The 173,620-nt window shown below is 35.9% G+C and carries 166 protein-coding genes, 1 other RNA gene, 6 pseudogenes, 1 riboswitch and 1 other annotated feature; of the genes and pseudogenes, 63 read left to right on the forward strand and 110 right to left on the reverse strand.

The genetic code is table 11. The features are described 5' to 3' along the window. Positions 1-421 precede the first annotated feature (421 nt). The 4 genes from K7I92_RS03295 to K7I92_RS03310 are packed head-to-tail and all read right to left on the reverse strand — an operon-like array spanning position 422 to position 3,760. Positions 422-1,021, reverse strand: a complete 600-nt coding sequence (locus K7I92_RS03295; protein WP_220282178.1) for a restriction endonuclease subunit S — start codon at positions 1,019-1,021, stop codon at positions 422-424. Next, entirely contained in the window at positions 1,006-1,620 is a 615-nt protein-coding gene (locus tag K7I92_RS03300) for a restriction endonuclease subunit S (RefSeq protein ID WP_220282047.1), read from the reverse strand. The genes K7I92_RS03295 and K7I92_RS03300 overlap by 16 nt, the downstream gene beginning before the upstream one ends. 2 nt (positions 1,621-1,622) lie before the next feature. Further along, positions 1,623-3,551 (reverse strand): class I SAM-dependent DNA methyltransferase, encoded by a 1,929-nt coding sequence (locus K7I92_RS03305; RefSeq protein ID WP_220282048.1) that lies wholly within the window; start codon positions 3,549-3,551, stop codon positions 1,623-1,625. Beyond that, positions 3,551-3,760: a helix-turn-helix transcriptional regulator gene (locus K7I92_RS03310; protein ID WP_220282049.1), complete on the reverse strand. Its 210-nt coding sequence runs from the start codon at positions 3,758-3,760 to the stop codon at positions 3,551-3,553. Before K7I92_RS03310 ends, K7I92_RS03305 begins: the two co-directional genes overlap by 1 nt. A 406-nt stretch (positions 3,761-4,166) precedes the next feature. On the opposite strand from K7I92_RS03310, the gene K7I92_RS03315 reads away from it, so the two are divergent. The 3 genes and pseudogenes from K7I92_RS03315 to K7I92_RS07645 all read left to right on the forward strand — a co-directional run bounded on the left by K7I92_RS03315 (position 4,167) and on the right by K7I92_RS07645 (position 6,461). Further along, positions 4,167-5,132: a hypothetical protein gene (locus K7I92_RS03315; protein WP_220282050.1), complete on the forward strand. Its 966-nt coding sequence runs from the start codon at positions 4,167-4,169 to the stop codon at positions 5,130-5,132. Positions 5,133-5,147: 15 nt separating this feature from the next. Then, positions 5,148-5,567 (forward strand): annotated as a pseudogene (locus K7I92_RS07640) (hypothetical protein); the annotation flags it as partial. 246 nt (positions 5,568-5,813) lie between these two features. Beyond that, on the forward strand, positions 5,814-6,461 hold the full coding sequence (locus tag K7I92_RS07645; protein WP_370627439.1) for a DUF4368 domain-containing protein: 648 nt from the start codon (positions 5,814-5,816) through the stop codon (positions 6,459-6,461). 97 nt (positions 6,462-6,558) lie between these two features. Here K7I92_RS07645 and rpoC read toward each other — a convergent pair whose 3' ends face one another. The 12 genes from rpoC to rplK all read right to left on the reverse strand — a co-directional run bounded on the left by rpoC (position 6,559) and on the right by rplK (position 21,417). Continuing rightward, entirely contained in the window at positions 6,559-10,389 is a 3,831-nt protein-coding gene (gene rpoC / locus K7I92_RS03330) for a DNA-directed RNA polymerase subunit beta' (RefSeq protein WP_203245108.1), read from the reverse strand. A 10-nt stretch (positions 10,390-10,399) separates the two neighbouring features. Then, entirely contained in the window at positions 10,400-14,536 is a 4,137-nt protein-coding gene (locus K7I92_RS03335; protein ID WP_220282053.1) for a DNA-directed RNA polymerase subunit beta, read from the reverse strand. A gap of 136 nt (positions 14,537-14,672) precedes the next feature. Next, positions 14,673-15,311 (reverse strand): ATP-binding cassette domain-containing protein, encoded by a 639-nt coding sequence (locus tag K7I92_RS03340; RefSeq protein ID WP_220282054.1) that lies wholly within the window; start codon positions 15,309-15,311, stop codon positions 14,673-14,675. Continuing rightward, on the reverse strand, positions 15,308-15,976 hold the full coding sequence (locus tag K7I92_RS03345; protein WP_220282055.1) for a hypothetical protein: 669 nt from the start codon (positions 15,974-15,976) through the stop codon (positions 15,308-15,310). Before K7I92_RS03345 ends, K7I92_RS03340 begins: the two co-directional genes overlap by 4 nt. Beyond that, positions 15,973-16,560 carry a hypothetical protein gene (locus K7I92_RS03350; protein ID WP_220282057.1) on the reverse strand — a complete coding sequence of 196 codons (588 nt, stop codon included), beginning with the start codon at positions 16,558-16,560 and terminating at the stop codon, positions 15,973-15,975. Before K7I92_RS03350 ends, K7I92_RS03345 begins: the two co-directional genes overlap by 4 nt. Continuing rightward, on the reverse strand, positions 16,560-17,426 hold the full coding sequence (locus K7I92_RS03355) for a hypothetical protein (RefSeq protein ID WP_203245101.1): 867 nt from the start codon (positions 17,424-17,426) through the stop codon (positions 16,560-16,562). The genes K7I92_RS03350 and K7I92_RS03355 overlap by 1 nt, the downstream gene beginning before the upstream one ends. Before the next feature lie 170 nt (positions 17,427-17,596). Then, entirely contained in the window at positions 17,597-18,199 is a 603-nt protein-coding gene (locus K7I92_RS03360; protein ID WP_220282058.1) for a class I SAM-dependent methyltransferase, read from the reverse strand. Between the two features lie 95 nt (positions 18,200-18,294). Further along, complete coding sequence (gene rplL, locus K7I92_RS03365) at positions 18,295-18,669, reverse strand: 50S ribosomal protein L7/L12 (protein ID WP_220282060.1); 375 nt, start codon at positions 18,667-18,669, stop codon at positions 18,295-18,297. Between the two features lie 15 nt (positions 18,670-18,684). Continuing rightward, positions 18,685-19,230, reverse strand: coding sequence for a 50S ribosomal protein L10 (rplJ, locus tag K7I92_RS03370; protein ID WP_203245097.1), 546 nt, complete (start codon positions 19,228-19,230; stop codon positions 18,685-18,687). Between the two features lie 32 nt (positions 19,231-19,262). Beyond that, positions 19,263-19,390, reverse strand: a sequence feature (ribosomal protein L10 leader region). Positions 19,391-19,422: 32 nt separating this feature from the next. Continuing rightward, positions 19,423-20,235, reverse strand: coding sequence for a zinc ribbon domain-containing protein (locus K7I92_RS03375; RefSeq protein ID WP_220282062.1), 813 nt, complete (start codon positions 20,233-20,235; stop codon positions 19,423-19,425). A 79-nt stretch (positions 20,236-20,314) separates the two neighbouring features. Beyond that, positions 20,315-20,992: a 50S ribosomal protein L1 gene (rplA, locus tag K7I92_RS03380; protein ID WP_220282064.1), complete on the reverse strand. Its 678-nt coding sequence runs from the start codon at positions 20,990-20,992 to the stop codon at positions 20,315-20,317. Further along, positions 20,992-21,417, reverse strand: coding sequence for a 50S ribosomal protein L11 (rplK, locus tag K7I92_RS03385; protein ID WP_203245094.1), 426 nt, complete (start codon positions 21,415-21,417; stop codon positions 20,992-20,994). The genes rplA and rplK overlap by 1 nt, the downstream gene beginning before the upstream one ends. Before the next feature lie 245 nt (positions 21,418-21,662). Between rplK and K7I92_RS03390 the strand changes: the two genes are divergently transcribed. Together K7I92_RS03390 and K7I92_RS03395 are read left to right on the forward strand one after the other, a co-directional pair. Further along, the gene (locus K7I92_RS03390; RefSeq protein WP_220282065.1) at positions 21,663-21,986 is read left to right on the forward strand and encodes a PadR family transcriptional regulator; all 324 of its coding nucleotides are present in this window, start codon (positions 21,663-21,665) and stop codon (positions 21,984-21,986) included. Next, positions 21,979-22,527 carry a DUF2812 domain-containing protein gene (locus K7I92_RS03395; protein ID WP_220282066.1) on the forward strand — a complete coding sequence of 183 codons (549 nt, stop codon included), beginning with the start codon at positions 21,979-21,981 and terminating at the stop codon, positions 22,525-22,527. Before K7I92_RS03390 ends, K7I92_RS03395 begins: the two co-directional genes overlap by 8 nt. A 109-nt stretch (positions 22,528-22,636) precedes the next feature. Here K7I92_RS03395 and K7I92_RS03400 read toward each other — a convergent pair whose 3' ends face one another. The 23 genes from K7I92_RS03400 to metG form a co-directional block, all read right to left on the reverse strand. Next, positions 22,637-23,071 carry a DUF5684 domain-containing protein gene (locus tag K7I92_RS03400; protein ID WP_203245089.1) on the reverse strand — a complete coding sequence of 145 codons (435 nt, stop codon included), beginning with the start codon at positions 23,069-23,071 and terminating at the stop codon, positions 22,637-22,639. A 10-nt stretch (positions 23,072-23,081) separates the two neighbouring features. Next, a complete protein-coding gene (gene nusG, locus K7I92_RS03405) occupies positions 23,082-23,678 on the reverse strand; it encodes a transcription termination/antitermination protein NusG (protein ID WP_203245088.1) in 597 nt (198 codons plus the stop codon). Positions 23,679-23,682: 4 nt separating this feature from the next. Next, entirely contained in the window at positions 23,683-23,943 is a 261-nt protein-coding gene (locus K7I92_RS03410; RefSeq protein ID WP_220282067.1) for a preprotein translocase subunit SecE, read from the reverse strand. Between the two features lie 10 nt (positions 23,944-23,953). After that, the gene (rpmG, locus tag K7I92_RS03415; protein ID WP_203245087.1) at positions 23,954-24,106 is read right to left on the reverse strand and encodes a 50S ribosomal protein L33; all 153 of its coding nucleotides are present in this window, start codon (positions 24,104-24,106) and stop codon (positions 23,954-23,956) included. Between the two features lie 62 nt (positions 24,107-24,168). After that, entirely contained in the window at positions 24,169-24,765 is a 597-nt protein-coding gene (locus tag K7I92_RS03420; RefSeq protein WP_203245086.1) for a sigma-70 family RNA polymerase sigma factor, read from the reverse strand. 9 nt (positions 24,766-24,774) lie between these two features. Continuing rightward, positions 24,775-25,491: a 23S rRNA (guanosine(2251)-2'-O)-methyltransferase RlmB gene (gene rlmB / locus K7I92_RS03425; protein ID WP_203245085.1), complete on the reverse strand. Its 717-nt coding sequence runs from the start codon at positions 25,489-25,491 to the stop codon at positions 24,775-24,777. A gap of 10 nt (positions 25,492-25,501) precedes the next feature. Then, complete coding sequence (locus K7I92_RS03430; protein ID WP_203245084.1) at positions 25,502-25,876, reverse strand: Mini-ribonuclease 3; 375 nt, start codon at positions 25,874-25,876, stop codon at positions 25,502-25,504. Then, entirely contained in the window at positions 25,876-27,207 is a 1,332-nt protein-coding gene (gene cysS / locus K7I92_RS03435; RefSeq protein ID WP_203245083.1) for a cysteine--tRNA ligase, read from the reverse strand. Before cysS ends, K7I92_RS03430 begins: the two co-directional genes overlap by 1 nt. A gap of 65 nt (positions 27,208-27,272) precedes the next feature. Beyond that, a complete protein-coding gene (locus tag K7I92_RS03440; RefSeq protein WP_220282068.1) occupies positions 27,273-27,458 on the reverse strand; it encodes a DUF4339 domain-containing protein in 186 nt (61 codons plus the stop codon). After that, positions 27,458-29,506 carry a helix-turn-helix domain-containing protein gene (locus tag K7I92_RS03445; protein WP_220282069.1) on the reverse strand — a complete coding sequence of 683 codons (2,049 nt, stop codon included), beginning with the start codon at positions 29,504-29,506 and terminating at the stop codon, positions 27,458-27,460. Before K7I92_RS03445 ends, K7I92_RS03440 begins: the two co-directional genes overlap by 1 nt. Positions 29,507-29,592: 86 nt before the next feature. Next, positions 29,593-30,612 carry a type I glyceraldehyde-3-phosphate dehydrogenase gene (gene gap / locus K7I92_RS03450; protein WP_203245080.1) on the reverse strand — a complete coding sequence of 340 codons (1,020 nt, stop codon included), beginning with the start codon at positions 30,610-30,612 and terminating at the stop codon, positions 29,593-29,595. Positions 30,613-30,709: 97 nt separating this feature from the next. Then, the gene (locus K7I92_RS03455) at positions 30,710-31,627 is read right to left on the reverse strand and encodes a GNAT family N-acetyltransferase (RefSeq protein WP_220282070.1); all 918 of its coding nucleotides are present in this window, start codon (positions 31,625-31,627) and stop codon (positions 30,710-30,712) included. After that, positions 31,587-32,534 (reverse strand): DUF2156 domain-containing protein, encoded by a 948-nt coding sequence (locus K7I92_RS03460; protein WP_203245078.1) that lies wholly within the window; start codon positions 32,532-32,534, stop codon positions 31,587-31,589. The genes K7I92_RS03455 and K7I92_RS03460 overlap by 41 nt, the downstream gene beginning before the upstream one ends. A 23-nt stretch (positions 32,535-32,557) precedes the next feature. Further along, positions 32,558-33,484, reverse strand: a complete 927-nt coding sequence (gene whiA, locus K7I92_RS03465) for a DNA-binding protein WhiA (RefSeq protein WP_220282071.1) — start codon at positions 33,482-33,484, stop codon at positions 32,558-32,560. Next, the gene (yvcK, locus tag K7I92_RS03470; protein ID WP_220282072.1) at positions 33,485-34,426 is read right to left on the reverse strand and encodes a uridine diphosphate-N-acetylglucosamine-binding protein YvcK; all 942 of its coding nucleotides are present in this window, start codon (positions 34,424-34,426) and stop codon (positions 33,485-33,487) included. It abuts the gene before it with no gap. Next, complete coding sequence (gene rapZ / locus K7I92_RS03475) at positions 34,419-35,282, reverse strand: RNase adapter RapZ (RefSeq protein ID WP_220282074.1); 864 nt, start codon at positions 35,280-35,282, stop codon at positions 34,419-34,421. The genes yvcK and rapZ overlap by 8 nt, the downstream gene beginning before the upstream one ends. A 36-nt stretch (positions 35,283-35,318) precedes the next feature. Then, complete coding sequence (locus K7I92_RS03480) at positions 35,319-36,665, reverse strand: prolipoprotein diacylglyceryl transferase family protein (RefSeq protein ID WP_220282075.1); 1,347 nt, start codon at positions 36,663-36,665, stop codon at positions 35,319-35,321. After that, positions 36,665-37,603 (reverse strand): HPr(Ser) kinase/phosphatase, encoded by a 939-nt coding sequence (gene hprK, locus K7I92_RS03485; protein ID WP_203245073.1) that lies wholly within the window; start codon positions 37,601-37,603, stop codon positions 36,665-36,667. Before hprK ends, K7I92_RS03480 begins: the two co-directional genes overlap by 1 nt. A gap of 97 nt (positions 37,604-37,700) precedes the next feature. Continuing rightward, entirely contained in the window at positions 37,701-40,538 is a 2,838-nt protein-coding gene (gene uvrA / locus K7I92_RS03490; RefSeq protein ID WP_220282076.1) for an excinuclease ABC subunit UvrA, read from the reverse strand. After that, positions 40,531-43,056, reverse strand: a complete 2,526-nt coding sequence (mutS, locus tag K7I92_RS03495) for a DNA mismatch repair protein MutS (protein ID WP_220282077.1) — start codon at positions 43,054-43,056, stop codon at positions 40,531-40,533. The genes uvrA and mutS overlap by 8 nt, the downstream gene beginning before the upstream one ends. Before the next feature lie 236 nt (positions 43,057-43,292). Next, positions 43,293-44,795 (reverse strand): hypothetical protein, encoded by a 1,503-nt coding sequence (locus K7I92_RS03500; protein WP_220282078.1) that lies wholly within the window; start codon positions 44,793-44,795, stop codon positions 43,293-43,295. Between the two features lie 12 nt (positions 44,796-44,807). Then, positions 44,808-45,581 carry a hypothetical protein gene (locus tag K7I92_RS03505; RefSeq protein ID WP_220282079.1) on the reverse strand — a complete coding sequence of 258 codons (774 nt, stop codon included), beginning with the start codon at positions 45,579-45,581 and terminating at the stop codon, positions 44,808-44,810. 60 nt (positions 45,582-45,641) lie between these two features. Further along, positions 45,642-47,585, reverse strand: a complete 1,944-nt coding sequence (gene metG / locus K7I92_RS03510) for a methionine--tRNA ligase (RefSeq protein WP_304502892.1) — start codon at positions 47,583-47,585, stop codon at positions 45,642-45,644. Positions 47,586-47,759: 174 nt separating this feature from the next. On the opposite strand from metG, the gene K7I92_RS03515 reads away from it, so the two are divergent. Then, positions 47,760-47,972, forward strand: coding sequence for a cold-shock protein (locus K7I92_RS03515; protein WP_203245067.1), 213 nt, complete (start codon positions 47,760-47,762; stop codon positions 47,970-47,972). A 74-nt stretch (positions 47,973-48,046) separates the two neighbouring features. Here K7I92_RS03515 and K7I92_RS03520 read toward each other — a convergent pair whose 3' ends face one another. The 43 genes from K7I92_RS03520 to K7I92_RS03730 all read right to left on the reverse strand — a co-directional run bounded on the left by K7I92_RS03520 (position 48,047) and on the right by K7I92_RS03730 (position 88,354). Next, positions 48,047-49,021 carry a ribose-phosphate pyrophosphokinase gene (locus K7I92_RS03520; protein ID WP_203245066.1) on the reverse strand — a complete coding sequence of 325 codons (975 nt, stop codon included), beginning with the start codon at positions 49,019-49,021 and terminating at the stop codon, positions 48,047-48,049. 53 nt (positions 49,022-49,074) lie between these two features. Continuing rightward, positions 49,075-49,998: an NTP transferase domain-containing protein gene (locus K7I92_RS03525; RefSeq protein WP_220282081.1), complete on the reverse strand. Its 924-nt coding sequence runs from the start codon at positions 49,996-49,998 to the stop codon at positions 49,075-49,077. Positions 49,999-50,000: 2 nt separating this feature from the next. Beyond that, positions 50,001-50,843, reverse strand: a complete 843-nt coding sequence (locus K7I92_RS03530; protein WP_220282082.1) for a 4-(cytidine 5'-diphospho)-2-C-methyl-D-erythritol kinase — start codon at positions 50,841-50,843, stop codon at positions 50,001-50,003. Further along, on the reverse strand, positions 50,833-51,675 hold the full coding sequence (gene rsmA / locus K7I92_RS03535; protein ID WP_220282083.1) for a 16S rRNA (adenine(1518)-N(6)/adenine(1519)-N(6))-dimethyltransferase RsmA: 843 nt from the start codon (positions 51,673-51,675) through the stop codon (positions 50,833-50,835). The genes K7I92_RS03530 and rsmA overlap by 11 nt, the downstream gene beginning before the upstream one ends. Beyond that, complete coding sequence (gene rnmV / locus K7I92_RS03540) at positions 51,615-52,211, reverse strand: ribonuclease M5 (protein WP_220282085.1); 597 nt, start codon at positions 52,209-52,211, stop codon at positions 51,615-51,617. The genes rsmA and rnmV overlap by 61 nt, the downstream gene beginning before the upstream one ends. Before the next feature lie 86 nt (positions 52,212-52,297). Beyond that, positions 52,298-53,644 carry an NADP-specific glutamate dehydrogenase gene (gdhA, locus tag K7I92_RS03545; RefSeq protein WP_220282086.1) on the reverse strand — a complete coding sequence of 449 codons (1,347 nt, stop codon included), beginning with the start codon at positions 53,642-53,644 and terminating at the stop codon, positions 52,298-52,300. Positions 53,645-53,770: 126 nt separating this feature from the next. Next, positions 53,771-54,577 (reverse strand): TatD family hydrolase, encoded by an 807-nt coding sequence (locus K7I92_RS03550; protein WP_220282088.1) that lies wholly within the window; start codon positions 54,575-54,577, stop codon positions 53,771-53,773. Further along, positions 54,543-55,868 (reverse strand): tRNA uridine-5-carboxymethylaminomethyl(34) synthesis GTPase MnmE, encoded by a 1,326-nt coding sequence (gene mnmE, locus K7I92_RS03555; RefSeq protein WP_220282089.1) that lies wholly within the window; start codon positions 55,866-55,868, stop codon positions 54,543-54,545. Before mnmE ends, K7I92_RS03550 begins: the two co-directional genes overlap by 35 nt. Then, positions 55,861-56,394, reverse strand: coding sequence for a hypothetical protein (locus K7I92_RS03560; RefSeq protein WP_220282090.1), 534 nt, complete (start codon positions 56,392-56,394; stop codon positions 55,861-55,863). The genes mnmE and K7I92_RS03560 overlap by 8 nt, the downstream gene beginning before the upstream one ends. A 43-nt stretch (positions 56,395-56,437) precedes the next feature. Continuing rightward, complete coding sequence (atpC, locus tag K7I92_RS03565) at positions 56,438-56,836, reverse strand: ATP synthase F1 subunit epsilon (protein WP_220282091.1); 399 nt, start codon at positions 56,834-56,836, stop codon at positions 56,438-56,440. Next, on the reverse strand, positions 56,836-58,224 hold the full coding sequence (atpD, locus tag K7I92_RS03570) for a F0F1 ATP synthase subunit beta (protein WP_220282092.1): 1,389 nt from the start codon (positions 58,222-58,224) through the stop codon (positions 56,836-56,838). The genes atpC and atpD overlap by 1 nt, the downstream gene beginning before the upstream one ends. Before the next feature lie 10 nt (positions 58,225-58,234). Then, on the reverse strand, positions 58,235-59,077 hold the full coding sequence (atpG, locus tag K7I92_RS03575) for an ATP synthase F1 subunit gamma (protein WP_220282093.1): 843 nt from the start codon (positions 59,075-59,077) through the stop codon (positions 58,235-58,237). A 2-nt stretch (positions 59,078-59,079) separates the two neighbouring features. Beyond that, entirely contained in the window at positions 59,080-60,606 is a 1,527-nt protein-coding gene (gene atpA, locus K7I92_RS03580; protein WP_220282094.1) for a F0F1 ATP synthase subunit alpha, read from the reverse strand. After that, positions 60,603-61,148, reverse strand: coding sequence for an ATP synthase F1 subunit delta (gene atpH / locus K7I92_RS03585; protein ID WP_203245054.1), 546 nt, complete (start codon positions 61,146-61,148; stop codon positions 60,603-60,605). Before atpH ends, atpA begins: the two co-directional genes overlap by 4 nt. Continuing rightward, positions 61,141-61,647 (reverse strand): ATP synthase F0 subunit B, encoded by a 507-nt coding sequence (locus K7I92_RS03590; protein WP_203245053.1) that lies wholly within the window; start codon positions 61,645-61,647, stop codon positions 61,141-61,143. The genes atpH and K7I92_RS03590 overlap by 8 nt, the downstream gene beginning before the upstream one ends. Before the next feature lie 11 nt (positions 61,648-61,658). Next, on the reverse strand, positions 61,659-61,883 hold the full coding sequence (locus tag K7I92_RS03595) for a F0F1 ATP synthase subunit C (protein ID WP_203245052.1): 225 nt from the start codon (positions 61,881-61,883) through the stop codon (positions 61,659-61,661). A gap of 10 nt (positions 61,884-61,893) precedes the next feature. Continuing rightward, positions 61,894-62,595, reverse strand: coding sequence for a F0F1 ATP synthase subunit A (locus K7I92_RS03600; protein WP_220282095.1), 702 nt, complete (start codon positions 62,593-62,595; stop codon positions 61,894-61,896). Between the two features lie 12 nt (positions 62,596-62,607). Continuing rightward, positions 62,608-62,925: a hypothetical protein gene (locus K7I92_RS03605; RefSeq protein WP_220282096.1), complete on the reverse strand. Its 318-nt coding sequence runs from the start codon at positions 62,923-62,925 to the stop codon at positions 62,608-62,610. Between the two features lie 78 nt (positions 62,926-63,003). After that, positions 63,004-63,888, reverse strand: a complete 885-nt coding sequence (locus K7I92_RS03610; protein WP_203245049.1) for a ParB/RepB/Spo0J family partition protein — start codon at positions 63,886-63,888, stop codon at positions 63,004-63,006. Next, a complete protein-coding gene (locus K7I92_RS03615; protein ID WP_203245048.1) occupies positions 63,878-64,666 on the reverse strand; it encodes a ParA family protein in 789 nt (262 codons plus the stop codon). The genes K7I92_RS03610 and K7I92_RS03615 overlap by 11 nt, the downstream gene beginning before the upstream one ends. 13 nt (positions 64,667-64,679) lie before the next feature. Beyond that, entirely contained in the window at positions 64,680-65,480 is an 801-nt protein-coding gene (locus K7I92_RS03620; RefSeq protein ID WP_203245047.1) for a ParB/RepB/Spo0J family partition protein, read from the reverse strand. A gap of 8 nt (positions 65,481-65,488) precedes the next feature. Next, positions 65,489-66,178, reverse strand: a complete 690-nt coding sequence (gene rsmG / locus K7I92_RS03625) for a 16S rRNA (guanine(527)-N(7))-methyltransferase RsmG (RefSeq protein ID WP_203245046.1) — start codon at positions 66,176-66,178, stop codon at positions 65,489-65,491. A 56-nt stretch (positions 66,179-66,234) separates the two neighbouring features. Then, a complete protein-coding gene (locus K7I92_RS03630; RefSeq protein WP_220282097.1) occupies positions 66,235-66,879 on the reverse strand; it encodes a hypothetical protein in 645 nt (214 codons plus the stop codon). Positions 66,880-66,886: 7 nt separating this feature from the next. Further along, positions 66,887-68,749 (reverse strand): tRNA uridine-5-carboxymethylaminomethyl(34) synthesis enzyme MnmG, encoded by a 1,863-nt coding sequence (gene mnmG, locus K7I92_RS03635; protein ID WP_203245044.1) that lies wholly within the window; start codon positions 68,747-68,749, stop codon positions 66,887-66,889. Beyond that, entirely contained in the window at positions 68,750-69,619 is an 870-nt protein-coding gene (locus K7I92_RS03640; protein ID WP_203245043.1) for a hypothetical protein, read from the reverse strand. A gap of 10 nt (positions 69,620-69,629) precedes the next feature. Beyond that, entirely contained in the window at positions 69,630-71,294 is a 1,665-nt protein-coding gene (locus K7I92_RS03645; protein WP_220282098.1) for a formate--tetrahydrofolate ligase, read from the reverse strand. Then, complete coding sequence (gene recR, locus K7I92_RS03650) at positions 71,291-71,893, reverse strand: recombination mediator RecR (RefSeq protein WP_220282099.1); 603 nt, start codon at positions 71,891-71,893, stop codon at positions 71,291-71,293. Before recR ends, K7I92_RS03645 begins: the two co-directional genes overlap by 4 nt. A gap of 12 nt (positions 71,894-71,905) precedes the next feature. Further along, entirely contained in the window at positions 71,906-73,549 is a 1,644-nt protein-coding gene (gene dnaX / locus K7I92_RS03655) for a DNA polymerase III subunit gamma/tau (protein WP_220282100.1), read from the reverse strand. A gap of 37 nt (positions 73,550-73,586) precedes the next feature. Beyond that, positions 73,587-74,054, reverse strand: coding sequence for a nucleoside deaminase (locus K7I92_RS03660; RefSeq protein ID WP_220282101.1), 468 nt, complete (start codon positions 74,052-74,054; stop codon positions 73,587-73,589). Beyond that, positions 74,051-74,149, reverse strand: an RNA gene (gene ffs / locus K7I92_RS03665) — signal recognition particle sRNA small type. The genes K7I92_RS03660 and ffs overlap by 4 nt, the downstream gene beginning before the upstream one ends. 47 nt (positions 74,150-74,196) lie before the next feature. Beyond that, entirely contained in the window at positions 74,197-75,483 is a 1,287-nt protein-coding gene (serS, locus tag K7I92_RS03670; RefSeq protein WP_220282102.1) for a serine--tRNA ligase, read from the reverse strand. Positions 75,484-75,769: 286 nt separating this feature from the next. Next, positions 75,770-76,186 carry an Hsp20/alpha crystallin family protein gene (locus tag K7I92_RS03675; RefSeq protein ID WP_203245037.1) on the reverse strand — a complete coding sequence of 139 codons (417 nt, stop codon included), beginning with the start codon at positions 76,184-76,186 and terminating at the stop codon, positions 75,770-75,772. A 163-nt stretch (positions 76,187-76,349) separates the two neighbouring features. Beyond that, the gene (gene gyrA, locus K7I92_RS03680) at positions 76,350-78,839 is read right to left on the reverse strand and encodes a DNA gyrase subunit A (protein ID WP_304502893.1); all 2,490 of its coding nucleotides are present in this window, start codon (positions 78,837-78,839) and stop codon (positions 76,350-76,352) included. A gap of 12 nt (positions 78,840-78,851) precedes the next feature. Beyond that, complete coding sequence (gyrB, locus tag K7I92_RS03685; RefSeq protein WP_220282103.1) at positions 78,852-80,831, reverse strand: DNA topoisomerase (ATP-hydrolyzing) subunit B; 1,980 nt, start codon at positions 80,829-80,831, stop codon at positions 78,852-78,854. 9 nt (positions 80,832-80,840) lie between these two features. Continuing rightward, a complete protein-coding gene (gene recF / locus K7I92_RS03690) occupies positions 80,841-81,920 on the reverse strand; it encodes a DNA replication/repair protein RecF (protein WP_220282104.1) in 1,080 nt (359 codons plus the stop codon). Further along, positions 81,910-82,119, reverse strand: a complete 210-nt coding sequence (locus K7I92_RS03695) for an RNA-binding S4 domain-containing protein (protein WP_220282105.1) — start codon at positions 82,117-82,119, stop codon at positions 81,910-81,912. The genes recF and K7I92_RS03695 overlap by 11 nt, the downstream gene beginning before the upstream one ends. 85 nt (positions 82,120-82,204) lie before the next feature. Continuing rightward, a complete protein-coding gene (gene dnaN / locus K7I92_RS03700; protein ID WP_220282106.1) occupies positions 82,205-83,326 on the reverse strand; it encodes a DNA polymerase III subunit beta in 1,122 nt (373 codons plus the stop codon). Between the two features lie 140 nt (positions 83,327-83,466). After that, positions 83,467-84,828: a chromosomal replication initiator protein DnaA gene (gene dnaA, locus K7I92_RS03705; RefSeq protein WP_220282107.1), complete on the reverse strand. Its 1,362-nt coding sequence runs from the start codon at positions 84,826-84,828 to the stop codon at positions 83,467-83,469. A gap of 649 nt (positions 84,829-85,477) precedes the next feature. Beyond that, positions 85,478-86,098, reverse strand: a complete 621-nt coding sequence (locus K7I92_RS03710; RefSeq protein WP_220282109.1) for a R3H domain-containing nucleic acid-binding protein — start codon at positions 86,096-86,098, stop codon at positions 85,478-85,480. A 1-nt stretch (position 86,099) separates the two neighbouring features. Continuing rightward, complete coding sequence (locus K7I92_RS03715; RefSeq protein ID WP_220282110.1) at positions 86,100-87,011, reverse strand: YidC/Oxa1 family membrane protein insertase; 912 nt, start codon at positions 87,009-87,011, stop codon at positions 86,100-86,102. Positions 87,012-87,031: 20 nt separating this feature from the next. Beyond that, the gene (gene rnpA, locus K7I92_RS03720; protein WP_203245030.1) at positions 87,032-87,361 is read right to left on the reverse strand and encodes a ribonuclease P protein component; all 330 of its coding nucleotides are present in this window, start codon (positions 87,359-87,361) and stop codon (positions 87,032-87,034) included. 30 nt (positions 87,362-87,391) lie between these two features. Further along, positions 87,392-87,526 (reverse strand): 50S ribosomal protein L34, encoded by a 135-nt coding sequence (gene rpmH / locus K7I92_RS03725; protein WP_203245809.1) that lies wholly within the window; start codon positions 87,524-87,526, stop codon positions 87,392-87,394. 78 nt (positions 87,527-87,604) lie between these two features. Continuing rightward, positions 87,605-88,354, reverse strand: a complete 750-nt coding sequence (locus tag K7I92_RS03730) for a M15 family metallopeptidase (protein ID WP_220282112.1) — start codon at positions 88,352-88,354, stop codon at positions 87,605-87,607. Between the two features lie 75 nt (positions 88,355-88,429). Here K7I92_RS03730 and K7I92_RS03735 point away from each other — a divergent pair, with 75 nt between their 5' ends. The 6 genes from K7I92_RS03735 to K7I92_RS03760 are packed head-to-tail and all read left to right on the forward strand — an operon-like array spanning position 88,430 to position 94,583. Then, complete coding sequence (locus K7I92_RS03735; RefSeq protein ID WP_203245028.1) at positions 88,430-89,263, forward strand: hypothetical protein; 834 nt, start codon at positions 88,430-88,432, stop codon at positions 89,261-89,263. Further along, on the forward strand, positions 89,260-89,832 hold the full coding sequence (pth, locus tag K7I92_RS03740; RefSeq protein ID WP_220282114.1) for an aminoacyl-tRNA hydrolase: 573 nt from the start codon (positions 89,260-89,262) through the stop codon (positions 89,830-89,832). The genes K7I92_RS03735 and pth overlap by 4 nt, the downstream gene beginning before the upstream one ends. 53 nt (positions 89,833-89,885) lie before the next feature. Next, the gene (gene mfd, locus K7I92_RS03745) at positions 89,886-93,308 is read left to right on the forward strand and encodes a transcription-repair coupling factor (RefSeq protein WP_220282116.1); all 3,423 of its coding nucleotides are present in this window, start codon (positions 89,886-89,888) and stop codon (positions 93,306-93,308) included. Next, positions 93,298-93,564, forward strand: coding sequence for an RNA-binding S4 domain-containing protein (locus K7I92_RS03750; RefSeq protein WP_203245026.1), 267 nt, complete (start codon positions 93,298-93,300; stop codon positions 93,562-93,564). Before mfd ends, K7I92_RS03750 begins: the two co-directional genes overlap by 11 nt. 33 nt (positions 93,565-93,597) lie before the next feature. Beyond that, on the forward strand, positions 93,598-93,891 hold the full coding sequence (locus K7I92_RS03755) for a septum formation initiator family protein (RefSeq protein ID WP_203245025.1): 294 nt from the start codon (positions 93,598-93,600) through the stop codon (positions 93,889-93,891). Between the two features lie 2 nt (positions 93,892-93,893). Then, entirely contained in the window at positions 93,894-94,583 is a 690-nt protein-coding gene (locus K7I92_RS03760) for a hypothetical protein (protein WP_220282117.1), read from the forward strand. Between the two features lie 125 nt (positions 94,584-94,708). On the opposite strand, the gene K7I92_RS03765 is transcribed toward K7I92_RS03760, so the two are convergent. Further along, complete coding sequence (locus K7I92_RS03765) at positions 94,709-96,226, reverse strand: bifunctional UDP-sugar hydrolase/5'-nucleotidase (protein ID WP_220282118.1); 1,518 nt, start codon at positions 96,224-96,226, stop codon at positions 94,709-94,711. A 56-nt stretch (positions 96,227-96,282) separates the two neighbouring features. On the opposite strand from K7I92_RS03765, the gene K7I92_RS03770 reads away from it, so the two are divergent. Further along, a complete protein-coding gene (locus K7I92_RS03770) occupies positions 96,283-97,044 on the forward strand; it encodes a tyrosine-protein phosphatase (RefSeq protein ID WP_220282119.1) in 762 nt (253 codons plus the stop codon). 137 nt (positions 97,045-97,181) lie between these two features. On the opposite strand, the gene phnE (K7I92_RS03775) is transcribed toward K7I92_RS03770, so the two are convergent. The 4 genes from phnE (K7I92_RS03775) to K7I92_RS03790 form a co-directional block, all read right to left on the reverse strand. Beyond that, positions 97,182-97,997 (reverse strand): phosphonate ABC transporter, permease protein PhnE, encoded by an 816-nt coding sequence (phnE, locus tag K7I92_RS03775; protein WP_203245021.1) that lies wholly within the window; start codon positions 97,995-97,997, stop codon positions 97,182-97,184. A gap of 10 nt (positions 97,998-98,007) precedes the next feature. Next, the gene (phnE, locus tag K7I92_RS03780; protein WP_220282120.1) at positions 98,008-98,835 is read right to left on the reverse strand and encodes a phosphonate ABC transporter, permease protein PhnE; all 828 of its coding nucleotides are present in this window, start codon (positions 98,833-98,835) and stop codon (positions 98,008-98,010) included. Continuing rightward, positions 98,832-99,584, reverse strand: a complete 753-nt coding sequence (gene phnC, locus K7I92_RS03785; RefSeq protein ID WP_220282121.1) for a phosphonate ABC transporter ATP-binding protein — start codon at positions 99,582-99,584, stop codon at positions 98,832-98,834. The genes phnE (K7I92_RS03780) and phnC overlap by 4 nt, the downstream gene beginning before the upstream one ends. 65 nt (positions 99,585-99,649) lie before the next feature. Further along, positions 99,650-100,723 (reverse strand): phosphate/phosphite/phosphonate ABC transporter substrate-binding protein, encoded by a 1,074-nt coding sequence (locus K7I92_RS03790; protein ID WP_220282122.1) that lies wholly within the window; start codon positions 100,721-100,723, stop codon positions 99,650-99,652. A 157-nt stretch (positions 100,724-100,880) separates the two neighbouring features. Between K7I92_RS03790 and K7I92_RS03795 the strand changes: the two genes are divergently transcribed. From K7I92_RS03795 to K7I92_RS03880, 19 genes and pseudogenes are all read left to right on the forward strand, one after another. Beyond that, complete coding sequence (locus tag K7I92_RS03795) at positions 100,881-101,378, forward strand: QueT transporter family protein (RefSeq protein WP_220282123.1); 498 nt, start codon at positions 100,881-100,883, stop codon at positions 101,376-101,378. 9 nt (positions 101,379-101,387) lie between these two features. Next, positions 101,388-102,119 (forward strand): M15 family metallopeptidase, encoded by a 732-nt coding sequence (locus K7I92_RS03800; protein ID WP_220282125.1) that lies wholly within the window; start codon positions 101,388-101,390, stop codon positions 102,117-102,119. A gap of 44 nt (positions 102,120-102,163) precedes the next feature. Continuing rightward, positions 102,164-102,796 (forward strand): dTMP kinase, encoded by a 633-nt coding sequence (gene tmk / locus K7I92_RS03805; RefSeq protein ID WP_220282126.1) that lies wholly within the window; start codon positions 102,164-102,166, stop codon positions 102,794-102,796. Further along, entirely contained in the window at positions 102,786-103,745 is a 960-nt protein-coding gene (locus K7I92_RS03810; protein ID WP_220282127.1) for a DNA polymerase III subunit delta', read from the forward strand. The genes tmk and K7I92_RS03810 overlap by 11 nt, the downstream gene beginning before the upstream one ends. Next, on the forward strand, positions 103,742-104,788 hold the full coding sequence (gene ricT, locus K7I92_RS03815; protein ID WP_220282128.1) for a regulatory iron-sulfur-containing complex subunit RicT: 1,047 nt from the start codon (positions 103,742-103,744) through the stop codon (positions 104,786-104,788). The genes K7I92_RS03810 and ricT overlap by 4 nt, the downstream gene beginning before the upstream one ends. After that, positions 104,785-105,639 carry a 16S rRNA (cytidine(1402)-2'-O)-methyltransferase gene (gene rsmI, locus K7I92_RS03820; protein WP_220282129.1) on the forward strand — a complete coding sequence of 285 codons (855 nt, stop codon included), beginning with the start codon at positions 104,785-104,787 and terminating at the stop codon, positions 105,637-105,639. Before ricT ends, rsmI begins: the two co-directional genes overlap by 4 nt. 34 nt (positions 105,640-105,673) lie before the next feature. Beyond that, a complete protein-coding gene (locus K7I92_RS03825; RefSeq protein WP_220282130.1) occupies positions 105,674-106,222 on the forward strand; it encodes an FHA domain-containing protein in 549 nt (182 codons plus the stop codon). A gap of 53 nt (positions 106,223-106,275) precedes the next feature. Next, positions 106,276-109,134 carry an insulinase family protein gene (locus K7I92_RS03830; protein ID WP_220282131.1) on the forward strand — a complete coding sequence of 953 codons (2,859 nt, stop codon included), beginning with the start codon at positions 106,276-106,278 and terminating at the stop codon, positions 109,132-109,134. An 85-nt stretch (positions 109,135-109,219) separates the two neighbouring features. Continuing rightward, on the forward strand, positions 109,220-109,654 hold the full coding sequence (locus tag K7I92_RS03835; protein ID WP_203245009.1) for a Fur family transcriptional regulator: 435 nt from the start codon (positions 109,220-109,222) through the stop codon (positions 109,652-109,654). Then, positions 109,614-110,153, forward strand: coding sequence for a rubrerythrin (gene rbr / locus K7I92_RS03840; protein WP_203245008.1), 540 nt, complete (start codon positions 109,614-109,616; stop codon positions 110,151-110,153). The genes K7I92_RS03835 and rbr overlap by 41 nt, the downstream gene beginning before the upstream one ends. A gap of 379 nt (positions 110,154-110,532) precedes the next feature. Beyond that, positions 110,533-111,231 (forward strand): response regulator transcription factor, encoded by a 699-nt coding sequence (locus K7I92_RS03845; protein WP_203245007.1) that lies wholly within the window; start codon positions 110,533-110,535, stop codon positions 111,229-111,231. Beyond that, positions 111,221-113,161 carry a sensor histidine kinase KdpD gene (locus K7I92_RS03850; RefSeq protein ID WP_220282132.1) on the forward strand — a complete coding sequence of 647 codons (1,941 nt, stop codon included), beginning with the start codon at positions 111,221-111,223 and terminating at the stop codon, positions 113,159-113,161. The genes K7I92_RS03845 and K7I92_RS03850 overlap by 11 nt, the downstream gene beginning before the upstream one ends. Positions 113,162-113,268: 107 nt before the next feature. After that, a complete protein-coding gene (locus K7I92_RS03855; protein ID WP_255594320.1) occupies positions 113,269-113,433 on the forward strand; it encodes a helix-turn-helix transcriptional regulator in 165 nt (54 codons plus the stop codon). Positions 113,434-113,446: 13 nt separating this feature from the next. Continuing rightward, positions 113,447-114,301: a DNA adenine methylase gene (locus K7I92_RS03860; RefSeq protein ID WP_220282134.1), complete on the forward strand. Its 855-nt coding sequence runs from the start codon at positions 113,447-113,449 to the stop codon at positions 114,299-114,301. Beyond that, positions 114,294-115,598: a hypothetical protein gene (locus K7I92_RS03865; RefSeq protein ID WP_220282135.1), complete on the forward strand. Its 1,305-nt coding sequence runs from the start codon at positions 114,294-114,296 to the stop codon at positions 115,596-115,598. The genes K7I92_RS03860 and K7I92_RS03865 overlap by 8 nt, the downstream gene beginning before the upstream one ends. Before the next feature lie 88 nt (positions 115,599-115,686). Beyond that, positions 115,687-115,926 (forward strand): annotated as a pseudogene (locus K7I92_RS07650) (hypothetical protein); the annotation flags it as partial. 243 nt (positions 115,927-116,169) lie between these two features. Continuing rightward, positions 116,170-117,309, forward strand: a complete 1,140-nt coding sequence (locus K7I92_RS03870) for a hypothetical protein (RefSeq protein WP_220282136.1) — start codon at positions 116,170-116,172, stop codon at positions 117,307-117,309. A 425-nt stretch (positions 117,310-117,734) separates the two neighbouring features. Beyond that, positions 117,735-118,910 carry an amidase domain-containing protein gene (locus K7I92_RS03875; protein WP_220282137.1) on the forward strand — a complete coding sequence of 392 codons (1,176 nt, stop codon included), beginning with the start codon at positions 117,735-117,737 and terminating at the stop codon, positions 118,908-118,910. Continuing rightward, on the forward strand, positions 118,882-119,277 hold the full coding sequence (locus K7I92_RS03880) for a hypothetical protein (RefSeq protein WP_220282138.1): 396 nt from the start codon (positions 118,882-118,884) through the stop codon (positions 119,275-119,277). Before K7I92_RS03875 ends, K7I92_RS03880 begins: the two co-directional genes overlap by 29 nt. Positions 119,278-119,522: 245 nt before the next feature. Here the strand turns inward: K7I92_RS03880 and K7I92_RS03885 are convergent, their stop codons facing one another. The 7 genes from K7I92_RS03885 to K7I92_RS03915 form a co-directional block, all read right to left on the reverse strand. After that, positions 119,523-119,684 carry a hypothetical protein gene (locus tag K7I92_RS03885; protein ID WP_203244948.1) on the reverse strand — a complete coding sequence of 54 codons (162 nt, stop codon included), beginning with the start codon at positions 119,682-119,684 and terminating at the stop codon, positions 119,523-119,525. Positions 119,685-119,879: 195 nt separating this feature from the next. After that, positions 119,880-122,999, reverse strand: coding sequence for an exodeoxyribonuclease V subunit beta (locus tag K7I92_RS03890; RefSeq protein ID WP_220282139.1), 3,120 nt, complete (start codon positions 122,997-122,999; stop codon positions 119,880-119,882). Beyond that, positions 122,996-125,575 (reverse strand): PD-(D/E)XK nuclease family protein, encoded by a 2,580-nt coding sequence (locus K7I92_RS03895; protein WP_220282140.1) that lies wholly within the window; start codon positions 125,573-125,575, stop codon positions 122,996-122,998. The genes K7I92_RS03890 and K7I92_RS03895 overlap by 4 nt, the downstream gene beginning before the upstream one ends. A gap of 313 nt (positions 125,576-125,888) precedes the next feature. Further along, positions 125,889-126,683: an ABC transporter permease gene (locus K7I92_RS03900; RefSeq protein ID WP_220282141.1), complete on the reverse strand. Its 795-nt coding sequence runs from the start codon at positions 126,681-126,683 to the stop codon at positions 125,889-125,891. After that, positions 126,677-127,408 (reverse strand): ABC transporter permease, encoded by a 732-nt coding sequence (locus tag K7I92_RS03905; RefSeq protein ID WP_220282142.1) that lies wholly within the window; start codon positions 127,406-127,408, stop codon positions 126,677-126,679. Before K7I92_RS03905 ends, K7I92_RS03900 begins: the two co-directional genes overlap by 7 nt. After that, a complete protein-coding gene (locus tag K7I92_RS03910) occupies positions 127,396-128,037 on the reverse strand; it encodes an ABC transporter ATP-binding protein (protein ID WP_203244996.1) in 642 nt (213 codons plus the stop codon). Before K7I92_RS03910 ends, K7I92_RS03905 begins: the two co-directional genes overlap by 13 nt. Next, complete coding sequence (locus K7I92_RS03915; RefSeq protein ID WP_370627440.1) at positions 128,025-129,197, reverse strand: radical SAM protein; 1,173 nt, start codon at positions 129,195-129,197, stop codon at positions 128,025-128,027. Before K7I92_RS03915 ends, K7I92_RS03910 begins: the two co-directional genes overlap by 13 nt. Before the next feature lie 1,039 nt (positions 129,198-130,236). Here K7I92_RS03915 and K7I92_RS03920 point away from each other — a divergent pair. From K7I92_RS03920 to K7I92_RS03940, 5 genes and pseudogenes are all read left to right on the forward strand, one after another. Continuing rightward, entirely contained in the window at positions 130,237-130,551 is a 315-nt protein-coding gene (locus K7I92_RS03920) for a glutaredoxin domain-containing protein (RefSeq protein WP_220282146.1), read from the forward strand. 6 nt (positions 130,552-130,557) lie between these two features. Continuing rightward, positions 130,558-130,737: pseudogene (locus tag K7I92_RS03925) on the forward strand (recombinase family protein); the annotation flags it as partial. Positions 130,738-130,812: 75 nt separating this feature from the next. Next, positions 130,813-131,094 (forward strand): helix-turn-helix transcriptional regulator, encoded by a 282-nt coding sequence (locus K7I92_RS03930; protein WP_306790250.1) that lies wholly within the window; start codon positions 130,813-130,815, stop codon positions 131,092-131,094. Next, positions 131,087-131,743 carry an ApaLI family restriction endonuclease gene (locus K7I92_RS03935; RefSeq protein WP_220282147.1) on the forward strand — a complete coding sequence of 219 codons (657 nt, stop codon included), beginning with the start codon at positions 131,087-131,089 and terminating at the stop codon, positions 131,741-131,743. The genes K7I92_RS03930 and K7I92_RS03935 overlap by 8 nt, the downstream gene beginning before the upstream one ends. Continuing rightward, on the forward strand, positions 131,721-132,890 hold the full coding sequence (locus tag K7I92_RS03940) for a site-specific DNA-methyltransferase (RefSeq protein WP_220282148.1): 1,170 nt from the start codon (positions 131,721-131,723) through the stop codon (positions 132,888-132,890). The genes K7I92_RS03935 and K7I92_RS03940 overlap by 23 nt, the downstream gene beginning before the upstream one ends. Positions 132,891-133,241: 351 nt before the next feature. Here K7I92_RS03940 and K7I92_RS07655 read toward each other — a convergent pair. After that, positions 133,242-133,510 (reverse strand): annotated as a pseudogene (locus K7I92_RS07655) (MobA/MobL family protein); the annotation flags it as partial. A gap of 159 nt (positions 133,511-133,669) precedes the next feature. Between K7I92_RS07655 and K7I92_RS03945 the strand changes: the two are divergent. The 5 genes from K7I92_RS03945 to K7I92_RS03965 all read left to right on the forward strand — a co-directional run bounded on the left by K7I92_RS03945 (position 133,670) and on the right by K7I92_RS03965 (position 139,706). Continuing rightward, a complete protein-coding gene (locus K7I92_RS03945; protein WP_220282149.1) occupies positions 133,670-134,572 on the forward strand; it encodes a hypothetical protein in 903 nt (300 codons plus the stop codon). Continuing rightward, positions 134,562-136,511, forward strand: a complete 1,950-nt coding sequence (locus K7I92_RS03950) for an AAA family ATPase (protein WP_220282150.1) — start codon at positions 134,562-134,564, stop codon at positions 136,509-136,511. Before K7I92_RS03945 ends, K7I92_RS03950 begins: the two co-directional genes overlap by 11 nt. Before the next feature lie 183 nt (positions 136,512-136,694). Continuing rightward, complete coding sequence (locus tag K7I92_RS03955; RefSeq protein WP_220282151.1) at positions 136,695-137,795, forward strand: acyltransferase; 1,101 nt, start codon at positions 136,695-136,697, stop codon at positions 137,793-137,795. Further along, positions 137,782-138,492: a hypothetical protein gene (locus K7I92_RS03960; RefSeq protein ID WP_220282152.1), complete on the forward strand. Its 711-nt coding sequence runs from the start codon at positions 137,782-137,784 to the stop codon at positions 138,490-138,492. The genes K7I92_RS03955 and K7I92_RS03960 overlap by 14 nt, the downstream gene beginning before the upstream one ends. 41 nt (positions 138,493-138,533) lie before the next feature. After that, on the forward strand, positions 138,534-139,706 hold the full coding sequence (locus K7I92_RS03965; protein WP_203244986.1) for a toxic anion resistance protein: 1,173 nt from the start codon (positions 138,534-138,536) through the stop codon (positions 139,704-139,706). 46 nt (positions 139,707-139,752) lie between these two features. Here K7I92_RS03965 and K7I92_RS03970 read toward each other — a convergent pair whose 3' ends face one another. Then, positions 139,753-140,391, reverse strand: coding sequence for a zinc ribbon domain-containing protein (locus tag K7I92_RS03970; protein ID WP_220282153.1), 639 nt, complete (start codon positions 140,389-140,391; stop codon positions 139,753-139,755). Positions 140,392-141,306: 915 nt separating this feature from the next. Here K7I92_RS03970 and K7I92_RS03975 point away from each other — a divergent pair. Continuing rightward, the gene (locus tag K7I92_RS03975) at positions 141,307-142,146 is read left to right on the forward strand and encodes a glycoside hydrolase family 25 protein (protein WP_220282154.1); all 840 of its coding nucleotides are present in this window, start codon (positions 141,307-141,309) and stop codon (positions 142,144-142,146) included. A gap of 116 nt (positions 142,147-142,262) precedes the next feature. Continuing rightward, positions 142,263-146,102 carry a polysaccharide lyase 8 family protein gene (locus tag K7I92_RS03980; protein ID WP_220282155.1) on the forward strand — a complete coding sequence of 1,280 codons (3,840 nt, stop codon included), beginning with the start codon at positions 142,263-142,265 and terminating at the stop codon, positions 146,100-146,102. On the opposite strand, the gene K7I92_RS03985 is transcribed toward K7I92_RS03980, so the two are convergent. Continuing rightward, entirely contained in the window at positions 146,099-146,695 is a 597-nt protein-coding gene (locus K7I92_RS03985) for a YigZ family protein (RefSeq protein ID WP_220282156.1), read from the reverse strand. The genes K7I92_RS03980 and K7I92_RS03985 overlap by 4 nt on opposite strands. Positions 146,696-146,724: 29 nt before the next feature. On the opposite strand from K7I92_RS03985, the gene mutL reads away from it, so the two are divergent. The 4 genes from mutL to K7I92_RS04005 all read left to right on the forward strand — a co-directional run bounded on the left by mutL (position 146,725) and on the right by K7I92_RS04005 (position 150,855). Then, positions 146,725-148,461 carry a DNA mismatch repair endonuclease MutL gene (gene mutL, locus K7I92_RS03990; protein WP_220282157.1) on the forward strand — a complete coding sequence of 579 codons (1,737 nt, stop codon included), beginning with the start codon at positions 146,725-146,727 and terminating at the stop codon, positions 148,459-148,461. Beyond that, positions 148,458-149,339 carry a tRNA (adenosine(37)-N6)-dimethylallyltransferase MiaA gene (gene miaA, locus K7I92_RS03995; RefSeq protein WP_220282158.1) on the forward strand — a complete coding sequence of 294 codons (882 nt, stop codon included), beginning with the start codon at positions 148,458-148,460 and terminating at the stop codon, positions 149,337-149,339. The genes mutL and miaA overlap by 4 nt, the downstream gene beginning before the upstream one ends. A 115-nt stretch (positions 149,340-149,454) precedes the next feature. After that, positions 149,455-150,180 (forward strand): Bax inhibitor-1/YccA family protein, encoded by a 726-nt coding sequence (locus K7I92_RS04000; RefSeq protein ID WP_220282159.1) that lies wholly within the window; start codon positions 149,455-149,457, stop codon positions 150,178-150,180. A 36-nt stretch (positions 150,181-150,216) separates the two neighbouring features. Continuing rightward, positions 150,217-150,855 (forward strand): CpXC domain-containing protein, encoded by a 639-nt coding sequence (locus tag K7I92_RS04005; protein WP_220282160.1) that lies wholly within the window; start codon positions 150,217-150,219, stop codon positions 150,853-150,855. Between the two features lie 183 nt (positions 150,856-151,038). On the opposite strand, the gene K7I92_RS04010 is transcribed toward K7I92_RS04005, so the two are convergent. Both K7I92_RS04010 and K7I92_RS04015 read right to left on the reverse strand, forming a co-directional pair. Then, positions 151,039-151,695 carry a TrkA family potassium uptake protein gene (locus K7I92_RS04010; RefSeq protein WP_220282161.1) on the reverse strand — a complete coding sequence of 219 codons (657 nt, stop codon included), beginning with the start codon at positions 151,693-151,695 and terminating at the stop codon, positions 151,039-151,041. 8 nt (positions 151,696-151,703) lie between these two features. Next, positions 151,704-153,029, reverse strand: coding sequence for a TrkH family potassium uptake protein (locus K7I92_RS04015; RefSeq protein ID WP_203244976.1), 1,326 nt, complete (start codon positions 153,027-153,029; stop codon positions 151,704-151,706). A gap of 153 nt (positions 153,030-153,182) precedes the next feature. On the opposite strand from K7I92_RS04015, the pseudogene K7I92_RS04020 reads away from it, so the two are divergent. Continuing rightward, positions 153,183-153,275, forward strand: a pseudogene (locus K7I92_RS04020) (HNH endonuclease); the annotation flags it as partial. Positions 153,276-153,357: 82 nt separating this feature from the next. Here K7I92_RS04020 and K7I92_RS04025 read toward each other — a convergent pair. The 4 genes from K7I92_RS04025 to K7I92_RS04040 all read right to left on the reverse strand — a co-directional run bounded on the left by K7I92_RS04025 (position 153,358) and on the right by K7I92_RS04040 (position 154,587). Next, positions 153,358-153,612 carry a type II toxin-antitoxin system RelE/ParE family toxin gene (locus K7I92_RS04025; protein WP_255594323.1) on the reverse strand — a complete coding sequence of 85 codons (255 nt, stop codon included), beginning with the start codon at positions 153,610-153,612 and terminating at the stop codon, positions 153,358-153,360. Beyond that, on the reverse strand, positions 153,593-153,865 hold the full coding sequence (locus K7I92_RS04030; RefSeq protein ID WP_203244974.1) for a type II toxin-antitoxin system Phd/YefM family antitoxin: 273 nt from the start codon (positions 153,863-153,865) through the stop codon (positions 153,593-153,595). The genes K7I92_RS04025 and K7I92_RS04030 overlap by 20 nt, the downstream gene beginning before the upstream one ends. A gap of 148 nt (positions 153,866-154,013) precedes the next feature. Then, a complete protein-coding gene (locus K7I92_RS04035; protein WP_220282162.1) occupies positions 154,014-154,328 on the reverse strand; it encodes a type II toxin-antitoxin system RelE/ParE family toxin in 315 nt (104 codons plus the stop codon). Further along, complete coding sequence (locus K7I92_RS04040; RefSeq protein WP_220282163.1) at positions 154,315-154,587, reverse strand: type II toxin-antitoxin system Phd/YefM family antitoxin; 273 nt, start codon at positions 154,585-154,587, stop codon at positions 154,315-154,317. The genes K7I92_RS04035 and K7I92_RS04040 overlap by 14 nt, the downstream gene beginning before the upstream one ends. Before the next feature lie 286 nt (positions 154,588-154,873). Between K7I92_RS04040 and K7I92_RS07660 the strand changes: the two genes are divergently transcribed. From K7I92_RS07660 to K7I92_RS04055, 3 genes and pseudogenes are all read left to right on the forward strand, one after another. Continuing rightward, positions 154,874-154,963 carry a TetR family transcriptional regulator gene (locus K7I92_RS07660; RefSeq protein ID WP_370627441.1) on the forward strand — a complete coding sequence of 30 codons (90 nt, stop codon included), beginning with the start codon at positions 154,874-154,876 and terminating at the stop codon, positions 154,961-154,963. Between the two features lie 146 nt (positions 154,964-155,109). Continuing rightward, a pseudogene (locus K7I92_RS04050) lies at positions 155,110-155,247 on the forward strand (KilA-N domain-containing protein); the annotation flags it as partial. Positions 155,248-155,567: 320 nt separating this feature from the next. Then, positions 155,568-155,653, forward strand: a riboswitch (TPP riboswitch). 16 nt (positions 155,654-155,669) lie between these two features. Then, positions 155,670-156,200 (forward strand): energy-coupled thiamine transporter ThiT, encoded by a 531-nt coding sequence (locus K7I92_RS04055; protein ID WP_203244971.1) that lies wholly within the window; start codon positions 155,670-155,672, stop codon positions 156,198-156,200. A 117-nt stretch (positions 156,201-156,317) separates the two neighbouring features. On the opposite strand, the gene K7I92_RS04060 is transcribed toward K7I92_RS04055, so the two are convergent. Continuing rightward, on the reverse strand, positions 156,318-156,923 hold the full coding sequence (locus K7I92_RS04060; protein WP_220282165.1) for a hypothetical protein: 606 nt from the start codon (positions 156,921-156,923) through the stop codon (positions 156,318-156,320). A gap of 159 nt (positions 156,924-157,082) precedes the next feature. On the opposite strand from K7I92_RS04060, the gene K7I92_RS04065 reads away from it, so the two are divergent. The 7 genes from K7I92_RS04065 to pflA all read left to right on the forward strand — a co-directional run bounded on the left by K7I92_RS04065 (position 157,083) and on the right by pflA (position 164,443). Beyond that, on the forward strand, positions 157,083-157,925 hold the full coding sequence (locus K7I92_RS04065; protein WP_220282166.1) for an HAD family hydrolase: 843 nt from the start codon (positions 157,083-157,085) through the stop codon (positions 157,923-157,925). Further along, entirely contained in the window at positions 157,922-158,866 is a 945-nt protein-coding gene (locus tag K7I92_RS04070) for a Gfo/Idh/MocA family protein (protein WP_220282167.1), read from the forward strand. Before K7I92_RS04065 ends, K7I92_RS04070 begins: the two co-directional genes overlap by 4 nt. Before the next feature lie 106 nt (positions 158,867-158,972). After that, positions 158,973-159,647 (forward strand): amino acid ABC transporter permease, encoded by a 675-nt coding sequence (locus K7I92_RS04075; protein WP_203244967.1) that lies wholly within the window; start codon positions 158,973-158,975, stop codon positions 159,645-159,647. A gap of 1 nt (position 159,648) precedes the next feature. Then, a complete protein-coding gene (locus tag K7I92_RS04080) occupies positions 159,649-160,395 on the forward strand; it encodes an amino acid ABC transporter ATP-binding protein (RefSeq protein WP_220282168.1) in 747 nt (248 codons plus the stop codon). Continuing rightward, the gene (locus K7I92_RS04085; protein WP_203244966.1) at positions 160,392-161,186 is read left to right on the forward strand and encodes a transporter substrate-binding domain-containing protein; all 795 of its coding nucleotides are present in this window, start codon (positions 160,392-160,394) and stop codon (positions 161,184-161,186) included. Before K7I92_RS04080 ends, K7I92_RS04085 begins: the two co-directional genes overlap by 4 nt. A 223-nt stretch (positions 161,187-161,409) precedes the next feature. Further along, a complete protein-coding gene (pflB, locus tag K7I92_RS04090) occupies positions 161,410-163,662 on the forward strand; it encodes a formate C-acetyltransferase (protein ID WP_220282169.1) in 2,253 nt (750 codons plus the stop codon). Between the two features lie 49 nt (positions 163,663-163,711). Then, positions 163,712-164,443 (forward strand): pyruvate formate-lyase-activating protein, encoded by a 732-nt coding sequence (pflA, locus tag K7I92_RS04095; protein ID WP_220282170.1) that lies wholly within the window; start codon positions 163,712-163,714, stop codon positions 164,441-164,443. A 109-nt stretch (positions 164,444-164,552) separates the two neighbouring features. On the opposite strand, the gene K7I92_RS04100 is transcribed toward pflA, so the two are convergent. Together K7I92_RS04100 and K7I92_RS04105 are read right to left on the reverse strand one after the other, a co-directional pair. After that, positions 164,553-165,638, reverse strand: a complete 1,086-nt coding sequence (locus tag K7I92_RS04100) for a DUF4097 family beta strand repeat-containing protein (protein ID WP_220282171.1) — start codon at positions 165,636-165,638, stop codon at positions 164,553-164,555. Continuing rightward, positions 165,635-165,937: a PadR family transcriptional regulator gene (locus tag K7I92_RS04105; RefSeq protein WP_203244962.1), complete on the reverse strand. Its 303-nt coding sequence runs from the start codon at positions 165,935-165,937 to the stop codon at positions 165,635-165,637. Before K7I92_RS04105 ends, K7I92_RS04100 begins: the two co-directional genes overlap by 4 nt. A 99-nt stretch (positions 165,938-166,036) precedes the next feature. Between K7I92_RS04105 and K7I92_RS04110 the strand changes: the two genes are divergently transcribed. Beyond that, a complete protein-coding gene (locus K7I92_RS04110) occupies positions 166,037-166,552 on the forward strand; it encodes a nitroreductase family protein (RefSeq protein WP_220282172.1) in 516 nt (171 codons plus the stop codon). A 372-nt stretch (positions 166,553-166,924) separates the two neighbouring features. On the opposite strand, the gene asnA is transcribed toward K7I92_RS04110, so the two are convergent. After that, on the reverse strand, positions 166,925-167,920 hold the full coding sequence (gene asnA / locus K7I92_RS04115; RefSeq protein WP_220282173.1) for an aspartate--ammonia ligase: 996 nt from the start codon (positions 167,918-167,920) through the stop codon (positions 166,925-166,927). Between the two features lie 275 nt (positions 167,921-168,195). Here asnA and K7I92_RS04120 point away from each other — a divergent pair, with 275 nt between their 5' ends. Next, entirely contained in the window at positions 168,196-168,630 is a 435-nt protein-coding gene (locus K7I92_RS04120) for a MarR family winged helix-turn-helix transcriptional regulator (protein ID WP_203244959.1), read from the forward strand. Between the two features lie 75 nt (positions 168,631-168,705). Further along, positions 168,706-169,809: a cation diffusion facilitator family transporter gene (locus K7I92_RS04125; protein ID WP_220282174.1), complete on the forward strand. Its 1,104-nt coding sequence runs from the start codon at positions 168,706-168,708 to the stop codon at positions 169,807-169,809. Here the strand turns inward: K7I92_RS04125 and K7I92_RS04130 are convergent. The 3 genes from K7I92_RS04130 to K7I92_RS04140 are packed head-to-tail and all read right to left on the reverse strand — an operon-like array spanning position 169,806 to position 171,493. Continuing rightward, positions 169,806-170,072 carry a chorismate mutase gene (locus K7I92_RS04130; RefSeq protein WP_220282175.1) on the reverse strand — a complete coding sequence of 89 codons (267 nt, stop codon included), beginning with the start codon at positions 170,070-170,072 and terminating at the stop codon, positions 169,806-169,808. The genes K7I92_RS04125 and K7I92_RS04130 overlap by 4 nt on opposite strands. Then, positions 170,069-170,560, reverse strand: a complete 492-nt coding sequence (locus K7I92_RS04135; RefSeq protein ID WP_222150653.1) for an ECF transporter S component — start codon at positions 170,558-170,560, stop codon at positions 170,069-170,071. Before K7I92_RS04135 ends, K7I92_RS04130 begins: the two co-directional genes overlap by 4 nt. 18 nt (positions 170,561-170,578) lie before the next feature. Beyond that, entirely contained in the window at positions 170,579-171,493 is a 915-nt protein-coding gene (locus K7I92_RS04140) for a hypothetical protein (RefSeq protein WP_220282176.1), read from the reverse strand. Positions 171,494-171,672: 179 nt separating this feature from the next. On the opposite strand from K7I92_RS04140, the gene K7I92_RS04145 reads away from it, so the two are divergent. After that, a complete protein-coding gene (locus tag K7I92_RS04145) occupies positions 171,673-173,355 on the forward strand; it encodes a hypothetical protein (protein WP_220282177.1) in 1,683 nt (560 codons plus the stop codon). Positions 173,356-173,620 lie beyond the last annotated feature (265 nt).

Consider the following 173,620-nt stretch of genomic DNA (forward strand, 5'->3'; position numbering starts at 1 on the left):
TTTTGTACTGCTCTCTAGTGCCCAGTTATAATATCATCTCATCCCTCCTATGGCAAGCCTATTATTCATACTTTTTTTGAAAAATTTGGAGTTTGACATATCTAAATTTAAAAGTCTAACTTTGGGGGTCACATCATTAGTTGCTCATAGCCTTTTAAAATTTATTAACTACTTAAATTATTTTAAATCTTTTTAAGTTCATTCAATTTATAAGTTACTACATCTATAGAATCTCCATCATCGTCCCATATCTCGACTTCACAATAGTCTGAATCAAGATAGAAACTGACTACAATACCAATGGTAGATGAGGAGATCCTTCTTTTTTAATCAGGGTTCTAACTTTATCATATTCTTTAAACTTCATTATTTATTATTCATTTTAACAATATGGCTTGGATTATTAAATCTGCATTAAGTATTATATTTTATCCCCATAAGGAAGAGAATTAATATAGCTTTCCATGAAATTCCAATCAGGTATATAGCCCTTATCTGAATATTTTTTTGTTTCGTCTATTATAGGTTTGTGGCTCTTATCTCTTTGTATAGGTAATTTTATTATTTCATTTAAGTATTTGTCTTCTGTTACCTTTCTGCCATAGGAGTATTTGTATCTTAATTTGTTCATTATTGCTTGAATAAATAAATAATATTCGCTTAATATATTATTTTTTTTAAGAATTAAGATTTTAGCAGAATCTCCAACTACACAACCATTACTCTGAAAAGATACATATCCTGCAGATCCTGTTCTAGCAACTGTTAAACATGGAATCAATGAATAGGTATAATTCATTTCTTTAATATAATTTAAATTAATATATCCTAAAATTCCATTATTTTCTTCTCCACTTTGAACTGCATTTAATGTTCCTTGATTATCATTTATTTCTTCTTGTGTTATTCCTCTGCCATTATATAAATTAAATAAGTTGTCAATTTTAAATTCTTCCCAGTCATTAATATTTAGGGCTGGTACTTTTTCAATCTTATTTTTTGTATTTAACGCATCCCTAATAGGGCCTTGACTCTCTCTCTCTCTCTAGTTTCAAGCCTTTCTATGAACTTTTCCATATAGTCCCAATCTGGAATATATCCTTCATCAGAGAAGGTTTTTTTAGAATCAATTATACATTGTCCATATTTATCATTCAAAACAGGTAAATTAATTGTGGATTTAATCATTCTAACGGGTCTCCATTTTCTCCCGTATTGCCATCTGTATCTATCTTGCATAATAACAGTGGCAATAAATAAACCTGTTTTATGGTTAAATGGAACTCCATCTTTTCTATATAATGGATTTACATCATGACTACATGTAAATTCTTTAGGTTGGTAATATGCGTATCCGACAGAACCATTATTAGTAACACATACTGCATTAGCAGGGAATATTTTATCTGAAATAGGGGAATTGTTATCATCTCCAGTTTTAGACGCATTAGTAATATCATCAATTGTATGGTAACTAGTTACGCCATTATTACTATCAGTTGCACCCAAGAATGGAATGTCACCTCCTTCAGAAGAATCAGGTTTTTTATTATAAAATCCCTTTCTAATTATAAATACCTTATCATATACAAATGTTTCCCATTTTTTAGTGTTTAACATCTTTAAAATCCTCCATTTTTTATAAGATAAGAATAATAATCTCTAATAGTTTTTTCAAAGTCTGCTTCTGTTAGAGTAGAATAATCTGTTTTCATATAGGCTTCAGCTAGCCATTCATCTTCATGAGTCACAGGGGCAGTTGCACTTAAACCATCTACTACTTTTTTATTTCTAAATAAATTCAACCATTCTTTTTCAATGTCTTTCCATACTGAATTGTCTTCTTTACTAAATTGTTCTACTCTTCCTAAATTTTTTCTTTTAATAAATCCATCATCTTTATAATAACCAAAAAAAGTTTCTTTAATAGTTCCATCAGCTGCTTTGTGTGGTCTTCCTAAAGTAAATACCATGCAACAAGCAGATACAGATGCTCCAGGATAAAATACTTCATTAGGTAATGTAAATACAGCTTCAAGTGTATTTTCTTCAAGCATATTTTCTTTAGCTGCTTGAAGCACTGAATTTGAACCAATAGCAGCTGCAACAGGAAGAAGTATTGCAAGTTTTATTTCCTTTTTAGACTGTCCATTATTTATCCTAGTATCATTAATATTCTTCAAGCAATCTGAAATGAATTCAGCAAATACAAATCCCTTTGTAGGGTCCTCTTTTCCATCTTTTTGTTTTGAATTCCATCCTGCTTTGTATTTATCTGGTATGGATCTAGGTTTTGCATTATATGGAGGATTCATGAGAATAATATCAGGGTTAGCATTTACAAAAAAATCTTCCATATCAAAAAGAGAACCTAGTTTTATATTAGAATTTCCATCTCCATGAATAAGCATATTTGTTGTTGATAAGCCAAAAGCAACTTCTTCTATTTCAACACCATAGATATTATTTTTCTTGATCTTTTCTCTTTTAATTCTCTTTTCTAAATCAGTGATTTTATCTTTCTCACAGTCAGCTAGTTCCTTTACCATAGCTTGTACTAAGAAAGAACCAGAACCGCAAGTACCATCGAAAACTCGTTTATTTCTATCAACTTCAGTAACTCTGCACATAAATTCAGTTATATGGTCTGGAGTAAAGGCTTGATTTTTATCTGCTTTTCCCGTGTATTTATTAAATGCGATAAAGAATAAGTTTAATATGTCTTGCCCTTCATCAGAATCTTCATCAATATAAGCATAAATATTCTTTAGAATAAAGGATAAAATCTCGTCCCACTCTCTTATATTTAATGATTTTACTTTCTGATTATTTAATACGTTTTTTTGCAACAATTCTACTTTTTTTATTTTATTATCTGAACCATCTAAAAGTTCATCAAGAGTTGTTTTAATAGCGGTGATAATTGTAGCAGGCTTATTAGCAGACCAAAAGCTTGAGAGTTCACCTGCTGATTTATCATCAATAGTAATATATCCTCTTCTTTTAACCTCGTCTTTAATATAGAGTAAAGATGTTCCTACAAATTGACTTCTAAGTTTTTCAGGAATATCTTTTTTATGGAGTAATTCGTTGAGAGCATAAGTATTTTTCAATACTTTTTCCCTATCATTTTGCTTACTAGCATTAAATAAGGAAGTGTAATATTCCATTGTGTCAATTACATTCTCATTTTGAAGCAATGTTTCATCTGAAATTTTATTTTTCCATATTTTAAATTTATCGTTATTTGTATTTGCTAATATTGCGATGATTTTTTTAGTTTTAAATAAGACTTTTTCTTCATCTACATACTGTCTTAGCTGTTCTTTATCAGTTTCATCATAATTTTGCTTCGTTTCAACAAGTACGACAACATTTCTCTCTTTATTTTCAAACCTAATATCCACTTTAAAATGAACAGAATCGTAACCCAAAAGATTAACTAATTTTTCCTTAGAGCCCGCTGCTTGTACATAAGAAAATTCTCCACCCTCAATATTAGATGTTCTATATTTTTTACCTATCCTAATTCCAATATCATCTCTTTGCATCACTCTTCCTCCATTCTATACTCCAACACTTCCGATATATCACATTTAAAATACTTACAAATTCTACCCAGTATTTCCATACTTACATTCTCATCTCGTCCCATTTTAGCTATGGTATGGGGAGTTGTGTTTATGGCTTTTTGTAAGTCTAATTTATTCATTTTTTCATCTATTAATTTTTTCCATAATTTATCATAGGAAAATCCCATAATCCACCTCAAATTTATCTTCTACTTTATACAGTTTTTCTATAATATTATACCACATTTTGCAACTTAATCTTTACATATTTCTTAAGACGGATTTATTTCCGTCTTTTTTCTAATCAAAACCATTATTTTTGTTTTAGGGCTAGTAGAGGGAGAAATATATTTTTGAATTGCTCGGAAAAACTATCTCAAATCTTACCTATATAGATATAGTCGAAAATTTTCATTAATCAAAAGTATCAAAAATGTCCTGAGTCTATTAGGAGAAGAAGTTTTTTAGAATAAGGTTAAAAAAATAGGTTTTTCTTCGCCTGTTATTTAGAAGAAGTTACTCAAAATTCTTCTAACTGCCCTAAGGAATATGAGGGGATATTTCTTCTTCAAAAAACACGAAAGGAGTAGATATGTGAATTTAGAAAATATACCAGAATATCTAAAAGAAGATGCAAGATGGTGCTTATGGAAATATGAAACAAGAAATAATAAGGAAACAAAAATACCTTTTAATCCAATTACAGACGGCTATGCATCCGTTAATAATCCAAAGACTTTTACATCCTTTGATAAAGCATCTGAAAAACTTAGTTCTTACGATGGACTTGGAATAAGAGTTGATGGAAAACTCTTAGCTATTGATGTGGATGACTGTGTTACTAATGGAGCTTTAAACGAGTTAGCAAAAGAAATAGTTAGCCATTTTCCACAGTCATACATTGAATTTAGTCCAAGTGGTAAGGGACTTAGAATCTTTACTTTTCTACCAAACTCAGTAAGTTACAGCAATGACATTTACAAGATGAAGACTAAAGAAGTTGAAGTCTATGTTGCTGGCTTTACTAATCGATTTGTTACAGTTACAGGACATGTATATCAAGAAGGAGAGATAAAAGAAAATGATGAGGGCTTAGTTTGGCTCTTAGAAAAATATTTAAAAAGAGAAAAAAGAGCGAACTCAATATCTCATAATTTTAAAAGCTACCTTACTGATGAAGAAATTATAGAAAAAGCATCAAAGGCTTCTAATAAAGATAAGTTTCTATCTTTATGGAGTGGAGATACAAGTTCCTATACATCTAAAAGTGAAGCAGACCTTGCTTTAGCATCTATTCTCACTTTCTATGCAGGGGGGAATTACGAACAAATAGATAGGCTTTTTAGAGATTCCAAACTCTTTAGGGCTAAATGGGATGAAAATCGTGGAGGGGAAACCTATGGAGAAATAACAATAAATAAAGCCATTAAATCTTTAAAGGAAGTCTACACCCCTATTTCAAAATTAGATCCTATATATGAATTCAATGCTGAACGATTAAGAGATATGGGTTTTCCACTAGGTAAAAAATATCCATGGACTGATATTGGAGCAGGCTGACTTTTTGCTGATTTTTACAAGGACTCACTACGTTATGTGCCAGAAAGAAAGTATTGGTATTTCTATGAAGAAGGAATCTGGATAGCTGATACTGGTAGTTTGAAAGCTATGAAATTATGCATGAATCTTGCAAACTTACTTCATATCCTTGCCCTTGATATTGAAGACGAACATAAAAGAAAGACTTACGTCAAATTCTCCAACAGATGGCAAGCAAGAGGTTATAGGGTCAGTGTATTAAAAGATGCAGAGGTTCATCATCCATTAAATGTATCTGACTTCGATAAAGATCCCTAACTTCTAAACTGTACAAATGGGACTTTAAATCTTAGAACCATGGAATTTTACGAACACAGAAGATCTGACTATTTAAGCAAAATAGCTGATGTTATCTATAATTCTAACTCATTAAATGAGAGGTGGAACAGCTACATTGATGAAATTCTGAGTGGTGATAAAGAAAAATCTAAGTTCCTACAAAAGATACTAGGTTATGGGCTTACAGGAGATACTAGGCATGAGTGCATGGCAATCCTCTATGGAATGACTACAAGAAATGGCAAAGGAACTCTTTGTGAATCCATATTAAGAGTTCTTGGGACTTATGCCTGTGCATCAAGACCCGAGACATTGGCTCTAAAGAACAAAGTAAATAGTTCTGGACCCAGTGAAGAGATAGCAATGCCGACCTTGTGTGGAGCAAAATTGTATCAAGTAAGAGGTAAAGGCTGGTCTCATGATAAAGAATACTTTGTATGTGCATCCTATAGAAAGCAAAAAGGCAAATGTACTTCACACCAAATTAAGAACATTCAAGTTGAAGAAATTCTTCTTAGGGAAATTAAAAAAGTTACAGCCTTTGCAAAAGACCATGAGGAAGAATTTGTAGATTTAGTTTTGAAGAAGAAAACCAGCAAATTAAATCAAGTATCAAGAAGTCAGAAAAAGGAACTAGATGATTCTAAAGATAGAATTGCAAAACTTGACTCTGTTGTCCAAAACCTATATGAAGATAACTTGGAAGGGAAAATATCTAATCAACGATTTGAAAAAATGGCTAAAGCTTATGATGAAGAAGAAAATCTACTTCAAAAAAGAATAACTGAGCTTGAAGAAGCTATTACAAAATCACAAGAGGAAGAACTTAATGTGGAATCATTCCTAAAACTTGTTAGAAAGTACACGGATATTAAAGAACTTGAACCAGAAATAATAAGAAATTTTGCAGAAAAGATTTATGTAGAACAATCAGTAAAAGTTCCGGGTACAAATTTAAAGAAACAAACCATTTGGATATATTGGAACTTTATAGGCAAAATTGATATATAAAAAATCGACACAAAGGTTAATACATTCATGCCGATTAAATTTTAAGATAATAAATCCCTAATTAAGAGCACCTAATGGGTGTCTTTTCAAGGATGAGTTAATCTTGGAAATAATCCTTCGCCCTAAAATCAAGTCCTGACAAAATATCATCTGGTAAACGTTGCTCGGATTCTTCCGCCAACTTGCGAGCCTTCTCTTCGCGAATGGCTTTCAATTCAGCCGCTCTTTCTTCAATACGACGTGTTGTTTCACGATCAAAGTTTCTACCTGTACCGGCAGGAATTAGCTTACCAATAATCACGTTTTCCTTCAAACCTTGTAATTTATCAACCTTGCCACGAACAGCGGCTTCCGTTAATACTTTCGTTGTTTCTTGGAAAGAAGCGGAGGATAAGAACGAATCTGTTTCAACAGCTGACTTCGAAATACCTAATAAAACAGGACCATACTTTGCCGGTGTCTTACCTTCGTCCAATAATACTTCATTTAGTTCATCCACACGGTGTAGAGATAATGTTTGACCGGCACTTAAGCCAGAATCATTACCTTCAAGGATAATGACCTTCTTAAGCATTTGCTTAATCATAACTTCTAAGTGCTTATCAGAAATATCAATACTTTGTGTCGAATAAACACGCTTCACTTCTTTCAAAATATATTCTTGAACGGCGCGCACACCGGCTACTGCTAACAATTCCTTAGGTGCAATTTGTCCTTCGGTTAATTTTTCACCGGCATGTACTTTCGTTCCCGGTTTCATCCATTGGCGAACAACTTGTGTCAAGTCACACTTATGCTCAATCGATTCAGTTTCATTTGTGACGGTAACGATTTGTCCTGTATGCGTATCATTTTCACGGATTTCTGTAATTTCGCCGTCAATCTTTGAAATAACAGCAACACCCTTTGGTGTACGAGCTTCAAACAATTCTTCAACACGAGGAAGACCTTGTGTAATATCGCCGGATTGCGTTGCAACTCCACCAGTATGGAAGTTACGCATGGTCAACTGTGTACCAGGTTCACCAATTGCTTGGGCAGCCATAATACCAACCGCTTCACCTTCTTCAACAAGGCGACCCGTTGCCATATTTTGACCATAACATTTACGACAAATGCCATTGCCCGACTTGCAAGTAAACACATTACGAATATAAGCTTCCTTAACACCGGCCGCAAGCACCTTTTGTGCTAATTCTTCTGTGATGAAAGTATCTTCATCCACTAAGACTTCACCTGTCTCAGGGTGAACAATCGTTTGTTGGGTATAGCGACCAACAATACGATCATAGAAATTTTCAATAATTGAATTATTACGCTGATCAATAATATCGGAAACCAAGTAACCACTATCGGTTCCACAATCATCTTCATTGATAATCACTTCTTGCGCCACATCGACTAAACGACGTGTTAAGTAACCGGATTCCGCGGTCTTTAAGGCTGTATCGGTTAGACCTTTACGCACCCCATGAGTGGAAATAAAGAATTCAGATACCGACATCCCTTCACGGAATGAAGAATAGATTGGAACTTCAATGATGGATGGTTGGTATTCTTTACGTGATTTCGATTGGGTTGGACGTGCCATCAATCCACGCATACCAGCTAACTGGGTAAAGTGGTTCTTATTACCACGAGCACCAGAGACAGCCATCATGTTGATAGGATTCATACGAGGTAAGGAAGCCATCAAGGAATCTCCAACACTTTCCTTCACGTTTGCCCACAATTCAGAGAAAGCACGTTCCCATTCTTGTGCTGTTAATAAGCCACGGTCTCTTAAAGCGTTTAAGACGTCTGCTTTTTCACGACCCTCAGCTACCAATTCATCTTTCCTAGGAGCTACTTTAATGTCACTTAAAGCAACGGTCATGCCGGCTAGAGTGGAGTATAGATAACCCATATCCTTCAAACCATCTAAGATATCAGAAGTACCATTAGTGTTATAACGATCGAATACTGCCGCAATTAAACTTCCTAATTCCTTCTTCTTGAATTCCGGTGTGACTTTACGTTCCGCAATTTCTTTCTTAATATTGGAACCCTTCGCTAAGAAGAATTCATCCGAAGTTGCCTTCAAGTTTTCTCCATTAACAACATTTAAGTACGGGAATTCGGCCGGGAATACTTGGTTGAAGATAATCTTACCAACCGTTGTCATCAAGTAAGAATCCATTTGTTGCGCACTAAAGCAGGTCTTACCAGCTTTAGCGGCGGGAATTGCGATACGACTATGCAAATGAACGACACCGGTTTGATAAGCCATTAAGACTTCATCAACATCTTTGAAAACATGACCTTCGTTATCCCCATATCTTCGCCAACGATCCGCTTCTACTTTTTCACCAATTGCTTCTAAAGCATCTGCCTTCTTGTAGAATTCATCCGCTGTTTCTTCCATATTCAAATAGAAGTTACCCAACACTAAGTCCTGCCCGGGTGTAACGATAGGTTTACCATCCTTTGGACCTAAGATGTTGTTTGAACCAAGCATTAAGACTTCTGTTTCGGCACGAGCCATATCACTTAATGGTAAGTGAACCGCCATCTGGTCACCATCAAAGTCAGCGTTAAATGCAGGACACACCAATGGATGCACACGAATAGCACGACCTTCCACTAAACGAGGGAAGAAAGCTTGTATGCCCAAGCGGTGTAAAGTAGGCGCACGGTTTAGGAAAACCGGATGCTGAGTAATCACTTGCTCCACAATATCCCAAACACGATGGTCTTGACGAACAATTAATTTTTCAGCCGTCTTAGGATTGGTCGCGATTTGTTGGTTCACCAATTCATTAATAACAAAAGGCTTATATAAATTGATTGCCATTTCTCTAGGTAGACCACATTGCCACATCTTTAAGTAAGGACCAATCGCAATAACTGAACGACCAGAGAAGTCAACACGTTTTCCTAACAAGTTTTGACGAAAACGTCCTTGTTTACCCTTTAGAGAGTTAGATAATGACTTCAGAGCACGGTTAGAAGCACCATTAACCGGTTTCCCACGGCGCCCATTATCAATCAAGGCATCTACCGCTTCTTGTAACATACGCTTTTCATTTTGAACAATGATAGCCGGTGTACCTAATTCCAATAGTTTCTTCAAACGATTGTTACGTGTGATAACACGACGGTACAAATCATTTAAATCAGAGGAAGCGAAACGACCTCCATCTAATTGAAGCATTGGTCTTAAATCAGGTGGGATGACCGGTAATACAGATAACACCATCCATTCCGGCTTGTTATCAGAGTTACGGAAAGCTTCAACCGTTTCCAAACGTTTGATTAATTGCTTACGCTTTTCACCCTTAGCACCTTCTAATTCCGCCTTAATAGCTGTGTAATCCGCTTCCAAGTCCACTTGTTCTAAAAGAGCCTTTACCGCTTCAGCTCCAGTTTGGGCAACGAAACTGCCCACACCATGTCGAGCCACTAAAGTACGGTATTCTCTTTCCGAGATAACTTGTTTGTACTTAACACCATTTTGTTTATCACTTAAATCACCCGGATCGGTAACCACCCAAGAAACGAAATAAATGATTTCTTCCAATTGTTTTGGTGGTAAATTTAAGATGAGAGCTAAACGAGACGGAGTTCCTCTTAAGTACCAAATATGTGTTACAGGAGCCGCTAATTCAATATGACCCATGCGTTCACGACGCACTGAACTCTTGGTTACTTCAACTCCACAGCGATCACAAACAACACCTTGGTAACGTACTTTCTTGTACTTACCACAAGCACATTCCCAGTCTTTTGTAGGACCAAAAATTTGTTCCGCAAACAGCCCTTCTTTTTCTGGTTTTTGCGAACGGTAGTTAATGGTTTCAGGCTTTTTAACTTCGCCATAAGACCATTTAAGAATCTTTTCTGGTGAGGCTAGACCGATTTTAATCGCAGAAAAATTGTTAATATTCATCGTTCCCCTCCTATTCTTCGCCTTCGTCGAATCCTACTTCGGCGGCTTCTACTACTTCTTCATCATCCTCAACGGTCATGAAACCTTCTGTTTCATTGGCATCATTAACCATGATGACATCTGAGTTAATTTCTGTTTCTTCACGTAGGTCTTGTTGTTCCATTTCCTTTAAGTCCATCTCATGACCTTCGCCATCCATCATACGAACATCAATAGCTAACGACTGTAATTCATGCACTAAGACACGGAAGGATTCAGGAATACCGGGTGTAGGCATATCTTTACCTTTAACAATAGCTTCATAAGTCCTTGTACGACCAGTAATATCATCGGATTTAACTGTTAAGATTTCTTGTAAGGTATGGGAAGCACCATAGGCTTCAAGAGCCCAAACTTCCATTTCCCCAAATCTCTGCCCGCCATTTTGTGCTTTACCGCCTAGTGGCTGTTGCGTTACTAAAGAGTATGGACCGGTAGCACGAGCATGTAACTTATCATCGACCATGTGGGCTAACTTAATCATATACATGACACCAACCGAGATACGCTCGTCATAAGCTTCGCCTGTCATGCCATCGTATAAGACGTACTTACCATCCGGTGAAGAACCGGCTTCTTTCATAATATTCGCTAAGTCTTCATTAGAGACACCATCAAAGACCGGTGTCGCAAACTTAACGCCTAAACGCTTCGCGGCTAAACCTAAATGAACTTCTAATACCTGTCCAATATTCATACGAGAAGGCACACCGAATGGATTCAACATCACATCAATTGGTGTTCCATCTGCCATGTATGGCATATCTTCTACCGGATTAATACGGGAAATGACACCCTTATTACCATGACGACCTGCCATCTTATCCCCTTCGGAAATCTTTCTCTTTTGAACGATGAACACTTTTACCATGCTCTTAACACCGTTTTTTAATTCAACGCCTTTATCATTGCGGTGGAATACGCGAACATCTAAGACTGTACCGGCACCACCATGTGGAACTTTCAAGGAATTATCACGAACTTCACGCGACTTCTCACCGAAGATAGCTAATAATAGCTTCTCTTCCGGGGAAACATCCGTTTGCCCCTTAGGAGTTACCTTACCAACTAAGATATCGCCTTCCTTAACATCAGCACCAACCATAATAATTCCACGAGGATCTAAGTTTCTCTTCGCCGCTTCGGCAACGTTTGGAATATCATAAGTGATTTCTTCGTCCCCTAATTTTGTCGTGCGACATTCAAGAGAATATTCTTCAATATGAACGGAAGTGTAATAGTCTTCCGCCTGCATTTTTTCCGACATAATAATCGCATCTTCATAGTTGTAACCCTTCCAAGTCATGAAAGCAATCGTTACATTCTGACCTAGAGCTAATTCGCCATTTTGCATGGAAGGACCATCGGCTAAAATATCACCACGTTCAATACGTTCGCCCTTTAGTACAATCGGTTTTTGATTTATACAAGTAGACGCATTGGAACGAGAATACTTCGTTAATTTATATTCCTTCATTTGCCCATCATCTTGAGCCACAACAACACGACTTGCGTCGACATAAGTAACCATACCCGAAGCTGTCGCCACACAAGCTTCTCCCGAATAACGAGCAATCATATGTTCCATACCCGTTCCAACAAATGGACTATGTGGATTTAATAATGGGACTGCCTGACGTTGCATATTAGCACCCATTAAGGCACGTGTGCAGTCATCATTTTCCAAGAAAGGTACACAAGCTGTCGCCACTGATACAATTTGGCGAGGAGATACATCCGCAAAATCAATCGTTTCTGCATCCGCCATCACAGTTTCACCGGCAACACGAGCAACTACTTTATCAGCAATTAATTTCCCATCCTTGATGGCATTCGATTGAGCAATCGCATGTTCGTTTTCTTCCTCAGCATCCATGTAAACAACTTCATCCGTTACAACACCTTTCTTCACTTTGCGATAAGGCGTTTCAATAAAGCCATATTCATTTACCTTCGCATAAGTTGTTAAATAAGAAATCAAACCAATGTTTGGACCTTCCGGTGTTTCAATTGGACAAATACGTCCATAGTGAGAGTTATGAATATCACGCACTTCAAATCCGGCACGTTCACGCGTTAATCCACCAGGACCCAAAGCGGAAATACGCCTCTTGTTTGACAATTCAGCTAACGGATTTTCTTGATCCATAAACTGCGATAATTGAGAAGCAGAGAAGAATTCCTTGACCGGCGTTGTTAATGGACGAATGTTTACCAACGTCTTAGGTGTTAATGAGGAAGTGTCTGAAATCGACATTCTGTCTTTAATTGTTCTTTCAGCACGACTTAAGCCTAAACGATATTGATTTTGAAGCAATTCACCCATTGTACGAATACGACGATTTGACAACATATCAATATCATCTTGACTACCAATGCCGTCCAACATGGTTAATTGGTAATTGTATAAAGCATAAATATCCGAGATAGTAATGGTTTCTTTTTGGTTCAATGGATCAATACCAATAATCTTCACCGGATTTCCATCCACGTTGATTTCTACGGTTTGAACAGCCGCACCAACTAACCAAACTATTACTGCTTCACCAGCCATAACCCTCTTCACAATCGCTTCTTGATTGCGAGCTGTCATCGCATTACGACGAACATTTGGTGTATAGCCTCCCACATAAGCTTCACCATTTGAATTGACTACGTCTTTTCCACCAACGGTGATACGACCAATTTGGAATAAACGTTCTCCTAAATTCAAAACCGCATTCACATTATCATTAGTGACTTTTACTGCATTCGCATAAATTCCGGTATAAACAAGAATAGCCTCATATTGTTTTGAAATCGCTTTAACATCTTCCTCTGTTAAAACAGTTCCTTTTTCCAATTCATAATCGCCCGTAATATCTTGAGCTAAAATACGACCGATCAAGGACTTCTTCCAAGCAGTCTTAACTGAAGCCACTTCAGGATGCGAGAAAGCATGTATGAAAGGAACGGCACTCATGGCGATACCCTTGTTGATTTCTTCTCTTAGTTCATTCTTTAAGGAGCGCTCAATTTCAATGCCTTTCTTAATTAGAACTTTACCATCAGCACCAACCAGGTTTTCTGTTAAGCTATGACCAATCATACGATCTAAGATATTTAACTTACGACGCACTTTATAACGACCTGCTTTAGTTAAATCATAAGCTTTATGATCAAAGAAGCGAGAATCCATCAGGTTCATAGCACCATCTACCGTCGCAATTTCATCTTGACGCTGGTTTTGGTAAATCGCATACAAAGCATCGTTAGTTGTTGGTAATTTATCCGCGGCTAATGAATTTCTTAATTCTTCATAATTACCGAAAATGGATGTATATAATAAGGAATACTCATTTAATAATTCGGTTGTTTCTTCAGGAACAACAACATCTTTATGAACTGGTAATTTCAAGGCTTTTAAGAATTTTTGCATATCAGAAACAGAGACCGTTTCACCATTCTTTTCACGATTTAAAGATAAACCAATGGCTTTTAAGAAAATAGTACTTAAAATCTTACGACGACGGTCAACTGAAGTCATAACAACGCGGCCTAAGTTAGCTTTTTTTTCGTCGGTCAAAAATTCCAGCCATGTTCCACGCGCCGGAATTAATTCACTTGTATAGGTATCACGGCCCGTTCTATCTTCGGAAACAATGCCAAAGTAAGCCCCCGGGGAACGAACAATTTGCGAAACGATAACACGTTCTGCACCATTAATAATAAATGTGCCGCCCGGTGTCATTAAAGGTAATTCCCCTAAGTAAACATCTTCTCTCTTGGTTAGAACTTCACCCGTTGCCTGATCCACCATTTCAAGTTCCATGTCACCATACATCTTGGCACAATAATTAATTTGTTTGTGCTTACATTCAGCAACACCTAAAAGAGGTTCATCTAAACGATACCCTAAAAACTTTAAGCGGATGCTTTCGCTATGATTGGTAATTGGGAAAATGCCATCAAATACTTCTTGTACCCCTTCTCTTAAAAACCATTCGAAAGATTCTGTTTGAATCTCTACTAAATCAGGAAGATCTAGACCACTACTAACTTTTGAATAGTCACGACGCGATGCTTTATTCCCATATTTAACAACATGGTATGCCTGAGTTTCTTTCATATAGCCGCCTTTCTTGCCATAAAGTAAGTCAAAAATGGGTATAGTATCCCTTACCCAAATTCTATTCTTTTGCAATTTATTATAATAAACGATTAATTTGGTTTCGTCAACCGAGCTTTATGGGCTAATTGTCCCGTCAACCCTTTAGTTTTACAATTCTATTTTCACTAATTTCAAAGATAACATCCGCAAAATCCTCAGAGCCTCTTTCGTGACTAGTATATACCAGCAATGATTCTTCATGCGTCTGTAAATAATCCTTCAAGATTTGTTTCGTTTTTTCCTTAGAGCTTTGGTCCAACGCATCAAATGGTTCATCTAAAATGAGGTATTTTGGTTGGTCCATTAATGCCTGCATAATACGAAGCTTTTGTTTCATACCAAGGGAATAGCTTTTATATTTTTTATTCATATTCTCTGCCATATCAAAGTCCTCAGCCATAGCTAGAATTCCTTCTCGATCAATCCTGTGACGTATTTTGGCAAGCTCCATCAAATTTTCCAATCCCGTCCAATTATGATTAAATTCAGGGTTGTTAATACTAACACCGGCATTATGAATAATGTCAAACTCCTTCCCCAGCTCTTTTCCATCAATCAAAACCTTGCCCTCTGTCGCCAAGGATAAGCCACAAATAATTTTCAAAAGGACACTTTTACCCACACCATTTATCCCTTGGATGTAATTGATTTTGCCATCCTCGATTTTTAGATTCACATCCTCGAAAACCAAGTGGTTCCGATAAGCTTTTTTCACGCCTACTAATTCAATCATACCAAATCCCTCTTTTCTATAATTCGTTTCATCAACATACCAACCGCTATCACTGTAAGAAGTAAGTTAATACCAAGCCATTTCAAAATTTCTAAAACAGCTTCTGTTGCAACAATAAATTTCGTATTAAAAGCAATATCTAAAGCACAAAATACGACGCATAAGTAGAAAAAAATATCCTTTGTTTTCTGATGATCTCTGAAAAGTAAATTTAATTCATACACCAAACTCAAACACGCCATGGTGAAGGTATATTTCCACCATGAAAGTATCGTTGATATTGGGAAAGCCCATTGCAAGCAACACAAACCATTAACAATCCATAATAACAAGGTTGTCATCCCAGCATATATCAGCCACTCTCTTATCTTATTTTTCAATAAATAAGATAGCACACCGCTCCTTCCATTTCTAATCAATAAGAATTGACTATAGCCCTCTCTTTCCGATTGATTTTGTACAAAAGCCATCATTACCAATAAAGATTGGGTTAAAAACACCAACAAAACGCTAAGATTCAAGCGATTGTAATTCAGTTGTTCAAACCATTCAATTCGATACAAAAGATGAGTACTCCAATAAGCTCTATCCCTTAAAATCATGATGGCGGATAACACACTGATGGCTGTGTATAAAATAGAGATGCCAAAAAAATTCCTCTTCACTCTTCAATCCCCCTATACCAATTAGCATATATGCTCAATAAAATGATTATCCCTAGGTAAAATAGCACTCCTTGTAAAGAGGTGAAAATAGAATAAAGATGAATCCATTCCTCTCCTAATTCCAGATTTTTTGAATACAAAAAATCAATCAAGAAAACACCATATACTATTTCTACCCATAGATAACTTCTTGTTTTCTTAAAAACACAAAAGAAGCTCAATGACAGAAAGATACTTAAAATGGTTAAGCGAATATACACTCCCCAAGGAATAAACCACCCTAGGTGATGTTGATAATTATAGTATCCGTTAGCCATCAAAAGGAGTAAAAGAAAAATTCCAAGTTGCCTTAAATATTTCCCAAGCAAAAACCGCCAATAGTGATGATAATCTTGAAAGCGGGTTAACACGAAAACAATCGATACTCGATAATCCGTTAACAACAAGGTTAAAGCAGGTATGGAAAAAGTGATGTAAAAAGCTGTTAACAATTCTTCATAGCCACGCTTAAAAAAAGGCAAAATCCAAATGAGCATCCCGAAAAATAATAAATAAGTTGTATTTCTAAGAAGCATCTTTTTCATTAGTAATCCACCTTTTTATTCCGATACAAAAATGTTATATACATCAAAGTAAGAATAACAATATGTATGATAAATAACCACGTTGTATGAATATTAGGATAATCCCCACTGACTAAAATACTTTTGGGATTCAAATAAATATAAAAATTGGGTAGTTTTGTTTTTAAAGCCAGCGAAATAAATTCCAAACCGGTAAAAACAATCGGAATCGTTAATAGGCTTTGGTATTTCTGTATGGATATTAGCGATAAGAAACCGGCTATCATTCCCCAAATATAGGGAATAACGAAAAATTTAACTGTTCCCTCCAAGAAAAAATAGAAATAAGGATGATTTAAAATCAAAGATTTACCAAACCAATCCAACAATATTTCTCGTGTTACCTCGTTTGCAACTCTACCTTTGGTTAACCATAACACTAAAAAATAATACAGAATAAAAGCCACATATAAAAACAATGAAAAATAGAAACTCTCTTGAGAAATTTTATGAATCAAATAGCGTTTTTTTGTTTTGAAACGAACCATTTCCATCTTTCCGATTTCACGAAACCATTTATAGAAATGATAAGTTAAAACTCCCAGTGCTAATGGCAAGATGATTTGATACATCATGACACCCATAACAACATTATGATTAAACAACAAAAAACTTCTCTCTGCCTCTAACATTGAAAATAAAGAATTAACATGACAGGGTTGTATATCCGAAAAACGACAATAATTCTCTCGATAAGAAGCACTCGTCAGCCATTCGAAAGTCGATTGAAGAAAACCAGTTTCATGAAGTGTTTCTATCACAAAAATCAGTAAAGAAAGTATTGAAATTAAAACATACAATTGTCTTTTTTTAAAAAACTCTTTCATAATTTCATATCTGAGTAAAAAGAATCTTAACATAAGTTTTCTTCATCTTACTCTCCTTTCTTATAATTCTAAGATTATCTAATTTATATATATCAAACTTTCATTCATTTTGTCAATGTTCTTTCTATTTTTTATAATGTGACCATACAAGCTATATAAATATCGATTACTTAACCTTCGTGGATACTCTTCAAAATCCAATACCCTGCCTTTTTTTCTATTATCGAGCAGTTGCCAAATACTTCTTCCAGCTTTTTAACGGAACTAGCTGCACCTTGTTGCTTGCGTATAACAATATACAAACAACCACTACTTTTTAAATGAGCCTTGCTATCGGTGTAAAATTGAAATAGAAAGCCCTTCCCTTGGCGGATTGGTGGATTACTAATAATGAAATCATACTTTTTATTTATGTATTCAAAACCATTAGATAGAAACACATTGGCTTTTAAATTGTTCCTTTCTACATTCGATTGGCACAAACGAATAGCACGATTATTGATGTCCACCATATCCATTTCAACATCATTGTGTCCCACTAACATTGAAAGACCAATTGGACCAATGCCACAGCCCATATCTAATCCTTTTCCAGATAGCTTTTCTTTCAATAAAGTTTGAATAAAAACATGACTGCCAAAATCCAATTCATCTTTAGAAAAAACACCTAAATCGCTTTGAAAAGTTAATGTCTTTCCTTGCACTGTATATTGATATTCTATTGGCTTTGAAGCCATATCATCGTTGTTACTAAAGTAATGTTTATTCTCCATATTCAATTAACTTAATAGTAAAGAATTCCCTTTCTTTTTTCAATAAAGGCAAAATAAAAAGGGCTATTAACCCTTTTTAGTTCATCCAAATTGAATTACTTAATGTCAACAGTAGCGCCGGCTTCCATTAACTTCTTCTTGATTTCTTCCGCCTCATCAGCAGGAATATCCTTCTTCAATTCAGCCGGAGCACTATCAACTAACTTCTTAGCATCAACTAAGCCTAAGCCGGTGATTTCACGTACAACCTTGATAACAGCAACCTTTGTTTCACCAACGCCTGTTAACGTAACAGTTACGCTAGCCGGAGCTGCATCAGCAGCAGCTTCACCGGCACCGGCAGCTACAGCAACAGGAGCGGCGGCACTAACGCCGTACTTTTCTTCAATTGCCTTTACTAATTCATTTAATTCTAAGATAGTTGCTTCATCTAAATAAGATAAAATTTCTTCTTGTGTTAACTTTGCCATTTTATTTTCCTCCTATTAGGCAGCCGCCTCTACTGCAGCTTCTTCTTTTACTTCTTCAACAACCGGAGCACCAGATGCTTTTGCTTCAGATACCGCATTAACCACACGAGCAAATGCAGATACCGGAGCATTCAATACAGATAACAACATCGATAACATGCCTTCTCTATTTGGTAATAATGATAATTCCTTGATTGTTTCCGGAGTCACAACAGCCCCTTCAACAATACCGGCCTTAAGAACTAAAGCCTTGTGATTTTTCGCAAACTTAGCTAAGACTCTAGCAGCTGATGTTTCATCTTCCGCAAAAGCAATCGCGTTAGGACCTGTTAAGTATTCATTCAATTCAGCATATCCGGCCGCTTCAGCAGCACGAGAGGCTAGTGTATTCTTATACACCTTGAATTCAACACCTTCTGCACGTAACTTACGACGTAAATCCGTTACTTCTTCAACAGAAAGTCCGCGGTATTCCGCAATTACAGAGGATGAAGACTTTGTCAACTTTTCTTGAATCTCAGAAACAATATTTTGCTTCGATTCTAATACCGTTTGATTCATTTCTTCCGCCTTCCTATCCAGTTACCAATCCTTCTATAGATATTAAAACCTCGCTTCCAGACAAAGCGAGGCGAAAGAATACATTTACACTTTCATCTACCTCGGTAACCTTTTTAAGCATTTTAGCCGTTACTGTCTATGGCATTGATAACGTAGATATAATAATAAAATCAATTCTTTTTGTCAAATAAGTTAGTTTACTTTACAGCCTATGCCTTGTACCTTAGCTTGCTTAACAAAATCTTCATTTGTTAAATTTCTTAACATCTTAACATTACTGTCATTTAAGTAATTACTTAATTGACCACTTAAGCCGGAACTTAATTTGCCTTTCTTTAATTTTTGAACATCAATCTTAGAATATTGAACAAGGAACTTCATCTTCATCTTAAGATTATTTCCATTCTTCTTTGCACTGAGGTCAACTTCGCTAAAACCGGGAATCTTTCCCAATTCTTTTTTACCTTCAGATAAAGCACTTTGCACACCAATCATTTGTACATCAGTGATATTTTTTCCTGCAGGAAGTGGTGTTTCCATATCCATATCAAATCGTACCTTATCCATCTTATCTTTAGCTTTACCTAAAATATCTATTTTCATTTGCACATTAACACCTCTTTGTGACTGAGACGTTGTGCAAGTTGCATATACGTTTCCTTTCGAACCTCTAAAGAATACAGCCCAAACAATCAAAGCCACAAGAACCACACCCGCTACAACAATCAATGGAACCCATTTCTTATTTGCTTTCACGCCAATGTACTTAGCATCTAAAGGTTGGTTAGGAACGACTTCCGGCTTCACTTCCTTAACCTCTTCTTCTTTCACTTCTTCAACCTTTTCAGCTACTTCTTCTCTCACTTTTTCTGTTGTTTCAACTTTTGTTTCTTCTGTTACTTCCTCATTTTTAGTAACTTCTGTATCTGCTTCAGTTGGAGTTCCGCATTCTGTACAGAACTTAGCATCATCAGCTAATTCAGCTCCACATTTTTTGCAGTTCATATAATTCCCCTCCTACATATACGTCTATGATACATTATTTTTTTTAAAATAAAAAGAAGGCGCTTGCCTCCTTATCTATTTAGTCAAGGTTAACCTTGATGCCAGGTCCCATTGTTGTCGACACTGTCACACTCTTCAAGTAAGTGCCCTTAACCGTACTAGGGCGAGCTTTAACAATCACATCCAATAAAGCCTTATAGTTTTCAGCTAATTGTTCTTCTGTGAAAGAAGTTTTACCAACTAAAACATTGATGTTACCATCACGGTCAACACGGTATTCCACTTTACCCTTCTTGATTTCATCAATGGCCTTTGCAACATCCATAGTGACTGTACCGGTCTTTGGATTCGGCATCAATCCCTTAGGACCCAAAACCTTACCCAACTTACCCAATTGACCCATCATATCTGGAGTAGCTACGATGATATCGAAACCAAACCATCCACGACTAATTTCATCGATCATGTCCTTGCCGCCAACGAAATCAGCACCAGCCGCCTTCGCTTCTTCTTCCTTAGCACCTTGTGTGATTACAAGAACTTTTTGTGTCTTACCCGTACCATTTGGAAGAACCATAGCCCCACGAATATTTTGCTCAGCTTGACGAGGATCAACGTTTAACACGAAGCTGGCTTCAACCGAAGAATCAAACTTTGTTGTGCTTAAAGATTTCGCTAAAGCCAAAGCTTCTTTGTAGTCATATAACTTGGAGTGATCTACCTTTTCAAAAGAACTCTTATATTTTTTACCAGCCATTAGTAAGATCCTCCTTCAATTTCAATACCCATGTTACGAGCTGTACCTGCAACAATCTTCATTGCGGATTCAACATCGTTTGCGTTTAAGTCAGGTAACTTGTATTCCGCAATTTCACGAAGTTGAGCTTCGGTAATCTTACCCGCTTTAACAGTCTTAGGTGTTCCCGATGCCTTTTGAATACCGGCGGCTTTCTTTAATAAGTTAGCTGCAGGTGTTGTCTTAATAACAAAACTAAAAGATTTGTCTTCATACGCAGTAATAATAACCGGAACAATGTCACCATGACGATCCTTTGTTGCATCGTTAAATTGCGTACAGAATTGTGGCATGTTAATACCGGCAGATGCCAACGCCGGTCCCGGTTTTGCCCCACCAGCCGGGAATTGTAGCTTAGCTACTTTTGCAATTTTTTTCTTTGCCATGTGGTTTCCTCCTATATCTTTCCACACGCTGTGGTAAACGAAGTATTGCTCTTCTCCCACGCACGTTGCACATAATCGTGCTCATTTACTCTACACGAACAAAGTCTTTTCGTCAATAAAGAATTATCATAGAACAAGTAGTACCCAAGTAATAGTATGACTCAAAAGCTTGTCATATATATCGAACCGTGATATAGTACAAATATACCGAGTTACGATATATCGAACTTAGATGGAGGATTTATATGGATTTGAAATTAAAAAGAATTTATATTCCAATGTCCGAAACCGCTTTTTACATTTTGTATTGCTTACAAAGCTACCAACATGGGTATGGAATTGGTCAACAAGTCAAAAAAATGACAAATAGCGAAGTAAGTATTAGCCCCGGAACTATGTATGGAACATTATCCAAAATGGAAAAGGATGGACTCATTCAATTTATTCGTGAAGAAAACAAGAGAAAATTGTATCTAATTACCGATTTAGGAAAAGAAATACTAAACATTGAACTAAAGCGCATTAAACGACTATATCAAAACAGTCTTGGAGGAGAATATCATGGCTAAACAAAAAACAAAAATGAGATTTTTTACCATTGCGGATTACTCGGAAGAAGAAAAGTGGCTCGAACAAGAACATAAAAATGGATGGAAGTTCGTTAAAATGACCATTCCTTGTTTCTTTGTGTTTGAAGAATGCCCGCCGGAAAACGCCGTTTATAAACTCGAATATAAAGAGGAAAATGCCGCTGAGGATTACCTTCAAATGTATCAAGATTATGGTTGGGATTACTTAGGTTCTTGTTGGGGATGGAATTATTTCAGAAAAATAGTTGTGGAAGGAGAAGATGAAAATGATAAAGAAATATTTTCTGATACCGAGTCCAAAATAACTATGATTAACCATATTTTAAAAACCCGAATGTGGATTCTATTAGTGATATTTTGTGTCATTATTATTCTTAATATACGACATTCTATGTTTCGTAAATTTGGTTTTGTTTCTATTGTAGGGCTCATTTATTTAATTCTATTTATTCTTTATCTATACCTTTTAATCCACAGTGGATTAAAACTAAGAAAAATAAAAAAAGACTTACTAAAATAAACCATTCGACAAAGACATAGATTCTTCTAGTTTTGGAAAGGAGAATCTATGTCTTTTTTAAGTGAAACACCAAGCCTGACTCACTAAAAAAGGAATGATTTCTCATCCCTTAATTCGCACCTTGATAATCAGCGTCTGATCGACCTAATACAATGTTAACGATAGGAGCCGCAAATATAATACCAATGGCTAGCCCATTTCCTTTATTGAAAGCTTTTGTTTCATGAAAAGAACGAATAGCAGCTAATACCAATGCAACAATGAACGCAAATAAACCAAACCAAGCCATCACTTGAATTTTTGTTGCGCTACCAAGCCACCAAAGAGGTAAGCCAAGAATACAAACTGCCCAAATCAAAGCTACTTTTTTGTTAGCCCAAGTTAATTGGAACATTCTAAATTCTCTGTAAAAAGGAATAAAAGCGGCTACTGTATTTACTTTTGCTTTCTTAAACAATAATAAATGCCCATAACTCTGTAAAATATACCAGATAATACCCCAAATAGCGTAAGTGGTAATGATAGAAGATAATTCTTTTGACATATCTTTTCTCCTATTCTTCTTCTAATTTTTGCAAATCACCATAACTAATCTCATTTGGTGTTTCACGACCAAATAATAAAGTCATCACTGTTGCAATCTGCGTTTGATCATTCATTGCTGAAATATGACCAACCATATTCGCAAATGGGCCGGTCAAAATCTTCACATTGTCCCCAACTTGGAAGTCAACCACAACCTTTTGATCACCATTGCCCATACGACGTAGAATTGATTCCATTTCGTCTTCTGAAACGGGGAAAGGCTTAGCCCCACCACCGGAAGAACCAATAAATCCGGTAACACCGGGTGTATTACGAACCACATACCATGCTTGATCCGTCATTTTCATTTGCACAAAAATATAACCCGGGAACATATTTACCTTTTTCACTTCTGATTTGTTGTTCTTTTTAATGACAATTTCTTCTTCTTCCGCAACGAAAATACGGAATAAAGAATCCTGAATACCCATGGTTTCCAAACGCTTTTCAAGATTATCTTTTACTCGATTCTCATGACCGGCGTATGTGTTTACCACATACCAACGCACTTCATGTTCATCATCGGTAGCTTTCGCCACTTTTTCTATTTCATTCATTTCACTCATTTGCTTAGCCTCCAATTCCAACAGTCTTTAACAAGAAAGCAATTGAGAAATCACACAAAATAAAGAACAACGAGAAGAAAAGCGTAAACACTAATACTTCTGTTGCGTTTTGAAATGTACCGGGTTCACTGCTGATTGTTTTCCACTTAGGCCAACGAACACGGCTCGCTTCCTTGCGAATACCGCTAAATGTAAACCAATGGTCTTTAGCTGGAACGTTATTCTTTACTTGTCTCTTATCTGTCATTTGTTTTTTATCAGTCATACAGGACCTCCTACTTCGTTTCCTTATGGAGTGTGGTTTTCGCACACTTTGGACAATACTTTTTCAATTCCAGTCGCTTGTTTAAATTCTTAGTACGATTGGTTGTATAGTTCCGAGAATTGCATTCACTGCAAATCAATGTAAGTTTATCCTTTTTTACCACGACGAAAAGTACTCCTAATCCAATTTACTTTAGCATAACCCCGGCATTATCGTCAACGCCACTTATTCATACAAAGCTCTTTTAATTTTCTTCTTCACCCTTTGCAGACGACCATCGTATTGTTTCTTAGATAAGCCCAACTTATCCGAAGCATCTTGATAACTATCACTAGCCAGCCAACAAGATAAAATATTCCTTTCTTCCGCATCCAAAAGACCAATTTCTTCTTGCAAACGATTGGCGGCCGTCTGATATTGCACATAGTATTCCGGTTCTGCTAAACGATTACTCTGCTCCAAAATCTCATAATAATTCGTATCTTGGTCATCTAAAGAAATAGCATCAAAGCCCTTATGCTGATGATCTACTAAAATATCGCGCACCACATTCCAAATTCTTCGTTTCACAACCAAACAAACAAATGTCTTAAAAGTCGTATTCTTACTTTCTTGATATTGGTTAATCGCTTGAAATAAAGATATCCTGGCTTCTTGCAATAAATCATCTCGATAACAACGTACCGAGGGGTAGGCCATCAAGGTTTGATTCACCAACGCATTCAACAAACCCTCATATTGAAGAAAAAGAGCCGTTTGGGCATACTCATCACCCATGCGACTCATATAAATCAGTTCATAAGAATTTTCATAAATAGACATGTTCTCCTCCTAGAATAGAGGGAAACGTTTATTGTGAATTTCATACAATAAAATGCCAGCCGAAACCGAAGCGTTCAACGAAGAAATCTTGCCGACCATAGGTAGATGAATCTGATAATCACAGTGCTTCATCACCAAAGGAGAAATCCCTTTGCCTTCGTTGCCAATGACTAAGACCGTTGGAAAATCATACTGAAGCGAACGATAATCTGAACCATTCATCGCTGTACCAACAATCCAATAGCCTTTTTTCTTTAATACTTCAATCGTTTGACTTAAGTTTGTTACCGAAGCACATTTAACCGTTTGAATGGCACCAACACTCACTTTTGCGACCGTTGCGTTTAAGCCGACCGCTCGATCTTTTTTAAAGATGACACCATCAGCACCAACCGCATCGCAAGTTCGCAAAATAGCCCCTAAATTATGTGGATCCACAATTCCATCCAACATGACCAATAAACCCTTTCTTTCCTTAGGAATAGAAGCTACTATTTCATCCACGCTATAACTTGGATAATCTTGAATTTGGGCAATCACCCCTTGATGATGATTATTTTTCACCAAGGAAGCCATGCGATTTCGATCTAAGATTTCAACTGGGATACGCTTTTTTTGAGCAAGATTGAACAGTAAATCGTCCTTTCTTTGTAAGATTAGTTTCAACACCCTTCCCTCTTCTATACTCTGTTTCACAACGTTTTTCCCGTAAATCCATTCTGCCATATTCTATCTCCTAAAAAGTCCTAACTTTGTCCCAAATTTGTCTTATTCGATTCTCATTTCCCAGTAAATAAAGTGCCCCCAAAATTGCTTCAAAGCCAGTAGACATCCGATATGTTTGAACATCCGTATTCTTAGGCACTGAACCGCCATGATTATTACGACCTAAACGATACCAATCTTCCTCTTCTGCACTAAAGAAACCTTCTTCATGAAGTTGTTCATAAAAACGAGCTTGTGCTTTTGCACTCACATACAAAATACTTTTCTTTTGTAAAATCTTTCCTTGTCCCTGACCTGCCCGCAATAAGCTATTGCGGACTGCCAAACTCCAAACCGCATCGCCTAAAAAGGCTAATGTGCGACCTGAATATTGTGATAGATTCACTAGATTAACCCCTTTTCTTGTAGGATTGTTCTATATTGATCAGCCTTGTCAAAATCCTTTTCTTCCTTTGCTTTCATCCAAGATTGATACGTCCATTTATCTTCATCACTAACTTCTACCATTTCTAATTCAATACCTAAAACATCCAGCATCTTTTCCACGCTATTCACGAAAGACATAATCTTGTTATAATCCAATTCTCTTTGGCGAATAGACGCGTTTAATTTTTTTACCGTTTCAAAGATAACCGTATAGGCATTCGGTGTGTTTAAATCATCTTCCATTTGTTCGATAAACTCACTAAATGAACCTTCATCTACAGAAGAATTCCACACCACATCCGCAAACTTCACTTTTAAAGTCGCATGACGAAGCGTATTTAAAATCTTATCCAATTCAGTCTTAGCCGCTTGAATGGTATCATCGGAAAAGTTTAATTCCTTACGATAATGTACTGAGCTAATTAACCAACGAGTTAAGTTTGTTCCTAACTCCTTCGTTACATCCATAGCCCATAAAGTATTTCCCAAAGACTTTGACATCTTTTCACCATCAATATTCACCATCGCATTGTGCATCCAATGGTCTGCTAATTCACGTCCAAACATCGCTCTTTGTTGAGCGGCTTCATTTTCATGATGTGGAAACTTCAAATCCAAACCACCACCATGAATATCAATCGTTTGACCTAAATTCTCATTAATCATGACCACACATTCCGTATGCCAACCAGGACGCCCTTTGCCCCATGGGGAATCCCATTGAATTCCTTTTTCGGTCTTTTTCCATAGGACAAAATCCATCGGGTTTTTCTTTTGCTCATTTTCTGCAATACGATTACCGGCATCTAAATCTTCTAAATTTTGATGTGATAAAGCACCATAATCTGCCACTGAATCCACTGAGAAATACACATCCCCATTCACTTCATAGGCATGACCTTGATCTTGTAAGCCCTTAATAAATGCAATAATACTATCCATTGTATGCGTCACTCTCGGACAAATATTCGGTTGTTCAATATTCAATTTTTTACGCAAATCCTCATAAGCCTGAATATAGCGGTTCGCAATTTCAGTTTCGCTAACCCCTTCTTCCATTGCCTTATTGATGATTTTATCATCCACATCTGTGTAATTGGACACATACTTTACCTTCAGACCTCTTGCCTCAAACACTCTTTTCAAAACATCAAACACCACCATTGGTCTTGCATTACCAATATGAGCGTAGTTATAAACCGTTGGTCCACAAACATAAAGTGTTACTTCTCCCTCTTTCCTTGGTTTAAATTCTTCTAATTTTAATGTTTTTGTATTATACAATTGCATAACATTTCCTCATTTTTCCTGTCTTATTATACCAAAAGCCATTTAAAAAGGCCGGAAATCCAGCCTTATTCTCCAATATATATGGAGTAAATGGAATCTTCTACCTTTAACCAGTTCTCAAAATCTTTCATCCAAATGTAATCATCCACATCCACAATACCTTGATTTAAAAGCTTAATTAATTCCTCATCCGTATAAGGACCGAGCTTTTCTTTCGCCGAGTGATTTAAATAATACCAAATCTTATCCATTATTTAACCTCCACATTTAGTTCACCGGATTTTGAAATACTTACTTCAGAAGACGGATTGCTTAAGTGATAACCACCCGGAATATCCGCATCTTGAATAATCGAACCAAGTAAATAAGAACCTTGAGCTAGACGATACGATTTTCTCCCTACTTCAGCGCCATTTCTTACAAACACAAATGTAATATCAAATTTCTTAACTGTATAAGTGGCTTCTATTATCACCGGTGGACTATCACGATAAACCTCCGGTTGGTTAGAATGTGCTGTAATTTCAATTTTATGCTTTGAATTTTCTGGGATACCTTCGTTATCAATGTGATAGATGGGATCTTTTTGCTTATCCACCAAGATACGACCATCATAAACAATCTTATAGTAATCCGCATGTTCAACCTTATCCCACTTAAATACCCAACCCTCATTCGTTACTTCATTGGTTACATTTTTAGGTGCTTCTAAATTAATCACCTTTTGATTGTAGGTATAGTTAATCGTTGTCACATCACTTTCGGAATACTTATCCGTCTTATCCGATAAAGCAGTGACCGTTACTCTATAAGTTTTACCGGATTCCAGTTTTGTGGCCGGAATACTGGTGCTATTGCTCGCGATATCTTGTTTATCAAACATCGGTTCAGTATCGATTGTAACACGATAACGATCCGCATTTTCCACCGGATCCCAAGTGATATTTACATTAGCCGTCGTTTCTTTGAATTTAATATTTTTCACTTGTCCCAGCTTATTAACCTGTGGTTCAGCTAAAACGGAAGTATTTTCATATTGATTGGAATCATTATTTCCAATACCTGCCATCTTACCATTCTGATCTATACCAACTAAAGTATCCCCATTACCGGCAATAAAACGCATATTTTGCCAACGAGATAAAGTTGCTTTATCAAAAGAAGCTTTTTCTTCATCCAAGACTGACCATTGAATTTTATTATTTTGACCAATCGCAAAGACACCCTCTTTATGAAGAGCCACATACTTTACATCTGATAAATGACTTGTATTTGGGATTTCTTTCTTTGTTTTAGCGATAACTTGAACAGCGCCATCCTTACGAACAAGTGCAATCATTTGGTCATTAGCACAAATGCTTTGAACACCCCTTATGCCCTTTACCTCTGCACCATCACCGGCCACTAGAACCTGACCATCACTGCGAAGACCAAAGCTAACATTCTTACCGGCATAAATACGCTTAACATTCTTCCATTCCGAAACAGAACACGCATTTTCATTGCCCGAACAAACAACGCTTCCATCTTTTTTTAAAGCTAAGATATGGTCATAGCCGGCAGCCACCATTTGAATAGACCGCATCCTTGAAACATCATCATGACTTTCACTGCTTACTACAGTTCCATCTTTCTTTAAACCAACCACATGATCATCATAATTACTAACTTGAACAATATTTTCAAAAACTGACCTATTATTCAAATTTCCCCGAATTTGAACTGAACCATTATCCGCAATATAAATGGAAAAATGCTTACCTAAGGCCAAACGATTGACATCACTGATTGTTAAATTACTCTTACGATTGAACAAAAAGACAAACACAAGAACTAAAACAACTAAAACCACTGCTGATACAGCACTACCAATCCAAATGACCTTACGACTAATCTTTTTGCGCTTTTCAACTTCTTTCTTGATAGCTTCTTTGCGAGGGCTATCTTGAATGGCTGACATCACTTTTGTTTCACCTAGGTTTTCTCCCGTTTCTAACGGCATTGTATCCGTTAGGATTACTTCAGGTGTCGCCTTTACAAAGCTTGGAATCGTAACACTCTTACTTAAGGTATTTAGTAAATCCTCGCTAATCTCCTTTTTATTATCCATCAACAATTCCACCGGTATATTGAAAAGAATTGCCATTTTTTGAATTTGTGCGAAAGCAGGAAGGCTATTTCCATTTTCCCAATTCATATAGTCTTTCACTGATACATCTAAGCGGCTTGCCATCTCTCCTTGAGCATAGCCTAAAGACTTTCGTAAATCTCTTAATTTATTTGGAAATTTATTAATCATGAAATCCTCCGTACTTATTATTCTATAGGTGATTAGTTTTCAATTCAAGACAAGAAAAAGCCCACCGAAGTGGGCTCTTCATTCAATTACTTAACGTTTGCGAAGTATTTGATTGTTCTTACCATTTGAGATGTGTAAGAGTTTTCGTTATCATACCAAGCTACTGTTTGTACTTCGTATGTTTCATCATCAATCTTCGTTACCATTGTTTGTGTAGCATCGAAAATCGAACCATGTGTTTCATCAATAATATCAGAAGAAACAAGTTCTTCTTCATTGTAACCAAACGAATCAGAAGAAGCAGCCTTCATAGCGGCGTTGATAGCTTCCTTTGTTACATCCTTGCCCTTAACAACGGAGAATAATAATGTTGAAGATCCTGTAGGAACAGGAACACGTTGAGCAGCACCGATTAACTTGCCATTCAATTCAGGAATAACTAAACCGATAGCCTTAGCGGCACCTGTTGAGTTAGGAACGATGTTGCAAGCGGCGGCGCGAGAACGACGCTTATCCCCCTTACGTTGAGGACCATCTAATGTCATTTGGTCACCGGTGTAAGCATGGACAGTACACATAATACCTGTTTGAATTGGATATAAATCATTCAATGTCTTAGCCATAGGAGCTAAGCAGTTTGTTGTACAAGAAGCGGCGGAAATAATCTTATCTTCAGCTGTTAATGTATGCTCATTTACAGAATAAACAATAGTAGGCAAGTCATTTCCGGCAGGAGCTGAAATAACCACCTTCTTGGCACCTGCCTTGATATGAGCAGAAGCCTTTTCCTTGCTTGTGTAGAAACCGGTACATTCTAAGACAACATCAATATCCAATTGACCCCAAGGTAAGTTTGAAGCATCCGCTTCTTTGTAAATGGTGATTTCTTTTCCATCAACAGTAACTGTTCCCTTTTCATCATCCGATGTAATGTCATGGTTCCAATTACCATGAGTGGTATCATGCTTCAACAAATAGGCAAGCATAGAAGGAGTTGTTAAGTCGTTGATAGCAACAACTTCATAACCTTCCGCTACGAACATTTGTCTAAAAGCAAGACGACCGATACGGCCAAAACCGTTAATAGCAACTTTTACGTCTGTCATATGTCTCTTAAAGACCTCCTTTTAGCACTTTAATTGTAGTATCCTGACCATAAACAGTCAATTGCGAAGAACAATGATAGCCCTTTATTTTAAGTTTTCAGGCAAACTCATTTAAATTTAATGGTCGATTATCCAAGGCAAAGGCTTCCGCCACTGTTTCTACTTTGTGACCGTATAGCTTTGAAAACAAAACGGGATGATTTAAACGCACCATCGTTGAATCATAAATGACTCTTTCAGCCTTTGGGAAAGCCCCACTCAAATCTTCAGCTTCACTAACTTCTAATACCAAATTCGGATTCTCACGCGCCGCCGCATTCAATAATTTCACCAAACAAGTCGCATCTAAATAAACAACTTCTTCTATTCGTAATTGTTTCTTACCGTCCGGCAATAAAGACGCATAGCCTTGGATTTGGTCTTTACCATCATAATAGGCCACGATTTTACCACCTTGGGCAATAATCTCTTTGCGATACTTCACAAAATAAGCTAAATCACGCGCATAAAAACCATTAAAACGACGAATAAATACCGAATACACCTTCAATAAATCCAGAGCCTTTGGATTATAATTCAAACCGAAAACATTGGTTCGTGGTAAATCCCTTGCTTGCATTTTAAAAGCCGATCGACGATAAATCGTTTCAAAACCATAAGGTTCATATAATCTTGGATTATAAGCTTGAATTAACGTAACCAATTCCGAATGTTCACAAGCATCTAGTGTAATATCCATCAATTGTTTCATATAGCCACGATGCCGATAACTTGGATGTGTACACACACCTAAAATCATCGAGGTTCTTAAAACCTGACCATGTAACACAAGATTATGTGGCGCCCGTATCAAAGAACTAACCACCTTGCCATCCTCAACCACGACGTAACAATGTTCCGCTTGAAACAAATACTTAAAATAATACTCGGTGTATCGAGAATCCTCCTGCTTAAAACAAAGATTCCATAATTGCTTAATTTCTTCCGTTTGTGAAGAAAGAGCTCTTTGAATCATCTTCATCACTCCTTTTTATACGATATTTCTTTATTAAGTATAACGGATGAAGTGACATCTTGGCATAGCGTAAATTGTCTCTTCCTGTATCATCTTCACGATTAAGCAGTTCCACACCTGGATATTCATGCCCCAACCACTCTTTTAATATCATTGGATACAAGCCACGAATCGAGCTATCCGCTTTCTCAATATTCTCCTGTGCCATGCGTTTTGTTAAGAGAGAACCAATCGCAAAAGCCTTCACTTTTCCATCAATTCGAATTAAACCACCCTTATATGGCAAAACATCTACCAAGTGTAAGATTTTCTCTACGCCCATTCTTTCACTTTGCAAAAAATCATCGGGGTCATCCGAACGCCAATTCTCTAAAAATTCCAAACATTCCCCAACATTTTCAGAGTTTATCTTTTCATAAGTCCAACGACCTTCGTACTCCTTCAAAAAGCCATTAATATGATTGCGCTTCTTTTGTAGCTTCTTACCTGAAAAAGTTCTTAATTTATCGGCTTCATACACATAATCCGCCGCCGACCTTTCTTCCACTGCAGATAAATCCGAGAATACCTCTAACACAAAATCCATCACTTCTTTGGTGTAACAACTCAAACAAAAAGGAACACCATAAAAATCAAAGATTTGCCGAGCATCCAATAAAGCCTCTCGCAAATAACCCTCTTCCGCTAAAGGCATATAAACAAATAGTTGCCCTTCATGAATTCCCAATAACAATAGGTAGTGTTCTTCTTCTTTCACAAAGAGAGGATATTCCTTTAACCACAACATCATATTCACAATATTATGATTGGATTCCTCATAGTCACTTTTTTCTAAATAGGTTTGTACCCATTGCCAATCTTTTAAAGAGATTGGCATAAAATCATTTTTAATATTTTCTACTAACATGTTACGTATTTTACCACAATGTTTTAAAAACCGTTTCTCACAAGCTCATGAATTTTCACAAAGCGGTGCTTCATACCCGATTTTGAAATGGGCATACCTGTTTCCCGTTCATACAACAAACATAATTCGACTAAAGAGCTTTCTGGATATTCCTTACGCAAACGAATGACTTCCGCTAGCTTCTTATCGACTGCAACTCCTCTTTGTTCTAAAAGATGAATATCTTCCAGCTGTTTCATCGCCGCATTTTGACTCTTAACCTCATTAGCAACATCCATATTATTCAAACGAGTAATTGAATTACTAAAATCCCTTGATAAACGAATGTTCTCGTAATTCATCACTGCTTCATCCGCTTCTATTAAACGCAAAAAATCAGCTATTTTTTCTGCCGACTTCACATAAACTACCCATTTATTTCTTCTTTGGATGATTTTTGCCTGAATGTAAAACTTATTCATTTGGGCTTGTATAAATTTTGCATGACCTTGACTATTAGCACTAATTTCCAAGTGATAGCTGGATTTCTCCGGATTATTAATAGAACCGCAAGCCAAAAAGCAACCAGCTAAATAGGCTCGACTTTGGGAAGAAGAAACGACCATTTTCGCTAAAGGCTTTGCCAATAAACCACGACTGCTCCAAAGCCCTAAATCCTCTAATAAAGGTTTTGCTTGGGCATAGATGCGAAGACCATAAATAATATTCTTCTTCAAATTCATCTTTTTCTTAATGAACAATTCCAGCTCTGATTGATACAATTCTTTAATTAAACGAACAATCAAACGAGCCACCGCCGCATTTTCAGTGGAAACTATCAGTTGAAAACCGCCGTTAGATAAAACCAAAGAAGAACACAACTGCAAAAGGGACGATAAACAAGCTCGTCCATCCTTCTCATTCATCTTCTTCGCCGCTACTTCCGCTTTCACTTCTGTCGCAAAGGACATCTATCCCTCTCTTTCTATCACTTCGGCTATCTTTTTCGGATTATGACGAATTAAACCATTATCAAACATAAGTAAAGATTCCATAATCAAACGATACGAATGGTTCGACTCTGATACATATACCGGATAACTACCATTTTTTTCATAAGTATCCAATATCTTTTGTGGGATAGTATCACTTGTTCCAATGACCACATCCACTTTAGCTCCATGATCGAATAGGGCTTGCACATGGTCTTCTAAACAATAACCATCGGTTTCTCCCGGTTGACTCATCGCATTACAGATATATATTTTTTTTGCTTTGGTATTCTTCAAAGCTTCTCTTACCTTCGGAATAATCACATTTGGTAAAATGCTGGTATAGACAGAACCAATTCCATAAATCACCACATCCGCTTTCATAATCGCATCAATGGCTTGTGGCGTTGCCTGCACATTTCTCTCATAAAACACTTCAATAATATGGTTATCCAAGGTAGGAATATTCGCTTCCCCTTTCACAACCACACCATCTTCCATTCTTGCGAACAAAGAAATCACTTCAGTTGTAGCAGGAATAATTTTACCTTGCACATTCAAGACTTCCGTGACTTGTTGAATGGCATCTAAAAAGTTACCGCTTTGTTGCGTTAGGGCAGTCAAAATTAAATTTCCAAGGTTATGACCGGCGATATCCACTTCTGTTCCATCCGGATCTTCAAAACGATATTCCATTAAAACTCTCATCAAAGATTCACTCTTTGACATCGCAATCATCACGTTACGAATATCCCCCATGGCCGGAATATGAAACTTCTTGCGCAAACGACCGGTGCTGCCACCATCATCCGCTACGGTCACAATCGCTGTTAATTCCACCTTGTCTAATTCTTTTAACCCACGACAAATCGTTGCTTGACCATGTCCACCACCAATAACCACTATTTTCTTCTTATTCATGGAACCATTCCTTTTCATCACGGTGTTCTTTGTAACAATGGTATTTCTCTTTGTAGACATCAAATAAGTAATTAGTGATAGTGACAGAACGATGCTGACCGCCCGTACAACCAATACCTACGGTCAAATGATTCTTTCCTTCCTCACGGTATTTTCCAAATACATAGTCACAATAGGTCATTAAATATTGTAAAAATTCTTTCGTTTCTTCCTTCTCCATTACATACGTATAAACATTTTCATCATTACCGCTAAACCCACGTAAAGAGACCTCCCAGAAAGGATTTGGTAGGAAACGTACATCAAAGACCAAATCTGCATCCATTGGTAAACCATACTTATAACCAAAGGAAATAAAAGAGATTGAAAAGCCTTGTTTCTTAGAAGTTAAAAAATATTTTTCTAATTTTGCCCTTAATTCCTTTTCAGTTGTAAAGGAAGTATCCATTGTAATGACATCTGGGCTTCGATATTGTTGAAAGGTTTGGCGTTCCATAGAAATTGCTTCTTCTAACGTGTTCGCACTATTCGATAACAACAATGGATGAATACGTCTTGTGCTCTTATATCGCTTTAATAGGATGGAATCTTGAGCATCCAAGAAGAGAATTTGTAAACGAATGTCCGCTCCACGAAAAAGACGTAAAAAGGTTGGGAAATCTTGGGCTGTCGTGCTTAAAGCCACTTTTTCATAACGGGGATCAATACTGGATTCAATCATATCCGCCAAAAAACTCATGAGCTGTACAGGGTAGTTATCAATAATATGGTAGCCCATATCTTCTAAAATGCGTGTCACTGAACTTTTACCCGCTCCACTCATTCCACTAACTAAAATCACTGATTTATTTTTCATGTCCCATCCTTTCCAAAAAAAGCCTAAAAAGGCTTTTTACATTTTGTCATAAGTCCAAGCGTGATTAGCCTTTAAAACGTCTTTCAATTCATCCAATTGATGAATAATCACATTTGGTTTTTCTTTCTTTAACTGTGCTAACTTTCTTTGCTCGGTATTAAAACCAACCGCAAAAACACCGGCTTTCTTAGCGGCTTGAATATCAGACACATTATCACCAATATAAATCGCATTGGAACTACTAACCTTCAATCTCTGACAAGCAAAGAAAATACCTTCCGGCGACGGCTTTGGATGTTTTACTTGATCACGACCAACCACCACTGAAAAACAATGGTCTAAATGAAGTTGCTTCAACCAAGATTCACAACTCTCTGTCAAGCGTGAAGAAACCAAGCCGATGGTATATCCCTGTTGCCAAAGGTATTCCAATGTTTCCTGTGTTTCCGGGAATAAAGAAACTTCCTTTGACCAAGAAAATGATCGCTGATATTGACGATATTCTTGCACCAAGACATTCGCATCTTGATTTGGGAAAAACTTTTCGATTTCTTCCTTCAAAGAAGCCCCAAAGACCTCTTCTTGTCTCTCCATAGTGAAGTTTTTCAAACTACTATATTTCTTAAACAAGTAAGCATAACAGTACAACACCATTCGCCGACTATCCATAATCGTTCCATCTAAGTCAAACAATAAAATTGGTTTATCCACTTTGCGTTGATACACCCAATACATCAAACAAAGACCAAGTGCTTCTGTTATTACTTCTAAAATAAATTGTGACTTCAAATTTGGATCCCATTTAAATACCGTTGTTATAAGGGTACTTAAACCAAGCCAAATGAATGTTAACGCAAAGGCTTGTCCACGTTTAAAGCCATGGCGATAAGGGCGAAATAAATACCAAATCATAAAGGCGCCCACCGTATCTAAGAAAATCGCAAACCAAACACTATTTCTTTCCAAAGCACGAGCCATACGAATTATCGCACTAGCTCCTAGGTACAATGGTGCCACAAAATCTAATATCTGCAACGCTGATAAGTGTCTTTCTTTAGCATGAAGACTAATGAATATCGTTGCCCCAAATAGCCCCCCAACAATAGAGAAACCACCATCATTTAAAGCAAAAATATACGGCAAATACTTTAAATAATTATTTAAATTTTCAAGCACCCAAAAAACACGGGAAATTAAGATGGCACCTAAAATTGTAACAGCAATAATTTCCACATTGAGCTCACGCCGAATTCCTTTTTTCTTCGCCTCCTGATAGGAAAGCCAAGCCACAAAGGAAGTACCAATCAAAAAACTAAGCGCATAAAAAGGTAGTGAAAAACTTCCTAGGCTCAATAGAGTTGTCGAATCAGGGAACAGTTCCATTACACTTCCTCCTTGCCTGCTAATCGCATAAATCTTTCTTCAATAATTTTGGCACCGGCATTACCGGTGCGCACCAGCATAAAATGTTTCACAGCTGTTTCCACAAGCACTGCCAAACTGCGACCGGCACTGATTGGTAATGTTAGCTTTGGAACGGAAACACCTAAAATTTCCATGTGTTCCAAATCTTCACCGCCAATGCGGTCGTATTCCTTTTGATTATCAAAAGGCACTAAATCAATGACCAAATCAATTTTAGATCGATGACGAATGGCAGAAACACCAAACATCTTCTCAACATCGATAATACCAATACCACGAATTTCTAATAAGCCCATCAATAATTCCGGTGTTCTTCCATACAAATCATTATGAACATACGAAATGTCCACCCGATCATCCGCCACTAAAATATGACCATGGTGAATAAGTTCTAAAGCCGTTTCCGACTTACCCATACCACTGGCTCCGGTGATTAAAACACCAACTCCATCCACCGAAACCAAAACGCCATGTCTTGTATCCTCTTCCGCCAATTTCTCATCTAAAAAAGAAACTAATTCAGCGGTAACTTGTTTGGTTTCTAAAGGCGTGCTTAGAACAGGAAAGTTCAACTCTTTCGCTATCGCTATCATAACTTCCGGAATAGGATTATTCTGGGTTACGATAATAGCAGTGCTATAATAGTCCAACAACTGGCGAAAACGTGTTTCTTGCAGCTGGATGGACATACTATTAATATACCGAATTTCTTTATTGCCAATTAAGACCAAGCGTGAAGGAACCGAATCACCAAACTCACCCATCAACTCAAAACCGGGACGGTTAATATCGTTATCCTTAGTGAAATTCTGTAAAGAATGTTCATCCCCTGTTACTTGGACAAAATGGAAGAAATTGACTATTTCTTGTATTGTGACGATTTTTTTATTGGGCATACAAACTCCTAAGCAGTATTATAACATTGTCTTACCAGAATAAAAACCAAGTTGCCATCTGGTGACAAAAGAGCCTTTTTCTTCAAAGACTCTTTGTTTATTCATGATTTTTTGTCCATTCCATGACCTTCTTTAAGTATTTCCCCGTCCAGCTTTCTTTCACTTCACAAATCTTTTCAGGACTACCTTGTGCCACGATGGTTCCCCCTTGGTCGCCACCCTCCGGACCAAGGTCAATAATCCAATCCGCATTCTTAATCACATCTAAATTATGTTCAATAACGATAACCGTATCCCCATTATCCACAATTCTTTGTAAAACAGAGATTAGACGATTAACATCGTCTGTATGTAAGCCTGTTGTTGGTTCATCTAAGATATAAACCGTTTTGCCGGTTGGACGCTTTTGTAGCTCGGAGGCCAGTTTAACACGCTGGGCTTCACCACCGGATAGAGTAGTTGAAGATTGTCCTAATTTCAAATATCCTAAACCGACATCCTGTAAAGTTTGTAGCTTATTCTTAATTCTTGGATGATTTTCAAAAAATTGTAGTGCTTCTTCTACCGACATTTCTAAAACATCATAGATGTTTTTTCCTTTGTATGTACACTGTAAAGTTTCTTCATTGTATCGTTTTCCCCCACATACCTCACAAGGAACTGTTACATCCGGTAAGAAATTCATGGAAATAATCTTAACTCCATCCCCTTGGCAATGTTCACAACGCCCCCCTTTTACATTAAAAGAGAAACGACCACGATCATAGCCACGCATTCTCGCTTCTGGTGTTTTTGAAAAAACATCACGAATTTCATCGAAGACGCCAGTGTATGTAGCAGGATTGGATCTTGGTGTACGACCAATTGGATTTTGATCAATTTGTACCAATTTATCCACATTTTCTAAACCTTTGATGGATGTAAAAGCACCTGGGTGAACTTTTGTACGACCTAAATTTTTTAAGACCGCTTTTACTAAAACTTCATTGACTAAAGTACTCTTACCACTACCGGAAACACCTGTTACTAGAACCAATTCACCTAATGGGAATTTCACATTGATTTTCTTCAAATTGTGCTCACTGGCAGCTTTGATTTCAATAAAGGTTTTATTACCTTTACGTCGTTTCTTTGGCATTGGCACAATCTTTTTCCCACTTAAATACTGACCCGTGATGGAGTTTGGATTGTTCTTTACATCTTCCGGCTTACCATTCGCCATCACTTGTCCCCCATGAACACCAGCCCCCGGGCCAATATCCACAAGCCAATCTGCCTCATTCATCGTTTCCTCATCGTGTTCAACGATAATAAGCGAATTACCTAAATCCCGCATTTTCTTTAAAGTCGCAATCAAACGTTGATTATCTCTTTGGTGCAAGCCAATCGATGGTTCATCCAACACATACAATACACCACTCAATTGTGAACCAATCTGCGTTGCTAGACGAATACGCTGTGCTTCACCACCAGATAAAGTACCGGCCAAACGATCTAAGGTTAAATAATCCAAACCAACATTTTTTAAGAAAGATAAACGAGCCGATATCTCTTTTAACACCAGTTCGGCAATGGTTTTCGCTTCTTTATCTAGTTTTAAGCTTTCTAACCACGTTAACGCCTTAACAACTGATTGAGCTGTGAATTCATAAATGTTTTTATCACCAACTAATACCGATAAAGCTTCTTGATTCAATCGTTTTCCATGACACTTAGGACAAGGACTCTCTACCATAAAACTATGATACCATTCTTTACTCATGGAAGAAGTCGTTTCCACATAACGACGCTCAATCATCGTTTTCACTCCTTCAATATATTCGTTTCTGGTATAACTTCTACCGGAAGAAGAAGTTATTTTATAGGGGATTGGTTTATCTGAACCATATAAAATCGCATTCATCTGCTTCTCAGTGAATTGTTCAATTGGTGTATCTATATCTATCTTATAAGCCTTTAATAACGTCGCAAAAGTCTGCCATTCAATGTTATCCGTACCAACAATATTCTTATAATAACGAATACCACCTTCACGAATGGTTTTATGACGATCTGGAATTAAGTTATCCACATCCACTTCCTCTGTAATTCCCAAACCATGACACATATCACAAGCCCCTAAAGGCGCATTAAAAGAAAATAGGCGTGGTTCTAAATTTGGAACTGTAAAATCACATAAAGGACAAGCAAAATGAGAAGAAAAGGACAACTCTTCACTACCATTCAAAACCAAAGCATGCCCATCGGCTAAACCCAAAGCCGTTTCTAAGGAATCATGAATACGTGAACGAGCCTCTTCTTTTTTAACCACTCTATCCACTACCACATCAATATCATGGCGTTTATTCTTTTCCAATTCTTTTATTTCTTCTAACAAAAAGATGGAACCATCCACACGAGCACGAATATACCCGGCTTTCAACCAATTTTGAAATTCCTCTTTAAACGTTCCTTTTTTATTACGAGCCACCGGTGCTAATACACTCAACCGACTACCATCTTCTAATTTCATCACCTGATGAACCATCTCTGTAATGGTTTGACCGGTAATCGCAATATGGTGTTTTGGACAATAAGGAACTCCCACACGAGCGTATAAAAGACGCAAATAATCGTATATTTCCGTTACAGTACCTACCGTTGAACGAGGGTTATTGGAAGTTGTTTTTTGATCAATGGAAATGGCCGGGCTTAAGCCTTCAATTAATTCCACATTTGGTTTTTCTACCCCACCTAAGAATTGTCTGGCATAAGCAGAAAGTGACTCAACATAACGACGCTGTCCTTCGGCGTAAATCGTATCGAAAGCCAAACTGGTTTTCCCCGATCCCGATAAGCCCGTCATGACAACCATTTTATTTCTAGGAATTTCCAAGCTAATATTCTTTAAATTATTTTCCTTTGCGCCTTTAATTACAATTCTATCGTTATTCATGTTTCTTTACCTCTTCTTGTAAATCAGCTAAGAATTGCCAAGCTTGTTTCGGACTTAAATCATCCATATCCACGTTGTTTAGACAATCCTTCAGCTTAGAAATGGTTGAATCTTCCTTCTTCATTTCCACAAACTGAAAACCAGCTTGTTGAAGATGTTCGGTATTTTCTAAGTCTTTTTGAATATCTTTCGCTCTTTCTAAAACCGATTCCGGTAACCCGGCCAAGCGTGCCACATTGATTCCATAAGAATGCCCGGCCGCTCCTTTTTCCACTTTATATAAGAATGTTACATCTTTATCTTTTTGTTTCACAGACACGTGTTCGTTGATGACACAATCCAAATAATTTTCCATTTCGGTTAATTCGTGATAATGAGTGCTGAACATCGTTTTTGCTTTAACCACATGAGCAATGTATTCCATCATGGCTTGAGCTAAAGCCATACCATCATACGTGGAAGTACCACGCCCTATTTCATCAAATAAAATCAAAGAATGAGAAGTAGCTTCTTGCAAAGCCTGATTCGCTTCTTTCATTTCCACCATAAAGGTTGAATGACCACTTAAAATATCATCACTTGCTCCAATGCGGGTAAAGATTTTATCAAAAATAGGCATCCGACATTTCTTTGCCGGGACATAACAACCAATCTGCGCCAATAAAACAATCAAAGCCACTTGACGCATATAGGTACTTTTACCACCCATATTTGGCCCTGTGATTAAATCTAAGTACTTTTCAGCATCTAGGTGAATAGCATTGGCAACATACCTTGGATGCTTCATTTGAGCATCTAAAATTGGATGCTTTCCATCAACAATATCCAAGACAAGCTCATCAAATATCGGACGTACATACTGATGCTTCTGACTCATCTCAGCCAAATTCGCATAGACATCAATTTGGGCTAAGGCACGGGCTAATACTTGTAATGACCACAGCTTATTCTTAATAGCGTTCATTAACTCTTGAAAGAGTTTCTTTTCTAATTCTACTGCTCTTTCTGCCGCATGTAAGATACGGTCCTCTTCCACCTTTAATTCCCGGGAAATAAAGCGCTCATTATTGGTTAAGGTCTGTTTGCGTGTGTAACCCCATTCTTCTTTTACTGATTGTGCCGCCGCTTTTGAAATTTCAATATAATAACCAAAGACCTTATTATAAGCAATCTTTAGTGTCTTAATTCCCGTTCTTTCTCTTTCCTTGGCTTCTAAATTCATAATGAAATCCTGACCGTTTTTTTGAATAGAACGGGCTTCATCCAATTCCGCATTATACCCGTCTTTAAATAATCCACCATTAGACAACAGCAATGGCGGATTTTCCACTAAAGCCACATCAATTTCTTTATATAAATCCGGTAGGACATCTAGTCTTTGAAATTCCGGGAATAATGCTTCCGGTAAACGGTCTAGAACAGCCGGTACTTCAGCCAAAGTTTTCCCTAAGCGTTGTACATCTACTGCATTAGCTGAACCAATGGCACAACGGGTGATAATTCTTTCTAAATCATAGATACGACTTAAACTATCGCGAATAAAAGAACGATCCATAAAATTTTCTATCATCCAGCCAACTTTATCTAAACGATTTTCAATCTTCTCTTTCTGAATAAGAGGTCTCTCAATCCACTTCTTTAATTCTCTTGAGCCCATAGCACTGGTACAATGGTCTAAAAAAGACCAAAGAGTTACTGCCTTGGCACTTTGACGAAGTGGTTGCACCAATTCCAAATTTAAGCGTGTTGAAAAATCCATGTATAAGGCATCTTCTTCTTTTTCTAAACTCGGTTGACGTAAATGAGTAAGAGTTTGTTTCTGGGTATTTTGAAGATAATTCAACATTCTTCCATAGGCTTTTAATAGTGCTTCTTTTTTAATATCAATGGTTAAGGAATTATAACTGGAATCAATCTTGGTTTCTTCACTAATGGAAATTAAAATCCCCTGTTCTTGAATTTGTTTCTGAAGCTTTTTATCAAAGTTAGAAGAAACCACACACTCACGAACATCTGCTTTTAAAAGACTTTGTATCAAATGAAGATTTTGATGATTGATTTCTTGTAAATAGTTTTCTCCCGTACTCATTTCCACAATGGCTATACTATAGCCATAAACCATATCTTCAATCGCCGCTAAATACACACTTTGTCGATCATCTTGTATTTCATCCACCATCGTTCCTGGAGTGATAATACGAACAACATCTCTTTCCACCAATCCTTGACTTTCCTTTGGATTAGTGAGTTGTTCGCAAATCGCTACTTTATAGCCTTTGTTCACAAGCCTTGGAATATAAGCGTTGACAGCATGAAAAGGAACACCACACATGGGAACTCTTTCCTCCACGCCGGCCGATTTTCCGGTTAATACTAAATCTAATTCTTTAGAGGCTGTTAAAGCATCTTCAAAAAACATTTCGTAAAAGTCACCCACGCGATAAAACAATAATGTATCGGGATAATTCTTCTTAACACTAAGGTACTGTTCCATCATGGGTGTATATTTTTCTGCCATACTGCCTCCTAAACTTCGTTTATTATAGCATTAAAAATAAGGGATATTTCTCCCCTTACTTTTTCACTTAACCGCTGTTCATTACATTTCAATTTCTTAAAGGCACAAACGTTCTCTTGGCTAGCCTTCCTTGTTTATCTTTAATTAAGAGAAGCTTTCAAAGATGACGATACACCTCTCAATAAGCCCGAAGCTATCTCAATTTTCATACTAATTAAAATCAGCTTTTCATTTTCCTAAGCCTCTGGTTGACTCCTTATTTCCTTTAATATATCCATTCTTAAGATCGTTGAACACGCCCCAAATGAAAGCTCTTCCCCATAAGAACTATGGCACACTTTCATACACCCGGTATTTCTTAACAAAGCCACATCCAACAAACCAGAATCATACAAGCGAACCGTTAAACTATAAATGTTTGAATCTAACTGCCGGATATTCGAAACCCCACCCAAAGCCATAAGAACATCATGAACCATTCTCTTTCGCTTACCCGAAAAGAAAATATCCAAAGCCATATGTTTGAAATAAAAGCGAGTTGCTAAAATATACAAAATCGAAAAACCAACACCAATGACTAAAATCCAAATCAAACTTTGATAAAGAAATGGTTTGCTAAAGTAATATAAATATTCGGTTAATGTGCCCGGCATTGAAATAATGGTATTAGCCTCATTCGTAAGATAGCCTAAACGAATTTGCGTTATCTGCAATACCCCATATAATAAACCATTCATACCCACATAGAAGATAAATAATAGTGGACTTAAGAACAATAATACCAACTGAATTGGCAATGAAATACCGGCCAGCCAAGAAGTCATGGTTAATACAAGATAAACTTTAATCATCTTCTTACGCTTCACTCGATTGGTTTCTAAAGAAAAGAATGTCCAAATCAAACTAGGAATGATGATTAGGTTCAGCGCATAAAAAGGAGTAAAGAAATGACCGGCTAAGGCAGTGGTTTGATCCACACTCATTTGTGCTGTCCAAATATACGCATCACCTTTAATCACTCCACCGGCTAAATTCACCCAACTACCACCATTCAAGCCGTACCAAAAAGGCTGACGAATCAAAGCCCCAAGATGAACTGTCTGTAAAACCCTATCCAAAAATCCATACAAACTCATTCGGAAAGGATTATTCGTATCCACTGCTATATACGTATTCACATGTTCCATTTCCTTAACCAAAAAAGGCCAAATAAAACCAACACCAACACCAATCACTGAAAATAATATTGCCATCTTTAATAATGACTTCATATCTACACCAATTATATTTGTTCTTTCGGTTCTTTGTATAAAAGAATAAACAGCCATTACCAATAAGACCCCAATTAAACCCGTTTGTAGAGGATAGCGCAAACTAGAACTCGTTATCGTTAAGCGGTGGATATCAAACAAATTCGCATAAGCATAATTCGGCAATGAAAAAGAAGGGGCTACCAAAGTTCCAACAATATAACTAATATAAGAAACGGTTACCTCGATTCCATCTCCCTTTTTATACGCAAATGCCAATAATACAATAAAAGGGAAATTCACCAGCACAAAACGTGCTATCTGCATCAATAACGTTCCTAAGGCAAAAATATATTCGCTTTGAAATAAAACATTGATGCCATAATAAGAATTCATCAAAACATTTGATAAACCAGATAAAAGAAGAGACAAAAGTAACGCTTCTAATGGTACTTTTAAAACATCATAAACAGAATACCAAGCTTTCATTTTCCCTCCTAACTAAAATAATGATTGTAAATTATCCAAAGGATTTAACCAGTTCGTTCTTAAAACACGAACTTTCTTTTCTTTGGAATAACGTACTTCAATATCATGAATTCCTTTTAAAGAAACCACTTTCGAGTCTGCTCCCAAAACGGCATCTTCAAAATCTTTCGATTGAAAACGAAGCACTGTATTCCACGGAAAAACGATGGGCACATTTAAAGACTGGTATTTCTGATTATGAATACCGGCAATTTCCACCATCTGCATCGCTTCTACACCATTCGCAATAACCGCTCCACCTAAAGAACGATTATAGGCAGTTGAACCAACTTGTGTACTAATACACACACCTGAACTTCTTAAATTCTCAAAGAAATGACCGTTTACCAACACATCTGTAATTTGCGTATGCATGACATTTTCAATACGTATTTCATTAACACCATAAATCACTTCATCATGGATGTTCGTTTCTAATAAAGGAAGAATTTGTTCGTAATAATCACCCTCTAAAGCCTCTAAATATGCATAAAAATCTTCTCGGTTATATTGCGCAAAAAAACCCAAGGTTCCCGTTTGAATGGGATAATACAAAGGTTGCACATCCACATATTCATGAGCCGCATGGATAAAAGCACCATCACCGCCAATCACAAAAACCAATTCCGGTTGGATTAAATCCTCTTGCCAACCTTTTTTAAGCATATGGTTTTGAATATCTTCTTTTAACTGCATCGATACTCCATCCGGACGAACAATGCAGACAAATTTGTTCATTTTCTTCATAAGGATAGTATACCAAGTTTCTCACTGGAATACTAAAAAACCAAGCTTTTAAAACTTGGTTTAAGAAATTATTGTACCCGGTTCCAAACCATTGACTTCCACTAAGCCAATGCGTCCTTCTTCCTTCCCCGCCAATAACATTCCTCTTGATTCCACACCCCGAATCGTTACCGGCTTTAAGTTTGCGATTACAACGACTCGCTTACCAATGACTTGACCGGGCATATAGCTTTCTGCCAAACCACTCACAATTTGGCGCACATCCCCGTTACCTAAATCCGCTGTTAATACAAACAATCTATCCGCATCCGGATGTCTTTGACAAGTCAAAACCTTCGCAACTCGTAAGTCCAATTTATTGAAATCATCCATTTCTACCATTGGTTTCTTAGGCATCGCTTTTTTCTTTTCTTCTTGAACATACTTGGCGTTGATTTCATCAATCTGTTTCGCAACCTCTTTTTCATTCAAACGTTGGAATAAAATTTCTGGTTGTTCAACCACTTGAATATCCGTTTCCAATTGACCGAACACATTGCAAGATTCAAAGGTTATTTGTTGCGTATTCAAACTAGCTAAAATTTTCTCCGAGGTTTCCGGTAAGAAAGGTCTTAATAAAATGCCCCCAATACGAATAGATTCTAATAAGTTGTAAAGAACCGTTGCTAAACGACCAATCTTTTCACCATCTTTAGCCAATACCCATGGCATTGTTTCATCAATGTATTTATTACAACGAGAGAATAATTCCAAGATAACATCCAATGCGTCCTGTACCTTTAATTCTTCCATCTTTTCTTTCACTTCCGCTACTTTGCTTAAAATGGTTTCTTTAAATTCCACATCTAATTCTTCGTCGTTGCGTGGATTAGCAACCATACCATTGAAGTACTTATTCTGCATGGAAATTGTACGATTGACTAAATTACCCATATTGTTCGCTAAATCCGAATTGATTCTTTCCAGTATCAAATCATAGGTAATATGACCATCCTGGGCAAATGGCATTTCATGCAAAAAAATATAACGCATGGCATCAACACCAAAAACATTAACCATATCATCCGCATAGATGACATTACCCAAAGACTTCGACATCTTCGATTCACCTACCATCAACCATGGATGACCAAATACCTGTTTTGGAAGTGGTAAATCCAGCGCCATCAACATAATTGGCCAATAAATTGTATGAAAACGAACAATATCTTTACCAATTAAGTGCAAATCTGCCGGCCAGTATTTTTTAAATAATGAACCATGATTTCCATCCACATCATAACCCAAACCGGTAATATAATTGCTTAAAGCATCTATCCAAACATATATAACATGCTTCGGATCAAACTCAACCGGAATTCCCCACTTAAACGAAGTACGAGAAACACTTAAATCCTGTAAACCGGGTTTTAAGAAGTTATTCACAATTTCATTCTTGCGACTTTCTGGTTGAATGAAATTAGGATGGTCTTCAATATACTTCATCAAACGATTGGCATATTTACTCATACGGAAGAAATAAGTTTCTTCTTTCATTGGTTTGACTTTACCGTGACAAACCGGGCAACAACCATCTTCGGTTAATTGGCTGGCTGTGAAGAAAGCTTCATCCTCTTCACAATACATACCCTCGTACTCACCTTTATAAATATCACCTTGATCATAGAATTTCTTAAAAATCTTTTGGACTTGTTTCTCATGGTCAGGATCAGTTGTACGAATGAAACGATCATATTGTACATTCATAACATCAAACTGTTTCTTAACAACAGTCGCTATTTCATCCACAAATTCTTTTGGTGTCTTACCTTGTTCTTGGGCTCTTTGTTCCACCTTTTGACCATGTTCATCCGTTCCGGTTTGGAAATGAACATCATAGCCTTCCATTTTCTTATAACGTGCAATTGCATCGGCTAAAACAATTTCATAAACATTACCAATATGTGGTTTGCCGGATGTATACGCAATCGCTGTTGTAATATAATATGGGTTTTTTTCGCTCATCAATGGAGTCCTCCTTGCACAAATGAGTGCTTTTTATCCATTATAACAAACTCTTAGCGCTTATTTACCTAAATAATGCTATTTCACTTGCATATTTCTTTACAATTAAAGTACAATTAGCGTGTATTTGAAACCTTAAAAATTTTCGTAATACATAGTAAGGAGATTCATTGAATGTTAACTGGAAAAGTTAAATGGTTCGACGACCAAAAAGGTTACGGCTTTATCACATCTGATGAAGAAGGAAAAGACATTTTCGTTCACTTCTCAGCCATCAAAGAAGGCGATGAAAATGGACACAAAACTTTAAAAGAAGGTCAAGCTGTACAATTTGAAGTCGAAGAAGGCGATAAGGGACCACACGCTTCAAACGTCGAAAAGTTATAATTGACATTATGATTTAAAAAAGGGTGCCAGCACTCTTTTTTAAATGACCGGCACATTTCAAAAACTTTTTAATTCTATTTAAACATATCAAAATTATAATCTTCGTATACCCTAGAAACAGGAGCGTGACCACGAATCGCTATAATCGTCTTAGCCAACATACTTGAAATAGAGATAACCTTTACCTTTGTGCTTCTAACTCTCTTTTCTTGCTCAAATGGAATTGTATCGGAGATGACCATTTCCTTAATTGGTGAATTTTCAATCTTTTCAATCGCATCACGAGAGAAAACACCATGGGTAATACCTGTGTAAATTTCTTTTGCTCCATAATCCTTTAAGATTTGACAACCAGCTACCAAAGAACCGGCCGTATCACAAATATCATCAATGACGATACAAGTCTTATCCTTGACATCACCAATCACATTTTGTGCTTCTACGGCGTTTGGTTGTGGTCTTCTCTTATCAATAATGGCAATTGGGGCACCCAAAATATCCGCCATTCGTCTGGCACGCGTCACCCCACCATGATCGGGTGAAACAACCACTAAATCTTCATTTGGAATTTGCAATGTCTTAAAATATTCTCCCAACATTGGAACAGCTGTTAAATCATCAATTGGAATATCAAAATACCCTTGAATTTGAGCAGCATGTAAATCAAAAGTAACCACACGATTAGCACCAGCCACTTGCAATAAATTAGCCACTAATTTTGAAGTGATTGGCTGACGAGGTTTTGCTTTACGATCCTGTCTGGCATAGCCGAAATAAGGCATGATAACATTGATTTCACCTGCCGAAGCTCGTTTACAAGCATCAATACAAACCAAAACTTCCATCAAATGTTCAGTTACCGGCGTGCAGGTGGATTGGACAATAAATACCGAACGACCCCGAACGGATTCTTGAGGTTCAACTAAAATTTCACCATCTGCGAAATGCTCAACCTTAATTTTTCCTAGCGGAAGATCCAATTCCTTACAAATGGATGACGCAAGACCTGTGCTAGAAGTTAGTGCGAATACAACTGTTTCTTTTAACATTGGAACTATTTCTCTCCTTAACTGTTTAGATTATAGCCCAATTTAAGCGTTTTCTAAATGGATAAAGTGCTATTTTCCATAATTTCTTTGTCTTTTACAAAAACTCCCGGGTAAAGTATCGAACCTGTATGAACAACACTATGTCCATAAATTGAGACATTTGGGTATAGAAAAACATCCGCTTCTAATTTCACATAAGGTCCAATATAGGTGTTCTCCGGATCCACCATTTGTACACCAAACTTCATCCACTTCGTATTGATTCTTCTTTGTAAGTACTTCGTTGAAGAAGCGACTTCTACCAAACTATTCAAACCTTCCACTTCGTGGGCATCTTCCACTATTTTCGCTTGCACTTGATAGCCTTTTTTACGAAATATTTCCACCACATCGGTTAAATAATATTCCTTTTGAGCATTATCGTTCCTCAATAATTCCAAAGCTTCAAATAATTTCTTTGTGCGAAACGCGTAAATCCCTGAATTGATTTCTCTTACTTTCAATTCCTCTTCACTAGCGTCTTTAGCTTCCACAATCTTTTCAACGGTTCCATCTTTTAGACGAATAACCCTTCCATATAAACCGGGATCTTCTAAGACCGCTGTTAAAACAATCATGTCACAATCTTCGGGCATGTCATATAAAGAGGCATATGTTTCTGCTCGTACATTGGGACAATCTCCGCTAGCCACTATGGTGATACCATCTTCTTCCTTTAGCTGTGTAGCCTGTTTCACAGCGTGACCTGTTCCCAGCTGTTCTGCTTGTAGTGCAAATTCGCATTGACCAGCCAATTGTTTCTCAACTTCTTCGTGCTGAAAACCAACGACGGTCACAATCCTTTCACTACCAGCCTCTTTTAAACCATCCACAACCCACTGCACCATTGGTACATCCAACAATGGATGTAAAACCTTCGCCAGCTTTGATTTCATGCGAGTTCCCTTACCACCCGCCATAATAATTGCTGAATTCATAGTTATCCCTTTAATACATGTGTTCTTCGCACAAAGTACCCTTTCCTTCTTAATTTTTTAAACGCACTATTGGTTAAATCTGCTGATTTGGTGATACCAAAAACCGTTGAACCGGAGCCGCTCATTAAACTTGCATCAAAACCTAATTCCAATAATTCTTGTTTAACTTCTTGTATTTCGGGTACAAGACGTGTCGCCACCGGTTCTAAATGGTTTCCTAAGCTGGATAAGAAAGTATCATAGTCACTTTCTTTTAAAGCCCTTGCTAATGGAAGAATATCCAAAGGTATTTTATCTTCATCCCCAATTAATTGAAAGGCTTTTTTCGTTGAAACACCATTTTTTGGTTTGACTAATAAGAGTTCAAAATTTAAATTAACTTCAATTGGTGTTAAGATTTCCCCTTTGCCTTCAACAATACAAGCTTGATTAAATAAGCAGAAAGGCACATCTGATCCCACATCCAAAGCTATTTCAATCATTTCTTTCCGACTCATATTTAATTTCAACATACGATTTAATAAACGAATGACCGCCGCCGCATCGGCTGAACCGCCGGCTAAGCCGGCTCTTACAGGAAGTTGTTTCTGAAGTGAAATAGAAAACTTATCTTCAATGTTGTAGCGATTTCTGATAATCGTTAAAGCTTGGTACATCGTATTCTTTGGATTTAAAGGAATGTATCCTTTATTACAAATTAACTCATCCACATCGGATGGCACGATTTCCACTTGATCATAGAAATCAATCGGAACCATCACCATTCTCAAATCATGATAACCATCCAATCTAGTTGACCCAACTTCTAAAGCTAAGTTGATTTTAGCGTAGGCTCTATCCCGCATATAGTACCTCAAATAAAGCTTGGTATTGACAAGCACTCAAATTCTGTGGTCTTTGACCGGCTTCAATTCCACATTTTGTTAAAGCCCAATCAATTTCTTCATTGCTGAAATTCTTTTGTAGGTTATTACGAATGGTCTTTCTTCTCTGTCCGAAACAATCCCGAACAAAACCAAAATAAGCCTCTCTGTTAAAGGATGGCATTATTGCTTTCCGCTGGAATTGAATAATCACCGAATCCACTTTAGGACTTGGATTAAAAGAACGACTTGGAACGGTAAATAGCTTCTTAATATCATAGTAACTTTGTCCCTCAACGCTTAAAGCCGAGTATTCACTATCGTTCACCTTCGCATTGAAACGATCACCCACCTCTTTTTGAACCATCACTGTAATTGTTTCAATAGCCTCTTCTGCAAACACTTTAAATAAGACAGCTGAAGTAATGTAATATGGTAAATTAGCACAAACAACAACTTTTCCATACTGTTTCTTCCATTCTTTTATTTTTTCACGCAAATCCACTTTTAAAAAATCTTGGAATTGGATTTCAACATTCTTGAATTCCGAAAAATTGTCTGCTAATACTTCTTTTAAACCCAAATCAATTTCATAGGCAATCACCTTTTTAGCAACATAGGCTAATTGTTCAGTTAGGCTACCAATACCCGGTCCAACTTCTAAAACCACCCCATCCACATTGGCTTCATTCGCCACCCGTTTTGTGATAATGGGATCCACTAAAAAATTCTGACCAAAATTCTTCTTGGCTTTTAATTGGTATTGTTCAAGAATTTCTTTGGTTCGGGATGGGGTTGAGATTGCTTTTGCCATGATTTTGTAAGCTCCTGTACTTCTTTTCTTTGTATTCCATAGTGTTGTAGACGTTTTAAAAAAGTTTTTGCGTTGGCTGTACCTATGTGCAATTGATTACCAATATATTCTCTTCTTTCACTTGCCAAAGGATTGGCACTTAAGCCTAATTCCACTAAGTCTTTCATCTCTATATCTGAGTTTTTAGTTGAAAAGGTTGTCATCACATGATGTAAAGATTGAATTAAATCCTCTGCCTTAGCATGCTCCACACCAACCTTCTTTCGTGTTTTCGCTTTATCTTTAGGAATAAAGGCTTCTTTAACGCTTGGAAATTTTTCTTTTATTTTAAAACGGATTTGATTGCCCGGGGTATCCGGATCAGTAAAAACAATCACCCCTGTTTTATGTAATGCCTTTTCAATTTGTTGAAAAACTGTTTCGGATAAAGAAGTTCCACCCGTTTCTATCGTTTCACAATCAAAGATTTCTTTTAAAGCCATCGTGTCGTGTTTTCCCTCAACGATAATGACTTCTTGTATTTTTTCTTTTTTCATTAGCTATAGTATAACCGTTTCCCAATTTCTAATTTCATAGAAACAAAATGCTTACTATCAATCAATTCCAGTTTTTTATTTAATCCCTAAATCAGTCCTTGTGCCATCATCGCTTCCGCCACTTTTTCAAAGCCGGCAATATTCGCTCCTGAAACCAAATCCCGTTTAAGACCATAACGTTCACTTGCTTGATAAGATACATCCACGATATTGTACATGATTTCCCTTAACTTTTGGTCAACTTCTTCACAGCTCCAACTTAAACGCTCACTATTTTGACTCATTTCTAAAGCCGATACCGCAACACCACCTGCATTCGCCGCTTTAGCCGGACCAACTAAAACACCATTCCCTTGCAAATAAGCAATCGCCTCATTCGTAGCCGGCATATTCGCTCCTTCGAAATAATACTGAGTGCCATTTTGAACCATGATTTCCGCAACAGATAAATCAACTTCATTTTGTGTCGCACATGGAATACAAATATCTACCTTCACTTCCCAAGGTTTCTTTCCCTCCATGAAGGCACAACCAAATTTATCGGCATACATCTTCACATTGGCGTTTTGTGAAGCCCTCATTTCTAATAAGAAATTAATCTTTTCTTTGGTATCAATTCCCTCCGGATCGTAAACATAACCATTGTGACCGGAAATTGTAACGACTTTAGCGCCCAATTCAGTTGCTTTCTTACAAACACCCCAAGCCACATTTCCATAGCCTGATACCGCAATGGTTTTCCCTTTTAACACAAGCCCTTCGTGTTCAAAAACACGTTGAATGTAATACAATACCCCAAAGCCCGTTGCTTCCGGACGAATTAAAGAACCACCAAATGTCAAGCCTTTACCCGTTAACACGCCATTATCAAAACTGTCACGAATTCTTCTGTATTGACCAAATAAATAACCAATCTCACGACCGCCTACACCAATATCACCCGCTGGTACATCCGTATTTGGTCCAATATGGCGATATAATTCGGTCATAAAAGCTTGGCAAAAACGCATGATTTCCGCATCACTCTTACCATGAGGGTCAAAATCACTCCCTCCTTTTCCGCCACCAATCGCTAAAGTGGTTAAGCTATTCTTAAAGGTTTGTTCAAAGCCTAAGAATTTTAAGACGGAAAGATTCACAGATGGATGAAATCTTAAACCACCCTTGTATGGACCAAGCACGCCATTGAATTGAATTCGATACCCTGTGTTCACATGGACCTCACCCTTATCATCGTTCCAAACAACACGGAAAAGAATTTGTCTTTCCGGTTCAACTAAGCGTTCTAATAAAGCCGCTTTTTCATATTCCGGGTGCGCTTTTACAACCGGTTCAATCGTCTTTAAAACCTCGGTGACCGATTGTAAAAACTCTGGTTGATCTTTGTGTTTTTCACACGTGTTATGGATAACACGTTGTACATATTCGTTCATGATAGCCCCCTTATTTTTAAGAATGTTTTCATTGTACACCTATCCAATCTGAATATAAATCCTTTCAAATCTTTAAAAATAGAATGAGTATTCTGATTGCTCTGTTTTTCTTCTATGAAAATTCTTTTACTTTTTAGTAAAAAAATTTAACCAATTTTGCTGAATTTGAGCTGTCATTTCTTCCTTAGAAATACCACGAAGCTCTGCCATTTTTTCAACAATGTAAGGAATATAACTAGGTTCGTTACGGTGACCACGATGGGGAACCGGAGTCATATAAGGCGCATCCGTTTCACTTAATAAATAACGAATATCCATCCCCCTAACCACCTCCGGAGCATGTTTTGCGTTTTTAAAGGTTAAAGCACCCCCAATGGCTAGGTAAAAACCAAACTTATTAAACTCCTTCGCCATTTCCGGTGAACCTGGAAAACAATGCACCAAACCACGACCACCATGAGCTTTCATAATGTCAAAAGTATCTTGTATCGCATCACGACTATGCACCAAATAAGGCTTATTCAACGCTTTCGATAACTCAATCTGTTTTGCGAACAAAAGTTTCTGTTTTTCACGAAGCTCGGGGTCACTTACCCAATGGTATTCCAAACCAATTTCACCAATCGCACTTATTTCTGGTTTTGCACATAAATCACAAAACTCTTGCCAATAGATTTCATTATTCTTTTCTAAATCCTCGGGAAAAATACCGGCCGCAATCAAGAATGGATTGCCATGGGCTTGATTGAATTCAATCGCCTTTTTCGTTTCTTCATTATCCAAGGTAATCACCATTAAATCTTTAACCCCTTGATTTAAGGCTCTTTGTAATACAACTTCACGATCTTTATCAAACTCTTCTGCCATCAAATGAAAATGACTATCTAAAAATCTCATCCTATTTACCCAAACAGAAACGAGAAAATATTTCATCCAACAAATTCTCTCGGCTTCTGCCCCCACTCATATCTTTCAAACAATTCCAGCTTTCTTGTAAATCAACCGTAACCAAATCCAATTCCATACCAGCTTCTAAAGCTTCAATCGCTTGATCCATTGCTCTTAATGAAGCCTTTGCTAAACCAATTTGACGATCATTAGCTAAAGTATCTCCATTTGCCGCAAGGACTTCTTGTTGGAATAATTCTTCTATCTTTTCAATCAATTCTTCCACATCTCCATTCGCCGCACTGATTTGAACACCATCGTACTTAGCTCCTAAGTCCTTCTTGTTATAAATAATAATTCTTGTCTTATCCTTAGTTTGTTCCAAAAGCTCTTGGTCTTCTAATGTTAATTCTTGAGAACCATCTAAAACCAATAAAATCAGCTGTGCCTGTTTCATCATTTGTTTGGATTTTTCAATACCTATTTGTTCGATTTGGTTATGGCTTTCACGAATGCCGGCAGTATCAATCAAATGCAAAGAGAAGGAACCAATGCGAATGTTTCCTTCCACAATATCTCTTGTTGTACCGGCAATATCTGTCACGATTGCTTTATCTTCTTCCAATAGTGCATTCAACAAAGAACTCTTACCAACATTTGGACGACCAACAATCGCTGTTTGGATACCATTTTTCACTACCTGTGCTTTTTCCGACCGGGTAACTAATTTCTTTAATTGATTTCGCCACACACGTGCTTTCGGTAAAATATCCGATTGCACTAATACTTCCACATCATCGTATTCCGGATAATTGATGTTCACTTCAATATGAGCAATCATTTGAATTAAGTCCTCTTCCAGCGGTTTAAGAACTCTCAGGATAGAGCCTTTTAATGTATGAATTGCCGATTTCGTATTGATTTCATCCTCCGCCACAATCAAGTCTTGAATCGCTTCCGCTTGCGATAAATCCATTTTTTCATTTAAGAAAGCTCTTTGCGTAAATTCTCCTCTTTTTGCAAGACGCGCTCCTAAGCCTAGGATTAATTGTAGAATCTTATGTGTTAAATACACACCCCCATGGCAATTCAATTCCACTACATCTTCACCGGTATACGAACGAGGATGATGAAAAACAGCAACTAAAATATCATCCACCACTTCTTCTTGCTCAAATACCTCAGCCCGCACCAAACGATAGCCTGCCACCTTAGAAACATCTTTATGACAAAGCTTTTCAACCATAGAGAAAGTGTCCGGTCCGGAAATACGAATGATGGAAACGGCCGCCATCGCATCAGCTGTAGATATTGCAACGATTGTATCATTACTCATGTTTTTTTCCTCCTAGACTTTGAATACGACCATTCCCTTCCGGTTCTAAGCCTTGATAGTGAATAGCAGGATTCGCCTTTAGAAGAAGAGCTAATAATCTTCTACCTTCCGATAAATCTTGACAAGACATTTTTACATGATCATTAAAAATGAACGTGTATTTGCCATGTTTACCTTCTTCCACTTTCATGGATTGAATATCAGAAACATTTATTTCTTGAATAACACCTTGATGATACGATAATATACGATTTTCTAAAATCCAAGACTTATCCACCATACCACCTTCTTTATAGGCATCAAGGTTTTCAATCGTCTTTAATTGTTTAGAAATACGTACTTTTCCCAGGTAATAAAAGAACATAATGACTGCTAATAAAGCAACTAGAATAATTAAAACCGTGGTTAAAGATGAATTATGTTTCTTATCTCTGATATAGGCAATCACAAAAATCAAGAAGGTTAATCCCGGTAAAATAAGAGAATATTTTAGACTATGTAACGATTGGTAATATTTTTTAATCATATAAACCTCCAAGAAAAAGCAGGCCTCTGCCTGCTCTATTTTACTATAGTTTACCAACTCGAATACGATTTAGCGCTTTTTTTAATGCGATTTCCGCTCGTCTTAAGTCAATATCCTCGCTCTTATGTTGAATTCGATTCTCAGCTCGATTTTTCGCTTGTTCGGCACGAGCTAAATCAATCTCTTCTTTAGACTCAATCGCATCGGTTAAAATTTCAGCTTTGTTTTCACGGAAATAGAATAATCCGCCTGTAACAGCGTATTCCTCTCTTTTTCCATCCAATACCGAACTCAATTTACCAATCACCAAATTGGTCACTAAGGGCATGTGGTTTGGTAAGATACCTTGTTGACCTTCTGTTGTTTCAATGGTTAGAATATCCGAATCAAATTCGCGATATAGTTTTTCAGGTGTGATTATACGACAATGAATTTTAGTCATTATAATTGTTCAGCCTTTTCTACCACATCTTCAATAGTGCCGACACTCAAGAAAGCCACCTCCGGTAAATCATCGTATTTACCATCTAGGATTTCACGGAAACTACGAACGGTATCTTTCACTTTGACATACTTACCTGGTAAACCGGAGAACTGTTCCGCTACCGAGAATGGTTGAGATAAAAAGTTACGTACACGACGAGCACGAGCAACCACTCTCTTATCATCTTCCGATAATTCTTCCATTCCTAAAATAGCAATAATATCTTGTAGTTCTTTATAACGCTGTAAAATTTCTTGCACTTCCCGTGCCACTTGGTAGTGTTCCTCACCAATCACGAGCGGATCTAACATACGTGAAGAAGAACCTAATGGATCTACCGCCGGATAAATACCCAAAGCCGCAATCGAACGATCTAAGACCAAACGAGCATCCAAGTGCGAGAACGTCGTCGCCGGCGCCGGATCCGTTAAGTCATCGGCCGGCACATAAATTGCTTGCACCGAAGTAATTGAACCTTTATCCGTTGATGTAATTCTTTCTTGCAGCTGACCCATTTCCGTTGCTAAGGTTGGTTGATAGCCAACCGCTGAAGGCATACGACCTAATAAAGCCGATACTTCTGAACCCGCTTGTGTAAAACGGAAGATATTATCGATGAATAATAACACTTCCTGTCTTTCTTCATCACGAAAATATTCAGCCATCGTTAAAGCTGTTAAAGCAACACGCATACGAGCACCGGGAGACTCATTCATTTGTCCATAAGTTAAAACCGTATTCTTTAAGACACCTGAATTTTTCATTTCATGGTACATATCGTTACCTTCACGAGTTCTTTCCCCAACCCCGGCAACAACAGAACGACCCCCATGCTCAATCGCAATATTGTGGATAAGCTCCTGCATTAAAACGGTTTTACCAACCCCGGCACCACCAAACAAACCAATCTTACCACCCTTTGCGTATGGGCAAAGTAAGTCAATAACCTTAATTCCTGTTTCAAGAATATCCGATGTTGTTCGCTGTTCAGAAAAGCTTGGTGCTTCTCTATGAATTGGTAATCTCTTGTCCGTTTGTACAGGACCTAGACCATCAATTGTTTCCCCCAGCACATTGAACATTCTACCCAGTACTTCATCACCAACCGGCACTTGGATTGGAGATCCTGTATCAAGACATTCTACGCCACGAACCAAACCATCGGTTGAAGACATCGCAATACAACGCACCACATCATCACCAACATGTTGAGCAACTTCCGCCGTCATAAAACCATCTTGGTAAGGAATGTGAATTGCATTACGAATGGCCGGTAAATGTTCCGTCGCAAATTGTATATCAATGACAGGTCCAATCACCTGTACAATCTTTCCTTTTTCCTGCATTCTTGACACCTTAACTTTCTACACTTGCGCCACCAACAATTTCAGTGATTTCCTGCGTAATCGCCGCTTGGCGTATCTTATTGTATTCGAGCTGTAATTGTTGCGATAATTCATCCGCATTATCCGTTGCTGTCTTCATTGCTATTCTTCGACTACCCTGTTCCGAAGTGGTGCTTTCTAACCAATGAGAATACAACACCGATGTTAGCATCATTGGGATCAGGGCATTTAATAGCACTTCCGGATTTGGTTCAAACAAAGTTTCAACCCTTTCTGTTTTTTGTGCAACACCATCAAAATGGAATGGTAAAATTGTCTCTACGATTGGTTCAAAACGCATCGTATTTACAAACTTTGTATGTAAAATTTGAATTTTACCAATCTTTCCTAGTTGGAAATCATACACCGCTGAATCCAATAGCTTCTTTAATTCACTAAAGATTACATGGTCTGATTCAATCTTAGCCCGAATTGGATAACCGGCTTCACGAATTAAACGACGTAAAGAAGATCCAATTAGTACAATCTCACTATCTAAAGAAACCTGTGCCTTTAATTCTTTCATCACATTCGCATTATAGCCGCCCGCTAATCCCATATCCGAACAAAACACAAACACAAGCGCCTTGTCTTGTTTGTTATGAACCATAAATGGACTTTCAATTTGTGGACTTTTCACCATAATTTCATTCACAATTGATTGTAAACGAGTGGAAAATTCACGATTACTTTCCATTCTCGAGCGTTGACGGAATAATTTCGCATTGGAAATCATTTCCATTGCCGAGGTGATTTTACGAGTACTACGAATAGAACGAATACGACCTCTAAGTGCTTGCCTTGATTCCGGCATAACTACTTAGCTCCTTTAACTAATAAGAAATCTTCTAAAACTTGTGCCATTCCTTCTTTTAAAACAGCACGTTGTTCATCGTTTAAATTCCCGGAGCTTTCAATCTCATTTAATAAGTCTGCTTTTTCCGTGTGGAAATAACGAAGAATACGATTTTCTAATTCTGAAATATCCTCTAAGTCTACTTGATCAAACACATTGTTCTTGGCCGCAAAGAGGCTTAGCACCTGATCAATCATGGAATAAGGCTTGTATTGACCTTGTTTCAATAGTTCCGTTAAATGCGCACCATGGTTGATAATCCTCTTAGTGCTATCATCCAAATCAGAACCGAATTGTGAAAATGACAGCATTTCATTGTATTGCGCCAACTCCAATTTCAAAGAAGAAGAAACTGACTTCATGGCTTTGGTTTGGGCGGCTGAACCAACACGGGATACGGATAAACCGGAGTCCACCGCCGGACGAACACCTGACGCGAATAAATCCGCTTGTAAGAAAATCTGACCATCCGTAATGGAAATGACATTCGTTGGAATATAAGCCGAAATATCGCCCGCTTGGGTTTCAATAATTGGTAAAGCCGTTAAAGAACCACCACCCAATTCATCGGATAACTTCGCGGCTCTTTCTAACAAACGAGAGTGTAAATAGAAGACATCACCAGGGTAAGCTTCACGTCCGGGCGGGCGACGTAATAATAAAGACATCGTACGATACGCTACTGCATGTTTGGATAAATCATCATAAATAATTAAGACATCCTTGCCTTGTTCCATCCATTCCTCACCCATCGCACAACCTGCGTATGGAGCTAGGTATTGTAAAGGAGCGGAAGCGCTGGCCCCTTCATTAACAATCGTTGTGTACTCTAAAGCACTATTTTCACGAAGCTTTTGTACGAAACGGGCAACCGTACTTTCTTTTTGCCCAATCGCTACATAAATGCAATACACATTCTTTCCTTTTTGGTTCAAAATGGTATCCAAAGCAATCGCTGTTTTGCCTGTTTCACGATCACCGATGATTAACTCACGTTGTCCTTTACCAATTGGAATCATGGAGTCAATCACTTTTAATCCTGTCATTAAAGGTTGAGAAACGGATTTACGTGTCATTACCCCCGGAGCAATACGTTCCACCGGTCTTGTTTTATCGCTTTGAATTGGTTTTCCACCATCAATGGCTTGCCCCAACGCATCCACAACACGTCCTAATAAAGCATCACCAACCGGTACTTCAACAATCTTGCCAGTACGACGTACCTCGTCGCCTTCTTTGATACTACGGTCATTACCTAATAACACAGCACCAATATGGTCTTCTTCTAGGTTTTGCACCATACCCATAACACCATGACCAAAGTCTAATAATTCCGAAGACATTGCTTGGCTCATACCTTGAACCATCGCAATACCATCCCCAACGCTGATGACATAGCCGACATCACTGGATTCTACTTTATTCCCATATTGTTCAATCTCTTGTTTAATGAGAGAACTAATTTCTTCCAGTCGGATATTACTCATCCTCGTACTCCTTTCAATAATTTCTGTTTTAATTGTTCGATTTGGTATTGTGTAGAAATATCCATAACTTGATTTCCTATCTTTACCTTAATTCCAGCAATTAAACTTTCATCTACTTCGTTATGAAGTAAGATTTGATAACCTGAATCCTGTTCGAGCTTTCCTTTTACTTTTTCCATCTGATTAGCGCTTAACGGTCGCGCTGAATAGACCGTTGCGACTTTCATCTTTAACTCTTCATAAGCTAATGTTTCATAAGCCTCTAGGCTATCCACTAAGTATGGAACCCGCTTACGATCTACCATCAAATGTACAAAATTTAACACATCCATTTGTAGAGCATTCTTAAAAAGACGATTCAAAAAATCGTGTTTTTCTTGTTTACTAATTCGTGTCGCTTTTAAAACACTTAATAATTTAGGCTCTCTTTGAAACACTGATTTAAGCTCTTGTACTTCCATTAAGAAAGCATTCACGCAATTCTTTTCTTTCGCTACTTCAAACAAACCTTGTCCATAGCGTATCGCCAGCTCATTATTCATGGCTATTTCCTTCCACAAATTGAGTAATCGCTTCTTCGTCTATATCCGTTGCATGTTTTTCACCAACCACCTTGGCAGTTGCACTTAAAGCCACATTCACGATTTCCGCTTTAATCGTATTTTCTAAATCACGACGTTCTTTCGCAATCTGTTCACTCGCTCTATCCTCACGAATTTTCGCTTCTTGTTGTGCTTGATCTAAGATGAGTTGACGTTCTTGTTTCGCTTGGACGGTTGCTTTTTCAACCATTTCTTGCGACTTTAAAGAAGCCCGTTCCAACTGTTTCTTTGCCAACTCACGATCGCTTTCAGCCTGTGCTTTTGCGGATTCACCAGCCAATAAATCAGACTGCAATTTATCGGATCTTTTTTGTAAATAAGCTTGAATGGATTTCCAAAGAAATTTACGCATCAATAGAAATAAGACGAAAGTACTCAGCAATTGCGCAATCAATGTAAATACGTTTGGAATTAATTGATTGACAATATTGATTGACATTCAAAATCTCCTTAGTAAGCGAAGATAAGTAACACCGCAATAAACAAGCCGTAAATCGCACAAGTCTCTGATAAAGTAATACCTAAAATCATTGTTGAACGAATTTTGGATTCAGCTTCTGGATTTTTACCAATGGCATCACATGCGTGAGCCGCAACAGTCGCTTCTCCTAAACCTGTTAAAAATCCTGTAAATACAGCAATCGCTGCCCCGATAGCAATTAAACCTTTTTCCATAATATCCTCCTTAATTTTTTTCTGTATCTGGAATTTCGTTACCAATCAAAATGATTGTTAATGTAACAAATACGAGTGTCTGGATAAAACCGGCAAATAAATCGAAATAGATATGCAAGAGTGGCGCCATAATAGGAGCCATAAAGTTAAAGTTTGAACTCGCTCCAAACAAACCAACAATCGCTTTCGAAAGATTTTGGGTTCCCATATAAACCAGTTGCATCATAATCGAGCCACAAGTAATATTACCAAAAAGACGCATGGCCATGGATAACATCGTTGAGAATTTACCCATAATATTCATTGGTAGCATTACCGGGATTGGCTCAAAAAAGCTTTTAAAGTATGCTTTTACACCACTGTATCTAAAGATAGTGATTTGAATCAGAACCCAAGTAATAAACGATAACAGAATGGTTACCGAAAAGTTTGATGTTGGACTTTCAATGCCAAACAATCCGGAAATATTACTTAAGAAGATATACATCCAAAGCACTAAGATATATGGTGTCAGCATCTTAGCTTTCTCTTCCCCCAAGGAAGCCTTCGCAGTATTTAATATCATCGTTGCCAAACTCACAATGACCGTCACAAACATGGACGGCTTTGCCATCGGATCTGCATGATCAACTTTTTTTGAAGTAAAGATAATCAAAAAAGCAACTACGACAGTAATAATCGCAATATTAAACACTGTTGTTTGTAGTTCCATACACCCTCCTTTCTAAATCACTTCCGATAGATAAATACTTATTTTTACACTTAATAAACCGGCGAAACAAGTAAAGATATTACTTACCATCGGAAAGACAACCGAAAAAAGCATGGCGACTGCCATCAATAGATAATTTACTCCAAAATGAGCGTTTGCGCCACTTGAAATGCCATTCTCTAAACTTCTTTTCGCAAAATTTTTCGTTGTTTCCAAGCAAATTCTCGAAATAAAACAACCCAGAAGCCAACCGAGTAAATATTTTGGACCTAAAAAGATAGTCAAACAACCCACCAAACTAATCCACATCCATGTCTTTTCGATTTTCATAAGTATTATTCTACTCTTTTCTAAACAAAAACATAGGGGAAATGTTCATTTTTTAATAATCATTTCCCCTAGTTTCTATTATTCTTGATCCAAACAATGCAATAAAGCTAAAATGCGATTTAAATCCTCATTACCTTCATACGAAATTGAAATCTTTTTATGACTTAATTCCACCTTGGTTCCTAACTTACGACTCATTTGGTTTTGAATATCCATTAACTGTGGATCTTTTTTCACTTTCACAAGAAGCGGCTTCTTATCATCAGCCCCCTTAGCACATAATTTCTCTGCCTCACGAACCGATAGACTTTCATTGACCATTTTATGTGCTAAACGAATCATTTCATTTTCATCTTGTAGCGTTAATAAAGGGCGTACATGACCAACCGTTAATTCTTGGTTCTTCAATAAAGATTGCACTTCTGGTGGCAACTTTAATAAACGAAGTATATTGGCACAATAAGCTCTGGACTTACCCACTCTTTCCGCTAATTTTTCTTGGGTATAATCCAATTTATTCATTAAGGTTTGAAAGCCAAAAGCTTCTTCAAGTGGACTTAAATCTTCTCTTTGAATATTTTCTAATAAGGAAATTTCCATCATCTGTTCATCATTAAAATCCACAATGATAACCGGTACTTTTTCCAAGTGAGCCATCTTAGCGGCTCTTAATCTTCTTTCACCGGCAACGAGTTGATAGTCGCTTCTTCGCTTAATCACCAATAACGGTGTGAAGATACCATGCTCTTGAATGGACTTGGCTAAATCCTCCAATGCCTTTTGGTCAAACTCTTTTCTTGGCTGATAAGGGTTTGGTTGAATTTTATCAACCGGAATCTCATCCTGTTTGGTTGACACAAAATCCTGTGATCCATTTTCAATTTGACTCATCAATTGGGAAACATCCGTTCCAAACAAAGAATCCAACCCACGTCCCAATCCATTTTTCTTTTTATCCGGCATTCTTTCGTCCCCTTTCATTTTGTGCAACAACTTCTTGAGCTAAAGATAAATAGGCCTTCGCTCCGGCACAATTAAAGCTATAACTAAAGATATCTTGCCCTCGGGCCGGGGCTTCAGCCAAACGAACATTTCGTGGAATATAGCTTTGGTAAACCTTTTCTTTAAAACATTTGCGCACTTCTTGTTGCACTTCAACCGAAAGCTTTGTGGTCGCATCGTACATTGTTAATAAGATACCATCAATGGTTAACTTTGGATTCCAAAGTCTTTGTACCAAACGAATTGTCGCTAACAATTGGGTTAAGCCCTCTAAAGCAAAGTATTCGCACTGAACAGGAATAATCACTGAATCCGCGGCTGTTAAAGCATTGGTATTCAATAAACCCAAGGCTGGTGGGCAATCAATAATAATATAATCGTATTGGTTACGAGTCACTTCCAGTTTGTTTTTAAGAAGCTGTTCACGACCAACATCGTAATTCACCATATCAATATCGGCACCACTTAAGTCAACGGTTGATGGTAACACATCCATTGGCGGCATATCCAAACTCACCTTGACATCGTCCACAGCCTCTTCACGCATCAATACATCGTAGACTGTTTTTTGAAATCCACTTTTACTAGCACCAATTCCATGCGTCGCATTCCCTTGGGGATCAAAGTCAACTAGTAAGACTTTTTTCTTTGCGTAGGCTAAACCGGCCGCCAAACTCATAGCCGTTGTGGTTTTTCCTACACCACCTTTTTGATTGGTTATCGCAATAATCTTTCCCATAGAATCCCTTCTTTTACTTCTTCATGGAGATGATGATTTTCACATCGTCCCCTTCTTCTATCACATGAGACTTTAAATCTAAGCCCATATTCTTCAACTGTTCGACTTGATAGTTAATTGTGTTAATCGCTAATTTAATATTCTTCGCATAGCCTCGTTTCAAATGAATTTTCTTTATCTTTTTTGTTTTATTCATATCCGATAAATAAACTTCACTTTGACGAACATTCAAGCCATTATCGACAATATAGTGATAAGCTTCTTTTTGTTTATCTTCCGGAATTGTCAATAAAGCACGCGCATGACGCTCGGTAATCTTATTGTTAATAACACCTTGTTGAATTTCTTCCGGTAAGTTTAATAAACGAATTTTATTGGCAACGGAAGATTGGCTTTTCCCTATCTTGCGTGCCATTTGTTCCTGAGTTAAGGAAGCTTGACGCATTAATTCCACATAACTCTTCGCTTCTTCAACGGCACTAAGATTTTCACGCTGAACATTTTCAACCAAAGCCATCTGGGCGGCTTGTTCTTCCGTTGGTGTCATGACAAAACTAGGAATGGTCGCATAACCTAAATATTCACAAGCACGAAAGCGCCTTTCGCCAGCAATAATTTCATATTGATTGCCCATATGACGAACGGTAATTGGTTGAATTAACCCCGTTTCTTGAATGGATTGAGCCAACTCTTTTAAAGCCCCTTCATCAAAATGTAAACGCGGTTGATAGCGAGATGGAAGCACCTTATCCATGGGAAGCTGGACAATTCGTGATTCATCTTTCTTTTCAAATAAGTCAAAAATAGTTGCCATACTTCCTCCTACAATGGTTTCTTTTTCATTTGGCCATAATTTCTTGGATATTTTTTGTTAGTTATTTGTTTTTTTTGGAATAAAAGATTCACTCTTTTTTCATTCTGACCGATTGTTTCTTCTTGTTTTTCAATCAATTGAACATCCAATACATCTAAAGCATGTTTAGCTACTTCTAATTCTTGCCTGCCTTGTTTCCCTTTTAAAGCCAAAAAGTAACCATGGACTTGAATCAAAGGAACACAAAGCTCGGATAATAACGATAAATTTGATACCGCTCTAGCGGTCACACCGGCAAATTCTTCCCGATGATTTTTAACATAATCTTCCGCTCTTTCGTTCACCACTTTAATTTTTTCTAAATGAAGTTCATCAATCACATATTGCAAAAATTGACATCTTTTACCCGTTGGTTCAATTAACGTCATTTCTAACTCCGGTTTCATAATCTTCCAAACCAAACCCGGAAAGCCGGCCCCTGAGCCCACATCCGCCCAACGACCTTGAATAAGCTTATTTTTTAAAGGCAGAATACAATCCCAAAAATGTTTCTCAATAATCTGTTCTTCCTCAACGATAGCGGTTAAGTTCATCCTTTCATTCCACTCTCTTAGAAAGGAAGAATATTGTTGAAATGCGACAATAGGACAATCCAAACCAATCGTTTGACAATTTTGACTTAGTTCTTGATAATTCATACCTACTCCATTTTAACACTATCTATACAAATGAGCGAACGAAAATTGTGGGAAAATCAGTTATCCACAATTTGCTTACTTTCCCCGGTAATAAATTGTGCATAAGGTAGTGTTTCTACCCACTTACAGAAAACTCTCCACTCCGGTAAACGGTGGTCTTTTCTTTGTTTGTATATTGTTTTTAATTGACGATAGTTTGTTGTCATTCGAGCTGTTAAACGGAAGCCACATGGATTTGAATACAAGATTTCTAGGTATTTCTGCTTCAAATCATTTCTTTCTTCTTCACGAACATCCACTTTATTCTTTTGAAATTCTTGTAAGTCATTATAAGCTTTGACCTTTTCCTTCATGATTTCAATCATGCGTGGATCCACATAAGACATATAACTCTTTCCCAAATCAAACTTAGTAATCCGATGCATGGTCGATTGAGAGCTGATAAAATCCAGAAAATGATAACGCTCTGCTTCTACCCATGCTTTATTACTAAAAGTCAAATCAAATTGAACAATAATTCCATTTAAGAAATTATCATGTCCCGAACCGGCGATTGCTTTCGCCAAGGCAAAGGTACGGGGTACCACTTCCTCAGTTACCTTTGAAAGATCCGTTGCCATTGGGTATTTAGAACCACGCACAGCACTTTTAAAGCCATACACCTCCACACGATTAATCACATCCTGAATTTCCATTGTCATTCTCCTTCTACTTATTTTTCAAATACATCGACAATACTGCAATATCAGCCGGATTCACTCCTGAAATACGAGAAGCTTTCCCCAAGGTTTCCGGCTTAAAGTCTTTTAGCTTTTGCCTGCCTTCAATAGAAAGGTTTAACACATCATCATAGTTAATATCCTCCGGTAAAGGACGATTATCCATTGCTTTTAACTTTTCCGCTTCTCTTCTAGCCTTTGCAATATAGCCTTCATACTTAATATCAATATCCATCTTTTCGGCAATTTCCTTATCAATTTCTTTATTTTGAAGATGAAATAAATCTTGTGTTTGAATCCTTGGTCTTTTAACTAAATCTTCACCATTCATCGAAAAACTCAAATCTTCATAACCTTGAGTGGATAAATATTCCTTCACTCGTGCATCATTCATAGAAAATAAAGCTTTCTTCAATTCTTCTTTCTTTAGGTCTAAAAGAGATTGTTTCTTAAGGAAAGATTCATAACGTTCATTTGGGATTAAACCAATTTGATGACCAATCCCCATCAATCTTTCTTCTGCATTATCGTGTCTTAACAAAAGACGGTATTCCGCTCTGGACGTCAATAAACGATACGGTTCTTTCGTCCCTTTTGTCGTTAAATCATCCACTAAAACACCAATGTATGCTTGATCACGACTAAAGACAATTGGTTCCTTTTCATCTAATTTACGCACAGCATTGATACCGGCTAACAAGCCTTGTCCCGCCGCTTCTTCATAACCGCTGGTGCCATTGATTTGACCGGCCGTGAATAGGTTTTTTATGACTTTGGATTCAAACGAGGATTTCATTTGAATTGGATCTAAAGCATCGTATTCAATCGCATAAGCGTATTTCACAATTTTACAGTTTTCAAGTCCCGGTAAAGTATGCACCATTTGAAATTGAATATCTCTTGGCAAGGAACTGGAAAAACCTTGAATATAGGTGGTTGGTAAAGAAAGAGATTCCGGCTCTAAAAACAGTAAATGTCGCTCTTTGTCTTTAAAACGAACTAATTTATCTTCAATGGAAGGACAATATCTCGGTCCTACTCCTTCTACCACACCAGAATACATACTGGACTTATTTAGGTTATTCAGAATAATCTCATGAGTTTCTGGTACAGTATGCGTCATATAACAAGATATTTGTTCTTGAAAAGGACGAACATCTCTTTCTTTGGTTAAGGTAGAGAAATGGTAGAAACCTTCGGTTCCTGTTTCCAGCTTTGTTTTCGTAAAGTCAATGGTGCCGGTCAATACTCTCGGTGGTGTTCCCGTCTTTAAGCGAAAGGTACGAATCCCCGCTTGGCGAAGTGATTCCGATAGGTTATTAGTGGTTGGTTCTAAATCAGGACCACCCACTTTTACCTCATCCGAAATGATATTTTTACCAGCCATATAAGTACCGGTGGTCATAATGACAATCTGACTGGAAAGAATAGAACCATCTTTTAGTTCCACACCCTTCACTTCTTGGTTTTTAACCATTAAACGCTCAACGAAACCTTCAACGACAGTTAGGTTTTTCTGTTTTAAACAAAGCTCTTTCATCATAGTGGAATACGCTAATTTATCCGATTGCACACGTAAAGCACGAACACCCGGTCCCTTCGCTGAATTCAGCATTTTAAACTGTAAGGCTGTTCGATCTGCTGTGTAGCCCATTTGTCCGCCTAAGGCATCGATTTCTCTCGTTACAATTCCTTTAGCTGGACCACCAATCGACGGATTACAAGGCATTTTTCCAATGTTGTCTTTGTTAATGGTGATGAGTGCTGTCTTTTTTCCTAAACGGGTCACAGCTAAACTTGCTTCAATTCCGGCATGACCTGCCCCAATTACGATAATGTCATAATCGACCATTTAATAAACCTTCTTTACTAATTCTTTTACTTCTTCATCTTTACCGAAAATCTCAAATTGAATTTCTAATTCTGGATATTCTTGACGAAGCTCGGTTAAAATACATACCCAACGACCAATGAAAATTTGGATATTCTTTTGGCGTGATTTACTTATTTTTGGGATTGGTACTTTAATTGCTATTTTGTTTTCACTTTCAATTTGGTAACAAAAATCTTTTCTTAGCTTCCAATGTTCCTTTTTATACAAAAGAAGTTTCTGCTCATGTTGTAGATGTTCTGAAAAAACATTTGGATATAAGTGACTTAAAGATAAGAATCGTTGTTCAATCGCATCTATGGTAAACACTTCCTCGGTTTGTTTATCAATGGAGTTACTCCAAATATTAATCCCTTCTTCTTTTGCTATTTTCAACAAATCAGAAGTAGCGGAAGCCTGTTGGTGATCAATGTACGCAAAACTCTCTAAAGACTTGGATAAATTCAAACCAACTTCTTCCGGTTCAATTGGACGCGCAAAGAAAATCACATTCTTTAATACCAAACAATTCATTTTCGCAGGTATTTTATGACGTGCTACTTTATGGATAGCTTGTTCCAATGATTTAAAGGAATAGTAACCTGTCTTTTCTTCGTATTCTTGCCACATTTGGCGCAACGATAAACGCTTCATTTCACTGAAGTGACCATAACCAATGAGTTTCTTTTCGCTGGAGTAGTGCGTTTTTGCGTAGAAAAATAAGAGATCTCCTATATGAAAATCACTGAATTTTCTCTTGGTTGCAATGCGCCAAAAAAGGATTTCTTTATGTTGACTTAAACGATGGTATTCCACCATATCTTCATCGCAAACATACACAATCGAACTCATACTTCACCTCCTAAAACAAGCCGAAACTCTTACCCCTTTCATCAATACCCATGCGATTGGCAGCCGGTACTTTTGGTAAACCGGGCAGAACCATAATCGAACCGGTTAAAACAACTAAGAAACCGGCCCCTAAGGAAACACGAATATCCTGTACATGCAAATCAAAGTTTTCCGGAGCACCCATTAACTTTGGATTATCACTAAAGGACATCGGTGTTTTTGCCATACAAATCGCCAACTTATCCCAGCTATTTTCTTTCATTTTCTGTAAGGAAGCTTGGGCTTCCGGGGAATAGATAACAGATTTTGCTTTATAAATTTTTTTCGCTATTGTTTCTATTTTTTCTTCGATGCTTTGATTTAATTCATAGAGTGGTTTAAAGTTTGTTACTTGCTCACAAACGGATAACACTTCTTTGACAAGGTCTTGTGTCCCATTAGAGCCTTTTGCCCAGCCCTCTGATAATGCAAACGGGTAATTTTTTTCCTTTGCCCACTTCTTTAAGAAAGCTAATTCTGCATCCGTATCGGTCACAAAACGGTTGTTTGCGATTACAACCGGTACACCAAAGGTTTTTAAGTTTTCAATGTGTCTTTCTAAATTCACAAGTCCTTTTTCTAAAGCGTGTAAATCTTCGTTAGCTAATTGGTTTGCATCAGCACCACCATGAAGCTTTAAAGCCCGAATTGTTGCAACAATCACTGTGGCGGATGGTTTTAAATCAGCCATACGGCATTTAATATCAAAGAATTTTTCTGCGCCTAAATCAGCCCCAAAACCAGCTTCCGTAATTACATAATCACTTAATTTCAAGGCTGACTTCGTTGCTATAATGGAGTTACACCCATGGGCAATATTCGCAAAAGGCCCACCGTGCACAAACGCCGGTGTACCTTCTAAAGTTTGCACAAGATTTGGCATAAGAGCTTCTTTTAACAATAAAGTCGCCGCTCCATCAGCCTGAATTTGTTTGACAGTGACCGGCTTTTTCTCGTACGTATAAGCAAGAACACATTCACCAATTCGTTTTTGCAAGTCTGATAGCGAAGTAGCTAAACATAAGATAGCCATCATTTCACTAGCAACTGTAATGACGAAATGATCTTGTCTTTCAATACCATTTACTTTCTTATTTTGGGCAATCGTTATATCTCTTAAAGTGCGATCATTCATATCCAAACAACGCTTCCAAACAACCGTTTCAGGGTCAATGTTTAATGGATTATCTTGATAAATAGAGTTATCCAGCATCGCAGCAATTAGATTGTTCGCAGCAGTAATAGCGTGCATATCCCCCGTAAAATGCAGATTAATGGATTCCATTGGGACAACTTGTGAATAACCACCCCCTGTTGCACCCCCTTTTAAACCGAAAACAGGTCCCATAGATGGTTCTCTTAAACAAACCATAGCTTGTTTACCTTTAGCATTTAATCCATCAGCTAACCCAATGGTAACAGTCGATTTTCCTTCTCCGGCTTTCGTCGGACTAATCCCTGTCACAAGAATTAAATGACTCTTCTTTCCCTTTAAATTATTTAAATAATTTAAATTCACTTTAGCTTTGTCTTTCCCATATAAATATAATTCTGCTTCCGGGATTTGTAGCTTCTGGGCAATTTTTTGGATGGGTAAAACTTTCGTTTCTTGAGCAATTTCTAAATCCGTTTTCATTCTTTTACCTTTCTACGCTCGGCTAAAGCGTGGCTTAAAGTGATTTCATCCGCATAATCCAACATTGCACCCGATGGCAACCCGTGGGCAATTCTTGTCACTAATAAATGCGGATATTCTTTATCCAATACTTTTGTTAGATAAAGAGAAGTGGTTTCACCGTCTAAAGTGGCACTCATCGCTAGGATAATTTCACTCGCCTCTTTCGCTCTTACTAGTAACTCTTTAATTCTTAAATCTTCCGGTAAAATTCCTTTTGAAGCTGAAATCAATCCATTTAACACATGATAAACACCTTCATATTCACCCATGTTTTCAATCGCAATAATATCTTTTGGAGATTGAACCACCAAGATTTTTGTATGGTCTCTTTGCTTAGAAGAGCAGATAGAACAACGCTCCTGTTCTGCCATATTTCCACAAATAGAACAAGCTTGTACCTTATTTTTCATATCCACAATTGATTTAGCGAACTTTACTGCATCTTCTTTTTCCATTTCATATAACGCAAACGCATAACGTTCTGCTGTTTTTTCGCCCACACCAGGTAATTGGCGTATTCTTTCAATCAAATGATTTAGGCTTTCCGGATATTTCATGTGGCATCCCCCTTACATAATTGTTACATTTTCTTTACCAAATAATTCATTTAATCGATTTTCAATTTGGTTTTCTTCATCATGGCTATTTTGGTATCGATGCACTTCATAAGCCTTTGGCAATTGGTTGTTCTTGCGTAATTCTTTGAAAAGTTCAATCGCTTCATCAAACTCTTGCTTTGTAAAAATATACGGCATTTTATCCAAAGATAACTTTGTCCTCATGAATTGGTACATCGCCTCATGGAAGCTACTTTCCATCATTCTTTCTTGAAGTTGGCTACCTTCACTAACAAATAGAACACAATTTTCTCCAGCCGCCATTAGTTGAACTTGATCCATGGCAGAAATAATTCGATTATCTTCCACCGTTCCTTTTAGTTTTGCTAGTCTAATGATTTCTGTATCATCCGCTTTTGCTTGTTTATTACATTGAATCAATAAACCTACAATCTCTTTTGTTGTTAGATGTAATTCTTTTGTTTCCATAGGAAGTTCCTCTCGAACTTCTTCTTTTAGAGTAACGATTGGTTCTTCGTTTACTTCTACCGGTTTTTCAACAATTTCGATTTCGTTTATGTTTGAAAGTTGACTTAATTGAATGCATAAAACCTCAAAGTATATAGATTGGTTTTTATTCTGTTTGAATTTTTCTTTAAAACCAATGAGAACATCCAAAACATTCATCCAATCTTGTTTTGTAAATAGTTGGCTTGTTTTAGAAACTTCTTCAAAAGTTAAAGCACCCAACACTTCTTTACTTCTTGTGTTCACATATAAAATGATTTCTTTGACTACTTCAATCCATTCATCTAAAAACTTTTCTAAATTTATACCTTGTTCTTGGTATTGCTTGCAGTGGTGCATGATATCTAAATAGTTTTTCGCTTGAATTAAATGCAATAGAGTAATCTTTTCTTCTACGGATGTTAGTCCATATATTTTTTGAATATCGCCGGCTTTAATAGTATTTGATGTATAAGCAGCACATTGATCCAACAGAGATAAAGCATCTCGCACACCACCATCCGCTAAACGGGCTAAATCTTTAGCGGCTGTTTCTTCTAACTGAATACCTTCTAACTTAGCCACATTTAATAAATGATTTTGTATCAATGTACTAGGTACACGACGGAAATCAAATCGTTGGCAACGGCTAATAATGGTTGCTAACATCTTTTGTGGATCAGTCGTCGCTAAAATGAAAATCACATTTTCTGGTGGTTCTTCTAATATTTTTAATAAGGCACTGGAAGCCGCAGAGGATAATTGATGAACCTCATCAATGATATACACCTTATAAAGACTTCTCATTGGTGCTAAATAGGATTTTTCGATTAAATCACGGATATGATCCACACTTGTTTCATTTGCGGCGTTAATTTCAATGATATCCGGATGAACTCCTTTATTCGCTAATTCACAACTTTTGCAGTGATTACAAGGCTTTTTTTTCTGTCCTTCACAATTAACCGCTTTTGCAAACAATCGTGCCATAGTGGTTTTACCCGTTCCTCTTGGTCCGCAAAATAAATAGGCATGTCCTATTTTGTCTTGATTGACCGTGTTTTGAATGGCTTGAACGGTGTATTCCTGACCAATAACTTCTTCAAAGTTCTTTGAACGATATTTTTGATATAGTGCTTGTTTTCCCATAAACTTCTCCAGTGAAATTATAACAAAAAAATCAGACTTATTCAGTCTGACTAAATCTCTTTTTTTGAAAATAAGAACTTAATAATTGAGCACATTCTTTTTCTAAAATACCTGCCCTTATCATTGGATAATGATTTAAGCCCTGAATCTCTTCTAAGTCAATCTTTGTTTTTAAAAAACCGGACTTAAAACTACTGGCTCCATAACAAACTTTTCTTAATCTGGAATTCAATATAGCACCAGTACACATTAAACACGGCTCTAAAGTCACATACAAATCACAATCATTCAAATTCCAACTATCTTTTACTTTAGAAGCCTCTAAAATAGCTTCTACTTCAGCATGATAAATAGCACTATCTTTACTTTCTTTACGATTATGACTTCGAGCAATGATTTTATCTTCACAGACAATGACACAACCAATAGGAACTTCATCTTCTAACTCTGCTTTTTTTGCTTCCTTAATAGCAAAAGCCATGTAGTATTCTTCTTTGTTTTTCATAATTAAAAAGTGGCACACGCAATTAGTAGCACTTATGGCTGCTGCCTTCCGACCCTGACCAAGTTCATGAACTAACTGCTGTACCACTAATAGTGTACTATTTCTAACAAATATTTTCAAGTAACTGTTTCACGTGAAACAGTTACTTCTTTGGATGAATTACTTTTTGACCACCCATATAAGCTTGTAAAGCCTGAGGAATTGTAATATCCCCATTTTCTTGATAATGATTTTCAAAGAAAGCAATTAGAGCACGAGGACTCGCGACTACTGTATTGTTCAAGGTATGAGCTAAATAATTACCCTCTTTTCCTTTAACACGAATGCTTAATCTTCTCGCTTGGGCATCACCTAAGTTTGAACAACTGCCTACTTCAAAATATTTCTTTTGACGAGGTGACCAAGCTTCTACATCACAAGACTTAACTTTTAAGTCGGCTAAATCTCCTGAGCAACACTCCAATGTACGCACAGGAACTTCTAAGCTACGGAAGAAATCAACAGAGTTTTTCCATAATTGATTATACCAATGCTTGCTATCATTTGGATGACAAATAACCACCATTTCTTGTTTTTCAAATTGATGCACACGATAAACACCACGTTCTTCAATACCATGAGCACCTACTTCTTTTCTAAAACATGGACTATAAGAAGTTAATGTTCTAGGCAAATCTTCTTCTTTGACCATTTGACCCATAAACTTACCAATCATAGAATGTTCAGAAGTACCGATGAGGTATAAATCTTCTCCTTCAATCTTATACATCATATTTTCCATTTCATCAAAACTCATGACTCCAGTTACGACATTGGAATGAATCATAAATGGTGGTACTACATAGGTAAAGCCACGACTAATCATAAAATCACGAGCATAAGAGATAATCGCTGAATGCAAGCGAGCTACATCCCCTTGTAAATAATAAAAACCATTACCCGATGTACGACCGGCACTTTCTTGATCAAAACCACCAAAACTTTGGAAAATATCAGCATGATAAGGAATTTCATAGTCCGGTACCGTCGGTTCACCATATTTTTCAATTTCTATATTTTCAGAATCATCTTTTCCAATTGGTACCGTCTCATCAATGATATTCGGGATAAGCATCATTCGCTTACGAATTTCCGTTTCCATTTCTTTTTCTTCAGCTTCTAAGTCAATAATTCTTTGGTCAATGTCTTTTACGGATTGTTTTGCGACTTCAGCTTTTTCTAATTCTTTATTACGCATAAAACCACCGATTTCTTTTGAAATACGGTTTCGGTCACCACGTAATTTATCACCTTCTGTTTTCGCTGCTCTAAATTTTTTATCTAGTTCATATACTTCATCAACCAATGGTAATTTTTGATCTTGAAATTTCTTTTTAATATTTTCTTTCACAATTTCTCGATGGTTACGAATCAATTCAATGTTAATCATATTTTTCCTCCACAAAAAAAGACACCAATATATAGGGGCGATTTCTCGCGGTGCCACCCTAATTCAATTGTTTCACGTGAAACAATTTATCTCTTCTCTACAATAACGGTGTAAACCGAGCTAATATTACTTAAAGCGGATTCAATAGTACTCCGGATTACCTTTCATCAACCGATAACTTTCTAAACAAGAGTATCTACTTACTATTCTTTAAACAGCTATCAAAATTAAACCACTTCAACCACTTTCTGTCAAATTAAAAAGGAGCCTAGGCTCCTAATTCAGTTTAAAGAATTTCAATGAATTTCTTTGTGTCAGTTTCTTTTTGTTTCTCGGTTGGTAGTTCAATATGAAGAACTCCACTATCATAACTTACTTTAATATCGGATTGATCAATTGCTGTACCAACATAGAAAGTACGACTTGTAGTTCCCGAGAAACGTTCTTGGCGAATTACTTTTCCATGATTGTCTATTTCTTCATTGTGACTAGAACGACTAGCTTCAACTGTTAAATTTCCATTAAATAGACTAACTTTAATATCTTCTTTCTTAACACCCGGAATTTCCATATCCAATAGATATTGACCATCTTTTTCATGAACATCTGTTTTCATTAAGTTGTAGCTATTGTTCATCGAAGATGCACCAAACATATCATCGAATAATTCTTCAAAACTGTTTCTTCTTGTAAGTGTGTTCATAATTACCTCCTAAGGATTATTTCCTTACACCATCATTGTATTCTATTTTTTAGCACTGTCAACTATTAAGTGCTAATTTTTTAAAAAATATTTTCTTATTAATTTAAAATTATCAGTAATTATCGAATAAATTTTCTTATCACAAACATATAAAAAGTGCTGATTATTCAGCACTTCCTTCCTCCATAATCTCTTCTTCCACTTCTTTATCCACAATCGCAACCGTTGAAACACGGTCTTGATTAACACGAATTAGGTGAACACCCATACTAGAGCGAGAAGATTCTGCAATCTGATTGAGTGAAATACGAATCACTATTCCACCTTCTGTCATAATCATCACATCTTGGTCATCACTAACAGCCTTCATGGAAATCAAATTACCTGTTTTTTCATTAATCTTCGCCGCCTTAACACCCTTTGATCCACGGTTTGTTAGGCGGAAAGAATCAATAGCAGATACTTTACCAATACCCTTTTCACTAACCGTTAAAACATTGAAGCCTTCTAAAGTAGTAGCAACACCGATAACAAAAGAACCATCTGTATTAAAACCCTTCATACCACGAGCAATACGACCTTGCGGATGAACCTTCTCTTCCAAGATACGGATAGCTTTACCATTAGCACCGGCAATCAAGACTTCCGCTTGACCGTTCGTTGCTTTCACAAAAGCAAGTTCATCGCCCTCATTAAGAATAATTGCTTTCTTACCATTCTTCATGATACTTTCAAATTCAGAAATAGCAGTTCTCTTGATAATACCCTTCTTTGTTACGAAGAATAAGAATTTAATTTGTTCATCATTCTTCTTAACCGGTACCATAGCTTTCACTTTTTCATCCTTATCCATATGCACAAGATTGATAATTGGAATACCTTTTGAAGTTCTCGAGAAGTTAGGAATATTAAATCCTCTTAAACGGAACACACGACCTTTGTCAGTAAATAGAAGTAAGAAATCGTGTGTCGACATATTGATAACTCGTTCAATACTGTCGTCTTTATTCAATTCCATTCCTTTGATTCCTTTACCACCACGATTTTGAACCGAATAAGTATTGGTCGTTAATCTCTTAACATAACCATTGCTTGATAAAGTCACCATAATATCTTCAACAGGAATTAAATCTTCATCTTCCATTTCCGCATCCGCATCAATGATTTCTGAACGTCTTGAAGAACCATATTTCGCTTTAATTTCTGTTAACTCATTCTTAACAATATCAATCACTCTTTCCTTATGAGCTAAGATATCTTCATAATCCGCAATCTTAAGTAATAAATCTTGATATTCTTTTTCAATCTTGTCACGTTCCAAACCGGTTAAGCGTCTAAATTGCATATCCAAGATAGCTTTAGCTTGTACTTCATCCAATGGGAATTTATCCATCAAATTTATTAAAGCTTCTTGTGCATCTTTCGATTGACGAATAGTATGAATTACTTCATCTAAATTATCTACAGCAATACGTAAGCCTTCTAAAATATGAGCACGATCTTTCGCTTTCTTTAATTCAAAAGCCGTACGACGGCGAATCACTTCTAATTGGAAATCAATATAACCACTTAGAAGTTCTTTCATACCAGCCAAACGAGGAGCACCATCAAATAAGACAACATTATTAACACCAAAATTCGATTGTAAGGCTGTCATACGGTAAAGCTGATTTAAAACAACTTCTGCTTGAATATCTTTCCGTAGTTCAATAACAACACGAATCCCCTTCATATTGGATTCATCACGTAAATCAGTAATGCCATCAATCATTTTTTCTCTTGTTAAAATACCAATTCTTTCCACAAGAGAGGCTTTGTTCACCATGTAAGGAATTTCATCCACAACAATACGCGTCTTTCCATTCGCCATTTCTTCAAAGTGAGTCTTAGCACGCATCACAATAGAGCCGCGACCTGTTTCAAAAGCCTTACGAATACCCGAACGACCTAAAATATAAGCACCGGTTGGAAAGTCAGGTCCTTTCATTACTTGCATTAATTCTGTAACCGAAATTTCTGGATTTTCCATGTAAGAAATGATTGCATCAATCGTTTCCACCAAGTTATGAGGTGCCACATTTGTAGCCATACCAACCGCAATACCGCTTGAACCATTGACTAATAGGTTTGGAAAACGAGCCGGTAAAACCGTTGGTTCCTTTTCTTCACCATCGTAGTTATCCACCATATCAACAGTATCTTTTTCTAAGTCACGAAGAATTTCAACGGAAATCTTAGACATACGCGCTTCGGTATAACGCATCGCAGCGGCACCATCACCATCCATAGAACCAAAATTACCATGTCCATCTACAAGTGTTTCACGCATATTCCAATTTTGTGCCATATAAACTAAAGCACCATAAATTGAACTATCGCCATGAGGATGGTATTTACCCATCGTATCCCCAACAATACGAGCACACTTACGATAAGGCTTATCCGGTCCATTGTTCATTTCATTCATCGCAAATAAAATACGACGTTGAACCGGTTTTAAACCATCACGAACATCCGGCAAAGCACGTGCCACAATAACAGACATTGAATATTCCAAGAAATCACGACGAATTTCCTTACTCAATTCTGTTTCAGTAATATGACCAGAGTCAAAATTACTTTCATCAAATTCCATAAAATCATCTAAAGCCATCTTGACCTCCTACTAAATATCTAATTTCTCAACAAAGTGAGCATTCTCTAAAATAAAATTCTTGCGAGGTTCAACCTCTTCTCCCATCAACATTGAGAAATTCTGATCCGCATATTCTGCATCATCGATTGTTACACGAATTAAAGTACGTGTTTTAGGATCCATCGTTGTTTCCCATAATTGACTAGCATCCATTTCACCAAGACCCTTATAACGTTGAATACTTAAACGATCACCCATTTCCGCTTTTAATTCGTCCAATTGGCGATCCGTGTACGCATAACGAACACTCTGACCTTTTTGTACCTTAAATAAAGGTGGTTGAGCAATGTACACATAACCTTGTTCCAACACCGGTCTTAAAAAACGATAAAAGAAAGTTAATAATAAAGTACGAATATGTGCACCATCCACATCGGCATCGGTCATAATAACAATCTTATGATAACGAAGTTTTGAAGTATCTACTTCATCATGCACACCTGCCCCAAAGGCTGTAATCATCGAACGAATTTCTTGGTTTTCAAAAGCCTTTTCAGGACGTGTTTTTTCCACATTTAAAATTTTACCGCGCAAAGGAAGAATGGCTTGAAAATGAGAATCACGACCATTTTTAGCAGAACCGCCTGCTGAATCCCCCTCGACCAAGTAAATTTCCGAGATGCTTGGATCCTTGGAGGAACAATCCGATAGCTTACCAGGTAGAGAGCCGACTTTAATTGAACTCTTACGGGTGATTTCTTTCGCCCTTTTTGCGGCCAAACGAGCTTGGGACGCAATCACAATCTTTTCCATGATTGCTTTCGCTTGATTTGGATTTTCCATTAAGAAACGCTCAAACTGTGTACCGAAGATATCCGATACAATCTTGCGCACTTCACTATTTGTTAATTTGGATTTAGTTTGTGAAATATATTGTGGATTAGGATGTTTCACAGAGATAATCGCTGTTAAACCTTCCTTACAGTCATCTTGTGTCACATTCTCATCTTTTTCCTTTAAGAAATTATTTTCTCGAGCGTATTTATTCACAATACGTGTTAAAGCCATACGGAAACCTTCTTCATGCGTTCCCCCATCCACTGTTGTGATGTTATTACAGAAAGTATAGATGGATGGATTATAGCTTGTGTTGTATTGACAAGCCACTTCTACTTGAATATTATCTTCATAACCCTCGGAATAAATAACATCTTCATGAACTTTATCCTTATTTTCGTTAATAAACTTCACATATTCCTTTAAACCACCTTCAAATAAATAATCATAATTTTGTTTCTCAGGATTGCTTTCTCGTAAATCATGGAACTTAATACGAATTCCTTTATTTAAGAAAGCCAACTGACGAATACGATTTCTTAGGGTATTGAAATCATACACCCTTGTTTCCGTAAAGATGGTTGGATCGGCTTTAAAACGAACTAAAGAACCGTGTTTATTGACATTGCAAGTACCAATTTTCTTTAATGGTTCAACCGGATGACCACCATTCTCAAAACGAACAAAATAAATATTACCTTCGTGATAGACTGTTACTTCCAAGAATTCACTTAAAGCATTCACTGCTGAAGCACCAACTCCATGTAAACCACCGGAAACTTTATAAGCACCACCACCAAATTTACCACCGGCATGTAAGACTGTAAAAATTGTTTCAATGGTTGAAATACCTGTTTTCTCATTCATCCCTGTCGGCATACCACGACCATCATCTTCAACAGATACAATATTATTTTCATCAATGGTAATTTCCACTTGACTAGCATAACCGGCCATCGCTTCATCAATACCATTATCAACAATTTCCCAAACAAGATGATGCAAACCAACAGAAGAAGTAGAGCCAATATACATACCCGGACGCTTACGAACGGCTTCTAAACCCTCTAAAACCTGAATATCTTCATCTTCATAAGCATGATCCACTTTCATGTCCAATGTTTCATTAAAGACAGCTTGGCTTTCTTCTCTATTTTCAAATTTATCTGCCATATAAACCTCCTATATTTTTACTTTTCCATCTTGAATGGAAATGCAGTTCAATTTTTCCAATTTCAAACTATCCGGTAAATAAGTTGTCGTAATAAAACACTGGTACCCATTTTTAACTGCATCCAGCAAGCGTTTTTGACGTTCTAAGTCTAATTCACTTAATACATCATCCAGTAAGACAACCGCTTTACGCTTTGAAATAAATTCAATGTAATGAAGAATAGCTAATTTAAAGGCTATCATCACTAATCTTTTTTGACCTTGTGAAGCAGATAATAAAATATCATTATCAGCCAATCGAAATTGAATATCACCACGATGAATCCCCACATTTGTAATATGGTATTCTATATCTTTTTGTCGTGAGAAAAGATGAGCTTTTAACAAAATTTCTTCATCAATTTTATCTACTTCAATACCATTGTTCATCACAACTTGTAACCGCAATTTCATTCCTGACAAAGATTGAAATAAACGTTCAATTTCTTGATTGATAAACTTCAAAAAAGAAGATCTTCGCTTTAAAATTTCAACTTCTGATGTAACCATTTGTTTATCAAGAATATCCAACATTGTTTCATCAATGCTTGCTTTTTTTAGTAAAACATTTCTTTCTTTCAACAAGGTATTATAACGAGTTAAATGAAATAGATATTTCTTAGATAACTTCATTAACTCTTGATCCATGAATTTTCGCCTTGCCCTTGGCGCTTGTGAAAATATATAAATATCCTCCGGACTAAACAATACAACATTCAATCGACCAATAAATTCACTTGTCTTTGATACATTTGTTTTACCAATAAAAAGGCTTTTCCCTTTTTCATGAAGAATACAACGCAAATAACTTTCTTGTTTTTCTTCTTTTAGCCAACAAACAAGGTCAGCGTATTCTTCTCCATTTTGAATTAAAGCCTGGTCTTGACTAGTTCGAAAAGAACGACACAAAGATAAATAATAAAGTGCTTCTATTAAGTTTGTTTTGCCTTGTGCATTCTTTCCAACAATCACATTGATATTTGGTTGAAAGGAAACTTGTAACTCTTGGTAGTTTCGATAATGGGACAGGCGTAAAGATTTAATATACATCTTTAATCATCAAAGTTTCTCCTTGATAGCTAACCTTATCACCGGAGTATAACTTTCTTCCACGACGCATTTCGACCTCACCATTTACTTTCACAAAACCATCTTGAATGACTAGTTTCGCTTCACCTCCGGTTTGTACAAAACCATTGAATTTTAAGAAGTTTTGCAAAGTTATGTAGTCTTGTTTTTGTTTCGTCATTTTACCTACTTTCCAAGTCCTGAAAACCTTGTTAATTATAACATAAAAAGGCTTAGAAACCTAGTTTCTGAGCCACTGTAAGAGCTTAATGATTAGACTTTAATGGTAGCACTAATTGGATAGTTGAAGAATCATCTTTTGAAGTTAAAATAAATGGTTTCATAACACCCTTAAATTGAACTAAAACACGTTCACCATGCAAACCGCGAAGTGCTTCTACTACATAAGCACCATCAAAAGAAATATCTAAATCTTCACCGCTATGTTGTGCTGACAATTCTTCACGTGATTCACCAATTTCTTGTGAACGACTAGTTAAAATAGCTTGATTATCAATCAATTGAAGACGATTTTCCTTGACATCTTCACTTCTTAAGAAAGAAGTACGGTCAATCGCATTTTTTAAATCATAACGACTAATTTCCAATTCCGCAATAAATTGTGTTGGAATCAATTGAGCTGTTGCTGGATAATCACCATCTAAAATACGACTTTGAAAAATCATATTTTGAGTGCGAATTTGAACTTTTGAGCGATCTACCGCAAAGGAAACAATTTCTTTTGCATTTTGTAAAATAGTGTTCTTCATAGCACTTAAAGATTTTTCCGGAATGGTAACGTTAAATTGATTTGAACTTTCTAAATCAACCACTTTACGAGCCAAACGATAGGAATCCGTAGCTGTGCATACCAATTGATTGTTCTTTAATTCAAAATTTACACCCATTAAAACCGGTTTCATTTCTTGTTTTGAACAAGCAAAAATGGTTTGATCAATCAAGTCTAAGAAAGTATCTTTATCTAATTCAATTTCTAAATTAGGTTGACTAAAATCAATTTCTGGATATTGACGAACAGCCATACCATTAATCTTAAATAAGGCTTTATTACCTTTAAATTGAGTGTAAGTTCCATCAATGGATTCTATATAAATTTTATCACTATCTATTTTCCTAACAATTTCTAACAAATATTTCGCTTCAATTAAAAGCTTTCCTTCTTCTTGAATATTCAATTGATTATCATTGCTTTTTTCAATTTTCTTTTGAATGGAAATATCCGCATTACTAGAAGTTAGTACTAATTCATTGGAATGAATATCAATTTTAATTCCTCTTAGAGATGGTTGTGGTGAGTTAGAAGATACCGCATTACTTAATTCAGTTAAAGCAATCGTAAATGGATTTTTTTTGATTGAGAATTTCATATAAGCTCCTTTTTATTATTTAAATATTAAGATTTATTCTTATTAAGATTGTGGAAATGTGGAAAAGTTATTAACATCTATATTTTAACGCATTTTTCACTAAAAATAACAGTGGAAATATTGTGGATAAAAATTGTGGATTAGTCAGCTATTTGAGTCTCTAAATCATGAATGGCATTCGCAAAGGCATGATCTGATTTAATTTGTTTCTCAACTTTTGTAATAGCAGAAATAACAGTAGAATGATCACGACCACCAAACTCTTCACCAATGCGAATATAAGGTAAATCCAAGTGCTTGCGACAAAGAAAGATAGAAATATGACGAGCATTCGCAATATTCTTAGTTCGATTGCGAGATTTAATTTGTTGGCTTGTTAGACCATAATAATCAGCAACAATGCGAATGATTTTTTTAGCATTCAAACCGGATTTCATAGTTTTAGAGGCTTGTGCCTTTAATGCATGCATAACGGTTTCAAAGTGAATGACATCATCATCCGGTTGAAATTGAATAGCATAGAATAAAACACGATTTAAAGCACCTTCTAATTCACGTACATTACCAGAAAAGTTAGAAGCAATATAATTCATTCCTTCTTCATCAATGGAATTATCATTCACTTTAATTTTTTGATTTAAAATAGCGCGCGCGGTCTCGAATTCAGGGGAATCAATTCCAACGGTTAAACCATTAGAAAAACGAGAAGCCAATCGATCTTCTAAATCCTTAATATCTTTTGGTTCGCGGTCGGACGTAATACAAACTTGTTTCTTATTGTTGACCATTTCTTCGTAAATGGTGAAAAAGATTTCATGAGATTTTTCTTTTCCGGCAATGAATTGGATATCATCAATCAACAAAACATCTAAGTTATACATATAACGTTTGAAAGCATCAATGGTTCCAGTTTGTAAAGCATGTACTACTGTTTCAACAAACTTAGTGGATTCGGTATAATACACCTTTTTTTCAGGTTGATGTTTCTTGATATAATTAGCGATAGCCATCAATAAATGGGTTTTTCCTAAGCCGCTATTTCCATAAATAAACAAAGGATTCCATAATTGCCCGGGATTAAGAGCTACCGCATAAGCTGCCGCTTGAGATTCTCGGTTACAATCTCCAATCACAAAGTTTTCAAAAGTACGATCTTTTTGAATAGTGGAAGAACTGAAGTTTGTTTCGTAGTTTTCTAATAGAGGCGAAGTAACGGTTTTAATATCTTTTGGTTGTACCAATTGAACCATAAAATTTGGTTCTAAATCATGGTAACGAGATTTAAAAAGAGTTGTAATGTCTTTTAAAGCAGAGGTTTCAATGCACTTAAAAGAAATAATGTTATCGGCTACTAAAATAGCTTTCTCACTGTCAAAAGAATATAAGTAGGAAGGATTGAGATAGGTCTTAAAAAAGATATCTTCCAAGTTTGTTTGTTCATGGAGATCATCGATTATTTCCTGCCAAATCCTTTTTAAAGATTGGTCTTGTTGTACTGTCATGTTGGTCACCTAAATATGTATCTTAGCTTCATCATTTTAGTCCTAAATAAGAAATAAAAAAAGACTAAATTGTGGAAAAATAAGTTATCCACAATTTATAAAAATAAAGAGATCAGAATTCAAGGCATTTTTATAACTTTCCCACATTATCCACAAAATTAAAATGAGTATAAGTTGTGGATACTCTTATCCACTGTTAAAAAATTAATTTTTTGTGGAAAATAAAAATAATTAAAGTAACTTGTCCATCCTTTCCACATTTAAAAAGATGAGTAAATACCAGTAAAAATAGACTTTTAAACAACTTTCCACAATTGTGGAAAACTAAGATTGTGGATGTGTTTATAGATTAAACAGTTATCCACAAATAAGAAATCTGAAGTTCTTCTTTTAAGGATAACTAGAAGTATAAATTAGTCTTTTTTCAACAATCTAATTTCATCAATTGAAATGATCAAATAGACTGGAATAATTAGCATAAGAAAAGAAGTTTATAGGGTAATCATATTAGTAGTTTAATGAATTTACTTAACATATCTATATTGGTTTTTATTAAGGAGAATATCTATATTTGTGAATCCTTTTTTAGATAATCAATCAATTTAAAAAGCAGAAAACTTAACTCTTCTGCTTAATTTGAAAATACATTTTATAAAGACATATTTGGAATTTCTTCTACTTCTTCTTCATGGTAACGAATACAGATATGACGATTAGCACCAACACCCTCTGATTCCGTAGAAATACCTGCCCAATCGGCTAAGGTTTTATGAATGACCTTACGTTCATCATTTGGCATTGGATCCAGTGCTGCATCCACATGACTTTGTTGAACCTGACGAGCTACCCGCTTGGCAATCGATTTTACCTTAGCATAACGGTCTTCTTTGTAGTGATTGATATCAATCATGACATCAATATGACGCTTAAATACCGCATTTATCGCAGCTTTTACAACAAAGTTTAAAGCCTGTAAGGTTTTCCCTTGCTTACCAATTAAGATAGCGTTATTTTCAGCGTTTAAGTTCACATGATAGGAACCACCTAAGTCTTCAATGGAAACTTCCATATCCAACTCAATTTCCGTGAAGAAAGCACCTAAATAATCAAATAAGAATTCTTTAATGTCTTCACTATCATAAATGTAAGCTTCAACACCTTCCACATCTTGATTTAAAATCGAATATTGCAATGTGCTTGGAAGAACACCACGTTCATTTGCAACGGCTTCTAACATTTCATCTAATGTTTTGCCTTTATAGATTTCCATATTAGCGACCTCCAATAGACTTCTGCTCATCAATTTTCTTTTGCACAATGACTGTCTTCACAATATCGACCAAGTTACGAACTAACCAGTAGTAAGACATACCGGAAGCCCAAGTTAAACCAAACAAAGCAATCATACCTACCATCAGGTATTGGGTCATGACTTGTTGGCTACTGCCACCAACTTCTTCTGGACGACGATGATGTTTCTTCGCTTCCGCTTCCGCTTTCTTCTTTTGTAAAATAAGCGGTAATTTAATTAGTGCAAATTGAGAAAGAATCATTAATAAGAATAAGATAACATAACCAGCAGAAGCTAGATTGCCACGCATCAATTGTTGCAAACCTTGCATTGGTGTTACTTGGAAGGTCATACCTAAGAAAGAACCATTCGCAACGGCTTCAGCACGTTGAATGGCGAAGAACATCGCCATGATGATTGGAAATTGAAGGAATTGAACCAACATCATAGAACCGGGATGAATATCATATTTATTCATCAAGGCTTGTTGCTCTTGAGCCATTTTCATACGAGCGTTGTCACTAGAAACACCTTCGTATTTTCTTTGAATCTTATTTAATTCAGGTTGAATCATCTGCATTCTTTGCATGGTTACTTGGGATTTAAAAGTAAACATTGCTAATAAAGTAGTAAGGGTAACCGTTACTAAGGCAATAGCACCACCAACACCAACTACATTTGACAAGTTGTTGATTAACCAAGCTAATGGCCAAACAAAGATAGCTGAGAACCAACTTTCTTTTTCAAAAACATATTTGAAAGTGGTTTGGCTGGTAATTAAGATTACCTTACCTTGAGCGTCATGAGGAACTGAACAACCACTGATGGTCACAATCATTCCGACAATGAAAGCTAAAGTAAGCAGCTTTTTCGTTCTTGTTGATAATTTCATAAGGACTCCTTGTGTAATGTTTAAATTATATCTTTAATTAAAGTTCTTTCCAATAGTTTTTCGTTTTCTTCAAAACACTTGTTTGGATATGCAAAACGAACAATCAAAACAACATCATAGGGATAGCGTTCAAAAGGAATCATTCCTTCCAGCATCATTCGAATTTGACGCTTGTATCGATTTCTTTGTACCGCATGACCAATTTTCTTTGGAATAGAGATACCAATTCGGGCTTGATCTTCCACTTTTTTTCGATAATAGAGCACAAAAGATGCATTCACTTTTTTCTTACCTTGGTGAATGAGTTCTTGAAACTCTTCTTTTTTCTTAATACGATTCACTTTTTTCATAAGACAAATAAAAAGTCACCTTTAGGCGACTTAAGCAGATAAAACCTTTCTTCCCTTTGCTCTACGTCTAGCAAGGACCTTACGTCCACCTACAGTAGCCATACGAGCTCTAAAGCCATGGGTAGCTTTTGTTTTTCTTTTGCTTGGTTGGTATGTTCTCTTCATCATGCCACCTCCAATACTTTTTTACATAACTGAAAACATTGCGAGATAATTATAGACAAAACCTAAGATAGTGTCAAACTACTTTTGGGTGTGAAAATACTCCTCAAAAGTAAGGTCAACACCACCTTCTTTCACCATTTTTTTCGCAACATCACTACCAACATAACGCCAATGCCAAGGCATATAAGTGTAGCCTGTAATCTTTTCTTTATGATTTGGATAGCGGAGAATAAAGCCATATTTATGCGCATTTTCAACCAACCATTTATAGGTACTTGTTTCAGCAAATTTAACTGTATTATGCCCATCAGCTTTATCGGTAATATCCAAAGCTAAACCTGTCTGATTCTCAGAAAAACCGGCACTGGCGGTTGTTTTATTCGCTTCTTCTTCCCCTAATAAATTCACCCGATTTTCGTAATAATCTTTTTGTTGGTCATAATTACGATAACCAGCGGTAATAAACATAGGAACCTTATCTTTTTTTGAAGCCTCAAACATTGCCTTGGCTTGATTAGCCGCTTCTTTTCTTAATTGAATAACATCGGCCGTACTATTTAAATAAGGACTAGATAAATCCGAAGGCACATAATCCTTTGGTAAACCATGTGTTTTATCCACTAAAACCGTAATGCTATTCGCTTCCGTTAAAGCTTGTGGTAAAGTTTTCTTTTGTGTATTCGTTGTGGTATTTTTTTGTTCAGGTTTAACAAAAGGTTTCGTTAATTGTGGATGGTTCAACAGAAAAATCGATACAGATAATATCACTATACCTACTACAATTACAGACTTCGCTATCACATTTAAGTTCATTCTTTTCTTAGACATAAAACTCCTTCATGTTCACTCCTTGCCATTGTACTGTATAATAATAAGCAATACAAATGGAGGATGTACACTATTATGCCAAAATTTTTAAATATTGCGATATGGGTTTTAATTGGTTATTTCATTGTTCGTATCTTTCAGACAAGCCGGAAAAACACCAAAACAAAAGGTTTAATCGAAGTCATTCGTTATGTGGATGATGAAGCTACATTCAATGATAAAATCGCTATTTTGGAAGATCAATTTCGTGATAAGAATGTTGAATATTTTCAAAAAACAGAGGTTTTAAAGCTTTGGGGTACGCTCAATCATGGAAGAACCGGTTCCTATACTTCTATATTAGAAAACATACAAGTAAAACAATTAGTGAATTATGATAAAGGGGCTTCGGTAGGTTCTAATGAAGATAGTTTCTTTTATCTATATTTATCCATTCCCAATCTTCTTTATGGTTTAAATGAATTGGACTTAATGAATGAATTATTCCGGAAATTAGAACCAATTACGGAACAATTACCTTCCGAAATGGTTGTTCAACTTGGTTTACAAGTGAAGAAATACTACCAAAGACAAGAGGACTTAGGAAAAGCCTTCTATCAATCTATCTTAGAAGGAGATTATGAAACTTTGAAATATTCTAAAAATATGATTAGTGTTTATAAATCTATTTGTTCTAGTTTGTTAGCGAAGATTGCTCAAGATGAAAATGATATCGTTACCCAAGACACTCATGCAGAAGAAATCCAACACTTCGCCTCTTTTAGTGTTGGACAGCGTTTCTTAAAGAACCTCGGCTTCCGGCTTCCAAAAGAAAAAGAGGAAGAAAAGGAAGAACCTACGGAACAGGACATGAATGAAACTATGGTGATGGAGAAACTAACCGATCCGGAAGATGAGAATCAAAAATGAAATTGATTGTTGGTTTAGGAAATCCGGGTCGGAAATATGAAAAAACCAGGCATAACAGTGGTTTTTTAGTCGTGGATGAATTGGCTCGTTTGTGCCATACTGATATTTCTCAAAATAAATGGAATGCCTTGATTACACAAGTTCGCATTGGTTCCGAACAAGTCATCTTAATGAAACCGCAAACTTTTATGAATGAATCGGGGATAGCTGTACGTCAAGCCTTTGATTTTTATAAGATAGCTTTAGAAGATATGCTGGTCATTCATGATGATATGGATTTAAAAGTAGGTTCACTTCGCATCCGTAAAAAAGGAACCAGTGGTGGACAAAAGGGAATGAAGTCTATTCAACAACACCTGAATAGCCAAGATATACCACGCATTCGTGTTGGTGTCGGTCATAGCAATCCGGGGGTTCATGAAGAAGTGCCGGATTGGGTATTGTCGCCGGTCTTTCCAGAAGAAAGAGAAACGTTTCAACAAGTTATTGAACAAGCGGCGAAAGCTTGTTATGAATGGGTGAATGAACCAATGGATTTGGTGATGAATCGTTTTAATAAGAAGGGTTAATACAATGAACTCTTCTTTTGGTTGTATAATCACTAAGCAAAGGAGCATTGATTTTGTTGATACCGAATTGGTTAGTTCAAGTCACAAAAGAAAATAAAGCCTTAGATCAAATTCAGAAAAAGAAATCTCCGATTGCGATTTCATCTGTCATTCAAGAGGCTCTTTTAATCGTGCTTTCTTATAAACAAAAGCCAAGACCAATAATAGTCTTAAAATCCAATTTATACCTAGCTCAACAATTCTATGAAAGACTAACTTCTTTTTTATCTGATGAAGAATGCTCTTTATTTGGAACCGATGAAAGTCTTCGCGTAGAAGCTATTGCGTCCTCGCCTGAATTAAGTGCGCAACAAGTCGATACTTTATCTTCTTTACAGAAACATCCAAATCAGATTGTTGTTACTTGTCCATCGGCTTATCTGCGATTTTTACCGCTACCTAGTCAATTCCAGGAAGTTTCCATTCATTTAAAAGTCAATGAAGAATACTCCATGAATGGCTTAAAAGAAAAATTACTGGCAAGCGGTTATCACCAACAATCCCATATTGACCAACCGTTAAGCTTTGCGATTCGGGGAGGCATCGTGGATGTGTATTCCATTAATTATGACCATCCTATTCGCTTAGAATTTTTTGATACAGAAATAGAATCCATTCGTTTCTTTGATGAAAATTCTCAAAAAACCATTGGAACTATTCAAGAAGTAGAGATTGTGCCAGCTTCAATTGTCTTTTTTTCAAAAGATCAAATCCAAGAAATTAAAGAGAACATTCAACAAGATTTAAACAATAATCCTAATGTGTTTTTACAAGATGAACTAAGAAATACCTTAGAGGCGATGGATGCTTATTTATTTGATAAGAGTATGTATCCATATTATGCGTTTGTTTCAAAAGTAGCTGGTCTATGGGATTATATGAATCAAGCGGAATTGTTTATTTCCGATGAAATCTTAGTACGAGATGCGATTAAGCGTTTAAAGGAAGACACCATTTCTTACATTCAAGAAATGGCACAGGAAAATAAACTGCTTCCTCGCTTTGCTTTGTGGCATGACTTGGAAAGAAGTGTACCAAAAGTACGTTGTTATTATGGCGATAGTTATGGCGATAATATTGCCCATATTGAAGAAGTTTATTTACCAAATGAACCTTTAGAAAAAAGAATTCAAATTGCACAAGGACAAATGACCACTATCTTTGTTTTAAATAAGAAAGAAATGCAAAGAGTGTGTGAAATCCTAAACCAAGAAAAGGCAGATTATCAATTTCTAAAGGGGAAAGACGAACTTGGTCAGGCTTCTTTGTATTTATATGAAGCAGATTGGTCACAAGGCTTCTTTTTAGCGGATAAAAATGTAGCAGTGTATACAGCACGTGAATTATTAGAAGTGCATCATCGTAAAGGTCGTTATGAAAATAAGTTTCGTAATGCGGAAGTGATTCATGCTTACCAAGAATTGGAACCGGGAGATTATGTGGTGCATGCGCATTATGGCGTCGGTCAATACCTGGGAATTGAAACCAAGGAAATTAAGCATATCAAACGAGATTTCCTAAGAATTATCTATAGAGCTAATTCGGAATTATTAGTTCCTTTAGAACAATTTCGTCTAGTTCGCAAGTTTGTATCAAGAGAGGGAGTGGTTCCTAAGTTAAACAAACTTGGTTCAGGAGATTGGGAAAAAACCAAAGCCAAGCTACAAAAAAATGTGGAAGAAATAGCCGGTCGTTTATTAGACTTGTATTCTGCTCGTGAACAACACATCGGCTATGCGTTTTCAAAGGATACTGAAGAAACAAAAAGATTTGAAGATGCTTTTCCATATGATTTAACCATTGATCAAGAAAGAGCAATGGTAGAAATCAAGAAGGATATGGAAAGTAATAAGCCCATGGATCGCTTGATTTGTGGTGATGTTGGTTTTGGTAAAACGGAAGTATCCATTCGAGCTTCCTTTAAAGCCGTTACTGACTATAAACAAGTGGTCGTTTTATGTCCAACAACCATCCTTGCTGAGCAACATTTTTCGACCTTTAAAAATCGTTATAAAGACTTTGCGGTTCGGATTGAAATCTTAGACCGTTTTGTACCTAAGAATAAACAAAAAGAAATAGTAGAAGATTTAGCGAAGGGAAAGGTGGATATTCTCATCGGTACACATCGTGTGTTGTCAAAGGATATTCATTTTAAAGATTTAGGTTTACTCATTATTGATGAAGAACAACGCTTTGGAGTCGAACACAAAGAAAAGATTAAGGAATTAAGAAATGGAGTGGATGTTTTAGCCCTAAGTGCAACACCAATTCCAAGAACACTTCAAATGTCTCTAATTGGCGTTCGTTCTTTATCTCAGCTAGAAACACCACCGTTAAATCGTTATTCCGTACAAACCTATGTGGTTGAAAAAAACCAAGCTTTAATTGTGGATGCGATTCAAAAGGAATTATCGCGTAAGGGGCAGGTTTTCTATTTATATAACAATATTGAATTTATTTACAACAAAGCTCGTACTTTACAGAAAGAGTTACCAGATGCGCGGATTGGCGTTGTTCATGGTCAATTAGGACGTGAAGAAATTGAAGATATTATGTGGCGCTTTCATAATAAAGAAATAGATGTTTTAGTAACTACAACGATTATTGAAAATGGAATTGATATTCCAAATGTAAATACCATCTTTATTGAGGATGCTCAAAATTTTGGTTTATCACAAATTTACCAAATGAAAGGAAGGGTAGGTCGTTCGAATCGCTTGGCTTATGCGTATTTATTGATTCCAACGCGAAAACAATTATCGGAAATTGCCCAAAAGCGATTACAAGCTATCAAAGAGTTTGCGAAATTAGGCTCCGGCTATAAAGTGGCGATGCGTGATTTAACCATTCGTGGAGCAGGAGATTTACTAGGTTCTTCGCAATCCGGATTTATTGATACCGTTGGCATTGATATGTATATTGAAATGCTGGAAATGGCGATTGAAGCTAAGAAGAACAATCAAGTCGTGGAAAAGAAAGAGGCGAAAGTGAAAAACAACATTCAAGTTTCTTCGTATATTCCAAAAGGCTTTGCGGCGGATGATTTTGATAAGCTGGATTTATATCAAAGAATTGATGCCTTGCGAACAAGTGAGGAATTAGTGGAGTATAAGATGGAAATTCGTGATCAATATGGTCGTTTACCAAAAGAGGTGGAAACTATTTTTGATAAGAAAGAATTGGATTTGGCTTTATCACAAGCTCATGTTCAACATTATCTTGAAACTGTTAAAGGTAAAGAGATTACGTTTAGTCCATTGTTTTCACAAAGTGTGGATGGAGTGAAATTATTTTCGTTGTATTCAGAGTTGTCAAAGGATATTCAATTGAAGTATTTAAATCGGGCCATTACAGTGATTGTTCCAAATAATGAGAGTTTAAAGGTTTGTACGAAAGCTATTTATCTAGCAAAGGAGGCAATTCGTCATGAGAGTTGATAAATTTTTAAAGATTTCAAGGATATTAAAAAGAAGAACCATTTCAAAAGAATTGGCACTTCATGAACGAATTAAAATCAATGATAAGATTGTTAAGCCCAGTCATGAAGTGAAAGTAGGGGATGTGGTAGAGATTCAATATGGATTAAGAGTGCTTGCGGTTCGTGTCCTTTCGATGCAAGAAAAAACAAGAAAAGCGGATGCGGCTGAGATGTATGAGGTTGTTTATGAGAAACACTTAAATCTTGATGAATAGTGTGTTTCGTGATAAATTCTAAATGAGGAAATTATGGCAAAGAAAAGTAAGAAAACACGTTTAAAACCACTAACAAAGCTATTTCTTTTAGGGGCAACTGTCTTTATGTTGATACAGGTTATTCGGCAAGTGAATATGAATTTAACTTTACAATCACAATTAGCGGATGCGAAGGAAAAGCTTCAAAAGGTGAAGGATGAAAATAATCGACTTAATTCTGAAAAAGAGAAATTACAGGATCCGGATTATGTAGAAAGTTATGCTCGTTCAAACTATATGTTATCAAAGGATGGTGAACAAATTTTCTACATTCCAAAGGGGAAATAGCTATGAAAAAAATTAGTTTAGTTCTTTTGGCCAGTCTTCTTTTAGTGGCGTGTGGTACGAAAAAGGAAGAACCAAAAGTGGAAGAAAAGAAAGCAGAAACCAAAGAAACGCCACAGCCAAAAGAGGAAAAGAAAGAGGAAGATAAGACAAAATCTTTATCTCCAGATGAAGTAACTGATTTTGACCGCAATGCAGTAACGACTTTAATTAATCAAGAATTGCGTAAGAAATTTGGTGGTGATGTTGACTTGGTGAGCCAACAATCCATCTCTTTTACAAAGAAAGACGCTATGATTACCGCCAAGGGTACGTATTCTTTAAAGGGTGTTCGCAATGGCTTTGAGTTCCAATTTCAAGATAAGAATGTGGAATATGTTTTAACTTCTTCCAATATTCAAACTTCAATGACACAAAGTAAAAAATCAGAAGAAACACAAACTACATTACCCAATGAAAAACTGTATAAAACTTACGAAATGCGCGTTGGTTCAGGAATTTCTTTTACGGCGAAGCATAGTGGTGCCGGCAGCGTAAGAGCAACAGCTAAAAAAGAGGATGGAAAAGAAATTGAAATCTTCAATGAAAGTGGCACGTTTGAAAAGACGGTCACAACGGATTTAGAAGCGGGGAAATATACGATTTCGGTCTACACAACCGGCGGTAGTTTCAGTTTCAATTATCACGGGAAATAAAGAGATAAAATTTTTTAGGTTTTAAAGGGGTATTGGATTATTAGAAAACAGTAAACTTTATTGATATGTGTCTGAAAAATGGGTACATATCATAGAGTTACTGTTTTCCTTTTGTATGGAAGTCATTATTTTAATAAATGAATATTATCTTCAGGAATAAAGTCTATTTCAGGATGATTCTCAAGATAACCGGCAACTAAATCCGCAAAATCAATACCATTGTTTTGAATAACGACAGCTTCTTTTAACATATCAAAATTACCTCCGCCAGCAGCTCGATAGCTATTTAAAGCAATAGTAAATTCCTCTTCATCTTGCACACTATTTCCCTGGAAAACAAGCTGAGTAATTCGTTCATTAACTGGTTTGCTTAAATCAATGCTGTAATCAACACCGTCTATCATATCGTAGTTGTAATTCATCTTCTTTGGATAAATAAAGTTTTGTGATACCTCAATATCATTTCCTTTTAAAGTCCAATAAGAAGCACATTGTTCTAAGTAGGCTTTCAATTGTGCCCCCGTAATCTTTTTAACAACTAAGGTATTATCATAAATATACGTAGAAACAATATCTCGCATGGTAATGGTTTCTTTAAAACCAACAGCACCATCATAAATAGCAGAACTAGCCAATTGTGCCCCTGTTGTTTCCATTTGAATACGATTGATAAAAGTAACTAAAGGCACTTTCTTTAAACGAGCTTGGAAGGTATCATGAATAGATAAATCCACTTTTGAATGACCAACAACAGTATCCAACCACTTTTGTGTTTCCCTTTCTTCTTTTTCCACTAATTTCATCATAGCTTCATCCGCCAACATATCATTTAATAGAATATGACTTTCAATATGATGATTTTCCGGATAAATATCAATCAAAGCTAATTCTTGTCCTTTATCAAGGGTTTGGGTGTAAATCGTATGAAATAACTTACCTGCTAAAGAACGATGTTGATGACCACTAATCAGGACATCAATACCGGAAATCTCTTTTAAAATACGATAGCCTTGGTTTTCTCCGCGGTCTTCTTCTAATAAAGAACCATTGTTCAAATCTCTTTCAAAACCACCATGGTACATGCAAATGATGTAGTCCGGTTGTTCAAATTTTTGTAAATACTCGACGATTTTCTTCGCACTTTCATACGCATCCACAAATTCTAAACCGACAATATTTTTTCCACTTTCCCAAGTTGGCGTATAAGAAGTCACAAGACTAAAAAAAGCTAGTCTAACACCTTCTACCTCTTTAACGGCATAACTTAAACCAAGAGGGACACCATCTCTTTTCACATTGGCACACAAACAAGGACTACCTACATGGTCAAGATGAGTTTGTAAGGCCTTTTGACCATAGTTAAAATCATGATTGCCTAGACCGATGAAATCATAATGCATTTCCTTCATGGCTTTGGTCATTGGATTAACATCATCAGCATGGAAATGATAATGATGACGAGTTAAAGGAGAACCTTGAATTGTGTCGCCGTTGTCCACTAAAATTGTGTGTTCATCTTTCAAAGAGTGAACGAGAGTCTTTAGACGAGCTAAACCGATGTTTAGGGATAAACCATTCGAGTATTGAGTTGGTAAGATGGTTCCATGGATGTCTGAAGTAGCTAAGATACGAATTCTTTTCATAGAGCTAAAATCCTTTCAATTTACTAATTATACAACAGCCGTGGTATGATTAAATTATGAATGCGGTTAGAAAAGAATTAAATTTAAGGGATTTAGGAAACATTCCAACTAGAACAGGACGAAAAATTAAAGAAGGTCTTTTCTACCGTTCATCGGGCTTAAATAAATTTAATGAACAAGATTTAGAGATAGTCAAAGCAATGGGTTTAAAAAAAATCATTGATCTTCGCTCTAAAGAAGAAAGGATGAAGTCACCTGATCCGGATTTAGGTGTACCAATTATTTATTTTGACAGCTATCGAGCAAAATATATGGATGATATTAATTTCGGTTTTGATGGTATGTTACGAAAAGGAAAAGAGGGACTTCACCAGCAAGAACTTCGGGTGAAATACTATGAAAATATGCCTTTTGGAAATCCTTATTTAAAGAAAGCGATGGAGCTAATTCAAGAGGATAATGTGCCATTCTTATTCCATTGTGCTAGTGGTAAAGATCGTACAGGTGTTATGGCAATCGTTATCTTAGGTCTATTTGAAGTGGAACAAGAAAAAATGATAGAAGATTATTTACTAACCAATTTGTATCGTAAATCCATCATTGATCAAGCTTTTTCGGAAAGAGCTTCTTTATTACAAGAATATCCGGAGTTAAAGGGACCATTATTAGAAACATTTGGTGTGAAATCAGAAATGGGGTTAGCGATTATTTCGTCTATCCTAAATCGATATGGTGGTTTTGATCAGTATTATGAACAAGAATTTGGTATTGATGCCGAACTTAGAAAAACGTTGATTGAGTGCTACACAGAGAAATAAAAAAGGATTAACTATCCTTTTTTCTGTTTAATAACAGGGTTGGCGGTTTAAAGTAATTGTTAATACAACAAAAATAGAACAAAGACTAAGTTTTGTTCTATCACAAAAAAGACTTCACTAGGAAGTCTTAAAATGAACTATTGACGACCATGTGCCAAACGAGCACGAATCTTTGTTGAACAATATTCAATAATAATAACTAATACAATTAAGGATAGTAAGAAAGCTCCAACCGCATTCCATTTACTATTAGAAATAGCTTGTGATAATGGTGAACCAATACCACCGGCTCCAACAATACCTAAGATAGTCGCATCTTTTAAGTTAATATCAAAACGATAAATAGCGGTTGAAATAAAGGAAGCACTTAATTGTGGTAAAATACCAATCCTTACTTTTTGGAAGGTAGTACATCCCATCGCATCTAAGGACTCTAGGATACCCGTATCCAAGTCTTCAATAGCGGTGATATACATCTTAGAAATCATCCCAATCGAACATATCGCTTGTGTCACAACGCCACAGAAAGGACCAGGACCGGTCACACGAATCCAAACCAAAGCCCAAATCAAAGCCGGGATGGTACGAATCAATAAGATAATAGCGCGAAAAATATACGCAATTGGTTTTGGTACGATGGTTGTGGAAGCTAAAAAACTAAATGGAATAGCTAGAATAGCACCAATAATGGTTCCTAAGACCGCAATCGCAATGGTTTGAAGAATTAAATAAGGAATTCCATTTTCCGTTAAGTTTAAGATTAAATCCCAGTTAGGGGAGAAAAGACCTTTGGTAACACCTTTCGCAACATTCATTCCGGCTTCTGTAAAGCCTGCAAATTTAAGGGAAGAAGATCCCCATAACAAGGCAATAAAGATAACTAGGAAAACCGCAAAATTACGTAGGAAAGTTTTCGGCTCTTTGTTTAACATTTGATCGATTTGGTTATACATAAAGCCTCCTTTAAGATAATTTCTTTCTAATCATATTATTCACAAAATCAATCAACCAAACCACAATGAAGACGGATAGAAGAATCATACCTAAGTCGCTATAAGCTCTAAATCCCGTTCTTTCACGAATAAGGATACCTAAACCACCGGCTCCAACATAACCTAGGATAGAAGAAGCACGGACATTTAACTCAAAACAATACAAGCAATCGTCAATGTAGGTTGGTAAAATTTGTGGCATACAAGCTGTCCAGAAAGATTTAAATGTACTTGCTCCCATAGAAATCATTGCTTCATAAGGTCCCATATCAATTGTTTCAATGCTTTCATACAACATTTTCGCTACAATACCAACAGTAAAGACAATAATCGCCACCGTGCCGGCTAATGTTCCTAAACTAAAGACCAACGCAAAGATAGAAGCATAAATCAAAGCCGGAACCGAACGTAATACTGAAAGAATAAAACGGAAAACCAATAAACCAGGACGGTTTTTATTGATATTACTAGAAGAAAGAATGGCTAAAGGTAAGCCAATCAAACAGCCGAAAATCGTACCTGCCACCGACATTTGAATGGTTTCGACAAGGGGAGTCATCACATGTGAAAAGTAATTGAAGTTTGGCTGGAAAATTTTACTTAAAATAACTGTAAATTCACCAATACGCGAAACCAAAAGAGAAAAATCAAAGTTTGTCATCTTGGCGGAGATATACACAACAACCACTAAAGTCACTAAGATAAAGGGCATACGATTAACCGGTTTATCAACGGTATGACCATTTTCTAAGCGAATGGTTTTGGCTTTGAATATACGATCAAATAAGGATGTTTTCATGCCTTAACCTCTTCATTGCCTTTATAGATATAATCCAAAGTTGCTTGGTCTAGATCTTTCACTAAACCATCATAAACAATATGACCTTTACGAATACCAATAATGCGCGTCGCATATTTAAGGGCTAAATCCACATGGTGAATATTCAATAGGATAGAAATATTCATTTCTTGATTGATGCGTTTGAAATCTGACATGACCACATCGGCCATGATTGGATCCAGGGACGCAACCGGTTCATCGGCTAAAATAATCGATGGATTTTGATTTAAGGTACGAGCTAAAGCAACGCGTTGCATTTGACCACCCGATAGTTCATCCACACGACTGTAAGCTTTATCAAGAATATTGACTTTGTCCAGTGCTTCCAGAGCGTGAAGCTTTTGTGCTTTGGAGTAAGAGGAGAACAATACTTTATACCAAGGCATATCCGGAACATTGGCCGCTAAAACATTGTTTAAAACAGTAGCGCGTGAAACTAAATTAAAGGATTGGAAAATCATACCAACTTTGCGGCGGTATTTACGAAGATCCTTTCCTTTTAGTTTAGAAACATCTTCTCCATCGACGATTAACTCACCTTCTGTAATGTTAATCATTCGGTTGACCGTACGAATTAAAGTGGATTTACCGGCACCGGACAAACCAATAATAGCGATAAAGTCACCTTGCTCAATTTTTAAGTCAACATTTTCCAGACCTTTTGTGCCATTGGGATATGTTTTAGAAACATTTTTAAATTCAATCATGTTGTTCTCCTTTTTACTTAAACGATAAAAAGACGATGCCTGAAAAGCACCATCCAGAATTCTTTTTACTTTTGATTTTGAACTGCTTTTAGAGCTTGACGAGCGCCGTCATAATCTTTATCGTTGGCTTTTGCGTATCCACTGTGCTTGTAAATACCGAAAATCTTCTTACCTTCCTCCGTCTTCGATAATTCCATAATCGAATCTTGGAAAGCGGTTATAAATTCTTTGTTGTAGATTTCAGGTTTTTTCATGGTTACGGTTACTGTATCGTTATAAACATTTTTTGTAACTCCGATAACATTCAATTCATTCCAGATGGAATCCTTGCGCCCCCATTCTTTTTGCCATTGCTTTTCATAGTCTTGACGACCATCTGCGTAACATACGATAACATCAATTTGTTCAGCGGCGGCTTGTTGGAATTCGGCGGCGTAGTTTAAGGTTGTTACCTTGGATAAGTCTTTAATACTCTTACCCTTGAATTGATCTTGTAACCACATAGTTGGATAAATATAACCGGCGGAGCTTGTCACATCACGAACAGCCCATTTAGCCCCATCTAAATCTTCCCATGTTAACTTTTCACCGGCGTTAACTTTAGCCGCCAACTTCTTACCATAAGTAGAAGGACCGGCGTAAATTAAACCTTTGTAATAAGTCACCGGCTTTGTACTGTTTTGCGTCTTATTCGCATCGCCATTCCAATCCTTAGGGGTCGTGGAATCGTTTTTGAAACCATGACGAGTAGCGGTTAAGACAACATCTGAATCATGGGAATAAAGAGCATAAGTTCCACCGGGTAACCAAGCTACATCAACTGAACCGGCGGATAAAGCTTCCCCGGCAGCTTCATAACTATCAGAAACGGAAATGTCCACTTTACCGATGTTATATCCCTTTTCTTTCATCTTTGCCTTGAATAAATCACCTAAATTAGAAGTTGCTTTGATGATTTCATCCGTTGGACGAGATGGAACGAATTGGAATTTAAGACTAGCAATGTCTTTTGTACCTGTGTCAGCAGGTAATGCACGTCCATTCGCATCCTTCTTAGTTGTGTTAGCGGCTTTTCCGGAACTACAGCCAACTAATAGAGCGGCTGTAAGAAGCGATACCGAGATCTTTTTGATGTTCATATTTTTTCCTCCCAAATTGAACAATTTCATTATACAGAAAAAACACCTTAATAAATTATTTATTTATTCACAAATGATGTTTCTTTTATCAGGTGTATAATAGAGCAGTATTGCGTCAGTAGCAGCTACCTGACGATAATCAAAATAAGGAGAAAAAATGAATACAAAAACATTAACGCATATAGCGATGATTGCGGCGGTGTATACCGTTGTTTCCCTGGTTTTAGCACCATTTACATATGGGACAATCCAAGTTCGTGTGGCGGAAGCTTTAACGATGTTACCATTGATTTATGCACCATCTATTTGGGGTGTAACGTTAGGTTGCTTCTTAACCAATCTAATTGGTGCGTTCATGGGTACGAATCCAACCGGTTTTATTGATGCGATTATTGGTACATCAGCGACTTTCTTAGCCGCTTATGGAACCTATTACTTCCGTGATAAGAAAATTAAAAATATCCCTATTCTTAGTATCTTATGCCCCATTATTTTGAATTTTATCTTTGTTGGTGCAGAGTTAGCGTACTTGTTTAACCCGGATAACCTTGTGGTTGGCTTCTTAATTCAAGGCACCAGTGTAGCCATTGGTGAAACCATTAGTGTTGTCTTAGGCTATCTATTGATGAATCCCATGAAACGATTTATCCGGTAAAGGACATTTATGACAAAAAAATTATTCATCACAACGCTTGTGTCACTCGTTGTTCTATTGCTTGGAATTGTTTATATTCTAAATAAAAATAAAGATATAAAGCCAAATGTAGAACAAAGCCAAGTAGAAAAAACACAAATAGAAAAAGCGGATACAACGACAGCTTCATCTTTGACTTTTATTGTGAATAAGAAACACCCATTACCCGAGAACTATGAGCCGAAGGATTTGGTTCGCGTTCCCGTTAAAACGAATGGGACTCCATGGATGATGCGTAAAGAAGCTTCGGATCAATTAGTCAAACTTTTTAAAGCTGCAGAAAAGGATGGCATTCAACTTCGTTTAGGATCAGGCTATCGTTCCTATTCCTATCAGAAACAGCTTTACAATGCTTATGTACAAAGAAAAGGAAAGGCGGCTAGTGATACCTTTAGTGCTAGAGCGGGTCATTCCGAACATCAAACCGGTTTGGCGGCGGATATTCTAGGTGCTGACACAAGGTATGATTTTACTCAAAACTTTGAAAGTCAAAAAGAAGCAATTTGGCTAAAGAAACATGCACATGAATACGGCTTTGTTTTACGCTTTATTAAAGGCAAAGAAGAAATTACCGGGTATATGTTTGAACCATGGCATTTTCGCTATTTAGGAATTGAGGTAGCTAAAAAGGTTCAACAAGCCGGAACAGATATTACCTTAGAGGAATATTTTAAAGTTGAAGGAGGAAGCTATCCAAATTAGTTTCTTCTTTTTCTTTATGTACAAGCAGATGCTATAATGGTTTCATGAAAAACGCATTATTTATTACGATAGAAGGTCCCGATGGATCAGGTAAAACAACGGTGAGTAAAGCCATTTGTGAAAGACTTCAAAAAGAAGGTTATCTTCTCCAGCTAACAAGAGAACCGGGTGGCTCCAAGATTGCTGAACAAATACGCTCGGTGATTTTAGACCCTGATAATACAGAAATGGATGCTCGTACAGAGGCTTTATTATACGCAGCTAGTCGTCGTCAGCACTTGGTTGACAAAGTGTTACCTGCTTTGGAAAAAGGAATAGCGGTTGTTTCCGAACGCTTTGTGGATAGTTCTTTGGCTTACCAAGGTATAGGTCGTCGTATTGGAATGGAAGCGGTTTGGAGGATTAATGAATTTGCGATTGAAGGCTGTTTACCGGATAAAACAATTTACTTAGATATTGATGCCGAAACAGGCTTAGAAAGAATTCAAAAAGGAAGAAACTACTTAGATCGTTTGGATCAAGAAGAAGCTTCTTTCCATGACCGTGTATTTAAAGGATACCAAGAAATACTCACTCGTTTTCCGGAACGCTTTATAAAAGTAGATGCCGGTCAAGACATTGAAAAAGTGGTGGAAGATACTTATCTTGTATTGAAAGGACTATTGGATGCTCAATAATCCGGCACTAATCAAAACATTAGCTTACCAACAAATTGAAAAAGCTCTAAAAAACCAAGACTTTTCTCATGCTTATTTATTTGTCGGGGATGCTGATCAAGATATTCGTGATTTAGCGACCTTTTTTGCGCAAAGTTTATTATGCACAGAAGAGAATGTGGCTTGTGGTAATTGTAGGGCTTGTGAAAGGGCGGCTCAAGGCTTACATCCTGATTATCAGCACTTAAATGGAGAAGTAAAAGCCATCTCTAAAAAAGAAATGGATGATTTACAAAGCTACTTCTCTAAAACAGCGGTGGAAAATCCAAAGGGAAGAAGGGTGTGCTATTTAGAACATATGGAAACAGCTAGTTTATCAGCACAAAATAGCTTGTTGAAATTCCTCGAAGAGCCAGCGGATAATGTTGTAATTATCCTAAGTGCACCAAAGGAATCGTCTATTCTATCTACTTTGGTTTCTCGTTGTATTCCCATTCATTTTCAAAGCGTTAATCGCGAAACATTGTCGGAAAAAGCTCTTACATTGGGTTATTCCAAAGAAGATGCTTACTTCTTATCCTTAATTAGTCAAAGTGAAGAAGATTTGAAACAAAACCAAGAAAGAGAAGAGTATAAAAAAGCGATTGCTATGTTGAAAGAAAGCCTAGAAAATCCGCAAGAATTATTGGTGGATTACCATATTTCTTTTAAACCGAAGGATAAAGAAAACCACTTATTTTTATTAAATGCCTACTTTCATTTTGTGGCTCAAACCATGCGCCAAGCCTTACTGAAAGAAGAAATTGGTCCAGCTTGGTTGATGGACTACATGCAAAAAAAAGAAGACGATAAGCTTCAAGCAAAGGTGTATGCTTTAATGATGGAAGCCTTGGATTGTTTGAATAAGTACAATGATCCGACCTTACTTTTTGAACAAACAATATATCAATGGAGGATTTTAGAAAAATGACAACCATAGAGAAACATAGCTGTACCTGTCCTCTTTGCCAAGGGGATTCAGACATTCATTTCCCTTATAGCATAGCGGTTCGTTTTCGTAATGGCTCACGCCCGTATTCCTTTGGTTGCCAAGACGGCACTATTAAAAAAGGAAGTCATGTGGTTATTGAAACAGCCCAGGGTTTAGAACTGGCCGAAGTGGAAACCGATGCGATTGATACCTCTCGCTATAAACTTAGAATGCCACAAAAGGAAATTTTAAGAATTGCTAGCGAAAAAGACATGGCGATGAATGCCCGGAATATTGAACTCGAAAAAGAAGCCCTGGAAGTTTGTAAAGAAGGAATCGCTCAATTCCAATTAGAAATGAATTTGTTGAGTGTGCAGTACAACCTCGATCAAACAAAGGTTCTGTTCGTTTATGCGGCAGACCAAAGAGTGGATTTTCGTGAATTATTGCGTTTCTTAGGCTCTAAACTCCATTGTCGAATTGAATTAAGACAAATTGGCGATCGCGATAAAGCGAAAATGATTGGTGCTATTGGGATTTGTGGTCGGGAAACCTGTTGTTCAAGTTTCAAAGATAAATTTGATGTTATTTCCATCAATATGGCAAAGAACCAAAATCTTGCTTTAAATATCGAAAAGCTTTCCGGTATGTGTGGAAAATTGATGTGTTGTTTGAAATACGAGGATGAAGCCTATAAGATGGCTTGCCAATCCTTACCAAAAATCGGTTCGCATATTCAAATAGAAGGACAAGAGTATCGTTTAAGTTCCATCAATGTCTTACGCGAAGAAGTGCGTTTGGATAATCGTGAAAGCACAATTTATGTCAGCTTTGCGGAATTAAGAGGAGAAGAAAAGCCAATCCTTGAACCAAAAGCTCCCGTTGTCTCAAAAGAAACGGTTAAAAAAGAAACAGTGAAAAAAGAAGTTTCAAAACCAAAGAAAAAGAAGGATAGCGGTTTACCAAAAATGAAACCACAAAAAGAAGTGCCACAAAAGAAAGTAACGACCCGCAGCTTTGGTAAGAAAAAGGTGGCGGAATGATTCGCCAGAAATCTTTTCAAAACCAAAAGTCTACTTTATATCTAGTACCAACACCCATTGGAAATATGGCGGAAGTATCTCCTCGTCAAGTGGAAACGTTGAAAAAGGTGGATGTGATTGCTTGTGAAGACACTAGAAATAGTGGTCAATTATTAAAAACATTGGGTATTCATAAACGTCTTATCGCTTATCAAAATTTCAATGAAGAAAGTTCTTCTAAGGGAATTTTATCTTTATTAGAAGAAGGAAAGAATGTAGCGTTAATCAGTGATGCCGGTTATCCTTTGCTTTCTGATCCCGGTCAAAAGGTCGTTCGTCTTGTTAGTCAAGCCGGCTATAATGTGGTATCTATTTCCGGCAGTTCAGCTATTTTAAATGCCTTGGTAGCCAGTGGCTTGGTGGTTCAACCATTCTTATTTGTTGGGTTTTTAGGCAATCAAACAAGTCAAAGAAAGAAGCGATTGAAAGAATTGAAAGACTATCCAATGACCATGGTCTTTTATGAGGCGCCACATCGTCTTAAAAAGTGTTTAAAGGATTGCTTGGAAATACTAGGTGATCGTTCTTGTACTCTAGCGAGAGAATTAACGAAGTTACATGAGGAATACCTGCGGGGTACTTTTTCTGAAATTCTAGGGGTTTGTCAAGAATTAAAGGGAGAAATGGTTTTAGTGGTTGAGGGCAAGAAGGAAAGCAATGATGTGAATATGAGCCAAGTGGCTTTAGAGATTCAAAGGTTGGTGAATCAGGGTTTAAGAACCAAGGATGCCAGCAAACAAATTGCTGAAAAAATGGGTTTATCAAAAAATAAAGTCTACAATCTCTACTTGGAAACATTGCCAAAAGACTAGACTTTTCCTAAAATGAATAAAAAGAGGATAGAGTATGTTAAAGAATCCAACGGTATTAAAGTATATGATTTTCATTTTAGCGGGCATTATTTTAGTGCTTAGCATTGCGGTCATTTACTTAGTCTTTAAAAAGAATGAGTATTATGTTGAGGAAGAAGGAGAAGCGGTTAAACCGACTTCATCAGCTAAAAAACCTCAGCTTCAACCAATTGAACTGGATGTAATGGATGATGAAGTCACTAAGGTTGTACCAACTGTTCAAACCTCATCAACAAAAAAAGGTTTATTGTTTTTAGTGTTGGCGGCTAATCAATCCACTCAGAAAGCCTTAATGGAATTTCCTTGTGTGATTGGTCGTGATCCTTCCTCAGAGTTGGTGCTGAATGATCCGGCTGTATCGCGTAAGCATTGCCAAATTTTAAAGGAAGATGGTTCTTTTTTCTTAGAAGATTTAGCGGAGCATAATGGGACTTTCTTAAATGGTGAGAAGATGATACCGAATGTGAAAGTAAAATTAAATCTTGGTGATGAGATTATGCTTGGTCATGTGACCTTAAAACTGGAAAAAGACATTCGTGCTTAGGAATAGCCCTAAGTACTTTTTTTCACTATAATGTAAGGAAATTGGAGGCTTTTATGCAGATAAATGAAAAATACTATGGTTTTACTTTGAACCAAATTAGAGAAGTACCAGATTTAAAGGGAAGGCTATATGAATTTACCCATGATAAAACCGATGCGAAGTTGAATTGGATTCAAACATCGGATTCCAATAAAACCTTTTCGATTACTTTTAAGACCTTGCCATTTGATGATACAGGTGTCTTTCATATTTTAGAACACTCGGTTTTAAATGGTTCTAAGAAATATCGCACCAGAGAACCGTTTGTGGACTTGTTGAAACATTCTATGCAGACATTTTTAAATGCGATGACATATCCGGATAAGACCGTTTATCCTGTTTCTTCACGCAACGATAAGGATTTTATGAACTTAATGTCGGTGTATATGGATGCGGTTTTTAATCCAGCTATTTATGAAAACAAGAACATTTTCCTACAAGAAGGATGGCGTTATGAAATTCGTGATGCCAAGGAAAATCCAAAGTTTAATGGAGTTGTTTTAAACGAAATGAAAGGGGCTTTCGCAGATGTGTATTCCAATATCTTTAATGAAATGTACCGCCAATTGTACCCGTCTAATTCGTATAAGTACGTTTCCGGAGGGGATCCAAAAGCCATTCCTGATTTAACCTATGAGAATTTTTTAGAAACACATAAGAAGTTCTATCATCCAAGTAACGCAAGAGTGATTTTAGATGGGAATGTGGATATTGAAGCCACTTTGAAATTCATTGATGAGGAATATTTCTCTCATTATGAAAAAGGTCAATCTTTCACAATTGAAAATCAAGAAATATTACCGGCTCGTACATCTACGATCGAAATCGAATTAGCACCGGAAGAAAGTGTTGAAAACCGCAGTTATATTAGTTTTGGTAAGATTTTGGGTAATTTTAATGAATTAAAAAAGAGAATGGCAATGTCCATTGTTCATTCTATTCTTGTTGGTACGAATGAAGCACCTTTAAAGAAAGCTATTTTAGAGGCTGGCTTGGCACAGGATGTGGACTACGCTTTAGAAGTTGAATTACAACAGCCTTTTTCCATTTTAATGATGGTGAATACCGAAGAAGTGAACTTAGAAAAGATAAAAGAAGTTATTCGTTCTGTTACGAAGGACTATCATTTTAATCCAAAGGAATTGGAAGCTAGTATCAACGGCTTGGAATTTCATTATCGTGAAAAGAGTGAACCGGCCGGTTTGTTGAATGCTCTTCATTCGTTAGAAACATGGTTATACGATGGGGATGCGATGGATGGTATTCACTTATCACCAATTTTTGATGAATTAAGAAAAGCGATTTCAAGCTCTTATTTTGAAGATGTGATGAAAGAATTCTATGGTGATGAAGAGCATTGGGCAACCGTGATTGCGAAGCCGTCAAAAACCATTGCTAAGAAAAGAGAGGAAGCTGAACAAGCTCGCTTGGTAGCGGATAAAGAAAAATGGGTTGATGTGCAACCATATATTGATGAACAATTGGCTTTGGATGTTTGGCAAGCAACCCCGGACACTAAGGAACAATTAGATACCATGCCAAAATTGGCGTTGAGCGATGTTAATCCAGAGATAATGCGCTTTCCAACCGAAGAGGTATCGTATCGTGGAATAAGAGTTCTAGTGCACCCTTCTGATCCATCGGGTATTGTTCACTTTAATCTATATTTCTCATTAGCCGGTTTACCAAAGGATAAATTGCCGGAGGTTTCTTTCTTAGCTCGTCAATTACTAGGTAACTTAGCAACGGAACAGTATTCTCTATCAGAATTAACTTCAGAAATCAAGAATTTAATTCCGGTGTTGAGCACGAATGTGACTTGTTTCACACCATATAACCAAGTGGATGGAACGCAACCTTTCCTTGAAGTGACCGCTTCAACCTTGGAAAAAAATGTGGATCAAGCGATTGCTTTAATTCAAGAAATCTTATTCAAGACTAAGTTTGAAAAGGAATTAGTCCTAAATCTTCTAAGACAAAATAACGAATCTATTCGCCAAGCATTGGTAAATAGTGGTAATACGTATGCCATGTTAAGAGCGAAGGCGCATACTTCTGCCGAGGGTTTCTTTAATGAATACACGCTCGGAATAACTTATGGTATGTATTTACAATCCCTTGAGGATCATTTTGATGAGGATTGGGATGGTTTCTTAGAAGCCATTCAAAATTATATTTCTGTTATCTTTAGTCGAGATCGGTTCATCTTATCAGTGGCCGGTATTGAAAAAGAAAAGTTTGAGGATTTCATTTTTGCGTTAAATACGGTAAAAACAAATGGGACGGTTGTGCATTATCCTTTATTAACAGATGAAAAAGAAGCTCTACAAATTTCCGGTGGGGTTTCTTATACAGGTACATCGGCTAAGGTAGAGGAATATAATTCTCGTTATCGTGCTGTGGCTCATTTAGTAACCTATGATTTCTTGTGGACTGAAGTTCGTGTAAAAAATGGGGCTTATGGAACCGGTATGCGAAATGATCGTTCCAGTTTGAATACGTTCTCGTATCGTGATCCTAGTCCAACGGTATCTTTAGAAGTAAACCAAAAGATTGCGGATTATTTAAGAAGCTTTGCGAAGAATCCGGAAGCAGAAAATGATTTAAATATCATTGGTTCGATTGCGGCTGCGGAGCCATTGATGAATTATCGTAGTCAAATAAAGGTAGGGGATAATTTAGTGTTATCTTCGATTACGGATGATATTCGCCAAGCTGAACGTGAAAATCTTCTAACGATGAAGAAAGAGGACTATCTTCCTTTAGCAGATATTGTGGAGGAAATGATGAAGGATAGCTATCAGGTTGTGATTGGAAATGAAGCAATGCTATCAAAGTTAAAGGACTATAAAAAGTTATCGATGAAAGAGTAAAGGATGTGGAAACACATTCTTTTTTAAAGAAAAGCTTGCAATAATATCAATCTGTTCTATAATGAGAATAGTTCTCAATAAGTGTATGAAAAGAAGACAAACAGAACAAAAAAAGGCTATTTTAGAAGCCATTCATGGAGAAGGGAAACATCTTTCTGCTGAACAAGTAAAGAGTTTATTATCTGAACAAGGTTTGGATATCGGTTTAGCGACGGTATATCGCAATTTGAATCAGTTGGCTGAAGACGGTGTTATCCGTAAGATGGTTGGTGAAAATTTCAATCTCTTTGACGGAAATCCTAATCCACATGATCATTTTGTTTGTTTGAAATGTGGGAAATTGATTGATTTAGGTAATCTTCCTTACGATTCCTGCCCGGATCGTCAGTTGGAGATGGCTTGCCCTGAGTTAAAGCTTATTTCCCATACAACGCTTTTTGAGGGATATTGTCATGATTGTCAAGAGGAGGACAAGAAAAATGGAATTAAAGGGATCGAAGACAGAAAAAAATTTGAATGACGCATTTGCGGGTGAATCGATGGCTCGTAATAAGTACACATTCTTTGCTCAAAAGGCTCGTGAAGAAGGATATGAACAAATCGCAAATATCTTCTTAGAAACAGCTCGTAATGAACAAGAACATGCTCGTTTATGGTTCCAAGCTTTGTGTGGTGGTGAAATTCCTACAACGGCTGAATGCTTACAAATGGGTGCTGATGGTGAAAACTATGAATGGACCGATATGTATAAGAAAATGGCTGAAGAAGCCCGTGAAGAGGGTTTCACAAGAATTGCCGCTCAAATGGAAATGGTTGCGAATGTGGAAAAAGGTCATGAAGAACGTTACAACAAGTTAAAGAGTAATGTTTTAAATGATCGTGTATTTGAAAAGGATGAAGAATCTGTATGGCAATGTGAAATTTGCGGATATACAATGACCGGTAAGAAAGCACCTAAGATTTGTCCTTTATGTGGATACAAGGAAAGTTTCTTTGAACTCGCCAAAGAAAATTACTAATCAATTTTCAACAAAGACCGCTTTTTAGTAGGTACAATTAGGGTTCGTAATTTCTGAAAATATCGGCATGGTTTGGTAAGTGATTACCAACTATGTCGTTTTTTCATGTTCTGACTGTGTCATAGGAAGTAAAAGATTCGCAAATAAATACTATAATTATGCTATATCATTAGAACAAGAGAACGGATAGATGGATAAGCCATCAGAAGAATCCAAAATACATGAAATCTTTAATTCTACATACGCTTGAAGGAGTGTTATTTAAAAATAATCTTGTTTTAGAAAAAGATTTTAATTTGGTATACAGCTATTTTAATAATTTCTTAAAAGATGAAAGAAGGGTTTAATGATACTATGTGAATACAAAAGGTAGATAAATATGGATTGTATATTACTAGTTGATGATGAAAAAGACATTGTAGAAGCCTTAAAAATTTTTCTTGCAAAAGAAAACTTTGAAATAAAAACAGCTACGAACGGGAAAGAAGCTTTGGCTATTATCCAACAAGAAAAAGTAGATTTAGTTTTAATGGATATCATGATGCCGGTCATGGATGGTGTTGAAGCCACGAAAGAAATTCGTAAAAATAAAAATATTCCCATCATTCTTCTAAGTGCTAAAAGTGAGGGAGAAGATAAGGTATTAGGCTTGAATATTGGAGCTGATGATTATATTACAAAGCCTTTTAATCCCGATGAGGTAATCGCCCGTATTAAAGCACAATTAAGGCGCTTTAAAGAATTAGGAATGCAACAAGAAGATAAAGACATTTACAGCCTTGGCGGCATTACTTTAAATGACCATTTAAAACAGGTAGATGTGGACGGAAAAGAAATCTCATTAACTGCCGTGGAATATGGCATCCTTAAATACTTTATTCAAAATCCTAAGAAAATTCTGACCTCGAATGATATTTACCAAGAAGTATGGAAAGAAGAACCAATCGGATCTGAAAGTACTATTGCGGTTCACATTCGTCATTTAAGAGAAAAGATAGAAATTGATCCATCACACCCTCGCTACATCAAAGTGGTTTGGGGTAGGGGTTATAAAGCGGAGGCTGATTATGAAAAATAAACTATTAGGAAGCACCACCATTAAAATCTTGGCATGGATGATTCTAAGTTTAGCCAGCTTTAGTTTTTTGATAGGCATATATGGCTCATTACTATCATCGGTTGCTTTTCGACAAACGCATGAGAGACAATCCGGTTATTTCACAACCTATGAAGCCAAAAATAAAATCAGGAATGAAACCCGGCATTTTCTAACGAAAATGGATAGTTTAGGCTTTAAAGCCACATCCGCAGCTAAGTATTTTGGCAAAGATAAAACAAACTTATCCATGACCATAAAAAAGGGAAATGAAACATTGCTTCAAAATTTCCCTTATGAAAACAATTCAAAGACCGTGACGGGTAAGTATTATTTCCGTAAATACCAAACAGGAGATAAAAATATGCCCTATGACTTTATCCAAAGTGAAGAGGGAGTAGCAGAGTATGTAGTGGAATATAAGGTTGTTCAACCATTGATGGTTATTGATTCATTGTTTCAAGGTTATCAAGTATATACCTATCTGGAGCAGTACCAAAGTCAGATTCAATTTCTATTGTATGGTGGTTTGGTGGGTATGGTTCTAGCAGCTACTTATTTATTAGTTGCGGCGGGGCATCGTAAAAATACAGATGAAATTGTTTTGACTTTTTTGGATAAAATACCATTGGAAATTAGTATTTTCATGCTGTTTTTTTTGCCAATTATGTTTTTGAGAGACTCAGGAATATCCGATTATATCGTAAGAACTTATTTGGCTAATTACTACTATGCGCTTTTTGTGAGTAAAGATAGAATTTTGAGTCTCATAATCTGTTTAGAAATTTGTGGCATATTGTTAGGTATGTTCTTATTAACAGTGGCGGTTCGTATCAAAGCTAAAGTCTTTTGGAAAAACACTTTATTATACAAGTCAATCCGGTGGGCAAGAAAACTATGGAACCACCTGAAAGAAAGAACGAGTTTAACGTGGATTGCGTTTTTCTTAGTAACAGTCTTCTGGCTCTTATTTGGTACTTATCGCAATAGATTATTTCAATTTGTGTTAGTTTTAGCATCCTTTGTGGCAGTTTTAATGTTTGTTCGTCAATCGGAATTGTTATCAAAGGTTATGCGTGAATACGCTAAGGGAAATTTTGATTACACGGTTTCAAAAGAAGGATTAACCCCTATTTTTTCTACGCAGTTAGATGATTTATTCAAGGTGAAAGAAGGGGTTCAAAAAGCAATTGCTGATCAATTAAAGTCGGAACATTTAAAGACGGAATTGATTACCAATGTGTCCCATGATTTAAAAACACCATTAACGAATATTTTAAATTATGCTCAAATTGTTAAAGAAGATGAAAAGGAAGAAGAAAGAAAAAAACACATTGATATAATGATTCATCATGTGAATCGTTTGAAACGATTAACGGAGGATGTATTGGTAGCTTCCAAGGCTTCAACGGGGAATATGCCTGTGCATATCAACCCTATCCATTGTGAAGAATTATTAGTTCAAATCATTGGTGAATACAGCGATCGTTTTAAAGAACGTGAGTTAGAAATCATTAAGATTAACCCAAATCCGGATTTAATGGTACAAGCTGATGGAGAGCTTTTATTCCGTGTTTTTGAGAATTTATTTTCAAATCAATTGAAATATGCCTTGGGAAAGACACGCATTTACTTAGATGTTATTGAAAAAGAAGATACCGTTCTCTTTGTGATGAAGAATGTTTCAAAAGAAGCATTGAATATCAGTGAAGAAGAATTGATGGAACGTTTTGTGCAGGGGGATGATTCCAGAAGCCATGAGGGAAGCGGTCTTGGTTTAAGCATAGTGAAAAGTTTAGTTCAGCTTCAAAAAGGTAACTTTTCTATCGAGATTAATGGGGATTATTTCCAAACTAGTATAGAACTAAAGAAGGTTTCTATAGCGTCAAATAAAGAAAACAAATTCATCTGATAAAAACTTGCGATTTTGCAAGTTTTTTTGTTACAGTAAAATAAGTTGAGAGGGTATAAAATGAATGTATCTTATCAACCGCTTTGGAAGATTTTAGAAGATAAAAAATGAAGAAAAAAGACTTGATTGAGATAGCAAACATTTCAGAGAATTGTGTTGCTAATATGGCTAACAATAAATATGTTTCAATGGCGAATATTAGCCGTATATGTGAAGCTTTAGAATGTAGCCCCAATGATGTATTTCGGTTCTGTGCAAGTGATAAAAGATGAGGAGGATAGGACTATGACTAAAAATTCAAGAAAAAAGAATACCGTTCTTTCTCCTGTAGTAAAATGGGTTGGTGGCAAAAGACAACTATTAAGTGATATAGTTCCACTTATTCCAAAAAACTTTTCTACTTATGTTGAGCCTTTTGTAGGTGGAGGAGCTGTCATATTTGAGATTCAGCCTAAAAGGGCAATTATAAATGATTTTAATAGTGAACTTATAAACATTTATAAGGTGATTAAAGAGAAACCTAATGAATTAATTTTAGCTTTAGAAAATCATGAGCGACTTAATTCAGAGGAATATTTTTATGAAGTTAGGGCATTAGACAGAAATGAAAAATATGGGGAAATGAACAATGTAGAAAAAGCCGCAAGAATTATTTATTTGAACAAAACGTGTTACAATGGTTTATTTAGAGTAAATCAAGCAGGTCAATTTAATTCTCCTTATGGTAAATACAAAAATCCTAATATAGTTAATATGCCCGTTGTATTAGCTATGTCGAAGTATTTTAATGAAAACAATATAAAGATAATGAATGGAGATTATAAAAACTCCTTAAAAAATTTAAGGAAAGGTGCATTTGTATATTTTGATCCACCATACATGCCGATTTCATCCTCATCTTCTTTTACAGGTTATACAGAAAATGGATTTGATAAAAAGCAACAAATAGAACTTAAGAAAGAGTGCGATAAATTAAACTCTAAAGGAGTAAAATTTTTATTATCAAATTCAGATCACCCTTTCATTAGAGAATTGTATAAAGATTATGAAATTATTACTGTAAAAGCAAAGCGTTCAATAAATAGTAATGGTAATAAACGTGGAGAAATAAATGAAGTATTAGTAAGGAATTATGATTAAAATGAATGTGAATGAAGCTTGGAGTAAACTTTTTGAAAAATATGATATTCTTAGTAAAATTCAGAGCGAGGGTGCGTTTTTCATTACTGCAAATCAAATAAAAGAATTTAAGGAACCACGATTAATGGCGAAGTGGGACAGTTCTGAAAATTTGCCCAGTATTTTCAAAAAGCACAATATTAATATTTTGCCAATTAGTAGAAACGGATATGTTTTAAGTGATTTTAAGTTGTATGAACCAATTCCTGAATTAGGGGAACATATAACAGAAATGCAAAAAGTTGAAATTCCAGAATATGAAACTATTGATATTGGTAATATATCATCGGAGGCGAATGCGATTAATGTTTTAATGCTTTCAAAAATATTAGATGATTTTTTAGATGAAGATGATAATGTTGCCACATTTAATGGAAGAATGGGAACAGGAATTTTCAGTTTTCGTGTAGATAGACATAGAGGGAGTTCTTTTAAAGTTGACGTAAAAAATGCACAATGTGAAATTGATGGAGGAATGGAAAATAATAATTCAGTTGTTATTTTAGAAGCGAAAAATGTTGTTCATCCTGATTTTCACATCAGACAGCTTTATTATCCGTATAGATTGTGGGCAAGTAAAGTTGTCAAGCCTATTAGACTCGTTTTTTCTATTTATTCAAATCAGATATATAGACTATTTGAATATGTGTTTGAAGATAAAGACAACTATTCATCAATAAGATTGGTTAAATCTAAAAATTATTCTTTACAAGATACAGACATTGCTTTAAATGAACTTTATGATGTGTATTCGGATGTAAAAGTTATTTATGATGATAATCAAAATAATACTAATATTCCTTTTATACAGGCTAATTCTTTTGAAAGAATTATATCACTAATGGAGATTTTATTTGAAGAAAATAAAACCACAGAAGAAATTGCTGAAACTATGGAATTTGATTTAAGACAGTCAGATTATTATTACAATGCTGGTAAGTATCTTGGATTGTTTGAAAAGAAAGATGTTGAAGACGAAGAAAAGATAGTAAAAAAAGTTTCATTATCCAAATTAGGAAAAGATACAGTAAAACTTAGATATAAAGAACGCCAATTAAAATTGGTCAGTTTGATTTTAGAACATGAAATATTTAATAGGCTATTTATAAAAGTTTATAATAGTGGAGAGTTACCTACAAAAGAAGAAATTCAAAATATTATGAGAGAAAATAATGTGTGTAATGAGGGGCAGATAGTTAGACGTTCCGGTTCGGTTTACTCATGGCTTAAATGGATATTTAACTTACAAAATATATAAAAGATAGAAGTATATTTTTATGTCGTACAGACAGAAGTTTATTGTTGAGATAGCAGAAATGTTATCTCTTTTTGTTGCTCATAATTAAAAAGAAAGGACAAGAAAAAAGAGAAATAGACGGCTTTATGAGAAAGCAACAGTCTTTGAAAGTATCTTTACCGAAAGCAAGGATTTCACTAAAGATAAATTTTATCAGCTCATCATATTTCTGAATATCAAAGAAATAATCAATCCCGTGTTTCACTTGATGACAATGGGCGTAAAAAGATTAATAGAAAAGTCAATCATTATTCTTTATGTTTATTTCTTTGTTAAATCAGCACAATAGAACATTTCCTGCTTTTATTCAGTTTAGATATGACACACGGTTTAATATTTATCAATAGATTATAGTTTTCTATTTAGAAGCAAAAAATATTGTTGGTTAATTTGTAAGTGCTAATAAAAATAAGGAATTTCTAAAGTTTTTATTTAGGCATTCATAACTAATTAATTATACAGGATAAAATAAAATAAAAAAAGACTATTAAAAATATTGTTTTTAAATAAAATATAAGTGGGAGAGAATATCATGAAAAAGAGAATGATCATTATGGCGACAGTATTACTGCTGGCAGGCTGTTCTAAAAAAGTAGAGAAGAAAATAGAACAGCCAAAAGAAACAGTAAATTCACACTTTAAAGTAATAAAGCATTATGAAATTAAAGCAACAGTAGGAGAGGGAGGTAGTTTTCATTATCTTGATGGCAATAAGCTATATACTTCAATAGAGAGGGAGAATAGTCCTATATTCCTAGGGTATCAATCGAAATCCCTCGGGTATATCGATATAACCAACGGGAAGTATATACCTATTTATCATTTTAAAGGGCTTGTGCGGTGCTGGGACTTTTTTGTGCATGAGAAGGGCTTTTACTCTTCTGAGTTCAAAGAAGATGGCGAAAAAGTTACGGTACAGTATAAAACAAATGGTCAAAGTAAAAAGATAGATGAAGGAGTTTTGGTCAATCCATGGGCGATACCAAACTTTCAGAAAATTGGAGGAAATCGATTACTTTACCAAATCATTACCAAAGAGAAGGGTCATTACTTTTATCATTTAAAGACAGTCAATCTAAGCAATCCAAGTGATATTAAAATATTGTATAAAGGAGAAGTTTATCCTAAAGTTTCTTATAATTATCAATATTGTGTTAATCGGAATAAAGTAACCTTTAATAAAACAGATGGTAAAAAAGGTTGGCATCTATCGTTGGATTTAAAAACCGGGAAAGTAAGCGATATAACAAGTGTTATTAAAAATCCAACTTCAAATACCATATATCTTGGGAACAACCAATATTTATTCGAAACGAATAGAGGGCATAGAGGAATTATTTATGATGTAGAAAAGAAAAAGGAAATTCTCAGTTTTGGAGGATCTACAGGTTATTTAGTAGGTATCGGAGATAGATACATCTTTGCGGTATTTGGACTAGGAGGCGAACATTCATTGGATGACTCTGGCGAACTAGTGGAATTAAAAGATGGTAAGACAAGAATTGTAAAGGTAAAGGGTTATAAAAATGTAGGCTCGGAAGGTTCACTGATGTTTTATGGTAATGGGAAACTAGTTACCGCAACTCAAAAATTGGCTAATTATAACAAGGCAGATCGCCATCACGTAATGATTATTGATTTATTGGAGGAGAGTAATGAAAAAAATAGTTAAAACCATAGTGGCTATATGGTGTACATTTGTGAATGATGTGAGACCAAAAAAATATATAGAGAGAAGTTCTGTACAATGAAAGTGATAACCAAACAAATAAAGGAGGTTCACTTCAACTTGCAAAACTTTTTCAAATGATGAATACCATGAATAGATAGAGTTATAAGTGGCTAATGAGATAGATACTGCTTTAGCAACATGTATGCATGCAGATAACATAGGAATACATAAGTGCCTTAGTTGTATTTTCACCAATAACCATTTATTAAAAACAGTGATTTAAATTTATAAGGAGGTGAAAATTTATGAGTTATAAAAATTTTCAGAGGTACAGAAATGGAGATGGGATTTGCCTTTCAGTAGGTAAAATTGAACTAAGTAACATTTAAAAGTTTGAAAATTTTACAGAGAGTGAGAATAAATTTATGAAAAAAATCATAGCCGGATTGATTGCTATAAGCATGTTGATTATACCTATACAGTCAGTATTTGCAGAAGAAAACAATAAATTAGATTCTGTTAACTCTGCGGAAAAGATTGAAAGTATCAAAACTGAATTTGAACAGATGTTTGGTTTTGATGATTCTAGGACAATTTCCCTTAAAGGTGTAACTAATAAAATGTTTATTGAGTTTGATTCACAGGAAGATGCACTTTACAAAATCAAGAATAGATGTTCCGGTATATTAGAGAAAATAAAGAAACAATATAGCCTTGATGATTTATCAGAATCCAATTGGCAGGATTATTACGGCGGTCTATATTCGATTATTGATGATGCGGGAGATGCTTTGGGCATTTCGGAAGCGGATTATGAATATCGTTTTTTGAGAGCTTTCTTTGATATTTATGAAAACAAATTTAAAAATGATAAAATAGTCAAAATTTCTTCTTTAGATTTATCTTCAAGGGTTATAGACAATGGAGAAGAAAAAATAGTAAGTGAAGTCATCGCTAGTAACCTACCATATAAATCTCATTTTTCAAAGGAATATTTTGGAAAATCAAGTGCATATGAAGATTATACTGCTGAATCTGATAGAATAATTGAAGAAAAAAATAATTTAGAGTCAAGAGCGGCTATAAATGTTGTCCCTGCCATATCTTATGCACATGCTCATGCTACTAGTCCAAACACATCTGCATATCATTATTTCCATCGTGGAGATTGTGCAAACTTTGTTTCACAAATACTAGAAGCATCTGGGGTCAGTCAAGTGGTATATAACAATGTAAACTCTGGCTGGTGGCATAAGTATAATCCTAATGCATGGTGGGGTAAGCATACACACTCAAAATCTTGGACTGTGGCAGATACTTTTGCAAGATACATGGGGGTTGTTTTAACAAGAACTAATCATAAAAATTTCAGTGCTAATGTTTTTAGAGGAAGTATTATTGCTGGTGATTGGGCAGATGATGGAGACTGGGAACATGTGGCATTTGTTACTGTTGCGGATAATTATGTGGGCAGTTATGGATATTATGATTATAAAGTTGCTCAACACACTAATAACTACCATCTATGGACCAGTTATCCCGGTAATAGTTGGGAAAATGTAGGAAGTGATGGTGGCAGATATGGTAGAATTCGTAACTAAAAAAAATATCATAAACTTTTTGCTTCGAGTAATACCATTATCCACATTATTTTTTACATGGGTTGATGTTTACGGTATAAAGCCATATGACGGTATTGTTTATGTATATGGAAATAACTTTACTTGTATTTTAGGCTTGGCAATTATTTTTATAGAACTATTTCTTAAATTAGATTGGAAATATAAGATGGGGCTTAATTTAATCGGAAATTTAATTTTTTGGGTTCCGTTATTTTATGCAGCATTTAAAGAAACTAAGAATATAAATAATGTAACCGTTATGTGCCGTTTAAGTATCGCTATTGTAGGCTTATGTTGCATATCACAATTAAAGATGATTTACACAAGTAAATTATCTACTTTGTGACTGAATTGAATATTGTACATTTGTGAATGATGTGAGACCAAAAAAGTAAGAGAGAATCTTTTGTATGCTACCTTGTTAAGGTAATTTGAAATTTCGTAGGATTGATTAGAAAACCCTTTGAAAAAACATAGGGTTTTACCTAAAGTTAAGGAAATGATGGAGTGATTTATCATTTCCTTTTTATGTGATTACTTGATTTCTTAACCTTGTTAGTTAGTTTATCCGGTGAGTAGGATGTATACCCGTTATCTAAACTTAGTATCATAAGGGCATCTACCTCCGTGGTTTACTAAGCGTACATAGAAGGTGTGTACATCTTTATTATTCTTTTTAGATATTACCTCTTTACAGTATTCTACTTCATCATCTTTAAGAGCGATGATAGAACTAATTGAATCGTTAATCATAAATAAAAAACCTCCTTTCAGAATAAGATTCAATCTCATTCTAAAAAGGAGTTTTTAGTTTTATACAACTAGACCCTACAAATTTTCAAATTGCCAAAATAAAAAATGTAATAATCAGTGATACCAAGCACAACCGGTGAAATTAGTTGTGCTTTTCATCTGTGGTTATGCTTAATTATGAAGTCAATACTTAGTCTATTTCTTTACACAAATAAATTTCTTTAAATGTAGAGAATAAATCCAAGTTTCTAAGTCCGGATAGCGACTTTCAAATGCCATGCGATATTGTTTTAGCTGAGCTTGGTAGCGTTGGATAAAGGCTTGTTCGTTTTCTAAATGGTCGGTTTTATAGTCGATGATGATGGCTTTTTGTTCATTCGTTGCGATAAAGTCGATAATACCATGATACGATTGACCATTTTCTTCATAGTAATAAGGAAGCTCACGCTGAATTTTCATGGTTTTTAGAAGACTTTGAATCCAATCACTATTCTGGTAGAAAAGAATACTTTCTCTAGTAAAGAGTGGTAACTCATGATCGATTTCATCCAGTTTAACAGGATGATTTGACAGTGTTTCCAGATAAGCGTGAACTTTAGTTCCAAAGGATTGACCGACCTTATTCTTTTTCTTAAAGTTAAGTGGCTTTAATTGCATTGCATGATGGCTTGGAGAATCTTGTTTTGAAAGAGAAAAAAGATTTTCAGGATAAGAGGGTAATTTTTGTACAAAAGGATAGTCTTGTGAAGAGGTGTATTCTTGTCTATTGCCTAGTTCTTTAATTTCTTGACATTTATATAAAGAAGGAGGTAATTGGCTTAAAGCCGCTTGAACCAATGTTCCTAAATTACAGTGATTTAGAATGAAGTTTCTTGTTAAAGATCCTTCTTTTTTGGATAGTGGAGCGACTAAATATAACTTTTCTTCGGCTCGTGTAACTGCCACATAGGATAACCGTAAGAACTCCTCTCCAGCTTTACGGTGATTATCTTGTTGAATCATTCGTTTCACTAAAGAAGGATGATAGCTGTAATAGTCGTATTCATGGTAGTCCAAACCAATGCCATATTGACTAGAAACCTCGACAGGACCAGAGCCGGAATGATTTTGGTCACATTTGTATAAGAAAACCACTTTGTATTGAAGCCCCTTGGAATGATGGATTGTTTCCACTTTGACGAGATTTTCTTCTTCCAAATGAGCGTTGGATTCAGTGGAATATTCTTCTTCACTTCTTTCTAACCAGTGTAAAAAATCATAAGGTGCAAGCACTTCTTCTTGAACAATCTTATCTAATAAATAATCAAAATTTGTTTTTTGTTGAGCGGAAAGGTGCTGATAGAAATCATTTTCCGTAGAAAGAGCTTGTAAGAAAACCAGGCTTCCTTCTTGAAGAAAGAGCTTCTTTAGAGCTTCTAAACGATTTTGAATAGCAGAATGGGTGTCTAAGAAATATTGATTGAAACTAGAAGTAGTTGTTTCTCGGTTGTAGGATAAACGACTTTCCGCAAATTCTATATCCTGAACTTCAAATAGAGAAGATTGTAAAAGCGCAAATAAATGGATAGCATCGTGTTCGTTGCAGAAATATTGAACAAAACTCATTATGGTTTGCACAACAGAGGATTTGAAAAATCCCTGTTTCTCATCAATGGAGTACGGAATATGAACTTCATCAAAGGCTTTACGAAGTTGAGCTTTGTCCGAATGACTTGGTGTTAATATACAAATGTCCTTAAATGAATACCCTTTTTCCAATAAATGAAGGATTTCTTGACCAATCCAAGCGGCACTGAGAAATTTGTCTTTGGAATTGATTTGAATGATGTTGACAACAGCGGATTCTTTATCGTTGTCTTCTTGTTTGACTCTATTGCCGATGGTTACCTGATCCTCTTCGGCATAAGGGACAGAACTATTTTCGTAATTCATCAAGCTTCCAAAAAGGGCATTGGTGAATTGAACAATATGGTCTTTTGAGCGATAGTTATGTTCTAAGTGATAAACTTTGTCTTCATTAGCTTGCATAAGGCTAGCCATTAATTCCGGCTTTGCATTGCGAAATCCATAGATAGATTGCTTTAAATCCCCCACCCGGAAAAGATTATGACCATTAGAAATCATAGTTAAGATTTTATTTTGAAGCGCAGAGGTATCTTGAAATTCATCCACCATAATTTCAGCGTATTTTCTTTGAAGTTTTTTGGCTAAATAGCGATTGTTTTTTGCTAGGATTTCTAAAGAAAATAAAGCCATATCATGAAAGTCTAAAACATTGTTTTCGGCTTTGAGTTGTTGATAATTCAATTCCGTTGCTTGGCATAAAGACAATAAGTTTTGTGCTGTATCGTGAAGATAGGGGGCTTCTTTCGCTAAGCGTTGTTCTTCCACTAAAGAATCTTCCAGGGCATTACGAATTTCAGTAAATTGTTTACTTAATTCACTAATTTCTTTTTTACGGAATTGGTATTTCGCTATTTGTTTCGTCATTCGAATTACGGTAGAATAATCGCGATTTTCTAACTCTTTTTGATAATCACAAACCACCCGCAAAAGATCGGCGATTTTTTTTGAAGTATTACTTGATTTTTCACTAATTAAGCAATCTTTCATTTGTTCCAAAATGGATTGTATGGAAGAGAGTTGTTCTTGCCAATAGGAAAAGAAATAATCCTGTAATTCACTAGGGAAATCTGAAAAATGAGTTAGTTTTGGATAAAAAGATAAGGCGTGATTCATCCATGCTTGATAATCAGAACTGGACTTAGCTTTATCGTTGATGGTATGCACAGATTTCTCTAAGGTTTGTGAATGGGAAAGAGGTTTTAATTCAAAATGCCTGGAAAGTTCTAGTGCTTTAGATGGATTTTGTTGATAAAAGGTAGAGAAGGCTTTTTCAAAAGCCAAATGTTGTAATTCTTTTTCTTGACCATTGGATAAAGTTTGTTTTAAACGAGCCGGGTTTAAACCAATAATGGAATAATATTGTTTCACTAAATTTAAACAAAAGGAATCAATGGTGGATATCTCGGCTTTGGATAGGATAGCTAATTGGCAATCAATCCATCCTTTTTCACTATCACTTATGTCTCTTAATTGATGAAGTTTACTGGCTAAACGGGATTTCATTTCCGCCGCCGCCGCTTTGGTGAAGGTAACGGCTAGAATTTGTTCTAAACTCACATGGTCTTGAACAACTCGTTGGGCTAATCTTTCTATTAACATATATGTTTTACCAGCCCCGGCGGAAGCGGACACAAGCACATTGGTGTTTCTTTCTTGAATGGCAAGACGTTGTTGATCCATGGTTATCATTGCTTGTCCTCCTGTTGCTTTTCTAATAATTCAGACACTGAATCAGGAATGTGTGTTTCGGTGGCTCCATTTCTATAGGAACAAATTCTCTTATAGGAACAGAATGTACAATCCTGAGGTTTTCTTTCGATGGTGCCTTTCTTGAGTTGTTCATAAAAGTTCATTAACAAACGCAAAGTGACTTCATTGAAATCATCGTTGGTAATTTTAAAGCTTTTACTATTGAGTGTATTCTTGTTGTAATCAGAAAAATCATCATCTAATTTCCAACCACTAAGAGATTGATTATGAAGGAATGTAGGACGAAGAAAATCGTCCTTATAAACATCTTCTGCCTCTTTTTCCACGCTTCTTCGATTAAATTTATATTGAAGATAGTCTAATTTTTGTTTCTGAGGTGAAAGACTGAAATAATACGTAGCCCGAACTTTTTTATCTCCATCTTTTTCTAAAACTAATTTATAAGTCATGAGCTGAATTTGTTGACCAGATAAGTATTTGTATTTATCAATCCTATGTTCTGAAGATTTGTAGTCATATAGGTAGTAATCTTGGTTACGTTGATCTTGGTCAATACGGTCAATTTTACCGATTAGCTCTAAACCATCAAAAAGATTGATATGGAACTCCTGCTCACTGGCGATTGGCTTAATGAAATCATGTTTTTCTTCATATCCTTTTAAGTATTGTAAAGAGAAGTGAATGTTAGAAGCTAACTTATTTTCCATTAAATCAATGTCTTCAACATGGGATTTGTCTAACTCTTTCCAAAGCTCAAAATAAGGAGTCAATTGATGTTGGATATCTTCTAAGCTTAATTCATAATAATGACTTCCTTTTTGCTTAAAAGCCTTTTCTAAAATAGCATGGGTGATGATGCCGAGGTATAAACTATTGGGTTCAAAAGAACTTTGTTCTTGTATTTTTAAAAGACGACTTAAGAAGTATTGATAAGGACAACGATACCATTCTTCAATGGAACTGACGGAACCTTTCACCACCGGGTTTTGGGTAAACCATTCTTGCATAAAAGAAGGGGATAAGTTTTCTTCATGTTGATTGGTTTTTCTTGGTAGTAATTCCTTGGCTTTGATGATTTGGCTTTTCTTTGTGAATAAACTTTGAATGGCATAAGAAGCTTCTAGTTTTTTACCTTCATAATCCTTTTGGGAATAGGAGAAGTGAATTTGTTTACCGGAATGAAAGATCCAACTTAATTGTGAAAGGTAAGTTTCATAGCGTTCTTCATAGCTTGGATAAGAAAGTTGAGCGTAATAATCCTCATTGAAAATACCTGATTTATTAGGGATATTAGGATATGCATCACTATTCAAACCAATGATGTAAGAAAGTTCCGCCTGTAAAACAGGATGGCGTAAATCCGTTACCATGATTGGTCCAATTTCACTTGGTAAACAAAAGGATTTGAAGTGATCCAATAGTTCCAAAAAGAATGGCAAGTTGTCTTCATCCACTTGATCACCAATTTGATTTAAGAAGGATTCCAATGAAGAGGCAAGTTTTTGTTCCTGAAGGTTTTTAAGAAAGGGTAGGGTTATGAAAACATCATAGCTTTGTTTGAGTTTATCAACGATGGTACCGGCTTGTAAAAGAGTAGAAAGGTTTTCTTGAATAGCAAGATAAAAAGCATTGATTCGCTCTTGATAGCGAGCATAAGCTTTCGCTTCATCGGACCATAATTCTTCCATGCTTTGAAGTGGTAATTTGGGGGATTCCGGTTCAACCTTGCTAAGATATTTCGATAATACATTTTGCTCGTCTTTGCTTAAAGAATGATGAAAAGCATTGTTTTCAATTAAATCTAAGAAAGCCTTCACATCTTGTTGGTAAGCCACTAAGAATAAATCTTTAAAAAGTCTTCCGACAAGGCTCGGTTGTTCTTGTTGATAAGCGGAAAAAGGAATGCCATAACGATGAAAGACTTGTTTCAAAATAGGAAATTGGGAAGAATATTGAGATAATACGATATTGACACTTCCTTTAAAAGAACAGATTTCTTGTGCCATCACTTCCATTTCTTGGCGAATATTTAAAGCGGTTCTTAAATCAGAAATAGTTTCTTGGAAAAAAGACCTAGAAGGTAGTTTCCCTTTTAATAAGTGACTATGGTAATCATCTTCTAAAACAATATCTTTTACTTCTAAAGAAGAAAGGTCTAATTGTTTATTTTGTTCAATTGCATTACGATAAGCATCCAATACAGATGATTGTAAAACAAGACCAATCAGTTCTTTTAATTCTTTTTCAAGCTTGTCATTTTCCGGTAAGTCTTTTTTTTGAATACCAAAGGCAATGCAATCTTTCGCAAAGTGAATCACTTCTTGAACAAAAGAAGGGTATTGTAGCATATCTGCGTAGCTTGGGAATAAAGAAAAATCCGCTTTCCTTAATTCCGCTTGGATAGACCACATAAAAACGATTGAATCTTGGAAATCTTGGTTTAAGTAAGAAGAAAGTGGAGCGATTTGCACACCACTGACTAGACCATTTTTTTCTTTGAAATACCGGTGATAAAGTTGTTGCTGGAGAGGGGCATTGGCTACTATTTTTTTCATGATTTTATTTTACCATTTTTAAGGATAGGGTTTCACTAGATAAAGGTGGTTAAACATGTGAGCAGATCTATATCAATACACGAAGAGTATTATAATGATGATTTTTGTTTTTTGAGGTGAGTTGACAATGTGCCAAGCAAATAATATACGCCTATCAGCCACAAAAACAAAAAGTCATTAAAAGCCTTTAAATAAAGGACTTCTGCGACCTTTTACTCTCTTGAAACTGTTAAAGACAAGATTTTATTTATTGTAACATTTTCATCACCATTATGTGTCGCTAAGAAAACGATGATTTAAAATAGAAAAGTTGCTAATACCCAATGATTCCACCCTTCTTTTTTGATAAACGGTTTAATTTAACAAATATTAATTTAGAAGCAATATAGTAAATAACTGTCAAAACAAACAATATTCCCATTTCGTAAGGAATAGGTAATAAAGTTTCGTACCCAAATAGTAAACAGCGAATACTATCTAATCCCCAAGTAAAAGGCATCCAAAGTCCTGCCAAGCGTAATCCAATGGGCATATTCACCAAAGGTACTAACATGCCGCAAATAAATGGAGCTATATTCCCAACAAAAGAAACAAATTGATCACATTCTTTCCAAACTAACATTAGTCCCATCAATATCACCCCTAATGAATAACCTGAAAAGACAGAAATTAAGATAATCAATACACTAGCCAAGAAATCAAGCAAACTAATTTTAATAAAACTATATAAAATACTAAGCATAAATAACGGAAGAAAAGACACGATGGCACTTACAATACCATCAATTGACCATATAATCATTCGCTTATTCATACTTATCGGCAATAATTGATTTTCATCATAGATACCTTGTTTCATTTCACTCCTTAATTGGAATGTAAACGACCAAAGGCACTCCACAAAACTCCAAATACTCAAAGCGACTAATAAATAAAAAGAATACTGTATGCCGGAAGAAAAGCCCCAAATAGCTTTATTATCATTGAAAGTTAATGTTAAAGAAGGAAAGATAATCACGAAGATCGATAAGGTTTGAAGCCAAAAATTCACTTGATACCGCCATTGTGTCAAGAAGTTCGCTTTTACAATAGCCCATATTTTCACCATTGTTCAAAGTCTCCTCTCATTTTCATGCCATTTAAATTCTTATTGACAAAAAGAATTCCAATGATTAGCCATACCAGACTTACCAATACAAATAAACCAATCAAAATTGGACTAGCCATATACTCTATATCCATCACATGAATGGCATATGTTAATGGAATGAGATAGGAAACAAATCGGAGTGCAATAGGAAACTTTGTGATGGGAATCGTATACCCGGATAAAAATCCAAAGACATTTTGTAAAGTTGTATTTATGCCCTGCATCTTTTTAAACTTTAAAACAAGAGAAGAATATCCCACCGTAAAACAAAACAATCCTACGCTACCGATTATTAAAGTAATTAAAAACTTTACTATATTATCAACTGTTATTCCAAGAAACAGCCATGTGAGCACTAAGGTTATTCCTGTTACCAATAATTGATGAAGAACTAAATAAATATAGTAGAAAAACTGATAGGTGATAAAGTGCATGGGTGACATCAAGATCATACCTAGTACTCCCTCAATCTTTAAAGACTCAATGCCATAAGAAATACCATAGATTAGTTGCACTAACCACGACCATAGGAGCATACTTCCTAATACCCTTGTGGCCGCTCCGTAGTTTTGAGCTAATAAAACATACGGTGCCATCATAAAGAATGGATTAAAAATTAAATTTAAACTTCTCATCTTATAGCGAAAGTCATATAAATATTCCTTCTTGACTAGCCAGAACATAACTCTCCTTCTTTTATCGACAACTGCTTCCAATGGCTTGGAATATATCCCAATTGATGACTGACAACAATCACACATTTACCATTATTTACTTCATTTTCTAATATTTGCGTCAATAACTGACAACCGCTTTCATCTAAACCACTATAGGGTTCATCCAGGAATAAAACTTTGGGATTATGTAAGATAGCTCTGGCCAACATTAATCTCTTTTTCATACCTGTAGAATACGTTTCAATATATTTTTTATTATCTTCTAATTCTACTAATTTTAAAACTTCACCGACTCTTTCTTTTAATTTCTCAGCTTTCATACCATAGATAGAGCCCATCATTTCTAAATTTTCTCTTGCGGTCAATTTATAGTATAGTGTCCTCTCACTTGCAAACATATACCCGATTTGAGATTTGACCGTAGTACTTAAATGATCACTCTTTTCTGTGATGACAGTTACCTGTCCCGTATCCGGTAAGATTAAGCCCATCATCATTTTTAATAGTGTGCTTTTTCCACTACCATTCTCTCCACTAATGCAATATCCACCTGTAAAAAAAGAATAGGAAATTTCTTTTAAAACCGGCTGATTATCAAACCTCTTGGAACAACGTTCTAACTTTACATATTCCATTCGACAAGTTCACCTTTTCTTTCCAAATATTTTCTCATTGCTAAAATTAATCTATCGATAGAGGCGCTCAAATACTCTTTATTACATTCCTTTTTAGTGCCTTGGATAAAAGCATTATAGGCACAACCCCCATTGCATAAAAATAAATAAGAACAATTTTCACATTCCATATCCACATCCTTTTCACACCATTGGCTTTGCATTAAGGTATACATATACGGCTTTTCCAAAAAATCATCTTTGCTTATTAATTTAAACTTATCCATGCCTAATCCTGATATACATTTGTATAAGCTACCATCAGGTGAAACCATAATATCATTTTCAGATAATCGCATACATATAGGTGATGGCTTTAATTGGTTGATTTCACAGTTATTTTCAATTAAAAAATCTATCGCATCATAAACCACCTTAGCATACTCTTTTTCCTTCAAGATATTTTCATTTGTATATTTCGATTTAAATACCGGGTGGCATTCTCTTCCGACATTAAATATCATTCTTCCTGTCTTTATCTCAGATGGGAATTCCTCTAAAAGGAATGTAATCATCTCTATATAATCATTTAAATTTCCTTTATCTAAAACGCTATTAATAATTATGTTAATTTTTGTATGATTAAAAATAGTATGCAAATTTGCAATTATTGTTTTAAAACTTCCTACTTTGTTTTTCAGGTATCTTCTGGTATCATGTATTCTTTCAGTTCCATCTAGTGTTATCTGTAATTTAGAAAATGGAAACTTAGTCAATAGTTCAATAGAATTTGCATCTAAATTAACCCCGTTAGTAACTGCACTATAGTGATCAATCGGCAAATTCCTATTTGTTGCTTCTGTTAATAAATTATTAACATAATTCAAGTTTAAGAAAGGTTCGCCTCCAAATAAAACAATTGTAGCACTTTGAAGACCACTTGCTTCTATTAGATTTTGCCAAATATCTACTCTTTCTTTAACACTTATTTCCTTTACATCTTTAAAAGTATTTTGTTGCATGCAATAAACACATCGAAGATTACATTTATAGCTTGATGCATCTGTAATTAACAGCTGATTTCTGCTATATTTGGATTTGTTTATAACATATTTAGATATCTTCTTTTCATCTATACTCTCATCGAAAATTACTAAGTTATCTTTTAAAAAAGTTAATATTTCTTCTTTTTTTAATAGTGTTCATATCTACGCCCCTCATAATTTCAAAGAAATTAATTTATTTGTTTCAGAATAACAGATATAAAAAACATTTTCAATATACTTTGTTTGATTTCATTTAGATTATGAATGTTCAGGGATAATTGAATCTATACTAATAAAGTAGACAAAAAGAAAGGAGTATTTCATGCCTAACAATCGTTATGATGAGGACTTTAAAAGTCCATCGTATCCCTTCATCAAAATGGCAAATCTCAATCACAGCTCAGCCGTGAGTACAGTATTTCCTTAAGTGCAATAAACATCAGTGTTGGAAGAGTGTATCGACTGATGCGTTCCATGGATTTACCTAAATTGTCTACAGACAAACCTATAAGACCTCACCATATTAAGGTATTTGGCAAATGGTGCTATCTTTGTATTGCCATGGGATCTGTTTTCAAGGAAAATCATCGACCGGCATATATCATCAAAACATGATGTAAATTTAACCATGACTGCATTTCATAAAGCATATAGTAAACGAAATATTCAATATGGATTGATTTTTCATTATGGAGTAATCGGTTATATGACACCCAATGAGTATAAAGCTGAATTATTTTCTATAAATTTGTGCCTACTATATTGACTGTATTGCAATACAGATTCTCTTAAGAAGATAATAGAAAACAAAGTTAAGGATAAGTATTTGTATGAAGTGTTTGATAAGTATCATGAAATGCCATTAGAGACGACAGACTGGTATGATAGGATGATAAAAGAGGCTACTGAGGGGTATAAAGCATAATATTTATGTTTTAGGAGAAATAAAGAAAGCAAATAATATACGCCTATCAGCCACAAAAATAAAAAGTCACTGAAACCTTTTAAATAAAGTACTTCTTTGGCTTTTTACTATCTTGAAACTGTTAAAGACAGGATATTAACAAAAATATTGTTATTTTCTAATCAATTCTAATTCTCTTGCTTGTTTTGCCCTCTCTATTTTGGTATAAATTGATTTATAACGTGTTGGTCAATGCTGATAGGGGGAACTATGTTTAAAATTTATGGTAGTGAAATGTGTCCGGATTGTGTGGCGTGTAAAGAAAACTTTGATTACTATGGTGTGAAATATGAATTTTTGGATATTAACACTTCTTTGAAAACCCTAAAAGAATTTTTGATTTTAAGAGATAAAGAAGCCGTCTTTGATCATTTAAAAGCTATTCATGATATTGGCTTACCGGCTTTGGTGAGAGAAGATGGAACTGTTTTTACTGATTGGGAAGCTTACTTACAAGAAATGGGAAAAGAAGTCATTTGGAGTCATAGGAGTGAATCTTGTTCTTTGGACCATAAGGGTTGTTAGTATGGACATAGTATTTCTAACCAAAAGAAAATACTTGAAGAATATGCAATCAAAAATGATTTAGATAATATCATTCACTTTACAGATGGTGGTATAAGTGGAACAAGATTTGATAGACCCGGTTTTACATTAATGATGGAACAAGTCAATATAGGAAATATTGGAACAGTTATTGTAAAAGATATAGTATATAACGAATACTTAAATAGTCCTTGTAATCTTTTGAATGATATGTTCGATGAAATGTTAATATAACCGATAATGAAACTTGAGAAAACTCAAGTTTTTGTTATAATTAAGCAAGATAAAAAGGTAAGAGAGGATAGTATGAACATATCGTATGAGCCGTTATGGAATCTTTTGAAATCAAGAAATATGAAGAAAAAAGATTTATTAGAAAAAGCAAGTTTAACATCAAATTGCATAGCAAATATGGGTAAGAATGAGTATATATCTTTAAAGAATATTGAGAAGATATGTAAAGCATTAAAATGTAATATTGGGGACATAGTTGAGTTTAATTTAGGAGGGAACAATGAATAACACGGAATTAATGTATAATAAAATAAAAGAATTAGCCGAACTATATAGAGAAAAACTTCAAATTAAAGTAGATGAACGTGTAGAGGAAATGAAAGGCGATGATAATTCTCACTACTTGATTTATAGGGTTCTTGGAATATCAAATAAAGAGGGAGAGCTTATAGATATATATCAAAATAAAGGACGTTTTTTATATAAATACGCAGGGTCTTTTTTAGAAGAAGTAACTATATTGTGTTTTCAAAAAAAATTTCCCAATGCCGAAAAAGTTAGAGTTGATAATACCATAAGCACTAAACCCAAAAAATTCGAAATAGATTGTTTAGTTGATGGTAAAGCTTACGAGATAAAATGGAAAGATGCAACAACAGATGGAGATCATATCACTAAAGAACATACTAGAGTTAAAGTAATACAATCATATGGCTATAAACCTATTAGAATAATGTTTTATTATCCAAATAGAAGTCAATCAATAAAAATTCAGGAAACATTAGAAACTTTATATAAAGGTGTTAATGGAGAATATTATTATAGTGATTCTGCTTGGGAATATGTAAAAAATGAAACAGGGGTGGACTTACTATCTATTTTAGAAAGAATCGCTAGTGAAGGGGAATGTATGAATGGAAATAAATCAAGTTTATAATATTGATTGTTTAAAGGCTATGAAAAAATTAAGTAGTTCTTCTGTTGATTTGATTTATTTAGACCCACCGTTTTTTACTCAGAGAACACATAAACTGACAAGTAAAAATGGAAAAGAATATTTCTTTGAAGACAATTGGGTAAGCATTGAAGAATATAAACAGTTTTTAAAAATTAGATTTTTTGAAATGAAAAGAATATTAAAAGAAACCGGAAATATATTTGTTCATTGTGATAGAACTGCCAGCCATATCATAAGAACTTTATTAGAAGAAGTTTTTGGAGTGTCTAACTTTCAAAACGAAATTATTTGGTCGTACAAAAGATGGAGCAATTCTAAACGAGGGTTATTAGATTCTCATCAAAACATTTATCATTTTTCTAAATCCAAAAAGTATAAATTTAATGTCTTATATACAGAGTATTCTTTGACAACTAATATTGACCAGATTTTACAAGATAGAGTAAGAAATTCAGATGGTAAGAGTACTTATAAGAAAGATGAGAATGGTAAAACTGTATATACAAATATAAAAAAAGGTGTACCATTAAATGATGTTTGGGAAATACCTTTTTTAAATCCTAAAGCAAAGGAAAGAGTAGGATATCCAACTCAAAAGCCTATTCAACTTTTAGAAAAAATAATAGAGATTTCTTCTGATGAAGGGGATTTAGTTCTTGACCCATTTTTGGGAAGTGGTACTTGTGCAGCAGCCGCTAAGCTATTGAATAGAAATTATATAGGTTTTGACATCAATGAAAATGCAATTAAATTAGCTAAAGAAAGGTTAATTAAACCAATTAAGACGGAATCAAACTTATTGAAAAATGGAATTTCAAGTTATGATAATAAAACTGAAAAAGAAAAGATGATATTGAGTAGATATGATTGTGATATAGTTCAAAGAAATAAAGGTTTAGATGGTATACTCAGGGAAAAAATAGATGGAAAATCAGTAGGAATAAAAATTCAAAAAGAGAATGAAATTTTAAATGAGAGTGAAAAATTATTGCTTAACGCTATGAAAGTAAAAAACTTTGATTTAGGCATTTTAATTCGAACCCATTCTGATTTAATAGAACATTGTTTATCTGATAATATTATATTAATAGATGATATAGATTATGTTTTACAAAAAAGAAAGTAGATTATGTAGAGAGATAACAAATTATGTTATCTCTTTTTTTATACAAGAAAGGAGCAAATATGCAAACAGAAAATAAGAAAATGAAATCATAAAATCAAATCATATAATTGTCCCTTGTAAACAAGGGCGCAATTATACACCCTAGCGAGTGTACTTGCGTTCTGCGAAGCCTTTTACACTTGCAGTGAGCAATATAGACGATTAGATAAAAATGATATGTACCCAGAATCCCGGACACATATTTATGAACTGGATGGAACACATGGATGCTATCGCAACCAACATGATTAAAATACTCGACAACAATACTAAAACAGAGATTGATTAAAGTCTCTGTTTTAGTATTTTGCCTTATAGGTCTAACTCGTTCTTCTTTACCTGTGTTAATTCTCTATACAGTTTCTAACACTTTCAGCCTGTTCAACCTCTTTTCGTATGTCTATAATTTGAAAATGTAGACTATCTTTTTCTTTCTTCAAGGCTGTTACTTCCGATTTCCATTTAGATTTATTTAGGGTCTTGCTTTCACTTAAATATTCTTTGAGATATTTCTTCACACTTTCAAACAAAAGAATCTCTATGGTGGTATGCACATTGTAGAAATTATCTTGTTTGGCTTTTATAACCAATTCACTCCCTCTGTATCTTTTGATTGGAACAGGCGATTACCCGGTATTATACCAAGACGATTTTCATTTTAAAGAAGATATGATTCCTATTGGTGTAGAATTGTTTTTGTATAGATGGTGAAAAAAGGAAAAATACGTTAAAATATCAGCATGAACAAATTATATGAACGCCTTGGAGAATTGATTGCACTTGGAATTCTGTTTCGGATATTGATATCCGTTTTTAGTCCTATTTTATTTATTGTATTTATTGGAATAGCACTAGCTTTTTTAGGCAGTATCTTTAAAAGCGCTCAAAATGTGACAAGAAAAAAAGAATATCGACGTGAAAAAAAGTATTCCATTCAAGAATACGTACAATTAAATGATTATTTAACCCGATGGTTTCAACATGAAACAACTTTTTGGGTTGGTAATGGCTATCATCTTCAATTAAAAAACCGGGAATACCGAGGCTTAGATAGTTTGGATGTTTATGACGAAAATGGTTTCGTGGAACATTTTCAATCTTTTAAAAAGAGCCGTCCTGAAAAATATGCTTATATTCTTCAAGAATTGATGACCAAAGCGAAGAATGGTTCAAAAGATGAAAATATCATTGATGTACAAGTTACCAAGCATGAAGAAAAGAGGAATCATTTTGTAGAGGAAATAGATGATTTAAATGCATCGATTCAAGATAACGAAGTGAAGGAAGCTTTGTACAAAACAAGAGCTTTATTATTACAAATTGATGAACTGGAAAAGACCTTTCCGGAAAGTAAAGATAAGCTAAGAAAGCTATATGAATATTATCTTCCTTATTTAACCAATATTTTAGAAAAGTTTGCGAAGGTTCAAATTTTCAAGATAGATGATGATTACGATGGTTCTAAGAGTAAACTGATAAAAACCGTTTTCTTGGTGAATGAAGCGATGGAAAATATTATTTCTAACATGAATGATGAAGATTTCATGGAATTAAATGCGGATATGTCTACTTTAGAAGCAATCTTAAAGAAAGATGGCTTAACCAATGATGGAAGAATGGAGCCTTGGAAACATGAAGAATAGAACAGAAGAAAAGGAAAGACTTTGGAAAGAAGTTTTTGGCAAGAAAAGACCGTATGAAGAAAGTGAGCATATCCAAAAAACCTTAAAAGATAATCAAGAGGCTTTGGATCAATTGAACACTATTCTTCATAAACAAAACCAAGAAATTTATCAACAGAACCAAATGGAGTTGGAACAGTTGGAAAAGGACATTCAACAGGATTATGGTCGTAATGCCTTTCGTGAAGTTCAAAAGACCACAAATGAAATTGACTTTATTGAAATCAAGGAAGAGTTAAATGAAAAAGTACCTGGGCAAAAAGAAGCCTTAACCAAGCTGGTTCAAGCCATTCGTCGTCCTTTCTTACAGAAACAGGATGGTATTCAAAATATCATTGTACTGGCTGGTCCAAAGGGAGTTGGCAAACGGGAATCCTTAGTCACTTTATTGGATATTTTAAAGGAAAAATCTGTTTTTTTGTCCAATCGGTATAGTGAGTTAGATTTATCAAGATACCAAGATGGTTCTAATGAACAAGTCTTTTTACAGGATTTATACCAAGCCAATGAAGAGCGTGGTTCCTTTTTGGTTGTAGAAAAAGTAGAAGAAGCGGATTCTTATTATATCCGTCGTATGGAAGAGTATATAACGAATGGTTCTATTCAGTTAAATAAGCGCTATGTTTTAAAAGAGGGTGTCTTGGTGGAAAATCAATCCGGTCTTGTTAAAGAAAGTGTGGATCATTTAAATGCAACTAAAAAATACCTTGTTTTTATAACTGATTTATCGTTAAAGAAATTTCTTGAATTATGGAAACCGGAAGTACAAGCTAAGATGGTGGATTGTATTGAATATCAATCTTTAAGTAGTGAAGTATTAAAACAAGTTTTGGAACAATACGTCCAAGAAATTCAAGAACAAGCCCAAATCAATCTTGGTTTAAGCTTGACTTTCAGTGAAGAAAGCAAAGAATATATGTTGGCGCATTATAAACAAAAAGAAGGTAAAACAGGTTTAAAACAGTGGATTTCTATCTTCAGAAAGAAATTAGAAGACATGGCTTTACAACAGGAATTAAAAGAAAAAAAAGCAACTATCGAAGTCAAAGAGAAGCAGTTAGTGGTTAAGATGGATGAGTTGGAAACGGTTGTTTATGAACCGGTCAATGAACAAGAAGCTTTAGAACAAATTGAAAAATCATTTGAAACCATCATCGGTTTAGAAGAAGTGAAAGAAAAGATACGTTCTTATCAAGCTTTGTTCTTAGCTCAAAAAAGAAGAGAGGAACAAGGCTTACCGGTCAAACCAATTTCCATGCATATGTTGTTTATGGGCAATCCCGGAACAGGTAAGACCATGATTGCACGTTTATTAGCACAATATCTAAAGAATATCGGCTTATTACAAGAGGGACAATTGGTTGAAGTAACACGTTCGGATTTAGTGGCGAAGTATGTTGGTCAAACCGCTCCTTTAACGAAGTCGGTTATTCAAAAAGCCAAGGGTGGTGTTCTCTTTATTGATGAGGCTTATTCTTTATATCGTGGTGAACAGGATTCTTTTGGTCTGGAGGCGATTGATACGATTGTTAAGAGTATGGAAGATAGTCGTGGTGATTTGGTGGTCATTTTAGCCGGTTATGAGAAAGAAATGGAAGAATTCTTAACGGCAAATACAGGCTTAGCTTCTCGTTTTCCAAACCAATTTCATTTCCAAGACTATCAACCGGAGGAATTGGAAAAGATTGCGGTCTTAGAAGCCAAGAAACAAGGCTATCATTGGGATAAGAAGGTTCAAAAAGAACTGGTGAAATACTTTATGTCCGTGGATACGAGTGGTAATGGTCGTTTTGCACGTAATTTAGTTGAAAAGGCCATTGTTAATCAAGCGACTCGTTTGTTGAAAGAAAAGGACGCTGTGGTGGATGAATTAGTCCTTGCGGATTTTTCCTTGAAATAGAAACAGTAGTATCACATGTTGAAAAAGCTATATTCATAGATAAAATATAGCTTTTTTAAGGAATTTCAGCTTACACTTGATGATAAAAATGAATTTTGAGTGATAGGTGAAATAATTAATATTTTCTTCAAAAAAGAAGCCCCAAACTATGTTATATTAATATACACAAGTCAGGGGGAAAAGGTGGCACAAAAGAAACAGAAATTAAAGGGGAGAAAAAGAATTGTCGGCATGGATGGATTGCGTGCTTTAGCCGCGCTTCTAATTCTCCTTTACCATGTTTTTCCAAAACAATTTCCTGGTGGTTTTGTTGGCGTGTCGTTATTCTTTGCGCTTTCCGGTTATTTAGTTGCATGGACTAGCTTTAAGTCCATCGAAGAAAAAAAGTTTTCTTTAAAGAACTATTATTTAAAGCGGCTAAGACGAATTTATCCGGCTTTATTACTGGTTGTTTTCTTTAGTGCCGGTATTTATTGGTTCATGGATTCAATGATTTTGGATGGTCGAAAAAAGGAAATTCTATCCATCTTCTTTGGTTATAATAACTACTATCAAATTTCTCAAAATGCTGATTATTTTACGAGGTCGGTCAATGCTTCGCCTTATACGCATTTATGGGCAATTGCGATTGAGATGCAGTTTTATCTTTTATGGCCATTGTTTCTAAAGTTGTATCAATCCATTAAGAAAACGCAGTATAAAGATAAAGCAAATTATTTTTGGTTGGCAGTGGCTTTACTGAGTTTTATAACCATTCAATTTACTTATCAGGCAAGTAATGTGATGCCTGCTTATTATGGTTCTATTAGTCGAGCATCGGCTTTATTCTTAGGTGTTTCTTTAGCTTGTTGGCAGTGGTATGGTGATTACCGAGAAAAGTTCTTGTTGGAACCTGGATTATATGGATCTACCTTGGTGTTTATCTTCGCTTTAATGATATTTTTTATGGGTGGTCAAAGTGTTTGGACTTATCGAGTGGGACTATTGGTTAGCTCCATTATTTCGGTTGAATTCATTCGTTTGGTTACAAGTCAAGTTTCCGGAATTGGCAGGTATTTGGATATTCCTATTTTAAAATGGATAGCGAATTGTAGTTATGAAGTGTATTTATGGCAATATCCAATCCTATTTTTCTTCCAATTTCAACACTTGGATCAAATTACGGGAATGGGAATTCTCATCATTGCTATTATTTTGGTATTTGCGCATTATTCCCATGGATTTTTAGAAGATGTAAGCTATATTTTGCTTGGAAAGGGGAAAAACGGTCATGAAAAAGCCTAATAAGGAACAAGTGAAATTTACAGTTTGGTTGATGGTCATGGTTGTTCTTATGGTTGGCGTTTTTGCGGTGTTTACAGCAACGAATAAAAAGGAAGAAGATGCGAAAACTTTGAAAAATAACCTTAATCAACAAGAAGAAGCCTTAAAGGAAAAAAAGGCTACGGTGGAAACTCAAGATGGTAAAGTCCATGCTTCACAAGCTTACAGTGACCTTAGTGCAAAAGGACAAGCGGATTTGAAGTCCATTACTTTCATTGGTGATTCGGTTATGCTCGGCTCTTCAGCAACCTTACAATCAACTTTTCCCGATGCTACAATCGATGCTAAAGAATCGCGTCAGATTTGGGATGCCACAAAGATTTTCAAAGCTTTAGAAAGAAGGGGGACTCTTGGTAAAACGGTTGTGATTGGTTTAGGAACAAATAGCCCTTTCTCCTTGGATTTAGGTCAAAAAGTCGTTGATTCACTTGGTAAAAACCGTAAAATTTACTGGATTAATGTTCATGGACCGATGAATTGGACAGATAAATCCAACGCTTCGATTCAAGCGGTTGTGGATAAAAATAGTCATGTGAAATTAATTGACTGGCACTCTTATGCTAAAAATCACAAGGAATGGTTTTATGTGGATGGTATTCATTTAAAGCCACAAGGGGCTAAAGAATATGCGAATTTCATACTAAAGAGTCTTTCATAAGGCTCTTTTTAAGTTATACTTAGATAAAAGAGGGATTAAATATGAGTGAAAAATTAGAAACACAGCAAGAAGAAATTGAATTAACTCTAACACCAACCATGGATGTAAAGGAAGAAAAATCAGAAGCGGTGGTGGAAGAAGAAAAAAAGAAAGCAGAATCGGCTAACTACACAGATCCAATTTCCGAAAACAAATTAAATGACAAAGAGAAACAAATCGTTAGTGATTTTGCGAAAAAGATTAATATTGAAGATTCAACAACGATTCTTCAATATGGTTCAACCGTGCAAAAGAAGATTAGTGATTTCTCGGAATCGGCTTTAAAGAATGTTAAAACAAAAGATTTAGGAGAAATTGGTGATTTATTAGGAAACTTAGTCGTTCAACTAAAAGATACGGACAACTCAGAAGAAAAGAAGGGATTTTTTGCGAGTCTGTTTAATCGTGGAAAAGAAAAGCTGGAAGGTCTATTTGTTAAGTATGAAGATGCGGAAAAGAATGTTACTAAGATTGCGAATTTATTGGAAGATCATCAAATTACATTGATGAAAGACATTTCGATGTTGGATGAGCTTTATGTGAAAAATCAAGAGAATATTAAAGAATTGGATATGTATATCTTAGCCGGTCGTCGTAAACTTCAAGAAGTTCGTGAAAAGGATTTACCACCATTAAGAGAGAAAGCACAAAAAACAGGACTTCCGGAGGATGCGCAAAAAGCGAATGATTTAGAACAGGCAATTGTTCGTTTTGAAAAGAAGCTTCATGATCTTGAATTAACTCGTCAGGTTTCCATTCAAATGGCTCCCCAAATTCGTTTGGTTCAAAGCAATGATACTGTGATGACAGAAAAGATTCAATCCACTTTGGTCAATACAATTCCATTATGGAAGAACCAAATTGTGCTTTCCTTGGGTATTCATCACTCCAAGCAAGCTTTAGAAGCACAACGTGAAGTTTCTGAAATGACCAATGTTTTATTAAAGAAGAACGCAGAAACTTTACATCAAGCAACGGTTGAAACGGCTAAGGAAAGCGAACGTGGTATTGTTGATTTGGAAACTTTACAGCATACAAATGAAGAATTGATTCAGACATTGGATGAGGTCTTAAATATTCAAAAAGAAGGTCGTGAGAAGCGTGAAGCCGCAGAAATGGAATTACGCCGCATTGAAAATCAATTGAGCACTAAATTATTAGAACAAAGAAAATAAACTAGCCGATGAGGACTTCTCATCGGCTTTTATAAAATGTTTTTGTCTAAAAAGTAGGAATGGATGAAGGATCACCGGTAAAAATAACCATCCATACAATAAAGAAACCTAAGACTAAAAGAATGGCTCCTAAATACCCATGGAAAGAAGCATTTAATAACGGGAGTAGTTGAAAAATATAGATAAAATAACCAACAAGTCCTAGTATTAACATCATCAACTTTAAATGGACTAAACCACAAAGACAAACCAATAGCAACACAAAACAGCCGACAATATGCAAGTAGGTTAAGGTAGAGAAAAGATGATTTAATTCATATTTCTTTTTACCAAAGAATTGTAAGAAGAAAGCGTTGATAGCATAAGAGGCTAGTACACTTAAAAAACCCGTTAACAATAGTATAAGAGGGTGATTGTTAATATCTAAGTATTGAAAACTCCAATAAGTTACTAAAGTAGAGATAATCATTACAACAACAGACGCAAAGGTTGTAAATTCAAATTCCTTCATTGGCTGAAGAAGGACGTAAAGAATAGGCTTTAATTCTTCTAAATGAATTTCAATATTGGGATTGTTCTTCTTTTCGATAGAAGAACTAGGAAAGGTTGGTAAAGTAGCTCCACAATGCGAGCAATATTTTGCGTTTTCTTTTTCAATTGGTTTTCCACAGTTTGGACAGAACATATAAAATCTCCTTTGAATAAATTCATCATACCATAGAAAGAAATTCATATGCCTTTCAGATAAATCACAAAATTATATACAGCGGGGGAGAAAGAAACAAGTACATTAAAATTATTTTTAGCTTAGCCAATAGTTATACTAATTTTGATAGATTCAGAAATAGGACTTAATTCCTATTGAATAACCGGTTTTCCTATTATGAAAAAGTTAGAAAATAGGATAAAGAATAAGTGGTCAACCGGGTGCGCCTGTTAACCACTTATTCTAGTAAGCCCTACTTTTTCACAGGTTTTAAATTTTCACCCTAAAAAAATTCACAATACCACTTCAATGACTTATCACCAAAATCCCCAGAAATGTGAAAAAGAAATAAGAAGAGCAATGATAGATATAATCCATATTATAACCTCTCCCGTTCGATTAAGTCTTGGTTTTGCAGGATAGAAAATTCGATATATAGCAACAATGGTCACCAAAATATTCAAAACCAGCAGTATATCATACGCCCCCATTTTATCAATCTCTCCATTCAATGATTCTATATGCGGCAACCTAATGATGCCACACAATTGTTTTTGATAGATTTATAACTACATTCTTTATTTACATAAAATACCTTTACGAAAGAAAGAAATATCATTTTCCCATGGGTATTTACCCCCTATCTGTTATTCACGGTATTACTTTGTTACTATTAGGATAACAGAAATAGAAAGAAATAATAGACTATTAAAACGAATAAAATAATGTTAAAATTATATATATGCTCATTTAGATTAAATTTATACTTATAATACTATTCGTGCTTTCTTCGTGTGCTTACAATACACTAATTTCAATGGATTTATTTTCCCACGATGGAAATTTATAGGCTTTTCAGATAAATCATCGGTTTTATCCCGTATAATAAAAATAATGAAGAAAAGGAAAAAGAGAAGACAATTTCAGAAACAAACGCAACAAACCCTAGTATTTTCAATAGTAGTATGTTTTATATTACTAGCTTTGGGAACTTGGTCACTTTTGGAAAATGTGAAATATATGAAGCATTCAACGAACGATAAAATGGCGCAATATGCCCATCATTATAATTGGTCTTATTTGGATAAATCAGAAAAGATTTATCGTTACGAGGACAAGAATTATTACTCTCGTTTTGGTATTGATGTATCGGTTCATCAAGGGGAAATTGATTGGGCAAAGGTCAAGAAAGCAGGGGTTCAATTTGCGTATATTCGCCTAGGCTATCGTGGCTATCAGAATGGTTATTTATCGGAAGATACAACCTTTCGTTACAATATACAAGAGGCTTTAAAACAAAAGCTTCCTGTTGGTGTCTATTTCTTTTCCCAAGCCATCAATGAGAAAGAAGCGAAGGAAGAAGCGGAATTTGTCTTAAAAAGAATACGCTCTTATCCGATTAGCTTACCGGTTGTTTATGATTTAGAAACAGCCGGAGAAGGTAAAAACAATCGCATCGGTTCACTAACAAAAGAAGATATGACAAAACACGCGATAGCCTTTATGAAGCACATTAAAAATAACGGTTATGAAGCTATGTCCTATTCCAGTACACAAGTATATGGAAGAATGTACCAATTGGATGTGATTCAAAAATATCCTGTTTGGATAGCGGAGTATGATCAAGTGGTGAAATACCCGTATCAATTCCGGTTTTGGCAATACAGTAGTAAAGGGAAAATTGATGGTATTCATAAGCCCGTGGATTTAAATTTACAATTTATTCGCAAATAGGAGAGTTCAGCTCTCTTTTTAATTGTAAACGCTTCATTGACAGAATAAGTATTTCAAGATAAGGTAATATAGTAAATCGGTTTACTATCTATAATCGATATGCATATGGAGGACAAATGAAAATAAAAATAATTCAACAAATGGTGGTGAAAACCATCGTACTCACTTTATCGCTATTCCTTGTCATAACAGGATTTCCCATGGTGCAAGCACAAAATCCAAGTGCTTCTTTGGTTCAGAATGGAGATTTCCAAGAAACCATTGCTAAAAATGGTCAATGGACAAACGAGGCGGCGAAGGCTTGGTCAGTTTGGGTGGATAAAAATAAAACCAAAAAGAACAGCTACACCATTACAGCAAAAAATGGTCAATTACAGTTAGCGGCGAAAGATACCTTAAGGGCCATCGTTCACCAAACGATTGAAAAGAAAATTGATTCAAGCAAACAATATCGCTTAAGCTATCGTGTGCATACTAAGAATAAGATTGGCTTTTTCTATGCCCGCATTCAAGAAAGAAAAAAATCAGAAACGAAATTTACGACCAGCAAAGCTTTACAAACAAGTAATGTATACAAGAATCAAGCATGGAAAGAAATCACCTTTGATTACAAACCAAGTTCTGAAGTAGATAGCGTTAAATTAGAGCTAGTTTATGAAACCGGAACGGGCGAAGTCTTTGTGGATGATGTCAAATTAGAAGAAGTGGTTCCTAGTCCAAAAGAGATTATTAAAAACCCAAAGTTTCAAGAAACAGAAGATGGGAAAGCCCCTTGGACTAACAAAGCCGCAAAACACTGGACTGCTTGGACACCAAATGAATATAAAAATATGAATGGGGCTAAAATGTTTGTGAATGATAAGAATGAATTAACTATTTCATCACAGAAAGAATTCCGTTCTTGTGTATACCAAGACATTCCTAATTTTGATAATACAAAAAATTACCAGTTAACTGTAAAAGCGAAACTCAATCAGAAACAAGGCATCGCAAAATTAAGAATTTTAGAAAAACGAAAAGACACAAAAGGACGTGATGAGCAAGTCAACTCAGTTAGTTCCAACACGCTCACCGGAACGACAAATGGTTGGCAAGAATTAAAAATCAATTATAGTCCTTTAAGTTTGACACAATTTATCCGTTTAGAATTATTCTATGAAAAAGGAAAAGGAACGGTTCAATTCAAAGATGTGGAATTAAAAGAAATTGGTGTAAAGAAAGCCTTTGCGCCAAAAGAGGTAAATCGTATTTTAGAAAAGGAAATCAAATTCCCGCTAGATAAGATTTATACATTAAGAAATCCAAATTATAGTTATAAAGCTTTGGATGATAAGATTAATGTTCAGGAAGGCATGATAAGAGCTAATAAGGTGGGTGTTTCAAAACTGGAGGTTCAAGATAAGGGAAAAACAATCGCCGTCATTAAGGTTCATATCACGAATAAAGTATCAGATGAGTATAATCGATTATTAGAGCAATGGAATGAAATTATTGTTGGTAATAAATCCTATAACGAAAATAATCCGGCTATGAAAGCTCTCTTCGATACTTTAGAAACCGACGCTGAAACCTATCTAAAGGAAATGAAACAGGAAAACAATCGAACATACCTATGGGAAGAAGCGAAGGAGTACGAACGTTCTAGTGCATTGACCACTAGCTTTCGACATTTAGAAGCGATTGCTAAACAAATCACCAATCCAAAATCGAAATACTATCAAAGTCCAAAGGCTATACGTCAAGTAAGAGAAGGAATGGAATGGCTATGCACCAATGTTTATAACAAAGATGCTCGTGTCATTGGTAATTGGTGGGACTATGAAATTGGAACACCAAGAGCGATTAATAATACACTTTCTTTGTTGCAACAATACTTTTCCCAAGAAGAGATCAGAAAATACACCGATGGAATTGAACACTTTGTGCCGGATTCAACAAGGTTCCGTGTGACACAAAACGATTCATTTGAGGCCATTGGCGGAAATCTAATTGATATGGGTCGTGTCAAGATTATTGCCGGTTTCTTAAGGAAAGATGACAAGGAAGTAAAAGAAACGGTTCAAGCCATTCAAAAAGTATTTGTGATTGTCAATAAGGGACAAGGCTTCTATCAAGATGGTTCTTACATTGATCATACGAATGTTGCTTATACAGGAGCTTATGGGAATGTCTTAATGGATGGTTTTTCGCAATTATTGCCAATCATCCAAGCTTCTAAATCTCCACTTCCAAAGGAGAAGTTGGCGGTAGTTCGTCATTGGATTGAGAAAGCTTTCTTACCGCTCATTGTTCACAATGAACTCATGGATATGAGTCGTGGTCGTTCGATTAGTCGTTCTAATAGTGAAGACCATGTTGCCGGTGTTGAAGTATTGCGAGGGGTGGTGCGGGTATTGGATGTCTTTGATAATGCTTATAAGAATTCATTAAGGTCAGAAGTCAAAACAATCTTAAAAGAAGATACGTTCTACAAGGTTAGCGATAACTTGAAGAGCTATGGCGACATTGCGAATGTGGAAAAATTATTGAAGGACACAAGCATTCCAACACTCCAAAGATCTACTAAATTATCTTTGTTTAATCATATGGATAAGGTGGCTTATTACAACGCCAAGAAAGATTTCGGCTTTGGTATTTCAATGCATTCCAATCGAACCCTAAATTTTGAAATGATGAATAATGAAAATCGTAAGGCTTGGTATACGGCAGATGGAATGACTTATCTTTACAATGGTGACTTAGCGCATTATAGTCAAAACTATTGGCCAACAGTGGATCCGTATCATTTGCCGGGTACAACTGTTTTCAATTCCGAAAAGCGTCCGGCAAAAGAACTTGGTTCAACGATGTCCTCTTCCTTTGTTGGAGCCGTGAAAGCGAATGAATCTTATGGAACGGTAGCGATGGACTTTGAAAGCCAATTAAAGTCCATCAGTGCTCATAAAGCATGGTTTATTTGTGACGACCAGATTGTTTCTATGGCTAGTGCTATTTCGAAAGCCGATAGCCATACTACAGTTGACCAAAGAAAATTAGAACCAAAGAAGAAGTACCAATTCTTTGTGAATGGGAAATTAGTGGATTTAGACCACGGAAAGAAAGAATTCCAAAATGTACAATCCGTCTTTGTGGAAAGTGGAGATAAGAAAACGAATGTTGGTTATCATTTCTTGACGCCAAGCAATCTTGAATTATCGAAGCTTGAACAAAGTGGTAAGTGGTCGGATATTCGTGAAGTAGCCGGTGAAGATACGACCGTTCATAAAAACACCTTCTATCGCTTGGTCATTCCGCATAAAGACATGGATAATTATGCCTATTCGACCATTCCATCCATTCAAAAAGATGAATTCTTTAAGATGATTAAGAATCATCCGGTTCGTGTGATAAAGAATACAAAGGAAACACAAGTTATTTATGATCAACGACAAGAAAATTATGGCATTGTGAAATATAGTGATAGTCCAGAAACTTTTGGTGTTACGAAAGTGAGTAAAAAAGGGATTTATTCCTTGGTGAATGGAAGTGGTGGTTATTACCAACCAAGCACAATGAGGGAAGAAAGAATAGAAAATCCAACCAAACAAGTGCTCTACAAAGTTTTAGAAAATGATTTAGAACATCTATATCGTATTCGTGTGAATATTCCGTTTGCTAAGTTTAAGGCTGTGTTTGTAGACGGGGTTCAACTAACGAAAGAGCACTATCTAGCCAGCGAGGGTAGTACAATCATTCAGTTAAAGAAAGCCTATGTGAACACATTAAAGACAGGTCAACACACCATTCGTATACTTGCAGAAGATGGTCAAGTAAGCCAAAGCTTCTATATCCAACGAAAAGGTAATGTGAAGACAGCGGATACATATTCGTGGACATATTCTATAGGTCTTATGGTGATTGGATTATTTGGTTTATTCTTAGTGATACGATATCGTAAAAGAGAAGTGAATGCTTAGGCATCCACTTCTTTCTTTTTGACTTCTAATAATTTTAGCTGTGCTTTCCCTTTACTTAAATCCTGTATTTCCCGAGAAATATCTTCTTTTGGATAATCAAATTCACAATATACTTGTTCAGCGTATTGAAATTCCGGATTGGTTTTGTTTTGGTAAAGCCACGGTTCTAAACGATTGGATAATTCATAGGGATATTGAATAGAGAAGTGATAGTAAGGGATGAGGTTTGTTTTAGGGGCTTTCTCTAAAGCCATACCGGCAGTAGAACTATAAGCTCTAATTAAACCGCCAGTTCCTAATTTAACACCGCCAAAATAACGAACAACACAAACCAGTGTATTTTCTAAGTTTGCATAACGGAGAGCTTCAAGAATGGGGATGCCGGCTGTACCACTTGGCTCATGGTCATCACTACTCTTCATTCGTTGTCCAAGCTTATAGGCATAACACACATGTGTTGCCTCAGGATACTCCTTGCGTAAAGCTGATATCTTTTCTTGGGCATCCGCCAAAGAATAAATGCGTTGTACGATGGCGATAAAACGAGACTTTTTAATGATTTCTTCGTATTCACTTCTTCCTTTAACCTGCATGTTTTAATTATTGTATAATAGAAGTACTTATGGCAAGAATAAAACAACTAGATGCTCATGTTGCGAATATGATTGCGGCGGGGGAAGTGGTTGAAAGACCAAGTGGTGTTGTGAAAGAACTCGTTGAAAACGCAATTGATGCACAAAGCACAAAAATTAAAATCAGTATCGAAGAAGGCGGAATCACAAAAATTCGTGTGGAAGACAATGGCGTTGGGATGGATGGCGAAGATTTAGTGAATTGTTTCAAAAGACATGCGACCTCAAAGATTTTCAAGGAAGCAGACCTCCGGTCCATTCATTCTTTGGGCTTTCGTGGCGAAGCCTTACCATCTATTGCGTCTGTTTCTAAAGTTAGTTTGATTAGTCATGATGGCAAAAACGGGCATCGTATCGTGGTTCAATATGGTGAACAAAAGATTGTGGAATCGTATCCATGCAACCAAGGGACGGATATTACGGTAGAGGGTTTATTCTATCAAACCCCAGCCCGTTTGAAGCATATGCGTTCCGCCGCTTATGAAGCTAGTCTTGTACTAAGTACCATTCATAAGTTTGCATTAGCGTATCCAAGCATTTCATTCAGCTTTATTTCCGATGATAAAGTGAGCTTTCAAAGCACTGGTTCGGGTAAGCTAAAGGAAGTAATTTTCTTAGTATATGGAAGGGCAGTGGCTGAAAATCTAGTCTCTTTTGAATTTCAAGATCAAGATTTTCATGTGCATGGCTATGGCGTAAAGCCTTTAATCACCCGTTCGTCGAGAAATCATATGCACTTATTTTTCAATGGTCGAATGGTGCGTCAATATCGTTTGGATAAAACCATTCAACATGGTTATGAAGATTTCATTGTTAAAGGACGTTATCCTATTGTGGTTTTATCGATGGAAGTAGATCCCCATTTAATGGATGTGAATGTGCATCCTAGTAAATGGGAAATTCGTTTATCCAAGCTAGCTAATTTAGAAGAATTGATTGAAAAAGGAATTCGTAAATCCTTAAAAGGAACCAGCTTAGCAGCACAGGTGGATACGACGATTGCCAGACAAGAGGTGTATTACACGCAAAGTCAAATGGATTTTAAAACACCGGTTCAAGAAGAAACGGTAGAATGGAATGTTCAACCACCGGTTGAACAAGAAAGCTTTGAATTTCCAAAACAAGAAGAGCCGGTTTACGAAGAACGAGAAACAAGCCTTCCGGATTTACAAGTCATTGGTCAATTGCACGATAAATTTATTCTTTGCGCTTATGAAGAGGGCTTGGCTATTTTGGATCAACATGCGGCTCAAGAAAGAGTTCATTTTGAAGAATACGTTCAGAAGTTAAATCAAAATCCTTCCATGCAGGATTTATTGGTGCCGATTATGTTGCATAGTGATCGAACAATCGTTGAAAGGGTGAAGGAAGTCAATGAAGCCTTAAAAGATTTACATATTGAATTAGAAGCTTTCGGTCAAGATTCGTTTGTGTTAAGAACCGTTCCTGTTTGGTTAAAAGAATTAGAAATCGAAGCTTTTTTACTAGATGTACTAGATGAATTTAAGAATGAACAAGAAATTAAATACGCTCGTTTGGAAAGAAAACATATTGCAACATTAGCTTGTCATCATTCGATTCGTTTTAATCACAGTTTAACCATGGAGGAAATGAGAGAAGCGGTTCGTCAATTATACAAGTGTGAAAATCCGTATCATTGTCCACATGGGAGACCAACGATTATTTTCTTAAAGGAAAAAGAGTTGGCAAAGGAATTCTACCGATGAGAAAGGTAATAGCGATTGTTGGTCCAACGGCTTCCGGTAAAAGTGATTTCGCTATTCGTTTGGCTAAAGAAATCAATGCTGAAATTATTTCCGGAGATTCCATTCAAGTGTATCGCGGCTTTAATATTGGTTCCGGTAAGGTTACGAAAGAAGAAATGGCTGGTATTCCGCATCATTTAATGGATATTAAAGGACCAAAGGATAAGTATAGTGTCAAAGAATTTCAAAGTCTTTCGCGTCAAATTCTTGCGGAAACGAATAAACCAATGATTTTTTGCGGTGGTACGGGCTTATATTTAAAAGCGGCTTTGTACGATTATGATTTTCCCGAAGAGGAAATAACCCACTTTGATTATTCCCGGTATTCCAATGAAGAGTTGTATCAACGCTTAAAAGAGGTGGACCCAAAACAAGCCGAGAAAATTCATCCGAATAATCGTCAGCGCTTGGAAAGAAGCTTAACGATTTATGAACAATCGGGTGTGCCTCAAAGCACTTTGGTTGATCAACAGGAAAAGAAAGCTCTTTATGATGTGGCTTGGATTGGTATAGAGTGGGATCGTGAGGTTTTATACCAACGCATCAATTTACGGGTGGAAAAAATGATAGAAGCTGGTCTGCCGGAAGAAGTGAAGTCCTTATTAGAAAACGGTTCTACTTTTGAAGATCAAGCGATGAAGGGAATTGGCTATCGGGAATGGAAGGATTATTTCTTTGGTGAACAAAGTCTTGAAGAAACGAAGTATCTAATTCAAAGAAATAGTCGTCATTTTGCGAAGCGACAATACACTTGGTTTCATCATCAAGTTCCGGTGAAATGGTTTTCTTTAGCGGATGAAGAAAAACTGATTATGGATATCAAGGCATGGTTGAAATAAAAGTTTACGATTGTATAAAATTCAGTTATAATTCTTAGTATCTGAAAGGCACTTGTCTATACCAAAAATGAAAGAAGGTGTAGAATAATGGTGTTATTGAAAGGAAGTAATCAATATGAGTGAATTTAGAGATGATATGTACACAAGCTCTCGAGCGGATTCGGTTGTCAAATCCTATATGACAAAAGTGTATGGCTTTATGGCAATAGCGTTATTATTGACAGCGGGTGTTGCTTATATGGGCTATCAATCATTATTGAATGGAGGCTTAGTATTTGAATTATTGAAGAGTGGAAATGGATTTGGCATGTGGGCTATTTTCCTTGTTCAATTGGGCTTGGCTTTCGGCTTGTCTGCCGGTATTTCCAGATTCCCGGCTTGGGTAAATGGATTGATGATGATTGTTTATTCGTTTGTAACGGGAATTACTTTCTCGGTATTGCCGATTATCTTTGAGATTTCGACCATTTATCAAGCATTTATCTATGCATCAATCTTATTTGTAAGCTTAGCCATGGTTGGAACGTTTACCAGTGTGAACTTATCGAAATTTAGCGGTATTTTGTTCTCCGGCTTAGTTGCGCTTGTGCTAATCAACTTGCTTGCGTTTTTTATTCCCAGTCTTTATGACCATGCGTGGATTTCCTATCTTGGTTTAGTTATTTTCATGGGACTAACGGCGTGGGATGCTCAAAAGTTAAAGGAATATGCGCTGGTTGAGGGTGGAGAAAACATGCAAATGAACTTAGCCATCTATGGTGCTTTTGAGCTTTACTTAGATTTTGTAAATATGTTTATTTACTTGTTACGAATTTTAGGTGGCGGTCGTTCAAAAAGATAAAACAGGAAAAATTCCTGTTTTTTTATGGAGGTTGAAATGCAGAAACAAGCTCTTACCTATGCTTGCCCTTATTGTCATGAAACAATGGATTTAGAAGTGACACTTAGTTTAGGGGCCGGTGAAGCGGAAAAAGAATTATTGATGAGTGGTGATTTATTTCATCACACTTGTGACCATTGCCAACATGAATTTTTATTACAAGTTCCTTTCACTTATATGGATCGAATGCGTAAGTTTGTGTTGGTTTTGGTGCAAGATGAAGTCTTACCAAAAGAAATAGAACAAACAGGTCCTACTTTAAGCAAGGCAGGTTTTAAGCTACGCCATGTGCAAACCATTCAACAGCTTATTGAAAAGATTCAAATCTTTGAAGATGGAGTGGATGATTGTTTGGTGGAATTAGCGAAATACGATAATTTCATTGAGTTTGTGGATAATAAAAAAGGAAATGCAGAGAATATTACATCGATTGAATATCAACGCGTGGATAATGAAGTGATGAAAATTAACATTCGAACAGGTGACAGTGGGATGACTTTCTTAACACCATTGAACTTAATCGAAGAAGAATATCGAATTGACCAAGACCGTTTGGTTATTCGCAATGAAGTTTTCCCGATTGTTGATCAAAAATGGATTATTTCTGCCTATCAAGAAGTGGATGGTAAAGCTTAGTACAAGAGGTATTAGTGGAGTAAGATTTCACATAATATCACATAGCATTTCCGCTGTTCTAAGAAAATGATTTTCTATATTATAGATGCAAGTTGAAGACTTGCGCTGATGAATGGAAGTTCTTCAGTACTCTATCCCCTAAATATTTTAACTAAAAAGAAGAAGTGTTTGTGCTTCTTCTTTTTAGTTCTCTAATTGATTCATAATCTTTTGAATATTGTGTTCATCCCCTAGTACGAAGATAGAATCTTTTTTATTAAAAGTGTAATCCGGGGAAATAATCGAATTAACTTCATTATCGGAACGAACCGCAATGATATTGATATGATAAGCACGACGAACATCCAATTCAGTTACAGTTTTACCAACCCAATCCGGGGGTGTAGAAACTTCATAGATGGAAATATCATCTCCAACGGGAATGTATTCAATAATGATGTCATTGAAATAACGAACAGCGGTTAAATTGCCAATTTCTTTTTCCGGATAAACCACATGGTCAGCGCCATTTCGCAATAAGAATTTTTCTTGGGTATTTTTAGCTGCACGGGAAACAACTTTCTTTGCGCCAAGTTCTTTTAAGAAAGAAGTGGCTTCTAAGGAAGCTAGGAAATCATCTCCAATGGTCACAAAACAGACATCGAAATTGGTTACACCTAAGGTCTGTAGGAATTCTTTCTGGGTTGCATCACCGATGACCGCGTTTGTGACATACGGCATAACATCGTTGATATTGGATTCAAAAATATCAACGGCTAAGATTTGTACATCCAGGTGATTTAATTTTTTAGCGATATTGCGACCAAAACGGCCCATTCCAATAATTAAAGCTTGTTTCATATTTTCTCCTATCCAACAACAATGTGTTCTTCAACAAGTTTACCTCGGTTTTTATTGACATTTGGAAATACCGAAATCATTAGGGTAACACCACCAATTCTTCCCATCAACATTAAGAAGATAAGAATACAGCGAGAAATAGTTCCTAAAGTTGGTGTGATACCAACGGTTAAGCCAACGGTACCAACCGCACTGGCTGTTTCAAAAATTGTTTGAATAATCGGTATATTTTCTAACTGCGCTATCATAATGGCAGAAATGATACAGGCCGATATATATAACATAAAGATGGTTGCTGCGTTTTTAACGACGGAATCAGGAATCGTTCGACCAAAGGCTTCACAACGTTCTTTTTGGCGGAAGATAGCGAAAGAGGATATCAACATAGTCGCAAAGGTTGTTACTTTCATACCACCGGCGGTTGAACCGGGTGCTCCACCAATGGTCATCAAGATAGACATAATCAACAGACTATTTTCAGATAGTTTGGTCATATCTGTGGTGTTAAATCCGGCGGTACGCGGTGTTACGGCTTGAAAAATAGAAGCGAGCAGTCTTTCCTTCCATGGTAAATCTCTATATTGGGATAAGAAGAAATACAAAGTTGGAATGACTAATAAGAATAAAGTAGTGACTAAGATGATTTTGGTTTGTAAACGATATTTCTTGAAGTGGAAATGGTGGGTACGGAAATCTTCGTATGTCATAAAGCTTAAACCACCAAGGATAATTAGGAAAGCAATGCTTAAAGTAACCAAAGGATTGCCAACATAAGCGGTAAGAGACGGGAATAAATGCTCAGGTGTTCCTAATAAATCAAAGCCGGCATTACAGAAAGCGGAAATAGAATGGAAGATAGAAAACCAAACTCCTTTTAAAACACCAAATTCGGGAATGAACTGGAAAGCTAATACGCAAGCAAATATACCTTCAATTCCAAAGGTGATTTTAAAAATCATCTTAATAAAACGAACAATACCACCTAGATAAGGAGCAGAAACGGAATCCACCAATAGTTTTCGATGACTGAGGGTAATATGACGATGAGCTCCTAGAGAGAAAGCGGTTAAGGCGGTGATAATTCCTAATCCACCGATTTGGATTAACAGTAAAATGATAAATTGACCAAAGGAAGACCAATAGGTACCTGTATCATGAACAACCAAACCCGTTACACAAGAAGCACTAGTGGAAGTGAATAGAGCATTAATAAATGGTGTCCAAATGTTTTCTTTGGAAGATATTGGCAGCATCAATAGAAAGGCACCTATCAAAATTAAACCAAGAAAGCCTAATAGGATTACTTGGAAGGACGATAACTTCAGTTTTTTCATACCGTTAGTGTATTGCGAAAAAGAAGATTAGACAAGTTATTCTTGTTTCTATAAGGAAAATGGGTGGAATAATGGCTTCAAAAGTCCGAATCAGATTGTAAAAGAGTATTTCTCAAAGTATAACAGATGTCTTGACCGTTAAGAGCAGAAGGTGGAACACATGATAAAAATAACTTGATATCTTTATGTAAATCGTGTCATGCAAGAATACATGCAAGTCGTGGAGATGGACGGAATAAAAAATAACCACTCTGAGCGGAATGGTTATTTCAGCAGTTCATTAATATTTCGTTTTGAATATAGAAGTCTACGCACTTCCATAGTGTCATCAATTACTACATAAAAAAATGGAGAAGTTTCTTACATTGATTCTGTAGTAAGGATGCTTCCTAATCTTTGACGATTGATAGGGAACAAAGCTAAGAGGCATTTCAAGTCTTTTAACAATTGCAAGTTCTATATCATCAACTAAACGGTGAGCTGCACCGGGATTTTGTAAAGTATTGGTTATATAGTCAGTGATTTTAAGTAAATCTTTTTCAAATAACGGAAGAAAAGTTAATTTATAGGTTCGCCTGTTCATCAATACTGCTCTTTACTTTATTAAAGACTTCCGTTTTTGATAGTCTGGTGGAAGAGCTCGCAGCAAAAGTGTCTGCTTCATCAAGCTTTCTTTCAACATCATCAGTAAGTGCAGAATATTGTTCAACGCTCATTAGCACCATTGTTCCATAGCCGTTTTTGGTAAGAAATACAGGTGCGTTTGAGCCTAAAACAGTTTCTTCTATTTCAGGGAATTTATTTCTTAAGTCAGAAACCGGACGAATATTAATCATAGTATCAATCTCCTTTACTATCAATATAATATCACAATTTTATCTTAATTACAATAAAGAGAAAGTGATTTGATATCTTTATGTAAATCCTGTCATGTCGTGGCGACAGATGGAATAAAAAATAACCATTCCAAGCGGAATGGCTATTTTACAGGATATCAATCCAATTTTGTCTTGCATGAAGAATTCGATGAACCATTACAATCTTACTTTCTTCATGCACTTTATAGAAAATGATGTAATTCTTAACAAGACATTTTCTAAACTCTTTACGGTGCAGATAGGCATCATCCACCAAGCCATAGCGATGAGGCATGGTAGATAGAGCAGAAACAGTAGATTCTATCTCGTCAAGTAAGTCAGATGCAGTAAACGGTGCATCTAAATTGTGGGAAATATAATGAATTATACCTTTTAGGTCTCTGTGATAGGTTTCAGAAACAAGTATCTTATAGCGTTCCATTTTTTAGTCCCTCCCTTAAACTTTTCATGGAGTCATCAAAAGTTAGGGTACGACCGTTTGTGAAATCAGATTCACTTTGCTCCAGAAGTTGATATAGCTCATATCTTCCCATGAATTCATTGAACAAATCAATGCTCATAACAACAAGGTCTCCACGACCATTTTTGGTAACGAAGACAGGTTCGCCCGTTTCATGACAAAACGAAGAGATTTCATTGTAATTATTACGTAAATCTGTACTTGATTTAATGTTCGGCATAATAGCACCTCCTTCAATCTAAAGATATTATACTATTATTTCTTTAGATTGTCAATTTTATAAAAGGTAGGGGCGGTCAAAATCTATGAATGTTCAGTGATAATGTCCCAATTATTGATTAAAGATAGTAAGGCATTGTTTTACATCTCCTTCTCCATTTTATTATTTTCCAGTCATTGGAGGAACAAATATGGCTAACAAAAATCATACATTGGATAAACCGATTGTTGAGGTTGCTGGAAGAGAATTTTTGCAAAGGGGCTTTTAATCCGCTTCAATAAATAATATTGCAAAAAATGCAGGTGTTACAACGGGAGCTATATATACAAGATATAAAGGAAAGGACGAACTTTTTAATGTTCTTGAAAATGAATGAAAACAAAGAAGCATATATGAAATATTGTGTTGATAGCAATTTTGATAATTTTTGGCAATATAGTAGACACAAATTTATAAAAATAATTTTTGAGAACTTGAATTTACACTCTAAGTGCAACAATTAAATAATGACCCATAGCCTTGATTGCAATGGAGTTTGCTTCGTGGATTTCAGCAGAATTTAAGTTATATTTAATTCAAGAGTATAAGAGACTTAAATCATATGAAAATTCCAAACTATCGTTAGGTTGGAAACTGAATAGAGAAATCTCAAAGATTAACTAATGGAAAGCTACAATGCTGTTTTTATTGACTTTAGTATATAAGATGAATATGTCTTTTGTGTTGCACTTCATGTTACAACGCGAGGGAAGAAAAAAATTTCAACATTTTAGAAAAAATAGTTTGACAAGGGGAAAAGCTTTTGGTATAGTCTAGTTAGCCTAGACTAACTCATAGATAAATATGAGTGGTTGGCTCTTCCTTTAGGGCAGATTGGAAGAATGTACAAGTTCTGGTCCTCCTCGATACAGAGTTGTACCGGTCCTAGATTTTATCTAGGACCTTTTTTTATTCTTTTTTGTTGAAATCGTGTATAATGAACTTTGTTACAGGGGCGCGAAAGCTGAGATGTACCCTTTGACCTGATCTAGGTAATGCTAGCGTAGGGAGTAAGTCCTACGCCTTTTAGGAGGTGTTTTTTTATGCAGAGAGATAAGGTTAAGTTTTTGACGTATGTGGCGATGTATATTGCTTTGTATGTTGTTTTGAAGTTTGTGGGGAATTTAATTCCTTTCCTAAAGATGCCACAAGGTGGAAGTATTGAACTTGAATTAATAGCGTTGTTTATGGCTAGTTATCATTTAGGTTTCCAAGCCGGTGTTTTAGTGGCCGGTTTATCTTGGTTGATTACATTTATGCTGGGAATAGAAATGTGGTTTGTTCATCCGGTACAAATTCTTTTAGACTATGTTTTGCCATTGGGTATTATTGGTCTGGCAAGTGTATTTCCTAAGAAATATGGATTGGCTATTGTGTTACCAATGTTGATTAAATATGGTTCTCAAGTTTTATCGGGTGTTTACTATTGGCCGCCTAAAAATGAAGCGGCCGGTTCAACCGCGGCGTGGATTTTTTCTTTGAATTATAACGCTTGGTACAATCTAGCAACACTGGTGATTTGTTTGTTGGTGGTACCGTTGTTATGGACTAGGATTCAAAGACTAGTGAAATAATACGAAGACCTACTAACCTATGGGTACTGGTGAGTTTTAAATTCGTGGATATTTTAGCGATATAAAAGATGCGATATTAAAAAACTGCTGAACATCAATCAGCAGTTTTTCTTTAGATTAGTACATACTAATGGAAAGAATTTTAAAGGTAGCTTTTTCTAGGACCGGTAATTTATCACTAGAAACAAATTCAAAGGCTTCGTACTTGCCGGATTGTTTGGCTTTTAAATCGTTCGCATAAACAGAATCTTTTTCAATACGTACTCCTTTTTGATCCACCGCTTCAATCTCGATATGATAAGATTTTTTCTCATCGGACTTATTTTTGACAGTAATTGGCAGAATTGGTTTAGACATAAAAGATTCTTTTTTGACAGAAAATTTACCAATTTCCACATCCACATTTTTTTCTAATAATTCTTCGGTATTTTTTCCAGATAGATTTTTAAAAACATCATCGATGGATTTCGAAACATCATCGATGGATTTCGATAGAGAAGCTTGGCTGCTTAATACCAGACCACAAGCGGCAACGCAGATAATAATGGAAACCAAAGAGACAACCTTCTTTTGACTTCGGAAAAAGCCGACAGCTGATAAAATTAAACCAAAAGCCCCTAAAATGAATGAACCGTTGTTGATGATTGGAATGAAAGAGGTAAGCAAGGCAATGACCCCTAATACGATACCAATAATAGTAAGTACACTTGTATTTTTCTTCATTATTTTCCTCCCTGTAAAATACACCTTAATTATATATATATATATATTCAAGCCTGATTGGTTGATATTGGGAAAAAGTCATACTTTGTGAAAGATATTTTGGAAATGACAAAGTTTTAATTGGAAAATCATCGATTCATCATCTGCTATAATAAACCCATGAATAGGAAAATCATATTTTTAGATGTGGATGGTACATTGTATTCACCGGTGATTGGTGGAACTCCGAAATCAGCGCTTGAAGCGATTGAATTGGCGAAGAAAGCGGGGCATAAAGTTCTTTTATGTACAGGAAGAAGCTTAGCTGGCGCAACGAAATATTTACATTTTCCAGTGGATGGTTTTATTTTTGGGACCGGTGCTTCGGTGTATGTGGATGGGAAACATATTTACGATAATCCACTTTCAAAAACACAGCTTAAAACTCTTATGAAACAAGTAGAAGACTTAGATATTCCTTATATACTAGAAGCGGCGGCCGGTATTTATGGGGATAAAGTGGGCTATGATTATATTGTGAATTATTATGGCGGAAATACAGCTGATGAAGAAAAGCGCTTGAGGGTCATTCGTGATAATAACATTTATCATTTTGATTATTTGGATGAGAATGAAAGTATTTATAAGCTATGCATCTTTTTGCGGAATTTAGATCAAATGAAAGATTTAGAAGAAAAGATAGAAGAACCCTTTGTGCTAACCTTATCAGCCTTTGAACCAAATCATCAGTTGTATATTGTTGAAATCACCAATGGCTTAGAAACCAAAGCAACCGGTATTCAAAAGGTCATGGATTATTTTGGACTTGGCAAAGAAGATGCGATTGGTATTGGTGATAGTGCGAATGATATTCCGATGTTGGATTATTGTGGTTTGGCGATTGCGATGGGGAATGGTGCTGAAGAGGCAAAAGAACACGCTGATTTTATTACAAGAGATATTTTAGATGATGGTATCTATTATGCTTTTCAGCATTTTCATTTAATGGAGGAAATGAAATGAAACTTGGAATTGTAGGTTCCGGTAAAGTTGTGGATATGGTTTTAAGTGCCGGTGTTCAAGAAGTGGTGGAAGTACCTTTGTTGTATTGCCGAAATGAAGAAAAAGGAAGACTTCTTCAAATGAATTATGGTATGGAAATAGGTCATGATTATGACGCCTTCCTAGCCACCAAGCAGATAGACACCGTGTATATTGGTTTACCCAATGCCCTTCATTATGAATTTGCGAAAAAAGCATTATTGGCTCATAAAAATGTTATCTTAGAAAAACCATTCACCTCTACCTTAGAACAAGCCAAAGAATTAATTGACTTAGCTAAACAAGCCAAACATTTTTTGTTTGAAGCTATTTTAACCAGATATTCGACTCATTTAGAAGAATTGAAGAATGCCTTGAAAGAAATCGGGCATATTCAAACTGTTTGTTTGGATTTTCAACAACGTTCCTCTCGTTATGATGCTTATTTAAATCATGAAGTAGCGCCGGTCTTTAATCCAAAATTAGATGGTGGAGCTTTGATGGACATCAATATTTATAATGTACATTTTGCGATTCAGCTATGGGGGAAACCGAGGTCGTATCGTTATGAAAAAGAAATAGGTTGGAATGGTGTCGATGTTCGAGGAATCGTTTATTTGGAATATCCCGACTTTATAGTTGAGTGTATTGGCTCGAAGAAAAATGATGTCCCTCCTTGTCAAAAAATAACGGGGCAATTTGGAAGTATTGAAATTGAGCATCGACCGGGTGATTTGCATGAAATTCATATAAAGAAAGATGGCATTGAAGAAGTTGTTGGTAAAGAGGCTGAAAACATATTTCAAAATGAATTTTCACAGATACAAAAGGTCATCGATGCCAAGAATTTTGAACAGTCAGGAGAATGGTTAAAGGATAGCTTAAATGTGATGGAAGTGATTGAAAAATTACGCCATTCTTAAGAAAAAAGTCTTTTGAGAATAAAATAAAAGACTTTTTATTTTGGGCAATCTTTTTTACAAATACTAAAAACACTTATAAAATAAACGACGTTAAGGGGGAGATGCTATGAATCAACAGATGTGGGATATTTTGTCAGCATCATTTTGGCCAATTTTAAAGGCCGGTTTAACAGTAACGTTACCACTGTCTATTCTATCTTTCTTCTTTGGTTTGATTATCGCTATTTTAGCAGCATTGGTTCAATACGCAAAAGTTCCAATCTTAAAGAAATTAGTTCGTGTTTATGTTTGGCTAATTCGAGGAACCCCTTTATTAGTGCAATTGATGATTATTTTTTATGGTTTACCACTAATTGGTATTCATAGTAATCCCTTCATCGCGGCAACGGTTAGTTTTTCTATTTGTGAAGGTGCTTATATGTCCGAAACCATTCGTGGTGCTTTAGAAAGTATTCCTCACGGTCAAAGTGAAGCCGGTTATTGTGTGGGTATGAATTTTTGGCAAGTTATGTGGTATATTGTATTGCCCCAAGCTTTTCGTACAGCGTTTCCTGCTTTATCCAACTCCTTGATTTCGTTGGTCAAAGATTCTTCTTTGGCGGCGCATATCACCGTTGTAGAAATGTTTATGACAACGCAACGCTTTGCGGGTAAGTATTATATCTTTATGCCTCTTTATATAGAAGTAGCACTTCTCTATTTAGTATTCTGTACGGTTATTACTTTCCTACAATCAAGAATTGAAAAGAGACTTTCTCGCTATGAAAGAAAGGAGGCTTAAGATGGCTATACTAACGGTCAAAGATATCCATAAAACCTATCAAGAAAATGAAGTATTAAAAGGCATTGATTTATCAGTGGAAAAAGGAGAGGTCATTTCAATTCTAGGACCATCCGGATCGGGAAAGACAACTTTACTCCGTTGCTTAAATTTCTTAGAAATAGCCGATAAGGGTACCATTCTATTTGATGAAAAGGAATATGAGTTTGCTAATATTACAAACCAAGAAAAAAGCCAAATTCGTCAAAAGACGGGCTTTGTGTTTCAATCTTATAATCTATTCGCCAATCAAACGGTATTAGAAAATGTGACTTTAGGATTAACAACAGTCCGCAAAATGAAAAAAGAAGAAGCGAATAAAATTGGTATGGAATTATTAAAAAAAGTAGGTATGGAAGATCGGTGGAATTATTATCCATCCCGTATATCCGGTGGTCAACAACAGCGCGTGGCGATTGCTCGTGCTTTAGCGCCAAATCCGGAAATCATTTATTTCGATGAACCGACCAGTGCTTTGGATCCGGAATTAATTAATGAAGTATTAACGGTTATGAAAGAGTTGGCGAAAGAGGGAAGAACCATGGTTGTGGTCACGCATGAAATGAATTTTGCGAAAGAAGTTTCTAACCGAGTTATTTTCATGGAACATGGAAGAATCGTGGAACAGGGGACGGCGGAAGAAATGTTTGAACATCCAAAAGAGAAAAGAACGCAAGAGTTCTTAAAAAAGAAAGAGGGAAGTGTATGAAAAACATGGTTAAGTTAGTGATGAGTGCTATTTTATCCTTAAGCTTGGTGGCTTGTGGAACGAAAACAAGTAATGCAAACAAAGACAATTCCTTACAGAAGGTAAAGGATGCGGGTGTTTTAAAAGTTGGTTTAGAAGGAAATTGGAAACCTTTTTCCTATCATGATGATAAAGATCAATTGCTTGGTTATGATGTGGAAGTAGCACAAAATATTGCGAAGAAGTTAGGTGTCAAAGCGGAGTTTAAAGAAGCGGCTTGGGATGGCTTATTAACCGGTTTATCCACAGGTGTGTATGATGTGGTCGTAAATGGTGTGGATGTGACGGAAGATCGTAAACAAGCCTTTGATATGAGTGATGCGTATGCTTATGACCGTATTGATTTGGTTGTAAAAGAAGGAACAACAAATATTAAAAGCTTTGAAGATTTAAAGAATAAGAAAGCAACGAATTCAACGGGTTCTACTTACGCAACGATTGCGGAAAAATATGGGGCTAAGGTTTCTAATGTACCTACTTTAGCGGAAACGATGCAACTGGTGTTAAATGGGACAGCTGATGCGACCATCAATGCGGATACTTCGGTGAATGATTATTTAAATACAACGGGTGAAAAGAAGTTGAAGGTTATTGCCCAATTACCGGATATTACAGAATATGCTATTCCAATGAAAAAAGGTCATGATTCCTTAAGGGAGGCAGTCAATCAAGCGTTAAAGGAGTTAAGAGAAGATGGCACTTTAGCCACTTTATCAAAGAAGTATTTTGGTAAAGATTTAACGAATAAGTAAGCGATAGTGGTACCTCTTACTTATTTGTTTTGGCGATGCTTTGTGCAAAAACAAGGTTTTTTAACAATGTAAGCGCTTAGTGAAAATGTATTCTGAAATCAAATATTCGGAAAAAGAGATTTATTTCATTTACGCTGAAAAACATCTTTAAATTCAAATCATCTGAATAGCGTGAGAAGAGCGTGTTTGTTATGATTAACTAAGTGAAAGGGGAATTAACATAATGATTGATAATCAACAATGGCATGGATTTGAAGGTCGTACATGGAAAGAAGAATGTAATGTGCGTGACTTCGTCCAGAAGAATTACCATCCATACGATGGTGATGAGTCTTTCTTAGCAGAACCAAGCGATGCTACGAATAAGTTATGGACTCGTTTACAAGAACTACAGAAGGAAGAAAGAAATCACGGTGGTGTGCTGGATGAAGAAGCGGATGTTGTTTCCGGTTTAACAGCTTATGGTCCGGGATATATTGATGAATCCTTGAAGGATTTAGAAACAGTGGTTGGTTTACAAACCGATAAGCCATTAAAGAGAGCCTTTATGCCTTATGGTGGTATTAAGATGGCAGAAGAAGCTTTGAAAACGTATGGCTTTGAACCTAATCCTGAATTCCACAAGATTTTTACAGAATATCATAAGACACACAATCAAGCGGTTTTTGATGCATACACACCGGAAATGAGAGCGGCTCGTAGTTCGCATATTATCACCGGTTTACCAGATACCTATGGTCGTGGTCGTATTGTTGGTGACTACCGTCGTGTTGCTTTATATGGTATTGACCAATTGATTGCTTGGAAGGAAGAAGATAAATTAAACTGTGGGGATGGAACCATGGTGGATGATGTTATTCGCCAAAGAGAAGAATTGTCTGATCAGATTAAAGCCTTAAAGGGCATGAAAGAAATGGCGGCTGTGTATGGCTTTGATATTTCTAAACCGGCTAAGGATGCTAGAGAAGCTTGCCAATGGTTATACTTTGGTTATTTAGCGGCTATTAAGACACAAAATGGGGCGGCGATGTCAGTTGGTCGTATTTCTACTTTCTTAGATATTTATTTAGAAAGAGATTTAGAAGCCGGCATCTTAACTGAAGATCAAGCACAAGAATTGATTGATCATCTGGTTATGAAGTTTCGCATGGTTAAGTTTGCTCGTGTTCCTGCGTATAATGAATTGTTCTCAGGGGATCCGGTGTGGGCAACCTTAGAAGTAGCCGGTATGGGTAGTGATGGTCGCTCTTTAGTAACAAAGAATGACTTCCGTTTCTTACATACATTAGAAAACATGGGACCTTCCCCGGAACCAAACTTAACGGTTCTTTACTCTTCTCGTTTACCGGAAACATTCCGTAAGTATGCGGCTAAGATTTCTGTGAACACTTCTTCGATTCAATATGAAAACGATGATGTGATGCGTCCGGAATGGGGCGATGATTACAGTATTTGTTGCTGTGTATCGGCTACGGAAACGGGTAAGGAAATGCAATTCTTCGGTGCTCGTGCAAACTTGGCGAAAGCTTTATTATACGCTATCAACGGTGGTGTGGATGAAAAGAGCTTTAAGCAAGTAGCACCTGCTTACCGTCCTATTACTTCGGAATACTTGGATTATGATGAAGTGATGCAGAAATACGATGTCATGTTAGATTGGTTAGCCGGTTTATATGTAAACATCTTAAACTTAATTCAATACATGCATGATAAGTACTACTATGAAGCCGCTGAAATGGCTTTGATTGATACCGATGTTCGTCGTACCTTTGCGACCGGTATTGCCGGTTTCTCTCATGTTGTGGATAGTTTGAGCGCTATTAAGTACGCTAAGGTAAAGACCGTTCGTAATGAAGACGGCATTGTTACAGAATATGAAACAGAGGGTGATTTCCCTAAGTATGGTAATGATGATGACCGTGCGGATGAAATTGCGACTTGGTTATTAAAGAGTTTCATTGATAAGATTAAGAAGCACCATACGTATCGAAATTCTGAAGCAACGACTTCCATCTTAACCATTACTTCCAATGTGGTTTATGGTAAGTTCACCGGGAATATGCCGGATGGTCGTAAGGCTTGGACACCATTAGCTCCTGGTGCTAATCCATCTTATGGGGCTGAACAAAATGGTTTACTAGCTTCCTTGAATTCCTTAACAAAGCTACCTTATCACTGGGCATTGGATGGTATTTCCAACACCCAAACAATGAATCCAAGTGCTTTAGGTCATAGTGAAGAAGAAAGAAAAGAAAACTTAGTTCATGTCTTAGATGGTTACTTTGATCAAGGTGCTCATCACTTGAATGTGAATGTCTTTGGCAAAGAAAAACTGTTGGATGCAATGGAAAATCCGGACAAGCCTGAATATGCTAACTTTACAATTCGTGTATCCGGATATGCGGTTAAGTTCATTTCCTTAACTCGTGAACAACAATTGGATGTTATTTCTCGTACATTCCACGATCATATGTAAGGAAGAGGGCATCGGTTAAAGATGCTCTTTTTTATCAACAGGAGGACAAATGACAAAAGGCTATATTCATTCTTTTGAAAGCTTTGGTGCTGTGGATGGACCGGGGGTTCGCTTTATTGTCTTTATGCAAGGCTGCCCAATGCGTTGTTTATATTGTCATAATCCGGAGACTTGGAAGTTTAAACAAGGAATGGAAATGAGTGCAGAGGAAGTGTTCCGGAAAGCCGTTCGGTATCGTTCTTATTGGAAAAATGGAGGCGGTATTACAGTATCCGGTGGAGAAGCTTTGGTTCAAATGGATTTCTTAATTGAATTGTTTGAAATTTGTCAGAAATATCATATTCATACGACTTTAGACACTTCCGGTAATCCCTATACAACGGAATCTGAATGGTACGCCAAGTTTGAACGTTTGATGCAGGTGACGGATTTGGTTTTATTGGATATCAAAGAAATGAATCCGGTTATTCATAAGAAATTAACAGGTTGGTCAAATGAAAATATTTTGGCATTGGCAAGGGATTTAAGTAATCGAAAGATACCGGTATGGATTAGACATGTATTGGTGCCGGGTATTACAGCGAATGATGAAGATTTAATTCAGTTAAAGAGCTTTATTGATACACTTGAAAACGTGGAAAGGGTAGAAATACTCCCTTATCACGCCATGGCAAAAGTGGAATATGAACATCTCGGTATTCCTTATCCTATCCCTGATACCCCGCAACCAACGGTAGAGGAAGTGCTACATGCTGAAAAGCTATTAGGTATTCAAAAATAAAAAGAGGTAATGTGAAGTTGAACTGAACCCCAAAAGTTAGACACCAAACTAACTTTTGGGATGTACTTCATCATTCAATGAACCTCTTTTTTAGTGTTAAATTTGTATGTTATTTGACATCAATATCCCCCGTGGTTGATTTAATGTACAAACGACCATTTCCCTGGTAATGAGCAATATTCATATCCCCCATTTGACTTTCAGCACGAGTTTTAAAGTCGTGCCGAGAACAATTCACCTGAATATCTCCTGTGCTTGATTTAATTTCATAGTTTTCAATACGGAATAATTCCAAGTCAATATCGCCGGCGGTACAACGGATGTCAGCTTTTGGATAATCACCGGAAACATCCACATCGCCAGCCTTTGTGTTGATTTTTAAGAAGGAGCCTTGACTATGGTTAATATCCACAGCACCAGCCAAAGCGCTTAATGCTAAATCACCGGAACATGAATTCACATCGATATCTCCAGCCAGTGTTTCAATGGATGTTTTGCCCATGATACAATCATTCAATTCCACATCGCCGGCAGCCAAATGGAAGTATGCGTTTTGATAACGAAGGTCATCCAAGATAATATCGCTTGCTTTGGAATTTAATTGAAGTTCATCCACTTTAAGATTAGAAAGATTGATATTGCCGGATTGGGTTTGAATATTGAGATGATGAATGGATGATGGTAAGGTAATCAAAAGGGTGCCATGACCATGTTTGGAGTTAAAATGAACCACATCACCATTGAGATCCTTTGTGAAAACAGCCTGTTTTTTAGAATGTTTTGATGTGTAAGCTTTATAGGAATAAGAAACACTTTCACCCTCTTCTACATCAACGTCGAAATAATCACCGGAGATGAAAATTTCAGTTGCTTTTGAACAAGGAAAGGAATCCGTCTCTTCAAAACAAATTTCTTCATCAGAAAGCCATCTAAAATTCATATCTTTTAGGAAAGGTGTAGTTTTCTCAATGGCTGTCTTAACGAAATCAGAAAAGCCGGTTTTTTTAGTTGGTGGTTGATCTAAGAACATATCTTCAATATTGCCTAATTCCTTGACAATCTCATCCATGGTTTTCCCTTGAGCTAATGATTCATCAATGTGATTTTCAAAAGATTGTAAAATTTCTGCTTGATCTTCATTAGGGTAATCGTTTAGGTAATCTTTTAAAGCATGTAAATATTCTTGTTTGGTCATAATAAATTCCTCACTTTCTCAACGAAGGATAGCCATTCGTTTTTTTGTTCCTGTTGGTAGGATAAACCCCTTGTGGTAATGTGGTAGTATTTCCGAGCCGGTCCACTGTTCGATTCTTTTAAATAAGTTTGAACGTAGTCATTGTCTTTTAATCGCTTTAAGATAAGGTATAAAGTACCGGCTGTAATGGATAACTCTTGGGAAATATCTTCGGTTAACTCATAGCCATACTTATCTTCATCCACAAGCTTGGATAAGACACATAATTCTAAAACACCTTTTTTAAATTGAGCGTCCATAGTTACCTCCCGAGAATGTTATATCACATAGTATACTGTTATGCAATATAGTAGGTAAAAAAGGTGTATAATAGATAAAAAGAAGAGGGGAAAACAGGTATGACATTTGAAGAATTAGCGAAGAATCGTTATACAGTTCGAAAATTTTCAGATTGTGCAGTAGAAAAGGAAAAATTAGACAAAATTTTAGAAGTGGGTAATTTAGCACCAACGGCTAAGAATGGTCAACCACATAAAATTTATGTGGTTCAAAGTGAAGAAGGGTTAGCCAAATTAAATAAACTAACCCGCTGTATTTATGGTGCAAAGACTGTTTTCATTTTTGCGTATGATACAAATAAAATTTTTAAGACCTCACCGGAGGCTAAGCATAATTCCGGTCATCAAGATGTTAGTATTGTTGCGACACACATGATGTTTGAAGCAGAAGAACTTGGTTTAAGCACCTGTTGGGTGAATGCGTTCTCTAATGAAGAGGTAGAAAAGGAAATGGACTTACCCGAAAATGAAAAGGTTGTTCTATTAATGCCACTAGGTTATGCCCACGAAGACGCAAAGCCATCGATTCTTCACACCACGAAAAAAGACTTATCAGAAATTGTTTCCTATAAGTAAAATAAAAAAGAAGGTAGCTTGTGTGATGTGACCCCTAAAAGTTAGACCGAAATCTAACGGTAGGGAGGTCGGCACACTGTCTATCTTCTTTTCTTTTGGCTTTAAAATCGGGAAAATACAAAACTTAGTTAATAGCTATAAAGGGGGACAAGTCATGCAGTCACTTAGATTTAAGGTATTATCCCAATTTTTACTTTTCAAAGAATTCCAAAAAAGGGAAAAGGAGATTGTTTTTTGGCGAATAAATCCTCCTTGAAAAGCATTAAAGATAAGTAATTTATCTTTATAGTATTATTATGAGAGCGTTTACAGTTCCTTACACCCCAAAAAACCTTTAAAATTTTGTATAATTCTGTATAAAATAAAGCTTTTTTATAATAGAGGGATATTTTTAAAAGAGCAGTCCTTGACGATTTCTTCAGGCCAATAAGAAGCTTGCACTTCACCAATATGGGCTTTATTCAGTAGTAACATACACAATCGAGATTGCCCAATACCACCACCAATGGAGTAAGGTAATTCATGCTTAAGAATCATCTGATGATAAGGCATTTGGAGTCTTTCGGTACAATGAGCACTTTCACATTGTGATACGATGGAATTTTCATCCACGCGAATTCCCATAGAGCTTAACTCAAGGGCTTGCTCTAATTGCGGTAACCAGAAGAATAAATCACCATTTAATTGCCAGTCGTCATAATCGGCAGCTCTTTTATCATGTGGTTCCTGTGATCCTTTTAAGGTTTCACCAATGCGTTCGATAAAGACACAACCATATTGACGTGTGATTTCACGTTCACGTTCCTTGGCATTCAAGCTGGGGTACAAATCCAACAATTCTTGTGAATCAATAAAATGAACATCATCGGCTAAATGACAAACCGCTTTTGGGTATTTATACCAAACCTCATGTTCCATGTGTTTGATGACTTTAAAAATCAAGCGGACGGTTTCTTCTAAATATTCTTTACAACGTTTTTCTTTATTAATTGCGATTTCCCAATCCCATTGATCCACATAGAAAGAATGCGTAGCATCGGGTGTTTCATCTCTACGAATGGCATTCATATTGGTGTATAAGCCTTCACCATTTTTAAAGTCATATTTCTTTAAAGCAAAACGCTTCCATTTCGCTAAAGATTGAACAACTTCCAAGGTTGTGTTTTCCAAGTTTAAAGCATCAAATGAAACGGGTCTTTCAATACCACTAAGAGTATCATTTAAACCGGATTCCCTTGAAACAAACAAGGGTGCGGATATTCTTTCTAGCCGCATCACCTTACCAAACTCATATTGGAAGGTATCGCGGATATATTTAATGGCTTCTTGGGTTTCACGAATGGATAGGGTGGGTTGATAATATGACATAAAAGCTCCTTTTCGTTTTATTGTAAGAAAGAATAGCCGGGATAGCAATAAAAGGGTGTAGTATAGGTATTATTTATTTTGAAAAGAATCTCAAAATCATGTAAGATTTAAATATCCTTGCAAGAAACAAATGTGTCATAAAAACTTTTGAACGATTCTTCTGCTTGCTAGAAAGTATATTTTCACTTATACTGAAGTGTAGCTAAATGGGTCTATGATTAGAAAAGGACTAGCTTTTCTCTAATTTTTAAAACACAAGAGATAGGAGGAGAAATATGGCTAAAGATAAATACGAAGGCTTGAAGTTAGAAAATCAAATTTGTTTTCCATTATATTCAGCAGCGAGAAAAATCACTGGAATGTACACGCCGTTTTTAAAGCCATTAGGCATTACGTATACACAATATATTGTTTTCTTGGTGCTATGGGAAGAACATCATTTAACAGTAGGTGATTTGTGTGAGAAGTTGTACTTAGATAGTGGAACAATCACACCATTATTAAAGAAGATGGAAGAAAGGGAATGGGTGACAAGAACTCGTTCTAAGATAGATGAACGCGTTGTTTTAGTCGATTTAACGGAAGAAGGAAAAGCAATGCGTGAAAAGTGTTTGGATATTCCAAAGCGTATTTCTTCTTGTGTTTCTTTTTCAATAACGGAAGCAAGTGATTTATACAAGCTTCTTCACCAAATCTTAGAGGAATTCTAAAACTGTCTCTATTAGGCAGTTTTTTTATGCAATCGTTTAACTTGTTTTCATAGAAGGGTCTCTTAAAATAGAAGTATGAGAGAAAAGAAAATCATTCAAACAAGCCTTATCGCTATCGTAATGAATTTATTATTAGTGGCTTTTAAAATGGGGATTGGTCTTATCGCTAATTCACTTTCGATTATCTTAGATGCTGTCAATAATTTAAGCGATGCTCTATCGTCTATCATCACGATTGGCGGAACAACTTTATCTAAGAAAACGGCGGATAAAGAGCATCCTTATGGTCATGGCCGTTATGAATATATCGCCGCTTTAATTGTGGCTTTTATTATTTTATACGCCGGTATTCAATCGGTGATTGAAACAATTAAGCTTTGGCTTCATCCTAGTCAGCCAAAGTATTCTTGGTGGTCGGTTTTGATTGTGACGGTGGCTATTTTTGTCAAAATATTCTTGGGAAATTATGTTCAACAAGTAGGGATTCAATTGGATTCTCCCTCTTTAAAAAACTCCGGTCAAGATGCTAAGAATGATTCTTTATTATCAGTGGCTACTTTGATGTCAGCACTAAGCTCTTTGTGGTTGCACTTTGAGATTGATAAATATGTATCTGTGGTGATTGCTTTATTCATTCTAAAGAGCGGGTATGACATTTTGAATGAAACCCTATCGCGTATTTTAGGGGAAAGAATTTCTTCTTCTTTAACTAGCTCTGTGATTGAAGCGGCGAAGCATGTACCGGGTGTTTGTGGAGTATATGATTTGTTTATCAATGATTATGGTCCAAATCGTTGGATTGGCTCTTTACATGTGGAAGTGGAAGATACAACTTCGGCATCTCAGATTGATCAACTCTCCAGAAAAGTAATGCGTCAGGTTTATATAGAAACAGGAGTAACTTTATCGGCGGTTGGTATTTACACCAGAAATTCGCACTCGGAAGAGGTGAATGAAATGCGAACGGGAATTAGTAAATATTGTTTACAATTAGGATTTGTGAAACAAGTGCATGGTTTCTTAGTGGACCAAGAGAATAAAAGAATTCGTTTTGATATTGTGGTTCCCTTTGGTATAAAATCACTCAATCAGAAACAAATGGATTTAAAGGAATGGATAAAAAAAGAGTATCCAGGTTACGCTATTGACTTAACAATCGACCCGGACACAACGGATTAAAATAAATCCTTTTGGTATTGTTTGGCAATCCTCATAGTTTCTTTTAACCATCGTTCATAATAGGGAATTAGAGTGCTATCTTTTAGATAAGCACTATTTTTTTGTAGAACTTCTTCTTCACGATTGGTATCAAGGATGGGAAAATGATGGGCTTTTTTATAAGCAATAACTTGTTGAACGGCATTCATTCTTTGTTCAAATAAAGAGACCATTTCTTGATCAATGGTATCAATGGCAGAGCGGATTTGTTCTAATTCATTCATACTATTTCCTCAATTTGTTTCGGAACGGCGTGATAGCGCAAGAAATAGCCAAAGATAACACCAACCGAAGCTTGTAAAATTTGAAATGGTAACTTAATCAAAGAAGTCTTTAAGGTGGAATACACAAAAGCACGACCAAAGGTATATCCGCCAACCATAATGAAAGCCCCAACACAAGCGGCGATTAAACTACGATTTTTAGAGATAAGGTTTCGATTAGAGTGAGCTAAATAGGAAATCACATAGCCTTGTACACCATGGGTAACCAAGGAAACAAACATTGGGCTTGGATAAAAAAAGAAATCTCCCAAGAAAGCACCGAGTCCACAGACTAATAAAGCATCTTTAGGACTAAATAATAAAGCCGATAACACAATCACAACATCATTTAAATAGAGATGACCGCCCGGAACGGTTAAGCTAAAGGAGGATAGAACGATGACTAATGTCATCATAAGAGCCATTAAAGTAAAGCGTTTGGTGTTCATGGCGGTATTCCTTTCTTTTTATTTTTTCTTATCTTTCTTTTTCAAACCGGCAATCCATTCTAATTGGTATTCGCCGGTGACTTCCAGGATTCCACCTTCAGGAAGAATGATGGAATCCTCTGTTTCGTAATAATCCGTAACCCGACCATGAATGTCTTTGACATGAAGACCGGCATCACGAATAGCTTTGACACTATATTCCCCGGGGCGAATATTTTTAGGAACATCATAGATGCCGGGAGTAACGGTAAATTGGTTATTGTTATTGATAAAGATTAACTTATTATCTTTGTGGTTGATTACATTATTCACTTTTTGGAAGAAGCGTTCCCTTAAGAAAAATAAATCCGCATGTTCTACCTTATAGGTGAATTTCTTGCTTGGTGTTTCGATTTCAATGCGATTATTTTGGTTTGGATTGCGCTTTATATAACCCAGACGATGAACGTTGATGTAATGGTCACTTAAGAAATAAATGGCCGCTTCGGTTTCAAATAACATTCCTTTAACGATTTGGCTACCAACTCTTCCTTCAGCATTAGGAATGTTCATAATCGCATTTTTATCAATTTCAGAAATGGACTTAACTGCCTCATCTTTCGGGATTAATTCTTCTAAAACCACTTGTACAGCAGGAAGAGAGTTGATACAGTGTTCACCATGGTGTAATTCAATACTTGGTAATGGGTAATGTGTCGCAATAATCTCTTCCGGATTATGGCTTTTTAAATAAGTATCCATAACTGTATCAACCATATTAGCTTGAGCTGTTACTAACATTTGGAAGATGTCAAACTTAATAGGCAAGCCATATCCTTTGATAATTTCTTTACAGTGTTTACAGATATAATGCCCATCCGATAATTTTTCTAATCGATTGTGAAAGATACCACCTTCGCGTAAATCGAAATCACATACTTTTTTACTTGGCATATGACCTCCTAACCTCTCTTATTATATAGTAGTTATATTTATAATACTATACGACGATTTTGGTGATTTTAGTATAAAACAGTTTAAAAAATGAAGCCCGGGAAAATCTTTTTTCTATAATATACGGATGTTTGAGTTGATATAAAAATATGATATTGTAATGCCGGGGGAAGTGAAAAATGATAACGATTAAATTTCCTAAAAAGAAGAATCTTCAAAACAAGTTTTATCCCTTACAATCGAAGAAATCGCAATGGATTAGTTTAGGGATAACCCTTGTTTTCATGTTGATTGCTTTTTATATTTTTATACCGGCTATTCATATTAAAAACTTTAGTTTTTGGCTATTTTTATTGGCAACGGTTGTTGGCTATGTTTTGGTCAACAGCATTATTTGTGCTATTCATAGAGAAAGACCAAATCTAAAACCGGCTATTATTATGATGGCCGGACTTGTTGGCATTATGCTTTTAGGTACAGTGGCGGGACTTCGTATTTGGCATGCGAAACGCTATGCTTCTATTTTAAAGATTGAAGAGGGGGATAAAAAAGATATTCCTTCAGTCGAAGGAGCAAGTTCCATTGCTTTAATGGATACCGCCAGTGCTGAAAAATTAGGGGATCGTAAGATTGGCTCTTTGACCGATGTGGTATCGCAATTTAATGTTGGTCCATACACACAGATTGATTATCAATCTTCACCAACTAAAGTGGCGGCCCTTCAATATGAAGGTTTTTTCAAGTGGTGGGGAAATCATAAAGAGGGTGTCCCCGGTTATGTTAAGGTAAATCCTGTTACGATGGCGGCGGATTATGTACCATTGAAAGAGAAGATGCGTTATGTACCAAGTGCTTATTTCAACGATGATTTGAGTAGAAGAATTCGTTTCCGTTTTCCAACAGTTATGTTTGAAAATTTGCACTTTGAAATTGATGAACAAGGAAATCCTTGGTATGTAGCAACGACTTATGACCATACTATTTCTTTATTTGGCGGTAAAAAAGTGACAGGGGCTATTTTGGTTAATCCAATCACGGGTGATATGAAGCAACTTGGCTTAAAGGATATTCCCCAATGGATGGATGTGGTATTCCATGGTGATTTATTGATGAAGCAATACAATGATGCGGTTCAATTGCATAAGGGTTTCTGGAATAGTATTTTTGGTCAAAAGGATTGTCGTCAAACAACGACGGTAAAAGTAAAAGACGATGATGGTGATTCTAGTTATAAAGCCGACTATGGCTATGTGGCTAAGAATGGGGATATTTGGGTGTTTACGGGGGTTACCTCGGTTAATGGTGATTCTTCCAATATCGGCTTTATGATGGCAAACGAAAGAACGGGAAAAACACGTTTTATTATGGCTTCCGGTGCGGATGAAGGCAGTGCTATGCACTCGGCGGAAGGTGAAGTACAAGAGAAAGGCTATCACGCTTCTTTCCCTTCTTTAATCAATGTGGATGGAACGCCAACGTATATTATGGTCTTAAAGGATAATAGCGGTTTAGTGAAACAATACGCTTGTGTCAATGTGGAACAATACAACTTAGTGGTGACGGCTTCTAATCAAAAAGATGTGATTGACCGTTATCGTCGTTTAATGAAGGGTGAGATTACCGCTGATGAGGCGAAGAAATCAGGTGAAAGTCAGATAGATACAAGTAAGTTTGTGGATAAGACCATTCAAGTGAAGAAGTTAGAAAAGATTGATATTGGTGGTAATACGCATTTATATATCCTAGATACGGAGGGTAAGATTTACCAAGCAAAATATGCGGATGTGCTAAAGATGTTGTCGGTAAAAGAAGGAGATAAGATTACCATTCAAACAGATGGTAAGAATTATCTGATTAAATAGAGCTTAAGGCTCTATTTTTTAGTTGGGATAGATACTTCAATATAAAGTTATTTCTATGACTTACAAATGACGGGTATTCAGGAAAAACATTTGACAGACAATCTTGGAAGAAACCACGATGAAATCTTAGGGATTGGAACAAAACCGGAACGAAAAGTAGACTTTAAAATCCACCTAAATTTAATAAAAACCTAATCATAAAAATCCCATTTTAAAGCCTAAATATACTTTGATACGAGTATAGCATAAGTGGACTAAAAAGTCT

Source organism: Bulleidia sp. zg-1013, from assembly GCF_019798045.1.
Classification (GTDB): domain Bacteria; phylum Bacillota_I; class Bacilli_A; order Erysipelotrichales; family Erysipelotrichaceae; genus Bulleidia.

Bases quoted from the DNA above. Each gene is read 5' to 3' on its own strand.
- K7I92_RS04030 (WP_203244974.1), bottom strand. From the start codon at position 153,865: ATGATTAATATTCGTCCGGTTTCTGACTTAAGAAATAAATTCCCTGAA.
- K7I92_RS03750 (WP_203245026.1), top strand. From the start codon at position 93,298: ATGAGAGTTGATAAATTTTTAAAGATTTCAAGGATATTAAAAAGAAGA.
- K7I92_RS03890 (WP_220282139.1), bottom strand. From the start codon at position 122,999: ATGATAACCATGGATCAACAACGTCTTGCCATTCAAGAAAGAAACACC.
- K7I92_RS04015 (WP_203244976.1), bottom strand. From the start codon at position 153,029: ATGAAAAAACTGAAGTTATCGTCCTTCCAAGTAATCCTATTAGGCTTT.
- K7I92_RS03960 (WP_220282152.1), top strand. From the start codon at position 137,782: ATGAAAAAGCCTAATAAGGAACAAGTGAAATTTACAGTTTGGTTGATG.
- rbr (WP_203245008.1), top strand. From the start codon at position 109,614: ATGGAATTAAAGGGATCGAAGACAGAAAAAAATTTGAATGACGCATTT.
- K7I92_RS03375 (WP_220282062.1), bottom strand. From the start codon at position 20,235: ATGAACTGCAAAAAATGTGGAGCTGAATTAGCTGATGATGCTAAGTTC.
- K7I92_RS03850 (WP_220282132.1), top strand. From the start codon at position 111,221: ATGAAAAATAAACTATTAGGAAGCACCACCATTAAAATCTTGGCATGG.
- K7I92_RS03335 (WP_220282053.1), bottom strand. From the start codon at position 14,536: ATGAAAGAAACTCAGGCATACCATGTTGTTAAATATGGGAATAAAGCA.
- K7I92_RS03920 (WP_220282146.1), top strand. From the start codon at position 130,237: ATGTTTAAAATTTATGGTAGTGAAATGTGTCCGGATTGTGTGGCGTGT.
- miaA (WP_220282158.1), top strand. From the start codon at position 148,458: ATGAGAAAGGTAATAGCGATTGTTGGTCCAACGGCTTCCGGTAAAAGT.
- mutL (WP_220282157.1), top strand. From the start codon at position 146,725: ATGGCAAGAATAAAACAACTAGATGCTCATGTTGCGAATATGATTGCG.
- asnA (WP_220282173.1), bottom strand. From the start codon at position 167,920: ATGTCATATTATCAACCCACCCTATCCATTCGTGAAACCCAAGAAGCC.
- K7I92_RS03710 (WP_220282109.1), bottom strand. From the start codon at position 86,098: ATGGAAATCTATAAAGGCAAAACATTAGATGAAATGTTAGAAGCCGTT.
- K7I92_RS03340 (WP_220282054.1), bottom strand. From the start codon at position 15,311: ATGATTGAATTAGTAGGCGTGAAAAAAGCTTATCGGAACCACTTGGTT.
- K7I92_RS03605 (WP_220282096.1), bottom strand. From the start codon at position 62,925: ATGAAAATCGAAAAGACATGGATGTGGATTAGTTTGGTGGGTTGTTTG.
- cysS (WP_203245083.1), bottom strand. From the start codon at position 27,207: ATGCAATTGTATAATACAAAAACATTAAAATTAGAAGAATTTAAACCA.
- K7I92_RS03595 (WP_203245052.1), bottom strand. From the start codon at position 61,883: ATGGAAAAAGGTTTAATTGCTATCGGGGCAGCGATTGCTGTATTTACA.
- uvrA (WP_220282076.1), bottom strand. From the start codon at position 40,538: ATGAATAACGATAGAATTGTAATTAAAGGCGCAAAGGAAAATAATTTA.
- rsmI (WP_220282129.1), top strand. From the start codon at position 104,785: ATGATTCGCCAGAAATCTTTTCAAAACCAAAAGTCTACTTTATATCTA.
- K7I92_RS03945 (WP_220282149.1), top strand. From the start codon at position 133,670: ATGAACAAATTATATGAACGCCTTGGAGAATTGATTGCACTTGGAATT.
- rnpA (WP_203245030.1), bottom strand. From the start codon at position 87,361: ATGAAAAAAGTGAATCGTATTAAGAAAAAAGAAGAGTTTCAAGAACTC.
- K7I92_RS03940 (WP_220282148.1), top strand. From the start codon at position 131,721: ATGGAAATAAATCAAGTTTATAATATTGATTGTTTAAAGGCTATGAAA.
- dnaN (WP_220282106.1), bottom strand. From the start codon at position 83,326: ATGAAATTCTCAATCAAAAAAAATCCATTTACGATTGCTTTAACTGAA.
- K7I92_RS03515 (WP_203245067.1), top strand. From the start codon at position 47,760: ATGTTAACTGGAAAAGTTAAATGGTTCGACGACCAAAAAGGTTACGGC.
- K7I92_RS04130 (WP_220282175.1), bottom strand. From the start codon at position 170,072: ATGAATGAATTAGAACAAATCCGCTCTGCCATTGATACCATTGATCAA.
- K7I92_RS03390 (WP_220282065.1), top strand. From the start codon at position 21,663: ATGGATTTGAAATTAAAAAGAATTTATATTCCAATGTCCGAAACCGCT.
- K7I92_RS03615 (WP_203245048.1), bottom strand. From the start codon at position 64,666: ATGGGAAAGATTATTGCGATAACCAATCAAAAAGGTGGTGTAGGAAAA.
- K7I92_RS04035 (WP_220282162.1), bottom strand. From the start codon at position 154,328: ATGGAACGCTATAAGATACTTGTTTCTGAAACCTATCACAGAGACCTA.
- mnmG (WP_203245044.1), bottom strand. From the start codon at position 68,749: ATGGTCGATTATGACATTATCGTAATTGGGGCAGGTCATGCCGGAATT.
- rplL (WP_220282060.1), bottom strand. From the start codon at position 18,669: ATGGCAAAGTTAACACAAGAAGAAATTTTATCTTATTTAGATGAAGCA.
- K7I92_RS04005 (WP_220282160.1), top strand. From the start codon at position 150,217: ATGCAGAAACAAGCTCTTACCTATGCTTGCCCTTATTGTCATGAAACA.
- phnC (WP_220282121.1), bottom strand. From the start codon at position 99,584: ATGATTGAATTTAAAAATGTTTCTAAAACATATCCCAATGGCACAAAA.
- K7I92_RS03305 (WP_220282048.1), bottom strand. From the start codon at position 3,551: ATGCAAAGAGATGATATTGGAATTAGGATAGGTAAAAAATATAGAACA.
- whiA (WP_220282071.1), bottom strand. From the start codon at position 33,484: ATGTCCTTTGCGACAGAAGTGAAAGCGGAAGTAGCGGCGAAGAAGATG.
- K7I92_RS04025 (WP_255594323.1), bottom strand. From the start codon at position 153,612: ATGAACAGGCGAACCTATAAATTAACTTTTCTTCCGTTATTTGAAAAA.
- K7I92_RS03885 (WP_203244948.1), bottom strand. From the start codon at position 119,684: ATGATTAACGATTCAATTAGTTCTATCATCGCTCTTAAAGATGATGAA.
- K7I92_RS03760 (WP_220282117.1), top strand. From the start codon at position 93,894: ATGAAAAAAATTAGTTTAGTTCTTTTGGCCAGTCTTCTTTTAGTGGCG.
- K7I92_RS03975 (WP_220282154.1), top strand. From the start codon at position 141,307: ATGAAGAAAAGGAAAAAGAGAAGACAATTTCAGAAACAAACGCAACAA.
- K7I92_RS04010 (WP_220282161.1), bottom strand. From the start codon at position 151,695: ATGAAACAAGCTTTAATTATTGGAATGGGCCGTTTTGGTCGCAATATC.
- rpoC (WP_203245108.1), bottom strand. From the start codon at position 10,389: ATGAATATTAACAATTTTTCTGCGATTAAAATCGGTCTAGCCTCACCA.
- pflA (WP_220282170.1), top strand. From the start codon at position 163,712: ATGACAAAAGGCTATATTCATTCTTTTGAAAGCTTTGGTGCTGTGGAT.
- K7I92_RS04100 (WP_220282171.1), bottom strand. From the start codon at position 165,638: ATGACCAAACAAGAATATTTACATGCTTTAAAAGATTACCTAAACGAT.
- nusG (WP_203245088.1), bottom strand. From the start codon at position 23,678: ATGAGTGAAATGAATGAAATAGAAAAAGTGGCGAAAGCTACCGATGAT.
- K7I92_RS03400 (WP_203245089.1), bottom strand. From the start codon at position 23,071: ATGTCAAAAGAATTATCTTCTATCATTACCACTTACGCTATTTGGGGT.
- pth (WP_220282114.1), top strand. From the start codon at position 89,260: ATGAAATTGATTGTTGGTTTAGGAAATCCGGGTCGGAAATATGAAAAA.
- K7I92_RS03610 (WP_203245049.1), bottom strand. From the start codon at position 63,888: ATGCCGGATAAAAAGAAAAATGGATTGGGACGTGGGTTGGATTCTTTG.
- K7I92_RS03730 (WP_220282112.1), bottom strand. From the start codon at position 88,354: ATGTCTAAGAAAAGAATGAACTTAAATGTGATAGCGAAGTCTGTAATT.
- K7I92_RS03735 (WP_203245028.1), top strand. From the start codon at position 88,430: ATGCCAAAATTTTTAAATATTGCGATATGGGTTTTAATTGGTTATTTC.
- gyrA (WP_304502893.1), bottom strand. From the start codon at position 78,839: ATGGCTTTAGATGATTTTATGGAATTTGATGAAAGTAATTTTGACTCT.
- gdhA (WP_220282086.1), bottom strand. From the start codon at position 53,644: ATGAACGAATATGTACAACGTGTTATCCATAACACGTGTGAAAAACAC.
- ricT (WP_220282128.1), top strand. From the start codon at position 103,742: ATGACAACCATAGAGAAACATAGCTGTACCTGTCCTCTTTGCCAAGGG.
- K7I92_RS03825 (WP_220282130.1), top strand. From the start codon at position 105,674: ATGTTAAAGAATCCAACGGTATTAAAGTATATGATTTTCATTTTAGCG.
- K7I92_RS03310 (WP_220282049.1), bottom strand. From the start codon at position 3,760: ATGGGATTTTCCTATGATAAATTATGGAAAAAATTAATAGATGAAAAA.
- atpA (WP_220282094.1), bottom strand. From the start codon at position 60,606: ATGAGTAATATCCGACTGGAAGAAATTAGTTCTCTCATTAAACAAGAG.
- K7I92_RS04080 (WP_220282168.1), top strand. From the start codon at position 159,649: ATGGCTATACTAACGGTCAAAGATATCCATAAAACCTATCAAGAAAAT.
- K7I92_RS04125 (WP_220282174.1), top strand. From the start codon at position 168,706: ATGAGAGAAAAGAAAATCATTCAAACAAGCCTTATCGCTATCGTAATG.
- rplA (WP_220282064.1), bottom strand. From the start codon at position 20,992: ATGGCTGGTAAAAAATATAAGAGTTCTTTTGAAAAGGTAGATCACTCC.
- K7I92_RS03480 (WP_220282075.1), bottom strand. From the start codon at position 36,665: ATGGAACTGTTCCCTGATTCGACAACTCTATTGAGCCTAGGAAGTTTT.
- K7I92_RS03795 (WP_220282123.1), top strand. From the start codon at position 100,881: ATGAATACAAAAACATTAACGCATATAGCGATGATTGCGGCGGTGTAT.
- rpmH (WP_203245809.1), bottom strand. From the start codon at position 87,526: ATGAAGAGAACATACCAACCAAGCAAAAGAAAAACAAAAGCTACCCAT.
- K7I92_RS03560 (WP_220282090.1), bottom strand. From the start codon at position 56,394: ATGATTAAAAAATATTACCAATCGTTACATAGTCTAAAATATTCTCTT.
- K7I92_RS04120 (WP_203244959.1), top strand. From the start codon at position 168,196: ATGGCTAAAGATAAATACGAAGGCTTGAAGTTAGAAAATCAAATTTGT.
- K7I92_RS03550 (WP_220282088.1), bottom strand. From the start codon at position 54,577: ATGAAATATTTTCTCGTTTCTGTTTGGGTAAATAGGATGAGATTTTTA.
- K7I92_RS03660 (WP_220282101.1), bottom strand. From the start codon at position 74,054: ATGAAAAACAAAGAAGAATACTACATGGCTTTTGCTATTAAGGAAGCA.
- K7I92_RS07645 (WP_370627439.1), top strand. From the start codon at position 5,814: ATGCCGACCTTGTGTGGAGCAAAATTGTATCAAGTAAGAGGTAAAGGC.
- K7I92_RS04145 (WP_220282177.1), top strand. From the start codon at position 171,673: ATGATAACGATTAAATTTCCTAAAAAGAAGAATCTTCAAAACAAGTTT.
- K7I92_RS03930 (WP_306790250.1), top strand. From the start codon at position 130,813: ATGAAACTTGAGAAAACTCAAGTTTTTGTTATAATTAAGCAAGATAAA.
- K7I92_RS03590 (WP_203245053.1), bottom strand. From the start codon at position 61,647: ATGTCAATCAATATTGTCAATCAATTAATTCCAAACGTATTTACATTG.
- K7I92_RS03870 (WP_220282136.1), top strand. From the start codon at position 116,170: ATGAAAAAGAGAATGATCATTATGGCGACAGTATTACTGCTGGCAGGC.
- tmk (WP_220282126.1), top strand. From the start codon at position 102,164: ATGAAAAACGCATTATTTATTACGATAGAAGGTCCCGATGGATCAGGT.
- phnE (WP_203245021.1), bottom strand. From the start codon at position 97,997: ATGTATAACCAAATCGATCAAATGTTAAACAAAGAGCCGAAAACTTTC.
- mutS (WP_220282077.1), bottom strand. From the start codon at position 43,056: ATGGCAGAAAAATATACACCCATGATGGAACAGTACCTTAGTGTTAAG.
- K7I92_RS03855 (WP_255594320.1), top strand. From the start codon at position 113,269: ATGAAGAAAAAAGACTTGATTGAGATAGCAAACATTTCAGAGAATTGT.
- K7I92_RS03600 (WP_220282095.1), bottom strand. From the start codon at position 62,595: ATGGAACTACAAACAACAGTGTTTAATATTGCGATTATTACTGTCGTA.
- yvcK (WP_220282072.1), bottom strand. From the start codon at position 34,426: ATGAATAAGAAGAAAATAGTGGTTATTGGTGGTGGACATGGTCAAGCA.
- K7I92_RS03895 (WP_220282140.1), bottom strand. From the start codon at position 125,575: ATGAAAAAAATAGTAGCCAATGCCCCTCTCCAGCAACAACTTTATCAC.
- mnmE (WP_220282089.1), bottom strand. From the start codon at position 55,868: ATGAGTAATGATACAATCGTTGCAATATCTACAGCTGATGCGATGGCG.
- K7I92_RS03935 (WP_220282147.1), top strand. From the start codon at position 131,087: ATGAATAACACGGAATTAATGTATAATAAAATAAAAGAATTAGCCGAA.
- rlmB (WP_203245085.1), bottom strand. From the start codon at position 25,491: ATGGCAGAATGGATTTACGGGAAAAACGTTGTGAAACAGAGTATAGAA.
- K7I92_RS03525 (WP_220282081.1), bottom strand. From the start codon at position 49,998: ATGAATTCAGCAATTATTATGGCGGGTGGTAAGGGAACTCGCATGAAA.
- K7I92_RS03300 (WP_220282047.1), bottom strand. From the start codon at position 1,620: ATGTTAAACACTAAAAAATGGGAAACATTTGTATATGATAAGGTATTT.
- K7I92_RS04040 (WP_220282163.1), bottom strand. From the start codon at position 154,587: ATGCCGAACATTAAATCAAGTACAGATTTACGTAATAATTACAATGAA.
- K7I92_RS03830 (WP_220282131.1), top strand. From the start codon at position 106,276: ATGCAGATAAATGAAAAATACTATGGTTTTACTTTGAACCAAATTAGA.
- K7I92_RS03790 (WP_220282122.1), bottom strand. From the start codon at position 100,723: ATGAACATCAAAAAGATCTCGGTATCGCTTCTTACAGCCGCTCTATTA.
- K7I92_RS04065 (WP_220282166.1), top strand. From the start codon at position 157,083: ATGAATAGGAAAATCATATTTTTAGATGTGGATGGTACATTGTATTCA.
- K7I92_RS03395 (WP_220282066.1), top strand. From the start codon at position 21,979: ATGGCTAAACAAAAAACAAAAATGAGATTTTTTACCATTGCGGATTAC.
- pflB (WP_220282169.1), top strand. From the start codon at position 161,410: ATGATTGATAATCAACAATGGCATGGATTTGAAGGTCGTACATGGAAA.
- K7I92_RS03845 (WP_203245007.1), top strand. From the start codon at position 110,533: ATGGATTGTATATTACTAGTTGATGATGAAAAAGACATTGTAGAAGCC.
- K7I92_RS03770 (WP_220282119.1), top strand. From the start codon at position 96,283: ATGAATGCGGTTAGAAAAGAATTAAATTTAAGGGATTTAGGAAACATT.
- K7I92_RS03675 (WP_203245037.1), bottom strand. From the start codon at position 76,186: ATGAACACACTTACAAGAAGAAACAGTTTTGAAGAATTATTCGATGAT.
- K7I92_RS03950 (WP_220282150.1), top strand. From the start codon at position 134,562: ATGAAGAATAGAACAGAAGAAAAGGAAAGACTTTGGAAAGAAGTTTTT.
- K7I92_RS04060 (WP_220282165.1), bottom strand. From the start codon at position 156,923: ATGAAGAAAAATACAAGTGTACTTACTATTATTGGTATCGTATTAGGG.
- K7I92_RS03640 (WP_203245043.1), bottom strand. From the start codon at position 69,619: ATGAGTTCGATTGTGTATGTTTGCGATGAAGATATGGTGGAATACCAT.
- atpG (WP_220282093.1), bottom strand. From the start codon at position 59,077: ATGCCGGAATCAAGGCAAGCACTTAGAGGTCGTATTCGTTCTATTCGT.
- K7I92_RS04055 (WP_203244971.1), top strand. From the start codon at position 155,670: ATGCAGAGAGATAAGGTTAAGTTTTTGACGTATGTGGCGATGTATATT.
- K7I92_RS03355 (WP_203245101.1), bottom strand. From the start codon at position 17,426: ATGAAAGAGTTTTTTAAAAAAAGACAATTGTATGTTTTAATTTCAATA.
- K7I92_RS03875 (WP_220282137.1), top strand. From the start codon at position 117,735: ATGAAAAAAATCATAGCCGGATTGATTGCTATAAGCATGTTGATTATA.
- K7I92_RS04110 (WP_220282172.1), top strand. From the start codon at position 166,037: ATGACATTTGAAGAATTAGCGAAGAATCGTTATACAGTTCGAAAATTT.
- K7I92_RS03630 (WP_220282097.1), bottom strand. From the start codon at position 66,879: ATGACAATGGAAATTCAGGATGTGATTAATCGTGTGGAGGTGTATGGC.
- K7I92_RS04085 (WP_203244966.1), top strand. From the start codon at position 160,392: ATGAAAAACATGGTTAAGTTAGTGATGAGTGCTATTTTATCCTTAAGC.
- K7I92_RS03445 (WP_220282069.1), bottom strand. From the start codon at position 29,506: ATGATTAATAAATTTCCAAATAAATTAAGAGATTTACGAAAGTCTTTA.
- metG (WP_304502892.1), bottom strand. From the start codon at position 47,585: ATGAGCGAAAAAAACCCATATTATATTACAACAGCGATTGCGTATACA.
- K7I92_RS03530 (WP_220282082.1), bottom strand. From the start codon at position 50,843: ATGCGGGATAGAGCCTACGCTAAAATCAACTTAGCTTTAGAAGTTGGG.
- K7I92_RS03520 (WP_203245066.1), bottom strand. From the start codon at position 49,021: ATGTTAAAAGAAACAGTTGTATTCGCACTAACTTCTAGCACAGGTCTT.
- K7I92_RS03860 (WP_220282134.1), top strand. From the start codon at position 113,447: ATGACTAAAAATTCAAGAAAAAAGAATACCGTTCTTTCTCCTGTAGTA.
- K7I92_RS03865 (WP_220282135.1), top strand. From the start codon at position 114,294: ATGATTAAAATGAATGTGAATGAAGCTTGGAGTAAACTTTTTGAAAAA.
- K7I92_RS03965 (WP_203244986.1), top strand. From the start codon at position 138,534: ATGAGTGAAAAATTAGAAACACAGCAAGAAGAAATTGAATTAACTCTA.
- recF (WP_220282104.1), bottom strand. From the start codon at position 81,920: ATGTATATTAAATCTTTACGCCTGTCCCATTATCGAAACTACCAAGAG.
- rsmA (WP_220282083.1), bottom strand. From the start codon at position 51,675: ATGGCAAAAGCAATCTCAACCCCATCCCGAACCAAAGAAATTCTTGAA.
- K7I92_RS03715 (WP_220282110.1), bottom strand. From the start codon at position 87,011: ATGAAATTATCAACAAGAACGAAAAAGCTGCTTACTTTAGCTTTCATT.
- K7I92_RS03440 (WP_220282068.1), bottom strand. From the start codon at position 27,458: ATGGATAAGATTTGGTATTATTTAAATCACTCGGCGAAAGAAAAGCTC.
- dnaX (WP_220282100.1), bottom strand. From the start codon at position 73,549: ATGGGAAAACAAGCACTATATCAAAAATATCGTTCAAAGAACTTTGAA.
- K7I92_RS03985 (WP_220282156.1), bottom strand. From the start codon at position 146,695: ATGCAGGTTAAAGGAAGAAGTGAATACGAAGAAATCATTAAAAAGTCT.
- gap (WP_203245080.1), bottom strand. From the start codon at position 30,612: ATGACAGACGTAAAAGTTGCTATTAACGGTTTTGGCCGTATCGGTCGT.
- K7I92_RS03500 (WP_220282078.1), bottom strand. From the start codon at position 44,795: ATGAAAGCTTGGTATTCTGTTTATGATGTTTTAAAAGTACCATTAGAA.
- gyrB (WP_220282103.1), bottom strand. From the start codon at position 80,831: ATGGCAGATAAATTTGAAAATAGAGAAGAAAGCCAAGCTGTCTTTAAT.
- rplJ (WP_203245097.1), bottom strand. From the start codon at position 19,230: ATGAATCAAACGGTATTAGAATCGAAGCAAAATATTGTTTCTGAGATT.
- K7I92_RS03910 (WP_203244996.1), bottom strand. From the start codon at position 128,037: ATGGAATATGTAAAGTTAGAACGTTGTTCCAAGAGGTTTGATAATCAG.
- K7I92_RS03970 (WP_220282153.1), bottom strand. From the start codon at position 140,391: ATGTTCTGTCCAAACTGTGGAAAACCAATTGAAAAAGAAAACGCAAAA.
- hprK (WP_203245073.1), bottom strand. From the start codon at position 37,603: ATGCCCAATAAAAAAATCGTCACAATACAAGAAATAGTCAATTTCTTC.
- K7I92_RS04140 (WP_220282176.1), bottom strand. From the start codon at position 171,493: ATGCCAAGTAAAAAAGTATGTGATTTCGATTTACGCGAAGGTGGTATC.
- K7I92_RS03360 (WP_220282058.1), bottom strand. From the start codon at position 18,199: ATGGAGAATAAACATTACTTTAGTAACAACGATGATATGGCTTCAAAG.
- K7I92_RS03505 (WP_220282079.1), bottom strand. From the start codon at position 45,581: ATGAAGAAAATGAACAAATTTGTCTGCATTGTTCGTCCGGATGGAGTA.
- K7I92_RS04135 (WP_222150653.1), bottom strand. From the start codon at position 170,560: ATGAACACCAAACGCTTTACTTTAATGGCTCTTATGATGACATTAGTC.
- K7I92_RS03620 (WP_203245047.1), bottom strand. From the start codon at position 65,480: ATGGCAACTATTTTTGACTTATTTGAAAAGAAAGATGAATCACGAATT.
- atpC (WP_220282091.1), bottom strand. From the start codon at position 56,836: ATGACTAAAATTCATTGTCGTATAATCACACCTGAAAAACTATATCGC.
- K7I92_RS03905 (WP_220282142.1), bottom strand. From the start codon at position 127,408: ATGTTCTGGCTAGTCAAGAAGGAATATTTATATGACTTTCGCTATAAG.
- K7I92_RS04105 (WP_203244962.1), bottom strand. From the start codon at position 165,937: ATGGACGCTCAATTTAAAAAAGGTGTTTTAGAATTATGTGTCTTATCC.
- K7I92_RS03645 (WP_220282098.1), bottom strand. From the start codon at position 71,294: ATGAAAACGGATTTAGAAATTGCTCAAGAAACGAAAGTTTTACCCATC.
- rnmV (WP_220282085.1), bottom strand. From the start codon at position 52,211: ATGAAAAAAGAAAAAATACAAGAAGTCATTATCGTTGAGGGAAAACAC.
- rapZ (WP_220282074.1), bottom strand. From the start codon at position 35,282: ATGAAAAATAAATCAGTGATTTTAGTTAGTGGAATGAGTGGAGCGGGT.
- dnaA (WP_220282107.1), bottom strand. From the start codon at position 84,828: ATGACAGTACAACAAGACCAATCTTTAAAAAGGATTTGGCAGGAAATA.
- serS (WP_220282102.1), bottom strand. From the start codon at position 75,483: ATGATTAACATTGAATTGATTCGTAACCATCGAGAAATTGTGAAAGAA.
- K7I92_RS03755 (WP_203245025.1), top strand. From the start codon at position 93,598: ATGGCAAAGAAAAGTAAGAAAACACGTTTAAAACCACTAACAAAGCTA.
- atpD (WP_220282092.1), bottom strand. From the start codon at position 58,224: ATGCAGGAAAAAGGAAAGATTGTACAGGTGATTGGACCTGTCATTGAT.
- phnE (WP_220282120.1), bottom strand. From the start codon at position 98,835: ATGAAAACATCCTTATTTGATCGTATATTCAAAGCCAAAACCATTCGC.
- K7I92_RS03810 (WP_220282127.1), top strand. From the start codon at position 102,786: ATGCTCAATAATCCGGCACTAATCAAAACATTAGCTTACCAACAAATT.
- K7I92_RS03410 (WP_220282067.1), bottom strand. From the start codon at position 23,943: ATGACTGATAAAAAACAAATGACAGATAAGAGACAAGTAAAGAATAAC.
- K7I92_RS03900 (WP_220282141.1), bottom strand. From the start codon at position 126,683: ATGGTGAAAATATGGGCTATTGTAAAAGCGAACTTCTTGACACAATGG.
- K7I92_RS03835 (WP_203245009.1), top strand. From the start codon at position 109,220: ATGAAAAGAAGACAAACAGAACAAAAAAAGGCTATTTTAGAAGCCATT.
- K7I92_RS03980 (WP_220282155.1), top strand. From the start codon at position 142,263: ATGAAAATAAAAATAATTCAACAAATGGTGGTGAAAACCATCGTACTC.
- K7I92_RS03350 (WP_220282057.1), bottom strand. From the start codon at position 16,560: ATGAAAAAGATGCTTCTTAGAAATACAACTTATTTATTATTTTTCGGG.
- rsmG (WP_203245046.1), bottom strand. From the start codon at position 66,178: ATGAATTATCAAGAACTAAGTCAAAATTGTCAAACGATTGGTTTGGAT.
- recR (WP_220282099.1), bottom strand. From the start codon at position 71,893: ATGAAATATCCGGAAAGCCTAAATCATTTGATTGAAAGAATACGCCAA.
- K7I92_RS03765 (WP_220282118.1), bottom strand. From the start codon at position 96,226: ATGAAAAGAATTCGTATCTTAGCTACTTCAGACATCCATGGAACCATC.
- atpH (WP_203245054.1), bottom strand. From the start codon at position 61,148: ATGAATAATGAGCTGGCGATACGCTATGGACAAGGTTTGTTTGAAGTA.
- K7I92_RS03800 (WP_220282125.1), top strand. From the start codon at position 101,388: ATGACAAAAAAATTATTCATCACAACGCTTGTGTCACTCGTTGTTCTA.
- K7I92_RS04070 (WP_220282167.1), top strand. From the start codon at position 157,922: ATGAAACTTGGAATTGTAGGTTCCGGTAAAGTTGTGGATATGGTTTTA.
- rplK (WP_203245094.1), bottom strand. From the start codon at position 21,417: ATGGCAAAGAAAAAAATTGCAAAAGTAGCTAAGCTACAATTCCCGGCT.
- K7I92_RS03455 (WP_220282070.1), bottom strand. From the start codon at position 31,627: ATGATTCAAAGAGCTCTTTCTTCACAAACGGAAGAAATTAAGCAATTA.
- K7I92_RS04000 (WP_220282159.1), top strand. From the start codon at position 149,455: ATGAGTGAATTTAGAGATGATATGTACACAAGCTCTCGAGCGGATTCG.
- K7I92_RS03420 (WP_203245086.1), bottom strand. From the start codon at position 24,765: ATGTCTATTTATGAAAATTCTTATGAACTGATTTATATGAGTCGCATG.
- K7I92_RS03695 (WP_220282105.1), bottom strand. From the start codon at position 82,119: ATGACGAAACAAAAACAAGACTACATAACTTTGCAAAACTTCTTAAAA.
- K7I92_RS03460 (WP_203245078.1), bottom strand. From the start codon at position 32,534: ATGTTAGTAGAAAATATTAAAAATGATTTTATGCCAATCTCTTTAAAA.
- K7I92_RS04075 (WP_203244967.1), top strand. From the start codon at position 158,973: ATGAATCAACAGATGTGGGATATTTTGTCAGCATCATTTTGGCCAATT.